The organism is Lysinibacillus fusiformis (genome assembly GCF_016925635.1).
Taxonomy (GTDB): Bacteria; Bacillota; Bacilli; order Bacillales_A; family Planococcaceae; genus Lysinibacillus; species Lysinibacillus fusiformis_F.
In genome coordinates, this window is the sequence record NZ_CP070490.1 from 1095756 (window position 1) to 1326441 (window position 230686).

Here is a 230686-nt window from a genome sequence, read left to right on the forward strand (position 1 = left end):
TGGGCAACCAGCTTTCACAATAGCTTCTTTCTCTGTTATACGGTTTTGTGTAATACGTACCAACTCCGCTCCTTGAGGAACATAAGCCATTTGTGATAAACGCTTTAAGCCTTCATAATCTATATTTTCAAATTCATATGTGATAACATCACTTACTTCTGCAAGTTCTTCTAAAGCAGCTTCATCATCATATGGAGCTACAATACGAATATCAGCTACCTGTCCACACGGCGAGTCCATTGCTGGCTCAAGAACAGCCACTTTAAAACCAGACTCCTTTGCAGCAAGCGCCATCATTCGACCAAGTTGTCCTCCACCTATAATACCTATCGTTTGTCCAGGATAAATAATCTTCGTCACACTAAGTCACCTGTGCTTTCTAATACTTGCTGCTTTGTTGCTTCTCGTCTAGCATCTAATTTATTTGCAAGTTCTGTATCTGTTGTTGACAAAATTTGAGCTGCAAGTAACCCTGCATTTGTCGCTCCTGCTTTGCCAATTGCTACAGTTGCTACAGGTACGCCACCAGGCATTTGAACGATGGATAATAGTGAATCAAGTCCATTAAGTGCGCGTGATTGAACTGGTACACCGATGACAGGTAATGTTGTTTTAGCTGCCACCATTCCTGGTAAATGTGCAGCCCCACCTGCTCCAGCAATAATTACTTGAATGCCTCGTTCGCGAGCTGTCGCTGCATATTCAAACATTAAATCAGGTGTACGATGTGCAGAAACAACTTTCTTTTCGTACGGTACTTGTAATTCATCTAAAATATCACATGCATGTTTCATTGTTTCCCAGTCACTTGAACTACCCATAATGACACCGATTTTCGGATTCATAAATTGTCGCTCCTTTTAAACGATAGAAAAATGATCAATTATTTATTGTGCAAGCAACTATTTTGAATAGCTACTGCAATTCTTATCTATTTACAAAGAAAATCCCCAAATAAACTACTCTCTACCATTACACGTGAAAGCAGTTTACTTGAGGACTATTAGGACAAGAACATCTCCATGTACATAGCTGTACAGCGACCTTCTCATCATATGCCAAAAGTGCTTTCCCGCATAGTCCAGCATTTACGGTGCCGGGTAGAGACACTAGAGCCAATTCTCTAGCATATATGTGGGATCTATTTGTTTTTCCTTCTCACATTTTAACAAGGGATTGTCTTATCGTCAATGCAAAAATGCGAACATTTTTTATTATGTAAAAAAAAACGTTCGGTTTTTAGTCAAATTCATTCGATATCTTGAGCAGGTATAGCTTTAAACTGGATTTTCTGCCGTAAATAAGCTGGTTCGCCATCTACTATATGAAAAAGAGGCTCTTCTTTTCGTCCTATGGCCATAAAGCCGTCTTTCCGCATTCTTGCCAAACAATCCTCGATTGACTCGTTTTCTTGTACCTCATACCAAATTTGCTTTTTTCCCAACTTTTTCTTCCTTTCCACAGTACATTTTAAATCACAACTAATTTTTAATTTATTATACCTTTTGTTGCTTACAGACGTATGTAAGAACTTAAATAAATAGAAAAAACTGCAGATTTCTCTCCGCAGTTTTGATTAAGGCTCATGAACCATAAAAAGCCTTTAAATAGATACAAAAAAATAATAGCTGTAGGAATAAATGAAGGACAACAAGAACCATACGATACCCTTTGATGCCTAATAGGGCACTGACGATGCCTAAACCACCTAAGATAAACGGCATAAACATATTTACATGATAGAGAAATGTAAAAAAGTTTCCATACCATTTCGTTGAATCATAACCAAACATAAAGAATGTGAGTAGTAGACTCAAGATCGAAATTGCAGAAAAAATGTTCTGCCTCATTGTGATTCCTCCATTATTAAACCCAATATGTATCTAGTTTAATGAATTTGCCCATAAATTGTATGGAAGTATTTAGTCTATTATATCATTTTATGAATAGTTCACAAAATAAAAAAAGCCATGGAATAAATCCATGGCTTTTTTAAAGTGCCTAGCGACGTCCTACTCTCACAGGGGGAAGCCCCCAACTACCATCGGCGCTAAAGAGCTTAACTTCCGTGTTCGGTATGGGAACGGGTGTGACCTCTTTGCCATCATCACTAGACTATGTTCGACCTCCAATACACGGCGTATTACTGTGTCTTGAAGCTCTCTTTTTGTTGAAAGAATTGTTCTTTCAAAACTGGATAAACGTGCATTGAATGTTTCAAACGTTTTGGTTAAGTCCTCGATCGATTAGTATTCGTCAGCTCCATGTGTCACCACACTTCCACCTCGAACCTATCTACCTCATCGTCTTTGAGGGATCTTACTTACTTGCGTAATGGGAAATCTCATCTTGAGGGGGGCTTCATGCTTAGATGCTTTCAGCACTTATCCCGTCCACACATAGCTACCCAGCGATGCCTTTGGCAAGACAACTGGTACACCAGCGGTGTGTCCATCCCGGTCCTCTCGTACTAAGGACAGCTCCTCTCAAATTTCCTACGCCCACGACGGATAGGGACCGAACTGTCTCACGACGTTCTGAACCCAGCTCGCGTACCGCTTTAATGGGCGAACAGCCCAACCCTTGGGACCGACTACAGCCCCAGGATGCGATGAGCCGACATCGAGGTGCCAAACCTCCCCGTCGATGTGGACTCTTGGGGGAGATAAGCCTGTTATCCCCGGGGTAGCTTTTATCCGTTGAGCGATGGCCCTTCCATGCGGAACCACCGGATCACTAAGCCCGTCTTTCGACCCTGCTCGACTTGTAGGTCTCGCAGTCAAGCTCCCTTGTGCCTTTACACTCTACGAATGATTTCCAACCATTCTGAGGGAACCTTTGGGCGCCTCCGTTACCTTTTAGGAGGCGACCGCCCCAGTCAAACTGTCCGCCTGACACTGTCTCCTGCCCCGCTAAGGGGCATGGGTTAGAATTTCAATACAACCAGGGTAGTATCCCACCGACGCCTCCTTCGAAGCTGGCGCTCCGAGATCTCTGGCTCCTACCTATCCTGTACAAGTTGTACCAAAATTCAATATCAGGCTACAGTAAAGCTCCACGGGGTCTTTCCGTCCTGTCGCGGGTAACCTGCATCTTCACAGGTACTATAATTTCACCGAGTCTCTCGTTGAGACAGTGCCCAGATCGTTACGCCTTTCGTGCGGGTCGGAACTTACCCGACAAGGAATTTCGCTACCTTAGGACCGTTATAGTTACGGCCGCCGTTTACTGGGGCTTCAATTCGCAGCTTCGCTTGCGCTAACCACTCCTCTTAACCTTCCAGCACCGGGCAGGCGTCAGCCCCTATACGTCACCTTACGGTTTTGCAGAGACCTGTGTTTTTGCTAAACAGTCGCCTGGGCCTATTCACTGCGGCTCTCATGCGCTTGCACGCTCAAGAGCACCCCTTCTCCCGAAGTTACGGGGTCATTTTGCCGAGTTCCTTAACGAGAGTTCTCTCGCACACCTTAGGATTCTCTCCTCGACTACCTGTGTCGGTTTGCGGTACGGGCACCTCTCACCTCGATAGAGGCTTTTCTTGGCAGTGTGAAATCAGGAACTTCGTCCATACGGACTCGCCATCACAGCTCAACGTTACAGTGTGCGGATTTGCCTACACACACGCCTTACTGCTTGGACGCGCATATCCAACAGCGCGCTTACCCTATCCTACTGCGTCCCCCCATTTCTCAAACGGTGAGGAGGTGGTACAGGAATATCAACCTGTTGTCCATCGCCTACGCCTATCGGCCTCGGCTTAGGTCCCGACTAACCCTGAGCGGACGAGCCTTCCTCAGGAAACCTTAGTCATACGGTGGACGGGATTCTCACCCGTCTTTCGCTACTCATACCGGCATTCTCACTTCTAAGCGCTCCACCAGTCCTTCCGGTCTGACTTCAACGCACTTAGAACGCTCTCCTACCACTGACATCGTAGATGTCAATCCACAGCTTCGGTGAATCGTTTAGCCCCGATACATTTTCGGCGCAGCGTCACTCGACCAGTGAGCTATTACGCACTCTTTAAATGATGGCTGCTTCTAAGCCAACATCCTGGTTGTCTGTGCAACGCCACATCCTTTTCCACTTAACGATTACTTTGGGACCTTAGCTGGTGGTCTGGGCTGTTTCCCTTTTGACTACGGATCTTATCACTCGCAGTCTGACTCCCGTGTATAAATATCTGGCATTCGGAGTTTGTCTGAATTCGGTAAACCGGGATGGCCCCCTAGTCCAAACAGTGCTCTACCTCCAGTATTCTCATCACGAGGCTAGCCCTAAAGCTATTTCGGAGAGAACCAGCTATCTCCAAGTTCGATTGGAATTTCTCCGCTACCCACACCTCATCCCCGCACTTTTCAACGTGCGTGGGTTCGGGCCTCCAGTAAGTGTTACCTCACCTTCACCCTGGACATGGGTAGATCACCTGGTTTCGGGTCTACGACCACGTACTACTTCGCCCTATTCAGACTCGCTTTCGCTGCGGCTCCGCCTTCTAAAGCTTAACCTCGCACGTAATCGTAACTCGCCGGTTCATTCTACAAAAGGCACGCTATCACCCATTAACGGGCTCTAACTACTTGTAGGCACACGGTTTCAGGATCTCTTTCACTCCCCTTCCGGGGTGCTTTTCACCTTTCCCTCACGGTACTGGTTCACTATCGGTCACTAGGTAGTATTTAGCCTTGGGAGATGGTCCTCCCGGATTCCGACGGAATTTCACGTGTTCCGCCGTACTCAGGATCCACTCAGGAGGGAACGAACTTTCGACTACAGGGCTTTTACCTGCTCTGGCGGACCTTTCCAAGTCGCTTCATCTAACTCGCTCTTTTGTAACTCCGTATTGAGTGTCCTACAACCCCAAGAGGCAAGCCTCTTGGTTTGGGCTCTTCCCGTTTCGCTCGCCGCTACTCAGGGAATCGATTTTTCTTTCTCTTCCTCCAGGTACTTAGATGTTTCAGTTCCCTGGGTCTGCCTTCAAGACGCTATGTATTCACGTCAAGATACTACGCGATTAAACGTAGTGGGTTCCCCCATTCGGAAATCTCCGGATCAAAGCTCACTTACAGCTCCCCGAAGCATATCGGTGTTAGTGCCGTCCTTCTTCGGCTCCTAGTGCCAAGGCATTCGCCGTGCGCCCTTAATAACTTAACCAAGTTATTAAGCCTATAAAAAAAACTTAAAAAATAAATGTGTTTGTTACAATTTCAATGTCGTTTTATCCAGTTTTCAAAGAACAAGTTTTGAAGTGTTTCATTCAGAAGAATGAACCTTCAAAACTGAACGCAAAACGTAATCTTACAAACCCAAGGTTTGTATTCCGAAATAATCCTTAGAAAGGAGGTGATCCAGCCGCACCTTCCGATACGGCTACCTTGTTACGACTTCACCCCAATCATCTATCCCACCTTCGGCGGCTGGCTCCAAAAGGTTACCTCACCGACTTCGGGTGTTACAAACTCTCGTGGTGTGACGGGCGGTGTGTACAAGGCCCGGGAACGTATTCACCGCGGCATGCTGATCCGCGATTACTAGCGATTCCGGCTTCATGTAGGCGAGTTGCAGCCTACAATCCGAACTGAGAACGACTTTATCGGATTAGCTCCCTCTCGCGAGTTGGCAACCGTTTGTATCGTCCATTGTAGCACGTGTGTAGCCCAGGTCATAAGGGGCATGATGATTTGACGTCATCCCCACCTTCCTCCGGTTTGTCACCGGCAGTCACCTTAGAGTGCCCAACTAAATGATGGCAACTAAGATCAAGGGTTGCGCTCGTTGCGGGACTTAACCCAACATCTCACGACACGAGCTGACGACAACCATGCACCACCTGTCACCGTTGCCCCCGAAGGGGAAACCATATCTCTACAGTGGTCAACGGGATGTCAAGACCTGGTAAGGTTCTTCGCGTTGCTTCGAATTAAACCACATGCTCCACCGCTTGTGCGGGCCCCCGTCAATTCCTTTGAGTTTCAGTCTTGCGACCGTACTCCCCAGGCGGAGTGCTTAATGCGTTAGCTGCAGCACTAAGGGGCGGAAACCCCCTAACACTTAGCACTCATCGTTTACGGCGTGGACTACCAGGGTATCTAATCCTGTTTGCTCCCCACGCTTTCGCGCCTCAGTGTCAGTTACAGACCAGATAGTCGCCTTCGCCACTGGTGTTCCTCCAAATCTCTACGCATTTCACCGCTACACTTGGAATTCCACTATCCTCTTCTGCACTCAAGTCTCCCAGTTTCCAATGACCCTCCACGGTTGAGCCGTGGGCTTTCACATCAGACTTAAGAAACCACCTGCGCGCGCTTTACGCCCAATAATTCCGGACAACGCTTGCCACCTACGTATTACCGCGGCTGCTGGCACGTAGTTAGCCGTGGCTTTCTAATAAGGTACCGTCAAGGTACAGCCAGTTACTACTGTACTTGTTCTTCCCTTACAACAGAGTTTTACGAACCGAAATCCTTCTTCACTCACGCGGCGTTGCTCCATCAGGCTTTCGCCCATTGTGGAAGATTCCCTACTGCTGCCTCCCGTAGGAGTCTGGGCCGTGTCTCAGTCCCAGTGTGGCCGATCACCCTCTCAGGTCGGCTACGCATCGTCGCCTTGGTGAGCCGTTACCTCACCAACTAGCTAATGCGCCGCGGGCCCATCCTATAGCGACAGCCGAAACCGTCTTTCAGTGTTTCACCATGAGGTGAAACACATTATTCGGTATTAGCCCCGGTTTCCCGGAGTTATCCCAAACTATAGAGTAGGTTGCCCACGTGTTACTCACCCGTCCGCCGCTAACGTCGAAGGAGCAAGCTCCTTCTCTGTTCGCTCGACTTGCATGTATTAGGCACGCCGCCAGCGTTCGTCCTGAGCCAGGATCAAACTCTCCATAAAAGAAATTTGATTAGCTCAAATTGTTTTGCTGGCATCAATTTTGATGTCCAAAATTTTCGTTTCGTTCACTCGCCGAAGCTAGCTACTTAAAACTTTATTGATTACGTTTTGCTTGTTCAGTTTTCAAGGTTCATTTAGTAGTTATACTAAGTAACTTTTTATAATTTAACATAATGTTAACTTACTGTCAACCGTTTATGTTAATATTTTTTAAGTTGTTCGTTTGTTTCGTAACAACGTGTTTAAATATATCATCATAAATTTAAGTTTGCAAGTGTTTCATTAAAGTAAAACTATTCACATTATTAAAAATCGAGTTTCTTCTATATAATGTATAAAAATAATAACTTCTTTTGTTTAGGATTTACACTTTTTTCGATTTCCTTAACCAACAAAAAAACACTTCAATTGTTAGTACCTTACCTAACAATTGAAGTGTCTGTTTAACTACCGTACCCAAATGAAGTATGCAAGGAAGACAAAGAATAAACCATACATCATCGGGTGAATTTCTTTTTTTCGACCTGCTAATAACATTGTAATTGGGTAGAATACGAAGCCGATTGCAATACCAGTAGCAATTGAATAACCGAGTGGCATCATTAGTACGGTAAAGAATGCAGGTACTGCTATTTCGAATTTATCCCAATCAATTAAACGTAATGACGATACCATCAGTACCCCTACGATTACTAAAGCCGGAGCAGTAACTGCTGGCGTTACAACCGCTAATAATGGTGAGAAGAATAGAGCAACTAAGAATAGTACTGCTGTTACGACTGCAGAGAATCCTGAGCGAGCCCCTGCTGCAACACCAGAAGTTGACTCTACATAAGCAGTTGTTGTAGATGTACCAAATAAAGAACCGATTGTCGTTGCTAGTGCATCTGCCATTAAAGCACGTCCTGCACGTGGTAATTTATTATCTTTTACTAAGCCTGCCTGCGTTGCTACAGCCATTAAAGTACCAGCTGTATCAAAGAAATCAACAAACAAGAATGTTAACACTACTACTAAAAACTTCACGTTAAATAATGTACCGAAGTCACCAAGTGGTTCTAATGCTACCATGAATGTAGAATCTACACTTGGGATAGCTGAAACAACCGCTGTTGGAGGATCGATGATACCTGTGATCATCCCAATAACTGCAGTAATCACCATCCCTAAGAAAATACCAACACTGCGTAATTTAATGATAAGAATAACTGAAAGTATAATTCCGAATACTGCTAATAATGTAGCGCCTGTGAAACTTCCTAAAGTGACTAATGTCGCTGGGCTATCAACAATAATCCCTGCACCTTGTAAACCAACGAATGTGATAAATAAACCAATACCTGCCGAAACAGCATATTTAAGTTGTACCGGAATAGCGTTAATAACGGTTTCACGGATACCTGTTAAAGATAAAATAATAAAGATAATCCCCGAGAAGAATACACCTGTTAAACCAGTTTGCCATGGAATACCGTATGCTCCGACTACAGTAAATGCAAAGAATGCATTTAACCCCATCCCAGGAGCAAGTGAAATCGGGAACTTAGCGAAAATCCCCATAATCAAAGAACCGACTGCTGCTGCTAATGCTGTTGCTACGAAAACAGCACCTTTATCCATCCCTGCATTTTCTAGAATACCTGGGTTAACAGCTAGAATATATGCCATTGCAAGGAAGGTTGTAATACCACCTATGATTTCGCGGCGATAATTAGTTCCTAATTCATCGAACATGAAATATTTTTTCATTATCAAAAAATCCTCCGTGTGGTCGTCTTCAATATCGAAAACAAAAAAGACACGCTGACTACTCTACTAGTCGCATGTCTACGATATGTTTCATCACAAATAGTGTGTGAAACAAATTAGTGTTTATACATTTTTGTATAAACCTAAATCGTAGTCAAGTTATTTACGGTAACTTGGTAGAAACTCACGGGCCTTATCCCCGACATTATACGACGACGTATTTAATTTACATTCGTAATATATCATTTCATTTTTTAGATTTCAACCCTATTTCCGAACATTTTTCTAAAAAGAAATACGAAAGTTCGTGTAAAATTCTTATTTAATGTTCATGTTCTACTAAAATCGCTACTAAATAAACGATGTACTGAACATTCCACCAACCAGTATAAAGCAAAAAACCCCCTAGATTTCTAGAGGATCCTTCCTTTGAATTTATGCCTTAGCTCATCACTTTACTTTGCAAGAGTTGAATTCTTTTTTCTAATTTCTCTTTCCAATCTTCCGCTAGTGCATCTACTGCTTGTATTTGTTTCATAGCGATCGCATCTTTGTTTTTAAAATACACTTCATTGCAATACAAAACTGATATACGTGCAGGATGCTTTTCTACAAGCTCAATTGATGAATCTGCACAAATTGTTCCTTCTTCTAGTACACGCGCAAGGAAGCCTGTATAGCCCGTTTCGATTAAACGTTTGAGTAATATGTTGGCCTCTGTATATCTATCAATCGTACTACACGGAATACGTCCTTGTGTAATTTGGATGACAACATCACCAATTTTATAAATATCACCAATACAAACATCTGCTTCTAACATATTCGTTACGGTTAAGTTTTCCCCAAATGCAGCAGTGGGTAACGTTTTTCCAAGTTCCTGTTCCCATTGTATGTAATGCTCCGCAGGATATAAACAAACTGCTCGGTCAGGGCCACCATGATGTTTTTTATCTGCCACATCATCCCCTTCAAAGCCTTGAGAGGACAAATAAACTTCTTGCACTCGTTGCTTTTCAATCCCTGTAATCATTGAACGCCCTTTACTATCAACCAATTCTTTTGGCATCCCAACAGCTAATGTATGAATCATTGGTATATTTTTCTCCATTTAAATCCCCCCTAATCTAAATAGTATAATTTCTTTTGCATTCATTTAGTTTACTACACACAACACTTTACCAGCAATTTTTGCATGTTGAGATACTTCATTTGGCCATAAATTCAGCAAGAATTAAATCAAAAAAAGCCCTAAAAACCTCTCAGGGCTTTTAGGGCTATTGCTACTATTCCCACTCAATCGTTGCTGGTGGCTTAGATGTAATATCATACAGCACGCGGTTCACGTGTTTTACTTCGTTTACTAGGCGGACAGAGATTTTCTCTAGTACATCCCAAGGGATACGTGCCCAGTCAGAAGTCATACCGTCGATAGATGTAACGGCACGGATACCAATTGCATAGTCATACGTACGTGCATCGCCCATTACACCAACTGAACGGATATCAGGTAATACCGTGAAGTATTGCCAAATGTCACGATCAAGGCCAGCTTTTGCGATTTCTTCACGTAGAATGAAATCCGATTCGCGAACGATTTCTAATTTTTCTTCTGTTACTTCACCAAGCACACGGATACCTAATCCAGGACCCGGGAATGGTTGACGCCAAACGATTTTTTCGTCAAGTCCAAGCTCTAAGCCTAGTGCACGTACTTCATCTTTAAATAAAGTTTTCAGTGGCTCGATTAGTTGGAATTGCATATCTTCTGGAAGACCACCAACGTTATGGTGTGATTTGATTGTTTGTGCAGTTGAAGTACCAGATTCAATAATATCTGTGTAAAGAGTTCCTTGTGCTAAGAAATCCATACCTTCAAGCTTAGATGCTTCTTCATCAAATACATAAATGAATTCATTACCAATAATTTTACGTTTTTTCTCTGGATCAGAAACGCCAGCAAGTTTGTCCATGAAGCGTTTACGTGCATCGATTTTAATAAGATTCATGTCAAAGTCTTCTGTGAATGTTTTCATTACTTGTTCAACTTCACCTTTACGGTTTAAGTTGTGGTCTACGAACATACAAGTTAATTGATCGCCGATTGCTTTATGGATTAACACTGCTACAACCGATGAGTCTACACCACCAGAAAGAGCACATAATACTTTTTTATCACCAACCATTTCACGAATTTTTGCAATTTCAAGCTCAATGAAGTTTGCCATTGACCAATCGCCTTTCGCTCCACAGATGTCGAATACGAATTGACGTAATAGATCATTACCATATACAGAGTGACGTACTTCTGGATGGAATTGTACGGCATATAGCTTACGTTCAACGTTTGCCATTGCAGCAATCGGACAAGATGCGCTAGTTGCGATGACTTCAAATCCAGCTGGAACTTCTGTTACATGGTCACCATGACTCATCCAAACGATTTGTTCTGTAGGTAACTCACCAAATAATTTATTTGGCGTTGTTACTTGAACTTCAGCTTTACCATATTCGCGTGTTTCAGCACCTTCAACTTTACCGCCGTTTGTATGTGCCATTAATTGCATACCATAGCAAATACCTAAAATCGGTAAACCTAATTCGAAAATAGCTGGATCCACATGGAAAGCATTTTCATCATAAACAGAGTTTGGACCACCTGAAAAAATAATACCTGTTGCGTTCATATCTTTAATTTCTTCTGCAGTCACCGTATGTGGATGTAATTCACTGAAAACACCAAATTCACGAATACGACGTGTGATTAATTGGTTAAATTGGCTACCGAAGTCCAGTACAACGATTTTTTCTTGCTCTTTTATTAAAGGGCTAGCTGTCAAAATTTCCACCTCTTCTATTATTTTTAAAGGATATTTTCATTTGTTCAAAGAAAAACGCGAAGAAAGTAAAAAAACTTTCTACGCGTTCATAAGCTCTAGAATATTGATAAAGGCGAATGCGTAGCAAAGTAAAGTGATTTACTATACTTTTCACCTAGCGAAAACATCCGCCTTCATAGAGAAATCATTTGAGGTGATTTCGTAGAAACATCCGAACCCTATTATCGAACTTATATGAAAGCAATCCTTGCATTTAATTTTTTTCATTTTACTCTTTGTCTACGCTAAAATCAACTGATAGTGCGATTGATTAAATATTCCCAACTTTCTTTCAGCTTGACAAAATCAACATCTTCTTTGTCTTTCCCATAAATATGTTGCTCATAGACTACCGTCAACTTCTGCATTTCATCTGTTTCTAATGCTGCATCTACACGCTCTGCGAATGCACTTAGCGTTTCTCCATCTTTTCTGCGCAAACCAATACGAGATAATTGCTTCAGTAAAACAAGGTAAGAAGAATCGAAATTTGACCAATCCGCTACTTTTTTACGGTATGCTCGTACATGCATCTTTGGAATCCATGTTTTACGCTGTAAGAATAAAGAAATACTCGTGATTATTAATAATACAAGAATTATCACCCAAACATAAGTAAACTTTTTCAGCCATACCCACATTGCATCAAAGCTAAAGGCTGATTTCAGCTGTTCCTTTTCAGTTACCTGTTCTTGCGGTTGTGGTTGCTCAGGCTTTTGTTCTGGCTGCAACACTTCTTCCTCATCAGACGTATCTAATGGGATATCATAATCAATGTTCACATTCCCCGAAAAACCGATTGTCGGTTCAAACTCCATCCATCCCGTTCCAGGTATAAATGCTTCTACCCAAGAGTGTGCATTGTCATTTGTGATGCGATATTCGCGTAATCCATCTGACATTGGCCCTGCAGTTCCAGGTGCAAAACCTTTCACCCACCGCGCTGGAATCCCTACTGAACGTAAGAGTACCACCATTGAAGTGGAGAAATTATCACAATACCCTACTTTTGTATCGAACAAAAATTGATCGACGTAATCTTGATTTTCAGCAGGAATTGCAGCTTCCGTTTTATCGTACTTAAAACCATTTGTTCTAAAATAACTTTCTACAGCCTTAATTTGTTCATAAACCGTATCTTTCTTTTGTGTTATTTCAGAAGCTAAGTCCCTTACACGTTGGGGAAGTTGGTTTGGTAACTGCAAAAATCGATCAAAAGAAGAGTCCATTGTTTCAAGTGTTGCAGGGTATGACAATTGGAGTTGCTCCATACTATAAACTGGTTCGCTATAAGACAACGAATAGTTTGATAATGATTTTGATTCCCCTACCTGTTGCTCTATGTTCATTCTTTCAGTTTGCTCGTCTTGAATAAATAGAGTGGAATCTTGAGCAGAAACGGAAATCATACCATATGTTTGAATTAAAAATGGCATAGGAACAGCAATGTCTAATTGAATCTGATGTTCATTTTCAGGTGGTCCTACTTGTAAAGATGTCAGAATCGGTGTGTTTGACTCATAAACGTTTTTCCCAAAGTTCCCCTCTGAAACAATCCAGCCTTTTGATGTATACGTATCTTTTGTTTCAATGCGCCAATAGTGACGATCACGAGAAGAGGCAGTGAAAATTAATGTATTATCTCCTTGGAATGGGCCACCTAGCTGACTATCATCTTGGCTATAACCAACTGATTTTTGACCATTCCCACTTCCATCTTGTCCAGTAACTCCTTGGATAAACGGCACAGGATCAGCCCATGTTGGTCCAGTCTTCGGTAAAAAGAACGCTACAGAACTTACAAGCAATACGGATACAAGCATCGGAATAACAATTTTCCATTTCTCTATAACCGTACTTGTCGTTTCCACTTGAAGCCATAAACGTTTGACAAATAGTACGCCTGTCATGATTAATCCTAGAACAACGACTTTCACAATTGCCGCTTTACCATCATAATCACTAAATGTGTCCAAAGTGGCAATAAAGAAAACGGTCATAGCAAAAAAATAGAATATATTTTTCCGTACCGAAACCCAATGGTGAATTAAATAAACCAACATCCAAATCAACACAAGAAATAAGACTGTTCTAAAAGAATCCGAAACCTGTCCAAAGTCACCCGTCAAGATAGTCGCCATATTTCCTTTCCATTCAGCCAATAAGAAAGGCAAAGTATCACCAGATAATACAGGACTAGGGCTATAGATAAAAACGATAAACCAGGTAATATAACCAAACTTCACTAATCCCGATAACAAAGGATGTACGCGGAATAAACTTAGCGCAAGAGACATGCCGATAAAGACTAAGAAAAGATGCATCCCACCAGTACTCGTTAATTGCATAATAGGGATAAGCCATTCACGCAAAATGAAAAATACAATAACATAAGCGATGGCTAATTCTAAAAATTCTCCCAATGATTGCTTCACGGTTTCATCACCTCCGTGAATAAATGATAGAAATCTGCTGGATTTACATAGATAACTTGAATATGTTTATACCGCATCGTATGTTCAGATTGCTCAGGTGGCTGCTTTGCCACTACAAAACAAATACAGCTTTTCACTATATTTGCAAGCATATGTAGTAATTCATCCGAAACATTACTTGTCACATAAAGTAGTGTGGCAACTTGCTTAAAGGCTTGTTGGTCATGGAATCGAAATTTCACATTTTCTGTAGGTTTTATAGCAGCTAAATGATACATAACCTGATCCAACTGCTTGTCACCCTGTATAACAGGGAATACTTTCGTCATTTCTCCAGCGGAAATAAATGATAAATCTCCACGTTCCTGAACGATCATCTGTAACATTGATGCTGCTAACTCCACTTTTTCTTCAAACATTAAGGAATTTGTAGCGTCCAGTACTAACATTAATTCAGATGATTGTCGATCCTCAAATTCCTTAGACTGTAAGGTTTGTGTTCGTGCAAACGATTTCCAATGAATCCATGAAAAACGATCTCCTGGAACATACTCTCTTAAACCAACAGCCATAGACGTGTCCTTCACAATAGAATAAGGTGACATCATAGGGCCAACATCATATTTTGTTTGAAGCGCAGCGTATTTCATCTCTTGTATTCTTGGATAGACCAAAATAGTTTGTTCCTTTTCTGCTACAACAATCTTTTTTGCCCAGCCAAAGAAATCATAAAAAACAATTGTAACTCCCAGGTAGCGATGTTCTCCACGTGGCATATTCTCTAATTCATAATGCCAGCTAAAGTTTTTTTTAAATCCAACGAACTTAATAGCATTCGCATTTTGTATTTTAGCTTGCACTAATCCTTCACTATCTACAAGTTCCTCCATTATGATATAGGCAAATGGGAAACGTGTTTTTCGTTCTATCGTAATAAACACCTTCGCCGATTGACCCCGTTCTATATGCATCGGGTCAATCTTACGTTCTATTAGTAAAATATCTTCTCTAATGATAAAGAACAGGAATGCGTACACTAAAAATGGACTAACTGTAAAAAATACAAACCAGCTGACAAAACCACCTTGGAACATTGCATAACAAAATGTTACGATCATCAAGAAAGCGATTAATAGGAAATGCTTACTTTTTTCTACAAAAGCTTTCCATCGCCTCATTGTTCTGCAAACCTCTTTGTTGGAACTGGTGTTTTGGCAATGATACGCTGGATAATTTCGTCCGGTGTCACGTTATCATAGCGTGCATCTGGTTTTAAAACTAAGCGATGGCTAAAGACAAATGGCACTAGATATTGAACATCATCAGGTGTTACATAGCTTCGACCTTTCAAAAATGCGTAAGCTTGAGAAGCTTTCATTAGCGCTATTGTTGCTCGCGGACTCACACCTAAATAGACATAATTATTTTCCCTTGTTTGGGCAGCAAGCTCCACCATATAATTTTTAACAGAATCTTCTACATACACACCTTGAACAAGTTCCTGTAATTCAATTAATTGCGCCACAGATAACACTGCTTCGATTTTTTCAATGGCTTTACCATTCTCAGCTCTTCGCAAAATTTCAACTTCCTGCCCCCTAGATGGATAACCCATTTTTATCTTTAAGAGAAATCGATCTAGCTGTGCTTCAGGTAAAGGATAGGTACCTTCATGTTCAATCGGATTTTGTGTGGCCATAACAAAAAATGGCTGATTAATTATCAGCGTTTTTCCATCAATTGTAACAGAGGCCTCCTCCATTCCCTCTAACAGGGCTGATTGAGTTTTTGGCGACGTTCGGTTTATTTCATCGGCTAATACAACATCCCCCATGATTGGCCCAGGACGAAATTCAAACTCCATAGTCTTTGGATTATAAATTGAAATACCAACTACATCTGAAGGCAATAAATCCGGTGTAAATTGAATACGCTTAAATTGTGCATCAAAAGATTTTGCAAGTGCTCGCACCATCATTGTCTTTCCTACTCCAGGTACATCCTCTAACAATACATGTCCCCTTGCTAATAATGCGACAATACTGAGCTCAGCAACTTCTCTTTTACCAATCATTACTTTTTCTATATTTTCTAAAACGTTCTGTATTTGAGCATTCATTTATCGAAAAGCCTCCCATTCCATCCAGCAATTGCGTGAATTGCAAGCAAACTTATTCTAAGCATAGCGAAATCTGTCTTGTAAAACAATTATCTGAAACTTCTACTTCCTACTAGCACTCATAAAAAGGCTTGTTTGACAACATCCAAACAAGCCCAATCCTTATTATATAACGTCATTATCCATTAGAATGTTACAATTTCAACCTTTTTAACCATATTTCTTCTAAAGATGTAGAATTTTCTTGTGAAAAAATTTCAGTTATCGCCCCAGAAATAATAATTTTTCCTTCATGTAAAACTAACACATCATCCGCTATTTCTTCAGCAAAAGACAGCAAATGAGTAGAGAATATAATCGTATTCCCTTTTTCCTTTTCCTCCAACATCATATTTTTCAACTGTGCTATCCAAAATGGATCTAGGCCATTGGTTGGCTCATCTAATATTAGTAAAGAACCGCTACCAAGTAGGCTTTGAGCTAGGTTTAGTCGCTGTAGCATCCCTTTGGAAAAGTGTTTCGCTCTTTGCTTCCGAACATCCCACAAGGAAACACGCTTCAACACACTCTCTTGTTGATATTTATCTACTTGTTTTAAAGATGCCAACAGCTCTAATATTTCAGCGGCAGTTAGCATAGTTGGAAAATTTATATCATCAGGCATGTAACGGATTATTTGTGGTATATGCCATATCATTTCACCGGACTGCGGCTGCTCTTGACCAGTTAATAAACGAATCAAGGTACTCTTTCCAGCCCCGTTTCCTCCAACCAATGCGAGAATTCGACCAGCATGCAGCGCAAAGGAGGCATCTTTTAATCCTCTATCATTTTCATAAACATTGGCTACATTTTTTCCTTCTAACAGAATCATCGCTGATGACCCTCCTTTAATAACTTCGAAGCAAGTATTAGCGGTAGTGCAATCCAAAGTATCGTGACGATTCCATACACTGCATGACCATATGGTGATAAGTAGAACTTCGTTACACCATAAAAGGCAGGGCCAAGCACACTAGCTTGATTGCTGAATATAAAATAACCAAAGCGCTGCCATTCTACTGGATTTATATGTATCGTTATGATGGTAAGCTTTTGTAAAACATGACCGGAGACCACTGCACCTAGAGCCATTAAGGCATAAGAAATGAGCAATAAAAGAAAGGACCAAACAACAAGGGATAATGCAAGTGCAAATAATCTTGTTTTGGCAAATGCCCCTAGCACGATTCCTAAAGACACAAAGATAAAGATACATAATAGCGTAAGGATAACTAAAACAATCGGTAACCGTACGCCAACTAGTAAACTACCTACTGTTAACACAACACCCAAAGCCACTAGTACCACTAATAAAAACGCAAGTACTGTAGCCACATATTTGCCTATAATAAATTGCATACTTCTCATTGGATATGTTTTTAATAATGAAAACCAACCAGATTCTATATCACCAGCTATACTCATACTGCCAATGGTTAAGATAAATAATGGCAACAGAAACAATAACACATTTAAAAACGATGCCGTTTGACGCGTAAAGCCCTCCATATCTGGTAAAGCCATTTGTTGAATGACGATAATGGCAACGAAAACAAACGTAAAAAGAAAAGCTACTAGCTGCATCCATCTACTTCTTAAAATTTGCTTCAGCTCTATTTTTACAAACATCACTCATGAATCCCCCAATTTAATGTCAGCAAATCATGATAGGCTAATAGTTGACCCGCTCCTTCATCATTCATCCATACCTGTGCTTCATCTTTTGTAGCAAATGCAATAACGCCATAGTTCATCGGCGTCCAATAATTTTTGTTGTACACATAAATCGCTTTATAAACGTCAATCCATTCATTATCTGCTTTATTTTTAATATAGGCTGCCCCAACTTCATTCTCGCCATTTAGCTCAAGGTAGTCTAGCAGACAGCCAACATCATCAAAAATCTCATAGTCTCCATTTTTCAATACAATTTGTCCAGCATATTCATTATGAACAATGCTCATATTACAAACTTTACAAACATCTGTTTCACTAATAATTTCCCGTGGAGGATATGTTTTTTCACCACAACCTACTAAAATAACTCCACATAAAATTAGCATCATTATCCATCTAGTCATACTCGTATCCCCCTTTTCCAAAGCCATAAACTACACATAGATACCACTAAACCGATAAGCAATTGTACGCTATTTAACGAAAGTTCTGTCTCTTTCATATTACTCATTAATTTCGGTTCATTATCTACCAGTAGGTTTCGTTCTGTTTTATTAATCTGTTGATCTAGTGACGTCAGGATAACAACGCTTGGTGATGCCACAAAAAATTGATAAACTGGCTGTCTCACCATCCATTGTCCAAAACTTGATACAGCCACGTAGGGAACATCGCCAAAACCATCACCTGCAACATCTAGCCCTGTATAATCATCATAAAAATTATGCTTTAGACGTAAACCTTGACTGTCTGACCTTGCCGTTAATATATTTCCTGTAAACTGATTATCCATAATGGTTGAACGCTCATCGACTTTTGTACCTTCTAATGCCGTTTGATTCATTTGAAAGCGATTTTCTTGTATTTGAATGATGGAACTTTTCTGCAAAGCTACTCCCACACGATTATGTTGAAAGCTGTTTTTTCTTATCATCGCCTCCTGTGTGTCATACATCAAAACTCCATAACTATTGAAACCATTATGAGTACTCACTTTATTACTACTTATTTCTAAATCAGTAGTCATCATGACCATAAGACCTGTGACATTATGTAAATACGTATTGAACAGCACCTTCACACCACTTGAATACATAAAATGTGTTCCATAACGACTTTTTGTTACTTTGTTTCGTTGCACATCAATTCGCTTCACTTCTTCAACCTATATACCATCCTGCACTTGTTCAATCGTATTTTGTTCGATCGCGACATCCTCACTTTTAAAAACCGCAATTCCATTTCCTTTTTCAGCAAAGTGTGACTCATTACCAATGATCCTATTTTCTAAAATTCGAATATGCCTTGAACGTTGAATATGTATACCAGTTTGGACATCTTTTAGTTCGATCGCTCTCAGCTCTAAATTCTCCGTCTCATTTGCAACAATTCCTTTATTTTTTGCTGTTATCCTTATATTTTCTATCCAAACATTCGTTGCATGGTCAATTTTCAATGCAGGTTCATCATTTTGAGAATAAAGCTCAGTCCCTTTATGTCCGTACAGTTTGATCGGTTTCCTCACGATAAAATTCCCTTGGTAACGACCAGCAGGAATATGAATACTATCTCCAGCTTTTGCTTGATCAATAGCAAATTGAATATCAAATTCCGCATATGCCGTTTGACTTGTAAATAGAAAAAACAAAAAGAGTAAGCCTATTTGTTTCATCACTCTTTACCTCCTCATTCAGCATGAAAGAGGCTGGGACAAAACCCACCTCTAAATTAAAAAGCCTGTGAAATTTTACGATCAGTAAAATTTCACAGGCTTTAAATTTTTTCATAAAAAAATAAGGATCACTTCTGATAAAATTAAGTCACCACAACAAAATTATACAGAAAGAAGGATCCTTATGTTTAAAAATTATAACATGAATCAATTAGTTTTGCCTTTAGATTTAGAAGTAACATTACAAAAAAATGATATTGCCTTCCATGTCCACCATTTAGTTGAAAGTATCTCGCCTGAAGCGTTTGAACCATTCCTTCGAAATGAAGGCTGTCCCGCCTACCATCCACGCATGATGCTTAAAATTATCTTATGTGCTTATACACAATCTGTCTTCTCAGGGCGTAAAATTGAAGCCCTATTAAAAGATAGTCTTCGGATGATGTGGCTAGCTCAAGGGTATGAACCAAGCTACCGCACGATCAACCGTTTTCGTGTTCAACCAGAAATGAAAGAGTTGATCCGCCAATGTTTCGTCCAATTCCGTTGCCAGTTGGTCCAAGAAGAATTAATTGATCAGGAAGCTATTTTTATTGATGGAACAAAGATCGAAGCCAATGCGAACAAATTTACTTTCGTGTGGAAAAAATCCATCGAGAAATATCATAACGGATTAATTGAAAAATCAAACCAGTTATACGATGAGCTACTCGAGAAAGAAATCATACCAGAAATTGAACGAGAAAATGTAGAAGAATTAGCAGTAGAAGAGCTCGCCCAGATGGTAGAAAAAGTAGACGAAGTGATTTCCGCGTATGATCAAAAAATAGAGGATTCATCGGATGTAGCTGCGCGAAAAGCTTTAAGAGCCGAACGGAAATTCCCAAAGCAAGCACGCAAACAATTAATCGACTATATTGTACGTAAACTAAAATATCAAAAAGACTTTGAAATCTTTGGCATGCGAAATAGTTATTCCAAGACGGACTCAGATGCCACATTTATGCGAATGAAGGATGACTATATGAAAAATGGTCAATTGAAAGCAGGTTATAACATCCAAGTCGCAACAGAAGGTCAATATGTGCTTGCCTATAGTATCTATTCGAACCCAACGGATACACGTACCTTAATCCCGTTTTTAGATGAAATCGAACAACATTATTTTGAACTACCAAAACACGTTGTCGCAGATGCTGGATATGGTAGCGAACAAAATTATGATGATATCCTTTCGAATCGTAAACGAGAAGCCTTAATTACGTATAACTTGTATTTAAAAGAACAAAAGAAAAAGTATAAACAAAACGAATTCAATACAGCATACTGGGATTATGATGAAGAAAATGATCAATACACATGCCCGAACCAACAACAGCTTGTATTTAAATATCGTACCACGAAAACGGATCAATATGATTTCACGCGCGAGTTTAAGGTATACGAATGTGAAGACTGTTCCGAATGCCCATTCCGTTCATTATGTACAAAAGCAAAAGAAGGAAATAATCGTAAGTTAATAGTGAATGAGAAGTGGGAACAGCAAAAAGAATATGTAAGAACAAAGCTTTCAGAAGAAAAAACGAGTACCATTTATCGTCAACGCAAAATTGACGTGGAACCAGTTTTTGGATTCTTGAAAGCTAATTTGCGTTTCACTCGATTTTCTGTTCGAGGAAAATCGAAGGTTAAAAATGAAATAGGTCTGGCATTAATGGCTGTGAATTTAAGAAAATTCACAGCCATTAGGTATGGAGACAACATAAAAAATAGAGAAATCCTAATTTGAATGAATTAAAATTAGGATTTCTCACTAATTGAAGCTAGTTATGTCCCAGCCTCATGATTTAATGACTGTGTCCTTCTTGATTCATCTCATTCGAATGCATGGATCCAGATGCATCATTTTCTTCCTCAGCCTTTTTTTGCATCATTTTCTTCCGTCTCTCCAATGCGTCCTCTTTAATTTTTTGTAGTTCCTCCACATAAGCTTTCGGATTTTCTTGCATATATTTATCTGCTTCAGCCTTGTCCACGAAATAAATATAGCCCCAATTCATCGGAGATTTCAGCTCTGTTTTTACAATGGTTGCATCTTCAATCTTTGCCCAATCTTTCGTCACAAAATCACGCACAAATTTTTCGTTTTTTTCTTCATTTGCAACCTCTGCATTTAATAAACAGCCAATATCATCATAAAAAGCGATGGTTCCATCTTCTTTTATTGCTTGTGCTGAAAATACGCCCATCTCATGATCTTTCATATAAACCTTCATGTTACACATTTCACAAATTGTATCTTCCTTCGGCTCTTGTAATCGTGTATCTACTAGCGAAGCAACTTGTACAGAATTTTTCACGGTTTCTGATTCATTTTGCATCGCTTCTTGCCCAACTTCATTTTCTTCTACCTGGGCTTTTTCGCTGCCACATGCTGCAAGTACAAATAATAATATTAGTGCAGGTAACCATAATTTTTTCACAACGTTTTCCTCCAAATTTCGTTTTTCTGTTGCCATATCCTACATTACAGATTAGTTGTGAAATTAGTTAAAAATCGCAGTGAAATATTGGAAAAATTTTCTTGAACATTAAATGAACATCTTCACTTCAAATATTTTGAATTTAGTGCTTTCATTTACTTCCTCCTCAAAAATAAAAACTCCCCACACGGATGTGGAGAGTTTGGCTTATATGGAAGAACGGTAACTATTGAGTCGCTTCTTTTGTTTGTTTAAACGACTTAGCTTTAATGCCGTTTCATTTAATTCACGACGAATTTGCAAATCACTAGCACTATCTACATGGCTAGGTGCGATCTGTTGATGTGGTTGTGAATTTGCTGAAGCAATCGTTGAACTATGCGTCTTCTCTTTATTTTTTTGTAATCTATTTTTAAATTGCTTTTGTGGATTTTGACTAAAATTATGGCTGAGATCACCCGCATGTAAATACTGTTGTTCCTGCCGAAAAACACTACTTGTCGTTGCACTCACTCTAGAAGTCCTCATAAAAAGTTACCCTCCCCTACATTTTATTATCCTTATAGGTAATTATATCGACATTATATGCTGACAATTAACAACATAGAACCAAAATGCATAAAAAAAGAGTGAAAAGAGCTATTTTCAAAAGCGGAATCCACTTTCTTTATAACTCTTTTCGCTCATCTTACTTCCAAAAATCATCAAATATTGTAATCGGCATATGCCGTTTATGTTGGGAACGCAAATAATATCCTTCTAATATTCGGCGAGGTTCTTCAGGAATTTCTTTACCCTCTAAATAATCATCAATTTGATCATACGACACACCTAGCGCCACTTCGTCTGGTAATGAGGGACGGTCTTCTTCTAAATCTGCTGTCGGCACCTTTTTATAAAGATGCTCAGGACACTTAAGTTCTGCCAACAATTGTTTTCCTTGTCGTTTATTTAAACGAAAGATTGGCATTAAGTCTGCTCCACCATCTCCAAACTTCGTATAAAAGCCTGTAATAGCTTCCGCAGCATGATCCGTTCCTAACACAACCGCTCCATTCATTGCAGCAATTGAATATTGGACCTTCATACGCTCACGAGCTTTTTCATTCCCTTTCACGAAGTCATTCAGCTCAACACCAGCATTTGTTAGAGCTTTCACACTAGCATCAACAGCATCTTTTATATTTACCGTAAAAACTTTTGTTGGCTTTATATAATCAATGGCATCCTGACAATCTTGTTCATCAGCTTGTACGCCATATGGTAAACGTACAGCGAAAAATGAATACTTCATTTCTCCCTCTTCTGCATTTAATTCATCAATCGCCAACTGCGCTAGTTTTCCTGTCAATGTTGAATCTTGACCACCAGAAATACCAAGAACAAATCCTTTTACAAAGCTATAGCGTTTTGCATATTCCTTTAAAAAATCAATGGATTTACGTATTTCTTCCTGTACATCAATATTAGGTAATACACGTAATTCCTCAATAATTTGTTGTTGTAAAGTCATTGCCCCTGTCACTCCTTTTTTACATTCGTTTAACCATCGCGTGCACTTCTTCAATATTACGCATCTTATTATCCCAGCATTTTTGACTGAGATCGACCGGATACTCTTCTGGATTCATCGCACGCTTATATTCATCCCATAACAATTCTAAATTTTCCGTAGCATAATCACGCATTTCCTCTAATGTAGGATTTTGATAATTTATAGCTCCGTTTTTAATAACATGCTGATGTAAATTTTTTGCTTCAAAATTCGTGACAAACTTTGAGACAAACGTATGAATTGGATGGAACATTTTAATACGTTCCTCAGCTTGAGGATTTTCATCGTGCATTGTGATGTAATCTCCCTCTGCCTTTCCATTCTTTTTATCGATAATACGATAGACATTCTTTAATCCCGGCGTTGATACCTTTTCCGCATTAGCCGAAATTTTGATTGTATCTTCAAGTTGCCCTTCGCTATTTTCGATAGCCACCATTTTATAAACAGCACCTAATGCAGGCTGGTCGTAAGCTGTAATAAGCTTTGTACCAATTCCCCAAACATCTACTTTTGCTCCTTGAGATTTTAAATTTAAGATTGTGTATTCATCTAAATCATTCGAGACAATGATTTTGGCATCATGGAAGCCTGCAGCATCCAACATACGACGAGCTTCTTTTGATAAAAACGCGATATCACCGCTATCTAAACGTATACCAATAAAGTTAATTTTGTCTCCTAGCTCTTTAGCTACTTTAATAGCAGTTGGCACACCTGATTTCAATGTATTGTAAGTATCTACTAAAAAAACACAATCACGATGACGTTTTGCATAAGCATGGAATGCATCATAATCATTTTTATAAGCTTGTACTAACGCATGGGCATGTGTACCAGAGACAGGAATCTTAAAAAGTTTACCTGCTCGAACATTACTTGTGGAAGCAAAACCTCCAATAAACGCTGCACGCGTTCCCCAAATAGCAGCATCCATCTCTTGTGCACGCCTTGTCCCAAATTCCATCGCCACTTCATTTTTGATAATTTGCTTTATACGGCTAGCCTTTGTGGCAATTAATGTTTGATAGTTAACAATATTAAGTAATGCTGTTTCAATTAGCTGTGCCTCCACTAACGGAGCTTCAATTCGGACAATTGGTTCATTAGCGAAAACTAACTCCCCTTCTACCATGGAATACATATCCCCTGTGAATCGAATGTTTTTTAAATACTCGATAAAATCCTCTTTATAACCTACTTCATCACGTAAATACGCAATATCCGATTCACTAAAATGAAAGTCACGTAGATAATCAAGCATTCGCTCTAACCCAGCAAATATGGCATAGCCATTACCAAAAGGTAATTTTCTAAAATACAATTCAAAAACTGCTTTTTTATTATGTATGCCATCCGCCCAGTAGGATTCTGCCATATTGATTTGATATAAGTCTGTGTGTAGCGCTAAGCTATCATCTGCATAGTTTGATCTCAAAAGAAACCCCTTCTTCCGCTTTGATAATTAGTCCTAGTATACACTATATACCCAAATTCTTGCGTATTACATTCACTCTTATAGATGTTAGGTTTTCTAACATAAATAGTCAGAAAATTTAGAACTGTACACATTTTAGACACAAATTTTAGTACCGCTTTCATTCCCTTTATAAAAACCTTTTTTCTAAAATATTTCGAGTATAGAAATATTACGTGTTAAGTAACCTTACATATATTCTAAAAAAACAATTGCACTGTTTTTAATACCGTTTTAACATGTAAATTAAATTCACGCAAGGAGCTGGTACACATGAAAAAAATTGAAGCAATCATTCGACCTGAAGTTTTTGGAGCAGTTCGGGATGGACTTGCACAGGAAGGTATTGCAGGGTTAAGCGTTTCTGAAATTGCTGGTTGTGGACGTCAGCTAGGTAGAACGGGACTCTTCCGCGGCAATACGTATGAAATCGAATTTTTACCTAAATTAAAATTAGAAATGATTGTGGACGACAGAAAAGTTGATGCCATCGTAGAGATTTTATTGCGTGAAGCAGCAACTGGTAAAGTTGGGGACGGGAAGATTTTCATTTATCCAGTAGAACAAGCAATTCGTATCCGAACAAAAGAAGTCGGATCGATTGCAGTAGAATAAAGGGGGCGATATAGATGGATGAAGTACTATTATCTGTTAATTTAATTTGGGTGATGCTTGGCACTATTTTAGTATTCTTTATGCACGCAGGTTTTGCCATGGTCGAGGCAGGTTTTACCCGCTCGAAAAATGCAGTCAATATCATCATGAAAAATTTCCTTACCATTTCCCTAGGTGGCATCGTCTATTTTTTATGTGGCTACGCCATTATGTTTGGCGACACAGTAGGTGGCATTTTCGGCACTAGCGGCTTTGCTTTAAAAGGGGTGGATGATCTTTCCTTCTTTATCTTCCAAACAATGTTTGCTGCAACAGGAGCAACTATTTTATCTGGTGCTGTAGCAGAACGTACTAATATTTTCGCTTATGTCGGAATCATTATACTTATGTCTTTAGTTGTTTATCCTGTAGTAGGCCACTGGGTTTGGAGTGGGCAAGGTTGGTTAACAGATTTAGGTTTTGTTGACTTTGCTGGCTCGACAGTTGTTCACTTAACAGGTGCTGTGGCAGCATTTGTCGCAGCTGTCATGGTTGGACCGCGACTTGGTAAATATGAAAATGGTCGAGTAAATGTTATTACAGGACACAGTATTCCATTAGGAGCCTTAGGCGTATTTTTACTTTGGTTTGGTTGGTTCGGCTTCAATGGTGCTTCTACGTTAGCTGCCGATCCAGAGCTAGTTCCTAGTGTTATTGCCAATACATTTTTTGCAGCAGCAGCTGGTGTAGTGGCTACTGCCTTCTATACAAAATTCCGTTACGGACATATCGATGGCTCTCTTACATTAAATGGCGCATTAGCAGGGCTTGTAGGGATTACTGCTGGTGCAGCAAATGTCAGCATTTTTGGCTCGCTTATCATTGGCTTAATTGCTGCACCCCTACTTGTCGAAGGAGTACGCTTCCTAGAGTGGAAACTAAAAGTTGATGATCCTGTTGGAGCGATTGCTGTTCATGGTATTTGTGGTATTTGGGGAACACTGGCAGTTGGTCTATTTGATGTTGGAGGTCAAGGCTTATTCTACGGCGGTGGTATTGGTCTATTTGGTATTCAAGCAATCGGTGTTATTGCAACTATTGCTTGGGTTAGTGTATCAGTAGCAGTTGGCTTATTGATCATCAAAGCATTTATTCCACTACGCGTAACGGCTGAAGAAGAAATTGCTGGGTTAGATGTAATGGAACACGGAACGCCTGCCTATGAATACCAAGATATTTTCAAAAGCTCTGCTGTACGAGGAGAAACCTTTGCTCATCGTTTAACACATTTCGGTAAAACACAGAATAATGTTCAAGAAGAACAACATGTATAGCAAATAGAAAAATCTGCTCCTTTATCTTTGGATAGTGGGGCAGATTTCTTTTTGGTGAACTCCTACCTTGTTCATTTACGGAGGAGGCAAGTTTCTTTGTTTGAAGTGATCGAATCTATAGAAAAAGTGCTCTTTATTTTACTAAAAGCGATCAATTTTTTAGCAAAAGTGCTCTTTCCTTTGTTTGAACCGCTCTTTCCCTTACCAAAAGCGCTCTTTCCTTTGTTTGAACCGCTCTTTTCCTTATCAAAAGCGCTCTTTCCTTTGTTTGAACCGCTCTTTTCCTTACCAAAAGCGCTCTTTCCTTTGTTAGAGCCGCTCTTTCCCTTTAATTTAGCAACCGATTACCTTTTATAATTAAATTATTTCGCTTCAATCGATCTATTCCTTCTCTAATTCAAGTAAAAACTGCTTCATAGCTAGTCCACTTCTGAAGCCTGTTAATTGACCATTTTTACCAATGACGCGATGACATGGAATAATCGCTAGTATTGGGTTTGCTCCAATAGCAGTCCCTACAGCTCTAACTGCTTTCGGATTACCAATGCGTTGTGCGATATTTCCATAGGACGTTGTTGTCCCATAGGGTAATTCCTTTAAAGCATCCCAAACTGCTAATTGAAATGTTGTTCCTTTCACATGGATTGGCAGGTCAAACTCAGTAAGTTCCTTCTTAAAATAAGCTGTTAGCTGATCTTTATATGGTTGCAATTTTTCTGAACTCTCTTCAAAGCAATATCCTTTAAAGGGTTTTTTAGCCCAATCTTGCACTTCATCGAATGATGCATTGGGGGTGCCTATATAAACAAGGCCTTTGTCTGAAGCCACTACATACATATCACCTTGTGCATACGTTAATGTATCGAAATACAATATTTCCATTCCCAAATCCCCTTCTTTCTTCTATTTCAACTGCAGCTTCCAGTCATGTCATGCTACAGTTATTTTACTGACTATAACAAAGGAGTTTCAATAGATGAATACGTTATATGAGCCTGCCATTCACTTTCAACAAGTTCATTTTTCAGTAAATGATAAAATGATCTTAAAGTCAATTACTGGGTCATTTCCAAAAGGGCAAATCACCACTCTCGTTGGCCCTTCTGGTGCTGGTAAAACAACGTTACTTAAATTATGTAATGGCCTTCTTTCACCAACAAATGGGCATATACTCGTTAATAATCAGCCTATTTCTACATATGAGCCTACAGCTTTAAGAAGACATGTTGGCATTGCTTTACAAGCAGCTCCTATGCTAGCAGGTACAGTGTTAGAGAATCTCGCCCTTCCCCGTACACTGCAAGGACAAAAACTTTCGCAACAGGAGGCTGTTCAATATTTAGAAGACGTTGGGTTAAACGAAAGCTTCTTACATCAATCTACAAATGAACTATCAGGCGGACAACGTCAAAAGGTATCTATTGCACGGACGCTTATCAATCAATCCTCTATTTTATTATTAGACGAAATAACATCTGCCCTGGATCGTCAATCCGTACAGGACATAGAAAAATTGATTGTCACCATTAACAAAAAATACAATGTCACCATGATTTGGATTACGCATAATTTGCAACAAGCATTAACGATTGGTCACTATACATGGGTTATGATGAATGGGGAGTTAATTGAAACTGGTAAAAGTACTTTGCTCAGTGCACCAACGAATCCACGTGTTGCAGAGTTTGTACAGGGGGTAAACAAATGACCTATACAGCTTTATCACTGACATTAATTTTTGTTTGTATTCCTTTACTCTTATCCAAAATATTAAAGTTAGAGCTTGAAAAAGATACGCTCATTGCAACATTGCGCTCCATCTTTCAATTGCTTGCAGTCGGCTATATATTAAAATTTGTCTTTGACGCAAATAGTTACATCTATATTTTTCTCATGGTAGCGCTAATGATTATCGTTGCTACCTTCAATGCAAGGAAAAAAGGAACAGGTATAAAAGGAATCACTTGGAAAATAGCACTGACGCTTATTGTGATAGAAATGGTTACACAAGGTGTCTTGCTAGGCTTTAAAATTGTTCCAGCAACTGCTCAGTATATCATCCCGATTAGCGGGATGTTAATCGGTAATTCCATGGTGCTATCCATTTTATTCTTAAATCGTTTTATAGCTGAAATTACTAGTCAGAAAGATCAAATGGAACTAATTTTATCGCTAGGTGGCACTCCAAAACAAGCGATTCATCGCCAATTGATTAATGCCATAAAAGCTAGTATGATTCCTACTATTGAGAGTCAAAAAACAATCGGCTTAGTACAGCTACCAGGTATGATGAGTGGTCAGATTATCGGGGGAGCTGACCCTATTCATGCGGTCCAATTTCAACTTTTAATCATCTTTGCTCTCTTAACAACTGCAACATTATCCAGTATTATGATTGGTTTTTTAAGCTATCCTGCGCTATTTAATGAACGTATGCAATTACTTGAAATGAAATAATTGTTAGGCTGAAATGAATATAGTTTAAATAATTTATGTTATACTAAAAAGAAAATGCAGTTAGGAGAATGACCATGTTATTACGCGATTTTTTCATCCATTTATCTGAGAACCAACTATTAAATAGTGCTGCAAAGAAATATGGCCTAAAATTAGGAGCACAAAGTGTAGTAGCTGGTACAAATATCGAAGAAACAATTGCAAGCATCAAAGAACTAAATGCACATAATATTTCTTGTACAGTAGATAACCTAGGTGAATTTGTTTCAAGTAAAGAAGAAGCAACTGCTGCTAAAGAAAAAATCCTTGCTGTGATTGAAGCTATTCATGAAAACGGTGTAGCTGCACATGTTTCTTTAAAGCCATCTCAATTAGGTTTAGATATTGATGTTGATTTTTGTTATGACAATCTGTATGAAATTGTAGAAAAAGCCGCTTTATATGATATCTTTGTTAACTTTGATATGGAAGACTATGGCCGTCTACAAACATCCTTTGATATGGTGGAGGAATTATCTAAAACATTTAATAATGTTGGTACAGTCATCCAGTCATACTTCTACCGTGCAAAAGACGATATTGAAAAATTCAAGGACTACCGTTTACGTATTGTAAAAGGTGCTTATAAAGAGCCAGTAGAAGTGGCCTATCAAGATAAATTAGATATTGATTTAAACTTTATTGAGTTAATTGAATATCACCTACTAAACGGCAAATTTACGTCAATCGCAACACATGATCACAATATTATTGCGCACGTAAAACGCTTTGTAGCTGATCATAATATCCCACTAGACAAATTCGAATTCCAAATGCTATATGGTTTCCGTACTGATATGCAAAAAGAACTTGCAAAAGAAGGCTATAACTTCTGTGTGTACGTGCCATTCGGCGAAGATTGGTACGGCTATTTCATGCGCCGTTTAGCTGAGCGTCCTCAAAATCTTAACCTTGTCACAAAACAAGTATTTACGAAAAAAACGAATACAGTTCTTGCAGTAGCAGCAGGTGCATTCGTTCTGGGACGTTTAACAAAAAGCAAAAAGTAAAATTAAAAAGAACCTTGTCGCTTATGATGCGATAAGGTTCTCATTTTATTTATTCCATCCTTTTTCCTTAAAGCGCGCAATGGCCTCAATTCGATTGCCAACATTTAATTTTTCTAAAATCGTTGAAATATAGTTACGAACCGTTCCAGCAGACAAAAACAGCTCTGCAGCAATTTCCTTTGTCGTCTTGCCCTCTGCCACAAGTGTCAGTACCTGACTCTCTCGCTCCGTCAAAGGGTTCTCACTATCATCTTCATAGACAAAATCAACGAGCTCTGGCGCATAAATACGTTTACCATCCATTATTGTACGGATTGCACTTACTAACTCCTCTATAGGGCTATCCTTTAATAAATAGCCTCTTACACTCGCTTTTCTAGCACGCTCGAAATAACCTGGTCTAGCAAATGTAGTTAAAATAATAACTTTACAATCTGAGCCAGTGCTATGTATTTCTTCTGCAGCGTCTAGTCCAGTTTTAACTGGCATTTCAATATCCATAATACAAATATCAGGTCGATGCTCTTCCACAAGCATCAATGCTTCCTCACCATTTTTTGCTAAGCCAACGACCTCCATATCCTCCTCCATACTAAGTAAAGAGCGAAGCGCGCCTAATAGCATCCCCTGATCTTCAGCAATCACAATTCGTATCATGTCACAATCCTCTTTTCTATATGTTCTTCAGATTGTCTTTGACATTCTGATGCGTAATAGCTACTGGGATAGTTACCGTTAATGTAGTGCCCTCAACACTTTCAATTTTAAAGGACCCATTAATAAACTCTAAACGTTCCCGCATTCCTTTCAATCCGTTACCAGTTCTCCATGCTTGTTTTTTCGTAATGCCTTGTCCGTTATCTCGCACTACTAAGTAAACTTCTTTAAAATTTTGATGGAAAGCAATTTCGCATTTTGATGCCCCACTATGTTTAACAACATTATTAACCGCCTCTTTTAAGCACATAGATAAAACATTTTCTACAAGTGGGGGAACTTGCAATGCGTTTTTATCACCCTCAAAGACAAACTCCATTTCAGCCGCCTTTAGTATTTGTGAAATACGCATTAACTCATCTTCAAATTTTGCCGTGCGCATATCTGACACTAATTCCCGAACCTCTTTTAAAGCAATACTAGCCGTCTGGCGTATATCCTTAATTTCAATCAAAGCCTGCTGAGGATCTCGTTCAATCAACCTAGAAGCTAGATCACTCTTCAAACCAATCATGGACAATTTTTGCCCTAATGTATCATGTAAATCTCGAGCTATCCGTTGTCGTTCCTCAAAAACAATTAACTCAGCAATCCGTTCATTAGCCGTTTCCAACTGCCCCTCTAAATTTTCACGTTTATTTTTGGAATAAATCGTTAACGGTAAAAGGACAACAGCTAAAATGGTTAACACAACGAAAGGTAGCTGCGATAAAAATAGGTGAAGCTCCACAAAGAAGCCAGCTCCGGTAGAAATAACTGTAAACCCAATATGTAGACCATACATAATATAAAAGCCGACGGGTCTTCGGATATTGCCAATAAAAAATGCTGTGAAAATGGATAGATACACATAGCCATATAAGATGGTCATGATAATATTGATGACCATTTCAAAGCTGATCCACATATAAACTAAACCGCTTTTCGAATTCATGGAAAATCGATAGAAAATAAAATAAAGCATTAAAAACGTAATCCCTATCGAGATTTCAATATAAGATGATTTCCTAAAAATGAAGAAAAACGGTAGGAAACAAAAAATAATCCACAAATATACACTGAGCATAGGACTATTCGGAATAATACTATGCCATTTCCTCAACATAATCTCACGCTCTTTCCTACTTTTCCCTTATTATAACAAGAAAATTAAATTTATGCCTGTACACGCTTTGACTAAGACTCTTCTCTTTACATAAAACAGCCATCTCCCTTGCAGAGATGGCTGTTATCAACTAAGCGGCAATACTGCCTCTTGCTTTGCGTTTTATAATTTCATTTACCTCTTTAAACGTAACAAATTTACCTTGTTCTTCATCATATAACTTGTAACGTAGTGATTCTAAACTTGTACGTAAAGTAATCGTAGTTGCCATGTGTAATGGCGGTGTTTCATTGTGTGCCTTTTCAAGATTATAGTTAGGTACACGAGGGGCTAAATGGTGAACATGATGGAAACCAATATTCCCTGTTACCCATTGTAAAATTTTTGGCAATTTATAATATGAGCTACCTTCTACTGCGGCTTTAACATAATCCCACTCAGAATCATGTTCAAAGTAAGAATCTTCATATGTGTGCTGAATGTAAAATAACCAAATTCCTAAAGAACCAGCAATAAATAAAGTAACGCCTTGCACTAATAAAAACGCTTGCCAGCCCATGAAGAAAATTAAAGCTGCACAAATTCCGACCATGACGATATTCGTTAAAATTGTGTTTAAACGTTCCTTCTTCTTAGCATCCTTACGATTAAAACGATTTAAAACAAGTACCATATAAAGTGGCCCTAAACCAAACATAACAAATGGATTACGATAAAAGCGATACCATAGACGTTGACCTTTTGAGGCTTGCATATATTCTTCCACTGTCATCATATCAATATCACCAATACCACGCTTGTCTAAGTTTGAGCTTGTTGCATGGTGAATTGTATGCTCACGTTTCCATTTTTCATAGGGGAATGATGTTAGCACCCCAGTAAAAAATCCAACCCAGTCGTTTGCCTTTTTACTTTTGAAAAATGACCCGTGTGTACAATCGTGAAAAATAATAAAAGTTCGTACGACAAAACCTGCTGAAATGGCACTTAAGCCGACTGTTAGCCAAGGTGATACATCCACTAACAAGTAACCAGCCACCCATAATGCAATTAACGGAACAATTGTATTTATAATCTGAAAAACACTTTTACGCGTATCTGATTTAGCAAATGGCGCTACATCTTGGCGTAACTTTTTTGTTTTTTCTTTAATAGTTGCCATCTTTTACTCCCTCGTTTCTTTTTTTCTTATGACCTCATCATAAAACAAGAGTACAAGTCAGCAACAGACGCAAACATCACAAAAAGGATATGACATTTGTCATATCCTTTTATGATTTCGTTCCAGTCAAATGCAGTTGGTAGAACACAAGGTCTAGCCATTGCTCAAACTTATAGCCTGCATTTTTGATTGTCCCCGCATATTCAAAACCTAATTTTTCATGTGCTTTAATACTACCAATGTTTTCTCCATCAATGCCAGCGACAAGCGTTTTCACACCATTTTCTTCAGCAATCACTATCAGCTTGTGCATAAGCTTTGTAGCAATCCCCTTTTGATAATGCTCTTTATGCACATAGACGGAATGCTCCATTGTATATTGATAACCTGGATAAGGACGGAATTGACTATAGGTAGCAAAGCCAGCGACAAGCCCATTTTCCTCAAATACAAGCAAAGGATTATCTAATACTCGTTGCTCCTTAAACCATTGTACTTTTTCATCTAAAGTTTGTATATCATATCGGTAGACCGCCTTGCTTGTTAAAATAATATCATTATAGATGTCCAAAACCTCAGGTATATCTTTTTCTTCCATGAATCGAATCATCCTGCTCACTTCCCTTAACCAAATTGTCATCATCCGCAATGAAATAGAGATAGACAGTCATTGCATTGACTATCTATCTCCTCCTATTTTATGCCTTAAACATTGAAGTAGCGAGCATCAGGATGAGCAAAAACGATTGCAGATACAGATGCTTCTGGCTCCATCATAAAGCCTTCTGTAAGATGAACGCCAATATCCTCGGGTTTTAATAAGCCGAATAGTTTTTCTTGATCCTCCAAGTTAGGACATGCAGGATAACCGAATGAAAAACGTTGTCCCTGATATTTTGCTGCAAAACGATCTCTCATAGTGAAATCTGTTGCATCAGGGAAGCCCCATTGGTCACGAATTTCCTGATGCATACGTTCAGCAAAGCCCTCTGCTAATTCTAATGCAGTCGATTGTAAGGCATGGCTTTCAAGGAATTTACCATCCTCTTTTAACTGGCGAGCTTTAGCCATAACTCCCTGACCTGCTGTTACTACCATGAGCGCAATATAGTCCATTTCACCGCTCTCTACTGTTTTTAAGAAATCTGCAAGACATAAAAATGGTTCAACCTGCTGACGAGGGAAGGTAAAACGCTCAATTTCTATCTGACTATCAGCCGGATCATACACAACGACATCATCACCATCTGCTTGAGCAGGGAAAAATTGATACAAACCTGATGGCTTTAATAGATCACTTTTTAAATAATCATCTACTAAATCCTTTAGCTCTGTCGCTCTTGAATCGCCCGCTTCAAGCAATTGCTGAACTTGCCCTTTCAAGCCTAAATGGTGTCCCAGTAATGTACGCATATTAACATAAGGATATAAATGCGATACGGAGTAGTCTTTTTTTACATGACGTCGTAAATCGGCTGGTAAAAATACTGGCGCTCCTTTTACTGTTCGTACAGGCTTTATTGTTACCTCTTTTGCGGGACGAGCAGCTCTTTTTTCATCGGCCTCTAAACGTTTTTGACGGGATTCTTCAATTTCTGCTAAGAAATTTGCACGTGTCCCCTCACCCATTAATAAATTAGCTTGCTCTAAGCCTTGCATGGCATCCTTTGAATAAATAACAGGACCGCCATATTCATCTGCAATTTTTGTTTCAGTAAAACGTCGAGAAAGTGCAGCTCCACCAACTAAAATAGGTACATCAATCCCCGCCTCTTTAAAATCCTGAGCAGTAATGACCATCTGTTGCGCTGATTTCACTAGTAAACCTGACAGCCCAATAAAGTCTGGTTTTTCCTTACGAATCGCTTCAATCAATTGGGCAGGCGTTACTTTAATGCCCAAATCGACAACCTTATAGCCATTATTACTTAATATAATATCAACAAGGTTTTTCCCAATATCGTGGACATCACCTTTTACGGTAGCAAGTACCATTTTCCCTTTTCCAGCGCTCTCTTCATCCTTCTCCATGAATTGCTCTAAATGAGCAACAGCGGCCTTCATTACACCTGCTGATTGTAAAACCTCCGCTACAATGAGCTGGTTATCATTAAATAATCGACCTACCTCAGCCATGCCCTCCATTAAAGGGCCATTAATAATATCCAGCGGTGCCTCAAAGATTTCTCGTGCAGCATCTAAATCCTCTATTAGGCCTTCTTTGGTACCTTCTAATATATAGTAAGCTAAACGACCTTCAACCGTTTTCGGAATATCCGCTTCCGTTTTTTCCTTCTTTTTATCACGATAAAAATCTGTAAACACAGCTAATGTTTCATCATTTGTATTAAATAGCAAGTCATTTGCAAGTTTAATTTCCTCTTCAGGAATGGATGCATAACGCTCCAGTTTCTCTGTATTCACAATGGCATAATCTAAGCCTGCCTGTGTGCAATGATAGAGATAGACAGCATTCAATACTTCACGGCCAACTGGTGGTAAACCAAATGAGATATTACTTACGCCAAGTACCGTCAATGTCTGCGGCAATTTTTCTTTGATAAGACGAATACCTTCAATCGTTTCAAGGGCTGAACCAATATACTGTTCATCCCCAGTTCCTACAGGGAACATCAACGGGTCAAAAATGATATCCTCCGGTGCAAGTCCCCATTTCTCAGTTAATAGTTTATAGGAACGTTCAGCAATTTCAAGCTTGCGATGACGATCAACGGCCATTCCTATCTCATCAATGGTTCCAACTACCAATGAGGCTCCGTACTTCTTCACGAGTGGCATTACTGCATCAAATCGTTCTTCACCATCCTCAAGATTAATAGAGTTAATGATGGCTTTCCCTTGAGAAAACTTTAACGCTTCCTCAATAACTTTTTCATCAGTCGAGTCAATCACAAGAGGCACCTTAACCTTTTTTACAACCTCCTGCATAAATCCACGCATATCGGCTAATTCATCACGATCAGGGTTGGCTAAACAAATATCGATTACATGAGCACCATTTTTTACTTGTGCACGTGCAATCTCTGCTGCCTCCTCAAACTTTCCATCAATGATCAAATTCTTAAATTTACGAGAGCCGATAACATTTGTTCTCTCCCCGATAAATAACGGACGCATAGAATCGTCATACAATAAGGGTTCGATTCCCGATACCGCATGACCATGTGTTTTTTCAGGTAATTGACGAGGTTGTTCATCTTTTAAAACCTCGCGAATGGCTGCAATATGAGCTGGAGTCGTTCCACAACATCCACCTACAATATTAAGCCAACCCTTATCTGCAAAACCTTTTAATTTTTGCGATAGCGATTCTGGTGATTCATGATAACATCCTTCTTCATCTGGTAAGCCTGCATTCGGGTAACAGCTAATATAGCCTGTTGAAAGCTCTGCTAATGAACGAATATGATCTGTCATAAACTCTGGTCCTGTCGCACAGTTTAGGCCAACTGATAATGGTTTAATATGCTCGATTGAAATATAAAAGGCATCAATTGTTTGCCCTGCAAGTGTCGTACCCATTGGTTCTATTGTTCCGGAAATCATGACTGGTAGTTCTTTTCCAGTTTCCTCAAAAGCACGCTTTACGCCTAGGGTGCCTGCTTTGACATTGAGCATATCCTGACTTGTTTCTAATAACAGAACGTCGGCTCCTGCCTCAATTAATGCCTTTGCCTGTACAAAGAAATTTTCCTCTAGCTCATCAAATGTAATACCACCTGTAACTGATAACGTTTTTGTTGTTGGTCCCATAGCCCCTGCGATAAAACGTGGCCAATCCGATGTCGAATAACTATCCACTGCTTGGCGAGCAATTTCCACTGCACGCTTATTAATTTCTTCGGCTTTTGCGCCAAGATCATATTCATTTAACACGAGAGGCGTCCCACCAAATGTATTTGTACAAATAATATCTGCGCCTGCCTCTAAGTATTTGTGATGAATTTTCTCAATGACATCAGGTCTAGTAAGGACAAGATTTTCATTACAGCCATCAAGCTCCTCGCCACCAAAATCCTCTGCTGATAAATTTTCGTTTTGTAGCATTGTTCCCATTGCGCCATCAAGAATTAAAATACGTTTCTCTAGTTGCTCTTCAATCGAGTGCTTAGCCATGTATACTTACTCCTTTTTTCTGTTCATCCAATTGCTCTATATATTTCATCAACTCTAGGGTCACATCATAACGTAAAAACGGTGTAATAAGGTAAATACCATTGAAATATTGCGCAGCCACTTCTACTAATTCTTTGGCAATAGCAATTCCCTCCAATGTTGCCCGTTCCTTATCTTCCCCACATGCCTTCATTCTTGCTAAGGCATCCTCAGATAATTTGATACCTGGCACTTCATGATGTAAAAACTCAGCACTTTTATAACTCGTAACAGGCATAATGCCGATGTAAATTGGTGCTTGTAAATGCTTTGTTGCCTCATAAATTTCTACAATTTTTTCTTTCGTATACACTGGTTGAGAAATGAAGTAGTCTGCTCCATGCTCAATTTTCTTCTCTAAGCGTGTCACAGCACGATCTAACACACGGACATTTGGATTAAATGCAGCAGCAACTGAAAAATTTGCTTTTTTACGAAGTGGCTTGCCTGAGAAAGAAACCCCTTCATTTAACTGCTTAATTAATTGGATTAACTCCATTGAAGATACATCATAAACACTTGTCGCACCTGGGAAATCTCCAACTTTTGTTGGATCACCCGTAACGGCCAACACGTCATGAATACCTAAAGCATTTAATCCCATTAAATGCGATTGTAGACCAATTAAATTACGGTCTCGACATGTAATATGTGTTAGTGGGCGTACACCGTGTGTACTCTTTAACAATGCTCCCATTGCAATATTGCTAATACGTGGAGAGGCCAGTGAATTGTCTGCCATCATGACTACATCTGCACCTGCATCATACAGTTGCTTTGCTCCTTCAAGGAACCCATCAATCTCTAAATGTCTAGGTGTATCCAATTCTACTATGACAGAGCGTTCACGTTTTACTTTTTCATGAAGAGGCTCATACTTTGGTGGCTCTGCTTCACGAACAATCTCAATCTTTTCAGGTTTCGCATGCTTCTCCTGAACCGGTGATAACTCTTCTAAATACTTCTTTGCTGCTGCAATATGTTTCGGTGTCGTACCACAGCAGCCCCCTATTAAGCGTACGCCTTGATCACGTAATTCGACAGCCGCTCGACCAAAATAATCCGATTCTGATTCATAAACGACACGTCCATCTTCTAAGTCAAGAAGTGAGGCATTCGGATAGGCAGACATAAATGCCTTGTTAGGAAGTTCTACACCTTCAAATGCTTGAATCGTATGATGTGGACCTAGTCGACAATTGACACCCACGATATCTGCACCGAGTGTTTCTAGCTCATGCAGGGCATTATTTAAAGACATTCCATTTTGTAAAACACCAGGCTCATGCATAGATACTTGTGCAATAATCGGTAAATTTGTTTTTGCACGTAGCATCTTTAAGGTTGCAGTTAATTCTTCAAAATCATAATAGGTTTCGAGTAAAAGGCCGTCAGGATTTCCTGCAAGTAAAACATTTGCTTGCTCTTCAACTGTCGCTAATATTTCATCTAATGTTGCATCACTTTTACGAATTCCTCGAATACCACCAATTGTTCCTAAGACAAATTGACCGCCATCTGCCGCTGCTCGTTTTGCAATGGTAATAGCCGCTTCATTAAATTGTTGGACCCGTGATTCTAATCCATAGCGAGCTAATTTAATGGCATTTGCACCGTACGTATTCGTTTGAATGATGTCAGCACCAGCTGCAATATATTCTCTATGAATCTTTTCAATTAACTCAGGTCTCTGAACATTCATTTCCTCATGGCAATACTCCAATCCATAGCCATATAGCACTGTGCCTATTGCACCGTCTGCTGTCAATACATGCGTTTTTAACCTTTCAAGCAATCCCATAAAACTAGCCTCTCTTCCTATGTCTCTATATAATAAAAAGCCTTCTTTCATAAAAAAAGAAGGCTTTAACGATTCATCATTGTTGTTCCTTCTCATCTTCGACTCAATGGTCTTCTGGATTTAGCACCTGACAATAAAGTTGGTTGCTGAAGCTTCAATGGGCCAGTCCCTCTGCTTCTCTTGATAAGAATTAAGTATGAATTTTTTAAATAATTAAAAGAATCATATCGTTTACTGACGAATGAGTCAAGACTATTTCACATAACAAAGTTTTTTTCCACTTAAAACCTTAGAAATTGGCAAGTTCCTTCGCAAGCTCTTCACCAATTTTTTTCCCGTTTTGAATGCAAGCGCCGATACCTACGCCAAAATATGAGCACCCAGCAATCGATAAATGTGGATACTTTTCATGTAATTCCTGTAGTAATCCTTGTAACGCTTCACGATGAGCTAGATCATATTTAGGCATTTGATCAATCCATTTTGTTACATTCACAACTGTTGGCTGTTCCTCAATTCCTAGGCTTTTCCTCACGTCTTCTAAAGCTACAGCTGCCAATTCTTCATCCGTCATGGCACGTAATTGCTCATAGGCTGGATTGATGCTCTTATAAAAGAGTCGTACAAGTAATTTATGTTCTTTCGATGTATGCTTCCATTTACGACTCGTCCAGGTTGCTGCATTACAAGTAACATCCGAATTATGCGAAACAATATAGCCCGTTCCATCTGCTGGCAATCTAGAGTCTGGCACATCAAAGCCTAAATAGATGGTAATGGCTGACGCTGTCGTAAATTGGTCAAAATAGCGGTTTAAAGATTCATCCTGTAGTAGATTTTGAACAGCATCATTCGGTAATGCTAAAACGACATAATCTGACTCAATATTTTCACCATTAGCTAAGGTAATTGTGTAGTTTTTATCTTGTTTTTGAACATTTAGAGTAGTAACGCCCTTGATGATTTCTACATCTGATAATGTTTGTTCAAGTCGATCAATTAAAGAAGATAAACCATTTTTAAAGGATATAAATTTTTTGTTCGCTGCTTTAACAAATTGCTCACGATTCGCATCAAAACCTTTAATAATACTTCCGTAATTATTCTTATAATCAATTAAATACGGTAAAGTAGAGCCAATGGAAAGCTGATGTAAATCGCCTGAATAAACACCTGCAAGTACTGGTGCAATTTGATTTTCCACAAGTTCCTCCCCTAAATAGTAAGTTAAAAATTCTCCTATTGAACTTTCCTTTGTGAAGCCGTAGTTTGGTAATGTCAAATCCTTTAACGCTTCTTTTTTTCCTTGCTCTGAAATAAGTGTACTTTCTTCTAAGGATGCCAAACTCATCGGTATACCAAATGTTGAATCTGTTGGTATAGCGTGTAACTCATTATTCGTATAAATATAAGAAATACCTGTTTCGTTGTAAACTAGCTCCGCTTCAAAATCAAGCTCCTGTACGAGTTCCATAACGCCTTGATGACGGGCTACAATAGAATCAGCACCTGTTTCCATGATGAAACCTTGTTCATGTGCTGAATATAATTTGCCTCCTAAATATGTATTTTTTTCTACAAGCACTAGACGAACATCTAAATTATTCTCCTTCACTTGACGTTGTAAATAATGCATTGTACATAGTCCTGTAATTCCGCCGCCTAAAACAACAACTGTTTTCATAGTAACCGCCCCTATTTTTAGTTCTTTCTACAGTATAATCTTTTTTTCATTGAAAATTACGTTAAACCCTTTACAAATTTAGCAAAAATAGAGCTATTTCATCAGTGAAATAGCTCTCCTTAGTGTTGAAAAACAAAACAGTCAATTGAAAGGTAGAAATGGATTTCCGTTGCAGGCTACTTGCTTTCCTGTGGGCGAGCGCCGAATCGCTTCCTCCGCTACCGCTCCGTGCAGGGCTTCGCCTGTCTCGCTATCCCACGGGAGTCAAGTAGCCTTCCACTTCAACCCACTAACTTTTTAGCAAAGGTTTTCAAATAAAGTGAAGGTGCTCACTACTCTTTATGAAGAGGTGTTGTCACGCATCACTTCTCCACACTGAAAATAAGAGCTTATCCCCGCTAAGAATACAGATAATGGGCGATTTGATCGCTATGCTACTATGAAAAAAAGTAAAGACACTTTGCAGCATGTTTGATTGGATTGGAGCCAGCGTCACTCCTAGGGGATTTAGCGTCACAGAGGAGACCCTGGAGCGAACGTAAGTGAGTGAAGCGGCTCATCGGACGCCCCCTGGAAAGGACGCTGGCGGAACGGAAATCAACCCCTCACCCTGCAAAGTTGCCTTTTCTGCCGTTGACATCCTCTTTTTTCAACAACATATAGAGGCAGGGACAAAACCCACCTCTAAATTAAAAAGCCTGTGAAATTTTACGATCAGTAAAATTTCACAGGCTTTAAATTTTTTCATAAAAAAATAAGGATCACTTCTGATAAAATTAAGTCACCACAACAAAATTATACAGAAAGAAGGATCCTTATGTTTAAAAATTATAACATGAATCAATTAGTTTTGCCTTTAGATTTAGAAGTAACATTACAAAAAAATGATATTGCCTTCCATGTCCACCATCTAGTTGAAAGTATCTCGCCTGAAGCGTTTGAACCATTCCTTCGAAATGAAGGCTGTCCCGCCTACCATCCACGCATGATGCTTAAAATTATCTTATGTGCTTATACACAATCTGTCTTCTCAGGGCGTAAAATTGAAGCCCTATTAAAAGATAGTCTTCGGATGATGTGGCTAGCTCAAGGGTATGAACCAAGCTACCGCACGATCAACCGTTTTCGTGTTCAACCAGAAATGAAAGAGTTGATCCGCCAATGTTTTGTCCAATTCCGTTGCCAGTTGGTCCAAGAAGAATTAATTGATCAGGAAGCTATTTTTATTGATGGAACAAAGATCGAAGCCAATGCGAACAAATTTACTTTCGTGTGGAAAAAATCCATCGAGAAATATCATAACGGATTAATTGAAAAATCAAACCAGTTATACGATGAGCTACTCGAGAAAGAAATCATACCAGAAATTGAACGAGAAAATGTAGAAGAATTAGCAGTAGAAGAGCTCGCCCAGATGGTAGAAAAAGTAGACGAAGTGATTTCCGCGTATGATCAAAAAATAGAGGATTCATCGGATGTAGCTGCGCGAAAAGCTTTAAGAGCCGAACGGAAATTCCCAAAGCAAGCACGCAAACAATTAATCGACTATATTGTACGTAAACTAAAATATCAAAAAGACTTTGAAATCTTTGGCATGCGAAATAGTTATTCCAAGACGGACTCAGATGCCACATTTATGCGAATGAAGGATGACTATATGAAAAATGGTCAATTGAAAGCAGGTTATAACATCCAAGTCGCAACAGAAGGTCAATATGTGCTTGCCTATAGTATCTATTCGAACCCAACGGATACACGTACCTTAATCCCGTTTTTAGATGAAATCGAACAACATTATTTTGAACTACCAAAACACGTTGTCGCAGATGCTGGATATGGTAGCGAACAAAATTATGATGATATCCTTTCGAATCGTAAACGAGAAGCCTTAATTACGTATAACTTGTATTTAAAAGAACAAAAGAAAAAGTATAAACAAAACGAATTCAATACAGCATACTGGGATTATGATGAAGAAAATGATCAATACACATGCCCGAACCAACAACAGCTTGTATTTAAATATCGTACCACGAAAACGGATCAATATGATTTCACGCGCGAGTTTAAGGTATACGAATGTGAAGACTGTTCCGAATGCCCATTCCGTTCATTATGTACAAAAGCAAAAGAAGGAAATAATCGTAAGTTAATAGTGAATGAGAAGTGGGAACAGCAAAAAGAATATGTAAGAACAAAGCTTTCAGAAGAAAAAACGAGTACCATTTATCGTCAACGCAAAATTGACGTGGAACCAGTTTTTGGATTCTTGAAAGCTAATTTGCGTTTCACTCGATTTTCTGTTCGAGGAAAATCGAAGGTTAAAAATGAAATAGGTCTGGCATTAATGGCTGTGAATTTAAGAAAATTCACAGCCATTAGGTATGGAGACAACATAAAAAATAGAGAAATCCTAATTTGAATGAATTCAAATTAGGATTTCTCACTAATTGAAGCTAGTTATGTCCCAGCCTCTTGCTTTCTGAATCTCTAAAAGACCCATCCTCTATTGCAATATTTACACAACAAACATTTTAATAGGTACTATAGTGTTTAATACTTCTAAAAATACAAATAGATGTAAATGTTAGTAGTCTATCCTTTTAAATTTTGCGCAAAGTTCGCTAATTTTTCTGCTGAATTCGTTACCTCAGTAAATGAAGTGCCTAATTCACTTAATATGCCTACAATTGCTTGTATTTTCGTTGCCATACAATCATTTTGATCTTTTGCTTCTGTCATGGCTCCCAATATACTCGTAAATTGACCTTCAGTTTGTAACATATTTTCCTCACCAGCTGCTACTTCATCTTGAATATTTGTCAAAGAATGCTCTAATTTCTCGGTTCGTTCACCCGTTTTTTTCAATAACAAAGCAACCGCTGTAACTGATTCTTTTGTTTGAATCGATAATTTACGCACTTCGTCAGCCACTACACTAAAGCCCTTCCCTGCTTCCCCAGCGCGTGCTGCTTCAATTGCAGCATTCAAAGCCAACAGATTCGTTTGATTCGCAATATTGGTCACAACACTCATGATTGTTTCCATTTCCCTAGACATACCTGATAATTGTTCAATATTTTCTTCTATATCATGAAGAGAATGAATAATATTGAGCATATTTTGTGATTGATTTTTTAAACGTTCGCGACCCTCAAGTGCTTGATTTTCAGCCAATGTAGACACTTCGAGTGATTTTTTGGCCAATTGTTTAATTTCGTCAGATTGTTTGCTTAAGCAGCAAAATGAATTATTTGTTTCCTGCGAGATTGTTGCAAGAGCTTCCGAAGAATCTACAATCTGTCGTTCAATCGCATCTTTTTCATGCACCATTTTTTCCTTCAGCTGTTCCACCGTGTTTTCAAAAGCTTCTAAAACAAGTTGTTGCTCAAAATTACAAATTTTCGATATAGCTCTGATCGTATTAAATTGATCTTGTGGAAACTCTATATTTTTTTCGACTAAATCAATAAATGATATCGATAAATCTTGGAATGCACAGATATACCACTGTGTTCTAAGCCCAATGTGGACATGCACCTTTGCAATCTTTACACGCCTTTGGTAATACAACTCATCAATGGTTCCGTTAAACATTTCAATAATATGTTGCCGTAATGTTACTTTAAGCTTTTCTACAGAACTATGATGACTAATAATATCTACCAAATGATGCTCTGTTCCTATCATGTTGTAAAAACGGTTTACGATGTGATCTACATTGTCCATAACATATGGCTGGAAAGCTTTTAAATATTGTAAGTCTTTCTTCGTTAAGTTCAGCATATCAATTTGCTTCGCCATTGATTGGCGAGAAGACAAATCCATTTTCACTGTGTATTGCTGTAAATCCAATACCTTCGTCTTTCTCTGTTTTTGAAAAATCACACATCTTCCCTCTTTCATTCCGTTTACTTTCATCAGGCTGAGAAACATCAAATCCCTTTTAACATATTGATGAATACATGAAAAAATACCGATAAAATAACTTTGGCCAGATTTAATGGTTACATCGGTTCGTACAATTTCAAATGACACACTGCCTCCAAAAGTGTGTCGAGTACCCATTTGTTCAATCCTCATAAGGTCATTTGTTCTCAACAAACAGATATAGTCACTACATGACTAGCAGTAAATTTATTTACGTATGCTTCTTTTCAAAATCACTCATATACATTAATCATTTTATAAATGGCTGTCAATCTTATTAATACCATTATTTTACATAAAATGTATAAAAAGTCCTTGTTGTTAAATAAACCGTACTAAACAATAAAAAAGCTACCACAATACTATTCGGTAGCTTTTTTAACCATTTTTTTGTTTATTATGCTTACTTGTTTTATATTTATTCTATTTTTTTATTGGTTATCTTTAATTTTCACTATATTAATATTTTTTACCCTCAACTAACATCTATCTACATACCCATAAACAGTAGTCATTACAAGACTAAAAGACCCATTCGTTACTGCTGTATAAATCATTCTAAAAACCTATACTTTTTAACACTAAATTTACAAACCTTTAAGTTCCTGTAATATTTTAGCCGCTTCTTCGGAGCCAGCATCTGCTGCGAGTCCATACCATTTGATAGCTTCTTTCAGATTTCTATCTATTCCTTTATCTTTATTGAAAATATGTCCTAATTGTAACTTGGCATCCACATCCCCTTGAAGGGCAGCCTGCTTAAACCAATGAATACCTTTTTCAATATTGCGTATTCCTGTTAGACCATTACTCCATATATAGCCTAAATCATAAAAGGCATCTACATGATATTGTTCCGCAGCTCTTTCATACCAAAATAGTCCACGATTGACATCTTTCGCTTGGCCTAAGCGCCCCTCTAAATAAATTCCACCAAGTCGATATTGTGCTTCGACATACCCTGCCTCAGCTGATTTTTTATAGGCATTAAAAGCTGCTTCCACATCTATCTCAACGCCTAACCCCTGCTCATAAATAATGCCTAACGTAAACATTGCCTCTGCCACATTCTTTTTTGCAGCATAGTCAAACCATTTTTTTGCTAATGTATAATTCGTTGGTACGCCCTCGCCATTAAAGTACATATCCGCTAAATTATTGGCAGCATCCGCATGTCCCTGTAAAGCCGCTTTTTCATAGTATGAAAAGGCAAGAGAATAATTCTCCTCCATACCTATGCCCCCAAAGCAAAAATTCCCCATCACATATTGAGCATCTGCATTTCCTTGAGCTGCTGCTAGCTCAAACCATTTCAATGATTTTTCTGGTTGAAAATGTTTACCCTCTCTAGAATTATAATATTCTCCCAGTTGATATTGAGCATCCCCATCCTGCTCTTCAACCGCCTCTTTATACAAATCAATAATGACCTCATGATCTAAATCCTCTTCATCTAAAATAGCGATTTGTTCATCTTGATGGCGAAAGTACCACTCAACAATATCAAGCACATCATCTACTACTTCTATACTGTTTTTTAACTTTTCTAGCGAAGAAATTTGCCAGATAAGTATATAGATAGGCTGGGGTATGGCATCGCGTAAGACATCATCATATTCTGCTAACAGCGTTAATACATTCTCCTGTATGGATTGAGATTGTGCTGTATGGACAATCTGCAAATGGCGCTGTTGCTGTTCTTTTAATAGCCCCCGCACTACTTGATACAGAATTTTCTGCAAGGCTGTTAGGTTAATTTCAGCGAATGTAAGTAATTTTATATTTTGAGCAAACCATGGATCTTTTGTTTGTGTAAGATTTTGTAGGGAATCTATTCGTTCTTTATTTCGCTTGGCTAAAATTTGCTCGTACATTATTTTCCTCCCTTGCACACTATGTAAAAAAACTGCCTTGCCACTATTATATGGAAGACAGTTGAAGTTTGGTTACACATATGCTCTCAATAGTAAGCCTACGAATAGCGTAATAATTAAAAATACTGTGATATGGGTCCATTTATACATTGCTAATAAACCTATAAATTCTCGCGTAAATGCATTGGGAACATAGTAAAAAGCTGTCTTTGAGCCAACGCCCTCGGCATCTAATGCTGCTTTCCTAGCATAAATACTTGCGCGAAACACATGAAAATTATTCGTAACAAAAATGGAACGATACTTCTCTCCAGGAGAATGGTGGTCCATCATTTTCTTTGAAAAGATCATATTTTGTTCTGTATTGGCTGAACGATCTTCCATTAGAATCTTGTCAGTCGGAATATGATGAACTTCTATTAAGTATTGTTTCATTGCAAATGCTTCTGATACGTTTTCATCATTTCCTTGACCGCCAGAGACAATGATAAAAGGCTTCTTCGCATACTTTATATATTGCTTTACTGCTTCATCTAAGCGACTTGCTAAAAGCGGAGGTACTCTATCGCCAATTAACCCTGAGCCTAATGCAATGATGTAATTTGGTTCATAACGTATAGGTGTAAAATGATACAATGTCGCATAGGCAAGGACACTAGTATATAAGAACATTGTATAGCCAAAAATCAAAAACGCATAGAAGAAAAGAATATGCCAAAATACATTTTCAATTTGAATAAAAATGACAAATACATACCATATCATCATAATAACAAAACTTAGCCCCAATATGGCTAACATTAAATTACGAAATTTACGCCCTTCCTTTTCTAATAATACTTTACTATTGAAAAACATGGCTATCGATAAAATAAACATAATGCTTGGAAAGCTTCCTAATATAATAAATATCCCCATTTCAGAAATAATTCCCTGATTATTTGGCAGCAATAAAGGATAATGAATAATAAGCGCTCTGACAATATATATACCTATCAGACCAAGAGCTACCGCGTTGAGGAAGCGCCTTTTTTCTGTTAAGTACAAAATGATAAAAATGGTGATGAAGATTGATAAAGTTAGTAGCATCGTTTCACTCCTTTCTATTGCATAATTTCCACAATCATTACATCTGCCACTATTTGTTCATATTTTTTGATATAGCTCAATTATTGAAAGCGTTTGTTTTATTTTTTAATATAGTTCATGTAATATTACTATATAAGAACTAGTTTATGATTAAATTCAAAATTATATTGGAGGAATGTATGTAATGAAAAAAATTCTTGCCGCTCTTTTTGCAGCGACACTGATATTTTCAACTGTTGGTGCAACATTATTTATTACTGATACGCCAACGGCAGAAGCAAAATCGTATAAATCGGGTAAAAAAGGCTTCTCTAACAACAATAATAGCTCGAATATCCAAAAATCGAAGGATACTTCTAAAGATCAAAACAATGCAACAACAAATAAAAACAACTCAACATCTACTAATAAAGCAGATACTACTAAAAAAGGTGGCTTTTTCTCAGGCGGTCTGATGAAAGGATTAATGCTTGGTGGACTTGCTGGTTTATTATTCGGTAGTCTATTTGGTGGTATGGGGATATTGGGGAATATTTTAGGTTTACTTATTAACGTGGCAGCAATTGCGGTTATTGTAATGCTTGTTGTAAAAATAATGAATATGTTTAAAGATAAAAAGCGCAAAGAGGAAGCACAATGGCACAAATAATCAACGAACAAGATATTATTAATGCTATTTGTTTATCTCAGGCCTATTATCAAAACATTCGCCCAGAGGATGTTCTGGTAGAATTGACTTACGAAGATGACGCAGGCTTTGGTGCAGAGGTTGAAGTTAATGGTCAAATAGAAGTGCTTAATACAGCAGCCATGATTGGTGCCTTACGTGTTTGGATCAAGGATGTTTTGCATGGTGATCCATTCTCGACAGGAATTGAGCTTGTTTTAGATGACGAAGAAGGCATTATTGCCAAACTATCATAAAAAAATAGCAGTACAATGAATCGTCCAAAAGATTCATTGTACTGCTATTTTACTTTTTCAAACGTTTTTTAACCTCTTCTTTTTCTTCCTCATTAAGAGAAAAATCTACGATAGAGCGGCCCAGCATTAATAACATGATAAACATGACTCCTGTACCAACAATTAAATAGATCATTGTAAATACTTTAGAATAAGCTGTTGTTGGGTATAGCCCTGTTTCTACACCTGTTGGAATCAAGCTCACTACAGCAAAATACATGGCATCCAACCAGTGCCACCCTTCTGTCCCCTTGTAGAATAGAGTTCCTGATAGAATGATTAAAAATAGTGTAGTAAATAATGATATGAACTGTGGACGTTTAAAGGACCTCCACAAACCTTTTACTAATCTTTTAGCAGATAATATAAATGACAGCATCCCATTCTCCTTTATCGATGGACGTTCAACAGCATAGTTAGACTATACTTCGTTTTTTACGAAAACGTCAAAAGGTAGAGGTGACACTCCCCCTACCTTTTAATTATTATTGAATGAGGTGCTGACTAAGGTTTGTAAATATTTTAGCTGCTTGACCTCTTGTTGTGACAGCCTCTGGTAAGAACTTCTCTCCATCCCCTGTCACGATTCCTAACTCATACAGCATTGTGATTGCACGTTTTGTTTCTGCATTATATGAAGCTACATCTGCAAATGGCACATCACCTTTTGCAATATACGGCTGATTAAATTGCTGCTCATAGGCGCGATGAATCATTAAAGCTAATTGAGCACGTGTCACAGGCTGTCCAGGTTTAAATTTTCCATCCGTTCCCTTGATAAGACCATGTACATATGCAGCCGCAATTTCTGACTGTGTTGCTGCATCATAATTTGTAATATCAGTAAATGGTGCTTTTTCTTCTGTAGTTAAGCCTAAACTTCTTACAAGAATAGCTGCAGCTTGGGCACGTGTAACACTACTCTCAGGTCTAAATGTCCCATCTGTATAGCCATTCATTATACCCGTATCTGCTGCTTTTTGAATATAGTCTTTTGCCCAATGATTCTGTGTATCTGTAAAACTCACTGTTCCTTTCGTAGTGAAAGTAACTGTAGGATTTTGAACACTTTCATTACCAGCAGCATCGATTGCTTTGATGGATACATTGTAGGCTGTATTTTCTGTTAAATCTTCGAGCGTAATTGTAGTAGTATCAGCACTTAATGTTGAAGTTAATTTTCCACTCACATAGACATTGTAATTTGCCACGCCTACATTATCTGTCGCTTCTTGCCAACTAACCTCTACAGTGGTACGATCTTTTATTTCTACTCCAATAGCCTGCGTTACATCCCATAAAGAGCTTGTTTTAATGATTGGTAAAAATGCTTCATTTGCTACCGCTAAATAACCAGCTTCACTTAAATGAATATTTTCAGGGTTTGGTAGATAGTTAGCAACATCCTTTGCAACAACATCATATGTAGGAACAAAAATAGCGCCCGCTTTTTCAGTCGTTGTTTTGATTGTTGAATTCAATGTAGCTAATAACAGTTTAAATTGATTTTGTAAGCTCTCACTATAGTATGGGAAGGAATTATAATAGCCCATCACATATACTTCAGCTTGTGGATTAATCTTTTTGATTTCAGATAGAATAGTAGCAATGTTTGATACAGCTTCTTTAGAAGCTTTTATGATAGCCACAGTGTCAATGCCCGTTGCTTGAGATTCTTTTAATATTGGCAGTAAATCATTTGCCCCAGCTGTTAATGTGATGATTTCAGCTTCTTTAATAGAAGCTCGTAACTTTGCTTGTTCCTTTGTATAACCAAAACCAGTCACTGTTTTTGCTACATCATTTTGTAGATCTGCTAAAACATTTTTAGTTGTGTAGCCTGACATAGCAAAGCCCTTATTAAAAGAAGTAAGGAAACCATCTTGCTGTAAAGCCTGTGCAATAAAATCGGTATAACCTAATCCAATTACACCTACTTCATTCATCCCATGCGCTAATGAATCACCAAGTGCAACATAATCGGTCTGTACAACCCAACTTGGTGCTATGTGGTCACCTTGTATTTCTTCTGCATTAGCTGCTACAGGTATAGCTAATTGCAAAGCCAATATACTTGAGGCTAAAAAACGAAATTTCTTTGATAATCGCATTTACTCTCTCCTCCACTTATAAAATAGTCATTGTTTTCACTATTTTACTAGAGGAGCGTTAAAAATAGGTTAAATTACAACAATCTTTTTGAAACTTTTCATTTTTTATCTAGTCAACCTGTATCTTTCCATAAATTCCACCACCACCAACCTCGATGGCTAATTGACCCGTTCTCGCTAAATCGATTAATTGGGCTATTTTACGTGGCACAATTTCTTCAAGTTGGTCGACTGTTACACGATGCAAAATATTCATTTCTGTACCAAATGCTTCGATTAAACGTTCCATCATTTTTGGTCCAACACCTGGAATGAAATCAAGTGGTACCTGATGAATGTAAGGTGGTCTATTTCGCTCATTGGGGATATCTTCAGATAACTCCTGTATACGTGTAGCTACTCCCTTGATGATTTGAGTACTTCCACAGACTGTACAAACCGTAGCTTCTTTACTTAGCTGTTCACTACATTTTGCACAAACTGTTTGATGATATTTGCCAAGCAAAGGATTTAGGCCATAATTGGCTATTACCGCTCGCCCTTGTTGCTCATGTAGGGCCATTTTTAATTCCACAAAATTCGCTTCTGCTAATCGTAACTTCTGATACTCTCTTGCCAGTTTTCCAAGCGAATGAGCATCAGAATTGCTAACGAATGTATATGCTTGTAACTCTTTGATATGACTTACCATATTTGTATCAGAGCTTAAACCTAGTTCAATGCCATCGATCAGGTGTGGATCGAAGACTTCAGTTAAACTACGACGGACCCCTTTGCCAAACAAGCTTTTAAATGGTGTAAATACATGTGCAGGGATAAAAATCCCTTCCAATTCATGCACCTTTTGCTGCAAGGTCTGGCCGTCACAATAAATACGCTGTGAACTTAAATGGATGTTTTTCATATGTTGTGACATCCAGTCTGAGAACTGCTTCATAAGCTTTAGTGTAGGAAAGTAAGCAAGCACATGAATAGGACCATGACAATGTTGATCATAAATTTCAATTTCCGATCCTGGAATCAAAGTTGTTTCTTGAAAACGTAGACCACCTTCTTTTAGTTCTTGCAGTTCACCATGTGCAATCATCTCCATCATTTCTTCGATTACGTCTGGGGAGTGACAATCAATGATTCCAATAATATCTAATCCTTTTCTCGCACTAGCCGTCTCTAAAATTCGTGCTAATGTTAACGTTTTACTGCCAGTAATTTTCACTGCTCGTCCACTAGAAGTACGTCCAATATGAATATGTAAATCCGCATAGAATTCTTTCAATTCAATCACTCCTTTTAGTACGTCTATAAAATGAAAATACCTTACATTACTGCAAGGCATTTCTCACTTTATTATGATGGATGATTTTGAGTAGTGCTATTATTTGCCTCAAAAGCGCCAGAACCATGTGATGGTGTGGAGGAAGCATCATAGGCAACTAATGTCACACCAATCTTTTTTTCAAGCTCATTAATTTTTTCGAGTTGCTGCGGGTCTAATTGTGCAAACTTAATTTCTTTCATGATCATCAATCCTTTCAATCATAAAATTCCCCGAAATATAGAAAATATACTCCTGCTCCACATAATTGTGTCTGATGGTCTAATGGCGTTTCAAACGAACATTGAACAAAAAAATGACTGATTATCAGTCATTTTTTGTTGACATTGGTTTTCTTATTCTGTAACATACTAAATAAGTAAGGCAAAAGTGAGGGATTGCATGTCAAAGGAAGAAAAAATTATTCAAGCTGCCATTGAGGTTTTTCGTGAAAAAGGAATAGAAAAAACAAAGGTTTCAGATATCGTTAAAGCTGCTGGGATCGCTCAAGGAACATTTTATCTTTATTTCCCATCACGCCTTTCTGTTATGCCTGCTATTGCAAAAAATATGGTAGAAAGAATTATAGCTACCTTAGACGAAGGTATTTCAAGTCATAAGCCTTTTGAACAGCAACTTGAAGAGGTTGTGGAAATGGTTTTCTTAATAACGAAAGAATATGGCGATATCGTTGCACTTATTTATGCGGGTATTGCACAAACAGAGCATTTAAAAGAATGGGAAAGTATCTATGCTCCCTATTATGACTGGATGAGTCATTTCTTATTATCTGGCCAGCAACAAGGAATGATACGTGATTCTATTGATCCAACTCGTTCAGCTAAACTGATGATTGGTCTAATTGAATCTGCTGCCGAACAAATTTATTTATTTGATGATAGCAAGGATGAAACAATGAAATTGCTCAAGCTTGAGCTTATCGATTTCCTATATCATGCACTTGGCCTACGTCACCCATAAAAGTGACGTTCTCTTTTATTTTAAAAATGACTGAACGTCAGTCATTTAATCTTATCCCATGAAAGGATTTTAATGATGAAAAAAGAATGGATGTACGTTGTATTAACAAGTTTATTTGAATTGCTTTGGGTATTTGGCTTTAATGTTGCAAGCTCATGGTGGCACTGGATAATTATTGTGACAATCATTGCTATAGATTTTCACTTCTTATCGAAGGCTTGTGAGAGCTTACCTACTGGAACAGTCTATGCTATTTTCGCCGGAGCAGGTGCAATCGGTACTACATTAATGGATATTTTCATTTTCGAAGGAGAGTTTAATGCCATTAAAGGACTGTTTATGTTTATTTTAATATTAGGTGTGATCGGTCTAAAATTAGCGGATAATTCTTCTAAAGTGCAGGTGCAAACGAAAGGAGAGAATGTATAATGGGTTGGGTACTTATTATCTTAGCTGCATTGTCTGAAATTATAGGTGTGATTGGCTTACGCTTCTATAGTCAGCAGAAAACATTACAAAACTTAATTTTATATATTGGTGGTTTTGGTGTGTCCTTTGCCCTTTTATATGCATCCTTCAACTATTTGCAGTTAAGTATTGCCTATGTTGTTTGGGTAGGAATTGGTACTGTTGGAGCTGTACTCGTAAATATCATTTTCTTTGGTGAATCTAAAAATCTATCACGTATTATCAGTATCATAGCAATTACCATAGGTGTAGCAGGCTTAAAAGCAGTATCTTAATGGCTCTACAATACAGGACGCCACTCTTAAATCGGAGGCTTCCTGTATTCATTTTATTTAATATGGTATGGCGAAGAAGTATTGACGTAATTAAGATAAAAATTCGTAGATTCCATCCGCAATAAACTCTGCTGGACCACGCATCCAGATATGGTCATTTTCGGCCCATCGTATGACTAAGTCACCGCCACTAAGTTGGACTACTATCTCTTCTTCCTTCTGACAAAAACCATTTAATATAGCAGCCACTACCGCTGCACAAGCACCTGTCCCACATGCCTCTGTTATACCTGAACCTCGCTCCCAAACTCGGCATTTTAATGCTTTCGCATGAACGACCTCTACGAATTCAACATTGCTATGATGAGGAAATCTCACATCATTTGCTATAATCCCCCCTAATGTTTTTAGTGGTGCCTGTTCTATAGCATTCACAAAAATGACGGCATTTGGATTCCCCAAAAACAACGCTGTTACCAAAAGAGAATGTTGGGGTAACAAAAATACCTCATTAATGACATGTTCATTTGGGTTTCCTAGCATCGGAATGTCTTTGCGCAATAAGAGAGGTTTGCCCATATCGACAATCACTTCTATCACACTATTGTTTTGAACCACTACCTGTGCCAGCATAATTCCGGATTTCGTTTCAATCGTAATTAGCTCTTTTCGCATAATATGACGGTCAAAGATATACTTAGCAACACAGCGAAGACCATTACCGCAATTTGTCCCCTCAGAGCCATCTTTATTAAAAATACGCATACAACAGTCAGCAATTTTGGATGGTTGGATAATAATTAATCCATCTGAGCCAATACCTGTATGAACATTGGCCATTTTCTGAGCCAATTCAAAAAAGATATCTTCCTTGTAATCATATTGAAAAAGATCAAGATAGATATAGCTGTTGCCAATACCATGCATTTTCGTAAAGGCTATTTGCATACAGTCACTCCCTATAAAGGATGTTATGTGTATTTAAATAGAAGATCTTGCTTTCCTAAACTTGGCTGACCTTCTTCGCAAATTGGTCAGGGACATATGTGAGATAAGGCTTACCTGTCAGTGAATGTGTTTGAATATCGGCAAAAACACCAAATACATCTTGCAACAACGCTGGCGTCAGCACTTCCTCTGGTGTACCATGACAAACGATCCGCCCTTGCTGTAAAACGTAAATTTGATCGCAGTACATAGCAGCGATATTCAAGTCATGCAAAGCTGCCACTACGGTTAAGTGTAAGGTCTGAATTAAATCCATGAGTTGAAGTTGATGTTGAATATCTAAATGATTCGTCGGCTCATCTAATATTAGTACCTGTGCTTGTTGAGCGAGTGCTCGTGCAACCATTACGCGCTTTTTCTCGCCTCCTGAAAGAGAGCTAAAGCTTCGTTTCTCTAAATGAGATATACCCGTTTGTCTAAGAGCATCTTTAACAATTTGGAAATCTTGCTCTTGATCAAGCTCTAATAGCTTTTTATGTGGCGTTCTCCCCATACTGACTAAATCATGCACAGTGAAATCAAATAAAACGGGTGTTTCTTGGCTAACAACGGCCAAATTTTTCGCAATTGCTTTACTTGTTTGCTTTAAAATATCCTGCTCATTTAATAATACCGTACCGCTTTCAGGTTTTAGGAGACGATACATATTTTTTAACAATGTTGATTTTCCGCTTCCATTAGGGCCAATTAATCCAACAAATTGCTTTTCTTTTATTTGAATACTTACATCATGTAGTATACGCTGATCGTAAATGGAGAATGATACTTGTTTCGCTTCTAATGTCATGGAAATTAATCTCCTTCACCGAAAGAATAGTTGTTACGACGGAGTAGCCAAATGAAAAATGGTCCTCCACAAAAAGCTGTAATAATACCAATTGGCATTTCCTGAGGAGCGATGATGATTCGAGCAAAGGCATCTGCCCATACTAAGAATATTCCACCTATTAAAGCACTAATAGGTATTACATATTTATAGTTTGAGCCCACAATTAATCGCACAATATGGGGAATAATTAATCCCACAAATCCAATAGAACCACTAACTGCGACAAGCACACCTGTTAACAGAGAAACGAGTAATATTAGCTGGATACGAAATTGTTGAAGATTCACGCCTAATGTCACTGCCGCCTCTTCCCCCAGTAATAATAAATTTAAATTGCGATAGTGTAGCCACAGTAGCCCAAATACAACGAAGAATACGAAAGCTGGAATCACAATATTATTCCATTTAGCTCCAGCTAAACTACCTAGCATCCAAAACATAACAGCCTTTAAAGCCCCTTCTTGCTTTGACATCATTAAAATAAAGTTAGAGATAGCCGTTAAGATAAAGGACACAGCCATACCTGCCAATAGCAAGCGGAAAATAGAGACACGTCCACCAACACGTGATAAGAAAAAAACAAGTGCAATGGCAAGTAATGATCCAAGAAATGCGGATACTGACAGAGCGTAAATCCCTAAAAATGAAAAGGCTCCTAAAATAATTACAGAAGTAGCTCCGACAGCTGCCCCTGAAGAAATCCCTAGAATATACGGATCAGCAATAGAATTTCGTACAAGCGCCTGAATCGCTGCCCCCGCAATGGCTAACCCCGCTCCAACAATAGCAGCTAGCAAAACACGAGGTGCTCTTATTTGCCAAATGATGATTTCCTGTGAGCGACTCCAATCTTGTTCGATAGCATTTTGTATAAAAGGAATTTTAGAAAGAATAACTTTCCATACATATAATGGTGTAACTGAAACAGAGCCAACCATTACAGCAAATGTCATTGAAACAATTAATACCATGAAAAGTACGAAGGAAAATAACATAAATTTTTTATTCATCTGTTTTAAACTCCTACTGAATATTGATGAATGAAGCAATAAAAAAAGGTATTCCATGCGAAAATACACATAGAAATACCCTAGATTAAACAAAGTCAGAAAATATCCAGCTATTGTCCGTAATTGCTTGCATCCTCGTGGGCATTACAGGTATTACTAACTGGCAGGTCTCCTGGCTTCGATTCAACATCCTATAATTGCCTTCCCATTCTTACACAGTGGCAAATAATATTATAGGATTCCTCGTTACAGTTGCGGGACAGCATCGGACTTCCACCGACTTCCCTTTTAAGTGACATTCAAAAATATCACACCAATAGTATTTGAAGTTATAAAATTGTGACGATTCTATCATACATTTTTATAGATAGTTAGTCTACATGGAAATGCATCTAACATTTGAGTTAACTAATTTTAATAATTAGGTTGACACAAATGCTTTCGTTTTTTACACTAGCTGTAATAACTTTTAAAACGAGGTGAAATCATGGCAACTGTTACACAACATAGTCATCATAAATTAAGAACTGTCGACATTACCTATATTGGATTATTTTCAACGCTAATGATGGTGGGTGCTAATATCACTTCCTTTGCACCCTTTATGGTAGTTGGTGGTGTACCCATTACGCTTCAAACCTTTTTTGCGATTTTAGCAGGGCTTATTCTTGGTAGTAGAAAAGGTGCGCTCGCCTGTACAATTTATATGTGTGTGGGATTGGCAGGAGCACCTGTCTTTGCTCGCTTTGGTGGTGGAATTGGTCAAATTTTAAGTCCTACCTTTGGGTTTATTATTACATTTATTTTAGCGGCATTTGTTGCAGGATGGATCGTGGAACGAAGCGGGACAAAGAAAAGCTTTATCGTAGCTGCTTTGGTAGCAACGGCTATAAATTATTTGATAGGAACAAATTGGATGTTTTTTGCATACAAGCTTTGGGCAAGTGCGCCAGAGAATTTTTCTTATAAGCTAGCTTGGCTTTGGATGATACCTCCACTACCAAAAGATATTATTTTAGCCATTTTTGCTGGTATCTTCGCGTATAGATTACAAAAAACATTGAGAATCATGCCCATTCAATAACATATCGCTTCACTTCTTTCGTGTCAGACTAGAGGAAAATTTATTCATAGGTCATGTCCATCATTTCTGCACATTTATTTGCTACAGTAAGGGCAAATAGTGAGGAGGATATCACATGACATTCAATAGAAGATGGTCAATCGGACTATTATCAGTAGTCGCTCTAATTAGTTTATCGGCTTGTACAGAGGATCAAACAAAGCCTGCATCCACTTCTGTGGATACTTCTGAAGAAATCGATCATTCTACGATGAACCATTCAAGTTCTGGCGAAATACCGGCAACCTTAAAAAAAGCTGAAAACCCGAAATTTCCTGTGGGGAGTACAGCTATTATTACAGATGGACATATGGACGGTATGAAAGGAGCCGTAGCAACAATAGTAGGTGCCTATAATACGACTGCCTATGTTATTTCCTATGAGCCCACATCTGGTGGAAAGCGTATAGAAAAGCATAAGTGGGTGATTCATGAAGAATTGATTGACCCACAAGAAGCACCACTGGCTCCTGGAACAGAAGTAAAAACGGATGCAGCACATATGGAAGGTATGGAAAATGCGACTGTCCGTATTGATGAGGCTGTGCAAACAACTGTATATATGGTTGATTATACTTCCACTACAAGTGGTGAAGCTGTAAAAAATCATAAATGGGTAACAGAAGAAGAGCTTAGCCCAAAATAATAGAAATAACCTCTACCTTCAACTCTGGTAGAGGTTATTTTTAGCTCGCTCCATTGGCTTTCTATTTGCAGACTTATGCCATTTATAGCCGATGCCCCAAACAGTTTGCAAGTAATCATCTGCAGGGAAACCACTTTTTCTTAATTTTTCTCTTAAATTACGCACATGTGAATCAATGGTACGATCTTCAATCGTCACATTATATCCCCAAACTGTATGGATAAGGTGTTCTCTAGAAAATGCTCTATTTTGATGATCTAAAAATAGGGCAAGCATGGCAAATTCCTTTGGTGTTAATGGAATTGCCTTATGTTGAAAATATACTTCAAAGGACTCTCTATCTAAACAAAGCCCTTCAAAGTTAATTACTTTTTCTTCTGATTTCGATCTTCTTAATACAGCATGTATTCGTGCTAACAACTCTTCCTCATCAAAAGGCTTTAATATGTAGTCATCAGCACCAAGGTTTAAGCCTTTTACAATATCAGCGTGTTCTCCTTTTGCAGTAAGCATAATGATCGGGACATCCCAAAATTTCCTAATTTCCTGACAAACCTGCCATCCATCCATCTCTGGCATCATAATATCCAAAAGAACTAAATCCACATGCTCTTCTTCTAAAAAATCCAATGCCTCTTGAATGGAAGACATGGCTCTACAAAGAAATAGTGGTTCTAAATAAAGGGTTAATAAATCTAACATTCTTGGCTCATCATCAATGCATAAAATTGTTTTCATTCATTTCTACCCCTTTAAATGATAATTCAAAAGTAGTCCCTTTATTTATTTCACTACTAACCTTTATTTCTCCACCATGCGCTTGTACAAGTTCCTTGACAATAGCAAGCCCTAGTCCAGAACCACCTAAAGCACGACTACGGGATTTTTCCACACGATAAAACCGATCAAAAATATATGGTAAATCCTTCTTTGGTATTCCTTTACCTGTATCTTCAACAATGATGCTTAAAACTTCATTGTGTTTTTTTACAGTGACGGTAGTCGTATCTCCGGGCGCACAATAGATTAATGCGTTATTTAATAGATTAATCAGGATTTGCTCCAGTCTTGCTTCATCGGCACATAGTGTTAAGCCATTATCACAACGTACAAAAAAATAGATACCTTTATCTTGAAAAGCAGGGCTTAATTTTTCTTCAATGCTTGTAAAAAACGAATCTAAATGTAAGCAATGTTTTTCAATTACAAATGAGTTTTCATCCATTTTTGCTAAATCAAATAAGTCTTTGATTAACCGAGAAAGTCTATTGGTTTCTTCTATTATAATAGCTAAATACTTTTGACGATCCTGCTCTGTTAAATCCCGTTTCGCAAGAATGTCTGTATAGCCTTTAATAAAGGTTAGCGGTGTGCGAAGCTCGTGTGCAATACTCGATAAGAACTCCTTACGCTCTTGCCTTAAATGATTTAAATCATTCGATAGTAGCTGTATCGCATTCGATAAATCTCCAAGTTCATCTTTTCCATTCGTAGAAAGAGCGACTGTAAAATCACCCTTACTCATTTTCAATGTAGCCTCTTTCATCTGAATAAGTGGTTTAGCGAGCTTCCGAGATAGAACAATAATGACTGCAATGCTGACAAGACCAGATACAATACCCACTATGAGAAAATGCTTATTGAGACGTTTCATTAATGCATGGATGGAATCGGTATTTTGAAACATAAATACATAGCCAATCGTTACTTGCTGATTTTGAATAGGGCTTATCGTAGCAATAGCTTGAACCTTTTGCCAATTGTCATGTAAAACTCTTCCCTCATAAGGTATATTCCCCTCTAACTTACGAAATAGATCACTGATTTCTAGATGTGGGTGTGAGGAGGCAAGGATTGTTCCTTCATGGTCAGTTACCACTACATCTGTACTTGCTTCCGATTCCATAAGAACGACATGTGCTAGTGTTTCATTATTGAAGTTCTGTTCTAATATAGTACGATGTGAGTTTCCTCTCGCTTGCAAACTGGCTAATTCCTCTTCCACTCTAGAATTGGTCAAGGAAACATGCAAAAAAAACATCATAAATGTTTCGATACAAAACAATGTGATGAAAAAGATGATGCCAAGCTTTAGTGATAATTTTCTCATCCGTAACCACCATTTTAGAATTTCTTAAAAGTATAACGTGAAAGTGTGAAGATTTCATGCAGAAGGAGCATCTTTCCAAACAAAAAATGCCCATAAGTATATTGTATACTTATGGGTCAGATTTTAATTAAATGTATTTTTTTGCCCAGTTTAAGAAGTTATCAATGACTACGTCAAGGAATTTCACTGTACCTTCATCAGTTAAATTGCCTTCTGCATCAAATTTAGTGTGAACAGCACCAATATAAACGTCATTGCCGCTTAGTAATGGTGAGTTGATGCCAGGAGAGAACAAAATATCACGTAAATGTAATTGTGCTTTTACAGTACCTAAGTTCCCCATTGATGCACCCATGATGATAGATGGTTTGCCAATCATTACTTTATCTACACGAGATAGCCAATCAATAGCATTGACCATAACCCCTGGAACAGTACCATTATATTCTGGTGTAACCCAAAGTACAGCGTCTGCAGCTTTTACTTTTGCTTTAAAATCAAGAACTGCTTGTGGAGCCTCATTTTCGATATCTTGATTATACATTGGTAGGTCCTTTAAGCTTAAAACTTCAAGGTCTAACTTTTCTGTATAACGTTTTTGAATAAATTGAGCTAATTGCATATTATAAGATTCTTTACGGATACTACCTACGATTGCTACTACTTTCACGATGTTTCCTCCTAAATGTACATTATTCATAGTATTTGTATAGCTATTGTATTTTATACCATTTTAATAATAAATGGCAAATTCTTCAACTGGCTTACGATATCCACGTAATCGACGACTGCTTTCTTTTTCTTTCCCAATAGTAATCATTAGAGCAATTTCATGTGTTTCTGGCACATTGAAAAGCTCACGCATTTTTTGATTATCAAAGCCAATCATTGGACAAGTATCCCAGCCACGATTTTTCGCAGCTAGCATGAATAACATAGCAGACAAAGATGCATTCCGAATGGCTTCATCCTTCATAAATGCTTCACCGCGGTCTTCATAAAATTTTGTATTCTCTACTACAATATCTTCTAGTTCGCCAGCTGTAATTATACCTAAATCCACCATGCCTTGACTTAGTTCAGCAGTATTCTTATAAGCTTCCTTGTCACCTAATACAAGAATTACTCCTGAAGCTGAATGCACTTTATATTGACCAAATGCCGCCTCTCTCACCTTTTCTTTCATATCCTCATCCAGCACAACGATATAATTGGCATGCTGTAAGTTAAATGCTGATGGGGCAAGCTTGACATCCTCCAAAATAGGACGTATGTCATCCTCAGTCATCTTAACGTCCTTGATAAAATTATTAGCAGAGCGACGCTTATCTATCAGCTTGGAAAATTCCATTTTTTTATCCCCCAATACAGTTATGTATTCATCCAGTGAGGCTTTTCTTTCCCAACTGGATGAAATTGTGTTACTCATATTCTTTATCGAACATAATAGAACTTCTTACAGTGTCAATCGGGCGAACAAGACCTTCAATCTGTTCACGTTTTGGTTCTAAAAACGGTGGTAATGACAGTTTTTCTCCTAATGTTTCATATGGCTCATCACCCATAAACCCTGGACCATCTGTAGCCAATTCAAATAAAATCTGCGGAGCTACACGTGCATACAATGATTCAAAGAAATGACGATTTACATAGCCAGAAGTGTGGAAACCAAAGCTTTCGAAACGTGCAGTCCATTCATCTAATACCGCACGATCCTCTACACGAAAGGCTGCATGGTGAACAGTACCAAAACCTTGACGAGCAACGGGTAACACCGTGTTATGTTCGACAATAATCTGGGCACCATTTCCTCCCTCACCTACTTCAAATAAATGAAAGTCTCCTTCTTCTGCAATCTCTGTAAAGAGCATTACCTTTTCTAACACATCTTTAAAGTATTTAAAATTAGCTACACGGACAAATACTGGCCCTAAACCTGTAATAGCATTTTCAAGTGGGATGGGTCCATCCTGCCAAGGCGTACCTGCTGCCACACCTGTATTATGCTCATCAGAAATAAGCTGATAGTGCTGATCATCAAAATCTACGAAAGATAGAGTTTTCTTACCAAACTGTTCTTTCATACCAGTATGTTTCACATTTAAACGATCGAAGCGCTTTACCCAATAATCTAAAGCAGCATCCGTTGGTACACGGAAAGAAGTCTTTGAAATTTCATTTGTACCATGTACACCTTTTGGGATGTTAGGGAAATCAAAGAACGTCATATCTGTACCTGCACTACCTTTATCGTCTGCAAAGAATAAATGATATGTTTGAATATCATCCTGATTAACTGTTTTCTTCACTAAGCGCATTCCTAATACATAGGTGAAGAATTTATAGTTTTCTTCAGCACTACTTGTGATTGCCGTAACATGGTGTACACCTTTTAAATGATTCATAGAATGCTCCTCCTATTTATCTCGATATCGAGATATATGTGTAAAAATTTTTTATTGGTCAGTGGCGTTCTTGCCAACTTTTTTAAGTGATAAAATCATGTTGTCCAGCTCCTGAGATTCCAATACTTCAAATATCTCATTTATTTTTTGTTCATGCTTAGGAAAAATTTCTTCCATCAAAGCCTGTCCCTCAAGCGTTAGTAATACGTACGTAACACGTCGATCTCTTGGACACGCCTTACGATATACATAGCCTTTTTGCTCGAGCTTATCAATCACATAAGTAATACTACTGCTTGCAATTAATATTTTTTTACCAATCATTTGAATAGGTTGCTCTCCACGATGGTACAAAAATTCAAGAACCGAAAATTCGGTTTGATTTAAATCGTATTGAAGTAAATCTCTTTTAGTTGCATCTTGAATCGTTTGATATGCTCGGAACAAGACCGTAAATGCTTTTAAGTTACGATTATTTTCCTTCATACGACTCCCTCTTTTTACTTCGAATTTAATTATCTTTAATTCGAGATAATAATAACATATACAATTTTAAACAGCAATCATTTTGTTTCATCATGTTTGTCATCTTCTTGTTCGGGTAGAAGGTAGTTGTAACTTATAAAGGAGGATTCTAAATGAAAAAAGATGTAAATCAAAAACACCAACAGCTAGAAGCATTCCGAGTAAGTGATAAAGATCAACCTCTCACGACCAATCAAGGATTAAAGATATCGGAAGATGAACATTCACTAAAAGCAGGTGAGCGAGGACCCACTTTACTAGAGGATTTTCATTTTCGTGAAAAAATGACCCACTTTGACCATGAACGAATTCCTGAACGAGTAGTACACGCACGTGGCTCAGCAGCTCATGGAATTTTTGAAACATATGAATGTGCAAGTGATATTACAAAGGCTCAATTTTTAAATGGGAAAGGAACTAAAACCCCTGTATTTGTTCGCTTCTCTACCGTTGCAGGGTCAAAAGGATCTGCAGATACCGTCCGTGACGCACGCGGCTTTGCTACCAAGTTTTATACACAAGAGGGTAATTATGATTTAGTAGGAAATAATATTCCTGTATTTTTTATTCAAGATGCTATTAAATTCCCCGATTTTATACACGCCGTAAAGCCTGAACCAAATAACGAAATTCCCCAAGCACAAAGTGCCCATGATACATTTTGGGATTTCATTGCAAATAATCAGGAGTCTGCTCATATGGTCATGTGGCATATGTCAGATAGATCGATCCCACGAAGCTATCGAATGATGGAGGGTTTTGGTGTGAATACTTATCGCTTTGTCAACGCCGAAGGAAAAGCCCACTTTGTTAAATTTCATTGGAAACCTGTACTTGGGGTAAAATCTTTAGTTTGGGATGAAGCACAAATCATCGCTGGAAAAGACCCTGATTTTCATCGCAGAGATTTATGGGAATCGATTGAACGTGGGTATTTCCCAGAGTGGGAACTTGGTGTTCAACTTATTCCTGTTGAAGATGAATTTAAATTTAGCTTTGATATTCTCGATGCCACTAAAATATGGCCCGAAGAAGAGGTTCCTGTACGCCTTCTTGGGAAAATGACATTGAACAAAAACACGGATAACTTCTTTGCAGAAACGGAACAAGTTGCATTTCATGTTGGTCACGTTGTACCTGGAATTGATTTTTCAAATGATCCATTATTACAAGGTCGCTTATTCTCCTACACAGATACGCAGTTAATAAGACTGGGAGGACCAAATTCCCATGAACTTCCTATTAATAAACCGATCTGTCCATTCCATAATAACCAACGAGATGGCTATGGCCGACAAACCATTAATGTGGGACAAGTTAGCTACCATAAAAATTCCTTAGCCAATAATACACCACACCCTGTTTCTGAAGCAGATGGTGGCTATAAGCATTATGAAGAAAAAATCGAAGGGCATAAAGTACGTGCACGTAGTGAGAGCTTTAACGACCATTTTTCACAAGCACGATTATTCTGGCTTAGTATGACAGATATTGAGAAAATGCATATTATCGATGCCTTTAGCTTTGAACTTGGCAAGGTAAAAAATAAAGCGATTCGTAAACTAGTTGTAGACATGTTCGCTCATGTCAGTTACTCACTTGCTTCAGCTATTGCTGAACGAATTGGTATAGTTCCCCCGATAGAAGTGGAAGTACCGCATATTCACCAAACTTCTCCAGCTGTTAGCCAAGTAATCAATGCAAAGGAAAGTGTCCAATCTAATAAAGTAGCTGTAGTGGTTACAGAAAATAGTAGTGAAAATTTAAACGAACTTATTGCTACATTTTTAAGTGAAAATATAGTAGTTGAGCTAGTAAGTACTAAGCAAGGCATAGTAAGTGGCTATGAAATTCACGAAACATTTGCTACAACCTCCTCAGTTCTTTATGATGGCGTTTATGTTACAGGAGCCTTTCAAGATTCCTATCAACAAGCAAAAGCAGAACGGTTTATTGAACAAGCCTATCAGCACTGCAAAACAATAGGTTATACGAAAAATGTTTCGTTTTTACAGCATATTGCTAATAAAAATGGGGTTGCAAGCGATCCAAAATCTTTCGTACATGCCCTTGCTAAACATCGACATTGGGTACGTGAATGTAAATGAATAAAAAGCCAGCTAACTGATTAAATCAGCTAGCTGGCTCATAGTGTTGAAAAACAAAACAATCCATAGAATTTTTATGAAAGGTGAAAATGAATTTCCGTTGCAGGCTACTTGCTTTCCTGTGAGCGAGCGCCGAATCGCTTCCTCCGCTACCGCTCCGTTTAGAGTCTTGCCTGTCTCGCTATCCCACGGGAGTCAAGTAGCCTTCCACTCCAATCCACAAAAGTGTTACCTTTTTAGCAAAGGTTTTCAAATAAAGTGAAGGTGTTCTCTACTCTTTATGGAGGGGTGTTGTCACGCATCACTTCTCCAATAAGAGCTTATCCCCTCTAAGAATACAGATAATGGGCTATTTGATTGCTATGCTAGTATGAAAAAAGTAAAGACACTTTGCAGAATGGTTGATTGGAGTGGAGCCAGCATCACTCCTAGGGGATTTAGCGTCACAGAGGAGACCCTGGAGCGAACGTAAGTGAGTGAAGCGGCTCATCGGACGCCCCCTGGAAAGGACGCTGGCGGAACGGAAATCAACCCCTCACCTTGCCAAGTTGCTTTTTCTGCCGTCGACATCCTCTTTTTTCAACAACATAAGCCAGCTAGCTAACTGATTCAATCAGCTAGCTGGCTTATTTCTATTATTTAATTCGTTTAAATTCCTTTTCATTGCTGTCTACAAATTCGACATCCACTTCAACGGATTGATAGTTATCTTCAATATTGAATACGTTGATTACTTGATCAATCACTTCATCATTAGGTGTTGTAGAATCAAAATTCAACTGCTTAAATAACGGCTCTAATTTAGTATACGCTTCATCACCCTGTAGTTTTTCATTTTTTCGATCATCCTGTAACTTTGCCTCTATGCCTGTTTTTTTATCCTCATATTCTACCTCATAAGACTCCGTTGCAGAGTAATCAACGTCTAATGAAAACTCTATAAAATTGAAGGTCACTTGGTCAGTTGGTGTATCACCAGTTTGTTGAGTAGCATTTTGATCTGCTGGTGCATTTGCTGGCACATCCTTTACCTCATCCTTATTACAGCCGTAAAGAATAATAGTCATTAAAGGAATCGCTAAGATAAATTTCAATTTCAATTGATTCACTCCTTTCTTACATATTACTTCCCTATTCTTCTACAAACTAACCTAAAAAAAGGGCATCTCCTACAATGAGGAGATACCCTTTTCGTGGAATGCAACTTAATAATAGAAGTTACGATCCACTTTATTTTCTTGAATTGCTTTTGCTAATCGAACTGTTGACACAGCCAAATCGGCATATGACACACTCTTAGTAGCATTAAAGTTATTTTGCTGTGTATCAATTAGACCCATCCCATTTGCTATTGCTATATAGCCTGTATACGCTGGATCAATAGACGCTGCATCCGCAAAGTTTAATTTGTAAATATCCTTATACTTTGCAACATTCTCCAATTGCATTACTTTAACAGCCCAAACTGCTAGCTCTTGGCGAGTTAATGTTTCATCCAAAGCGAATTGGTTTGCTGGCTGTAAAATTCCCATTCTAACAGCTTGTTCAACCACTCCATATAATGGATGGTTTTTATCGATATTGCTGAAGGATTGCTTTTCTCCTTCGCCGCTACCAAAATAGCCATATGTTAAAGATTTTAGTAGAATCTTTAATGCTTCTCCCTTTGTTACAGCAGCATCAGCATTAAAGTTTGCTATATCTTTTACCTCTAATACATTTTGATTTAAAAGATAATTTAATTCATTAGCTGCAGTTGGATGTGAAATGGATGGCTTCTCTTTGGAGCCATCTACCTGATACAACCATTCACCGGTAATTGCATCAATCTGATTATCTAAACTACCATTGTAAGTTGGAGCATAGATTAGATCATAATGTTGTTTACCTTCAGTATCTTGTTTTGCATATTGTAGCTGTAATGTAAGTGCCTTACTATAAGCTTCTTTAGCTTTATCAGCTGAGATTACCTGGCTGATAGATGGCCAATTATTAATCTTTTGTTTATTAACATTCAATGAACGTAATGACCCATCAGAGCCAATACCTACGTATATTTCATCTCCAACAACCGCAATCCCATTTACGATACGTGGGAAGGAGAAGTAATAATCTTTACTATAGTCATCATGTACAGCATCATCGATTGGCATCGAATACTCATGTAAATAGGATGGAGCCCATTGCTTTAAGTATTCAACCGCCTTTGCCAATGCAGCATCCTTAGAAATAGTATTTGTTTTGTCCGTGTTTGTAAAATCTCTCCTTAAATCATGGTACTGCACGATTTCGCCTGTTGCCTTATTAATTTCGAAAGAGGTACCGGAACCACCATTATTGTACATATACATGTAATTTACTGTATAAACCGTCTCGCCACTTTCATTTTCTCGTTCATCAACCATATCAATAGAGAGTGTTGCCTTGTCTTCATCAACCTTTAAGAAATTTTTAGCGAATTCCTCAACTTCTGCTACTGTCATACCACTTTTTCTTGGCGGTAACTGCTGTGAAGATATTTTCTGAGCACTTTTCGTCTTTGGAACTTGTGCAGAGAAACCATTCGTTGTTTGCCATTGACCTGTTAAAGCATGTACACCATTAAACCCTGTCGCTGGCATATAGACAAGCTTCACATTACGTTGATCGTTAGAATAGTCAACAGCATAACGAAGTTCAACTGCTAGGTTATCACGTACTTGTGCAGCAATTTCTTCCTCATTTTTTTTCTGGCTTGAGCTATCAAAGGTTGCTTTACTAATAGAATCTGTATTGCGGTACATTCCTGTTATTTGGCCATTAGCAAGAACATCAATAGTAATACTTTGATCGCCAATAAGGACACCATTATAAGTTGGTGAATAAACAAATGAGTAGGTAATTGGCTGTGATAATGGACGATTGATATCATTGTAATAACCGAAGCCATCTTCACGGAGTTTATAGTTCTCTAAATTCGCAAATTTTTTCAGGAAATCTTCTGCAATTTTTTTGGCTTCAATCTCCGAATATTTTGCTGGATATACTGCTTCAGCGATATTAGCTGGTTGATAATAGAAATGTTCTAAATCTAAATCTTCGCCTTTAAATGTAAAACCACCATAAACATCTTTACCATTCACCGTTTTATGGAAGTTTAAATCATAACGGACAGTTTTATCATCTCTAAAGAAATGACCGCCTCCAGAATTAAACTCATTGTCAGCTACAAATTTGAACTCTTCAGGGAATAGTGCACGTAATTTGTTAATTAGCATACCCTTTGTCACTTTTGTCTCTGTAGCAGCTAACTGTATTTCAATACGCTCTGAAGGTTCTTTCACATTTGCAGAAGCTTGTGAAACGGGTGCTAGAACCCCAACAGAAAATGCCGTAGTCGTTAAAATAATACCTAACTTCTTAAATTTACCCAAAATATCCCTCCTAAAATACTATTTACCATAATTATAATATATTTATCCATATTTAGATATGAATTTTACAGATAATTTCCTCTTTGAAGAAACATATTGGGTAATCCATCCACTTTTCTTCATTTTCTCATTTCTTTACCACATCAAAATTGGCACCAATTAACACCCAATTTTGAGGGAATGGTAGTCCTAATTTCCAATAACCTATACCACGAAGGTTATATTGTTTAATGAGATTAAATTTAGCTTGAATAGATCTAGCATCTTCAAACCACACCATATGCGCCCTACCTTGCTCATCATAGTATTCAAAAAATGGTGCTTGGGCTCTCCAATCATACTGAATCGCTGCATTATAACGCTTAGCAATTTCAATGGCTCGCTGTGGACTAAGTGCTTCTGCATACGGTCCCCCCTGAACAAAAGGTAATGTCCAATCATAGCCATATAAATTTTGCCCCAACATAATTTTGCTTGCAGGTATTTCACTCACCGCATATTTTACAACTGCCTCTACCTCTGGGAGAGGTGAAACGGCCATTGGTGGGCCTGCTGAATATCCCCATTCATAGGTCATGAGTAAAACAAAGTCCACGATTTCCCCATGTGCTCTATAATCATGTGCCGCTGTCCATGGACCTCGTTCACTATCACTTGTTTTAGGAGCTAATGCCGTAGACACTGTATATCCTTGAGCATGGAATTTTTCTACAGCTCTTCTTAAAAAGTTGTTATAGGCTTGTCGTTGATCTGCTGGCAAATTTTCAAAATCAAAGTGGATATCTTTGACGTCACCAAGTTGCTTTGCTTCCGCAAGAATATTATCAAATAATAAATCTTGAACAGCCGTACTTTGAAAAATATCTCTCGCTAATTCACCACTAAAACTAAAATTCTCTAAATTAGAAATAACCATCGCAATTGATGCTCCTGTATCATTTGCAATTTGTGTCACACCTTGACTTGGTGGTCTCTGTAAGGTACCATCACGTCTTGCCTCATAACTAAATAAAGCTAAATATGTTAAATAGGGACCCGCTTCCCTCGCTTGATTCAAGAGTGCCTCACTAACAGATGTTCCTCTCGGCTCTAAATAAGCCAATGTTTCTGCTCTTGTTTTTGGCGGTTGTGGAATATACAATCTCATCCCAACAGCTAATGGTTGATTGGGATTAATGCCATTTACTTGTGCAAGTGTTAGATAATTAATACCGAAGCGTTGACCGATTGACCATAAACTATCACCTGGCTGTACATAATAAAAGCTTCCGACAATTGGGATTACAAGAGCTTGCCCCACAACTAAACGATTTGGCTCTGGAATTTGATTGGCATCTATAATACTTTGAACCGTAGCCCCATACGCCTGCGCAATACCCCATAAAGACTCGCCAGCCCGTACAACATGTATTTGAATGATTTTGCCTCCTTCTAGCTTGATAAAATCATACCTATAAAGCTTATGAAATCAGAGATGAAAAGATGTCTCTCAACACCTCCACAAAAATCCATCGCTGAATGGATTTTAGGACTGATTATTTTGTCACCTTCTTTACAGCAATTATTTCAATAGTGGATGTATGATGATTGTTCGTTCATGAGGTTTAAATATCTGTTAAGCCCCTGAATGCTTTGCTATTATTCATATATTTCAATGTCACTTCAAAGCGAGCCTATTTAATGGTAGGATTGTTTCTTTTAAGTGAAGCCTAATTTTTGTTTTCTATGTATGTCTATAAAGTTATCAGAGTAATATATTCCGCTTCTTCACCGTTATTTGTATAAGTAAGCGCAAAATGGTACTTATCTCGATAGCACAAATCGTACAAATGTTCTACTTTTTACATAATCTTTAGCAAAGCTTTACCCACTTTCTACCCTACAAAACAGTTGCAACAGGCTACTTTTTGTTACACTTTTCCCAAAATATTTTACACAACTAGCGTCATATGCCTTATTCTTTTCCCGGTTCTCACTCTTGTATAATGAAATTATTGTAAGGAGGTGTTAGATTGCGTTTATTTTACCAGCAAAAAGTGATCGGTAAGAAATCTCGTAAGCTTGAAAAAATTCCATTTTCTATTGAAGAGCCTGTCACAACGTTACAAGATTTACTTGTTCAGCTTGTAACACAGCAGGTACAACAATTTAATGAAAAAATGGTAGATACACCACTTCATCTATATTTAACGGATCAGCAATTAGAAGACGCTGCCCAGTATGGCAAAGTACATTTTGGAGAAAAGAAAAAGGATGCTTTACAGTCAGTTGATCAGGCTATCTCCACAATGCTTCAAGCCTTTCAGGACGAGCTGTTCTTAATCCTTCACAATGAAGAATCTTTAGATTCTCTTACTACACCATTAAACATACAGGAAGACGATGTTTTTACATTTATTAAACTAACTATGCTTGCAGGACGAATTTGGTAAGGAGGGATTTTTATGACACTTTCACATGAACAAAAAACACATTTTCAAAGTATAGTGGATTCTGCACCTATAGCTTTACAGCCCTTAGCAACTGCATTATTAAAATACATGGACAATAGAGACTATGACATTGAACAGCTTATAGCTACTCAGCAGTATTCATCACTTGAAGAGCTATTGAGCGGACCATTATTTGAAGTGCTTGCACTATTTTCCTCACAAGAGCGTGCACTCAAGATTAAGAAATTAGCATTACGTTTTGATGCTACAATGTTCCAAACTGGCGTTTTACGTCGATCATTTCGTTCATCTCAACCAGTGCAAGATCACCTTTTTCAATGCTTACAATTAATAGAAGAAATGCTGACATTTGAGGAAATTACTTTGCAGGAGTTATTAGCAAATCATCGTCAATATGAGCATGGTACCTATCCAAACTATAGCTCCTATGTCTTGAAGAATGAAAATGTAAAAGTAATGGGCTTTAATGTCTTTGAACAGTTGCTCGCTGAAGAACTATCTATACAAAACCCTTCAATTGAAGAGGCAGTAGAGAGTATTTTATTTGATGAGCATCATAGTAGCTTTTTCGGTCATCCATTCATTCGTGGTATTTTCAAATCAAATAATCACCGTATGCATGATTCCCTTGGAAAACTATTAATAGCAGCTGCACGGCAAGAAGGTCTACGACAAGCAATAGTAGAAAACATTGACCATGGCAATCTTGATGCACAGCTCAAAATGATGAAACTTATTCAGGAACATCAACTAACACGCTTCTCCTCTGTAGTTCGAGCAGTCGATACTTGGATGGGACTTGGCTATAATAGCTTCGAAAATCAAAAAATAACAGAGGAAGTTCTTACGCTAGCCATTCAGGCCATCGAAGAGGACAACTTTGTTGGGCAACTGTTAAAGAGTGAGCGTACAATTGATAGCTATGTCGCATTATGGGCGACTGCTACAAAGGACTATACGCAATTAAATGACCTTGTAACAACACTCTTAAAGCGTGACAAACATATCCAACTTACAACGCTTGCCTTTTTAAAAAACTTATCGAAAATCTCCTTTACAGCGCCATTTGTGAAGGATTTAATCTTATCAACAAAAGATATCGAGTTGTTTGCCTTTGCATGGGGCAATTTCCTCTATGCCAATCACCATATTAATAGTGAGTATGCAAGAGACAATGAATGGGATCAAACCCTTCAAAACTTCATGCAAGAAAACACACAGCTACAAGGCATTGAATACCTATTATTTGAACAGCTTGAGTGGGCAAAGAATGAAATTACGAAAGACGGGCTTATCATTACAGGCAAACCTCTATCCTTTGTCTATGTCCATTTGTCATTAGAAGATTTAATTTCAACACAAATTATTTTAGCCCATCATGTACAGGACGAGGCATTATTCCAACGAATTATTGAGCATGCAGATTCTTACTCACCATCAAGTAGAATCGGCCTACTGAATATTTATTGTCTTGACCCCGTCACACAAGGTCAACGCGAATTTTTATTTAATTCTTTACGGGATCGCAGTTCCATCAATCGTTCTCTTGCGTTAAAGAAAATACATGCTCTAACACCAACCGAAGAAGAAATAACAAAAATTGAAGATCTTTTAGCTAATAAATCAGGTGCACTTCGCAAAGAGGCTATTTCACTCTTAAAAGTTCAGCCACAGAATCATCTATTACAAAGTGCTGAAAGGCTGATAAAAGATAGTAAGCAGCTAAAGAGACTTGGAGGGCTTGAATTACTATTAGAAGCCTCTAAGGAATACAGCTTAGCGAGCGAGCAAATTACAGCTTTATGTTCCTTATTACCCAAAGTAACTAAAAACGAGCAAGTTTTGTTAGAACAATTAATTACAAGGGATGTCCCAGAGTATAACGAGAGCAATGGCTTTGGTTTATATACCCCACATCCCCCTATTCAATACGGCTGTATTTCTGATGGAGCCATTCAAATGAATGGTGAAGAGCCTTGGCAACAGCTTGCTCCACTTTATGTACAGACACCTACACCTTTTGAAAAATTCTTTCAATATGATATTGAAAAATTATTATCTAAGCTTGAACAACTTATTCAAGTTTTAGATAAACACGCTGAACTAGAGTATGAAACATACCAATGGAATGACACGCACATTACCACTACATTAGGGCAAAGATATAGTGTTATAGCAACTAAATCGGATAATCAACGACTTGCTAGTCTTGATGCTTATCCTATCCCTGAAGAAATTGTTCAATGGATGAAGACATCATTATTTAGTAATGAGGACTTAGCCTATTTTAACTTTTATCACAATCTATCAGAATACCCTGCTGCCCATGATCTTTCCGAAGCAGCCCAAACGCTAATTCAACCTTTTTTCCAATACAAAGAAATGAAAGCACGTGTTGCTCAATTTAATTCCTTGAAATATGACCATACAATTCAACAGATTTTCTCAGTGCTATCTCAAGATACCGACATAATCTCAGGTGAGACAGTGCTGCATCAGGAAGCACTTTCATTACTAGAAAAGCATGCACCTAAATTTAATCGCTTTGAACAGGCAATAGGCATTATGTTACAGCTATTCGATCAAATCCCTGTGGATCAGTGGCAACTTGATGTTCGAGAAAAAGGTTATTATTACTATCGTTCCACATCTACCATTATCGATTTAGATGTTGTGGAGACATTCGTGGATCGATGCGGGTCTGATTACTCAACCTATGGGGAATATGTCAAAATGCTAGCTATCAATGAAGAGCTAACAAAGCGTATGAAAAATGAAAGCTATAGCCCAAACGTCTACAATTTATCTTTATTCCAATATTTAGACGCCATGAAGGTTGGCTTATTTACGCAAGATCACTTATTTGAAGCCATATTTACCAATACGCTCGCTTCAGAAATATTTAACGAGCCAACTAAATTACTAGAACGCTATCAACAGTCATTTGAAGATTTAACAGATTTCTTTGCTATTCGTGAACAAGCAATTGATCGTATTTTAGCTATAGAGCTAAAACGTGGAGATACACCTACTGCTGTAACCAAGCTTGCTAGTAGCATTTCTTATTTTGAGGGTATTGATTATTTCTTACAAATTCTACAGGCACTTGACGGAGAAAAGCTTGCACGAGGGTATATTTGGCAGGCAGAAACGAAAAAGGATGTATTCTCCCGATTGCTAACTAGCTGTTACCCTAAGAAAGAAGAAACAGCGCAGCAATTAAAAGAAGCATGGCAGAAAACAGACATTTCTAAAGAACGTTTAATTGAAGCAATGATGTATAATCAGCATTGGATAGACCTTGTGAGTGAAGTAATTGGCTGGGATGGGCTAAAAGAATCAGCCTGGTATTTTATCGCTCACACAACAGATTCTTTATCCGACTTTGCCAAAGATCAAATTGCCCTTTTCTCTAGCATAACGGCTGAGGATTTCCGTGATGGTGCATTCGACTTAGCTTGGTTCCAAAGCGCCTATCAAACGCTTGGAGCTAAGAAATTCAAGCTTGTCTATGATGCTGCAAAATATGCTTCTGAGGGAGCCAACCATCGTCGGGCACAGCTTTATGCGGATACAGCCATCGGTAAACTCAGTCCAAAACCGTTAATGCAAGAAATTCAAGATAAACGCAATAAAGATAAACTGCGCGCACTTGGTCTTATTCCTTTAATGAAATCGGATGACAAAGACGCCCTAACACGCTATCAATTTATTCAACAGTTTTTAAAAGAAAGTAAGCAATTTGGTGCTCAACGCCGCGCAAGTGAGGCTCGAGCAGCAAGTATTGCATTAGAAAATTTAGCGCGCAATGCAGGTGATGGAGAAGCCACTCGCTTCACATGGCGTATGGAATTATCAGCCTTTAACGATATGAAACATTTATTTAAAGCACAACAGATTGAGCAAATTACGGCCCATCTACAAATAGAAGATGATGCCTCTGTAGCTATTATTGTTGAAAAGGATGGTAAACGTCTAAAGAACGTTCCTGCTGCATTAAAAAAGCATGCTGATATTGTAACTTTGCAGGAAGCCCGAAAAGACTTACAGGAACAATATAAAAGAGCACGCCCAGCGCTTGAGCAAGCAATGGAATTAGAAACAGTATTTTCGGTCGAGGAGCTCATTCATTTATTAGCCCATCCGATTCTAGCTCCACTTTTACAAAGGTTAGTCTTTATCAGTGATGTGCACGTTGGAATGCTTACACCAGAAGGTTTACAGCTTCTATCGGCTGACATTGTGAATCTTGCTCCTACGTCCTCTATAAAGATTGCTCATCCTTATCAGCTTCTAGAAAGTGGTCAATGGAGACAGTGGCAATCCTATATGTTTGAGCACAAAATACAACAGCCATTTAAGCAAGTATTCCGTGAGTTATATCTCATCAACGCTGATGAAAAAGGACAGAAACAATCATTGCGTTATGCAGGACATCAAGTAAATCCTTCACAAACAGTAGCCTTGTTGAAAACACGCGGTTGGCAAATCAGCTATGAAACAGGACCACGTAAAGTATATTATAAGGAAAATATTGTGGCATCTTTGTATGCACAGGCAGATTGGTTTACGCCAGCAGAAATTGAAGCACCTGCAATCGAAGGTGTTTACTTCTATGATCGACTAACAGGCAAAGATATCGTTTTAGATGATATTCCAGCAGCGATATTCTCTGAGGTTATGCGAGATATTGATCTCGTTGTCAGTGTTGCCCATGTTGGTGGTGTAGACCCTGAGGCAAGTCATTCTACTGTTGAAATGCGTAGTATTATCGTAGAAGAATTAGCTAAATTACTGAAGCTACACAATGTGGAAGTGAAAAAGCAACATGCCCTCATTGAAGGTAAGCTAGCCAGTTACTCCTTACATTTAGGAAGTGGTGTGGTGCATCAAATAGGCGGTTCCATGATCCCGATTATTGCTGTCCCATCTCAGCATCGTGGACGGATTTTCTTACCGATGGTGGACGATGATCCACGTACGGCTGAAATCATGTCCAAGCTCTTATTACTATGTGAAGATACAAAAATTAAAGATCCAGCCATATTAACTCATATTCGAAGCTATGAGCAAATGCACTAATGTACACTAGATAAAAATAGGTGACTCAATTCGTCACCTGTTTTTACTGTACATCCGTTTTAATCATTTCAAATAATAGCGGTACATTCGTGCCTCGCTGCAATGAATGACAGTCCTCCATTAAAAAGGACCAACTTTTCTTGATTTTCTCCCTATAAGGTAACGCTGAACTAACCGGTAGATAGGCGCTTAAATATTCCCCAATCGTGCCTGATAGATTGTCCATAAATTCATCTGCTTTTTGTAGTTTTTCTGTAGGGATTTCATTGCGCTCATTCCATAAGACATGCTCTAAATTCGTAGAAAAATAAAATAATTGATAAGGTACTTTCATACGGTTAATGCTAAAGTGGTCGTTAGCGATTAAAATTTGGGCATTCTTTGCCTTCATATCATTGCGTTGTTCAATTTGCTCTTTACGTTTATCCGACTTCACTAAAATAGCATCCTCTGTATAAAATAGGTTTTGTTCGATACTCTCATCTACCTTGACGCATTCTGGTGCAATAAAGCATCCATCTGTATCTGTAATATGAACAACAGCAGTTAAATCATTGGCTAAAAATTTATATTTTTCAAGATAGCTCTGAATCACTCGTACAACACTGTTTTTAATATTTGGGATCCGTTTGTGCGCATCCCACTTTGTTAAAATATCCTCACGTTGTACATCAAAGCGTATTGTCGAGTTCGCAAAATGAGCATCTAAATAATCCTCTAAAATAATTTGCTCCGTCTGCCCTTCCACAATGATTAATAGCACTTTTTTAGTCATGTTGAACACCCGCTTTACGAAAAGCACGCTTGATTTTAAATGTTTTGGTTTCCTTATATATCTCTTCGTCCTGTCCACCAAGTTGGATAGCACGTAAATAAACATCTCTAGCATTATTCACTTCTTTAATACCTTTTAGCTGCATATAGCGGTGATATTCATTTGTTGTCGTAAACCATAAATTTTTAATAGCTAGCACCTCTAACACACGTAGATTATGGGATGTAAAAATAAGTTGTCCTTTTCCATCCTCATCTATCACTGTTAACAACTCACCCAACAAATATTCAAATACACCTGAATCTAATTCATCAATAACCACGCATGCATTTGGATTATTGTATACAGCAATTAATACACTAAGAATAGAAATGATCTTTAAGATTCCCTCTGACTCTGTTCGTAGCGGTAATTCCCGCTCCCCACGCTGCGACAAAAACTCAAAACGAATTCCCTGCTCTCCATTATCCATCGTTTGTTTTGTGATGATATTAATTTTAATTGTCAGACCAGGAATAATTGCCGAGAGCACTTGATTACTTTGCTCAATTACTTCACATAATGCATAGAATGCATCCTCTGGTAATAAAGCTGGTCCATTTAAATCATAAGGAATAAGGCCTCTCGTTTTCTCTAAATGAATACTAAACGGCATGATCCGTTCTTCAAATAATGGTGCAATGTTTTGATTACTAACAACATGTAAATCTCTGCTAAAATCAACGGCAATATTTTGTAGCAGCTGCATTTCTTGCTCAGAAAGTCGTTCCTGTAATAATGGCTTTACATCTTTGTGGAATAGAAATGACATATACTGTTTTCTTGCTAACTGTTGAATAACCAGTAATTGGATACGTACCTGTTCACTCAAATCATTCAGTTTCGATTGACGGATTTGCACATCCTTCTCTGTCACAGCAACTAAAGTCTTTGATCGCTTCCCTTTCGTATTTTCTCGATAGGTAAGGCGCTCCAGCGTAGTATATAGTCGATGCTGATCCTCCTGTAGTTCCACATAGTAATTCACAAAAAATGTACCGAATTGATTCTCAACTAAAAATTCAACATCCATACTAGCTGTTTGCTCTCCTGCCAATAGGAGTCGCTTCTCTTGTGAAGGTAACTTCACTTCAGCAAGCCATCCTGATAGAAGTGTCTTCAATAAACTGAATGCATCTACAATGGTTGTCTTTCCAGAGCCATTTTGCCCATATAGGCCAACAACATTCGCTTGTAGAAATGTCTCAAAATTTACTGCGAGTACAAGTTCACCCTGTCGTACATTTCGTAAATTTTGTATGTTTATTTTTTTTATCTTAATAATTGCCATATGCTAAACATCCTTTTAGCTTTTTCTCTTATTATAATGAAATTTGTTATATTTTATAACAAATTCGAACTTAAGCATCCATAGCCTATAGCCTATGACAAAAATCGCAATAGGCATATGTTAGAAAAAATGAAGAAAGGTGTGTTTCATTGGTTTATCCTAGATTAGCCCCCGATGATTTTAACAGTCAATTTCGGCCAGGTATGAAAATATGGGTGACACTCCCTACTGGTACTTATTCAGGTACATTGATTCGAACATTTGGCACTGGAGGAAGAACAGCTGAAATCCAGCTAGATAACGGTCAAATAGTGACTGTGGATGTTAGTCAAATCACTGCTGCAGGTACAGGAACACCGCCTGGTAGTTCCTATCCGCCACCATACCCACCACCTTATCCACCGCCGTATCCACCGCAACCTTATCCACCACGTCCATACCCACCACAGCCCTACCCACCGCAACCTTATCCGCCACGTCCATATCCACCACAGCCGTATCCGCCGCAACCTTATCCGCCACGTCCAGGTGGTCAATATCCTGGTTTCCCACCACCACTAATACCAGGACTGCCGAATATTTTACCAGGAATTTTTGGTAATCCCCGACCATAGCAACAACTAGAAAAAGGTTATTTCTTTATTCAAGAATAAAGAAATAACCTTTTTTCCATTTTATTCCCATAATAAAAATCATCCAATTCCTTTACATATAAGACATGACAAAATAAGTAAAAAGCCCTAACAAGGAATTGGAAATTAGCATTTCAACCAAATTTTTAATCAATTGAAATTAAGTTAGTTCTGAGCATACTTCTTTTTTATACTAGTAACCGTTAAGCTTTTTGTAAAAATTTAACCTAACCTAAAAAATATATAGACTAAAAAACTAGATTTCTTTGTTTATTCATAGAAATCATGACTTTAAATAGTAAGTTTTCTGGGTTGTGAATCAATTTTTTTGGCAGTATAGTAGTTAAATGATAGGGGATAAATAGATTATTTTGTATTTAAAAATATTTAAAATGCATCTGGACTTCTACGAATAACATCAACATCTTCAATGTGTAGTACATTGACTAAATTATCCATTTATAGTCCTTAGCTTGAAATATTTGTTAGATCATATTAGGAGGAAAAGCATGAAAAAACGCAAGAAGCAGCAAATGTCCATTAGTAAGAAATTAACTGCAATAGTAGTAAGTATTTTATTATTATTTGGATTAGTTACTTTAGGTCTTTCTTATTATATAGTAAGAAACAGTAATTTAACAGACATGGATCAATCTCTCTCTGATAAAGGCATGATCCTAGCCAAAACCATTGATACTACCACACTGAAATCAATTTTAGAGAATCCTACAAATAGTAACCCTGACGCTCTACGATTAACAAGTGAAATGGATGCGATCAATGATAATTCCGATAGCATTACCAATCTATTTTTAATTACAGTTAACGGGGAAAATATTAATGCACCTGTTCTCTCATCTAGTATACTTGATCTAGGGGCTGAGTATAACCAAGATATGATTGCTATGGGTTTATCTCCTGATTTCCTAGCAAGAATTAAAGAAGTTTTTGAGACAAAAAAAGCAACAGCAACAGATATTTATAGCGATGAATACGGTAGCTATAAAACAGGCCTTACACCAATCTTGGATGAAAATGGTGATATGCTGGCCGCTTATGCCATTGACTATGACGTATCAATGGTAACAGGAAAAGCAATGTCTGAAGCCCTATGGACATTATTAGTAACTGTTATTTTCTTAATAGGTTCATCCATTGCAGTTTACACGCTTTTAAGAAAAAAATTAACACCAATTCAACAACTTTCCTTACAATCTAAAAAAGTTGCAGAAGGTAATTTAGAGCTTGAACCATTACCAGTTACTTCAACGGACGAAGTAGGAATGCTCACACAAAACTTTAATTCAATGATTGAAAACTTAAAAAATGTTATTAAAAGTACAACGAATGTTTCTGCACGTGTTTCAAACACGGCCAATGTTTTATCTGTCAATATGCAGGAAGCCTCCGATTCATACAATAATGTAGCTTCTTCCATGCAAGAAATTGCAAGTGGCGCTGATCTACAAGTACAAAAGGCAAAAGAAAGTACGATTACCATTGAAGAAATGAATATTGGTATCCAACGTATTGCCATGACGTCCAATCAAATTTCAGAATCCTCTATTTTAGCATCAGAGGAAGCTGAAAGAGGCAATGAATCGACAAATAAATCTGTCACACAAATGAATGCTATTAGTAAAGCTGTTAATCAATCTGCAGCTTCTGTTAAATTACTTGGCGAACATTCTAATAAAATTGAAGAAATCGTAGGGATTATTACAGGTATTGCTTCCCAAACCAATTTACTTGCATTGAATGCGGCTATCGAAGCTGCACGTGCTGGAGAAGCTGGTAGTGGCTTCGCAGTGGTTGCTGATGAAGTACGTAAACTTGCTGAACAATCTGAGGCATCCGCAAGAGAGATTTCCACACTTATTTCTCATATCCAGCATGATACAAACGAATCTGTAAATATCATGGTTCACGCTGTAGAAGAAGTAGATCATGGCATTGTCATGATTAATGATTCGGAAAAATCATTTAGCCAGATTTTAACTTCCATTCACCATGTGACAGGGCAAATTCAAGAGCTTTCTGCAACGATTGAAGAAATGGCAGCTGGCATGGAAGAAGTAACGTCTGCTGTTAAAGATATGGAAGATTTCTCAGTCAATTCAAAAGACAATACAAGAGCAGTAGCAGCAACTTCTGCCTCTCAATTGAATACGGTTCAACGAGTTTCTGAAGAAGCTCAAGTATTATCCGAGTTATCTGATGAATTAATGAATGTTGTTAATACCTTTGTAGTGAAATAAAAAATGAAAGGGCTGCCCTTATAAGGAGATGTATGTCCGTTAGTCTCTCACAGATTGATTCACTGCTGTGGACCTAATGACGATAATCGCTCCTTCATAAGTGTCGGCCCTTTTCTAAAATAGGAGTTGTCATGATTGAATAATAAACGAGAATTTGATGTACACCCATCACAGAATAAAATGCATTCTTTGGAGCAACAAACGCTACCATCCAATAGAACACAATTGTTGAACGAAGAAGACTTACTCGCATATCAAACGTTAAACCAAACAATGGCTGACTACGATAAAAACACCACAATCCCTGACGTATTTTATCAGGCGGCACAACAGTTTGCTGAACGAATTGCATTATCCTATGAGGGTGGCAAGCTAACCTACAGTCAGCTAAATGAACAATCCAACCAAGTTGCTCATATGTTAGTTGCCAATGGTCTACAAAAAGGAAACTATGTAGCGATTTTAATGGAACGTAGTAAAGAAACAGTCATTAGTCTGTTAGGTATCCTAAAAGCTGGTGGAGTTTATGTTCCCATTGATCCTAGCTATCCAAAAGAACGTTGTCAGTACCTATTAAACGATACAGGTGCTCCATTTATCATAACGAAAAACGAACATACAGCACTACTGAATGATTTCATACATAATGATTCCCAAACACGTACAGTATTAACAATCAACCAAACCGAGCAAGGCTATTCACAAGCGAACATTCACTGTGAATTACTTCCATCTGACTTAGCCTATATCATTTATACATCTGGTTCAACAGGTAAGCCAAAAGGCGTTATGCTTAAGCATGAAGCTGTTATAAATTTGATAACAGATAATCAAAGAATCTACCATTCAACTAAAGAAGATGTTTATTCTCAGTTTATTTCTTATAGTTTTGATCCTTCTGTAACAGAAACTTTTACTGCTTTCTTTTCAGGAGCAAGACTTCATATGCTAACAAGTATAGAACGTCTATCGATTGAAGCATTTGCTGATATGATCGACCGTGAGCAAGTAACGACTGCCACTGTTCCAAATGCCTTCTTTACACAGCTGGCTACACATTTACCAGTAAGCTATCGAGAAATACTCTCGACACTAAATTATTTATCTGTTGGTGGTGAAGCCCTATTGCCTGCCGTTGTTCAAAAATGGCAAGAGAAATTTGGACTTTCTTCAGAAATTATTAACGTATATGGACCAACTGAATGCACAGTATTGTCCTCTTATTTTAAGGTGAAAAGTCAGATAACAGACATGCAATCCAGCATCCCTATCGGCAGACCTATCGCCAATTATGAAATGTATGTTGTCAGTGCGGATGAACAGCTTTGTCCCGTTAATGTAATCGGGGAATTATGTATTGCAGGAGCTGGTTTAGCAGCAGGCTATTTACATCAGCCTGAAAAAACAGCAGATGTCTTTGTACCCCATCTCTTAAAGCCTGATCAAAAAATGTATCGAACAGGTGATTTAGTTCGACTATTGCCAACTGGTGTCATTGAATTTGTTGGACGCAAAGATTCTCAAATTAAAGTAAGAGGCTTCCGTATTGAACTTGGAGAAATTGAAACAGTGTTAAGCAATCATACGAGCATTCAGGAAGCCGTAGTCATTGCGAAGAAAATGGCTGATGGAAATAACCATTTATTTGCCTACTATACGGTAACAAGTGGTATGCAGCTTGAAGAAAATCTATTAAGAGACTATTTGGCAAATCTTTTACCAGATTATATGGTGCCTGAGCAATTTATTGAATTGCAAGAAATGCCATTATCCCCTACAGGGAAAATTGATCGAAAACACTTGGCTTCATTGGAATTAACATTATCACGCAGCAATACATATATTGCTCCAGAAAATGATACACAACGTATGCTTGCTAACGCATGGGAATATGTACTCGGTATTGAGCCAATAGGCATTCACGATAACTTCTTCCATATTGGAGGGCATTCACTAAAAGTGCTCGAGATTCTTGTACAAGTGAAAAAACATATCCCATTCTTAAAGATTCAGGATTTCTTCCAATATCAAACGATTGCAGAACTTGATCATTATATTCGTCATTATCAACCGGAAGCTATTGAAGTTCAAGAACGGCCAACTAACATTGTCTTCAAGGACTTAATGGAGCCTAGTCCGCTACAAGTCTCCCAAAACGTGAAGCCTTTGCCAATGACATCTGTATTATTAACAGGGGCTACAGGTTATTTAGGTAGCCATGTATTACATGAGCTATTAGCAACAACAAATGCGCATATTTATTGCCTTATTCGACCAAGTGCCCAAACTATGATTGAAGCCAAGCTAATAGAAAGTATGCAATTTTATTTTGGCAATACGATTGCTCAGCAGTTGAAAGACCGTGTCACAGTTATCCAAGGTGATTTAGGCAAGCAACGACTACATTTATCGGATGAAGATGAACAAATCATTCTGAAAGAAATCAATGCCATCATACATTGTGGTGCAGATGTGCGTCATTTCGGTGCCGCTGATCATTTTAATAATGTCAATGTAAATGGAACTCGCTATTTGCTTGAAATAGCCAAACAGAAACCAGGTGTACATTTCCATTATGTATCGACAATTGGTATTCCAGAGGAGTTAGCCGCCCTTCAATGGGGGCCAGATGAAGCAAAGGGTAACTTCAATTACGATGTAAAACTTGATAATGTTTATACTCAAAGTAAGCTAGAAGCAGAGAATCTTGTTCGAAATGCTATGCATGATAAAATCCCTGTTTCCATTTATCGTGTAGGGAATTTAAGCTGTCATTCTGAAACAGGTAAATTCCAACGTAATATCGATGACAATGCCTTTTACCGTATGATTAAATCGATGCTTTATTTAGGTAAAACACCTACTGCACAATGGCATGTTGATTTTACACCAATCAATTATGCTAGTCAGGCACTCGTTTCTCTGGCAAATCAGCCAGCATCCAACGGCCATGTCTTCCATTTATGTAACCCTGTATCGCTTACTTATTTAGAATTAATCGATATGCTTAAGGAAATTGGTTATGACTTAACAATTGTATCAACACAAGAGTATACAGATTGGCTATTAAATGGCGATCATTCAAAAGATGTACAGGAATATTTATCATTAGCCATTGCTCAACTTGAAGGTGATGGAGCAAGTGACTCCCCATTTATCTTCAATTGCAAAAAGACGATAGAATTTTTAGCCCATACAAAGATTGAATGTGCAGTACCAACTACAGCCTTTATTGACAGAATGATTCAATACGGCATCGATACAGGCTACTTCCCAGAACCAAAACAAGTCAATATAAGATGATAGAACAAAATATACAACTATTTGCACTGCCTCTTGGAGCACAGTTAACGCCATTAGAATGGGATACTTTTCTCAAAGCACTCCCTTCTGATGTTCAAGGAAAAGTTAAGCAATACAAGCATTGGCAGGATCGTCAAAGAGCCTTGCTAAGTAGCACCCTCATTAGGTGGGCACTCCTTCCCTATATCGATGAAGTCATGCTACACCTAGCTTATGATGAAAATGGCCGCCCATATATTGCAGGACATCCTCATTGGCAGGGCGATTTTAATCTTTCTCATTCTGGTAATTGGATTGTGTTGGCAGTCGCTACTAACGGACGAGTGGGCATTGATGTGGAAGAAATAAAACCTGTGAGTGAAGATATGATGACGTATGCGCTTTCCGAGACGGAGCTTCAATTGGTCTCTCATCAGCCTCTACATGTTTTTTATGAGTTTTGGACATTAAAAGAAGCCCTTTTTAAAACAGGCTTAATGTCGATTACATCACCTCATTTGCTTGATACAATCGACATTAAAAGAACAAGGAAAGATCTTTTTACTGAGTTACTATATCTCGATCAGCAACACCCTGTGTCCATCTGCTGGAACCATGCATGTTCTAATGTAATAATCACCATGTTAAATAAAGAGCAGCTTTTGCAGCTATAACAAAGGAGGATAAGTGATTCGTTACTACCCCCTCAAAAAATGAGTAGTGAACGCCTTTGCTAAAAAGTTAATGGGTTGGAGTGGAAGGCTACGTGACTCCCGTGGGATAGCGAGACAGGCAAAACTCTAAACGGAGCGGTAGCGGAGGAAGCGATTCGGCGCTCGCCCACAGGAAAGCAAGTAGCCTGCAACGGAAATTCATTTTCACTTTTTACAAAAATTCTATTGATTGTTTTTCAACACTATGAAAGGAGGAGAAATCGAATAATTTCGCCTCCTTTCATTATTAATAGAAAACGCTGCGCTAGCGTGTCGTTTATTCGACCCACTAGAACAGCGTTATCTGTATTATTTAAATAAGTCTGGATACATTTCTTTCGCTAGGGCTTCCATTCCATCAATTGTGTTATAGCCATAGCCGAACATGTAATTGTAGTCTACAATATACATTTGTTTATTTTTAATAGCCTTCATGCTTGAAAGTTTAGGGTTCGCATAAATTTCTTCACGTACTTTTGTCAAATCAGAACCGTCCCAGTTAGGAAGAATTAATACATCTGGATCTGCAGCAATCAATGTTTCAACACTTACATCGCCTGTTTCATCTTTGAAAATATTATCTAATTTAACCATTTTGAATGCATCATTAAAGAATGATTCATCGTGTGCTGGATAAACAAAAAGCTCTTTTGGATCATTCGTGTGCAGATATGCAAATGTTTTTTCTTCTTTAATACTTTCTAATTTTGAAGAAATATCTTGTTGTCGGCCTTTTAATTCTTTAATAAAGCTGTCTGCTTTGTCTTGAACATTAAAAATTTCTCCGATATTTTCGATATCTTTGTAAATAGAATCATATGTGCCACCTGTTACAGATGATTCTAAAACATATGTTTTTACACCCATTTCATTAAGAGAGTCTACTGTTCCTACTCCCCATTCAGCATTATCAAATAAGCCACCACGACCAAATACTAAATCAGGATCAGTCCCTAATGTAACCTCTTTCCCAACATATTCATCACTTAAAATATTTAGCTTAGCATATTCTTCTTCTACAGATTTATCAACTGCACCAAAGTTTGCCCCAACACCAACGATTTTATCGCCTAATCCTAGATGTAATAATAATTCAGCTGCTGGACGTGTATTTGCCATAATTCTTTCAGGTGCTTTATCAAATACTTGATCTTTCTTTTCCCATGTTGACCCACCCTCAGCTTTTGAAAAGTTCTCAACTGTCAGTGGATAATGCTCTTTCGTTTGTGTTGTTGCCTCAGATGTATCTTTTGATGTGTTACCGCAAGCTGTTAATGTTAATAAAGCAGCTAAACCAATTCCTAATAATAATTTTTTCTTCATGGTTTTCCTCCTACAGTCCATATGCAAATCCTAATCCATTCGTCACTGGATTAGTAAATGTTTGACATTTAATATGATATAAAGCTTCTATTGTTTCTGGTGTTAAAACTTCTTGCGGTGTGCCATGTGCATAGATTTCACCATCTTTTACCGCATAAAGATAATCACAGTAATGTGCAGCCATTTCTAGATCATGAAGTGCCGCTAAAACACCGATGTTTAAACTTCTTACACAGGATAGTATTTCAATTTGATAGCGAATATCTAAATGATTTGTTGGTTCATCCAAAATCATAAATTTAGGCTGTTGAGCAATCGTTCTAGCTAAAATAACCCTTTGCTTTTCGCCACCAGATAATGAAAGAAAACTACGTCCTCTATAAGATTGTAAGTTCGTTCTTGTCAATGCCTCTTCTACGATGTCAAAATCCTTTTGGTTATCTGACTCTAGCATTTTTTTATGAGGTGTTCTGCCTAACATCACCATTTGTTGTACCGTTAAATCAAAGTGCATTTCATTGAATTGTCCAACTACACCTAAGTGCTGAGAAATCTTTTTTTCAGGACTTTTTAAAACATCTAAATCATCTAAGAAGACCATCCCTTTTTGTGGCACGAGGCTTTTATAAATACTTTTCAACAAAGTTGACTTTCCGCATCCGTTTGGTCCGATTAAGCCCACAAATTGTTGCTTATTCACATGAATGGATATGTTTTTTACGATTTCCTTTTTGCCGATTTTTACTTCTATTTCCTTTGCTACTAATTCCATTGTTCTACCCTCCGAAGTTGTAACCTTTTTTTACAATCATATAGATAAATAATGGTGACCCAATGACAGAAGTAATAATTCCAATCGGTAATTCTACATTTTGGATTAATGTTCGAGACAGAATATCTGCCCAAATCATGAAAAGTCCTCCTAAGAGCAATGTTCCTAACATTAATCGTTTATGGTCTGCACCGAAAATTCCTCTCGTGATATGTGGAATTATTAAACCAACAAAACCGATCATACCTGCATAAGCGACCATCGTTCCTGTAATTAGCGAGGTAAGAATCATATACAATTTACGATAAGCACTTAAATTGATCCCTAATGTGATAGCTGATTCATCCCCAAGTAGCATTGTATTTAGCACACGATGTTGGAAAAGGAATAATGCAGCTCCCAGCACAATTACGACTGTTAAAATCGGTGTTTTGTCCCAGCTAGCTGAGGCTAAACTTCCCATAGACCAAAATGTAACAGTTTTAATGCCCTCAGCATTATTGGCAAAGAAGATGATAAGGCTTGAAAACGAACTACATAATGCACCGATAACAACCCCTGATAAAACAAGTTTTACTGAAGTTGCTTTGCCGCCAATGCTGGATAGGATAAGCACTGCCATCGAGGTAAGCATTGCCCCAGCAAATGCACCAAAGGCTACCCCAAATTGTGCTAATAATGCACTGCTCCCAAAACCAACTAGGATAGCAAACGTTGCACCCAATGACGCACCTGAAGAAATACCAAGTATGTATGGATCAGCAAGCGGGTTTTGTACAACTGCCTGCATGACAGCTCCACACAATGCAAGTCCGACACCAATCAATAAGGCAAAAACCACACGCGGCATTCTGACCTGTAAAATAATATTCAAGTAAGATTCACTTTCCACACTATCAAGCGTGCCAAGCTTCCCATTGGATATAGTATGTAGCAAAATATCCATCGATTGCTTGAAAGGAATGCTGACTTGTCCTATTGATACAGAAAAAACGGCAGATATTAAAATGGAGGCTATTAAAAGCAAGATAATAACATAATAAATATTGCCCATTCCTATTCTGTTAGCTTCCTGTTTATCCAAGATTTCACCTCTATCTATTAAACTATTAGTTAATGATAACGATTATCATTTTCATTTTGTATTGTAAGTGATAATCCATTGAAAAACAACAGGAAAATTTTTAATTATAGATTATTCATACATTTAATAGATGAATAATCCAGTAATGGCGCTTTAGTTGACTAAAATTATTTTTCCCTTGGAAATAAAAACAGCTAGTTATAAATTCCAATTATTATATAGAAGAGAAAATTTAGGAATTTCTAAAAATAGGAGATGTAAAATGAAAAAACGCATTTTTATTAGACAAAGGTGGAGCAACCATAAGGACAACAATCTGTGATGAGATTGCTTACGGAAATGAAATGAAACAATTTGAGGAGCCAGCGTCACAGATGAGACCTTTCGTGAGTAAAGCGGCTCACCGGACACCTCCTAGAAAGGACGCTGGTGGAACGGAAATCAACCCCCCTGCCTTGCCAAAAGGTCTTTTTCTGCTCGTGACATGATTTTTTTCAACAACAAAACCACTTCCCATAAAATGATGGAAAGTGGTCATGTTTACTTAAAAGATTGTGCTTTTAGTTTAAGCTAAATCTTACATCATTCCTGGCATACCGCCCATGCCACCCATATCTGGCATAGCTGGTGCTGCTTCAGGGATATCTGCTACAACCGCTTCTGTTGTTAAGAATAGCGCTGCAACTGATGCTGCGTTTTGTAGAGCTGAGCGAGTTACTTTTGCTGGGTCTACTACGCCTGCTTCCATCATGTTTACCCATTCGCCAGTTGCCGCATTGAAACCAATGCCAATTTCTTCACGTTTTAGGCGATCTACGATAATTGAGCCTTCAAGACCAGCGTTATTAGCAATTTGACGAACTGGTTCTTCTAAAGCACGTAGAACAATTTTCACACCTGTAGCTACGTCGCCTTCTACTGAATCAGCTGCTTTCTCCACTGCTGCATAGACGTTTAGAAGAGCCGTACCACCACCTGATACAATACCTTCTTCAACAGCCGCACGAGTTGAGTTTAAAGCATCCTCAATACGAAGTTTACGCTCTTTAAGCTCTGTTTCTGTTGCAGCACCAACTTTGATAACTGCTACACCACCTGCTAATTTTGCAAGGCGTTCTTGTAATTTTTCTTTATCGAATTCTGAAGTAGTTTCAGCAAGTTGTGCACGGATTTGACCAATGCGTGATTCGATTGCGTCTGCTCCGCCTACACCTTCAACGATTGTTGTGTTGTCTTTTGTTACAACAACTTTTGCGGCACGACCAAGTGCAGAAATATCAGCTGATTTTAGGTCTAAGCCTAATTCTTCTGTAATCACTTGTCCACCTGTCAGGATAGCAATATCTTCAAGCATTGCTTTACGACGATCACCGAAGCCTGGTGCTTTTACTGCTACCGCATTGAAAGTACCACGAAGCTTGTTCACAACAAGTGTTGCAAGTGCTTCACCTTCTACATCTTCAGCAATCATTAGAAGTGGACGACCTTGTTGTACCACTTGTTCTAATAATGGTAATACTTCTTGAATGTTTGTAATTTTTTTATCAGTAATTAAAATGTATGGATTATCAAGAACCGCTTCCATTTTATCTGTGTCAGTTACCATGTAATGAGAAGCATAGCCGCGATCAAACTGCATACCTTCTACCACATCTAGCTCTGTTGTGAAGCCTTTTGATTCTTCGATTGTAATAACACCATCGTTACCAACACGTTCCATTGCTTCAGCGATCAGTTGTCCAACTTCATCATCAGCAGCAGAAATAGCAGCAACTTGTGCAATTTCTTCTTTATTGCTTACTGGGCGAGAAATAGCGTGTAATTCCGTAAGTGCTGCAGCAACTGCTTTATCAATACCTTTGCGGATACCTACAGGATTTGCGCCAGCTGTAACGTTTTTCAAGCCTTCACGAATAATTGCTTGTGCTAAAACTGTTGCTGTAGTTGTACCGTCACCAGCGATTTCGTTAGTCTTAGAAGCCACTTCCGCTACTAATTTTGCTCCCATGTTTTCGTATGGGTTTTCTAGTTCGATTTCTTTTGCAATTGTCACACCATCATTTGTAATAAGTGGTGAACCGAATTTTTTTTCTAAAACAACATTACGTCCTTTTGGTCCTAATGTTACTTTTACTGTATTTGCTAATTTATCTACACCTTGTAACATTAATGAACGAGCGTCTTCTGAGAATTTAATATCTTTTGCCATGAGAATTTACCCTCCTGAAATGGAATATTCGTTAAGCTTCTTCAATATATTTATATCAATTTCATCTTATTGTCACATTTGTTAAGCAAACAATAAGCATCCACCTTACATAAGGTGCGTTTAATGTTCTTATTCAATAATTGCAAGAATATCGCTTTCGCGTAAAATTAGGTATTCATTACCTTCAAATTTAACTTCTGTGCCAGCGTATTTAGAGAAAATAATGCGGTCGTCAACTTTAACGTCAAGCTCTACACGTTGCCCGTTCTCTAATACACGACCTGTCCCAACTGCTACTACTTTACCTTCTTGTGGTTTTTCTTTTGCAGAGTCAGGTAGTACAATACCGAATGCAGATTTTTCTTCTACCTCGATTAGTTCAATTACAATACGATCTCCTAGTGGTCTTAACAAGTGAAACAACCTCCTAATAATTAAATAATTGTTGATATTTATTAGCACTCTATATCAATGAGTGCTAACACAATTATTATGATAATCAATCACTCTTTTTTTTGCAAGTCAGAACTTCGAAAAATTTTGTTTTCTTTCCATATTCCTCTACAATAGAAAGGAAGCATATGAATGGAAAGGATTTTGACTGTGACTAATTCTCAAAAAGTAACGAAACATAAAAAAACAGCCCTGTATGTTTTGCTGATTTATATCTTGATGCAAATCTCGAGCAGATGGTTGCTCTTACCGTTCCATAAGCTCATGATGAAGATAACTGGTTTAGCTTCTGAACAAGCTGCTCCCATTACTCAAGGTTGGTATATTGCCTTAAGCTTTGCTATAGCGCTCATTTTAAGCCTAATCCTCACATCTCGAGATAAAGCCTTTTGGAACATTTATCAAGGAAAAAAAGAAACAATACCACTTACAATTGTGTGGGGAATCATCGGCTTCTTCCTAGTGTTCTTTGGACAAATGATTGGTGCGGCTATTGAGATGGCTGTTTTCGGTATTGAAGGAGGCTCACAAAATACTGCTGATATAGTCGCGATAGCTAAAGGCGCTCCCATTGCCATATTAGCAATTGTTGTATTCGGGCCAATTTTAGAAGAATTCGTCTTCCGCAGAGTGATATTTGGCTCGCTTGTCCAAACAACAAATTTCTGGGTGGCAGCTATTGTTAGCGCCATATTCTTTGCGATTATCCACTTCGACTTCTCACATATCTTGCTTTATACCATTTGTGGTTTAATTTTCGCCTTTTTATATCACAAAACAAAGCGTATTTGGACGTCTATTATTGCACACGTCATGCTTAATGGTTTTGTGACACTTGTACAATTCTATGCGGAACCATTGCAAAAGTTTCTTCAAGAACTAGAAAAAATGCAATAAATTTTTGTAAAGCTATTGTAAGTTGCAAAAATAACACAAAAGCTCGGTGTCCCATTTAGGGGCACCGAGCTTTATCTATTACTGTTGATTCAATTCTTCTATTTGTCGTCGTTGCTGCTCAAGCGCCTCTTCAATTTGACGCTTTTGCTCCGCTTCTTGTTCTTCTTTTAATCGAATTTCTTCTGATTTAAGATATTTCTTATAGCCAATTCGTGAAATCATGATACTAATTTCATACAAAATAAACAGTGGCACTGAAACCATTAAATGCGAAGCCAACTCAGGCGGTGCAATAATCGCTGCACATACAAATAAACCAAAGTACGAATATTTACGAATTCGAATGAGTAAATCCGGACTTAATATGCCAATTCGTGAAAAGAATAAAACAACAATTGGCAATTGGAAAAGGAAACCAAAAGGTATTGTAAGCTTAAACAAGAATGTAAAATACTGATGTATACCAATGGTTTGCTGTATCTCCAAATCATTCGATAAATTCATCATGAATTTAATGACATACGGGAATAGTAAAAAGTACGAAAAAGATAACCCTGCAAGAAACAATAAAAATGAATACGGAATATAGCTTAGAGTAGCTTTACGCTCTACTTCCCTTAATCCAGGGCTAATAAACGACCATAATTGATACATCAACACTGGTGATGAAAGAATAAATGCAATTATAAAAACAACTTGTATATAAATTGCAAGTGGTGTGACTACGTCAAATGCATGGAGCTCTATATTATATTCGGCTCCAGTCATTTGAAGGTATTTAACAAGCGGCTTTGCGACAAAAAATGCGCCGGCCATAGCTAGAACAAAGAAAACGGCAACAATGAACAGCCGTTTTCTTAATTCTTCTATATGCTCAATAACAGTTAGATCTTTTGGGTTCATTCCTCAAACATCCTAACTTACTTATCTAGTTCTTTCTTTTTCTTATCATCATCATCTTCGTCGGCTAAACCTTTAGTAGCATTTTTGAATTCACGTAGTGTTGAACCAAATGCCTTACCTAGCTCTGGTAACTTTTTAGGACCAAAAATTAGTAACGCGACAACTCCGATAATAATGAGGCTCATAGGACCAATACCACCCATTACAGCCACCTCCTCTTTATATCCATCATTTTAACGCATATTTCGCCATTTTGCTAACTAATTATATGTGAAAGTTTTTCGTCACTCTCACTGATTTGACCGCATTTTATTTAAATTATCTATTTGACAGAAACGGTGAATTACACTGGAAAATATGTATTGTTTTCACTCTTCCTGATTACGTATTAAATAAATAAGCGCTTGCAACTCTACCGATAAATCAATGGTTAGGAGCTGCATTCTATCAGGTACCGTTAAACGCTCTGGCGTAAAGTTTAAAATTCCCTTTGCATTCATGGCAGCTAAGCGGTCCGCCATTTTTTGAGCGGAGCGTGGTGAAACGGTTAAAATAGCAAGCTCTGCACCGTATTCTGCATATTTTTCTTCCAATAAATCTGGATGAAAAACTGGGATGTTGCTAATCATTTTGCCATCCTTCGGTGCTTTGGAATCGAATGCTACCACAATATGTGTATTATGGTTTTTTTGAAAATTATATTTTAATAATGCACTGCCTAAATTCCCCACACCAATTAACGCTACTTTTGTCGTTTCATGTTGATCGAGCGTCTGGCTAAAAAATTGTAATAGATGCTGCACATCGTAGCCATATCCTTTTTTTCCAAGTGCACCAAAATAAGAAAAATCACGGCGAATAGTTGCAGAATCTATTTTCATCGCTTCACTCAGTTCCTTCGACGAAATACGTTCCATACCTTCTTGTGCAAAGTTTTGAATAAATCGATAGTAAAGAGGAAGTCTTTTTGTAGTGGCTTGTGGAATTTTTAATTCTTGTTTCAAACTTTTTCCTCCTTATGATGTACCTCCATCAATTTTACTGTCTATAACTACTAATTTTAATACATTCATCCTTAACAATATACAACATTTTTGCAATCCCCTGCTGTATTTCTCTTTAGTTAATGGCGCCTTTTACGCAGCTAACTAAAAAGAAATCGTTTCAATCTTACATGACTGCTAGGAATAAGTAAAGCACGGACATTGCATGCAAATCGTTCATCCATTACACTAAGGTAGAATTGAGGTGTCAAGAATGATTGTTTTACAGGTCAATCAACTAACTAAATCCTTTCTTGCAGATGAAATTTTAAGTGGTGTTAAATTAGAAGTTCAACACCGTGACCGCGTTGCCTTAGTAGGACGAAACGGTGCAGGTAAATCTACTTTATTAAAAATAATTGCTGGTCAAATGTCCTATGATTCAGGTGATATCATTATCCCAAAGGATATTCAAATAGGCTATTTAGAGCAACATGCAGGATTAAACTCTACGCTAACAATTTGGAATGAAATGATGACTATTTTCGAATCTCTTCTAGCCCAAGAACAGCTGCTACGCTCACTTGAACAACAAATGGCTGATCCTACTGTTTATGAAAATCCTACTATGTATGCGAAAGTTATGTCGGAATACGATCAATTACAGCATACGTTTAAAGATGCAGGTGGCTATCAATATGAATCAGACATACGGTCAGTCCTTCATGGTATGCAATTTTATTCCGAAGACTATGACAAACCCATCAGTTCCTTATCTGGTGGCCAGCGCACACGTTTAGCACTTGCTAAGCTCTTACTTAGTAAACCAGACCTTTTAATTCTCGATGAGCCTACTAACCATTTAGATATCGAAACACTTTCTTGGTTGGAATCCTATTTAAAGAGCTATGAAGGCGCTATTTTAATTGTTTCCCATGACCGCTACTTCTTAGATCAAGTTGTTTCTATTGTCTACGAAGTATCCCGTCATCGTGTCACAAAATATCCAGGTAATTATAGTGCTTATTTAGATGAAAAAGCTAAAAATTATGAGCGTGATGTCAAGCTCTATGAGCGTCAGCAAGATGAAAAGGCCAAGCTAGAGGATTTTATCCAAAAAAATATTGCACGTGCCTCTACAACAAAAATGGCACAAAGTCGACGCAAAATGCTTGAACGAACAGAGTGGATGGAATCGCCAGATGGTGATGAGAAATCCGCTAGTTTTGGTTTCACGATTGAACGCCAAAGTGGAAATGATGTTTTATCCGTCGATGATTTAACAATTGGTTATAATGATCGTACCATTTCTAGTGGGATTAACCTTCGCTCTTTTCGCGAGGATCGTATAGCCCTTGTTGGACCAAACGGAGTTGGTAAATCGACATTATTAAAAACGATTGTGAAAGATTTAGCGCCTCTTGTAGGTGGTATTCGTTATGGGACGAATGTACAAATCGGCTATTATGATCAAGAGCAAGCAAAGCTATCAAGCAATAAGAGTGTCTTGAAAGAGTTATGGGATGAATGGCCACTTATGAACGAAAAAGATATTCGCACCGTATTGGGACGTTTTCTTTTTAGTGGTGAAGATGTGGATAAAGCAGTATCCTCTTTATCGGGCGGTGAGAAAGCACGCCTTGCACTTGCAAAATTAATGATGCAAAAGGCTAATTTTTTAATTCTCGATGAGCCTACTAACCATTTAGATTTAGATAGCAAAGAGGTTTTAGAAAATGCTTTGATTGATTATCCTGGTACGCTTCTATTTGTTTCACATGACCGCTACTTCATTAATCGTATCGCCACGAAAGTGGTGGAGTTATCTGGAACCGGGTCATTTGAATATTTAGGTGACTATGATTATTATGTAGAGAAAAAGCAGGAACTATTGGAGCTAGCACAAATGAATGCTACCTCCCAAACACAAGTACAGCAAGAGCAACCTGATAAAGCGTCTACATCTAAAATTGATAAAGAAGCGAAAAAACGTGAACGTCAAATTAGACGTATGATCGAAGATTTAGAAAGCAAGATGCAAGAAACGACAGCTATTGTTGCAAGCTTAGAGGAAGCTCTGTGCGACTCTGCCATTTTCACAGACCATGAAAAAATTTCAAATCTTCAAGACGAATTAGCAACTGCTAAAGAACAGCATGAGCTATTAGAATTAGAATGGCTTGAGTTAAATGAAGAACTTGAAAGTATTAATATGTAATTGATGTAAGCCATGTGACCCGTCACATGGCTTTTTCTTTACTTGTCTTCATTTTTCATATATATTGGTCAAGTGCTATTTTTCGACAAAAAATGCCCACAGTTTTATTCACACTATAAATCTAGTAATACCAACATATCAACAGAGTTTTCCACACTGTCCACAATTAAAAATTATTTTATCCACATTGTATCGTATAAAACACGCTACTACATATTGAATAATCACAAGTTATGCACAAGTTATCAACATTTTGTGCATAAGTACGCGTGTTCGCTATTTAGTTCGCTCCTTTACCTGTGGATAATTTTCTGAAAAATTTGTCAATTGTGTTGTTTGATACTTACATTCTCTTACCACAGTTCTTATTTATCAACAATTATTCGACAATTAAAAAGAGATATCTAAAAATATAGATACCTCTTTCCTAAACTATATCCAGGATTTTAACTCCATTCCTGGGCGTCCATTCATCATTAAGTTTCCTCGAATGCCAGCCTCAAACATCGGCATTGCTGCTGCGCCAATCATTGCCGCATTATCAGTACACAATTTAAGGGGTGGGACAAAAAACGGGATACCTTCCTCTGCAAATACGGTCTCCAAAGAAGTTCGCAAACCTTTATTCGCTGCTACACCACCAGCTGCAATAACCTGTTTCACCTGATACTCGCGAGCTGCACGCAATGTTTTAGCTGTCAGCACTTCGACAACACTTTCCTGAAAGCCCTTGGCAACAGCCGCTGGTGAAATAGCTTCACCTCGTTGATCCATATTATGTTTATAATTGATGACGGCTGATTTTAAACCACTAAAGCTAAAATCATATGAATCCTCTTCCAACCATACTCTCGGAAAAGGTACAGCCTCACCTTCCTCATGAGCAAGCCGATCAATGTGTGGTCCACCAGGATAAGGTAAGTTTAAAACACGCGCCACTTTGTCATAAGCTTCACCAGCTGCATCATCTCGTGTTTCACCAATGACCTCAAAAGAGCCATGTTCCTTCATATACACAAGCTCTGTATGACCACCTGATACTACAAGTGCTAATAGGGGGAACTCCATTGGCTGAACAAGCGCATTGGCATAAATATGTCCTGCAATATGATGTACGCCAACAATTGGTAAGTTGTTCGCAAATGCAAAAGCCTTCGCCGCATTAATGCCAATCAACAATGCTCCCACAAGACCTGGACCCTCTGTAACAGCTACAGCATCTAAATCTGCTGGCTTTAAGTTTGCTTGATCTAATGCTTCTTCAATCACCATCGTAATTTGTTCTACATGATGACGTGATGCAATTTCAGGGACAACGCCACCAAAACGCTTATGACTCTCTATTTGAGAAGCAACAACATTCGACACAATTTCATGACCATTTCGAATAATCGCTGCAGCTGTTTCATCACAGCTCGATTCTATTGCTAATATCATTCCATTATTCATTATAAATTCACCCACATGACAAGGGCATCCTCCCCGTTATCAGTATAATAGCCTTTCCGTATGCCACCATCTTGGAATTGAAGCTTGCGATAAAGATTTTGTGCAACGGTGTTCGTTACACGTACCTCCAATGTCATAACCTCCATTCCATGTAAACGAGCTATTTGCATCGCCTCACGCATTAATCCCTCGCCGATACCTCGACCACGTGCTGCCTCCATAACAGCTACATTCGTAATTTGGGCTGCATCTATTACCATCCACATCCCACAAAAACCAATAATACTGCCATTTACATCCACAGCCAACACATAATGAGCATACTGATTTTCATGCACTTCATAGTAAAAGGAATCCAGCGTCCAGGGTATAGGAAATGAAGCTACTTCAATTTCATAAACTGCTGGTACATCATCAGAAACCATTTTACGATAAGTTACATTCCTACTCATGTTCCTTCTCCTTCTGTTCTTTCAGCCAATTAGCCTCAGCCTCTGCAATTCGTTTATATTGTGGGACAAAGTGATGAGTAGCTTCAACAATCGGTAACTCCACTTTAGTCGCTACACGAATAACTTCCGTTGCACGTGGCAAGTCAAAACTAAACGGTGCACGTACTGCGTTATCACCAAGCACCTCCACAATGTTATCCCAAAATATATCAACATCTGTTCCTATAAATAAAATAGGTGCATCTAGTGCCTTTAAACGCTCTAATAAATCAGCGATATGTGCATGATGATCCTCCACAAGAGTCTCTAATGTCACTCCTTGATAAACAGCCGTATAGACATTGCCTCTTCTTGCATCAAAAATTGGACAGATTAATCCATTATAAAGGGCGGCATTTGCAGCTAATGCCTTTAAACTAGCGACACCAACTAAAGGTATCTGTAATGTCCATGCTAGGGTTTTCGCTAATGTTACACCTATACGGACACCTGTATACGAACCCGGCCCTTCAGACACTGCAATCGCATCCAAGTCACTTGCCTGTAAGCCTACTCTTGCTAGTATCTCTTCAATAGCTGGCATCGCTCCTGCAGAATGCGTTAATTTTATATTTTGTACCATCTCGGCTACCACTTTTCCATCCCTCACAATGGCAATGGAAAGTGGCGTATTCGCTGTTTCTATTCCTAACCAAATCATTTCATTAGCTCCTCACATAGTGCCTCATAGCGTTCCCCACTAGGTATTAACACAAAGCGTCGTTCATTGTCTCCGATTCGGTAAATCTCTATTGCTAATCGATGCTGTGGCAAATCCTGTTCAATTAAATGTGCCCACTCTACTACTGATACCGCATCTCCATAAAATAATTCATCCCAACCTAGGTCCTCGTCACTTTCAGCCAGACGATAAACATCTAAATGATTGAAGGGTAATCGTCCTTCATACTGTTTAACAATCGTAAATGTTGGACTGTTGACTGTTCTTTTCACACCAAGGCCCTTTGCTAAGGCCTTCGTAAATGTTGTTTTGCCTGCACCCAAATCCCCTTCTAATGTAATCGTATCTTGAGCTTCTAGTAAATTGGCAAGTGCCATGGCAAAACGTTCTGTATCATCAACTGAATTCATGATTATTTCATACATTCTCATTTTTCCTCTCATCACTACATTATCTCTAGTTTACCTAAACTAGCGATAATGTTCAAAGCATCCAATATCATTTATGTCTTACTTAGTTTGTAGTCGTTCAGAAGCCCAATTCTATGACATAGCTAGCTAATTAGAATGAAAACAAAAACACGCCTTCTTTTACGAAGACGTGTCAACTATTTATCTGTTGGAATGACCTTTTACTGCTATGATTTCTTTGCCAATCAGTTTATCATCCTTAAACTTCACTATATAGGCCTGTGTCATTAAGATCTCATCATTCCAACGATATTCATTATTTTTAATCTTTTTTCCTGCGCCTCCTGCTGCTTCGACTACCTCAATATATGACATATCATTTTTTAATTTCTCGAATTCTACTTCGTTCATATTTTTTTGCCAGTGATACGCATTTGATTCTTCAATCTCTATAATAGGATCTCCACAGCCTACCATCATTATCATGGAACCAATAAGCAAAGGTAAATAAAGACTTTTAAAAGAATAATCTTTGCTCATATTAACACCTCCGTAGCCAATCCGATTACTTCTACATTTTTACCCATAATCTTTCTATTAGAAACACATCTAATTTTACCTTATAGAAACGCTATCATTTATCGGTAATTTTTACTATTTTTAGATAATGTTAAATAGATGAAATTTGGTAGGTTCATGGCAATATTATCGATTATTTCACAAGGATTTAGCTGTTTTCTAGATACGGTTGATATGTTTTTAGGGAAATAGATGTTATTTGTGAAAAAATAAAGGGAGGTTGGTCTTAGAGACGATACAGAATGTTATACTTTTAGCCCCTTTGTTTCTACTAGGAGATGTTGATCCTTTAGGAGTTAGTCACTTGTCATGTAATTTCTACTCAATTTTGCTAATAAGCTTCTACATGATGAATTGGATAAATATCCGATCAAACAAAAAAGCCCCTATGATGTAAAATCATAAGGACTGTAATATCAATTTAAATGGCGGTCCCGACCGGGATCGAACCGGCGATCTCCTGCGTGACAGGCAGGCATGTTAACCGCTACACCACGGGACCTCTTTAAGACATTTATAAATATAACATAGAAAAATCTACAATGCAATACTTTTTTTATAGAATTCGACCTATTCTACAATAATATTTTATTTTTTCGTTTATATGCTATTATTACTTACAAAAATAGATGAGGAGGAAATATATGTCTACTATTTATAAAACTCGTAGAGCGATATTTAAATCAAAGCTTGAGGTGGATATTGCTTTTATAACATCGCCTGCCAATATTTTTTATTACACTGGCTTTTTATCGAATCCACATGAACGCTTTATGGCTCTTGTTTTCAATACGAAAACAAATGAAGAAATATTATATGTTCCCGCTTTAGATTTAGCAGCAGCTGAACAAGTTGCTCATCTTCAACGCATCGTACCAATAACTGATGAGCAAATACCATTTGAAGTTGTCAAAAATACAATCGGAAATCTTGGACAGACTGCTGGTGTGGAAGCTAAGACACTCACACTGGCACGCTATTTAGAGCTAATAGGTGCATTAAATGTCCAAGTGACAGATATTCAACAGCTAGTTAATACACAACGCTTACATAAAACGCGCGATGAAATCAATCAGCTGAAAGTAGCCATTCATATTATTGAGCAGGTTATGTCGGAGGGCATTAAAAAAATTCATATTGGTATGACAGAATTAGAGCTTGTTGCTGAGCTAGAATATTTAATGCGCAAATTTGGAGCAGATGGTCAGTCCTTCGCCTCGATTATTTTGTCTGGTGAAAATGCTGCCCTACCACATGGCCATCCTAGTATGCGAAAAATCGAGAACGGGGACTTTGTGCTAATTGACATGGGCGTCGTTAAAGATGGCTATTGCTCTGACATCACAAGAACATTTATCGTTGGTGAAGCGACAGATAAACAACGAGAAATTTATGACACTGTACTCGCTTCCACACTTGCCGGTATCAAGGCAGCAAAAGCAAATATTCCATTAAAACAAGTTGACTTAACCGCAAGAGCAGTTATTGAAAACAAAGGCTATGGTGACTATTTTAACAACCGTGTCGGTCACGGACTTGGCATTGAAGTCCATGAAGAACCTTCTGTCCATGCAGCAAACAATGATTTAATCACAATAGGGATGGTCTTTACAATTGAACCTGGTATTTATATACCGAATTATGGTGGCGTTCGTATTGAGGACAATGTTTATATAAATGAACTTGGTGAAGCTGAAGTGCTTACTACCTTTCCACGAGAATTACAAATTTTATAATAGGCTTAACACAAATGGAGTAAATTCGATTTTTCGAGTTTGCTCCTTTTTTTTTGGCACTAATCTTGCAAATAAAATAATAGATTCAACACACTAAATTTAGTAGGAGGTCCTTTCCATGATTCGCTACATTTTCACCCGAATCGGCTATATGATGATCACGTTATTTATAATCATCTTGCTTTCATTTTTTCTTATGAAAGCTCTACCTGGTTCTCCATTCAACGATGAACGGTTACCCGAAACACAAAAAGAATTACTGTACAAAAAATACGGCCTAGATAAGCCAGTACCTGTACAGTTTGGGATTTACCTGTCGAATCTTATTCAAGGGGATTTAGGTGTTTCTTTTGTTTTTGATAATCGTCCGGTTACTAAAATTATTCAAGAACGCATTGGCGCCTCGGCTATCCTCGGATTCCAAGCCGTATTTGTCGGAACTATTATCGGCTTACTGTTAGGTATCGTTGCAGCATTAAAACATAACACCATAATCGATTACGGTGCAACCGTCTTAGCCGTACTCGGTATATCTATTCCATCATTTGTATTTGCGGGTTTTTTACAATATTGGGTTGGTGTTAAACTCGGCTGGCTCCCGATTGCTTTTTGGAACGGTTTTGAATACTCGATTTTACCAACCATCGCTTTAGCAGTTGGCGTTGTAGCAACCATTGCCCGCTTTACACGCATTGAAATGTTAGAGGTACTTAACCAAGAATATATTTTAACCGCTCAATCAAAAGGATTATCGAATGCTTATATTATTACAAAGCATGGCATTCGCAATGCGCTTATTCCAATCATTACAATTATCGGACCTTTAACTGTGAATACGATTACTGGTTCACTTGTTATTGAGAAAATTTTTAGTATCCCTGGTTTAGGGGAACAATTTGTTAATTCAATTATTACAAATGATTATCAACTGATTATGGGCACAACGATTTTTTACGCCGTTTTATTTGTCAGTGTCATTTTAATTATTGATATTCTATACGGGTTCATTGATCCTCGTATTCGTGTAGCGGGAGGCGAATAATTTATGACAGCAAAAATCACTGAAGAAACAAAGCATTATCCTGCCGATTTGTTTGAACTTGCCTCTCAAGCAGATATCGTCTCTGATATTGTACTTCGACCTGAGCAATCATTTTGGCAAGATGCTTGGCGTGGTTTACGTAAAAATAAAGCAGCCATTGTTGGCTTATGTATTATTATTTTCGTTATTTTATTAGCTATTTTCGGACCATTTATGAATAGTCACGGCTATGACGAACAAAACATTGCGCGCACCAATTTACCGCCAAAAGTTCCCGTTCTCGAACATCTGCCATTCTTAGGTTTGAACGGCGTCGACGGGCGTGGTGTGGATCAATACGAAAAAAAAGGTATTACCGAATATTTTTGGTTCGGTACAGATGAATTAGGACGAGATTTATGGACACGTATTTGGCAAGGCACTCGTATTTCACTTTATATTGCCTTTCTCGCAGCTACGATTGATTTAATTATCGGCGTTGCTTACGGTGCTATTTCAGCCTTTTATGGCGGCCGCACTGACAATGTAATGCAACGTATTATTGAAGTGTTAGTTGGTATTCCAGGATTAATTGTCAATATTCTTCTTATTCTTATTTTGAAGCCCGGCATCCTTTCCATTACACTCGCAATGGTTATCGTTGGCTGGATTAGTATGGCCCGTATCGTTCGTGCACAAATATTAAAGCTAAAATCATATGAATATGTACTTGCCTCCAGAACACTTGGAGCTAGTAACCAACGATTAATTTGGAAGCATTTGATTCCTAACACTCTTGGATCGATTATTGTCGCTACTACTTTTACTATACCTGGCGCCATTTTCACAGAAGCCCTACTAAGTTTTATCGGATTAGGTCTACAACCACCTACTGCTTCCTTAGGAACAATTGTCAATGACTCATATAAACTATTGCGCATTTACCCACATGGCATGATTGTTTCTTCTATAATTATTAGCTTAATTATGATTAGCTTCAATTTACTTGGAGATGGACTGCGCGATGCATTCGATCCAAAAGTACGTAAATAAGGAGGTGTTCACGATGAAAACAATTTTAGAAGTCAAAAATCTTAGTGTTTCCTTCAACACTTATAGTGGCGAAGTACAAGCTGTACGCAATGTTTCGTTTGACTTATATGAAGGTGAAACATTAGCAATCGTTGGCGAATCAGGCTCTGGAAAATCGGTTACTTCAAAAAGCCTATTACGCTTAAATCCTAGTGAAACAACAATGATTAAAAATGGCCAAATCTTTTATCAACATAAAAATATTTTAGATTACAGTGAACAGCAAATGCGTAGGCTTCGCGGGGCTGAAATCTCAATGGTTTTCCAAGATCCTATGACAGCGTTAAACCCTACGATGACGATTGGCAGTCAAATTGCAGAAAGCATTAAAAAACATACGTCTTTACGTGGCAAGCACATAACAGAGCGTGTCATTGAATTATTACAGCTTGTTGGTATTAAAGAAGCAGATAAACGCTATAAGCAATACCCACATCAATTTTCAGGTGGCATGCGTCAAAGAATTGTCATTGCAATGGCACTCGCGTGCGAACCGCGCATTATTATTGCAGATGAACCGACTACGGCATTGGATGTTTCAATCCAAGCCCAAATATTAGAATTGCTTAAAAACATCCAAAAAAAGATGAATCTATCGATTATTTTCATTACCCATGATTTAGGGGTTGTCGCAAAAATGGCTGATCGTGTTGCCGTAATGTATGCAGGTAAAATTGTTGAAATTGGCTTAGTAGATGAGATTTTTTACCACTGTCAACATCCTTATACACAGGGACTACTCGCTGCGATGCCAAATCCAGATATCGATTCAGAATCGTTATATGCCATTCCGGGGATACCGCCTAACCTCTTACAACCACCTGTAGGAGATGCCTTTGCGGCTCGCAATAAACAAGCACTCAAAATCGATTTTCTAGAGGAACCACCTATGTTTAAGGTTAGCGATACTCATTATGCAGCAACTTGGCTACTGCATAAGCAAGCACCTACTATGATACCGATTCATCAACAGCTAGCGCAGGAACAGCACAAGGAACGTGCAGAAACACCAGTATTCGATACTAACAATCCGTATTTATCCTTAAAGAAAGTAAAGCAATATTTTAAATTAGGAAAAAATACGATTAACAAAGCGATTGATGGTATTACTTTTGATATTTATAAAGGGGAAATTTTTGGTTTAGTTGGTGAATCAGGCTGTGGCAAATCCACTACAGGCCGCTCTATAATCGGACTCAATACAATAACAGATGGCACCATCCAAATTGATGGGCAATCTATTCATGATGTGAAGACAAAACAAGAGAAGCTTGCCTTCAATCGCAAAGTCCAAATGATTTTCCAAGACCCCTATTCTTCACTTAATCCACGTATGAAAATAGCAGACATCATCGCTGAAGGTCTTGCTATTCATGGCGTACCGAAAAGTGAATGGAAATCAAATATTTATGAGCTTTTAAATATTGTAGGCTTAACAAAGGAATATGCGAATCGTTATCCACATGAACTAAGTGGTGGACAACGTCAGCGCATTGGTATTGCTCGTGCACTGGCTGTAGAGCCGGAATTAATTATTGCCGATGAACCAATTTCTGCATTGGACGTGTCCATTCAAGCGCAAATCGTTAATTTACTGAAAAAGCTACAGAAGGAACGAGGATTAACGTATTTATTTATTGCACACGATTTATCGATGGTGAAATATATAAGTAATCGTATCGGGGTCATGCATCGGGGTAAAATTGTTGAGTTAGCGGAAAGTCAGGAACTTTATGACCACCCTATCCATCCTTATACAAAATCTTTGTTATCAGCTATTCCTCTGCCTGACCCTAAATTAGAGCGTGAACGACAAAGGATTATTTTTAATGAAATGAAATACAACGCCAATGATCGAGCAAATGAAAAGTTTATAGAAGTCCGTCCAGGTCATTTTGTCATGCTTACGGAGGATGAACTAATGCAATATCACCAAACAAACGCTAAAGGTATTTTGCTATGAGGTTAATTAAAGTAATGATAATAACAGTTTGTATTTTTTTATGTTCCTTGTTTTATACATTATTATCAAAACAAGCTGTCTCACTACTAACAATGATTAACTACACGTTTCTTCTTTCTCTTGCTTGTACAATCATTGGTGGCTCGTTATTTGTTGTGCAAGGTGGGTTTTTCAACGGCATTGGTTATAGCTTTAAACGTTTTTTTGCTCGTGTTTCAAAAAATGGAGCGTACGCCTTTGAATTAGATGATAATCTGGAATTTATCCAAGCGCCTACATATTCCTTTACGTATCCTCTTCTAGTAGCAGGAACGCTCGGTTGTCTTATCACTACTCTTTTATCTGTTATGTTGTATTGACTCATCACTAACATCAGTATGCCTTACCACTACCTATTCATAGAGGGGCATGCCATGGCCTATTGATTTCCGTTACGGGTTGCTCGTTTGCGGTCATGGCTTAAGCCTCCTCTGCTATGCTACCTTCGGTGTCCTAAGTCTCACGCTTTCCCTTAGTAGTCGAGCAACCCTTCACTACAAGCATCCGCCGTAGCGAATATCATCGTGAGAAATGAAGCTTTAGCTATTCTTTTCTTTTCCATTAACTAAAAATTCAGAAGATACCACTAGTTGATGGTAGCGGAGGCGGGAACAGCACACAATGTAAGACGCAACAAGCCCACGCGCTAGCGAGGGGTTGCGGCTTACGGTGTGCCCGCGGAAAGCACCGCCGCAGCGGACATCAACGTGATAGAAAAAAAGAGGCTGGGACAAAAAGAAAAAATGTTAGACCAAGATATAATTGGTCTAACATTTTTTTGATTTAGGAAGGCATATTTAACTTCTTAAAGTGAAAAAGCTATTATCAATTTTTATTGTTTTTCAATATAATCGAATTCTGTCCCAGCCTCTTTCCCTTATCCCTAATGCCATGTTTTATTACTTTTCGATTTCAACCCATTTATAGCTAATATCCGCTGAGAATGGATGTTCATATAAATTTTTCACATATGGCTTCTTCAAACGACTTACACCTTTTTGGAATGTTGGAGCAAATGCAACATCTTCCATCATCCGTTTTTCAGCTTGTTGCATTAATTGCCAGCGCTCCGCAATATCAGCAGTCGTTTTTGCTTGCTTAATTAACGCATCCACTTCTGTATTTTTATAGTGGGATTGATTATAGTAGGCTGTTGATTCAAATAAATCAATATATGTCATCGGATCTTGATAGTCTGGACCCCAGCCACCATAGTCTAAATCGTAATCAACAGCGCCTTCTAATGCTAGTTTTTGTTTATTCGGCTGCATATTAATCGTTAGCTCTAAGCCAGCAAGATTCGTTTCTAATTGATTTTTAATAAATTCAGCAGCCTTTTTTGATTCTGCTCGGTCATATGTTAAAAAATCGAGATTTACTTTATCAACTCCAAGTTCTTGTAAACCAGTAGCCCATGCCTTTTTCGCCGCTTCAATATCCGTCTTATTCATATCGCCATTCGCTTCGCGGAAATCAGCGCCATTCTCATCCGTTGATAAACCTTGAGGAACTAAATAGTAAGCCGGAATAGAACCATCCTGTAAAATGACATCCGCAAAACCTTGTTTATCCCAAGCCATATCAATCGCTTTACGAATGTTCTTATTCGCTAAAAACTTATTTTCATGATTCATACGAATAAAATACGTATTTGGTTTTAAAAATGTTGAATATTCGGGGCTATCTTTGTATTGCGCTACATACTCACTTGATAACTCAGTCGTATCAATTTCCCCTGCCTCATATAAATTGACTGCTGTAGCTGTATCTTTTACAATTTTTTGCGTTATTTTCGTTAACTTAACAGCCTCTTTGTCCCAATAGTTTTCATTCTTCACAAAAGTCCATCCTTGTCCATGTTGCCAAGACTCCATAATAAATGGACCATTATAAATCATATTTGCTGCTTCTAACGCGTATTGATCACCTTGTGCCTCTGTAAATTCTTCATTTAACGGGAAGAATGGCGCGTAAGTTGTTAAGCTTAAAAAATATGGAATTGGTGCGTTCAATTGCACCTCAAGCGTAAAATCATTTAGCGCTTTTATACCAATTTCATCTACTTTACCAAACAGCGGATCTCCTTCGGTTTGCACATTTGTAGCATTTTTAATATCGAGCATTAAATAAGAATAAATTGCTTGTGTTTCAGGATTAATGGCTCTTTTCCAAGCGTAGACAAAGTCATGCGCCGTAACCGGAGTGCCATTGCTCCAAACTGCATCTTCACGTAATTTGAACGTATACACCGTCCCATCTTCTGAGACTTCATATGACGCTGCCATACCTGGCACTGGCGTGTTTTCTGGTCCAATGCGATATAATCCCTCAAATACTGAATTCATCGCCGTAACAGCTAGTGCATCTACACTTCCTAAAGAACTCATCGTCGTTAAATCACCGCCCGCAACTAAATTAAGTTCCTGTGCAATAGCAGACTGTCCCCCATCAGTAGCTTCATTGTCCGTACTTTTTCCCCCAGTTGAGCTACCGGCTGAATTGTCTTCTTTACCATAGCAGCCAACTAATACAACGAGCATAAGACCTAACAATACAACGAGCCATATCGTCTTTTTAGCCATACTCAAAACCCCTTTGATTTTATTGCACGATAGATACCGTACTGACTAATTTATATGCAATTATCATGCCGATACTTTTTTAGGCTTATAAAACTGGCATAGAAATTGCAATATATTCTTAAAAGGGGGAATTAGAACATGTCACAATTACAAAAAGTACGAGTTGCATTACAGAAACAAGAAACAGAGGCGCTTATTATAACAAACGACCAAAACCGTCGTTATTTAACTGGGTTTACGGGGAGTGCTGGTACAGTAGTAATTACACCAACACAAGCAATTTTACTTGTTGATTTTCGTTATACCGAACAGGCAACGAAACAAAGCGGTGCTTTTGATGTACGCCAAATAGATCGCGCACATTTATATGACACGATTCAAGCGATTTTAGACGCAGAATCTATCCAAACGGTTGGATTTGAACAACAGCATGTGAGTTACTATACGTATCAATTGATGGCTAGTAAACTAACGGCAACATTAAAACCGCTATCTAATATTGTGGAAGATTTGCGGATGATTAAAACGCCAGAGGAAATTGAACTGATAAAAAAAGCCGCGTGGATTTCAGACGAGGCATTCCAACATATTTTAAAATTTATTAAACCTGGCGTTTCAGAGGTTGACATTGCCAATGAATTAGAAGCACATATGCGTAAAAATGGGGCTGCTGGGGCTGCATTCGATATGATTATTGCTTCTGGTAAGCGCTCCGCCCTACCACATGGTGTTGCAACTTACAAAATCGTAGAACAAGGCGATATGCTGACACTAGACTTCGGTGCTTATTATCAAGGTTATCGTTCAGATATGACGCGAACAATCGCTGTTGGTGAGCCACCAGAAAAATTAAAAGAAATCTATCAAATCGTTTACGACTCGTTGCAACATGCACTCACGCATATGAAGGCTGGTATTACAGGGAAAGAAGCAGATAGCTATAGCCGCGATTACATTAAAGACAAAGGTTATGGCGAACTTTATGGTCACGGTTCTGGGCACGGTATCGGCTTAGATATCCATGAAAATATTTTTATGTCTACTGTTTGTGAAGATATGCTAGAAGAGAATATGGTACTTACAGTGGAACCTGGTATTTATATAGCCGATTTAGGTGGTGTTCGAATAGAAGATGATGTCGTTATCACAAAAGATGGCATTGAAATCATTACGCACTCTCCAAAGGAGCTTATTATTTTATAATCAATTCATACTGTGCGGAGAAAATTTCTAAATTTTATACACTTGGTGTCACAATGTTTATTTTTTTGACACATTGGCTACTTCTTTTACTAACAGCAATTATAGATAATTCCTTGCAGATGACATCCTATATGTCAAAAATTTTAGTCACCGCTGATGAGGAAAATACAACTGACACGATTATATTTTCATTACGAACATCATTTTCTATAGTTTTATGGCAATTAAATAGAGAATCGAGGTTTTATTATGCATCTATCAATGAAACAAACACAAGATTTGAATTTAGTGATGACCGTACAACTTCGCCAAGCCATTGAATTGCTACAGTATTCTACACAGGAACTAGAGCAGTTTATCCGTGAACAAGAGCTGATGAATCCATTAATAGCATTGATTGAGCCAACATTCCCAGAACGTGTGCCCACGTCAAAAGCTGTAACTCGTCAAACAAACATGGTAGATACTTTATCTAAATATGAACAAAATATTCGCGATGATTTATTTGAACAAGTGAAGTTAACTTTCTCTAAAGACACAGATATTAAATTACTTAAACATATTATTTATCATTTGGATGACAACGGTTACTATGAGCTACCAATTGCACCTATTTATCAGGACCAAGAAATTCATAGAGGTATTCACTTATTACAAACCATTGGCCCTCTTGGTGTTGGTGCACGCAGTTTACAAGAATGTTTGCTGTTACAAACAATTTATCGTCATGATAGTCCAAAACATACTGATGAAGTGATTGCCAATCATTTAGAAGCGTTTGCAAATAAAAAATGGAAACAAATCGCTCATGATTTGAATATCTCGCTTTGTGATATGCAAGCCATTTATCAATTTATTCTAACTTTACAGCCAAAGCTAAGCTCACTGTTCCATCAAGAAGCCATCCAACACAATACGCCAGACATTATTGTACAAGTGCAGGATGATGCTATTACGTTTTCTTTAAATGACTATTACTTGCCTAAACTCAAACTTCACCCTGACTATGTTCCGTATATTACGAGCAATTCTTCTGAAAAGGGTTATTTTAAAAAGCACTTATCCGATTATCAATGGCTCGTTAGTAGTATCGAACAACGGCGCCATACGATTATCAAAATTATGACGGCGCTAATTGACAAGCAAGAAGCTTTTTTTACACATGGTTTTGCTGCGATACAGCCTCTTACATTACGAGAAGTTGCAGAGCAAATAGGTGTACATGAATCAACAGTTAGTCGTGTCACAACAAATAAATACGTACAAACACCTTATGGCACATATGAGCTTCGTGATTTATTTACTTCAAAATTACAAACAACGAATGGCGATAGCGTGTCACAAATTACGGTAAAATCGCTGTTAGCAGATTATATTAAAAACGAAAATAAAAATAAACCTTGCTCTGATCAAAAAATCTCTAATTATTTCAAAGCCAGTCATGGTATCGAAATTTCACGTCGTACGATTACTAAATATCGTGAGGAAATGAATATCCCATCTTCTTCACGACGCAAGGAGATTCAGTTTAGTTAAGCATTTGAAAAGGAGCTATCTCATTGTAGGTAGCTCCTTTTCTATATATGAATTTAAGGGGGTTACTCAATCAATTTTGCTTCATATTAACAAAAACACTTTTTATTTCTGTATAGTTGGACAGGCCGTATTCGCCACCCATTTCTCGTCCAATACCTGATTGTTTATAGCCACCAAACGGCATTGTTTCCCATTCTAAACCAAAGTCATTGATCCATACTGTTCCTGCTTGTAGTTTACTAGAGATATAATGCGCTTTTTTCACATTTTCCGTCCAAATACTTGCAGCCAGTCCATACTTACTATCATTTGCACGTGCAATAACTTCTTCTATTGTTTCAAACGAAAAGATGGACATAACTGGCCCAAAAATTTCTTCTTGAGCAATTGTCATATCATCTTGTACATCTGCAAATACAGTAGGTTGTACGAAGTAACCTTTGTTAAATGCACGCCCACCACCTGCTACAAGTCGTGCGCCTTCTGCCTTTCCTTTTTCGATAAAACCAAGAACTGTATTGAATTGTTTTTGCGACACGAGTGGTCCCATTTCTGTCTGTGGATCTAATCCAGGTCCTAGTTTTACTTCTTGTGCCTTTTCAGCAAGCTTCTCCACGAATTGATTGTACAGACTACTATGCACAAATACGCGGGTACAAGCACTACAGTTTTGTCCATGATTATACATTGTCCCTGCAAATGTACCTTCTATTGCAGTTTCTATATCAGCATCTGCTAACACGATAGCTGGCGATTTACCACCGAGTTCTAACGTAACACTCTTCACATCATCTGCGGCTTTTTTCATAACATGAATGCCCGTTTTAGTTGAGCCAGTAAATGCAACCTTTGCGACACCTTTATGTGTGACAATTGCCTCTCCTGCCTCTCCTGTACCAGGAACAATGTTCACAACACCATCCGGCAAACCGGCTTGTTTCATTAATTTCCCTACATATAATAATGACAACGATGTTTCCGCTGCTGGTTTAATAACGACGGTACAACCAACTGCTAATGCAGCGCCTAATTTCCATGCAGCCATGGCAAGCGGGAAATTCCACGGAATAATTTGTCCAACAACCCCTACTGGCTCATGAACCGTATAGTTTAAATAATTTTTAGATACTTGGACTGTTTGCCCTGTTATTTTTGTTGCCCAACCTGCATAATAACGGAAATGTTGCACAGTACCATCTACATCATCAGCTAATGCTATTTCGTAAGGCTTCCCATTATCTAATGATTCTAACTGCGCTAATTCCTCACGGTGTTCTTCTAATAAATCCGCAAATTTATATATAATCCGTGAACGTTCAGCTGCCTCCATTAAAGACCACTCACCGTCAAATGCTTTTTGTGCTGCTAATACTGCGATGTTGATGTCTTCAGCTTGCGCCTCACTTACTGTTGCAATGACCTCTTCATTTGCTGGATTTAATACGTCAAAGCTCTTACCTGATTGAGATGCCACGTATTCACCGTTAATGTATAATCCAACCGGTGAATGTAAAAATTCTAGTACTTTTGGTTTCAGCGTTAATAAAGCCTCCATATTCGACACCCCTTTTGTTAATGAAGTTCAGTAACCAACACATCTAAGTCTGCCAAAATAGCTTTTAATTGTGCATCTTCTTCTGCCGTTAGTGGCAGGCGCGGTAAACGACATGGTCCACCTGCCCAACCTTTTAGCTCCATTGCACGTTTAGTAATTTGTACATATTTGCCTGAGCCTTCTAAAAACGCACACAATGGTAAAAGACGATCGTAAATGGACCATGCCTTCTCTAGATTACCCTCTTGTACATTGTTGTATAGTTCAGTTACGAGTTCAGGCACGATGTTCCCTGATACAGAAATCCAACCGACAGCACCAACAAGGAATGATTCGATTGCTAAATCTTCTGATCCACAAAATACTTTAATATCGTCTTGTCCTTGACGTACAATATCACGTGCTTTGCCGATGCTACCACTCGATTCTTTAACATGTGTGATGTTTGGTACTTCTCTGCCTACTTTTAATATCGTCTCTAAACCAATATCCACACCCGAAGTGAATGGATTATTATAAATCATAATTGGGAAGCTTACCGACTCCGCTACTGTTTTAAAGTGTAAATATATTTCTTCATCTTTCGGATGAGCATAATAGGAGTTAATGAGTAAAGCAGCATCTGCTCCAGCCTGTTCAGCTTGTTGCGTATAGGCAACAGCATCCGCTGTCGTTTCTGCAGCTGTCCCTACGATTAACGTAATACGACCTTTAATTTGATCTACTGCTACTTCTACCGCTTTAAAGCGTTCTTCTTTTGATAAACTTACAAATTCCCCTGTACTACCGTTAATTGCAATCCCTGTTACTCCTGCTTCAATAAAATGTTCAATATTTTGACGGAAACCATCCCAATCAATGTCTGTTTGATTTAACATCGGCGTTACTAATACTGGAAATACACCTTCTAATTTTTTCATCATTCTTTCCTCCTCTGTTTTAGTTATTACACAATGATGAATCCTTGTTGTAATGGATCTTCGCTGTCTACTACAAATTGATGGATTCCTGTGATATATCCTTTTAATGCAATTTCGTAGCCAACTTCATCTGTTCGTATCAACTCGATACTGCTGCCGAAAATACTACTATTTATTTGAACAGCTTGATCACCTAATATTGCCGTTAATGCTAATGTGCTATCAACACTTGGTGAACGTAAAATATAGCCATCTCGCTCAAATGTTACTGAACGTACCATACTGTCTAATTTTTCATACACGATAACACCATCTGCATCATGATATTTGGCACTTTCAGTTATTCCCCAAGTGCTAATATGAGCTAATTCATCTAGTACAAGTGCCTTTATATGGTGCGGTTTTTCCATCACCATATAGCGTCGTTCATCATCCACTACAACTCGCTCACCGGCTATACGCGCTGGCTTCACTGTCAAATTAACTGACAGTACTTCATCTTTTGTATCCGAAAGTTTTACATATACTTGGTGAATGCCTTTTACCGTTTCAATCGAATAAACGTTGTTGTTTGATAATTCAATCGTGCCACATTCTAGTAATACAGTTGTCGTTGCTACAAGTGCCTCATACTTAAAATCTGTAGATGCTGCATGTTGGAAAAATAATAACCGGAATGAAGCGACCGCTGATGGCAATATTACGCAGCCATGCATACCACGATGTCCTCGTGGCTCATTTAGTAAAAGGTTTTTCGTATTTTCAAAATGTGTATTTAATGCAGTGGCCGCTTCTGCTATTTGTTGTTGATAAATGGCAATAGGTGATTGCACCACTATACGAAAGGCCTCTCCTACTACTTGTGTATCAATTGTTTGAAAAGATTTGTTATAGTTCATCTATATCCTCCTTTAGTGATCCATCGGTGGAATCATTAAATAGCCTTCTTTTAATGGGTCTTGCTCATTATAAAAGAATTTATGCATGCCCATTACCCATGCAGACCCTGTTACTTCTGGGATAACAGCTATTCCATCACCTACAGTTACTTCCTCTAGTACACGTGCTGTAAATAGTGTTCCTACGATACTTTCATAAACAAATGGTTCATTGATTGCCAGCTCATTTTTCGTATACAGCGTAGCAATTTTAGCTGACGTACCTGTACCACATGGTGAACGGTCTATTCCTCCTGGCGGTACAACTACTGTATTTTTTAAATGTGCTAATTCATTGGTAGCATCCGTATAAAACTCCATATGTGTTAGCCCCTCAATAAACGAAAACTCAGGATGTACAATCTTTTCTTTGGCATTGACAGCATTTCGGAGACGAATACCTGTATTAATGATTGCTGTCGCATTTTCTACTGTTAAATCGAGACCTATTTTACGAGCATCGACAATACCGTAAAAATTGCCTCCGTAGGCAATTTCGCATTCAACAATCCCTAGCTCCGGATCTTCAATACCAACTTTCTTTAATAGGAATGAAGGTACATTTTTAAATGTCACTTCTTTGGCAATTCCTTCTTCTACTTTAATTTGTACATTGATTAAACCTGCTGGCGTGTCTAATGTAATATTTGTATATGGTGTTTGGATGTCTATTAATTGTGCTTCGACGAGTGCTGTACAAACACCAATCGTGTCATGTCCACACATCGGCAAGTAGCCACCTGTTTCGATATAAATAACGCCAAGATCAGCATCTGGATGGCAAGGGTCTGTAATAATAGCGCCTGACATAACACTATGGCCACGAGGTTCATTCATCAAAAACTTGCGTATCCAGTCATAATGTTTTTGCATATATAGCATTTTGTCTGACATCGTTTCCCCTTGTAATTTCGGCATACCACTAATAAGGGACCGAGTTGGATTGCCCCCTGTATGAGTATCAATTGTGGTAAATAGCTTTTGGAATTTCATGTGTGAAGTACTCCCTTCTGAAATCGATTCATATTAACTGGCTCCTTTGGAATACACGTATCTTTATATTGCAACAATTCTTGTACGAGTTTTCCTGTAACGGCAGCTAAGCTTATACCGTCCCCTTCATGGCCTGCCGCTATATAGAAGCCTGGTACTTGCTCTACTTCACAAATAATTGGTAAATGATCTTCCGTCCATGGTCTTAAGCCACAATATGTACGAATAATTGACATATCGGCGATTTTCGGATAAAAGCGCATAGCACGCCTAGCAATCATTTTGACAACATCATGATTTACTTTTGTATCAAACCCAACAAATTGACGACTACTCCCGATTAAAAAATTTTGTGCTTCGGTCGGTTCAAAAACTAATGCAACGCCGTATTTTTCAATATCTGCATCCACCATACGCTGTCCACCGAATTTGGAGATTAAATAGCCAAATTCCATCACTTTGCGAAGACCTACTGGCTCTTGACGTGACGCAACAATAAGGTGTCCTTTACGCGGCTGTATTGGGATATCGATGCCTAACATCTGTCCAATGCTTGGAGCCCAAATACCACAAGCATTAATTACTTTATTAGCCGTCATCATCTCCACATTTGTATCGATTAAAAAGGTGCCATCTGACTGCTTCTTAATCTCTCTGACCTCGGTATGTTTTCTTATTTTTGCTCCAAATTTTTCTGCTGAATGAAACATGGAAAACGTAAGCATATACGGATTCACTGTTGAGTCGGTTTTACACTCAAGTCCACCATATAAATCATCAGCAAAAAACTTTGATTCATTTTTTAAATCTGCGCGGTCTAACATCTTAAAATCTAACCCCGCCTGTTTTTGCCGTGTCACCCATTGCTGTGCAGCTTCCATTTCTACATCACTTTCACAAACAAGAATACTTCCTGGGTTACGGTATTCAAATTTAATTTCTAAGTCTTTATCTAATTCATGTACTAATTGTTGGCTTACTAATGACATTTGGCTATCAAAGCCTGGGTCCTTATCGATGGCTAAAATATTGCCATCACAACGAGAAGATGTACCACTCGCTAATTCATTTTTTTCGAGTACAGTTATTTCAAGTCCTGCCTTGGCACAATAGTAAGCAATTGCCGCTCCAATAATACCTCCGCCAATAATAACGATATCATGATGAGATGTCCCCAAGGTTCTCCCTCCTTTTTTACTAACACTTAACATTGTGCAAAAACTATGCCAATCTAAACATCTGGAATTTGTTTGATTAAGAAGCCACTATATGTCAAAATAAATTTTAATATTCTAAAAAATTTGACATACGGTTACGAAGGGGGACTTACATTGCATCCATACCATTTAATTATGAATAAAATGCTAAAACGGAATTTTGCTTTTATCCCTATAGAAGAAGTCGTTACTAAAATGAATAATGATAAGATACAGTATTTTGTTATTGAAAATGACAAGCCTTATGCCGTGAAAAGAGGCAAAAGAAAAAGTGATATTAACTATATAGCCTGTCAAATTGTTCGCATGGATTGTCCGCTCAAAACAGCACTTGATTATTTAGAGGAATATGAGTATTTACTTGTGCGCGACGAAGCAAAAGAATATATAGGTTATTTATGGAAAGAATCTTTAATGCATGATCTTGCCTATGAATTAGAGTGTATCAACGCATACTTAAACACTATTTTAGAAACGATTAATGAGTCATGTACTGTCATTGATGGTAATCAAAACGTCATTTATTGGACCAAGGGTGCAGAAAGTATTTTTTCTGTATCTGGCAATCATATTATTGGACAGCCCATCACTAAATTCTTTAAGGAAGATCAACTTGAAATATTACATACATTGCAGCATGGGAAATCAGTTTATCAGCAACAACATTTCCCTCGTGAAGATCTTGTCGTGATGATTAATTCAAATCCTGTTATGTTAAATGATAAAACGATTGGCGCAGTGGTGGCAGAGACAGATATTACGCATGTAAAAAAATTAAACGAGGAACTCCATCTTACATCGGAAAAATTGCTAAATTTAGAAAAACAGATGAATACAAATGGCTTAGCATATGATCCTTTTACATTGATTCGTGGTAATAGTCCGCAGCTTAAAAGCGTGCTTGAAAAGGTCAAAAAAGTCGCGGAAACAGAGGCAAATATTTTAATTTACGGTGAAAGTGGGGTCGGCAAAGAGCTTTTCGCTCGTGCAGTCCATGCCATTCGTGAAAAACCTGAAGCACCCTTTGTCGCAATCAACTGTGGGGCCATTCCTAGTGGCTTATTTGAAAGTGAGATTTTTGGCTATGAAAAAGGTGCCTTTTCTGGTGCCCATCAAAAAGGGAAAAAAGGAAAAGTTGAGCTAGCCCGTGGCGGCACCCTGTTTCTAGATGAAATTGGTGAAATGCCTTTAGACATGCAAGTAAAAATTTTGCGACTGCTACAAGAGAAAACATTTTATGCTGTCGGTGGTACTAAGGAAATGGATGTTGATTTTAATTTAGTTGCTGCTACGAATAGGGACTTAAAACAATTAGTTGCAGAAGGGAAATTTAGAGAAGATTTATATTACCGCTTAAATGTTGTGAATTTCACTGTTCCTCCATTACGAGAGCGAGCATCAGATATTTTAGAAATTAGTAACTATTTCTTATATGAAAAATCGATTAAATATAACCGCCCTATTCAAGGGATTCCCCCTGAGATTGCCAATATTTTATTGCACTATCAATGGCCAGGAAATGTACGTGAACTTAGTAATGTTATAGAACGGCTAGTTGTATTTTCAAACGAGGGAGCCATTCACCTAGAAGATTTACCAACTGATATTTTAGCGGCCGTTCCTAAAGCAGAACTACTGGAAATACCAAAGGATTTGCCACAAAGCAATGGCACTCAATTAAATGAACAGCTTGAACATTATGAGCGTGAAATTATTTTGCAACAGCTTGCTTCCGTGAATGGCAATAAAAAGATTTGCGCCAAAAATTTAGGCATTACGCGAGCCACTTTATACAACCGATTAAAAAGGCTAAACATAGATGTCTAATTTTTATAAACTGTCCACTTTTTTATACACTCAGTGTTCGATACTTTAAACAAATGCTTGTTGCTTATGAAACTCCTATAAGAAATTTTCTGGCATAGTTTTTGCAGTAACTATATACGTAAATAAAAATTTCGTATTAGGGGTGTAGGCTATGCAAAATAAAACGATGATCGTATGTCGTTGTGAAGAAGTGAGCTTCGATGAACTGGTCAAAACAGCATCTGAATATAATTGTTCTGCACGAGAACTAAAATTACGTACGCGTGCAGGTATGGGCTATTGTGGTGGTCGCACTTGTCGCACAATGGTAGACCAAATCGCACATATCCACCAGCCAAGAAGCAATAATGACATATCATTAAAATACCAAGCTCCCATTCGCCCGGTGCGTTTTGCGGATTTAGGGGAGGTTAAATAATGACAGAACGTATTATGAGCCATCCTATTTTGGGAGATTTGCCACACAAGGAAAAAGTATCTTTTACTTTTGATGATCAATTATATGAAGCATATAAAGGCGAATCTTTAGCAGCTGCCTTACTTGCCCAAGGTATCCGCACATTGCGCGTACACGAAGAAACTAGTCACCCTCGTGGTATCTACTGTAATATTGGTCATTGCTTTGAATGTCGTGTCAATATCAACGGCTTAGATGGGGAGCGTGCATGTATTACGCCCGTCGCTGAAGGTATGGTTGTAAAGAGTGGCAAAGTACTTCCAACAACGGTACGTGATTGGAGGAAACATCATGGAAAATAAAGTGATAATCATCGGTGCCGGCCCTGCTGGTCTTTCTGCCGCTATCACCTTAGCTGAAAAAAATATCGGCGTTGTCGTTATTGATGAGTACTTATATGCAGGCGGACGTTTACTTGGGCAACTTTACGAGGAAACACCAAATAAATGGTGGAATGGCATAGCAGAATCTGAACGTTTGTTAGCTCGTGCTAAAGAATTGAATGTCGAGTTTTCACTACAAACATCAGTGTCTGATTTAGAAAAAATGGATCAAGATTGGGTAGTCCATACGAATAAAGGTGTTTTCCATACAAAACAGTTGCTGTTAGCTACAGGAGCCGCCGAATCACCGTTCCCTATTCCAGGATGGACGTTGCCTGGTGTAATGTCTGTAGGGGCTGCGCAAGTCATGACAAATGTGCATCGAGTAAAGCCTGGCGAGCGCGGCATAATTATTGGTGTGAATGTGCTTTCTTCTGCAATTGCTATGGAGTTACAAATCGCCGACGTGCAAGTTGCAGCTATCACATTACCTGCAGCTAATTTATTAACAATTGATAGTAGTGACCCATTAGATGTAATGAATTCTTTATTACATGTTTCTCATATGGCCCCTTCCCTACTTATAAAGATTGGTAGTAAGTTTATGAAAAATGAATTCCTAAAGAAATTAGGGATTACGTTCTATCCGAAAGATGGGGTGAAAATGTGGGGAATTCCGATTATGTTGCGAAAAGCTGTTATTGAAATCGTTGGTAAAGAGCAAGTAGAAGGTGTCGTCCTAGCAACAGTAAATGTTGATGGTTCTATCGTTCCAGGCAGTGAGAAACGCATTGATGTGGATTTTGTTTGTATCGCCGGAGGATTATATCCATTAGCAGAATTGGCCTCTTTAGCAGGTTGTCCATTCCATTATATTGAACAATTAGGTGGATTCGTCCCACTACATAATGAACAAATGGAGACAAACTTAGCGGGCTTACATGTTGCGGGCAATATTACAGGAATTGAAGGAGCAAAAGTAGCATTAGCACAAGGAAAAGTTGCTGCCCTATCGATTGCATCTAAGTTAGGTGCTAGCGTTACGCAACTAGACATTCAACAAGCTATTAAAAATGTAGAAACAACAAGGGCCCATGCCCATATTCAATTCCATCCGGAAGTTTTAGTAGGTCGTCAAAAAATGAAGAAAATTTGGGCACAGTCTTTGTCACATACGATGAGTTAACATTGTCAGAATTTTAGACAAAAATGATAAAAGTGTATAAAGTTTTTAAATAAAACATTTCTATAAAAAATCTTTCTCCCACTATTGAGAGAAAGATTTTTTATTTTATTTAAGCCTTATTCCATTAGCTTCATTATCGAAAAAAGCATGCTGCTCAATTATTGGCACAAATAATGCATTATCCATTAGTAAGGAGTAAAAGTTGAAAGGAGGTTTTCTATAGAACGATAGAGCGATAAACAGTTCTTTAAGGAATGGTGTGGGCTGTGAAATGATTATTTAAGGGGGAGAATAAATGGAAGCCATCGTGAATACTTTAGTTGATTATATTTGGGGAAATGCACTCGTTTATTTAGCATTAGGTGTAGGCTTATACTTCACTGTTATTACAAAAGCTGTTCAATTTCGTTATATTCCTGAGATGATTCGATTATTGCGTCAACGAGGCGAAACGAACGAGGGCATCTCATCTTTTCAAGCTTTTTGTATGGCGTTGTCTGGGCGTGTTGGGGTCGGTAATATCGCTGGGGTAGCAACTGCTATTGCTGCTGGAGGACCCGGTGCAGTATTTTGGATGGGTGTTATGGCATTCCTAGGTGGAGCAAGTGCATTCATCGAATCAACATTAGCACAAGTATATAAGGAAAGAGCAGATAATCAATATCGTGGTGGATCGCCTTATTATATTGAAAAGGGATTAAAATTAAAAGGATTTGCTGTCTTTGTAGCAATCGTAATTTGTATTTCGTATGGAATTTTAGTACCAGGAATACAAGCAAATACAATAGCAGCTTCATTTAATACAGCATTTCATTTACCACCATTTATAACAGGTATCATTATTGTTGTACTTTTAGCATTAATTATTTTTGGTGGCATTAAGCGGATTGCACGAGTAGCAGATAAAGTTGTCCCTATCATGGCGGTTGCTTACGTTCTATTAACCATCATTATTTTAGGAGCTAATCTAAGTGAAATTCCTGGAATGCTTAAATTAATCGTTACAAGCGCTTTTGGTACAAATGAAATATTCGGAGGTATTGTTGGTGCGGCCATTGCCTGGGGTGTAAGACGTTCAGTGTTTTCAAATGTAGCTGGTGCAGGCGAAGCAACATTCAGTTCAGCTGCCGCTGAAGTATCCCATCCAGCAAAACAAGGTTTAGTCCAAGCCTTCTCAATTTATATTGATACGATTATCGTCTGCACAGCTACGGCTCTAATGATTTTAATTACAGGTATGTATAATGTAACACCTCCAGGAGCAACAGCACCGCTAGTAGAAAACGTTCCAGGCATTGTTGCAGGTACTGCTTATACGCAAGCCGCTGTATCTACTGTATTTCATAATCTTGGAAGTAGTTTTGTTGCCATTGCTATTTTCCTTTTCGCCTTTACAACTTTAATGGCATATTATTATATAGCAGAAACGACAATTGTATATCTAGATAAGAAATTGCAATATCCTATATTAAAATTCGTTTTAAAAGTAATTTTTTTAATAGTCGTTTATATCGGAAGCGTTCAATCTGTGAGCCTTATGTGGGGGTTAGGAGATATTGGATTTGGCAGTATGAGCTATTTAAACTTTATTGTGATCGTTTTATTATCTAGACCTGCTATCAAAGTATTGCGTGATTATGATCGTCAAAAGAAGGCAGGACTTGATCCAATTTTTGATCCACGTAAAGTAGGCATTGAAAACGCCGATTTTTGGATAACATACAGTGATAAATACAAAAAGAAGAATTAAGTGTTAAATAAAAAAACAGTCAGCACTCAGCTGACTGTTTTTGTTGCCTAGCGACGTCCTACTCTCACAGGGGGAAGCCCCCAACTACCATCGGCGCTAAAGAGCTTAACTTCCGTGTTCGGTATGGGAACGGGTGTGACCTCTTTGCCATCATCACTAGACTATGTTCGACCTCCAATACACGGCGTATTACTGTGTCTTGAAGCTCTCTTTTTGTTGAAAGAATTGTTCTTTCAAAACTGGATAAACGTGCATTGAATGTTTCAAACGTTTTGGTTAAGTCCTCGATCGATTAGTATTCGTCAGCTCCATGTGTCACCACACTTCCACCTCGAACCTATCTACCTCATCGTCTTTGAGGGATCTTACTTACTTGCGTAATGGGAAATCTCATCTTGAGGGGGGCTTCATGCTTAGATGCTTTCAGCACTTATCCCGTCCACACATAGCTACCCAGCGATGCCTTTGGCAAGACAACTGGTACACCAGCGGTGTGTCCATCCCGGTCCTCTCGTACTAAGGACAGCTCCTCTCAAATTTCCTACGCCCACGACGGATAGGGACCGAACTGTCTCACGACGTTCTGAACCCAGCTCGCGTACCGCTTTAATGGGCGAACAGCCCAACCCTTGGGACCGACTACAGCCCCAGGATGCGATGAGCCGACATCGAGGTGCCAAACCTCCCCGTCGATGTGGACTCTTGGGGGAGATAAGCCTGTTATCCCCGGGGTAGCTTTTATCCGTTGAGCGATGGCCCTTCCATGCGGAACCACCGGATCACTAAGCCCGTCTTTCGACCCTGCTCGACTTGTAGGTCTCGCAGTCAAGCTCCCTTGTGCCTTTACACTCTACGAATGATTTCCAACCATTCTGAGGGAACCTTTGGGCGCCTCCGTTACCTTTTAGGAGGCGACCGCCCCAGTCAAACTGTCCGCCTGACACTGTCTCCTGCCCCGCTAAGGGGCATGGGTTAGAATTTCAATACAACCAGGGTAGTATCCCACCGACGCCTCCTTCGAAGCTGGCGCTCCGAGATCTCTGGCTCCTACCTATCCTGTACAAGTTGTACCAAAATTCAATATCAGGCTACAGTAAAGCTCCACGGGGTCTTTCCGTCCTGTCGCGGGTAACCTGCATCTTCACAGGTACTATAATTTCACCGAGTCTCTCGTTGAGACAGTGCCCAGATCGTTACGCCTTTCGTGCGGGTCGGAACTTACCCGACAAGGAATTTCGCTACCTTAGGACCGTTATAGTTACGGCCGCCGTTTACTGGGGCTTCAATTCGCAGCTTCGCTTGCGCTAACCACTCCTCTTAACCTTCCAGCACCGGGCAGGCGTCAGCCCCTATACGTCACCTTACGGTTTTGCAGAGACCTGTGTTTTTGCTAAACAGTCGCCTGGGCCTATTCACTGCGGCTCTCATGCGCTTGCACGCTCAAGAGCACCCCTTCTCCCGAAGTTACGGGGTCATTTTGCCGAGTTCCTTAACGAGAGTTCTCTCGCACACCTTAGGATTCTCTCCTCGACTACCTGTGTCGGTTTGCGGTACGGGCACCTCTCACCTCGATAGAGGCTTTTCTTGGCAGTGTGAAATCAGGAACTTCGTCCATACGGACTCGCCATCACAGCTCAACGTTACAGTGTGCGGATTTGCCTACACACACGCCTTACTGCTTGGACGCGCATATCCAACAGCGCGCTTACCCTATCCTACTGCGTCCCCCCATTTCTCAAACGGTGAGGAGGTGGTACAGGAATATCAACCTGTTGTCCATCGCCTACGCCTATCGGCCTCGGCTTAGGTCCCGACTAACCCTGAGCGGACGAGCCTTCCTCAGGAAACCTTAGTCATACGGTGGACGGGATTCTCACCCGTCTTTCGCTACTCATACCGGCATTCTCACTTCTAAGCGCTCCACCAGTCCTTCCGATCTGACTTCAACGCACTTAGAACGCTCTCCTACCACTGACATCGTAGATGTCAATCCACAGCTTCGGTGAATCGTTTAGCCCCGATACATTTTCGGCGCAGCGTCACTCGACCAGTGAGCTATTACGCACTCTTTAAATGATGGCTGCTTCTAAGCCAACATCCTGGTTGTCTGTGCAACGCCACATCCTTTTCCACTTAACGATTACTTTGGGACCTTAGCTGGTGGTCTGGGCTGTTTCCCTTTTGACTACGGATCTTATCACTCGCAGTCTGACTCCCGTGTATAAATATCTGGCATTCGGAGTTTGTCTGAATTCGGTAAACCGGGATGGCCCCCTAGTCCAAACAGTGCTCTACCTCCAGTATTCTCATCACGAGGCTAGCCCTAAAGCTATTTCGGAGAGAACCAGCTATCTCCAAGTTCGATTGGAATTTCTCCGCTACCCACACCTCATCCCCGCACTTTTCAACGTGCGTGGGTTCGGGCCTCCAGTAAGTGTTACCTCACCTTCACCCTGGACATGGGTAGATCACCTGGTTTCGGGTCTACGACCACGTACTAATTCGCCCTATTCAGACTCGCTTTCGCTGCGGCTCCGCCTTCTAAAGCTTAACCTCGCACGTAATCGTAACTCGCCGGTTCATTCTACAAAAGGCACGCTATCACCCATTAACGGGCTCTAACTACTTGTAGGCACACGGTTTCAGGATCTCTTTCACTCCCCTTCCGGGGTGCTTTTCACCTTTCCCTCACGGTACTGGTTCACTATCGGTCACTAGGTAGTATTTAGCCTTGGGAGATGGTCCTCCCGGATTCCGACGGAATTTCACGTGTTCCGCCGTACTCAGGATCCACTCAGGAGAGAACGAACTTTCGACTACAGGGCTTTTACCTGCTCTGGCGGACCTTTCCAAGTCGCTTCATCTAACTCGCTCTTTTGTAACTCCGTATTGAGTGTCCTACAACCCCAAGAGGCAAGCCTCTTGGTTTGGGCTCTTCCCGTTTCGCTCGCCGCTACTCAGGGAATCGATTTTTCTTTCTCTTCCTCCAGGTACTTAGATGTTTCAGTTCCCTGGGTCTGCCTTCAAGACGCTATGTATTCACGTCAAGATACTACGCGATTAAACGTAGTGGGTTCCCCCATTCGGAAATCTCCGGATCAAAGCTCACTTACAGCTCCCCGAAGCATATCGGTGTTAGTGCCGTCCTTCTTCGGCTCCTAGTGCCAAGGCATTCGCCGTGCGCCCTTAATAACTTAACCAAGTTATTAAGCCTATAAAAAAACTTAAAAAAAATGTGTTTGTTACAATTTCAATGTCGTTTTATCCAGTTTTCAAAGAACAAGTTTTGAAGTGTTTCATTCAGAAGAATGAACCTTCAAAACTGAACGCAAAACGTAATCTTACAAACCCAAGGTTTGTATTCCGAAATAATCCTTAGAAAGGAGGTGATCCAGCCGCACCTTCCGATACGGCTACCTTGTTACGACTTCACCCCAATCATCTATCCCACCTTCGGCGGCTGGCTCCAAAAGGTTACCTCACCGACTTCGGGTGTTACAAACTCTCGTGGTGTGACGGGCGGTGTGTACAAGGCCCGGGAACGTATTCACCGCGGCATGCTGATCCGCGATTACTAGCGATTCCGGCTTCATGTAGGCGAGTTGCAGCCTACAATCCGAACTGAGAACGACTTTATCGGATTAGCTCCCTCTCGCGAGTTGGCAACCGTTTGTATCGTCCATTGTAGCACGTGTGTAGCCCAGGTCATAAGGGGCATGATGATTTGACGTCATCCCCACCTTCCTCCGGTTTGTCACCGGCAGTCACCTTAGAGTGCCCAACTAAATGATGGCAACTAAGATCAAGGGTTGCGCTCGTTGCGGGACTTAACCCAACATCTCACGACACGAGCTGACGACAACCATGCACCACCTGTCACCGTTGCCCCCGAAGGGGAAACTATATCTCTACAGTGGTCAACGGGATGTCAAGACCTGGTAAGGTTCTTCGCGTTGCTTCGAATTAAACCACATGCTCCACCGCTTGTGCGGGCCCCCGTCAATTCCTTTGAGTTTCAGTCTTGCGACCGTACTCCCCAGGCGGAGTGCTTAATGCGTTAGCTGCAGCACTAAGGGGCGGAAACCCCCTAACACTTAGCACTCATCGTTTACGGCGTGGACTACCAGGGTATCTAATCCTGTTTGCTCCCCACGCTTTCGCGCCTCAGTGTCAGTTACAGACCAGATAGTCGCCTTCGCCACTGGTGTTCCTCCAAATCTCTACGCATTTCACCGCTACACTTGGAATTCCACTATCCTCTTCTGCACTCAAGTCTCCCAGTTTCCAATGACCCTCCACGGTTGAGCCGTGGGCTTTCACATCAGACTTAAGAAACCACCTGCGCGCGCTTTACGCCCAATAATTCCGGACAACGCTTGCCACCTACGTATTACCGCGGCTGCTGGCACGTAGTTAGCCGTGGCTTTCTAATAAGGTACCGTCAAGGTACAGCCAGTTACTACTGTACTTGTTCTTCCCTTACAACAGAGTTTTACGAACCGAAATCCTTCTTCACTCACGCGGCGTTGCTCCATCAGGCTTTCGCCCATTGTGGAAGATTCCCTACTGCTGCCTCCCGTAGGAGTCTGGGCCGTGTCTCAGTCCCAGTGTGGCCGATCACCCTCTCAGGTCGGCTACGCATCGTCGCCTTGGTGAGCCGTTACCTCACCAACTAGCTAATGCGCCGCGGGCCCATCCTATAGCGACAGCCGAAACCGTCTTTCAGTGTTTCACCATGAGGTGAAACAAGTTATTCGGTATTAGCCCCGGTTTCCCGGAGTTATCCCAAACTATAGGGTAGGTTGCCCACGTGTTACTCACCCGTCCGCCGCTAACGTCGAAGGAGCAAGCTCCTTCTCTGTTCGCTCGACTTGCATGTATTAGGCACGCCGCCAGCGTTCGTCCTGAGCCAGGATCAAACTCTCCATAAAAGAAATTTGATTAGCTCAAATTGTTTTGCTGGCATCAATTTTGATGTCCAAAATTTTTGTTTCTTTCACTCGCCGAAGCTAGTTACTTAAAACTTTATTGATTACGTTTTGCTTGTTCAGTTTTCAAGGTTCATGCCGTTGTCCGTTCAGACAACTACTTTAGTCTATCATACCAACCAATCGGTTGTCAACACTTTTTTTGGAGCGGGTGATGAGAATCGAACTCACGACATCAGCTTGGAAGGCTGAGGTTTTACCATTAAACTACACCCGCATATATTTTTTTAAAAATGGCGCGCCCGGCAGGAGTCGAACCCACAACCTTCTGATCCGTAGTCAGACGCTCTATCCAATTGAGCTACGGGCGCTTATGAAATTAATTGACTTGGTGCGGCCGAGAGGACTTGAACCTCCACGGGGTTGCCCCCACTAGGCCCTCAACCTAGCGCGTCTGCCGTTCCGCCACGACCGCATTCGATTAGTAACTTTCTCATTATACTATGATAATTCGAAAAGTCAACTCTTTTTCTTAAAGAGATGAGCCATGAAGGACTCGAACCTTCGACCCTCTGATTAAAAGTCAGATGCTCTACCAACTGAGCTAATGGCTCGGATTAAGAAATGAATGGCTGGGGTACTAGGATTCGAACCTAGGCATGACGGAATCAAAATCCGTTGCCTTACCGCTTGGCTATACCCCAATAAGTGGCGGTCCCGACCGGGATCGAACCGGCGATCTCCTGCGTGACAGGCAGGCATGTTAACCGCTACACCACGGGACCAAAATGTTATTTACATTAAATTATGAAAAAATGACCCCTACGGGATTCGAACCCGTGTTACCGCCGTGAAAGGGCGGTGTCTTAACCACTTGACCAAGGGGCCATGGCTCCGAAGGCAGGACTCGAACCTGCGACAACCTGATTAACAGTCAGGTGCTACTACCAACTGAGCTACTTCGGAATAATTTATGGTATGTTGTCGCCGTTATCTTGTCGACTTTTACTATTATAGGGACAACTCAATAAAACGTCAACTATTTTTTAAAGTTTTTTTATTCCACTAATTTTAATTTCCCCAAACACTTACTACAGCAATACTTTTCAACATTCATTTTAATTTTCCGTACATATAATTGGTGGCAATTGACACAAGTATATGTATAGCGTCGTCGGTGTTTTTCAACTGTAGTTTTAGGGGATTGTAAAACTGAGCAAAATCGGGGGGCATCTACTTTCCTTAACAATTCTCGAAAATCTTTATCTCGATGCTGATACCCTTTACCTTCAATATGTAGATGATAATGGCATAATTCGTGGAGAACAATACCATGAATCTCTTCCAAACCGTATAATTCATAGGCTTTAGGATTAACCTCAATATTATGAGATTGTAAAAGATATCGTCCTCCTGTTGAGCGTAATCTTGCATTAAAGTAGGCTTGATGCAGAAAAGGTTTCTGAAAGCTTTCCAAAGATAAGCGACGAACAAGCTCTTGTAATTCTAGATTGTCCAAAGTAATCACCTCTAACAACAAGAATACCACACTGCGTAGTATAGACAGTGTGGTAAAAATTTATTACTCAATCTAATGTTTGATTTTTAGGTGGAAGCATCGTTAAAGAGATACGTCCTTTCGTTACATCTATTTGCTCTACCCAGACGGTTACAATATCCCCAAGCGCCACAACTTCTAATGGATGTTTAATACGTTTATTTTGTAGTTTAGAAATATGCACAAGTCCATCTTGCTTCACGCCAATATCAACAAATGCACCGAAATCGACTACATTTCTTACTGTGCCCTGCAATTCCATACCTACTTTTAAATCTTCCATTTTTAATACATCCGTTTTAAGCAATGGTTGTGGGAAAGCATCACGTGGGTCACGATTTGGTTTCATTAAAGTATCCACGATATCTTGAATTGTCACAACTCCTACCCCAAGCACATCACTTAACTTTTGGATATTTAGGGCTGCAATAGCTTCCTCTGCACTCTGAGTCCCTAACTCTTTCTTATCTATCTGTGCCTCTGCTAATATTTGCTCAGCAAGGCTATAGCTCTCAGGATGAATACCTGTAGCATCAAACGGATTTTTTGCTTCAGGGACACGCAAGAAACCAATAGCTTGTTCATACGTTTTAGCACCTAACCTTGGAATCTTCTTTAATTGCGCACGCGTAGTAAATTGACCATTTTCCTCTCGCATCTTCACGATATTCTCTGCGACAGTTTTTGATAAACCAGAAACGTATTGTAAGAGTGATGAAGAAGCAGTGTTTACGTCAACACCAACTTGGTTAACAGCCGTTTCTACTATAAAAGTTAGCGATTCATTTAACTTTTTTTGAGAAACATCATGCTGATATTGACCTACTCCCACCGCTTTTGGTTCAATTTTCACTAACTCTGATAAAGGATCCTGTAAGCGACGTGCAATGGAGACAGCACTACGTTGCTCAACCTGTAAATCAGGAAATTCTGCACGTGCAATATCAGACGCTGAATAAACAGACGCCCCCGCTTCGTTGACAATCACGTAAGCTGTGTCAGTAGTAAGCTCGTTTAATACATCCGCGATAAATTGTTCTGTCTCACGGGATGCTGTACCATTCCCAATAGCAATTATACTTATTGGATACTTTGCCAAAATTCCTTTCACAGTAGCTTTCGATTTGGCCACATCTGGTTTAGGTGGATGTGGGTAAATAGCTGTAACCTCAAGCATTTTTCCCGTTTCATCTACAACCGCTAGCTTACAACCTGTACGGTAAGCTGGGTCAACCCCCAATACATATTTACCTTTCATAGGTGGCTGTAGTAATAGGTTACGTAAATTTTCAGAGAAAATATGAATAGCCTGTGTCTCCGCTTTTTCTGTAAGCTCGTTTCGTAATTCCCTTTCAATTGAAGGCTGAATCAAACGCTTGTATGAATCCTCGATTGCTAGTTTAACTTCTGCAATAGCAGGGGATGAACCAGTTGCAGGTATCCATTCTTTCCACATAATCATTAATACTCGGTCCACTGGAACATGAATCGACACCTTTAAAATTTCTTCTTTTTCCCCTCGATTTATCGCTAAAATACGATGCGGCACAATGCGACTAACAGGCTCTTCATATTCGTAATACATTTCAAAAACATTTTTTTCATCGATTTCTGTATTTTTCACAGACGTTACAAGGATGCCATCCTTCCATGAATAAGCACGAATTTTTTCACGGATAGAGGCATCGTCAGCAAAACGTTCTGCTAAAATATCTCGAGCTCCCATTAGCGCTTCTTCCGTATTAGCAACCTGTTCATTGTCCACAAAACCAATTGCTAATTGCTCTAATGAATCTTTACTAAATGCTAATAGAAGATCTGCAAGAGGTTCTAATCCTTTCTCTTTTGCAATCGTCGCCTTTGTACGTCTTTTTTGCTTATAAGGTCTATATAAATCCTCAACACGTTGCAAGATTGTTGCAGAAAGAATAGCCTGCTCTAATTCTGGTGTAAGCTTTTCTTGCTCTTGGATTAACCGTATAACTTCTTCTTTTCGTTGTTCAAGTTGCTGTATGTAGTGATAACGATCTTCTACAGCTTTAATTTGTACCTCATCGAGTGATCCTGTAACCTCTTTTCGATAGCGCGCAATAAATGGTACCGTATTTCCCTCTTCTAATAATTTGATAACAGCATCTACTTGCCCTGGTTTGACTGCTACGTCTTTTGCAATGAGCTGTAACATTTGCTTTTGCTCCACATCATCACTACCTTTTTCTTTTCATTTTACCATTACACTTTACTAAAAATGCAAAAAAATAGTCTACTCAGACGAATATGAGTAGACTATGTTCATTCATTTTAAAGGTAAACACCCACGAAAGTTTAGAGCGAAACACTGCCACTTGCTAGAATAGCCTCTTGTAATTTCTTTATTGCTTTCCTTTGTATCCTAGATACATGCATTTGAGAAATCCCTAATCGTTCTCCAGCTTCTTTTTGACTAAGTTGCTCTAGATATGTAAGCTGAATAATTTGTTTTTCCCTCTCATTCAACACGACCAATGCATCTGAAACAATCATTCGTTTATTGGTTATTTCATAGCCATCGTCTTCTCTGCCCAAAATATCGAATAACGTGACTGTACTACCATCTGAGTCTGACTCTATCGAATGGTCCATAGAAAGCGCTTGATAACTACGGCTCATTTCCATAGCTTCTAGTACCTCTTCCTCTGCTACTTCTAATCGTTCAGCAATATCTTTAATGGATGGAGAACGCTGCAATTCAATTGTCAGCGCCTCCACCGTTGATTTAATTCTCGGCCCAAGTTCCTTTATTCGTCTAGGCACATGAACATCCCATGTTTTATCACGTAAAAAACGTTTGATTTCCCCAACAATTGTTGGCACGGCAAATGCTTCAAAACTACGACCAACATTCGGATCAAAACGTCTTATTGCACCTAACAATCCCAGCATCCCTACTTGAACAATATCATCATAATAAGATTTACCATTCGAATATTTACGAGCTATAGATTCAACTAGATATCGATAATGAATCACTAAATTGGTTTGTGCTTCATCATCCTCCGTTGACTGGTACAATTCAATCCACTTTAGTACATCTTCTTTGGATGAAGATTTATGTAGTGATTCTTTCGACATTTTTCTCCACCTGCTCCCTAGTGACATACTTTGTCATGAAGACAGTTACGCCACCATCGTTATTAATCATCACCTCATCCATCAAAGTTTCCATTAAATAAAGTCCCAAACCACCTTCTCTTAGCCCTGCAATACTTTCTTCAGGATGATACGGCCCAATCTTAGACTTAATCTCTTCAAAATTAAAACTATTGCCGTAATCTGCAATCATCATTTCCATTTTATTGTCATACAGCGCACACCCGATGACAATTTCACCTTCTTCTTCGTCTTTATAAGCATGGTGAACAACATTTGTTACAGCCTCACTTGCTGCAATTTTTAAATCTTCAATATCATCATAATTAAAGCCAATCCTACTCGCTAAGCCCGAGACAGTTAATCGAATGACACTGACAAATTGCGGTTTAGCAGGAACTCTAATTTCAATATAGTCAAATTCCTTCATTATCTTAATTCCACCTTTTTATCAGTTTCGATATCCATCAAATCACTAAGACCAGTAATTTCAAATAATCTTTGTAACCTATTCGATAAACCAACAAGCTTTACTTTACCATTTTCACGTAATGCTCTTTTATAGAAGGCGACAAAAATCCCAAGACCTGTACTATCCATGTAATTTACCTTTGATAAATCCAGTTCAATTTCTAATCCTTCTGTAATCTTTACCGCTTCTAATTCCTCTCGTAATCCTGAAGCAGTGAAAGTATCGATTTCACCCTCAACAAAGCCAAATAATTTATGATCAATTTCTTTAAAATGTATCGTTACGTCCATATAGCACACCTCCACCATATTTGTTAGACTATTTTCTCTACCCTGTTCAATTAAAAGTTAAACCTATTTTTTTAAAATAACTACAGTAAAATCATCAGATAGTTTAAAATTTTGCACTCTCTCTATTTCCTTATAAAGAAGCTGGCACAATTGTTGGGCGGTTAAATGTCTATTTTCTTTTATTAAAGTTGTGATTACCTCTCGCGAATTTAAGTCATCCTGCACTCTAAATTCTGTCACACCATCGGTCATCATAATAATTAAATCATTTTCTTCTAAAACAATTTCATGAAAGGTATATTTTGTTTCAGGCAATACACCCAGTAGTAAACCTTTAGCCTCTAAGGTAAAGAACTGATCAGCCTTTGCACTATAATGTAAAGCTGGTTCATGGCCAGCCGAGGCATATGAAAAGATGTTTTGCTCTACATCTAAGCATCCATAAAACATCGAAACAAACATACTGTCATCTACACCTTTTTCTATTACCCTATTGATGACTTCTAAAACATATGAAGGATCTTTATATGCATATACCAATGTTTCAAGTCCATATTTCACCATCGACATACATAGAGCAGCAGGAACTCCTTTTCCGACAACATCAGTCACAGCCACACTTAAATATTCTTCTCCATCATGAAAAAAATGTACATAATCGCCGTTCATTTTTCGAATAGGAACTGAAATCATACCTATATCAATATGTTGCATATCCGGCACATAAGTTTTCAACAAAGTTTTTTGAATGTTTGTCGCTATTTTCATTTCCATCTCATATTCAGCTTGCTTTTGAAGTAAACTTTGATGCTCTCTATGTGCCATCCCATAATGCACCATTACTTCAATCAGAAAATCATAGGCAGGCTGTGATTCATTCATCTGATGAGGGAATATTTGTTCAACAGCATTTTTATGAATGCTAACAACATCCTCAGGAGAGATATTTTTTTGAATTAACTGACGTGTGAAATTTTGAGCGATATATAAATTTCTTTCAGTTTGGTTGACCATGTAATCTGCTAATATTTTTTTATACTGAGCTTCTAATTGTTTCAGTTTCTTCACGTCCTAACGCAACCATTTTTCCGCTCTTATTGTTGTTCCCACTCCACTTACAGATTGAATATCTAAGCTGTCCATCAATCGTTTAACACCTGGCAAACCAGCCCCTAACCCCCCAGAGGTGGAATAACCATCCTCCATTACTTTACGAACATCTTTAATACCAGGCCCTTGATCTGTTGCAACAACAACTATTTTCTTTTCGGAATCTGTCTCAATCCTTTCAATTTCAATGACTCCTATACTTGCATATAAATATATATTTCGTGCTAATTCACTAATTGCCGTGGTGATGCGGGCTTGATCAACAGTGCCAAATCCAAGTGCTTTTGCTTCATTGCGCCCCAGTTGTCTAGCTGCAACAATATCCCATTCTGTAATAATTTCAACCGAAGACTTATGTGTCACTGCTGTCCCTCCATTTCCTTTGGAGTTATACTCTTACACTTTTGTTCGACCTGCTTGTCATAATTTAAAATAAATTATTCGCCTCTATTAATGGAATATTCTATGTAAATATTCATATACCTTTTAAGAATTTTTTCAAAAATCTATTTTTATTAAAAATCTTGAGTATATCTTAAAGCTTTTTGTAACTTTTATCAATTACACCTTGGCATAATTACCTCTGACAGTTCAGCCTTCATTGCGAAAATAATTTATTGCACAAGATATATAGTAAATTCAAATTATGGTAAAGACGTTTCAAGGATATAAGACAAAAAAAGCATCGAGATTATAATATCTCGATGCTTCTATACATATATGTATATCAAAATTTTACCAGACCTAAACTAATCATCAGCGCTCCATCAACTTTTTCCATCACAGCATGATCAAGTTGCGTAATACGATCTGTCAATCTTGACTTATCTATTGTCCGCACTTGTTCTAGCAAAATAACCGAATCACGTTCAAAACCATACTTTTCAGCATTGATTTCAACGTGTGTCGGTAGCTTTGCCTTTTGAATCTGTGCAGTGATAGCTGCGATGATGACAGTCGGACTAAATCGATTGCCAATATCATTTTGAATAATCAGCACCGGCCTAGTGCCTCCTTGTTCAGAACCTATTACCGGTGATAAGTCTGCAAAAAAAACGTCACCACGTTTTACATTCAAAGTGTCATCCCCCGCTAACGAGACGCTCCACCATATGTTGTGCTTCATACTCTGCATGCAAGCATTCGCTCGCAATCATTAAATTAATATGAGACATTTCAACATATCCTTTAATCATAGCTTCCCGTATTTGATTTGGTTGCTCCTGCATTAAATTTTTGCGCGCCAAAATACGCACAAAAGATTCACCTTCAATTACTTCCTTTGTTTGTAGAAATAGTCTGTCTTGAACAGCAATTGTAGCTTCTCTTAACTTTTTCTCGTACACAGCAAGCACCTCCAACGGAACCATACACTTTTCATTACTTCTCATTCTATCATTGAAAGATATTGTTGAAAAGACATGAAATGACAAAATATCTGACAATTTGAAGTACAAATTGTAAAAATATGTTGGTTGTCGAAGGTATATGCTGAATATTTATTATTGCAATGCGTTTCTAAATATGAGCCTTTACAACGTTTTGGAAAAGAAATAAGTTCTCCAGTGCTAATTTATTTACCAAATTCAACTTGGAACATTGCTCATGACATTACATTGAAATATGTTGGTTGTCGAAGGTATATGCTGAATATTTATTATTGCAATGCGTTTCTAAATATGAGCCTTTACAACGTTTTGGAAAAGAAATAAGTTCTCCAGTGCTAATTTATTTACCAAATTCAACTTGGAACATTGCTCATGACATTACATTGAAATTTGACTAATTCTAATGAAAGACAACTAAAGATATATTCTAGGAACTCTTGTTGTGATAATGCATGGTATTTCATAATTAATTGTTTCGAGCTTTGTTGCCCACTCATTGATGGAAATCCTATTCTTTTCTTGTTGACCAATGAGTGTTACCTTCACACCTATATCATATGCTTTTGGTAGGGCAACCATACATTGGTCCATACAAATTCGTCCAACAATCGGCATTCTTTGTCCATCAATTAAAACCTCTTGTCCACCTAATTTGCGAATTACACCATCCGCATAGCCAATCGGAATCGTTCCTATCCACATATCTGTGGGGGCAACATACGTAGCTCCATAGCCAACTGAATCACCTGATTTTATTTGCTTCACATGAACAAGTTCACTTTCTAGCGAGAATACTGGTAATAATGGAAAAGGTAAAATGCTTTCCACATATGGAGAAGGTGCTAATCCATACATAGAAATCCCAAATCTAACAGCATCATATTGTAAATGTGGATCCTTTACTAATGAGGCTGCTGTATTGGATGCATGAACAAGTCTTGGCTTATGAGGTATTACGGATAAACATTTCTCAAAAAATTGAACTTGCTGATCAAAATGCATCGTATCCTCTTCATCAGCTGTAGCAAAGTGTGTAAATATTCCATCCAACTCAACATTTTTTGCAGACTGTAATGTTTGGTACAGTTCTAATAATTCTTGCTCTGAGCGAATACCTATTCTACCCATTCCGCTATCTATTTTTATATGAAGTCGTAATGGAAGTGCTTCATCCACTAAAAGAGAAGCAGCTTGCTGAATCCAATCACTGGCAAACGCCGTAAGTATAATACGTTGCTGCGCTGCATAAGGAGCAAACGAAACTGGAGATGCACCTAATATTAATATGTCTGGTTCTTCAAAATGTGCTCGAATATGTAATGCTTCATCGGGCGTTGCCACTGCAAGTACTGTGGCACCAGCTTCAAGAGCTGCCCGTGCAACGGCTACATCTCCATGACCATATGCATTTGCTTTTACTACAGCGATAATTTGAACATGTGGTCGTAAAAATTCTTTTAAATTTTTAACATTTTGTTGGATTGCTTGTAAGTCTATTATTGCTTTGGTTGGTCGAAAATACTGCTGTGTCTCCATAAGAATACCCTCTTTATTTTTAATTAAAACATTATGTAGGACATACATGTATGTTTTAGTATGTCGATTTAGCTTGTACACACAAAGTTTTAGCCTTTGCCTGAGCCTATACTTTATAGGTTCATTTATATTATCAATAAGCTACAGCCTCCGTATTCCAGAAAGCTGTAGCCAGAAAAGTTACTTCATACTACTTATCGTCATAGATGTAGCAACTTCAATCATTTCTTCACGCGTTAATTTACTTGAAGCTACAAAGAATTCAACACCATCTTTTTCCCAACTAATTGATGTATCTGTAATAGCACCAATCGTAAAGCCTAAATCAACTGGATCTCCAGGTGACGATACAGGTAACATTGAGTTTTCCTTCATTACTGGTTGCTGCATAACGGTAAATGCCTTTTCACCATCGAATGTTAAGATAACACGTTCCATTCCACTTTCCTGCACAACTTTTTCATTAGCTAATTGTGCCCAATTTACGACAGGATAATGTGTTTGGAATTCTTGATATTCAACTTCTGCACCAACTGCTTCCTTGTCCTCATTTTCTTCTTGCCCCTCTTTGTCAGAAGGTGTAGCTTGTTCACCTTTCGTGTTATCTTTATCAGTGAATTGCTCAACTGCATACTCTTTTGCAGCATGTTGCACACCTAGTTTAATTTTCTTAAATGTGATTTTAATTTGCTCTTCTTTCACATCATTCATAATAACTACTGAGGTTGGCAATAAAGTTTTCTTATCTACTGTTATAACTTGATGTGGCATACTGTTCTTATAGCTATTTCTAGTAGCCGCTTCAAATATATATGCTTTTTCTTCTTCTTTCATGACAAGATTTTTATCTTCTGCTAAATCTTCTGCTAGTGCTCCAATTAAGTAGGCTTGGCTATTTTTCTTTGGCCAATCACTTTGGAATTTATACATTTTGTTTAATGTCGGTGTTACGACAAAAACGCCATCAGCATTACGTACAATCATTTGAGAAACATCTTTCCCACTTTCGACTACTTCTACTCGATAGAAATCAGGTTTTGTGTGCCATACTGTTACATCATAATTTCTTGGTTCCCCACCAGATTTAATTTCCATCGTTGCATTTAATTCATAGCCATTCGTCTCTGCCCATTTACCATTCACTTTCTTCAACACTTTTTCCTGTGAGGCTGCACCACATGCCGACAGAAGTAATATCGTACAAAGTAAGACGAGCCATTTAACTATACGGTTGCCCACGCTTTCACCCTTTCTTCTTTCAAATCCACTACGACAATATATGAACCGTATTTGTCAGTTATGTCATTTGAAGAAAGAGCAATATATTTAAATTTACATGCAACCCTTTTAGACAAGTTAAGTACTATTCTAATAAGATCACTTGTGCGGCTGCATAGTGCTTAGAGTGCGTAATACTAACAAATCCATTGACAAGTTCATCCTTAAAATATAAAACAGGATTACCAGCCTCTCCTCTTAATACTTCCATATCATGCAGCTTACATTGTTCCCCAAGCCCAGTTCCCAGAGCTTTTGAAAATGCTTCTTTAGCAGCAAATCGCCCAGCTAAAAATTCTATTTTACGAGTTTCTGAATAACCGTCAAATATTTTTCTTTCTCTTGCCGTTAAAATGCGGTCTTTAAATTTATCTGTTCGTTTCATAGCCTTTTCAATACGATCCATTTCTACAATATCGAGACCAATTCCCTTAATCATGTGACCTTCTCCTTTACCTATTTCCAACAAGGCATGTATAATAATTGTAAATTGAGGTGGAGCCATGTTTAGTAGAACGGAAAATTTTAACCAATATACAAAGTATTACCCTATTGTTTCAACGTTAATAGCCATAAATCTAATTCTTTATGTATTGTCTCTCATACCCGGCATAGGAACACTTTTGTGGAATTACGGAATTCAAGCAAATTTCCTTATTCAAAGTGGTGAATGGTGGCGTGTATTTTCTGCCATGTTTTTACATGCAGGTTTTTTGCATATGTTTTTTAATATGTTTTCCTTATATCTCTTTGGACCAGAGTTAGAAAAAATCGCAGGTAAAGCACGCTTTATTACAATTTATTTAGTATCAGGTATTGTAGGCAACATGGCAACCTATATATTCTATGATAGTAGTTATGCGAGTCTTGGTGCAAGTGGGGCTATTTTTGGCATTTTTGGTGCATTTGGGGCATTAGTTTACTATACTCGTCGTACAATGCCAATGCTTCGTAAGCTCATTTTACCAATCATCGTCATCAGTGTCATCATGACTTTTCTTCAGCCAAATGTGAATGTCTTTGCCCATTTAGGCGGTTTAGTAACCGGGTTCATCCTTGGACTTGTCTATTTACATCCAAAAAGAATTGTAAGTTGGCGTAAACAAAAGATGGCGGGTAAACTATAAAATTTTAAAAATTAAAAGAGGAGCTGCTCACCTATAGAGCAGCTCCTCCTTCCTTAGAACGACATCCATTATAAAACTACTGTAGCTTCATTTGACATCTTAATTTTTTTCCATTCAGCTGCTGTTAAACCATAAACAACCTGATCTACATGATGATCATAAAGCCACTCAGCATCCCTTAAACGCCCTTCTTCATGGAAACCCAATACTTTTGGAATTGTACGACTGCGAATATTTCCTACTGCGACACGCACTTCGATGCGATTTAACTTTAAATAATTAAAAGCATAATCAATTAACGCTTTCATTGAATTGGTTACGAGCCCCTTACCCACAAATTCATTTCCTAGCCAGTAGCCAATACTTGTCCACTTATGTTGCCAGTTGATTTGATGGTAACCAATTACACCAGCAAGCTTTCCATCATAGTAAATCCCTGCTTGTATGCCATTGTGATCAGCATATTGTTGCATAGCCTTTTTTACGAACTGCTCCGTATCTTCTACTGTTTTGACATCATCTACAAATGGCAACCATTCACGTAATGTATCCCTCGAACGGTCGGTTAAAGCAAATAACTCATCTACATCACTTAAATCCAGAAGCTTTAAATAAGCGCTTTCATTAATGTCATATTTAAACAATGTCTCCACCCCTTCTGTTCTATTTACTATATTATAAACAGCATTCCTATTTTTTTATAGTTAAAAAAGCTAATACTTCCATAAAATTGAAAGGATTAGCTTTTTAGTTCATGAATGTTCATACCACGTTAAGATTGTTTCTGCATCTCGCTGCTCTAAACTGGATACACTTCCCGTAGTGCCAGTTGCTCCTGACATGACGGTTGCTTTTATAGACATAACATTCTTTCTTTTTTGAAAGTACGATTGTGTACTTTCAATAGATTGAATGCGTTTTTTCTCCATGATTAATGTAATTCGACTAAAAACTCGATACTGCATGGCCAGTTGCTTCCCATCAATTTGATAGCCTGCAGTTTTATGCTGCCAAATACCAAGCAAAATCTTTAATGGAATTAACAGCAATGACAATAGCCCGTATGGGTAAAAGAAATAACTACATGCACCAATAATCGGAACTAGCCAGATAAAATCAATTCGATAGAAAAATGGTCTTGCCCTTTTTGGTGAGCGAATAAATGTAGGATGCCAATTCATATCTGGGAAAAGCTGTTCTAATGTTTGCATACAATCTGGCTTCTTAATGAGTGGAAATAGCGTAATTTTTTTATCATTTCCATCTTCGCCGTTGCCTCCAGCACTTTCCACGACCACTGTAGCAAAGCCTGTTAACTGACGCAATGGATTTTCCACAATACGAATTGCCTGAATTCGATTCAACGGCAAAGTAATACGCTTTTTCTCTAATAGACCCTTTGTGATAATCAGTTTGTCTTCTTCAATGCGGACTGTATAGTCATAATAATTAATGAGTGTGATGATCACCGATACAATCCAAGCCACAATTAAAACCACCATCACCGTTAACGCCACTAAAAATGCTCCGATTTTCACAAAATCAGCTAACTCATGAAATACCGTTTCATAAGGAATAATATCGGAAAATTGTGAAGCAACAGCTACAAGACCTGATAGCACGACACCAATTCCCCCGGATGTTGTTGCCAATACCAGCAAATCACGCATAGACATATGGTAAATCATTGGGGTTGATACGGCTTCCTCTATTACTTGTGCTTGATCTTGTTGTTGAACCGCTTCACTTTTAGCATGACGCATTTCTAATTCAATAACATCTGCCGCTGCTTTGCGAATGGCTGTCAGCTCAACCTCAGGTTTTCCGCCCTTACTACCAGCCGTCTCCACCTGAACTTTCACTAAACCAAAAATACGATGAAAAACACCTTCATTGTAATTTAAACTTTGAATACGCTCAAAAGGGATATAACGTTTCTTTTTAACAAATAATCCATATGTTACACGCAACTCCCCATCTTCAAACCAGTATACAAATGTCCGCCATTTTATGATTCCCCCAATGAGTGCAAGAAGTGCTGCAACTCCCCATACACCGAAAAGTAAAATAGTCTCAAAAAAATGCTCACTACGAAAATTTAAAGAAAAATTAAAGCCGTTACTTATGATAATAATGGCAATTGGTAATATCATACTTTTCAATGCTTTTACACTCGTTATAATTGCAGACACTGGGTGTAAACGATTAATTTCCTTAGACATCATCTTCCGCCACCCTTGCTAAATCAGAGATACGAGCACGCAGTACGTCTGCTTCGTCCATAACAAGTGCAGGAATGGTATGTACAGTTGCTGCTGTTGAAATAGAAATATTACCTAAATCGTATTTTTTTAATATCGGCCCTTGTGTCGTATCAACATGCTGAACACGCACCATTGGTATTAATGTGCGTTTCACTACAAATAGACCATGTTGTACTTCGATTTCATGCTCACGTACCTCATAACGCCATCTTTCCCATCTTATTTTCGGGAATATAAAAATAGACAGTATCGCACTTAGTACTACAACTGCACCAGCTATGAAGAAAATAAATGACGGCCATTCAAAATAATAAGTACCATAGCTTACCAGCCCCGCTACAATTAATAGCACCAAAGTTTGTATAACCCCATAAAAACGCCACACAGTTAGCCCTTTACGAGAAATTTGATGAATCGGTTGTGCTCTCATTGTCGTTCCCCCTCTTTCTTCATTAGGTGTATACGGATTCATTCACCTTTTTGTTTCAACTATAGCCGAAAAAAAACCTTACAGCCACCATGACTGTAAGGTTTACTATAAAGATTAAGTGTATTTCGGTTGAAAAATTATCCCTCGTTACGTCTTGGAGAGCGAGTACGACCTTGTCCGCCTTCACGACGTCCGCCTTCACGGCGTCCACCTTCGCGACGGCTACTGCTACTGCGACGTTCTCCACTGCGAGCATTGTCACGACGTCCGCCGCCAAAGCTACGGTTACCACGGCCACGATCACCGCCACCACGGTTATTGCTAGAACGTTCACGACGCATTGGTAATGGACGTTCTTCTGTGATTGTTACTGGTGTATCGTCTGGCTCTCTCGTTAATGAACGTAGAGCAGCTGCAACAACATCCACTGCATCATGATTCTCTAGTAATTCTGCTGCAAATGTGCGGTAATCACCTAAATTGTTATTAGCAATAAGACCTTCCAGTGTTTCCACAGCTAAACGTTGTTGACCTTCTAATGCTTCATCAGTTGTTGGTGGGCGAAGAGGTGTCATACGTTTTTTCGTAGTTTCTTCTACAATACGTAAGTAACCCATTTCACGTGGTGTTACAAATGTTACGGCAAGACCTGATTTACCTGCACGACCTGTACGTCCAATACGGTGAACGTAAGATTCAGGATCTTGAGGAATATCAAAGTTATAAACGTGTGTCACACCAGAAATATCAAGTCCACGAGCGGCTACATCTGTCGCAACAAGGATATCGATTTTATTTTCTTTAAACTGGCGTAATACTGAGATACGCTTCGCTTGGCTTAAATCACCATGAATACCTTCAGCTAAATAGCCACGAATAGATAGGGCCTGTGCAAGCTCATCTACACGACGTTTTGTACGACCAAAAATAATAGCTAGCTCTGGTTGGTGAACATTTAATAAACGAGATAAAACATCGAATTTTTCACGTTCAGCAGACTTAACAAAATATTGATCAATATTATCAACTGTTAATTCTTTTGCTTTAATTTTCACGATTTCTGGATCACGCATAAATGTTTCTGCAATTTTACGGATTGCTGGTGGCATCGTTGCTGAGAACAGTAATGTTTGACGCTCAGAAGGCACGTTTTCTAAGATTGAATTAATATCATCGATAAAGCCCATGTTTAACATTTCATCTGCTTCATCCAATACTAATGTTTGAACATCTTCTAATTTTAACGTACGACGATTAATATGATCAATAATACGACCTGGCGTACCAACAATGATTTGAGGTCTATTTTTCAGTGCACGAATTTGACGGCCAATTTCTTGACCACCGTATACTGATAATAATTTTACGCGTTTGTCATAGCCAATTTTATATAGCTCTTCTGAAACTTGAATCGCTAACTCACGAGTTGGAGCAATGACTAACGCTTGAATATTAGGGTTTTTTGGATCGATTTTTTCGATTAGTGGAATCCCGAAAGCGGCAGTTTTACCAGTACCTGTTTGTGCTTGACCTAATACATCACGGCCTTCAATCGCAAAACGAATAGTACCTTCTTGGATTGGTGTTGCTTCTTCAAATCCCATACGCTTTACTGAGCGTAATGTAGATTCGCTAATATTTAATTCTGAAAAATTTGTCAAACTTCTCAATCTCCTTTTTTCCTTTTAAGTTGACAAATGGTTACATTTTCAGATGAAGTTGTCGGCAAATTCGAGCCTGTGTAGTGGAACGTTTCCGTTACTTAAAAATTTTCTCTACATGATAGTTCATATAGAGCTCTCTTATATGAAAAGGAAAGCCCGGTCTTTACCGAGCGGTTCGATTCTGTCGTAATTATTAACTTTAGAATAAAACCGTTGTGTTCAAAAAAAAGTACTCTTCAACCAAATATGAAGAGTCTTCGCACAAAATGTATCCATTGCTTACACTAGTCTAACATGGCTTTAAATCCTATGCAACGATAACGCATGAGTCGTAATAATCTGACTACTTTATTCGTTCTTCAAAAACATTAAAACCTGTGGAAACCATTCAGAGCAATCTTCCTCAAAACATATATGATGCTTGCCATTATCAGAAAAATACAAAACTTTGTCTTTTGAGGCTAATTCATCAAAAAGAAATTGTGCCGTGTGATAGGGCACTATCCCATCCAACTTACCTTGCACGATGTATACAGGAATTCGAATATGTTGATAATACGGCGCCACCATCCTTACCAGCTTCATAAATTCTACCGTTGATGCAAGAGGCACATTGTTAAACTTATGATGGTATCGTAAATAGAGTTCGTTATTAGTCAAATTATGGTGATATGCTTCAGTAGCTAACATTTTGAAATCATTGACTAGCTGCTTAGGGCTCACATACTTTGCAGCAGCACTCAGTAATACAAGTTTTTTTACTTTATAGCGTTTAGCTAAGTATAGTGCTATGATTCCTCCCATTGAAAAACCGACAACGATTACCTCATCAACTTTTTTTACTAATGATCGGAAGGCTAACTCTGCATCCATTAACCAATGCTTTGCCTTAAAACCACTCATATGCAATTCTTCTCCATGCCCAGACAATGTCGGCTCTGCAATGACCCAATCTGTATGTGCACGCAAGTATGTTGTGAATGGCTCTACCTCATAAGGTCCACCTGAAAAACCGTGAATACATAGTACACCTACTGACAACGTCCTCACCTCATTTAACAAAGATAACTCTACATGAATAAATCGGTGAGCGTATATCCCACCGATTTCATTGATACTATGACGTAAATGCCTTTAAGATCGTCTCTAATTTCATACCACGGGAGCCTTTAAGTAAAACAATAGATGCGTCATTCGCTTGTTTTAGCTTGTCAATAATCGCCGTATAATCATCTTCCGCATACAATAAACGTTCTTCCTCAAAGCGCTCTTTTAATACTTGATAAAGATATGCCATCCGAGGGCCAAATAAGCAGATATAATCGATTTCATGCTCATTTATATATTCTGCTAGCCCTTCGTGGAAACTTTGCTCATTTGGTCCAAGCTCCAGCATGTCTCCTAACACAAGCCATTTTTCAGGACGAATTGTAGAGGAAGCCATAAATTGAATGGCAGCTTTTACCGAGGTTGGTGCTGCATTATAGGCATCGTTGATAAACAATGCACCATTCGTTCCTTGCACTTGTTGCATCCTCATATCTGTTAATACCACATGCTCTAAGGATGTACGAATTTGTTCATTGTTTAAACCTAGCTTATGAGAAATTAACATGGCCACAAGTGTATTTTTCACTTGATGCTTGCCAAGCACTGAAATAAAGAAGTCACCCTCTATCATACCGTGTGTAGTGAAGTGACTACCATCCGCATTAGCGTGAATATTTTCTACGTATAAAAGATTATCTGACTCTAATCCAAACGGCACTGCCTGTAAGTGCTGTTCCTTTGCCACTAATTCCTGAAGCAGAGGTTCATCGCCATCATAGAATAATAGACCATCTGGTTGCATTCCTTGAATAATTTCAAACTTCGCTTTTGCTATACCTGCACGTGACCCTAGATCCTGCATATGGGCCTCACCAATATTTGTGATAACTGTCATATGAGGACGAGCAAGCTTAGTTAAAAATTCAATTTCGCCGAATCCACTCATGCCCATCTCAAGGACGGCCACATCCGTATCTTCATCAAGCTGTAAGATTGTAATCGGCAGGCCTAATTGATTATTAAAGTTCCCAATCGTTTTTTGTACCTTAAAGAATGGAGCAAGTGTCCCCGCTAAAATATCCTTTGTTGATGTCTTACCATTTGAACCTGTAATGCCAATAAATTTTGCTTTATGTTCATTACGATAGGCTCTAGCCATTTCTTGCAAAGCTAATTCTGGATCATCCACAAATAATAAAGGGTAACCTTCTGGTGGATTGGGCTCATCTTTTTGCCAAAGAGAAGCTCCCGCACCTTTCTCAAATGCTTGAATCACAAACTTGTGTCCATTTGTATGCTCACCACGAAATGGTACAAATAGGTCCCCTTGTTGAATTGTTCTTGTATCAATAGAAATTCCTGACACAACCGTGTCACCAAAAGCCGCCATATCCTCATTTAACCATGCAGCTAATTGTTTTAATGTTTTTTTCACAATAATCCCACTCAGTCTTTTTTATAGTGAAGCTGTTGTTTTTCTTCATAGCGTTCTATTGCTAAGGTAATTAAACGGTCGATCAGCTCTGGATAACTCACATTTGTATGCTGCCATAATAATGGATACATACTTACAGGCGTGAAACCTGGCATTGTGTTCACTTCATTAATGTAAACGTTATTTTCAGCTGTTACAAAAAAGTCCGCACGAACTAAGCCGCTGCCATCTATAGCCTTAAATGCGCGCTTTGCCAGTTCCTTTAAGCTCTCAACAGTTTCTACTGGAAGCTCAGCTGGAATAATAAGTGCTGTAGAGCCGTCCTTATATTTAGAATCATAATCATAAAATTCAGTAACTGGTTTAATTTCACCTGGCACTGAAACTTCAGGGTAGTCATTGCCTAACACTGCTAATTCAACTTCACGAGCGACAATTCCTTGCTCAACAACAATTTTACGGTCATATTGCAAAGCAACTTCAATTGCTTTGAATAATTCTTCACGATCTGTTGCTTTGCTAATCCCAACACTCGATCCTAAGTTTGCAGGCTTCACAAACATTGGCCAACTCAAATTGCTTTCACAACGTTCAATGATTACCTGTTGCTCATTCTTCCACTCACTACGAATAAAATACGTATAGGGCACTTGTGGTAACCCTGCAATTTCAAATAATTGCTTCATTACCACTTTATCCATACCAGCAGAGGATGCTAATACACCATTTCCTACATACGGTAAATTCAGAACCTCAAGTAAACCTTGCACCGTTCCATCCTCGCCATTAGTACCATGTAACAATGGGAAAATGACATCGAACTGTACCTCATTGCCATTGTCATCGATCAAAAAATCAGTAATATTATTTTCTAAAATTGTTGTATTATCACCAAATTGTAATTCTTCTATTGCACTTACAGGTTTTTCTAAACGCTCTCCACGTCGCCATTCCCCGTCAGATGTAATGAAAATCGGATATACTTCATACTCCTCGAAATTCAAAGCTCCAGTGACTGCACGTGCTGTTGATAATGACACTTCGTGCTCCGCTGACTTTCCGCCGTATAATAAACCGATTCTTTTTTTCATTTTTGTGCCCTCCACATACTTCTTGAGTACTATTAGTTTATCATGAAACGTCTTGACAAATGACATAAAAATCTCACCGTATTTTTGACGGTGAGATTTTGCGTGTACATTTCATCAATTATGCCTTGACATCATTACTTCCTGTCATTGAATTGTACAGAAACAATTCAATATGCGTAATATCTACCAACGGCCTATCTTCATTTTAGAGAGGTGAATGCTCTTAGACTGTGCTGCAATGAAGATTAAATAATATATATCAATTCATCGTGCTCCGTTTTTAAAATCGTACTTAAGTCATCCCAAACTTCATCGGGAAAAGAATATTCAGACAAATTACGAACTTCTATTCCATACGCTGCCTTTGGTTTTTCAATCCGATACAAAGATAGTAATGCTCCATCTTTCGCAAAGGATCGGTAAGAACGTAAAAAATCTGGAGATACAGCAGGAATACTCGATTTTACTTTTCGACGCCAAAAACCAGTGCTCCGTTCCTTTTCACGAATTAAACTATTAAATACATTGGCAACCAATAAATCCGAATCACTTAAATGACGAAAATAAACTTTCGTCATTTTCTCTAAATCTGAAGAATAATAGACGAATCTATTTTGTAATTTGTTAAAAAATGCTGACGTAATCGGTTCTTTTTTATGACTTATGTAAAGCAATTCTCCTTGTTCCATCGGTGTTAGATGATCTAGCCTCTTCTCGTCCATAAAATCAATCCAGCATAATTCTTTTGATTCAGCTGATTTTTTCACAAAACGAGGAACATCTTCTTCCAATACATATTCAAATTGTGTATGCATATTAAAAGAACCGTCTTCATAGGAATGTTTTAATAACAGTAAGTGATGCAGTGGTTCAAGTGCAGCCACAAATTGCGAGAATTTTAACCCGCTAAAAATGACAAATTTATCGACATCATTCATATGAACATAAATATGATACATAAAATCATCAGCTGACTTTAATTTTTTAGCCACAACCATCACCCCACTCTTCACTACATTATAAGTCTAAACATGAATTTTTTGAAACATTTTATGTTAATTGTCGTCACTACTATATACGCAGGCATAAAAGTGTTTTTTGCGTTATAATTAGGAATGTTAAACATGCATTTGCATATAAATTTTAGATTACTCAATGAGTTCAAGTATTTGCTTAAAATTCCATTGACAATATTCAAAGCAAATTGCAAGCTTATCAATAGATATGAGCTATTCTTACACCACTGTTGGATGATAATTTGCTTTCTTCTTTGACCAATTATAAACGAAATAGGAAGAATCGCATCACATTTACTCATATTGAGATACTATTTTAATTTAGGTGGCTTTTATGGAAAATAAACGAAATTTCGCAAATCGTTTTGACTGGACCCTTGCTTTTATTCTCTTCACTTTTCTAGTCATTAGTTTGTTAGCTATTGCATCTGCCCAAACATCAGGTCAGTATGGCATTAACTACGTACCAAAGCAAATGCAATGGTATGTGATTGGTGCAGTAATTATTGGTATCGTCATGTTTTTTGAGCCAGATCAATATAAAAAAATGTCATGGTATATGTATGGAGCAGGGATTGCCTTACTGGTACTGCTTATTTTTATGCCTGAAGGAGAAGGTCAAATCGGTGCACCTGTAAATGGTGCTAAAAGCTGGTATCATACGCCGATTGGGAATATTCAGCCTTCTGAGTTTATGAAAACTTTTTACATTTTAGCACTAGCACGATTAATTAGTAAGCACCATGAAGTTTATTCATTAAGGTCTATTAAAACAGACTTTTTGCTACTAGGTAAAATCGCAATCACTTTAATTGTACCTTTGGCTATCATTTTGAAGCAGCCTGACCTAGGTTCAGCTCTTGTATTCTTTGCCATTACTGCTGCTCTTATTATCGTAGCAGGAATTTCTTGGAAAATAATTCTACCGACATTTTTAGGTGGCATGGTAGCAGGTGGCGCACTACTGTGGATGGCACTCTATATGCAAGATTTCCTAGAGAAAACATTTGGTTTTAAGGCGTATCAATTTGCGCGTATTTATTCATGGCTAGATCCCTATTCCTATTCATCTAGTGATGGCTATCACTTAATTACTTCTTTAAATGCGATTGGATCAGGTGAAATTTTTGGTAAGGGTTTCCGAAATCGAGAGGTATATGTAGCTGAGAACCACACCGATTTCATTTTTACCGTAATAGGTGAAGAATGGGGCTTTATTGGCGCTAGTATTGTTATTTGTATTTTCTTCTTATTAATTTATCATCTAACAAAGACAACACTCTTATTGAAAGATCCCTTCTCGACCTATGTTTGTGCTGGGATTATCGCCATGATTACTTTCCACGTTTTCGAAAATATAGGAATGACTATTCAATTATTACCTATCACAGGTATTCCACTTCCGTTCATTAGCTACGGAGGAAGTTCTCTGATGGGAAATGCCTTAGCCATTGGACTGGTCTTTAGTATGCGATTCCATTATCGAACGTATATGTTTACAACACATGATGAAGATGAATAAATATAGAAAAAAGGAAGTCTCTATGTGCGAGACTTCCCTTTTTCTATTGGAAACGAGTTAAGCTTGAACTTGCGGAGTTTGCGTTGGTGGTGTGAGCACTTTTAAAAGTTCTAGTCGAGACTTTGTTACAGTGGCTGTTACACCCAACTTAGATAAATTCGAAACAATCTTTTTCAAATCTACTTCTTTTGTCATACATTCCACCTCAATCTTTCCTCGATTTTATATAACGTTTTATTTACGAAAAAGTTTCATTTTTCTACGCGTATGATGTCTGACAAATTTATCATACCATTTAACTTACCTTTAAAATTTTTCAATTTTGTTACATTGTAAATTTTTCACACCCATCTAACTTTACCACCAAACATATTTAAATTACCCAAAATGGCTACATATTATTCACTGATCAGAACATAGGTTTAAAAAATCTTAAAACGCTTTATTTCTTTACTGAATAATTCCTCTTAATCCAAGCTTCTCCTTCCCTATCCTTGTAATCGCAAGAACAAGAAGGTTAGAATATACATATTGAAATATGTATGAAAGCAGGGAACTGTATGAAAAAGGCTATTTTATTATTGATGTCTGTTCAATTTCTCGTTTATCTAGGGTTCGGCATTATTATTCCCGTCTTACCAGAGGTAATTGTGCAGCAAAACTGGAATGATCTCCACGTAGGTGGTTTACTGACCGTATATTCACTTGCAAGTTTTTTCACAGCACCATTTTGGGGTATGCTATCAGATAAGGTAGGGCGTAAACAACTGATCCTAACAGGTCTAGTTGGCTTTAGCCTTAGTTTTGTTATTTTTTCATTATTTATAGATAATCTAGCTATATTGTATGTTTCACGTATAATTGGTGGTTTATTTTCTGGAGCATTATATACTGCAGTAACAGGATTTATTGCTGATATGTCCAGTGAAGAGGATCGCAATAAATATATGGGCTTTATGGGCATGTCCATTGGTCTTGGTTTTATTTTTGGTCCAGCAATCGGTGGGATGTTAGGTCATTATAGCTTGCAATTACCATTTATTGCATCCGCCTCATTAATTGCACTATTATTTATTTATGCAAGTTTCGTCCTAAAAGAACCTGAAAAACGAAAAGATTCAAATAAACGTGCTATCGTGCCAAAAGGTGCTGGAACCATGCTACAATACCGTGTGCGCTATCTATTTATGTTTTCATTTTTAGTAACATTTATGCTAGCGGGCGTTGAGGCTACATTCCAACTATTTCAAATCGAAAAAATTCACATTACACCATTACAAATTGGTTACTTATTCATGTTTAGTGGCTTTGTTGATGCAGCCATTCAAGGCGGGGTCGTTCGACGCATAAAAAATGGTAGTGAGACGACATGGTTAATCAGTGCACAAATTGTAACTGCTATCGGCATGCTTTTATTCACACTGACAGCTAATCTTTTTATCGCTGGGCTTGCCCTTTGTGTCTTTACAGCAGGTAATGCAATCGCAAGAACATGCGTAGTATCACTTTCCTCTAAAGAATCTGGAGGACAATACGGAACTGCTGCAGGGCTGTCCTATTCAATGGATAACTTGGGACGTATTCTTGGCCCATTATTTTTCACATGGTTATTTACCGTACAAGCAAGTCTCGGTTATTATATTTCGGCAGCGATAGCCCTCCTTTCTATAAGTCTGATTTATATATATAAGGCATCCAGTAAATCATTGCGTCATGAAAATATATAACATGTTGCACTTTATTGCTTTCAGGAGGCATAAGCGAAAATCGGAGAGATGTTACTTTCAACTGCGTTCACAGAAAATAAATTTCCTGTGAACCCTAACTTCCCAATTATCAAACATTTAATATAGGGCCTTATGTGTTGGGGCAATTTTCGTTAGCCGAGAAAAGCTTCTTCTCTGATATTTTATTTCAATGAGAAATTACTAATTAAACCATCGGATTATCTCTGATATGTCTAAGGGATAATCCTTTTCCATGCTATCTAGCCATTTCATATCTTCTTTCCTCATTTGAAGTAGGCTATACTAAGTATGTTGTTAACAATAGTAAAGGCAGGTGTAGGAATGAGCATTTTTACAGATATAGAATATTTAGTTCCTTTAACTTTGTTTTTTAATATTTTATTAGCCTTGACCATCATTTTCTTAGAACGTAAAGATGCTACCTCTACATGGGCATGGATTCTCGTATTATTTTTCCTGCCATTAGCTGGATTTATTTTGTACTTATTACTTGGAAGACAATTACGAAGAAAGCATTTATTCCGTTGGGAAGGACGCAAGGATATTGGGATTGATAATCTCATCAACTATCAGATGGATGCTATTCGTGATGAGACATTTGAGTTTCGCATTGCCAATGCAGAAAATTATCAAGAGATGATTTATATGCACCTCAGAACAAACAATGCGGTTTTAACGCAGGACAACCATCTGGATATTTTTGATGATGGCGCCGATAAGTTTGAACAACTCCTTAAAGACATTGAAGCAGCTAAAGATCATATTCACATTCAGTATTATATTTTCCGACTTGATGACTTAGGTACACGTATCGTCAATGCATTGATAAAAAAAGCAAAGCAAGGCGTTAAGGTACGTCTTCTCTATGATGAAATGGGCTCACGTAATGTAAAAAGGCGCCATTTTAAAGAATTGCTGCATGCTGGTGGTGAAGTAGAAGTTTTCTTCCCATCCATTCTGCCACTTCTTAATCCTCGTTTAAATTTTAGAAATCACCGAAAAATCGTTGTCATTGACGGCCGAATTGGCTATATAGGTGGATTTAACGTCGGTGACGAATATTTAGGATTACAAAAAAAGTTTGGTTATTGGAGGGATACACACTTACGTATTGAAGGTAGTGCTGTACATCCATTACAAACACGCTTTTTACTCGATTGGAACCAAGCTAGTGCTCAACAAAAAATGGGGTACTCCGATCGCTATTTCCCTGCCATTCCGCAGAAGGGTGATGTTGGTTTGCAGATTGTTTCAAGTGGACCAGATTCAGACTGGGAGCAAATAAAGATCGGTTACTTAAAGCTGATTAATATGGCTAAAAAATATATTTATATTCAAACACCTTATTTCATCCCAGATATTAGTTTCTTAGACGCCATTAAAATTGCAACCTTGTCTGGCATTGATGTACGTATTATGATTCCTAACAAGCCTGATCACATGTTTGTTTATTGGGCAACTTATTCTTATGTGGGTCAATTATTACGTGCAGGGGCCAAAGTCTACATTTATGAAAAGGGCTTTATTCACGCGAAAGCTATTATTATTGATGACGAGGCATCCACTGTTGGAACAGCGAATATCGATGTACGAAGTTTCAGTCTAAATTTTGAAGTCAATGCCTTCATATATGATGCCAATATATCGCACCAACTGGCAGAGCTGTTTGAAAAGGATATTTTTGATTGTACGGAATTAACCTGGGAAATGTATAAAAACCGTTCAACACTAATTAAATTTAAAGAATCTATTTCCCGTTTATTAACACCCATTTTATAAAAATAAAAAGGAAGAGAGCCTGTTCATAGAAGAACCGCTTCTCTTCCTTTTATTATTTCACGCCTAGATATTCTTCTAACGTAATATTTTTCTTTGTAATGTCTTTTGCAACCTCTTTGCCCACATAACGATAATGCCAAGACTCATACATATAACCTGTTATCTCTTCTTTGTTTTGAGGGAAACGCAAAATAAAACCATACTCTTGTGCGTGCGCAAATAGCCATTGCCCTGCTGGGGTTTCGCCAAACTCTTCTGTCAGCCACACGTCTTCTTTTCCACGCTCTCCTATATCAAACGCTAAGCCTGTCTGGTGTTCCGAATAGCCAGGACGAGCACTGTATCGATCTGCTGCCGCCTGCCCATCACGTTTAACATAGTTATCATAAAGTGTTGTTTGATATTCAAAAGAACGGTAACCACTAAATGCAACTAAATCAAATCCTTGCTGCTTGGCAGCCGCTAACATTTGATTTAACGCTTCTCTTGCTTCTGGATTTTCTTCAGGTGCAAAGGTAGAAGGAAGCGGATAAATTTTATTGGCTAGCAGAATACCATTGATATAAGTTGGTTCGATAGGTAATGTTTGATTTGGAAGATAGCCATTTTCGTCTGGTTGTGGCTCTGGCTTTGCGGGTGTTTCTGTATTGTCTGGTTTCTCTGTTGCTGTAGTATCTTGTTCAGTTGTTTTGTTTGTTTCTGTTGTTTTTGGTTGCTCATCAGCTGCACTATTTGCTTGATTATTCTTATAGTTGTAGACGACAAAAATTGCGACGATTAACGCGATAGATATGAAAGCACCAACGATAAGCGGAAGACGATTGTTTTTCACTATTTATACCCCTTTTAAAATATCAGGTATCTAAAAGGATGATGTTCTTATAGCTTTTCACCTTGAAAATACCTATTTTATTGTATTACTAGTTATACTCTTATTTTAGCACTGTTCACATTTTCAGGTGTAAATTTCCTACCTAAATATTCAATTAATCTGTTAGAACGATGGCAAATACGACTATAGACGCAATTGCGAAAAAAATCGCCATATACTGCATCCACTTCGCTTCTTTTACATAGCCTTGCTCTTTAAAGCTTTTCGCTCTAAACCCATTTGATAAGGCAAACATGACCGTCATTGCAAGTACGGCAAAATTAAATTTCCCTAAAATAATAAACACGAGTGCCGCAATACTAAAAATTGCGACAAGAATAGATGATAGCCATTTTCTGTTCATCTTGCTGTCCTCCTAAAAAAATCGAGGCAACAAAGGCGCCTCGACATCGATGAATTTATTTTTTTGCTTTCTCGGGATGTTCCGAATAATATTTACGCCCAATATATGTTTGAATAATCAACAATGCACCACTGACAGACCAATACAAAGGTAGTGCTGCCATAGAAGACATGGAGATAAAGACAATCATAATTGGTGAAATATAAATAAACATTTTCATCTGAGCTTTTTGTTGCTCAGGTACAGTCCATAAAGATACACGAGCCTGGACTAGGTAAACAATCCCTGCCACAATAGTCATTACAATATCAGGTGACCCTAAGCTAAACCATAAAAACTCATGGGATTTCACATCTGCAGAATACAAGATTGAGAAATACAGACCCATAATAATCGGCATTTGAATTAACATCGGTAAACAACCCATATTAAGAGGATTAATACCATGCTTTTGATATAGAGCCATCATTTCTTGTTGATATTGCGTTTGCTCTTCTTTTGTCTTAGCTTCCTTCATTTTTTTCTGAACGGCTTCCATTTCAGGTTTAAAAGCATCCATCTTCGTTTTCATTAATTGCTGCTGACGATAGTTTTTTAACATAATCGGCATTAAGACTAAACGAATTAGAACCGTAATCGCAATGATTGCTAAACCATAGCTTCCTGAAAAGATATCATTCCCGAAAAACTCCAATAAAAATTCCATAGGTTTTACAAAGATACTATAGAAAAAACCTTCTTTGTTTTGCACAGCTTGACAGCCACTAAGAACAAAAACGGCAAGACCAAGCATTGAAAATAGCTTCAAATTTTTCATTTTTCCACCTACTATTATTTATCAACTACTGTGAAGTATACCTTATAGGGTCTCTCTTTATCAAATAGCAAGTGCTACTCATTCCTTAAGCTGTTTCCTCAGACGATTCATCAAAAAAAGATGCGAGCTTTAGCAACGCTAATATGTTCGCACCTTCTCATTCTCTATGCTCAAAATCTAGACATTTTGTAATTCAGTCTCTGCCATTTCAAAACGATAAAATTCATGATGAAGTTCGTCTCTGAAATGTTTTGGCGTTACTCCCGTATATTTTTTGAAAATACGAGTAAAATAACTTTGATTACAAAAATGGAATTGATCTGAGATAGAAGTAATACTTTTGTTTGTATGTCGTAAGTAGTATTGTGATTCTTCTACACGTCTAACATTTAAATACTCAACCAATGTAATACCTACATGTTCTCTAAAAATACGTGATAAGTGACTAGTACTTATATGAAAGTTATTCGCGATACTTTCCACAGTTAAATCATTTTCAAGCTCGTCATTTATATACATTATCACTTTGTTAACAGTTTGATGTCGGAAAGTCGGTTGTTTGCGATCTGCAATAAAGTAAACAAAGAAATCAATTAAATCATCGGCAAATTGTAAAAACTCTGCGTCTTTCATCTGATTTTCTATCATATCGTTACACGCAATATTGAAAGCAAATGCTTTTTTCGAAGGTACTTGATTGTCCAGCAATTTACGAGCAACAATTGATGACAAAACAGAAAAATAACTTCGAACGATTTTAATGACCTGTTTGCCAAAACGAATTGAGAGAATATCAATTAACTCATGCAAAGATTTTTTCGCTTTTGCAGATTCTAAATGGTAAATTTCAAAAATTAATTTCGACTCAATATTAAAAAATTCTTCGACACCGATATATTGATTAATATTATCGATTTCTTGGAAGTATCTTTTGGATATCGTTTCTGACATAGAATGTTGATGTAGTTGCATAATCTTCCCCATCTTTCCTCAGAGTGCACGAATTGCATGACAATATTTGACACCAATCCCGACGAATTAAAAATAAGAAAATAGTATTTACTTATTCAATATAAGAACTGAGTCCTATTTCACAAATTTTATTAACAAATAAATCAAAAATAACCCTACTAAAACACCAGATCTAAAAAAAATAGACTATACAGTGAATTTTACCATATTCTGCGATTTCCTTTCAACCACATTTTACTTGCTACTCTAGTTCTAATTTATCACATATTCATAGTAGAAACCTCGTAAACTTATTCCTAACAATTAAATTTTACCATATACATATCAAAATAAATTAGTCATTTTATAAATTTATTTACAAATTATACAAAACATCTTACATCATTCTAATGGATCATTCGACATTTTTCTATTTTATTCCTAAATCTTCTCTATATAATTTATATGAATATGTAGTAAAATAGATGATAATACTATTTTTAAAAGTTTAGACGAGGTGTTTAAAGTGGATCCAAAACAAATAGAAGAGATTATGGAGATCATTAAGGAGTTCTTCCCTGAGAATACGTCCATTGCTATCTCTGATACAAATGAATATTTGTATTACCAGCCAAGCAAGAAAGTTGATTTAAAAATTAAACCTGGTGACCCTATTAAAGAAGGCTCAGCCGCACACAAAGCATTAAGCTATGGTCAAAAAATCAGCTCTTATATTGAACCCGATGTCTTCGGTGTCGCTTATTATGGCATGAGTATTCCTTTAATGGAGGAAGGCGAAACAAAAGGAGCTATTACTGCTATCTTCCCGCAAAAACCATCAGCATTCTTAACAAACTACATTACAATCAAAATTGATGATTGCTGGTACCCAATCAAACATGATCAAGTTATTTATTTAGAAACTCAACTCCGTAAAACATTTGTTAAAACAATGACTCGTGAAGGTTATCACCGTTTAAACCTAAGTGATTTAGAGCTATTTTTAGCACCTGACTCATTTATTCGTTGTCACCGCTCTTATATCGTTAACATTGACTACATCGATGAAATTCAACCAGATTCACACTCCACGTTTTTATTAATTATGAAAGATGGTACACGCATCCCTGTTAGCCAACGCTATGCAAGCTATTTCCGTCGTTCTTTAGGTTTCTAATTTGTAAAGAACAGCGAACAATTTAATCAATTGTTCGCTGTTCTTTTTTGTACACAAATTAGCCACATTTGGCCCCTCGTTTAACTATTTTTACACTATTTTTAATGTAGAAAACATCTAAATTTATACAGTTCTACAATAAAACGTTTTCTCTGTCGAAAAAACATGCTAATGCTCGATTTTCCTTTTTTTACTCAATTTAATGCTAATTCTAAAGTTTTTGTGACAATTTGGTGATAGTATTATTCAAATGGTTGGAGTCATACTACAACTGAATAAACAGAAAATTCTTAAATGTTTTTTCTAGTTTTGTAATCGGTTTCCATCAAAATTATTTAGGGGAGGATTTTTTTATGGATGCAAATGTTCAAAAACGCCTAGGTTTAAAAGAACTTGAGAGTAAAATTGTAACTGCTGAAGCTGCAGCAGCACTTATTTCTAATGGTGATGTAGTTGGGATGAGTGGTTTTACTCGTGCTGGGGATGCAAAAGTTGTTCCAATGGCATTAGTTGAGCGCGCTAAAAATGAAGAATTCAAAATTGATGTATATACAGGTGCATCATTAGGACCAGAAGTAGATAAGTACTTAGCAGAAGCTGGTGCAATTCGTAAACGTGGACCATTCCAAGGAGACGCGGGTATCCGTAATTTAATTAATTCTGGGGATATCTTATATGTAGATGCTCATCTTTCTCATAATGCTGAGCTAGTACGCCAAGGAATCATCGGACCAATTAACTATTTAATTCTTGAAGCTGTTGCAATTACTGAAGATGGATTAATCATTCCAACAAACTCTGTAGGTAACTCACCAATTTTTGCAGAATATGCAGAGAACATTATTATCGAGTTAAATATTTCACATCCTGAAGCTTTAATCGGTATCCACGATATCTATGTACCAGGTGAGCAAGGTAACCGTGAAGCAATCCCAATGACAAATGCTATGCAACGCATTGGTGATATTGGTATCAAAGTTGATCCAGCTAAAATTAAAGCAATTGTTATTTCTGAAGAGCCAGATGCTCCTTCATTAATCGTACCACCTGATGAAGAAACACAAACAATGGCTAACATTTTATTAGACTTCTTCAGTGATGAAATTAAAGCAGGTCGTTTAACAAAACAATTAATGCCATTACAATCTGGTGTAGGTTCTGTAGCAAACGCTGTACTTGATGGCTTTGCAGATTCAGAATTTGAAGATTTAATTGTTGCATCTGAAGTACTTCAAGATGCTGTATTTAACTTAATCGATGCAGGTAAAGTTAAATTCGCCGCTGCAACTTCAATCACACTTACTGAAGAATTACAGAAAAAAGTATACGGCAATTTAGAGAAATACGCTGATAAAATTTGCTTACGTTCACAAGAAATTTCTAACCATCCTGAGCTTATCCGTCGTTTGGGACTAATCTCAATCAACACTGCTCTTGAGTTAGATATCTATGGTAACGTAAACTCTACACATGTATCTGGAACACGCATGATGAACGGTATCGGTGGTTCAGGTGACTTTGCACGTAATGCACGTCTTGGTATTTTTGTTACAAAATCATATGCAAAAGGTGGAGCAATTTCATCGATCGTGCCAATGGTTTCTCATGTTGACCATACTGAGCATGATGTTGATGTAATCGTAACAGAGCAAGGTATTGCTGACTTACGTGGTCTTGCACCAAAAGAACGTGTACCTTTAATTATTGAAAACTGTGCACACCCAGATTACAAAGAGCAGTTATGGGATTACTACAACCGTGCAGTGGAAGCAACTGGCAACCACCAAACCCCTCATCTTTTAGAGGAAGCACTTTCTTGGCATGTAAATCTTGCTAAAAACAAAACAATGAAAAAAGAAGTTGCAAAAGCTTAATTACAAAATTCTCGTGCGTCTAATAAGTTAATACTTATTAGACGTTTTTTTTGCGTAAAAGCAAAACATCAGTGATAAGTATAATCAATTAGAAAATGCTATAATAGGACTATATCAATCTTATTGACTATAATGTTCTATTTCATCGGAGGAGCTATGAAGAAATTTATCTATGCTATCATTTTCTTTTCGTTTTTTGACCTTTTTACCCAGCTTCCTGTTATGAGTACTTATGCTGAGTCTTTAGGTGCATCGGCATTTCTAACTGGTCTTGCAGTGGGCATGTATTCGCTTTCCAATACGTTCGGTAATATCATTTCTGGCTTTTTAACGGATCGTAAAGGACCTTTTATCATATTAATAGTAGGTCTTCTAACAACAGGTTTAGCGTTAACATTTTATAATTTAGTAGAAGAGCCAATTGCTCTATTAATTGTACGTTTTATCCATGGTCTTGTTGCAGGCTTCATTGTTCCTGCTGCCTTTACATTTCTAGCAAACGCCACCGATCAGGAAAAAAGAGGAAAGGGCAGTGCTATTTCAGGTGCTTTTGTTGGTATAGCAGCGATTATAGGCCCTGCATTTAGTGGTATTTTAGCTAGCCGAACAAGTGTCCCATTTGTTTTCAATATCACAGCAAGCTTTATGCTTCTGTTAGGAATACTTGCGTTCTTTCTATTGAAAGCAAATCAAGTAAAAAAAGAGAAGGCTGAACCGAGTAACTACATTCCGATTAGTGTCTTTTTTAATAACAAAGGAACATTAAAGGCATTTTCAGGAGCCTTTTTCTTAATGTTTTCTCAAGGTGTCATTGCCTATCTACTTCCGCTTAAAGTACATTCCTTAGGCTTTGACTCTCGTTTAAGCGGCACTTTAATGAGTACATTTGGTATTATTGCTGTCCTTGTTTTCCTATTACCTACTAATCGTATTTTTGATAAGGTCAATCCACTCAAAACATTATCTTTTGGGATAGGTTTAATGGGAATAAGTCAATTATTAATTAGCCAAGCAGATTCTAGCTCTTTACTTTATATAGCGATGGCTTGCTATGGAATAGGATTTGGTTTCCTTTTCCCTTCAGTAAATTCGTTGCTAATTGACTCTACAACTGCTGAAGTACGAGGAAAAGCATACGGTTATTTCTATGCATTTTTCTCTCTTGGTGTAGTTTTAGGCTCTTCTTTACTGGGTTGGCTATCACTTGGTACTGTCAGTGGCTTTGTATTTACTGGCATCGTATTATTGCTCTTTGCAGGCTTTATTCTTATCCCACACAAAAGACCTTCTCATGCTTAGATGAGAAGGTTTTGTGATTATTTTTCCTTATCTTGAATTTCTTCATTATAGAAATGGACACCAGTATGTCCTCCACCTTCAGCTACCATTTCATTCGAGGCAATTTTAGTTGGTGAAGTACCAGCCTCTGTTGCTACCTCTGTTGCTACACGTTCAGCAATATTGTCGTGCATATCAGGACCTGTTGTAAGATACGACTCAAATTTTGTTTTCATACTATTAAACATCGTTAGTGCTTTATCACGATTCTCTTTTTTACTGAAATAAGATGCTGCTAATCCTGCTAATCCTGCAACGACAACACCTGTTCCTTTTCGTTTTGCCATAGTTTATTACCTCCTAAAAATATAGAAACTAGCTCTGTAGTATAGTTTTTCCCTATTCTTAAAAGAATAAACATTATTTTTTTATACCTTCTAGCATATATATCAATGTAAGGCTAATACTTGCTCTTTTATCTAGTAATCATTCTACCAATTCAATGCAGTTCGTCTCGTTTTAATGCAGACAATCTCACTCAACCTCCTATTAAAATCCAGCTTTCACACCTTCAATTTTTGCATTCATCAAAATTTTGTAACTATTTATGATTATAAAAGGCAAGTAAAGGGAATTAATGAATTAATACTAAAAATAGGAGAGTGGTTAGGATGAAAGATTTCGATTTAGCATATGATTGGGTAGATATGGCTTCATTAATTGGCGGGGCTGGCTTCTTAACAGTACTAATTTATAGCGTCATTCTACTATAAGGAGCTGCTTAAATGATTTGCTCTAGTAATTAAAAGGCAATCCGCTTAATTAAAAGCAGATTGCCTTATTTTTTATTGTTTTACATCATTATATGCATCTGATTTTTCAAATGCTGCTACGACATAGGAACAAACGGCCTCCATCTTATAGCCATTTTCACGTGCATACGATGCTGCTTGATCGAGTAATTGTTTGGCCACACCTTGACCACGGAGCTTATCTGATACATATGTGTGATCCATTACCATTACTGAGCCATTTTGCTGCCAAGTAATTTCTGCTAGTTTTTCCCCTTCTTGCTCATTCAAAAATGCAAACTTATTTTCCGCTAGTTGTTGTAATTGGAATTCCATTTCTCACCACTCCTTTTATTCATAGTACCATAGCTTTTTATATTTTCACAAAATTTGTGTACCCTTCTTTTATCCAATCAATGAAGCTATATCCAGACTAGAAAATCGATTAACTTCCTGTGTCGAGAACATCTCACTTCAAAATCTATCACTAGCTGAATCAAAAAAAGAATCTGTACACCTACTCTAGCAAAGTGAGAAGGCATGACAGATTCTTTTCTATCAACTATAAATTTTAGTTAAACCATGAAGAAATAGTATCTTTTAAATTAGCAAAGAAACCTTTCACACTCTCCCAGAAACCTTTATCTTCCATAAGTGAGCCAAATTTTTCTTGGATCGTGTTACTGATATCATTTAATTGATCAGACCATTTACTAAAATCAATGTCCAACTTACTTATTTTATCCATTAAATCTACTAGCAATTGACGGTCCTTTTCACTTAAATTAATTTCAAGCTTACTTAATTGCTCTTGTACAATTTTTTCAACATCTTCACGTGTTGCTGGCTTTAATTCTGCAATTTGTTTTTTAATTTCTGTCAGTAATTCCGCTACTTTTGCATCGTCTACTCCTGCAGATTCTGCAATGGATGTTGCTACTGATAATTCTTCGTTTGCTACATCTGTACGATCAATATCCAGTGTTTCACCTGTAGTGACCTCATATGCCTTGTAAATACCTACTAACGCTGAATGCCCTGTAACGGCTTTCGGGGCAGCTACCTGTACGGATGCATCCTGAATTCCTGCTGTTAACATCGCATTGGCGTACATCTCTGAAGTTACCTGCGTAATATTAGATGGTGTGACAATTTGTATTACTAGGCCTTCTCCTGCATCTCTGCGTGTAATTTTTGCAGAAGAGTACATACGGGAGCTTGAATTACTATCTTTAATGTATTTTACTAGATCCTCACCAGACACAGTAATTTCTTCGATTTCAGGTTTTTCACTTACTTTTAATGATTTTTTGACAGATTCTTTTTCAGCCTCAGATAAATTTGCGCCATACACGACGATCGGTACGCCTAATTTTTCATCAATTGCTTTCGGAGGCGTATTATCAGATGCAAATCCTGTTGCTGGTGCCATCACTCCAAATACCAACATTGTAGCAGTTAGTATTTTAATCCATGTTTTTTTCAAATCGTGAGACCCCTTTCGCTAAAACTTCATAATTAGCAAGTATAATTTATGCCACTATACAATTATTAGTACGAAAAAAAGACGAGAAGGTTTCAAGGATGTCTCTCGTCATTTTCCTGTTGAAATGTTAATCTAGCAAGTCAAACTAATCATCCACTAAACTTCTTCAGTCCAACCATCCTGTTGTTTCACTTTACCAGCTTTCATTAATGTTCCTAAGGCACGTTTAAATGCCCCTTTACTCATATTAAACATTTCTTGAACCTCTTCAGGAGATGATTTATCACCAAATGGCATTTTACCACCCACATCCTGTATATAATTCAATATTTGTTGCGCATCATTTGAAAGACGCTCATGTTTTCTTGGTAAAAGAGAGCCATTCATCGAACCATCGTCTTTTACATCGATAATACGAACAACTACATCTTGTCCTAATCGAGGCTCTACACTTCGCTCAGATTCATGCACGAAAATACGGTAAGGAACTTCTACACCTAGTAAAAATGTGCCAATCGGTAACAAACGATATGGACGTGCTTGGATGTTTTTATTGTGCATATCTTCAAATGCACCTTCATATAGCTCCGAAATTTTTTCCTCTGTTGCTAAGCGACCAAATAAATCACCGTTACGATCTGTGCGTAATGTCATAAATAAATGATCGCCTGGTTCTGGCCACACCTCTTTTAATGCAGGTAAATCCTCTGCCTTTACTAATACTTCACGAGATGTACCAATATCCACAAAGGCACCTTCACGTTCCACTACTTTCAAGACGCGTGCCCAGCCGTATTCACCTTGTGTAAAAGCTGGAATAGCTGTTGTTGCAGCTAAATCACCACGACGGTCTGCAAATAAAAATACTTCAAGGCGGTCACCTACTGTTAGTGGCTCTGTTACCTCTGAAGCATTTAAAGGTAGTTCTTCAACTCCATTTGTTAAAATCCATTTCGATGCTTGTTGCTCTAATACCGTTAATGTAACGACTTCACCTGATTTTAATGCGTTCATATTGTCTCCCTTTCCTTCACACCATCATTTTAAAGATTGTGCTGTGTCTTAGATGCCTCTAATTTTTTCACGATGTCTGGATTTTCTTCCATTACTTGCACAAGATCTGCAATACGATCGATTGAATTCCAACTTAAATGATGTTCAATTCCCTCCACATCATCATAAATACGTTCTTCATCCACACCAATCATTCGTAAAAACTGCTCGAGCAATTCATGACGCTGCACAAGACGCTTTCCGAGCTTCTCGCCCTTAGGCGTCAATGTCAGTCCACGGTATTTTTCATAAACTAAATAACCATCTTTATCTAATTTTTGAACCATTTTTGTAACAGAAGAAGGAAGAACAGATAATGCTTCAGCAATGTCAGACACTCGCGCATATCCTTTGTTGGCAATTAATAAATATATCTGTTCGATATGGTCCTCCATACTAGGTGTTGGCATATCCTTTTCCCTCTCTTTCCTTTTCTTACTCTCTAGTTTACTACAAGCTTGGCTTAAAAGTTAACTGAAAATACATAGCCTAGAAAAACACTTCCTTTACAACTTAAATAGAGCCTCTTCTATTAAGAAGTAGGCTCTACTTTGTGTCGAGGATACTTATTTACCACATGTAACGCATGAATAATCTCTTTGTTAATGCGCTCAATGTTTCCAGGAGTATTCATTTCTTTAAATGCCTCATCTCTAGCTTCCATAGATGTAACATACTTACTTGGCAATGCATTTAGTGTAAGTGCCACCGTGTCGAATTCACAGATTTCGCATTTACAAAATGTTTGATATTCTGGTCCTCGTAGTAAAAAGCTTACTAAACCACGCACAATTTCTTCTGTAACATTTACTAAAATAGGATCTGACATATTCAAACTTTCGCCTCATTTATATTTAATTGTTACATTACTCCTGAAACTATAATAGCCTTAAAAAAAGTCTTTTTCAAGAATCACAAGTAGCATCTATTCGCATAAAATCCATCATGGCAAAGCAAGATTAATTTCCTACCTTTTCAGATCGTTCTACACCTTACTTACTACTTTTTTGCTCTAATTAGTCTTAATGAATTAAACACAACTAATAGTGTTGCACCCATATCCGCAAAAATTGCTATCCATAATGTTAACCATCCTGGTATGACAAGCAGCAATGCAATTAACTTTAAGACTAGGGCAAATATAATATTCTCTTTAATGATACGTAATGTTTTTCTGCTCAAGCCAATAGTGTAAGGAAGCTTTGTTAAATCATCACCCATTAAGGCAATATCTGCCGTCTCAAGAGCTGCATCTGTTCCTGCTCCACCCATGGCAATTCCTACGTTAGCAGTGGCTAATGCTGGTGCATCGTTTACACCATCTCCAACCATCGCTACAGCACCAAATTGTGCACGTAAATCCTTAATCGCCATTAATTTTTCTTCTGGTAATAAACCAGCGCGCACATCTGTCATCTTTAATGAAGTAGCAATAGCTTGCGCAGTAGGCTCTGCATCCCCTGTTAACATCACCATATGTTTTACTTTTAAGGCATGTAATTTTTTCAATACGTCCTTGCTTTCATGACGTAATTGATCAGCAATTGCAATCAGTCCAATAAGTTGATTATTCGAAACAGCTGCTACTACTGTTTTACCCTGTTCTTGTAGATTCTTAACCTGACTTTCTATATTTTTATCTACAGAAGTTAATGTAGTAGCCCATTTCATGCTACCTACATTAATAATCTGATTATCAACGGTAGCATAGGCACCTTTGCCTGTTACTGACTGGAAATCTGTTGGCAATAACTCAGGTAAGTTTTTATCGTGCAGTCTATTTAAAATAGCTTTGGCTAAAGGGTGCTGTGACTGTTTTTCTACCGCTGACACTAGTTGCAACACATAGTCTTCTGACCAATTCTCAGCTGTTACGATATCTGTTACTGCAGGCTGCCCTTTCGTTAATGTACCTGTTTTATCAAAGGCAACAGCTTCAATGTGTCCTAACTGCTCTAAATGTACACCACCTTTAATCAGTACACCCTGCCTTGCCGCATTACCAATGGCTGTAACAATGGCAACTGGTGTAGAGACAACAAGCGCACAAGGACATCCTACCACTAAAACAGCTAGACCTTGGTAAATCCAATGCTGCCAATCGCCTACTAGTAAAGGTGGAATAACAGCTACTAAAAAAGCAATAATCATAATGGCTGGTGTGTAATATTTTGCAAAGCGATCTACAAATTGCTGAGAAGGTGCTTTTTCTGCTTGTGCCTCTTCCACTAGATGAATTATTTTAGCAATGGTAGTATCTTCTACTCGCTTTGTCACACGTACCTCAAGAGCACCCTCTTCGTTTAACGTCCCAGCAAATACTTCATCATTTACAGTTTTATTAACGGGAATCGACTCACCTGTAATAGCTGCCTGATTAACCGCAGACAATCCACTAATGACTATGCCATCCATCGCAATCTTTTGCCCAGGCTTTACAATCAAAATATCTCCTATTTCAATGTCTTCAGTAGGTAGCTCAAGCTCATGGAAGTGTTCACCGTGGGCTCTTTTGATAAGCGCTGTTGGCGGTGCTATATCCATTAATTGACGAATAGATTGACGTGCTTTATCCATTGAATACGCTTCAAGTGCCTCACTTACAGCAAATAAAAATACGACCACTGCCGCTTCTTCCCATTCACCGATAATAGCAGCTCCTATAATGGCGATTGTCATAAGCGTCTTCATATCAAATTCAAAACGAGCCAGGTTTCGGAAGCCGATTTTAAAAATACCTACTCCACCCACAAGGATAGCTATAATGAACATGGCAATCGGTAGCGGGTTCGATTCCCCACGCATACCAGCAAATAGATAGCCTAGAATGACAAAAAGCAATGATATTCCTGCTAGAACATTTTCCTTTTTACGGTAAAAGGGTGTAGTATTTTCAAGTGCTTTTGCTGCTGATTTCGTAACCTTAATGCCATCAAAGGCACCTGCTTCTTCAATTTGGTCTACACTAATAGCACCGATTACTGTAATTTTAGAAGCACCAAAATTGACTTGTGCATCCTGTACTTCTGGGATAGACTTCACATTTTTCTCAAACTTTGCAGCACAACTAGCACAGGATAAATTTTGTAGTCTGTATTCTTGTTTAATTGGCGTCGCTGCCATTCGCAATCCCCTCTTTCGCATGTTCGTAGGCAATTGTTACAATTTGATATACATGCTCATCCGCTAAAGAGTAATACATTTGCTTACCTTTACGGTGTGATATCGCTAAATTATTATCTTTTAAATATCGTAAATGATGTGATGCTGTAGCAACTGAAGAACCAATAATAGTCGCAACATCACAAACACATAGTTCATCTTCCACCGTTAAAGCATAGGCAATTTTAAGTCTAGTTTCATCGGATAACGCCTTTAAAAATTTGGCTACACCTGATAAATCGGGCATTTGTTGTTGCACCTTTGTGACCGCTTCTTCATGTACATGCGTCACCTCACATATTTCTTTTGGCATTTTCTCACCTCATTCAAATATTCGTTTGATTGTATTCAATGTAACATATTATTCCATCATATTCAAACGAATATTTGAATGTTAGGATGTATATCCTTAAATAAAAAAAGTTAGCGTACTGAATTATGTACGCCAACCTTTTATTACTTCGCTTTTAATTGTAATGTTTTTCCTTTTATCTCTTCCTGTTTGATAAATGTTTGATGGTAATCACCATTTGCCCAATCCAGTACCTGATCTTGATACCAATCAGACTTTACGTGCCCACTTTGACCAGGACCAACAATATGATAGGCTGAGCTTAAATCACCTACATCCACCACAAAACGCCAAGATGCACCGTGATCTACATTACCAGCTAAATCATTATCTGCTGCTTGTACGGTAACTTTCGATCCACCAATTGGAACCTTTTTAGCGTTAAAATAGGCTGCAAGAATAGGTGATGCACTTCCTAATGTATGATCAAAAGTAAGCTGATGGTAATCACCCCATTGCCATTTTGAGGCATTTTTACCGAATTGATCTTCTAATTGTGCAATTGTTAGTTCAAATGCCTTGTATACTGTTTCATCAATGCCCCCCTGCTCCTCAATCCAAATACTTTTCTCTCCAGCATATGCCGTACGTAAGAGCTGGTCTGTAATATTAAACTTCCCATACATAATGCCATACATATCTTCAGGCATTTGATCTTTAAACAAAACCTCCTGTAACTTAATCATTAATGTATGGAACACAAGTGGTGCACCTGATTCCTTTGCGTCCACCATATCCCAATTCTCTAGCATGGCAATAATCTCGGCGTACTTCCCATCCTGATCTTTCTCTTTTATCGACGTTAATAAATCAGACAGAAATTCTCTTGCATAAAGATTGTGCTGATCCATTTGCAAAGCCATCATATCTTCTACTGTAATCGCATCATTTGCCTCTAGCACTTCTTTAATTCTCTCGAAACGATAAGGTTGTGCCCAGAAATCGGTTATGTGATAAGGATAGTCCTCTCCTATTACTTGGTTATTCGCCGTGGCAATAAAACCTTCTTTTGGATTTACTAGAGTCGGTAATTCATCCCATGGGATAAAGCCCTCCCAGCCATAGTCACTCGAATCGCCTGGAACTGGTAATTGACCTTCACCTTGCTTACGAATTGGTATTTGACCATTGGCTTTATAGGCAATCGTACCGTCCTTTGATGCAAAAACAAAATTTTGTGCTGGTGCCTTAAAGTCTTCTAATGCTTTTTCAAAGTCATCCCAAGTTTTTGCCTTATTAAAACCAAGCACTGCTCTCAGTTCAGCTGTAGGTTGTAGTGCTGTCCATTGCATCGAAAATTGTGCTGTTGGCTCCGTATCTTTGAAAGCCAAATCTGTCATTATAGGGCCATGACGTGTAACAACGACTTCAAAATCTACTGTTTCCCCATCTTTCACTTTAATCGACTCATCCCGCACCTCTGCTTGCTCCCACTGACCATCGTATCGGAATTGTGTTGGATTATCCGGATTGGGTATTTCAATATATAAATCCTGTACATCCGGACCCACATTTGTTACACCCCAAGCAATTTCATCATTATGGCCTAAAATAATACCTGGAATCCCTGCAAAGATAACACCACTAACGTTTTGTTGTGGTGATTGCAGATGCATTTGATACCAAATAGAAGGGGTACTTAACCCTAAATGTGGATCATCTGCCAAAATAGGCATTCCTGATTTCGTTTTATCACCAGAAACAACCCAGTTATTACTTCCGTTAAATTCGTTTGGTAGCATTTCCGCACTGAATTGCCCAGCCACAGCAACAGGATTTTGGATATTGGCCTCGATTATCGACGAAGCGTTTTCTGGATATTTAATAAATAATTCTTTTGCCTTTTCTTCATTAAAGTTTTGTAATGCCCAATGACGAAAAGCTAATGTATTCCAATTTCCACCCAAATCATAGGCCATATATTTACCAATTGTTAAGGAATCAACAACTGTCCACTCCTCTGGCTCATAGCCTAACAAAGCGAATTCGTAACTTAGTGTATTGTTTTCCTTTGCCTGTGCAATAAAAGCATTTACCCCTTCAGCATACCATTCAAGTACTTGCTTACTTTCTTCATCATAGGCAGCTAATGATTTCTCCGCCGCATCTCGTAAGCTAAATGTACGGAAGTGTTTGTCTGTATTAATGGTTGCTTCTCCAATAATTTCAGATAATCGACCACTTGCCTGTCTTCGCGCCAAGTCCATTTGAAAAAGTCTATCCTGCGCTTGGACATAACCTTGCGCACGATACAAATCGGCATCTGTCTTGGCCAAAATATGCGGAACCCCTTTTTCATCTCTCGTCACTGTCACATCCTGATCCAGAATCGTAACAGCCAACTCACCATCAATCACTGGCTTGGATTTATTCATAAACCATGTAAACCCAATAAAAGCCACGATAGCCAAAGCAGCTATTACACCAGCAATGACAATGAGCCACTTTTTCCATTTAAACTTTCTCATTCCCATTTACCCCCTCTTTGCACTATATTCCCGTACTACCTTCCCAAACCCGTTTCGTCACGCAAATTTTTAGCGAAATTTCTTATTTTATGTATATAAAATTGTCTTTAAATACAAAATTTTATATTTATTCGCTATTAGAATAGTATAAACAATAGGAATTATGAAGGCTACTGAGTAATGTTAAAAATTCGTATGTTCATAGAGATATTACGATTCTATAAGGGCGGATTTTCTTGCAATCTAATTAATTTTGTCCCTTTTTGGAGCAGGAACTTGCTTGGTTGGAGCACTTCTTCCTCATTTTGGAGCGGGGGCTCGCTTGATTGGAGCGCTTCTCCCTCTCTTTGGAGCAGGGGCTCGCTTGATTGGAGCGCTTCTTCCTCTCTTTGGAGCGGATTCTCTCTTGATTGGAGCGCTCCTTCCTTTCTTTGGAGCGAATTCTCTCGTGGTTGGAGCGCTTCTTCCTTTCTTTGGAGCGAATTCTCACTTAGTTGGAGCGCTTCTTCCTCTCTTTGGAGCGGATTCTCTCTTGATTGGAGCACTTCTTCCTCTCTTTGGAGCGGATTCTCTCTTGATTGGAGCGCTTCTTCCTCTCTTTGGAGCGGATTCTCTCGTGGTTGGAGCGCTTCTTCCTCTCTTTAGAGCGGCCTCTTCGTTTTTCAAAAAACCCCAATTTCAAAAATCACCCTTATTAATTTTCAAAAACAAAAAATCGTATTTTCATTTAGAAAATACGATTTCAGTACTAGCCTTGTAATTGCAATTCAATCGGACAATGATCACTGCCCATGATGTGTGGGTGAATTGTTGCGCTTTCAATTTGATCCTTCAATTGATTTGATACAACAAAGTAATCAATACGCCACCCGATATTGCGTTCACGCACTTTATTCATATAGGACCACCATGTGTAGTGGTCCGTTTCCTCGGGATGCTTGTATCTAAAAGAATCTACAAATCCGCTTTCCAATAACGCCGAGAATTTCGCTCGCTCTTCGTATGTAAAGCCTGAATTTCCAATATTCGATTTTGCATTTTTTAAATCAATTTCCATGTGGGCAACATTTAGATCACCACAATAAACCACAGGCTTCTGGCTATTTAGCTCTTGTAGATAGCTAGCTAAACGATCCTCCCACTGTAAACGTAGTGGTAATCTCGCTAAATCACGCTGTGCATTTGGTGTATAAACATTCACTAAATAGAAATTCTTATATTCCAGTGTTATGATTCTGCCTTCATCCTGAGAATCTTCATCGCCCACTCCATACTTAACAGACAACGGTGTGTGCTTAGTGAAGATGGCCGTTCCTGAATATCCCTTTTTCTGGGCATAATTCCAATACTGCTCATAACCTTCGAGGGACAGCTCTACTTGTCCAGCTTGACATTTTGTTTCTTGGATACAAAAGAAATCAGCATCTATTTGATGAAAGAACGCTAAAAAACCTTTACCCAGGCATGCTCGTATTCCATTGACATTCCATGATATAAATTTCATTTTATCCACACTCCTAAAAAAACGCCCCTCGGCTTATGCGAAGGGCATCCTATTATAGATCGTCACCAACAATTTTGACTTCCGTCTCTAATTCAATGCCAAATTTTTCTTTCACTACACGTTGAACCATTTGGATTGTCTCAATATAGTCTGAAGCTGTAGCATTTCCTTTGTTGACAATAAATCCTGCATGCTTGGTAGAGACTTCTGCATCACCAACACCTTTGCCTTGTAAACCACTATCTTGAATAAGTTTTCCAGCAAAATGACCTGGTGGGCGTTTAAAAACACTTCCAGCAGACGGATATTCTAAAGGCTGTTTCGATTCGCGTTGGAAGGTTAAATCAGCAATCTTCGCATCAATTTCCTCCTGCACGCCTACTGCTAATTGAAAATCAGAGGACAACACATAATAACCTTTTTTGGCAATAATGCTTTGACGGTATCCAAGCTCAAGCTCTTCTTTACCTAATGTTAAAATGTCTCCTTCTCTTGTTAACACCTTTGATGAAACAATAATATCTTTAATCTCGCCGCCATAAGCACCTGCGTTCATAGCCATTGCGCCACCAATTGACCCTGGAATACCACATGCAAATTCAAAACCAGTTAAAGAAGCTTGCGCTGATAGTTTTGATGCATCTTTGATCAGTGCACCACTTTGTGCATAAACATGCTCACCATTAATCCGAATCTCATTTAAGCGTGAAAATGTTACAACGATTCCTCTATGACCGCCATCTCGGACAACCATATTAGAGCCGTTACCTAACATTAATAAAGGAATATTATTTATATATGCATAGCGAATAACGGATGCTGCCTCTTCTTCTGTTTCAGGAAGAACAAAAACATCTGCTTTGCCACCTAATTTTGTCATTGTGTATTGTTGTAATGATTCATCTAACTTAATATTGGCAGGATTAATACTTTTTGCTAAATCCACCGCCCATTGTTCTTTTGTCATGAGAGCTAATTCCTTTCTAACGTCCTTCTTACTCTACACCAGTATGGATTTAGAACCCCAATTTGACAAGTAAAATGAAGGGTATTTTTATCTCATATTATAAGACAGGTAAGACCTGTGCAGAGATGATGAATATTATAAAGAAAATTGACAGTCATTCCAAGTGTCGTTTTTAGCACACTATTTAGTTGAATTACCTAGTAAAATAATCCATTCACCTTAGAGCCAGCTACTTGCCCATGTTTCAATATTGCGGATAGCACCTTCAAGTGCTCGACCTTTATCTGTTAATGAATACTCAACACGCACTGGCACTTCAGAATATACTTTACGTTCAACAAGCCCCTCTTTTTCAAGCTCCTTTAAACGTTCTGATAATAAACGTCCACTGACAGGTAATGCAGATTCGATTTCATTAAAGCGCTGTGGTCCATCTAGTAATTGATATAATATTAACCCCGTCCATCGTTTTCCGATTAAATCCATTGCTTTAGCTAAACGAGGACACAAAGTTGTCTCATTCATAATTTTTCACCTCTATGTAACTATTGTAACGATTATTGCAGTAAATGTAAATTTGAAGTAACTTATTTACGTAAAATAATCTATTAACTTTTATATATTTAATTACAAAAAGTAACTTTAAATTTCAATTATGGACCTAACTATCAAAGAAACAAAAAAATGTCTTAGCCTAAACGGTATCACAATAAAATGCACATATTTCCAATAATATGCCTATTTCATTTTAAATATATTTTGTTTCATGTTCACAGATTACACTTTTATAGAGGGAAATACTTCCACAATTATGAAAAACTCATTGAATATGCAATTTGTTTACTTTATCATTCGTTGTAGAATGCTGTTTAGGGGGTTTTCAAATGAAAAAATATACTATTGATTTCAGTCATTCAACGATCGGCTTTTCTGTACGACATATGATGATTTCTCGTATTCACGGTACATTTGAATCGTACAGCGGTGAAATAGTTGCAGCCAATATCGAACAAATGCAGGATGCAAACATTTCGATTACCATTATAGTGGCTAGTGTCTCCACCAAGAATCATGATCGTGATGTCCACCTTGTGTCTCCTGACTTTTTTGATGCAGACGTCTATCCAAAAATAGTATTTACCTCTACATATATTGATAAACTAGATGATAAAAATTTTGCGATTCATGGTGATTTAACCATCAAAAACATAACAAGGCCTATCGTATTTACAACAGTATATACAGGAAAAGGTGTGAATCCATGGGCACAAGAAGTTTTTGGCTTCCAAGCCAAAGCACAAATTAATCGCCGTGATTTTAATTTAGTCTATAATACGATTTTAGAATCAGGTGGTGTATTAATTAGCGACGAAATAGACGTACTAGTAGATCTTGAATTAAATCCTCTTTAAGTGTAGTTTCTATCTCAAAGGAAAGGGGGTATTTATTTGTTTTGGTTTGATAATCATTTTTTATTTGGTTCCGCTTTTATTACCATCATCTTCTTTATTGTTTTTGGCAGCATAGCCTTTATAATTGTGAACGGCATTATCACATGGTCTAAAAATAACCGTTCCCCAATTTTAACTGTACCCACTAAGGTTGTGACTAAGCGTACGAATATACGTGGGGGATCTAATAATTCTGGGGCATCTACGTCCTATTATGTTACGTTTGAAGAACTAAACGGAGAGCGGCATGAACTAAAGATGAATGGCTACGATTATGGTCAGCTTGTAGAAGGTGATTTTGGCATTTTAACCTATCAAGGTACACGGTATCATTCATTCAACAGACATAAAAAGGAGAGTATCGATTGAATCGTACTCTCCTTTCATATACCTTTATTTAATTAAATATTTAGCAAATCCAGCTTCTGTATCTTCTAAATATTCAATGCCACTACCTGCTGGAATGAACTTTTGCGCATCTTTCGCAGATAAGTAAATAACCTTTGTATTGGCTGGGAACGGTACAAATGACCAGTTATTATCCGCAGCAGGGTTAATTGTTTTATTCGTCATAATATAATCAACAACAGCTTGACGATTTTCATAAGCATAGTTAGTTATATTTGAGCCATCTGCATTTTTAAATGTCGCACCATATGATCCACCAACTCGGTAATTGTTTGTGATGATGATGAATTCTTGTTTTAAATCGATCGGTTTACCATTATACTGTACATTCTTAATACGATTTGCCTTTTCATCAGTAAGATTACCACGTCGGTCATATTTTGCTGGCGATGTGACATCAATTTGATATGTTAAGCCATCTAACACATCAAAATTATAAGAACGCGCTTCTGCATCAATAATATTTTGTTCTTCTGTTTTAGTCGGATCAATCGTTGCAAAAATACCTGCAGCCATCTCTAGCCATTCAATCGCTTGAGCACCTGTTACTTTAATTGTTGCAACAGTATTGTCGTAATGATAAATGTCCGCCATATTTTTGATGGCAAGTGGTCCCACAGGAATATTTGTATAATCTAATGGATTATTACGAGAGCCTGCTTTGAAAGGTGCGCCAGCTGAAAGAATTGGTGTCTTTTCATCAGCAGTGCCCTTTAACTCTTGTTCGATAAACCATTTTTGAGCTTGTGTTACGATTTGAATAGATGGATCATCTTGCACCATTGAAAAATAACTGTGGATTGGAGCAGTTGTTTCTCCAACAGGCTGACGGATATACGTTAATGTGCCATCATGTGCCTCTTTAATAGCCTCTAAAACTGTTGTGGATGGTTGTAAACCTTCTTGCTTGATGGATTGCAATGAACCTTTACCATCTACCACTACCCACTCTAATCCTTGCTGTTCCAGTTTTAAATCAATTACACCAAGATGACTACCATAGCTACCTGCCATAACAGTAGGCACACCATGAATTGTACCCTTTTCTTGATCGACATCTTTCAAATCCTTATAATCACCAGGGAATGTTAAATGAGAGTGCCCTGTAATTAAAGCATCAATGCCTTCGATTTCTGCTAGTTGGTAACCAACATTTTCAGCACCCTTCACATAAGTATCTTCACCGATACCTGAATGTGACAGAACGACAATCACGTCTGCTCCAGCCTTCTGCATTTCTGGTACTACCTCTTTCACTGCTTCGACTGGCTCTTGCATTTCAACTTTACCTGCTAAATGAATGGCATCCCATTCAACAATTTTCGTTGGTACAATCCCTGTTACCCCAACTTTAAGTGTATGCTTTTTACCAGTGCTATCGACCACTTCTTTATCAAGAATGACATAAGGTGTAAACATACGTTCTTTTGTCTTTGCATCATAAGTATTAGCATTTACGACAGGATATTTTGCATCATTTAATACTTCATCTAAAAAGTCTAGACCATAGTTAAATTCATGGTTTCCTAAAGTTCCACCATCATATTTCAATGCGTTAAGTGCTGCAATAGCTGGATGAACTTCACCAGGCTTCAATACACTTTCTAATGCTTTATAAGAGCCAAGTGGTGTACCTTGAATTAAATCTCCATTATCGAATAGTAATGTGTTTGGATTTTTAGCGCGTGCTTGCTCAATTAATGTCGCTGTATTAGCCAAACCAACCTCAGATGATGGAGCATCTAAATAGTAATTGTAATTAGCTAAATTGGTATGAATATCTGTTGTTCCTAAAATTTGAAGATCTACTGATACACCAGTTGAAGGTGCTTTGTATTCTGCTACAAAGCGTTCCACAATACTCTCCATTTGTTCCTGTGTCACATAGTCACGAGGGCGAATAGTATTATCCTCAAATGCTTGCAAAATATTTGCTGCAACAGCATTCGCTAAATCTTGTTTATATGCCTCTGCAATTTGATCTGCATCCTTAAATTGCTCTAAAACAGTTAGGGAAGCGTTTTCACTAACTAGTCCACGAGCAGAGATTACAAATGCTTGTTGACGTGTTAATTTATCATCTGGACCAAATGTAGTTGCTGTTTTACCTTTAATAAGTTTTAATTGAACAGCTTTTTCTACATAAGGTGCTAAATCCTTAGAAACATCTGTAAAGGCAAGAGAAGAGCCGTCACCTATCTCTACATCTAAGCTTTCTACTAATTCTTTTACATAGTCTGCGCGTGTTACATCATTAGAAGCAGCCTCAGCAGAAACTCCAAATGGTATAAACGCGAAAAGGACTAGTAACACCGCCAAGAAATTAGTTATTAATTTCTTATTCATACAACAACCTCCTTAATAATCTAGTATTTTCCTACAAATCCTATTATATTAAAACCATTCTAATTTTTACTGAATAAATAGTCCTAATTATATGTATTTTTAAAAGAATGGATAATCACTTTCCATCTAAATCATAAATTATTATCATTTTTTAATTCTCTATCAAATAGGATGTTAGTAAATGTAAATTCTAAATAATTAGTTAATGTCAATATGTCCGACCTCCATACCACACCATACATCTGTTGACAAAATAAAAAAAGTCCTCCCAAAATTGAGAGGACTTTTATTAAAAAATATTTTTTATGCATTCACAGTTTGAAGTGATTGAGCTACCTTTTTCACTTCTTCTAGGCCATTTGCAATAATTTCTTGTGCTTTATCTGGTGAAGCATTGTGACCTTCAATAATCACTTCTTCGATAATTTCCATACCGAATACGCCACCTACTACGTTTTTAATATAGTTTACTGACATTTCCATTGGTTGAGCTTCTGGTGATGAATAGTAGCCACCACGAGCATTTAAAATAATCGCTTTTTTGTCAGTCATTAAGCTAATTAATTGACCATTTTCACCATATTTGAATGTGAATCCTGCTTGGTATACGTAGTCAATAAATGTTTGTAGAGGGGCTGGAATTGTTAAGTTCCATAGTGGGAATGCAAATACAACTAAATCAGCTGCAGTTAATGCATCCATTGTTTTTTGTTTTGCAGCTAATAGACGTGATTCGATGTCTGTTAACTCTCCACCATTTTGTACTTTACCAAATGCATTGAAAAGGTCTTGTCCAAAATAAGGCATATCTTCTGCGAATACGTCATAAGTTGTCACGTTGACACCTTGTACATTTTCCATGAAAGTATCATACATTTTTGTTGAAATACCGTCTGGACGGTTGTTCGCTTTTACTACTAAAACGTTCATTATATAAAATCTCCCTTAAAGTTCAGAATCTAATATCTCGAATTCAAGATATGTGTTTATCTTAAAAAATTTCATCTAAAATGTCAATGTTACTTACCTCAGACTTTTGACTGAAATATTATGTTAAAATCCTTTCGTCTACCAAAAAAGAGGAGTTTAAAGCTTTACTCCTCTCTAGTAAACTAAAATTTACAGTTATCGTCTGTGCAAATACCCGCATCACCTGAACCAGCCATCTTTAGCGTTGGTTGTAGGCCCTCTTCCTCAGCAACTTTACGCAGTGTATCTTCAAATACCTCCTGTGGTTGCGCACCTGAAATACCATACTTACGGTTTAAGACAAAGAACGGTACTCCTCGAACACCAAGCTGTAGACCTTCTTGAATATCCGATTCTACTTCGTTTTTATAAACATCCTCTGCAAGAACCTTTGCAACCTCATCACGCTGTAGCCCTACTTGTTCAGCTATCTCTAATAAAACATCTTCTTGGCCGATACGCTTTCCTTCAATAAAATGACTGTGTAAAAGTGACTCTACAAGTGCTGTAACATCGCCCTGTTGTTCAGCCCATTTCACAAGACGGTGTGCTTTTAACGTATTCTCTTCCATCAAATTGCTAAAGTCGTAGTTTAAGCCTACTTCTTTTGCACGTTCTGTTACACCCATTGTCATTTCCTTTGCCTTCTCTAATGACATTCCGTATTTCTTTGCCAATGATTCATAGACAGTACTATGCGAATCTACTGGAGTCGTTGGATCTAGTTGGTAGCTTTTATAAACAAGCTCTACCTGCCCCACATAGCCAGTATCCTCAATCGCTTTCTCTAATTGTTTTTTTCCAATATAACAAAATGGGCATACATAGTCAGACCAAATTTCAATTTTCATTTCTTGCTCACTCCTTTTGCTACATTGTAGCGATAGATGAAATCACAAGGCAATTTTAATGCCTCACTGCATAATTTTTCAAGTTCTTCTACATACTGAACATAAAAACTATGTGAGGTTTCTTTATGACACAATCTCTTTGGCTTGCTACAACTGAGTCAGTTTCGTTATCTTCTCTTACTTCCTCAACAACATGTGATGTATGTATAATCGGTGGTGGCTTAACGGGTTTATATACTGCCTATACTTTAGCAAAAGCAGGTGTGGATGTAGTTCTTCTTGAAGCAAATACCCATTTTGGTCATGGTACGACAGGGCATTCAACAGGAAAATTAACAGCCCAGCATAGCATTGTCTATGCAAATCTTTTAGAAAAACTATCTGTAGAAGAGGCACAGCTTTATTATCAACTTAATCAACAAGCCATTGATAAAGCTAGACAATTACTCCCACCAGCCAGCGTTCGATCGGTGGATTCACTATTATACTGTCAAACAAAAGAAGGCTATGCACAATTATTAAAAGAATGGAATGCCTATAAGGTTTTAAATATTAAGTCTAACCTTACCTCTGACACGGAGCTACCATTCCCTATCACAAAAGCATTATGTATGTCACAACAAGCTCAAATAAATCCTGTTGAGGTAAGTAACTTCCTCGCTAAAGAGGCACAGAAGATGGGAGCAAAACTTTATACAAATACCCGTGTTCAGCAATTAAACATACCACAAAATAACTTACATACCGAAAAAAATATGTCGGTTCAATATAATAAGCTTATTTTGTGTTCACATTATCCCATTGAAGCATTTAAAGGACTCAAACTTTTTAAATTATCCAATAGTCGTTCCTATATGGTTGCCAGTAAAACCTCTGAAACCATGCAAGGTCAATATCTATCAGTTGATTTTCCTTCTCGTTCGATACGGACTGCCACGATTAATCAGGAAAATTATTTAGTATTGGGAGGGGCAAATCACATCGCTGGGGAAACCGTTCATACCGAGCCTTATTATGAGGCCATTTCCAATGAAATGAAGGAGCATTTTGAACAACAGCCACTTTATCGCTGGTCAGCCCAGGATATAGAAACACCGGATATTGTCCCTTATGTTGGAAGGATTACAAACTCCTTACCTAACGTACTCATTGCCACTGGCTACCGTAAATGGGGAATCTCCAATTCCTTTGTCGCTGGTGATATCTTATCCTCTCTTTTAACTGGGGCAAAGATTGAGGATGGTGCCCTAGCTCTCTATTCACCATCCCGTACAAAATTCGGTGCCCAATTCATGCAAATGCTAAAAGTAGGAGGCTTTGTGGCAAAGGAATATATAGCGGGTTATATGAAGAATGCCTCAGCTCCGACCTGTACTCATTTAGGCTGTAAAACGAAATGGAATGAAGCTGATGAAACATGGGATTGTCCTTGCCATGGTTCCCGCTTTAATGCTAAGGGTGAAGTGCTTGAAGGCCCTGCCGTACAACCATTAAAACTCGACTAAAAAAGAGGCTGTCTTAATAGACAACCTCTTTCCTATTCTTATTTTAGAGCTTCCGTTAATACTGGTACAATTTGTTTCTTACGAGAAACAACTCCTGGTAATACAACACGGTTGTTGATAAGCTCAGCACCGAATCCTTTTGCTGCCGCTTCTGCTACTTGCCCAATTGCAACTGCAGTTGAATCATTATTTAAAATATCAGTCACAACGAAGAAGAATAGATCTAAGCCGTTTTCTGCAACATTTTTATTTAGTAAGATTTCTAACTCTTCTTGGCGATTAAGCACATCATTCATATCAACTGCATTCACTTGAGCTACAACAGATTTGTACTCACCAAATTGGAACTCTTTTGCATCTAACGATAATAAATCTTCTAATGATTTATCAGATAGATCAGCACCTGCTTTTAGCATTGCTAAGCCATACTCTGCAGTATCCACACCAGCAATTTTTGCTAGCTCCTCGCCAGCTTTTACATCTTGCTCTGTGCAAGTTGGCGATTTGAAAAGTAGTGTATCAGAAACAATTGCTGATAACATTAAGCCAGCAATATTGGCTGGTATCGCTACTCCGTTTTCCTTGAAGATTTTGTTTAGAATTGTAGCTGTACAACCTACTGGCTCAGCACGATAGTATAATGGATCTGCTGTTTGGAAGTTTGCAATACGGTGATGGTCAATTACCTCTGTAATTTGTACTTCTTCAATACCGTCAGCTGATTGTTGGAATTCATTGTGGTCAACAAGGATTACCTTGTCCGCTTCTCCTACAACAGAAGAAATTAAACGAGGCGCTTCAAAGCCAAATTTATCTAATGCAAACTGAGTTTCATTATTAACATCTCCAAGACGTACTGCCTCAGCTTGTTCACCAATTTGCTGTTTTAAATAGGCATATACAATAGCAGACGTGATTGTGTCTGTATCTGGGTTTTTATGTCCAAAAACTAATACTTTACTCATTGAATCAATTCCTCCTAAAATGGCACTTACATTTATATTTTATTTTATCATACCTTATAGCCTGACAAGTGATAAAGTGAAACTTTGGAACAATTTCGCCTTAGTGTAAATGCCACTGATGCCCGCTTTCAGTATAAAATACATTGCTTAATCAACACAGAACATTTCTGTCTAAATTTTAATATATAAAAATAATGAAAGCCCTCCAAATACATACTTTTCAAATAAGATATATACATTATAACTACCTTGTGTTGCTATGTATACTTTTAATGGGTCTAATTACTTCTATAAAATTCTCTATTTTTACCAACCTATTTTTAACATTCAATAGTAAAAATGCATCTTTTTTTAAAAACATTTAGATTATATAGATATTTAGTTGGGTTTTCATATTTAAGTCATCATAATTTTATGCTATCATCAGATAGTCTATATTTTTGGATATTCAGGAAATGGGGATTACGATGACAAAGAAGATAGAAAAAAAGTACATTCCTTTAGCGAACTATTTTGATGTAGCTTTACAACAAGAAATTACTTTATCCTTTAGCGAATTAGAAAACATTATGGGACAAGCATTACCGAACGCCGCCTACTTAAATAAAAGCTGGTGGAAAAAAACTAAGCCCCCACTCTCACATTATTTATCATGGACAAATGCAGGTTATTATGTCATTGATGTTAAACTAGGTACTAGTGTATCTTTCTCACGTACTCAAATGAAGTCTACTGAAAACGACACTTCAAACAATGAGGAGCATTCATCTGCATACATAATTCGAGGGATTGAAGCGTCCGATGCTAGATCATTCATTCATTTGCAAGAGGAGATATTTCAAGAAACCGACTTCATGTATAATATCCAAAATGAGCTGGATCTCACTGTCCAACAACTTCGTAAAAATTTAACCTATTGGAAGCATCTAAAAAACCGTACAATACTACTATGTGTATTAAATGGGATTTTTGCAGGTTATGCAGTTATTCATGGATATAAACAGTCGAAAGCTAGACACGTTGCCTCTGTTCGCTTAGCTGTGAAAGAAGAGCATCAACAAAAAGGCATTGGCACTGCACTGATGAAGGCTGTTGAAAGTTGGTCTAAACAACGTGATATTTCTCGTTTAGAGTTATCTGTTATGGAGCATAACCATGTAGCTTTACATCTCTTTACAAAGCTAGGATTTCATCAAGAAGGCATTCGACAAAATGCGATTAAATTAAATGATACTTATGTGAACGAATATAGCTTGAGTAAAATTCTATAATTCACTTTTCCTAGATGTCTAAATACTATTTGGACATCTTTTTATATAGACAAAAATACGCATAGACATGTGTGTTATTACACACTACCTATGCGTTGTTACATTAAAAAACCTGCTTTTCTCTAATAGCATCTAAGAATAGTACATTACTCTCTACTTGCTCGTACGATTGCTGATATTTTTCATAGCGCCCTTTGTCCTGACTCATCATTTCCTCTATCAAGGCATGCAAAAAAGAAATCAAGACTGGCGCAATTTCTAGTGAAGAATGATTTTTGGTGCCAAGGGTAAATAATGCATTGGCATATTCTCGAATAGGCGAAAATGCAGAACCTGTAATCCCAATAATTTTCACTTTCTTTACCTTTGCAATTTCAACAATCGTTTTAATATCCATTATCTGTTTATCAAAAGATAGCACAATTAAAGTTGTATGTTCGCTCATGCTATTTATTTGGTTCACTAGATCCTCGGAGTCTAAACGAAGCTGTTTAATATTAGAACGAAGTGTTTTCAATGTATTAGATAGCCAATTAGTAACAGATGCATTGTGACGAGTACCTAGAATATAGATATTGTCTGCTTCATGCATCCATTTTGAGCTTTTTTGAATTTGCTGATCGTTAATCAATTGAATGGTTTCTTGAATATTTTGGCTATCCCGTTGCATTACCTTACCAAAGCTAGAATTAGTTAGCTTCTTAGCAGTATAGGCAGGCTGTAGATTTGCCCCCACATCTTGAGACATAATATAGCCTCTAATTTCCTCTTGCAGCTCTACATACCCTGATAAATCCATAGCATAACAAAAACGAATCACTGTTGATTCACTTACATTAGCCAATCTGCCAACCTCTGCTGCTCCATTAGCAATAACTGTAGTGGGATTATCCATTACAAATTGTGCTACTTTACGCTGGCCCTTTGACAACCTTACAAATCTTTTCTTTATATCCTCATGAATACTCATTCCTAACAACCTTTCTTTCAATGACCTTATCACGAATGGGAGATTGTTTCCTACTGACTCAAAATTCGATTAAAAATACAGTATCACGATTACAATTTGAATACAATGACTTTTCTGAAAAATCTTCATCGCATTAATCTGCTAATAAAACAATTTAATTTAAGCTTTAACCATTTTATGTTGATTTGTCATTTTAACAAAAAAATCTGTATAATCGAATAAAAATTAATAATTACTCATTTTTATGTATTTTTTAAGCGAATTCAGACAAAAATGTCCTGGATCACTTCTTCTGATCCAGGACATTCTATTTTATTTTATTCTAATTCAAGCTGCTTCGTTTCCTTCCCAAGGAAGATGACACCCACAACACCGATAATAATTGCTCCGCAGAAAATGGCAAAGATATAGCCTATATCATAGCCTGCCGTCAACAGAAACCCAACGAGCAACGGACCAAAAATACCGCCAATTCGTCCAACGGCTGCTGCCATACCAGCACCTGTTCCTCGAATAATGGAAGGATATTGTTCAGGTGTGTAAGCATATAATGCGCCCCAAGCCCCTAAGTTAAAGAATGATAAAAACATCCCTGAAGTGAGCAATACGGCTAAAGTATCTGCATTCCCAAAAATGTAAGCACTTGCTGCAGTACCAATTAGATAGGAAACAAGGACAAATTTGCGTCCAAACTTTTCTATAAACCAAGCTGCTGTAAAGTATCCTGGCAATTGAGCTAAAGTCATGATCAAAACATATTTAAAGCTTGTGATCATATCAAAGCCCTTCCCTACCATTACACTTGGCAACCATAAAAACATGCCATAATACGAAAATACAACTGTAAACCATAATAGCCACAGCATAAATGTAGAACGAGCATACTTTTTCGACCAAACTTCTTTCATATTTTGGCCAATGCTACGTTTTTTTGATTCTTCCTTCACAGTAAATTGAGGTGAATCTGGTAAATGCCAACGAAGATAAATAGCATAAAATGCTGGAAGTGCCGTTAGTATAAGGGCTACTCGCCATCCCCATGTAGGAATAACAAAATACGAAATGAGTGCTGCAATTAACCAGCCTGCTGCCCAAAAGCTTTCTAGTAATACAACCACGCGACCTCTTTCTTTGGCAGCCACACTTTCAGATACTAGCGTTGAAGCTACAGGTAATTCTCCCCCTAGCCCCATCCCTACTAAAAAGCGTAAAATTAAAAATGCAGTTAATGTTGTTGTAAAAGCGGATAAACCGCTTGCAATAGAAAAGAGGACAAGTGTCCACATAAAAATTTGCTTGCGCCCTACTTTATCAGCAAAAACACCAAAAAAGAGAGCCCCTACAGCCATTCCGATAGAATTTACACTACCAATCCAACCAGACTGACTTGGTGATAGTCCCCACTCAGCGGCCAATGCTGCAATGACAAAGGATAATATACCAACGTCCATTGCATCGAAGAGCCATCCTACCCCTGCTACACCCAAAAGCTTATTTCTAGAAATGGATTGCTGAGGTTTATTTGTCGCTGCTGTATTTATTGTCATCTCAACCACCTGTCTTTACACATGACTTTACATTACAAGATTACTATACAGTTGTTTCAAGAAAGTGACAAGTACTATTCAAATTACCGAATTGTTTCGACAATTAATGAAATGCTATTGAAATAATAGTGCCATTTGCGTTAAAATGTCTTTTATACAAAAACAACTGTTCTTTCTATAAGAACAAAAGGAGATCGTTACGTTATGTGGAAAGGCCTTATTGAAGAATATAAACAATTTTTACCCGTAACTGAAAATACACCTGCTTTAACTTTAAACGAAGGCAATACGCCTCTTATACATTTAGTAAATTTATCTAAGAAACTAGGCATTGAGCTTTACGGAAAAATTGAAGGTGCAAACCCAACTGGCTCATTTAAAGACCGAGGAATGGTGTTTGCTGTTGCAAAAGCTATTGAGGATGGAAGTCAATGCGTTATTTGCGCTTCTACAGGAAACACTTCTGCGGCTGCGGCAGCTTATGCAACTCGTGCAGGGATTCAATCAATCGTTGTTATTCCTAAAGGAAAAGTTGCTCTTGGTAAGCTTGCACAAGCTACAATGTATGGTGCAAAAATCATTGAAATTGATGGTAATTTCGATGATGCTCTCAATATCGTTCGCCAAGTAAGTGAAACAACACCAGTTGCACTTGTTAACTCTGTAAATCCATACCGTATCGAAGGTCAAAAAACGGCATCGTTTGAAATTGTAGATGCCTTAGGTTCAGCACCTGATTATCTGTGTATTCCTGTTGGTAATGCAGGTAATATCACTGCCTATTGGAAAGGATTTAAAGAATATCACGCTGCAAAAAATAGTGGTTTACCAAAAATGTATGGCTTTGAAGCAGAAGGTGCAGCAGCAATCGTTAAAGGAGAGCCTATTGCTAACCCTGAGACAGTGGCAACTGCCATTCGAATTGGCAATCCTGCTAGTTGGAAATTGGCAGAAGCGGCTCGCGATGAATCTGGTGGTATCATTGATTCTGTTACAGATGAAGAAATTGTAGCAGCTTACAAATTAATCGCAAGTACAGAAGGTATTTTCGTTGAGCCAGGCTCTGCTGCTTCTTTAGCAGGTGTTATGAAGTCTGTTGAAAATGGAAAAATCCCTCAAGGCGCTAAGGTTGTAACTATCTTTACAGGGAATGGACTGAAAGATCCTGATACAGCTATGAATGTATCCACTGTAGAGGTTGTATCTCTTAAAAACGATGAAGAAGAAATTCGTGCATATATTGAGGGTGTACTATGAGTAAAATGTGGCAAATCTCAGTTCCTGGAAGCACAGCCAACTTAGGTCCTGGCTTTGATTCAATAGGACTTGGCTTGTCTCTTTACTTAAAGCTTTCTGTTACTTTACAAGAACAATGGGAAATTATCCATCTTGATGATAATGGTCCTAAAGAGTTTGAGCTTGAAGAACACTTACTATACGTCATTGCTAAAAAAACTGCAGATCAATATGGTCAACAGCTACCTGCTTGTCGTGTAGAGATGGCCAGTGAACTTCCGTTGGCACGTGGTCTTGGTAGCAGTGCAGCAGTTATTGTTGCAGGTATTGAACTTGCTAACCAAGTATGTAAGCTTGGATTAACGATTCAAGATAAACTTAATCTCTCTTCACAAATTGAAGGACATCCAGATAACGCAACCGCTTCAGTCTTGGGAGGTTTAACGATTTCTTCAATGGATGACAAAGGAATGGTTGATACATTTCATATCAATGATATCGATGCCTCCTTTGTGGTATATGTACCAGATGTTGAATTAAAAACAAGCGAATCTCGTTCGGTTTTACCAGAGCAATTTAACCGATCCTATGCAGTTCATGCTTCAGCAAATGCGAATATGCTAGCGGCTTCTTTAATGGCAAGAGATTTTGAACGTGCTGGACGTTATATGGAGGCTGATTTATTCCATGAACCGTTTCGTGCAAAGCTAATTCCTGCATATGAAGAAATTCGTATTGCTGCAAAAGCTAACGGCGCATACGGTACAGCTTTAAGCGGAGCTGGTCCAACATTAATATCCATTATTCCCTCTGCTATTGCTTCTGACTTCGTTCAGCTAATGACAAAGCAATTCCCAGAGCACCAAATTATTTTAACAAAAGCTGATGAACATGGTGTACAAGTCAATGAATGTATGAAACGTCTACTATAACAGTAGGCGTTTTTTCTTGAAAGCAAGTACGTATAAAACTAATATTATAGAAGTATAGAATTAGACTTTCTATACTTGCTTTTCTAAGGAGGGACTATTTTGAAACCCATTATTTTCTGTGATTTCGATGGCACGATAACAGAAACAGATAATATCTTTTCACTTATGACTGAATTTGTACCAAAGGAATCTGAAAAAATTGCACAAGCGATGATGGAACAAACCATTTCATTTAAAGATGGCCTATCAGCTATGTTTCATCTACTTTCTAGTCAACAAAAAGATGAAGTCATTCAATACCTAATGGATTCGGCAGTAATACGTGAGGGATTTGGAGATTTTGTTCGCTATGCTCAAAACAACAATATTCCATTTTATATTGTAAGTGGCGGAGTCGATTTCTTCATCGAGCCTTTAGTTGAAAAATTTGGTCCATTTTCAGGCATCTACTGTAATAAAGCAGATTTTTCTGGTGAGCAAATACAACTGATTTACCCAAATAGCTGTGATGAGGAATGCGCTAAATATAGCACACAAGGTTGCGGCTGCTGTAAGCCTAGTGTTATGCGAAAAGTTGCCAATGAAGATCATTATAAAATCGTAATTGGTGATTCTCTATCTGATTTCGAGGCTGCTAAACTAGCCGATATCGTTCTTGCTAGAGATCATCTTATCCAACGCTGTGAAGAACTTCAGGTTCCATATAGACCCTTTACCACATTTCAGGATTGTCTAAATATTGTTCAAGAACTAGTGGAATCAAAAAAGGCTATTCTTTCAATTTAATGTAGAAAAAAGACAAGGGAGCCACTTTTACAAAGATGACTCCCTTTCCCTACTTATTTATGCTAATAGCACTAAGCTAATGGCCATGACCGCCATTCCTGCTACTAGACCATACATCGATAAATGTGTTTCATCGTATCTTTGTGCTGCTGGTAACAACTCATCTAATGAAATAAAGACCATTATTCCTGCAACCCCAGCAAAAACAATTCCAAACATGACATCGGTTAAAAATGGCATAAGGAGCAAAAATGCTACTAATGCACCGACAGGCTCTGCTAATCCTGATAAAAAGGATAATTTAAAGGCTTTCTTTCGATTACCCGTCGCAAAGAAAATAGGAACAGATACAGCAATGCCTTCTGGAATATTGTGAATAGCTACTGCAATGGCAATAGCAATCCCCACATTCGGGTCATTAATAGCTGACATAAATGTAGCGATACCCTCTGGAAAATTATGAATGCCAATCGCGAGAGCTGTAAAAACACCCATCTTCATTAAATGTTCTTCATTGACCTGTGGTTTGATGGCATTTACATCCTCAACTAGCTTTACTTCATGAGGATTAGTAGCCTTTGGAATAAATTTATCGATCAAGGCAATAAATAACATCCCACCGAAAAATCCTAGGATTGTCATCCAATAGCCATTTGTTGTACCTAATGCATTGGTTAAAGCATCTTTCGCTTTAACAAAAATTTCTACCAGGGATACATAGATCATTACCCCTGCTGAAAAACCTAATGCTAATGATAAAAATTTTGTATTTGTTCTTGATGTAAAAAATGCTATTAAACTACCTACGCCTGTTGCAAGTCCGGCAAAAAGAGTTAGTCCTAGTGCCAGTAAAACATTTCCGTCCATTCCCTTCTTCCTTTGCTCTTTTTCTTATTGTACTCATCTTAACGTAGAAGTTTCCTATACGCAATTCTTTTTTATGAGGCAAATATCATTCTTTACAATGTCTCAATAAAACGTAAAAAAGCAGTATCTATTCATATGAAATAGATACTGCCTGCCTTTTTATTTATGATTGGATGAAAATAAGCGTTTTCGACGTTCGTACCAGATGACACAAATGATAAACCAAGTATAGCCGATGCTCCAACCAGCAAGTACATCTGTAGCAAAATGTCGAGCTCCTGCAATACGTGATAAACCAATAAGCACCATCAAGATCGTTGCGCCAAGCCACAGAAGGATTTTACGGCTTTTATTACGATTCTCCGCTAAAATATAAGCAAGTGAAAATAAATACAAAATACCTGTCATCGAATGTCCAGATGGAAAGCTAAAGGATGTCAGTTGATCCTCAATTTCAGGTCTTGGACGTTGCACCCATTTCTTTAATAATTGATTCAGAACATTGCCTGCTGCAAAAGTTAGTACAACAAATAGCATCCCTCGATAATTTTTTACCTTCCAAGCTAAATACACCATTAAAACTACTGCAACAGCGACAACAAATATTGGCTCCCCTATATAATGAAAGATCTCAATAAATCGATTGCCAAAAAGAATCTCTGCCATCTTTGCATCAAATGTATTCATCAATTGACTTTGATAAGTGACTCTTAATACGATAAAGACAATTAACGTTACAATTGCTAAAGGATATGCCCATTTTTTCATTTTTTCACCTCAAAAAACATTCATGCTATGGTCTTCACATCATAACATAAATAGGTCTATTCTGAATGAAATATAGGCCTTCATTTTAAGAAAGGTTTACACCCTTAACCTCTTGATAAATAGTGATCGTTTCTGCTTCTGGTTTGTTAAAGTAATTGGAAACGGCCAATGCAACAATAAATAAAATGGCTACTATAGGTAGTATTCTTCTAAACATCCTAAACACTCCCTTATTCTTTTACTGTTCCAAATTTAACTACTTGATTAACACGGGATCAAATAGCCAATCTTTTGGACCAAAGTTTGCATCCTTTTCTCCTCTAACCTCACGCGAAATACCATATTTTATAATAGTTTCTCTAAATCTTTTGCTAAACAATGTCTTCCTATATAAATACCTTCCATCATGACTACAATCAGCAGAGTAAAAAACATCACCTTTTAAGTTCTCTAAATCTTCATGATGATAAATATCAGGACCATTAATGACTCCATTTAAGCCACAACTGCACGGTGGTTGTTCAGTTGCAAAGTATAATTTAACTCTATCCTTACTACACTCAGGCAGCATTTGTATAGGAATAATTTGATAAGCTGGTTGTTTATCTTCTATAGGCCCTTGATGGATAACCTCTAAAAGCTCATAGCCTTCTAGTTTTTCTCTTTTCATTAGTAATACTAGTTCCTCAGAAGCTACCCAGTAACCATTTACATGGACTAAATAACGATCTTTCATCTGCGTAGTATCAATAACTATCGGTGATAGCTGCTCTTTATCCATGAGCCCACAATACTTACAATGTGTACTCAAAGAAAATAATGTCCCCTTATCCTCTAAGAACATTTCTGGTGAATTACCTGTTGAATTTAAAGTAAATAATGGTGCTCGTTCATACTCTATATCTGAAAATTCAAAATAAAAACGTTCTCCAATCGAAACGATTCCAAATTCACGTTCTAACGACGCATATAAAGCTGTTACCTGCTCGTATGTTACATCCTCATTTAATGTAAAAATAGGATTAAATTTTGTTTTCAAATTTCTTTTTCTCATTTCAGGCGCACCAATAGCAATACCATGACGATTATAAACGTTAATAACTTGATCTTGACTAGTTTCATCTATGGAAAACAAATTTTCAAGTTCTACTTTCACAATACACGCCTACCTTTATAAAGTTTTATGGTGAAGTATATTGACTAGCTAGTAACATTCTACAATCTACTAACGCTACTTTATTCATAGATAGTCAGGCTGCTTATTTTAATAAAATGATTTGTATATTACTGACTATAGCAAATCTACTTAACCACTGTTAATTTAAGCGTACCAGTACTTATACCGTTATTTCAACTTCGGGTTTACGCCAATTTTATGGCGTGATTCAGACAAATTTTTGGCGTGATTTGGCGGGTATAAAAAAACACCGCCACTTTTTTGGCGGTGTCTCTAATATTTTATAGGCTATTTAGTATAGGAATATGGATTTATTTTACTAAGGCAATATATAGGATATTCAATTCCCAAAATGCTCCCTATTAATTGAAAAATATACCAACAGTATAACATAGAAGTTGTCTAGAGTAAATTCATTCTCTCAGCAAGATTTACAGCTTCTGTTCGTGAATCTACATTTAACAAAGAAAAGAGTTGCGTTAAATATCTCTCTGTTGTTCGCTGAGGAATATTCAATTCAATAGCGATGGCTTTATTTGTATGGCCCTCTGCAATGAGTCTTAAAATTTTCTTTTCCTTTTCATTTAAATGTATATCTTTAGCACCTTGCAGTTTAAATTTATCATCCAGAAAATCTAAGAAATTTTTTGGTAAAACAATTTCACCGTTTGCAATGGCCCTGACTGTTCTTAAAATTTGCTCTTTAGAAGCTGTTTTAGCTAAAATGCCTTCTATTTTTCTTTCTAAAATGAGTGGATAATAATCTGTGATATCATCACCTGTATAAAGAATGACAGAAGCATTTGACTGAATAGCCTTAATATTACGGGCTAGGTTAATTCCATTCTCTAATGGCATATTGATATCTATCAGATAGATATCGTATGGTTTATTCTTTATCCTTTGAATGACACAAGTTGCATCACTTTCCGTATCGATGATAATATCTTCATTCTCTTGAAATAAATTTTTAGTTCCCTCTAACACTATAGGGTGATCATCCACTATGAGCATCGTAATCAAGTGTTTCACTCCCTTCTTTCACCATTATTCTAATAAACATCCCTTCATTGATATTTGAGTCAATCGCAAATTGTCCGTTAAACGCTTTTACACGCTCCTGCATGCCTTGAATGCCCATCGATTCTGTTACTATAATGTCCTCTACATTACATCCTACACCATCATCTTTATAAATGATTTCGAAACCATCGTTCATTTCTTTTAAATGAATTTCAACAGATGCTGCATAGGAATGCTTTAACGCATTATTAAGTAGTTCTTGGAACAAACGATAAATCATTAAATTCATGCGTTCATCCTCTAAATAAAGACGATCAATTGTGTAAATTAGCACGAAGTTAGCTCTCTCCTGAACTTTCCGGATTAACTTTTCTAATGCAGCATTTAAACCTAGTGTATCTAGTAACGGAGGTTTTAGGTTTTCACAATAAGTACGTAATTCATGTAAGGATGCAACCATTTGCTTATGAATTTTTGCAAGCTTGTCCTGTATATCTGTTGTATTTTTTGCATTTACAAGGACATCCACCTCACGGGCTATATGTAGTTGCTCCTGTAAATTCGTGTCATGTAACTCTTGAGCTAACTGGTATTTTTCTTCTTCAAACCTTAGCCATAAAAGCTTGTTCAGCCATGGTAACTGACCATCATCAGCTTGCTTCATATGCTTCAGTTCCTCTAACAGTTCTTCCACCATTTTTGTATTCTCAATAAAATTATTCACATACAATAAGAGCAATTCAAGCCATAAAAGCTCCTCATCTTTTAAATGAATCGTATTATTATGCCCTAGCACTAATGCTCTTTTAAAATGTGCATCCTGATGGAGAAATGCTATATAAACTTTGTCAATTTTTCTTATTTCACCTAATCGGATTTCTTCCATTATTTCAGGATCAATCGCAATACTTTCTCCAGCAATTGTTATGAATTCATTTTTATCATAGTTATATGTTAAGACAAAAACGTCCTCTAACTCAAGATGTATGGAAACCTCGTAAGCAAACTTCTCTAGAAGTTCGTCGATTTTAATTGTTTTCCCAATTTTATCTACGGCTGTATATAGCTGATGAATATAATCGCCCTTTGTTGAAAATAATATTTTCCGTTTTCGATAATCGACCTTCTCTTTAACGTAAAAAAGTATAACTAATGAAGAAAATGTAAAGAAAGCTACCCCCGACATGACAGTCATTGTTAAATAACGACCTGCAATAAAATATAGTCCCACTGTGAACCATACAGTAAAGATTAAAGAGAATATAACATAATAACGTAATCTTGTAATATGGTACTCAATATCAAATAATCTTTCTGCTAATTGTGTAAAAATAAAGCTAAAAGGTATAAGCAATAAAAATAATGAGCTTATCTCAGATGAAAGTATATACGTGTGAAAAAGGATTTTAGGGAGTGCATATAAAAAAAGAAATGGTAGAAACGGTATTAATATACTATTTAATAAAATTTTCAACTGAGGTGAGCTGTATTTAAAATAGCTTATTAATAAAATACTAAGGATGATCACAAGGAGAATAAAGAAAATAGCCAATATAACATTGGAAAGAATATCATTTGAAGCAGGATAAATAGTGCCCACACACCCTAATATAAAAGCTATGAAGGGTAGTATATAAAAGAGCTTGATATTATTTGTAAATACCCAATTTGTTTTCACAAATGAATAATAATTTCTCAAAAAATGTAATAGTATGACTAAACATAACAGCATACTACTTCGATTTACGATAATGCCAATCGTATCCATCCTACCAGAGACACCACTGCTTACATAAGCCAAAGAAACCGTTAACATAAAAAGAATTAGTAAATCAGCTAACTTAGTATTCCTTTGTTTGAAATGTAAATAAAATGCAACAAATAATGTTAGTAAATAATAACAAGCCGGAATGATTAAAACATAGATAAATTGTTGAGGGATATCCAAATGCTTAATATGTATATTGATTAGATCTCCATCGGGCTTCAGTATTGTTATTTCATTAGCAGATAAAATTTTTGATTTATACTTCAGTTGATTTAATTCATTGATGGGTTCATTATCTACAGTTAAAATCGCATCACCAACAGAAATATTTTGTCCCTCTGCCCAGTCTTTATAATAAAGTTGAGAAATGACCCATTTGTCATTCTCTTCTTCTACACCAATCTGTATATAAGGCTCGCTATAATTCACATAATTTAAATAAAAACCAATAATTAAATAGAGAATTATAGCGGGCCAAAACAACTTACTACGCAATTTTTTTAGTTCCAAATATCACTTTCTGCATTCATTTCACCGCTAAAAGCTTCTAAAATTGCTTTTTGTTCTACAGATGAAACTCCTACTAATGAGGCTTTTTGTTCCTTTAATAGTGCAACTAGGCTTGGATTTTGTTCTAAATATTGGATTACATTAATCATTCTTATCTCTCCTCATCTCAATAATTTTTGTAGGTATTCTTTACCTAACTCATTTATAGCTACATTTTCAAGATAATTCAATGCTTTAAACTTGTAGACGTTTTTTATCGTAATGGCATAACGTATTGCACCACCATTTGTCAACTCGTCTTCTGTTGCATTATTATCCAAATCTGTAACTATATCATTATTATAATAGCTAGAAACAGATTTTGAAACATCATTTTTCTGTGATAGAAGATAAATAATAGGCAAAGAATACCTTTTATTTAGCAAATCATTTTTAGGGCCCCACGCCTTTAAGCTTTGTATATCATTTTTAATTTGTTGGATGATGCCTATGTATTTTCCATACTCCTCTATTTCTTGAGATATTTCTCCTCTTGCAAGTACTTCACCAATCAAACAACCCATTGCTGTTAATGAACCAGATTTCAACGTAATCATTTGTATATAGGAATCCTCATCACGGCAATTATTTAGTAAGTCTAATTGTTGCCCGTTTATACTTTTTAAAGCGTATTCTTCAAGAAGCTTGATAGCCGCTCTTTTATGTTCAAAAGAAGTTTCATCTATTGTTTTAGATGCCATGACCAGCATAGCTAAAGCAACGTTTAGTGATAATTCAGGAGTTTTGTTCCAACTATAGTCCGAATCCTTATCCTGCAGATCATCAATAATATCAAAAGATAGTATTAGAAGTTCAATTGCAGCAGCTACCTTGTAGATATCTTGATTTATGCTTTTTGAAAATGCTTCATAATGCCAAAAACACAATTTACCAAAGGAAAAACCTACAGCTGTTTTTTCTTCTATAAAGCCTTTTAACATTGTTTTTAGCTCAGAGCCAAGTAATAACTCATTTTCTATAAGGATGTCTAATGATTCATTGATGTGTGCATCTAAACCCTTCAATAGTCCTCTCCCCTATCTAGTATATTACTAGATATTATATAGATTAGTGGGAATTAATACTAGTCATACAATTATATGATACATTAAATACCATTAATTCCTTTATAAAGCGAAAGACCGCCAAAAAATGGCGTTATTCATGCAAATCACGCCAGATTTTTGTTAATAATTACTAAAAAAATGGCGGTAGAGAACCAAGCACCGCCATTAAAGTGGCGTAAACTTACCATTGAAATGGCGTTCTAACAGATGTTACGCTTAGATTAATAATAAAATCATATTTTTAAAGTCAGGATAGATTGATGAACATGAAATCTTTTTGTACTGGGAGTGACTTAAATTGAATGATACTGTTTTCATACTTACGGCTACTTTTTCATGTAATATCTCTGTCTCAGCTGAAGAAATTACAATTAAACAGCCTAACAATGACCAACGACGAATTGAACAAATCATTATTCAATCAGAATTAAAAGCCTATCAAGAAACCTTAGCTGCGTATAAAAACATTTCAACTTTTTCAAATTTTATTAGTGATATTCCTGGATTTGAGGATACATTCCAACAAAAACGAGATTATTATATTGAGCAGTATGGCATTATAAGAATATCAAACGAAAGCATATCTAGTATGTCATTAGTCAATCCTTTCACGTTTGGATTAAATATAGATTCCCCTATAGTGTATGTAACACCACAGTACACAATCATTAATGCTAGAGGGCTAGTAATGGCAACAAATGCATCTAATTATAACAATAATCCAGATAGTGTGGATGGGCTGTGTAATACAAGTATCTCTGGGTTGTCCATTAACGAGAACACCATATCCTTTAATATGGATTCGACATTTAGTAAATGGAGAAAACCATCTATTACACATTAGCCTATACACCTAGCTAAGCAGGTCACAATGATTGTGACCTGCTTTTTGTGTAATAAAAAAGGTGTCTCAATCTCTCTTGAGACACCTTTCATAGTGTTGAAAAACAAAACCATCAATAGAATTTTTGTGAAAGGTGAAAATGGTTTCCGTTGCAGGCTACTTGCTTTCCTATGGGCGAGCGCCGAATCGCTTCCTCCGCTACCACTCCGTTTAGAGTTTTGCCTGTCTCGCTATCCCACGGGAGTCAAGTAGACTTCCACTCCAATCCACAAACGTGTTACCTTTTTAGCAAAGGTTTTCAAATAAAGTGAAGGTGTTCTCTACTCTTTATGAAGAGGTGTTGTCACGCATCACTTCTCCACATTGAAAATAAAAGCTTATCTCCTCTAAGAATACAGATAATGGGCGATTTGATCGCTATGCTACTATGAAAAAAAGTAAAGACACTTTGCAGAATGGTTGATTGGAGTGGAGCCAGCGTCATTCCTAGGGGATTTAGCGTCACAGAGGAGACCCTGGAGCGAACGGAAGTGAGTGAAGCGGCTCATCGGACGCCCCCTGGAAAGGACGCTGGCGGAACGGAAATCAACCCCTCACCTTGCTAAAAGGTCTTTTTCTGCTAGTGACATGATCTTTTTTCAACAATATGAAAAGGTGCCTCAATCTCTTGAGACACCTTTAGATGATTAACCTTTTACATAATAAACTTCTTGTCCGCTTTCAATGATATGATCAGGCTTTGGTTTCCCTGCGCTTGCCTTATGGCCGGCAATATGCTCAGGACTCTTCTCCCAATTTTTCCATGCTTCTTCTGATTCCCAACGAACCATCACTAGCACTTCTTCATCTCCACGGCGAACTTTCTTTACAAGTACCTGCTTATCAATGTAACCAGGCTGTTGTTCAAGTAATGAAGGACCGTTTGATTTAGCACCAAAACGTTCCACAACCTTATCCGAATTCCCTTCCGTCACAACAATACGTTTAATTTGTACAAACATATTAGTTAAACGCCTTTAACACATCTTCAGCTTTTTGTGTTTCTGATTGTAAACCGCCACCTGAAAGGTACCAAACTTCTGGATCTAGGTAGAATACTTTACCGTTTTTCACAGCGTTTGTTGCACTTACGATTTCGTTTTCAATTGCAGCTTTTGTACCTGATTCACCGTTTTCATTTACAACAGCGTCACGGTCAACAACGAATAAGATATCTGGGTTTTTCTCACGTACGAATTCAAAGCTTGCATTATCACCATGTGACTCGATTTTGAAGCCACTAGCTTCAGCTACAGCTTTTACACCATACACATCATGAATCACACCGAAACGTGAACCAGGACCAAATACTGATAATGAACCTTCACTACCTAAAACGATTAATGCTTTTTCTTCTGTTGCAGTAGCTTTTGCTTTTACTTCTTCTACTTTTGCTTCATAGGCAGCCATTGCATCTGCAGCTTCTTTTTCTTTACCAAAGATTTTACCTGCTAATTCTGTATTAGCTTTGAATGACTCTAAGAAGTTATTATTATCTACACCAATGTATACTGTAGGAGCAATTTTAGATAATTCAGCATAAGCTGCTGACGCACGACCAGAGATGAAAATAATATCTGGGTTAATTTCAGATAATTTTTCATAATCAGGCTCGAATAATGTACCTGCATTTACATAAGTGCTATCTTTAAACTTGCTTAAGTATGCTGGTAATGAATCTTGTACTACTGCAGTAGGATTAACGCCTAAAGCATCTAAAGTATCTAGGAAACCATTATCAAAAACGACAACTTTTTCTGGCATTTTATCAAGTGTTATTTCTTCAAATGTAGTACTATTACCATCGCGACCTTCAACTGTGCTACCTGGAATTGTTAGTGGGTAAAGTGATGATTCTTCATTTTGTTCCTCAGCTGGTTTGTCAGTTGAAGTACCTTTATCTTCTTCTTTTGCTTCGTCTTTTGAACCGCAAGCAGCCAATACTAATAACATCATTGCCATTAATACCGTAAGTAACTTCCATTTCTTCATTGTGAAATTTCTCCTTTAATTAATTTATTTGATAGTTAGATGGTTTATCCATCTGAAACTATTTTTACGAATTAAAATAAACACAAATTCGACAGCCATCCTGTTCTTGAACAGGGATATCCATATCATAGATTTCCTTCAAGGCATGTGAGTTAATAATGTCATTTGTAGGACCGTTTTTAACAACACGACCATCTTTTAATGCAACAATATAGTCAGAGTAAACGGAAGCAAAATTAATATCGTGTAAAACGATAACCACCGTTTTGCCTAGCTCATCAACCAGCTTACGTAAAATCTTCATAATCTGTACAGAATGCTTCATATCTAAATTATTCAATGGTTCGTCCAGTAAGATATATTCAGTGTCCTGTGCAATAACCATTGCGATAAAAGCACGCTGACGTTGACCACCTGACAGTTCATCTAAATAATTTTGTTGCATATCTTCTAAATTCATATAACGAATAGCTTCGTCAACTTTTTCTTCATCTTCAGGCTTTAAATGCCCTTTTGAGTAAGGGAAACGGCCAAAGGATACAAGCTCACGGATTGTTAGACGAACATTCATAAAGTTAGATTGCTTTAAAATCGATACGCGTTTAGCGAAATCATCTGATTTCCAGCTTCGTACATCTGCCTTATCGAGTAGTACTTCGCCAGTATCTGCATTCAGTAAACGACTCACCATTGAAAGTAGCGTGGACTTCCCTGCACCATTCGGTCCAATAAACGATGTGATTTTTCCGGAAACAATATCAACACTTACATCTTGAACGACAGGTTTTTTTCCAAAAAACTTGGTAATTTCTTTGACTTGTATCATCCTGCTGACCTACTTTCTCTTAATAATAAGTAGATGAAGTAGACCCCACCCACAAAATTAATAATGACACTAAGTGTAGTAGTGAAACTAAATAAACGTTCAACCATCCATTGTCCACCGACTAAAGCAACAATACTCATTACACAAGAGCCAGTAATTAAGATCGAATGCTTGTATGTTCTGAAATACTGATACGATAAATTTGCAACGATTAAACCAAAGAATGTGATCGGACCAACGAGCGCCGTCGAAACGGCTATCAAGATCGAAGCTAAAATTAACATACGTTGTACCAACTTATCGTAAGGTACACCTAAATTTATAGCTGTATCTCGTCCCAAGGACATAACGTCTAATTGATTCATATGACGAGCACCATAGAAAAACGTTATTAAAATGATAACGCCTGCTAGCCAAACTAAATCTGAATTAACATTATTGAAACTTGCAAACATTTTACTTTGTAAGCCTAAAAACTCATTCGGATCTATTAATACTTGGAAGAACGTAGTAATACTTCCTAAAAACGTACCGACAATCATGCCAACAAGCAGTAAAAAATAAATCGGGCGCTTTCCTTCTTTAAACAATACTCGGTAAAAAATTAAAGCGAATAGAATCATCGCCCCAATCGCAAGCGTAAAATTATAGTAGATATTAATAACTAATATGGATGTAGAGCCAAAGAAAAAGTAGATGCATGTTTGAATTAACATATACAAAGCATCTAAACCCATGACACTTGGCGTTAAAATACGATTATGTGTAATTGTTTGGAAAACTACTGTGGAATAGGCAATAGCTATACCTGTTAATGCCATTGCTACTACTTTTATGACACGACGTGGAAAAGCATAATGATAATTACCATTTAATTCCCAAAACAAATATAGAACAATTGCTATAACAGCGAGACCTAGTAAAATGAACATTTTTGTACGATTACGCATATGCTCTCCCCCTAAACAACATGAATAGGAAGATGGCACTTCCAATTACACCAACAGTCATACTAATTGGTATTTCATAAGGGAAAATCAGTACTCGTCCTAAAATATCGCAGAATAATAAGAATGACATACCAAGTAAGGCTGTATGCGGCAAGGTTTTCGCCAAATTATCACCTTTGAACAGTGAAATAATGTTCGGAATAATCAAACCAAGGAAGGGAATGATACCGACTGTTAGCACCACTGTCGTGGAGATAAGAGCTACCAACACTAAGCCTAAATTGACCACAAATTTATAGGATAGACCAAGGTTTTTTGCAAAATCCTCTCCCATCCCAGCTACTGTAAAACGATTTGCGTAAATGTAAGCTAAAATGAGTATCGGTACACTTACGTATAACAGTTCATAACGGCCTTTCATGATTAATGAGAAATCTCCTTGTAACCATGCTGAAATGTTCTGGATAATATTTGCCTTGTATGCAAAGAACGTTGTCACAGAGGACAATATATTCCCAAACATTAAGCCAATAAGCGGTATAAAAATCGCATCTTTAAACTTAATTCGGTTTAATATTTGCATGAATAGTAATGTGCCGGCTAAAGCAAATATGAAAGCGAAGGAAATTTTTTGGAAATATGTGACGTTCGTAAAGAACATCATTGAAATCAATACGCCCAACCGTGTGGCATCTAATGTACCAGCTGTTGTTGGTGATACGAATTTATTCCTACTTAAGCTTTGCATAATTAAACCAGCAATACTCATACCTGCACCTGCTAGCAAGATTGCAACAAGTCTAGGTACACGACTAATTAAAAATAGTCTAGCTTCTTCTGATTGGAAGTCTAATAGGTCGCTAGGCTTAATATCTACTACTCCGATAAATAGCGACACAATAGACAGCACAACAGTTGCTGTTAAAAGATATCTTATTTTCATAGTAATCCCCGGTAGATTTCATTTTTGTGTGTAACTCACTTTTTAGTGAAAATGATTATCATTACTCACGATTCCCATTATAATCATGATTTTATTCTCAGTCAACCTACAAATGAGAATTATTCTCGCTTTATTGAAGATTAACTAAAAAATATGCCTAATTAACGAAATATCAGCATAATCGCTCATCTTTTCAACAGAAATAATTCACTATTTCTACAATTTTTTTATCCAAATAAAAAGGTAATTGAGAATAAAATCTATCTCTCAATTACCATTTTTTATTAAATAATTTTCTTAATGCCTCTTAACCATGCTGAAATAATGAATATGATTAATACTAAACCTACATAGCCCATAACCGCATACAGTTTAGCTACTAGTGTTGTGAATCCCACAAGACTTGCTAGAAATCCGAGACCACCTATAAATATGACTGCAACCCTAAAGCTTGCTCTATTGGGTTCGAAAAACCTAACCATGAAGGAATATAGCATCCCTACCGCCGTATTATAAATCATTCCCAAAAGAGAAATAGTCATTAATAGCCCAACAATTGGATGAATTTCATTAGCTAATGCTAACATCGGAATGTCTAGTCCAACAATGATATTCATTTTTGCTAGAAGAGAGAAATTCACAAGTAAAATTAAACCACCTAACAAAATTCCACCAATTATACCACCCATTCCAGCTACCCTATGATTACGTATAGATCCACACATCACCGTTAATAAAGAAAAACTAACCCCTACATTGAATGACATATATAGTAAAGCCGTCACCCACCAGCTTTTCTCACTTATTTGAGCCTGTTGAGCAATAACAGCCTGCTCTACAAAGGTAAGGTCCATCGTAGCTATAGCATAGATAGCGATGATGGACACAATGGTTAGTAGATAGGGAGTGGCAAGCGCGATGATATTAATGATACTTTTCACATCCATCATAACTGTAGCTATTGTAAGCAAGATCATGCAAATACTCCCTAGCCAGATAGGAAATCCAAACATTTGTTGAAATGTTGCACCAGCACCAGCAAACATAATTACGGCTACACCAAATAAAAAGAGGGATAGGACTAAATCCAATACAAAGCCAATAGTATTCCCTGAAATTTGATAAATCAAATCCTTATGGGAGGCTGTGCGAAGTCTTGAGCTCACTTGAGCAATGCACATTCCAACAATCGAGAAACCAACCATAGCTAACAGTGCACCATATATTCCTTTAAAGCCATAGCTTGTAAAATAGAGGACAATTTCCTGCCCCGATGCAAATCCTGCTCCAACGATAATCCCTACATAGGCACCACCGATTTGCAAGCTTTTTTTCAATCAGTTCTCTCCTCGTTTTTCCTTTATACCAGATGATTGACTAAGTAATGCTTTATTGATAGATTTCTTTACTAATCGTTAATTTATCAATAACAGCCATATTAGGCGTATAACCAATACCGACTGACTGGGGTACCTCAATATAGCCATCTTTGACTTTTACTTCAGGATCAATTACGTCCTCATACCAATAATGACTAGATCCTGCTGTATCGCCGGGTAAAATAAAGTGACTAAGAGATGTTAAGGCAATATTATGTGCTCGTCCAATTCCTGCCTCTAACATACCACCACACCAAACTGGAATATCGTTTGCTTTACATAGGTCATGGATTCGTTTCGCTTCCGTTAAACCACCTACTCGTCCAATCTTAATGTTTATGACACCACAGCTTCCAAGTTCAATTGCTCGTCTGGCATCCTCATAGGATGTGATGCTTTCATCTAAACAAATAGGCGTTTTTAACTTTTTCTGCAATGTTGCATGATCGACAATATCATCAGTAGCTAGTGGTTGTTCAATCATTAATAAATCAAAGTCATCAAGCTGCTGTAGTATTTCTATATCGTCTAATGTATAAGCAGAGTTCGCATCTACCATCAAAGGTAAATTTGGCAGTTCCGCGCGAATTGCTCGTACTACCTCGACATCCTCTCCAGGCTTTATTTTTATTTTCACTCTTTTATAGCCTTTTTCAATATGACCTTTTATTAAAGCTATTAACTGAGTGATAGAGGGTTGAATTCCCACGCTGACTCCCACTTCAATACGTTGTTTTTGACCGCCTAATGCCTGTGCAAGTGATTGCTTCGTTTGTTGGGCGTAGATATCCCATACAGCACCTTCAATTGAAGCTTTCGCCATGCAGTTTCGACGAATAGGCGCAAATAAGGAAGTCACCTCATCTGGATGCCCGATCTCTTTATGTAACAAGATGGGTATCAAAAAATCTTGCAGCATATGCCATGTTGTCTTTAATGTTTCTTCTGTATACCAAGGTGCTACAAAAGCAACCGTTTCTCCCCATCCCGTAATCCCTGATTCATCTTTTGCTTCTATTAATAATAATTCCTTTTCATCAACTGTGCCAAAGCTCGTTGTAAATGGTGCTTTCATAGGCATTTTCAAGTGCCTTAATGTAATCTTTTCTAATCTCACAATATTCACTCCCTAGCATTATTATAAGGCTAATAAGGAGCGTCTGACTAACAGATAGCTATGAACATATTCTGGATGTTTCTTCATGCGTACAACAGCATAATCTTGATTAAATAATGTCGTTAAGATTGTACGAATTTTATAACGCCAGTCCTCTGCAAGTTTTGGACTTTCCACTTTCATCTTCTGTAGAGATTGAGGGATCGGTAAGAGATAGGCGTCCTTGTAAAAGGATTGTTCCAACTGAAATGTATTTTCTACATCTAGAACTGGCAATCCGTCGACGGTTAATGTCCAAGGTACAATTTCCTGCGCTAGCTCTTCTAATTCATCAAGGCTATCTGCCATTTGATCACGCTCAATCCACCATTCAACAACTAGCCTATCTGATGGGAGCCCTTCATTAAAATCGTCTCGGAGCGGACCATAGTAATCATTTTCATATTGATAGCTAGTGGCGTTCAATTTTAGAAATGCTAAATTAGCTAAACGTGCTTCTAACGGTTCAATTAACCAGCGGACAAGTTGAAAACCATGCTCTTTTGCATATTCTTGTTGGGCATGCTTCAATAATTCAGCCACACCTTGTTCACGATATGCTTTTTCTACACCAATCATGTGCGAATGCAAGTACATTTCTCTATCTTGATAACCAACAAAGCAATAATTAAAGCCAATTAGCTTTTCGTCTAAATACGCTCCTAATACGATTCCCCCATTTTGTACAGCAGCTAATAATTGATGGGAAGGTATTGCTTGGCTGCCCCATATTTCAGCATTCAATTTTTGGATCTCTGCAATTTCTTTCGGTGTCATTACTTTATGAATTCGCACTTGCTCTAACATTACGCTGACGCCTCCTTTTTATGCCCTGATTCCAAAGCTAATAAAACTGCTCTTGTAAGAATCTCAACTCCTGTGACAAGTCTTGCTTGTTTAAATTTCATTTTCGGATGATGCAACCCGGGAGTTAATCCACAACCCAAGCCTAGCATGGTCGTTTTTAAATGTGGCCGTTTCACAGCATAATGGTGAAAATCCTCTCCACCAGGTGTATGAACTGGCTTTCTTAAATTTGATAACCCAGTAGCCTGTATAATTGCCTGCTCCATCAAATATTGTGCACTTGTATCAACTTCAGCAGCTACGATATTAGCAACCGTACGTAATTCAATCTGTACCTTATGCAACAATTTAGAGGAATCTATTACACGCTTTACTCCTTGTGCTAAATCATCCATTACCTTGTTTTGCTGTGCACGTATATCAATCGTGAACGATGCATTACCTGGAATAATATTGCCTGAATCTCCCCCGGCATGGAATTTCGTCATCTTTACAGATACAGGAACCATAGGATCTGTATGAATGGTTCGCAAATCTTCGATAATTGTTGCACCTACTTCAATCGCATTAGTGCCAAGGTGTGGCCTTGCAGCATGAGCATCCTCCCCAATAATTTCACCTTCAAGTAAGCGAGAGGCACCATGGTATAGGGCTGCACAATAAGTGCCGTCCTCTAGCTCATGAACAGGTCTTACATGGACACCAAATAAATAATCTAAGTCATCAATAACGCCTTCTTCTAAAACGGATAACGCTCCCGTTCCTTTTTCTTCAGCAGGTTGGAAAATAACACGGATTGTGCCATTAAATGATTGCTGTAGTTCTTTTAAAAGTAATAGCGTACCAATGGCCATCGTCATATGTCCGTCATGTCCACATGAATGATTCGCACGGAAATGGCCATCAACTTCTTGCCATAAAGCATCTATATCTGTTCTTAATCCTACTTTCGGATCTCCGTTGCCTACATCCACATATAACCCTGTGGAGTTTTTAAATCGTATAGGAGAAAAGCCTTCCTGCGTTAATAGCTCCACTATATAATTGGTTGTTTCTACTTCATGCCAGCTGATTTCTGGATTCGCATGTAAATACGTAAAAATCTCCATTAATCTTGGCCTCAAATGATCTAACTCTTCTTTCATGGCTTCCAACCCCTTAAATTTTCATATTATTAAAATTATTATAACGAAAATGATAATTATCTACATAGAAACTTATACCCACATTCAGCAAAATAACTACTTACGATAATATATTTCGCTCTCAACTTCTTAGATAGACTTTTATTTAGATAGCAAAAAAAGATGCAAGTACAGCTATTAATAAAACTGTACTTGCATCTTTCATTTAATTAATACCTTTCATCGCTTTCGAAATAATCGGTGAAAGTACTAATATAATAATTCCGACTACAATAGATAAGGTACCTAAGAAGCCAAAGTATGTGAATTCGCTTACAACTTCATAGACCTTAACTAATTGAGCATTAATTGCTTGTGCTGCCGCACTTGTTAAAAACCATAAAGACATCGTTTGTGCTGCGAAGGCCTGTGGTGCCAATTTCGTTGTAGCAGATAGACCAACTGGTGATAATAATAACTCCCCAACAACCACTAAGAAGAATGACAATACTAACCATAAAGGACTCACTAATGTTTCTCCACCAGATAGGTGTGCGGGAATCATCATCACTAAGAATGATAAACCTGCAAAGAACAATGCGTATGAGAACTTACGTGGTGTAGTTGGTTGCTTGTCTCCCCATTTAAGCCATAGCATCGCAAATAATGGTGCCATCGTGATAACAAATAATGGGTTCAATGACTGGAACCATGAAGATTGAAGCTGAATACCACCAATACTTAGCTGTGTACGCTCATCTGCATATGTCGCTAAAATTGTTGCCCCTTGTTCTTGGATAGCCCAGAACATGACCGCTGATAAAAATAAAGGAATATAAGCAAGTAGACGAGACTTTTCATCCTTCGTTGTTTTTTTACTGCGATACATATAAATAAAGAATGCAGTTGGAATTAATACACCTAGGGCCGTAATGATAAAACTGAATACATTCATTGTTAATGTACCTGTTTTAATACCAATAGCACCTAAAATGATAATAAGTAAAGCTGCAATTCCAAATTGTAAAAAGACTTTTTTACGTTCTTCAGGCTTTAATGGGTTATTTACTTGTAAGCCCGCTAAGCCTAAATATTTTTTCTCTGTTAATTTATAGACAATTAAACCAATTAGCATACCCAGACCAGCTAAACCAAAGCCAAGGTGGAAGCTATACTTTTGTCCAATTGTTCCGACAATAAATGGTGCAATGAATGCTCCCATATTAATACCCATATAGAAAATAGAAAAACCTGCATCACGGCGGCTATCTGTTTCAGCATAAATGTCTCCAACAATACTTGAAACGTTTGGTTTTAATAAACCAGTACCCATGACGATAAATGCCATTGAAGCAAATAACATGCTTACACCACCAGGCAATGCTAGCAGTAAGTGACCAATCATAATTAACACGCCACCATAAAAAATGGTTCTTCGTGTTCCTAAAACTCGGTCGGCAATCCATCCACCTATAATACCAGACATATAAACAAGTGAGCCATAGATGGCCATAATAGAGTTTGCTGTTCCGCGGTCTAGACCTAAGCCTCCCTCATGTAATTCGTAATACATAAAGAAGATGAGAATTGCTCGCATACCATAGTACGAGAAACGTTCCCAAAATTCTGTGAAAAACAAAGTAAAGAGCCCTTTAGGGTGTCCAACAAAGCCATTTTGAGGGACAGATTTTACAACTTCATCTTTACTAGACATACAATACCCTCTCCCAATTAAAAATTATTCTCTAAAAATATCATTACCCTAAAATAAGGATAAAAAAACTTTATTTCATCATACTAAAGCGTTTTATAAACTTTAGCAAGAGTTTTAAAAAATGTTGAAAATTTGTCATTTTTCTATAAATTCTGATTGATTATTAGCAAAAATATTAAATCCTTTGATATATCTAAGTTTTCTCACACTTTCTTTTCAAAAAATTAAAACATACTCATTGAATTATTCTAAAATATTTAAAATTCAGATTTATTACTTTGTTTACAAATTTATACTATTTCATTTACAACCTACGGTACACCTTTCACTTTGTTCTAGATTCTACTATTCCCTCTAATCACAAAAAGCATGCCAAAATTTTTTTGGCATGCTTTGGGAAATCCATTTTTTAATTAACAACATAGTGTTGATACTTTGCATAGTCTGCTACTTTTACTTCAAGAGACAATAATGTCCCGTCTTCTTCATAGGCAGTATTAAAAACAGAGGCTTGTTCATTTAAATAAGAAACAACGTTCCCTTGGTCATAAGGTATTAACATGTCACACTTTACATAATGCGAGAAGATGTGTTGACGAATTAACTGTACTAATTCCTCTAAACCAATCCCCTGCTTTGCTGATATCCAAATATTATCTCCACTTACTACAGGATAAGGAACATCCGCTATATCTGCCTTATTGTATACATAGATTGTTGGAATGTCCTCAACACCAACTGCTTTAAGCGTTTCATTCGTCACATTCATCATAAATCCATGCTCAGCATTTGAAACATCCACCACATGAAGTAAAAGGTCAGCATCTCGTGCCTCTTCCAAAGTAGAGCGAAATGCCTTCACTAAATGGTGAGGTAATTTACTAACGAAACCTACTGTGTCTGTCAGTAAAAATGTCTTCTTATCAGGTAGTTCAATCTGACGAACAGAAGTTTCAAGGGTAGCAAAAAGCATATCCTTCTCAAAGACTTGCTTGTGCTCTTCTTGTCCTATTTGTGTGAGCAGTTGATTCATAATTGTTGATTTACCTGCATTTGTATAGCCGACAATCGATACAACTGGAAGTGCATTTTTACGACGCTGTTTACGCTGCGTTTCTCGTTGCTCCTTAACGTGCTCAAGATCCTTTTTAATTTTAGCAATTTGATCTTCAATCTTTCGTCGATCCAGTTCCAACTTTGTTTCACCAGCACCTCGGTTTTTAAAGCCACCTCCAGTACCTCCACCCTGACGACTTAAAGAGGCATGCAAACCTACTAAGCGAGGTAGCATGTATTGAAGCTGTGCTAACTCCACCTGCATTTGTGCTTCACGTGTTTTTGCGCGTCTTCCAAAAATATCTAAAATAAGCATTGTTCGATCAATGACCTTCGTTGCTAAATCACGCTCTAAATTACGGATTTGCGAAGGAGACAATTCATCATTAAAAATAACAAGATTTGCTTGTGCTTCTTCATAAAAATTTTTGATTTCTTCTATTTTACCTGTACCTACATAATGGGAAGGTGTGACACGTTCCAAATTTTGCGTGACAATCCCCACCACTTCTACATGCAAAGCCTCAGCTAAATTTTGTAACTCTTCCATAGAATAGTCAAAATGCTCGTCATTTCGTAAATTTACGCCAACGAGTATGGCCTTTTCAATTAATACATCAACTTCCTTAATTCTATCCATTAGAAACCTCCCACCAAAGCCTGGTGTCCCTACGACAAATTTTCTTCATCTTACCATAAAATACCCTTTTTCGTATCTGAAGAACATCATTCACTTTTCTAAAAAAATGCGCCTCAAGGAAAGGCGCATTTAAACCACATTACTATTTTCTTTCTTCTTTTAGCAATGCTTCTGAGCGTGTGAACTCTTCTTCAATTTCTTTATTTGGTTTAAATGTCAGCATACTGACCACAACCGCAACAATTAAACAAACAAGGAAGCCCGGAACAATTTCGTACAACGCACTTGATAAAGCATCTACTTTACCCCAAATAAACGCGGTTACAGCCCCTGTCACCATTCCGCTAAGTGCTCCATAGTTCGTTAACTTTCTCCAATATAAAGAAAGCAAAATAATTGGCCCGAAAGCGGCACCGAATCCTGCCCATGCAAAGCCAACCAAGCTTAAGATGGAGCTATCTGGATTCCATGCTAGGATTGCTGCAATAATTGCAACAACTAATACAGCCATACGTCCAACAAAAACATAATGTTTATCGTCTGCTGTTTTATTAAATAATGCTTTATAAATATCCTCTACAAGCGCTGAGGATGTTACGATTAATTGGGATGAAATTGTACTCATAACAGCTGCTAAAATAGCCGCCAGCATAATACCTGCTATAAACGGATGGAATAAAATCTGTCCAAGTACAATAAATACTGTTTCAGCATCTTTTAGCTCACCAGCATTTTGCTGATAATAAGCTACACCCACCAAGGCAGTTCCAATAGCTCCAAATAAGCTTAACATCATCCAGCCAATACCAATGCGTCGTGCTTGCTTCGTTTCTTTCACAGAACTAATCGCCATAAAGCGGACAATGATATGAGGCTGTCCAAAATAACCTAGCCCCCAAGCAACTGAAGAAATGATCCCTGCTGCTGTAGCAGTGGCTGGTAATAAATTTAGAAGGTCTGGATTTACGGATTTAATAGATGAAATCGTTTCCCCTATGCCACCTGTTACAAATAAACCAAATATCGGTACCATAATAAGTGCTAAAAACATAATAAGACCTTGTAAGAAGTCTGTATAACTTACCGCTAAAAATCCGCCAAAAAGAGTGTATGCCACAACTACAGCTGACACAATTAATAAGCCTGTATGGTATTCATAACCAAATGAACTCTCGAAAAACTTGCCTCCTGCTACCATCCCTGACGATACATAAAACGTGAAAAATAATAGTATGATGATACCAGAAGCAATCCTAATTAGCTTCGTATTATCCCGTAATCGGTTATCCAAATAACTTGGAATGGTAATGGAATCATTCGTAACCTGTGTGTATACCCGTAAACGTGGTGCAACAAGTAGCCAGTTTAGGTAAGCCCCTATTGTGAGTCCAATCGCAATCCAAGCTTCCACAAGACCTGATAAAAATATTGCACCTGGTAAGCCCATTAGGAGCCAGCCAGACATATCCGCAGCACCAGCACTTAGCGCCGTAACTGCTGGACCCAAAGAACGACCGCCAAGCATATAATCTGTTAAATTGGATGTTTTAACAAATGCATACCAGCCAATTGCTAGCATGGCGACCATATAAATAATAATTGCTAATAATTGATACATGTTATCCGACATATTTTCTCCTCCTTTTAATACTTAGTATCACCAATTCAAAAAGAATTACTATATTTAAGATACCATGAATATACAATTCTACCTATAAATACTCGGAATTTTTATTAAATTATTTCCGAATGCCAAAGTAGACATTGTCTATTATAAAATGTGTTAAACTAGTGCCATCTATTACACAATAAAGTAGGCGAAAATGTATGACATTTGAAGAAATGAAAACTCTGCTCACTGAGCAAATTTTGCAACAACAGCTTGTGACTGCTACAATCAGTCAACCACGTATGAAATCAAACGAAGTAAAACGTGTAAAATTAAAACCATTAATGTTAAAGAATCAGTACCATATACAAATTGAATACCAATATGAACGCATTTTAAAACATGAAAATATTCTATTGGCTCATTTTCCTTCCAAGCTTGACGCCTTATTTGAGGAGTATCGTCAAGCCCATATCGATTTCGTAGATGAAACGGTACATGTGCAATTATCCAAAAAGAATAAAGTCCTTTGGAAATCAGATAAAACGACTTCACCTAAACAAGTCAATTTAGCCCATAATCGTAAAAAAAATCATTTACTTTCAGATGACCAACCCTATCCATTTTTAATTCGACTAGGGGTTCAAACAGAAGAAGGAAAGGTTAAAAAACAAAAGTATGATAAGTTTAAACAAATTAACCGCTTCATTGAATTTATTGATGACGCCTTAACATACTTACCACAGGATCGTCAGGTGCGGATTTTAGATTTTGGTTCAGGTAAATCCTACTTAACCTTTGCTTTGTATCATTATTTAAAAATCGAAAAAGGCTTAGACATTCGTGTTACTGGTTTAGATTTAAAAAAAGAGGTTATTGAAGAATGCTCGAGAATAGCACAGGATTTAGGCTATGACCAGCTAGAATTTCTTGTAGGAGATATCAATGATTATAATGATGAAAGCACTGTAGACATGGTGGTGACACTCCATGCATGCGATGTAGCCACAGATATGGCCTTGGCTCGTGCTGTGAAATGGGGCGCAAGTGTCATTCTAAGTGTTCCTTGCTGTCAGCATGAGTTAAATCGTCAACTAAATACGCCTGCTCTAGATATTATGTTGCAACACGGTCTTGTTCGAGAGCGTTTTGCAGCACTTGCCACAGATGCTATTCGAGCTGAAATTTTATCCCTTGTTGGCTACGAGGCACAGCTTTTAGAGTTTATTGATATGGAGAATACACCTAAAAATATTTTAATTCGAGCATATCAAACAGGTAAAAAACCAAATGAAGAGCAACGTGCCAGCTATGAGGCCTTCTTAAAATTACTCAATGCAACACCATTTTTAGCTAATGAGTTAAAAGAGTACTTATAATGCACTTCTATCAAAATAAAAGGCGATCCAATGTTAATTGGACCGCTTTTTATTATAGCTCTTGTCGCAAAGCTTGAATAACATCGATTTTAGTTGCTTTACGTGCTGGACGGTAGCCTGAAATCATCGCTACGCCAACACTAATGGCCGCTGCAATAATAACTAGTTGCCATGGAATCAGAGAAAATGTAATATCATTTGTTGCGAATGCTTCTTCCCCAGTTGCCGCCTTAAGAATCAATGGTAATGCTGCATTAGCCGCAAAACTGATGGCATATGAGATAATAACTGCAATTAGCGTACCAAAAATACTGATAAATGTACTTTCCATTAAAAACAGCCGTTGAATAAGCTTTGGACTTGCCCCAATTGCCTTTAACACACCAATTTCACGAGTACGCTCTGTGACAGCCATTGTCATTGTATTGAAAATACCAATGGAAGCAATCAACACAGCAATCGTACCTACAAAGATTAAGCCAATTTTTAATACAAGGAAAAATACATTCATTTGATCTAATTGCTCAGTTACTGAATATACGCTATAACCTCTATCTTTTAATTTCTCTAAAATCGGCTTTACATTTTCTAAAGTATCCGCATAAATGTTAAATTCGGAGTAAAATAGCTCATCCTCTGCCATGTTATTACTTGTAGATAAATTTTCAGCTAATACTGCCTTTTGTACCTTATCCATATGAATAGCATTATCAACCATCCAATCATAAGAAGGTTTCTCCATTATGCCAACAATTGTATAGCTCATTTTTTGCGTTTCATCATTTGTGCCAGTGTGAGGAACTAAGGACAGGTCAATATTTTTTCCAATCAATGATTCCTTATAGCCTTCTTCACTGCCATCATAGTAAGTGCCCTCTGCTTCAGCCTTTTTACTCTTTTCCGCAATGAGATTGCGTTCTGTTTCATTTAATAATGTTTGAGCAAAATGATAGCCTACAACAATTTCATTGGATTTTGTTGGATAGTGCCCTTTTGCAAGCTTTCCATTTACCTGCTCAAAGTCCTGCATATTTGACAATATTAAATTAGAAGTTGTATCACGATCCTCAACAAATGATTGCGCGGAAGCATTGACACTAATTGTTTCAAGCACTGTTTCTACATGCTCCATTTTTTTAATTTCTTGTACTTGTTCTTCAGTTAATTGCTTATCGCCATATACTTGAATTTTCGTAACGGTTTCGTTTGACAGAATTTCATTGCGTAAAGACTCCTGTAAGCCAAAACCAACGGATGCTAGCACGATTAGAAAGGCACAGCCCATCGTTGCAGCTAGTATCGTCATAAACACACGCAGCTTGTTTTTCTTGATATGCTGTGTTACAAAACCTAATTGATCCTTAAATAACATGTTAAGCTTCCTCCTTTACAAGTTCTCCATCGTACATGCGGAAGCGTTTATGTGCGATAGTAGCTACTTCTTCATCGTGCGTTATAATGACAAACGTTAGCCCTAATTCACGATTTAAACTTTGAATGAGCAGTAAGATATCCTGCTCGGTTTCTGAATCGAGACTCCCTGTTGGCTCATCTGCAAGTAATATGGGAGGATTTGTAATAAGGGCTCGTGCAATGCTGACACGCTGTTGCTGTCCACCTGACAATTCATTTGGATAATGGTCTGCTACTTCTGTCAAACCAACCTTGTCCATTAATTTTTTTACTTTTTCTTTGCGCATAGCCTTACGCAAACCCTGTAGCTTTAAAGGTAATTCAATATTTTCGAATGCCGTTAAACCAGGCATCAATTGAAAGTTTTGAAAAATAAAACCGAATTGACGTAAACGGAAGGCAGCACTTTCTGTTTCAGTTAGACGGGCTGTTTCCTTTCCATTTACTTTAATAGAGCCCTGTTCAGCTTTCATAAAACCAGCTAAAACTTGTAATAAAGTCGATTTTCCTGAGCCACTTTTACCTACAATGGCAACAATTTCTCCTTTATTGACCTCAAAGTTCACACCTTTCAATACTGGCACTTGCTTTTCCTTCCCTCGTTTTCCAATTAAAAATGTATGCTGTAAGTTTTCAACTTGAATCATTTGCTAATAAACGCTCCTTTCTCATTCATTTTCATTGTAGAAAACAATTCTTAATAAAGAGAGAGGATAAAAATGAAGATATTCTTAAGAATAAGAAGGTACTCTTTTGGTCTCCAAACGAATTTACATTACCTTTACAATTCAAACTCGCTATTTTTATTTTTATTTATCATTTTTTGTGGCTTTATCTGTACTAATAAGCCACCTTTATAGAAAAATTGCCCATTATAACAAGGTTTTATCTGTACCTATAAAAATAAATACAGCTTGACCATCTCATTTTTTGTGAACGAATTGTATATTACAGGAATGTAAATTTTCGTGTCGAATATAAAATTTTTATGTAGATAAATTAAAGATTTTGTTATGATAGTAAAGTTTAGAGGTCGATTAATTTATTTATATCCAGGAGGATTCGATTCACATGCTTAACTCAAAAAAACAAGACCCTTTCTTTATTACATTGCATAAAATTGCTGAAAATATGAGAGAGGCTGTACATTACGCAAATGATTTTCGTATTAACAGTGTGGCTGACCTAAAAGAGATTAGCATTACAATGAAAAATTACGAAACTGCTGGTGATAAGCTTATTCATGAACTGATTGTAATGTTAAACAAATCATTCATGACACCTATTGAACGTGAGGATATTTTAGAGCTTGCCATTCGTATGGATGATGTTTTAGATGGTACAGAACACTGTATTGCGCACTTTGAAATGTTTTCGCTCACTGAGATTGATGAATCTATGCGCATTTTCTTAGGATTTATTTCAAAAAGTGCTGATGAAATAGTCAAAGCGACAGAAGAGTTAAAGAAAAAGAATCTAATTGGCATGCGTCCGCACGCAATTCTTATTAAAGACTATGAACGTGAATGTGATGAGGTACAACGTACTTCTATTAAGAAGTTATTTTTAAATGAAAAGGATCCAATCCGCCTCATTAAATTTAAGGATATTTATGAACAACTTGAAGATATCGCTGATCATTGTCAAAACGTAGCAAATACTATGGAAACAATTATCATGCGTAACGCATAATTAGGAGATGGGCACTTTACAATGAACACAATCATTATATTAACCGTACTGGTCGTCATCTTTGCCCTAACATTTGACTTTATCAATGGCTTCCATGATACAGCAAATGCTATCGCAACTTCGGTTTCTACTAGAGCATTGCCGCCTCGCACGGCAATCATCATGGCCGCAACTATGAACTTTATCGGTGCTATCACCTTTGTAGGGGTTGCGAAAGCTCTAACAAAAGATATTGTAGACCCTTTTGCTTTAAATGCTTTTGAAGGTGACACGACAGGCTCAGTCGTTATTTTAGCTGCATTAATTTCCGCTATTATTTGGAATTTACTGACATGGTATTTCGGTATTCCCTCCAGCTCTTCACACACATTGATTGGGTCTATTGCTGGTGCTGCTATCGCGTCAGCTGGTTTCAATGTGTTAAACTATGGCGGCTTTACTAAAATCATTATGGCGTTAGTGTTTTCACCTTTACTTGCTATTTGTGCAGGTTTTATTATGATGACACTTTTTAAAATATGGTTTAAAAATTTAAATTTATATCGAACAAATAAAGGTTTCCGCACAATGCAAATTTTCACTGCTGCCATCCAATCGTTCACTCATGGTACAAATGATGCGCAAAAAGCAATGGGAATTATGACGATGGCTTTAATCGCTGGTGGCTTGCATACTGGGGATGAAATACCTTTCTGGGTACGTGCTGCGGCAGCAACAGCAATGGGTCTAGGTACCTCAATTGGTGGTTATAAAATCATTAAAACGGTTGGCGGTAAGATTATGAAAATCCGTCCTGTTAATGGTGTTGCGGCAGATTTAGCATCAGCTACTGTTATTTTTGGCGCTACATTAATTCACTTACCAGTATCAACAACACATGTTATTTCTTCATCCATTATGGGTGTTGGTTCAGCACAGCGTGTACGTGGTGTAAACTGGGGTATGGCTCGTAAGATTGTTACTACTTGGGTTATTACAATGCCCATTTCAGCCGTTATGGCATCTGTTATTTATTTTGTATTATCATTATTCTTTTAACAACAAGACTCCCGTCCACAAAATGGATGGGAGTCTTTACTTTGTCACACGACAAAATGTGACACATCCTTTACACTAATTGAAAAGGGGGATGTATAAACAACTATGAAAACTTTTTCAGCTTTTATTACAGCACATGCGAAAGCAATCGTAGCCATATGGCTTATTATTTTTCTAGCGATGGCGTACTTTGCTTTACAGCTTCCAGGCAAACTTCAAGGTGATGGTTTTTTTGTTGAAGCCGATCATACCTATGTTACCAATGAGCTAGCAGAAAAATTTGATCTACCATCTGATACGATTTTGGTTGTCTTTGATCCAGCTAATGATCAGAAAATTGAAGACACGTTAAAAAAATTAGATAGCATAAAAGAGATCCATTCAATCCAATCACCCTTAGAAGACTCCTCTTTACAGAAAGATGGCATTGCCTATGCTATGGTTCATTTAAAAAATGACGTGGAGAACCTCCCTGATATTGTGGAGGAATTCCGTTCATTAATTGAAAAAGACGGTGTTAGTATTACCGGAGGGCCTGTTATTTCTTCTGACATAAATACAGCCAGTCAAAAGGATTTAGCATCAGCTGAAGCCATTGGATTGCCCATTGCCATCGTGATTCTCTTATTAGCTTTTGGTACAGTTGTAGCTTCTATTTTACCAATTATCATTGGTGTTGTAACAGTGGTTACAGCCTTTGGTATCATGACGCTACTTAGTGCGAATGTAAATTTATCTATTTTCGTCTTAAATATTGTCCCAATGCTTGGGCTGGCTTTAAGCATTGATTTTGCGTTGCTGTTTATCAATCGTTACCGAGAAGAACGCGCTCATACTTCTATTGCACAAGCCATTCAAACTGCTATACAAACAGCAGGACGTTCTATCATTTTCTCCGCAGTCTGTGTCATGATTGGCTTAGGTGCGATGATTGTCATTGATGTAGAAATTTTTCATAATATCGCCCTAGGAGGCACTATAGTCGTCCTATTAGCCGTTCTTTCTGGCTTAACATTACTTCCTGCCACAATGATGCTGTTAGGAGATAGACTTAATAAATGGCGCTTAATCCGTGTTAAACCAGGTGGCGCAAATCGTTGGCGCGGCTTTGCAGGTTTTGTCATGAAACATCCGGTAGCTATAGTGATTTCAGCATTATTGTTACTTGGCATTGGCATGATTCCTTTAAAGGATATCCAATTAACGATTCCACAGGTGGACTCCTTACCAACGAAATATGATGCACGTGCAGCATACGATAAATTAGATGAAACATTTGGACTAGGTGAATCCTCTACATTATATTTATTGGCTGAACGAAAAGATGGCTGGGAGGATACTGAAGGTAGAGAGCTAATTTATTCTATTCAAGAAAAGCTATTAAAGGACCCGTTAGTGACTAATGTTTCAACTATATATACAGCTGCTAACATTCAAACACCTGAGGAGCTTGCTGCTTCTTTAGCTATTCCACAGGTTGCTGAACAATTAGAACCTGTTATTAATTCCTTCTCGAAGGATACCCAGCTATTTGTCCCAATCACAATTGATGCAGCAGGTTCTTCCTCTACAGCTCAAAAATTTGCTCGAACATGGATGGACAAAGACCTAGGCGTGGATTTTGCACTTGGAGGGCCAGCTAAATTCAACCAAGAAATCTTTGATGAAATTGCTAATAAAATTGTTTTGGCTATAGCGATTATTATCGTATCCACATTCTTTATTTTAATGTTGGCATTCCGTTCTATCTTAATTCCGTTAAAGGCGATCATTATGAACATTATTGGGCTTTCATCTGCATTCGGTATACTCGTTTATATTTTCCAATATGGACATTTTGGTATAGAAGCAGGCTCCATTGTACTGATCATTCCAGTTATTGTTTTTTGTCTTGTATTTGGCTTAAGTATGGACTACGAAGTCTTTTTAATTTCTCGTATCCAAGAGGAATATTTAAAGGGCTCCGACAATACGCGCGCAACAATTGATGGACTGACCTCCACAAGCCGTATTATTACATCGGCAGCGCTTATCATGATTGTTATTACAGGTGCATTTGCCTTTACTGATGTGATGCCTGTGAAGCAAATTGGTGTGGGTATCGCCATTGCTGTTGCTATTGATGCAACAATTATTCGTCTTATGCTTGTACCTAGTCTTATGAAGCTATTTGGCGATTGGAACTGGTGGCTACCATTCTCGAAGAAAAGTAAATAACATAATGAAAATCCGCCTCCTTGATAAAAGGAAGCGGATTTTTCAATTAAGCGTAGATGCTGTTATACCATTCTTTTGCTGCTTGTACTTCAGGCATTGTTAGTTGATGACCAAAATTAAACCATTTCGTCGTTACCGTTGCGCCTGCCGAACTTAAAAGTGTTTCTAAATCCTCAGATTCCTGTGCTTTACACATCGGATCATTCGAGCCCGCACCGATAAACACAGGTGTTGAAGAAAGTTGCGGTAATTCGATACCACGTCTTGGTACCATTGGATGGTGTAAAATAGCTCCTGCTAAAGCATCGTCATAATGGAATAATAAGCTTGCTGCAATATTAGCACCATTCGAATAACCTATTGCTACAATTCGTTGGCGATCAAAGCCATATTGCTGTGCTGACGTCTGTAAAAATTCATGAAGCTCCTTTGTACGAAAGATTAAATCTTCAATATCAAAGACACCTTCCGCTAATCGGCGGAAAAATCGTGGCATTCCATGCTCAAGTACATTCCCACGAACACTTAAAATATTAGCTGTTTCATCTATTTCTTTTGCCAGTCCAATAAGACTTTCTTCATTACCACCTGTACCATGTAGCAATAATAATGTCGGTTTCGTTTCGTCTGTTCCTTTATAATAAATATGTTGCACTGACAGTCACCTCTCAATTATCTTGAATTCGAGATAATTGTAGCCTGTGGCAAAATTAAATTCAAGCTCTTTGACTTATTAATTTCACGATTTTCACTATTTGGCTGCTCTTCGTGGTTTTTATAAAAATTAGTAATGGTATAAACTGAAAATAAACATGCCGCAATCACAACAACAATAACAATTCCCACTAATTTTTTTCCGTTCATCTATCATGATCCCCCGTATTTCTTATTTCTTTGTACGAAAGCCTTCTTCGAGTAAATATTCCTTCGCAGCCTCATACGTACCAAATGCCTCTTCAAGATTGTCTCCATGATACACATTCCAAGAACGTTGCTCAAAAGCTAGCTGTAATTGACTACCATCTCGGCTATGCCAAATCTCTACAATCGGCTCCTGCTCTTCTACTTCTTCAGATAAATATTGCATAGCGTCTTCAATAATTTCACGAAGTTGTTGTTCATCATAATCACGGATATTTACTAATCCTTTATCATTAGCCTCGTTCTCGTAGCGCAATAAATCTCCAACAAAGACAAAGCCATTGCCATTTGGGTGTAATTTTTCAACTACAATCGTCTTTTCGTAAAGACTATCCATATAGTGATAATTTAGGCGCTTTAAAGAAATTTCCTTTTTTGTTAGCTCAGAAAACGATTCAATAATCGCTTGTTTTTGTTCAAATGTTAGCATATAAAAAATGCTCCTTTTCTTTACAATCTATCTAACAGTATAACTCATTTTTTCCTATTATATCATGTCGTTTCTAAATCATTTTTGCGCAAGAAAATAGGACAAGCTAATAGTATAGCTTATCCTATTTAAGCTTATGAGGTTTGATTAAATATTTTTTCACGTGTGAATTTTATCACCTGTGCTACATACAATTCCCGATAAGGAACAAATTGTGCGGTACCGACTGGTCTGACAATTCTCACACGTTGACCATCAGGGAAATATTCATACCCTTCAATATTCAGTGTCGTCGTTTCTCCTAAAAAGAAAGCCTCCGCCTCATTTAGCCTCGCTCTTACTACGCCTGATACTTCCTCATACTGTAAAGCAAAGGAATCCCAATCATGCTTGAAAGGGTATATGTAGACATGGCAAAATTCATTGTCGATCATATTTTCAGAAACGATACTACAAGAGGTCATGCCCATTTTAACAACTTCATGGACATCAATATTGAGTCCCAATTCTTCTTTCACTTCTCGAATACCTGACTCTACTGTCTCAATCGCTAAAAGATGTCCTGCTGCCGTAATATCGAGTAACCCCGGATAATCCTTTTTCTGTGAACTCCGTACTTGAAAATAAATATAGTCCTCATTGACAAGCCAGCAATGGAAAGTCTCATGCCAAAGCCCTTTTTCATGCACTTCTGCTCTCGTAGCTGTCCCAATTTGCTCATGCTGTTCATTAAATACCTTTACAATTTCTTGTTCCATTGTTTCGACTCCTATACTGACTTCGTCGCTTTTTTCTTAATCGCATTACGTTGATCATAAATATTGGATACGATAACCTTTAAGACTGCATAAAATGGCACAGCGATAATAATACCAATAAAACCTGCTATATTACCTGCCGCTAAAATAATTGTAATAACGGTAAGCGGATGAATATCAAGTGATTTCCCCATGACATTAGGTGTAATAAAGTTGCTGTCTATTTGCTGCGCAACTAGCGTCACAACGGATACCCAAACCACTAAAATCGGATCTTGAATAACGGCCACAATCAGAGCTGGTGCAAAGGCAATCCAAGGCCCAATAAACGGAATCATATTCATAAAGAATGCAAAAATCACTAGCAATAACGAATAGTCCAATCCGATAATTAAATAGCCTACATACATTATAAGTGCTAATAAAAAACTAATTTGCAGTTGGCCCTGAATATAAGTACGTAATACATCATCAATTTCACTTAACGTTTTCTTTACCCATTGCTGACGTTCACCACTGAAGTATTTATAGATGGATGGAGCAAACTTCTCATGATCCTTCAGCATAAAAATAAAGAAGAATGGGATTAAAATGGCTAATAACGACACAGATACAATGGATTGTAAAAAGGCCACAAATCCTTTACTCGTCACTACTGCAATATCTTGTACCGAATTCGCCATTTTTTTGATAACATCATTTAATTGCTGGGGGAAGTTATCCTTATTTTGCGTTACATAGTCTGTTAGTTGCTGAATGCTCGTACTAATACTTGTACTAATCATAGGGGCATTCTTCACTAATTTATTGACCTGCTCGGCAATCGGGTTACCAATAATCCAGCCAAAAACGCCTACCATTGCTATTAGTCCGAACAAAATCGTCAATATACTTCCCCATCTAGGAAACCTACGTTTTTCTAAAAACCTCTGAATCGGCTCAGTCACATAATAGAGAACACCACCAAGTAGTAAAGGCACAAAAATGGCTTTCAATATGATGACAAGTGGTGAAAAAATCCAATGAATTTCTATAAAATATTTAATGATTAGTAGTGTAAGTAGTATCCCTACCCCTACTTGAAACCAAACTTTCCTCGTCACTTTCATTCACTTCCTTTAATTGCAGTTACTGAAAATACTACTGATATATTAACCATTTCGCAAGTATCCTAGTATTTTTTTACAGAACTCCTCTGACAAACTAAAAAATTCGCTCACTTCCACAATAGTTATCGTGGAAGTGAAACGAATTTAAGTAATCCATTATAGAGAAGAATCATCTATTGAATTTAAGAATGCCTCAATTTCTCCAATAACCGATTCAACACAGCCATCCTCAAATGGTGAGATTAAGCCTGCCTCTTTTACAAGCTTTGTAAAGGACATGGAGCCACCTAAACCACAAAGGTGGATATAGTCTTTCCAAGCCGCTTCAAATTCTTCACGTGAACGTTTCCAGAACTGGAAGGCACAGATTTGTGCTAACGTGTAATCGATATAGTAGAACGGGCTTGCATAAATGTGAGCTTGACGTTGCCAAATGCCCCCAGCCTCTAAGTAGCTGTTATGATCATAGTCACGGTGTGGTAAATATGTTTCCTCAATTTTTTTCCATGCAGCTTTACGTTCAGCAGGTGTCATTGTTGGATTTTCATAAATAACATGCTGGAACTCATCTACTGCCACACCATATGGTAAGAATAGAAGACCGCTACTTAAATGTGTAAATTTATATTTCTCTGTATCACCTTCAAAGAACAGCTCCATCCAAGGCCATGTGAAGAATTCCATACTCATCGAGTGAATTTCACAAGATTCGTAGGTTGGCCATAAATACTCAGGAATGCCAATGTCACGGCTTGAATAAACTTGGAAAGCATGTCCAGCTTCATGTGTTAATACATCGATGTCACCTGAAGTACCATTAAAGTTTGAGAAAATGAATGGGGAATGATAGTTTTCAATAAACGTACAATAACCGCCACTTTCTTTCCCTTTCTTCGCTACTAGATCCATTAAGTCATGATCAATCATGAAATTGAAGAATTCTCCTGTTTCAGGTGAGAGCTCCTCATACATTTTTTTACCGTTTGCTACAATCCACTCTGGATTCCCTTTTGGTGTAGCATTACCTGATAAGAAGTTAAGTGCTTCATCATAAAATTTAAAATCTTCAATGCCAATTCGCTTTGCCTGACGCTCGTATAGCTTTGTTGCAACAGGCACAATTAAATCACGAACCTGATCACGGAATTTTTTAACCATATCAGCATTGTAATCAATACGATTCATGCGAATATAGCCCAGTTCAACATAGTTGTTATAGCCAAGTTTAATCGCAATTTCATGGCGTACCTTGACAAGTTCGTCATATAAACGATCGAATTCATCTTCATGCTTTGCAAAGAAGCCAAAACGAGCATCCGTTGCTGCCTTACGTGTTTCTCGATCAGTTGACTCTGCAAACGGACCAAGTTGAGCAAGCGTTAATGTCTCCCCATTAAAGTCAATTTGTGCAGAAGCAACAAGCTTATTGTACTCAGAAACAAGTCTGTTTTCTTTTTGCATCAGATCAATAACTGCCGGTGAGAAGCCTTTAATTTGATAAGTTGCTAGATCAAATAATTGTTGGCCCCATTTTTCTTCTAATTGTTCACGGAACGGTGAATCAATTAATGCTTTATAGTATTCTGTCGTGACTTCTTCTAGCTCAGGACCTACTTCATCGAAATAATCACGTTCTGCTTGATAAAATTCATCGTTCGTATCGATTGAAGCACGAATGTATACTAAATTAGCCATTGTCGCAAAGTCATTACTAATTGCATTGTGCTTTTCAATGATATTACTTTGCTCGTCCATCGACTGTGCTTGTTTAAATTGCTCAATGAGTGCTAATTGTTGCTCTTTCATCGATGCCACATTTGGACGGCTGTATTGATATTCTTTAAACGTTGTCATTAAAGTCCCCTCTTTCTGTCCTATACCCCGTAATATTTCTATTATATGCCAAATGGAATCTATTAAGAAACAATTATCTCTATTCTGTTGTGATGATTTTTTTTTGAGAAAGAAGCTGTTCCTTAATCAAAGGTGTTATTGTTTTAATAGCCCACAATATATGTTTTTAATAACGCAGCTCTTTCTCTTATTCTTAATTTCGCTTCTACTGATTTTGGTGTTTTTGCTGATAGGACATCTACTTCAAACTTTAAAGTTTCAGCAAGATATTTTGCACGTTTCAAATGAAAGTCATTAGAAACGATGGTAATTTTCTTTGTCTCTTTTGGTAATAATTCTTTAGAGAATACTAAATTTTCATAAGTAGATGTAGATTGATCCTCTATGATAATTCTTGTAGCATCGATGCCATGCTGTTCCAAATAGTCTTGCATTACAGATGCCTCTGTTCGATCTTCATCAGGGCCTTGTCCACCTGACACAATGACCTTAACATGTGGGTATTTTGTTAAGTATGGAACAGCCACCTCTAATCTACTTTTTAATGAAAGCGATGGCACCCCACCTGGCTTTACTTTTGCCCCCAATATAATCAAATAATCAGCTGAACCGTTGGCATTAGGTTCTACACCCTGATCTATTTCTTTTCCCAGCCAAATATAAAGAACGATTCCTATACCGACTAGAATAACACCAACTGTCATCAACCATCTTCTCACAAATCATTCCTCCTTTACCTTTTATTAACGATGATAAAAAGAAAAGGATGCTTGTTGACCAAGCACCCTGAACGATTATCTCAATATAAACCGTTTAATAGACTCCTGTAAGGCTGATATTTCATCGGTTAAATCATTGGAAGATTCGCTAACGAGTTGAATCGCTCGCTGTTGCTCATCTACAGATGCTGTTACCTCTTCAGACGCAGCAGCATTCTTTTCACTAATCATCGCAATGCTTTCAATCGATTGCATAATATCATTTTTGGAGCTATTTAAATATTCAACACTCTCTGTCGTATCTCCTATGATGGCTATTATTTTTTCAACAGCCAATTTAATTTCTTTAAAGGATGATTCTGTTACCACGACAGAATCGTTTTGTTGACGTACAATGATATGGGTTTTCTGCATCTCATCATTGACTAAGTTTGTTTCACTTTCAATGCCCTTTAGCGTCGTGCGTACTAGCTCAGTCGCTACAGATGTTTGATCAGCAAGTTTACGTACTTCTTCCGCAACAACTGCGAATCCCTTACCATGCTCACCCGCTCTTGCTGCTTCAATAGAGGCGTTAAGTGCAAGTAAATTCGTTTGATCTGAAATCTCCGTAATTGTCCCCACGATGCCTTCAATTTCACGCACCTTGACAATTAAGCTACCAAACACAGACTGAATATTCTGAATAAGATTTGAAGACTCCCGTGATTTATCCTTTAAGCTGTCTAGATTAACTAGGCCTTCTTCATTTGATTTTTTCATATGCTGTGATGCATCCGACATTAATTCATTTTTATCATGCAAACCTTCAATTTGCTGCGCAAACTCGATAGCTGTTCGGTTTGTATCCTCTGCATCAGATGCTTGCTTGACTGCACCTTTGGATACTTCATTAATTGCTTTGACGATTTCATCACCATAGGCATTTGTCTCTTCAGCTACTGCAGTTAAATTCGCTGATGTCGATTGTATTTCTACAATTGCTTCCTCCACATCTGAAATGAGCGTTTTAAGTTGATTTACCATTTCATTAAAGCCCTCATTTAACTGTCCAATTTCATCTGAACGCTGTAAGTGCTCAATATCTACTGTTAAATTTCCCTTCGCTACTTCACGCACGCGTTTTGATAATTTCTGAACTGGTAATGCCAGATGTCTTGATACTAGAATGACAACAATCGTTCCAATAATGATGGCACCAACTAATGTCAGACCAATTACTAACAATAAAGAATTTGCCTCTGCATTAAAATCCTGCATGTATGTACCTGATGCAATAATCCATCCCCAGTGTGGATCTTTCTCAGAATAAATAATTTTATCTGCTAAGACATCCTGACCTGGTAGTTCAAATTCATATTGTGTAAAACCACCACCATCAAGTGCCTTTTCAGTTACTTCTCGAATAAAGTAATTCCCACTACTATCTTGATCGTTCCAAAGATTATCCCCTTCTCGGGTTGGATGTGTTGTTAATGTTCCCTTATCATCCAAAACGTAGATATAGCCATATTCCCCTAAATCACCAGGATAATTAATAGGCCGTTTTCCATCACTACCTTTCGGACCAAGAAACGCTTCACGTACTCGTTCCTGTGCAACTGCTAAAGGAACGTCACCTTTTTCAACACTCTCATTTGCAAGCTCGATTAATTGCAAAGCGGATTCAACACTATTGTAAAGAACCTGCTCCCCTATATCCTCCATACCTTTCTTCGCCTTACCATAACTAACTATACCAATAATCAAACTTGGAATAATTAGTAGTGCTAATGATATAATAATCAATTTCCCTTGTATTGAACGTAAAAACCTCATACTTTAACCCCCTTATTTTCTTCGTTCAACAATATATTACTTTATATTATGTTATGGTTTGAAAGTTTTCACAATGGGTAAAGCACAAATTATTTTCTAATTTCCCTTAATCTGGTTCATTTCAATACTTTTATGCTAACCACTAGTAATATTTTAATGGTCAAAAATTTTAAAAACTATTTTTCCACAAGGCGTACGCTTATAGAAAAATAGTTTTAAGATTATCATAATTTAAATGTATTAATCGTTTCTATAACCTCTTTCGTTGTTTGATCTAATATTGTTACAACTTCATTTAATTCAGAAACCATAGATACTTGTAAATCGGAGGCAGTTGCTACTTCCTTTGTTCCTAGTACACTATGCTTCGCAATAGCATTCATCTGCTCGGTAGTAGCTAATACTTCCTCAGAGCCTGCTGACATTTCTTCAATCACAGCAGAATCATCTTGAATTTTATTATTCACCTCAAGAACAGACTGCAATATTTTCTCAAGACTTACACCTATATGTTGTACTGCTTTATTGCCTGCTTGTACATCTATCGTACTGCTAGACATCTCTTGTAACGCTCGATCAGTTATCTTCTTAAAGCTTTCTAAATGCATGTGTATTTCGTCAGCTGATGCTTTAGACATCTCTGCAAGCTTACGCACTTCATCCGCTACGACTGCAAATCCTTTTCCAGCTTCTCCTGCTCTTGCTGCTTCAATCGCAGCATTTAAAGCAAGTAAGTTTGTTTGATCCGCAATGCTCGTAATGATCGACACCATCTCTTCAATCGATCGGAACTTTTCACCCATTTCCTCGACATGATTAGCCGTACGTAAAACAGAAGATTCCACATTCTGAATTTGAGAGACAACTTCTTGAGAATGGCTAACACTTGTTTCAACCAACCCTGTCATAGCTGATGATGACTCTGCAATTTCTGAAGTTGTATCAGCTAGTCGTTGAATACCAATCGACATCTCATCCATAGTCAATACAACCTCTTGATTGTTTTGCTGCTGTTGCTCACTACCAGCTGCGATTTCGATAATCCGATCAGCAATTTGAGCGTTTGATGCTTCCACATGTTGAGAGGTCTCATCAATTTTTTGAACAACATTTTGTAAGGCAAATGTGCGTTGTTGAATCGTATGGAATGTTTCTTTTAATTTTTGCAGTGATTCTCTAAAGGAATGTGCAAATATAGTAATTTCATTTGTTCCTTTTAACTGTATTTTCTCTACTTCTATCGTTGCCTTAGCAATATCCCCTTGAGCAAAACTTTGCGCTGCAATTCCTAAGTGGGCTAAAGGTTTTAATGCTCCATTTATATAACGATACAGGATAAACATAACAATACCTGTTAAAGCTAATATGACAACAATTAAAGCAGGTAAAATGGCCGTTAATACTGCATTCGCAACACTGCTTACCTCTGTTGCTTCTATATCAACCCCAACAAAGGCAACGATATTCCCTGCCCCATCCTTTAATGGAACAGTACCAGATAAATAATCTCCAAAATCACTATGTAAAATATCGGAGTAATAACTTCCTGTATTTTTTACTTTTTCAATATCTTTGTAGTATGTGGAAGAAGACTCGTCTCCTATAGCTCCAGCATTTTCTTGGTCATCTACTGGCATACCGTCCACTAAAAACCGTACCTTTTTATCTTCCTGTGGTACTGCGAAAGTATAGGCATAGAGAACACCATTTATTTCACGTAATTCGTTGAGCTCTTCCCGAAGTCGCCAATATAACTCAGATTCTTTTGGTTCCTTTGAGAGTTGCTCATATTCAGCTGCATTTAAATGTTTTGCAATATTCTCAGCAACTGCAACTGCCTGCGTTCCCATTGTTTTATTAACAGATGATTTTGCTGTATAAATTGTTGTTATAATGAAAAAAGTTAACAAAGCCACTAACATTACCAATGACATTAACACTATTCTATTGCTTAATTTGCCTGTCGCTCGCATACTTTCCTCCTTTAATATACTGATATATTAATATCTTAATAGTACATATTGTACTATTCATAGTGTTGAAAAACAAAACAGTCAATTGAAAGGTAGAAATGGATTTCCGTTGCAGGCTACTTGCTTTCCTGTGGGCGAGCGCCGAATCGCTTCCTCCGCTACCGCTCCGTGCAGGGCTTCGCCTGTCTCGCTATCCCACGGGAGTCAAGTAGCCTTCCACTTCAACCCACTGACTTTTTAGCAAAGGTTTTCAAATAAAGTGAAAGTGTTTACTACTCTTTATAGAGGGGTGTTGTCACGCTTCACTTCTTCACATTGAAAATAAGAGCTCATCCCCTCTAAGAATACAGTTAATGAGCGATTTAATCGCTATGCTGCTATGAAAAAAGTAAAGACACTTTGCAGCATGGTTGATTGGAGTGGAGCCAGCGTCACTCCTAGGGGATTTAGCGTCACAGAGGAGACCCTGGAGCGAACGGAAGTGAGTGAAGCGGCTCATCGGACGCCCCCTGGAAAGGACGTTGGCGGAACGGAAATCAACCCCTCACCTTGCAAAGTTGCTTTTTCTGCCGTTGACATCATCTTTTTTCAACAACATGAATAGTACATATTGTACTATTTTTTTAACTATTTCGACAATCAATCTATGATATGAAGCAAATCCACATAATTAACGCAAGTAAAGTGGCGAACAGTGTCGGAATGGTAAGAATAACACCGATTTTAAAATACTGTCCCCAGCTAATTTTAATGCCTTTCTGGGCTAATATATGCAGCCATAGCAATGTTGCCAGTGAGCCAATCGGTGTCATTTTTGGACCTAAATTCGTACCGATTACATTGGCATAAATCAGTCCCTCTTTCATCATGCCTGTTGCACTTGTTTCGGAAATTGCTAATGCATCAATCATAACAGTAGGTAAATTGTTCATGACAGCAGACAAAATGGCAGCAACAAAACCCATCGTCATCGTTGCTACTACGAACCCCTGCTGTATAGCTTGCTCTAATAAATTTGCTAGCAATCCTGTCATCCCTACATTTTTCAAGCCATAGACAACCACATACATGCCAATTGAGAAGAACACAATACTCCATGGTGCTCCTTTTACAACCCTCTTTGTATCTACAACAGAACTACGCTGTGCAAGCCCTAAGAAAATAGCAGCGACCCCACATAAAATAAAGGATACAGGGATATGTAAAATCTCACCAGCTACGAATCCCACTAACAGAATCGCAATGACAAACCAAGCGATCGAAAATAATTTGGGATCTCGGATTGCCAGCTTTGGTTGCTCAACTGCCTCAAGAGAATAGTGTCGTGGAATGGAACAACGAAAAACAATGTAAAGGACTACTATACTTGCCACTAACGAAAAGAAATTCGGTACGACCATATGAACTGCATAATCTATAAAGCCGATGTCAAAAAAATCAGCTGATACGATATTCGTTAAATTGCTAATAACAAAAGGTAAGGAGGTTGTGTCTGCTATAAAACCACTTGCAATAATAAATGGAAAGATCATTTTTTCAGTCAAGTTCAGTTTCCTCACCATCGCTAAAACGATCGGCGTTAGTATTAAAGCACCCCCATCATTAGCAAACAAAGCCGATACAACAGCTCCAAGGCAACTAATATAAACAAATAAGCGAATTCCACTTCCCTTTGCAAGTCGTGCCATATGTAGAGCCGCCCATTCAAAAAAGCCAATTTCATCTAAGATAAGTGAAATTAAAATAATGCCAATAAATGATAGCGTTGCATTCCAAACGATTCCAGTTACCTCTAACACATCATGCCAGGTTACTACTCCTATTAATAGTGCTATAGCTGCTCCTATACAGGCCGACCAGCCAATTGATAGTTTTCGTGGTTGCACTATGACAAAAAATAACGTAACTAAAAATAAAATAATAGCTAAAGCAGTCTGCATCGTTTTCCTTTCCTCCCCTAATTAAAAACCAGTAGCTTAAATGCTACTGGTTTACTCAAGTTATTGATCTGTTTATTCGCCTAAATCTGCATTGTGGAAGACGTTTTGTACATCTTCTAAATCTTCTAATGCATCGATTAGTTTTTCAAACTTCGCTACATCGTCGCCAGTTAAAGTCACTTCTGTTTGAGGAAGCATAGAAAGCTCTGCTACTGTAAATTCTTCTACGCCCGCAGCCTTCAATGCTTCTTGTGTCGCAAAGAATTGATCTGGTTCTGCATAAATAATAACCGCTTCTTCTTCTTCTAGAATATCGCGAGCATCAATATCCGCTTCCATTAAAATCTCTAGTACTTCATCAGCCGTTTTACCTTCTAAGCCGATAACTGCTGTTGAATCGAACATATAAGCTACAGATCCACTAACACCCATATTCCCGTTATTTTTACCAAATGCTGCACGTACATCAGATGCTGTACGATTTACATTGTTTGTTAAAGCATCCACGATAATCATTGTGCCAGCTGGTCCAAAGCCTTCATAACGTAATTCATCAAAGTTTTCATCACCGCCACCTTTTGCTTTATCGATGGCTTTTTCTATAATATGTTTTGGAACACTGTATGTTTTTGCACGTTCAAGCACTACTTTAAGTGCACGGTTTGACTCTGGATCTGGTTCGCCTGATTTAGCTGCCACATAAATTTCTCGCCCAAATTTTGCATTAATACGGCTTGTGCTTTGATCTTTAGACGCTTTCTTTTCTTTAATATTGTTCCACTTACGACCCATTGTTTCCACTCTCTTTCAAAAGATAATTTATAAAAATAATAGATACACAGTTGCATATCTGTAAATGGTAATTAAATACTTATCGTATCTTTACTCTGCAAATAATAACACAATGATGCTTACAAAGCTAGATATACCAATGTTTAAGGTAGCATTTTTCTGAAGAAATCGCTGTTAAAATTTACGTTTTTAGCGCCACCTTACAACAGCTCTTGTTTAATTTTTGCTAGTAATGCCTGACAGCCTTCTTGTACTAAATCATAGGTTTCCTGAAAATCACCTGTATAGTAAGGGTCAGGGACATCTTTGCCATGCGCTGTTAAATCTAAAAAACGAAAAACCTTTGGTGAGTGAGGATTACCTAGCATCGTTCGGATATTGCGAATATTGCTTTCATCCATACCAATAATATAAGCGAACTTTTCAAAATCAGCCTTTAGTAATTGTCGACCTTTCATGCCTATTGTGGAAATACCGTATTCCTTAAGCTTATCCTGTGTACCCCGATGAGGAGGTTCACCGATATGCCATGAGCTAGTGGCAGCAGAATCCACTTCAATTTTTTTTTCTAAATGCTCTTTCTTCACCAAGTCACGCATGACCGCCTCTGCCAT

General features: G+C 37.8%; 200 protein-coding genes, 9 tRNA genes, 6 rRNA genes and 5 riboswitches (2 of these 220 only partly in view). Of the genes, 56 read left to right on the forward strand and 159 right to left on the reverse strand.

The window, feature by feature from the left end; all coding sequences use genetic code 11:
* From purK to JTI58_RS24810, 18 genes are all read right to left on the reverse strand, one after another.
* Positions 1–360: the beginning of a 5-(carboxyamino)imidazole ribonucleotide synthase gene (purK, locus tag JTI58_RS05510; RefSeq protein ID WP_205445745.1), read on the reverse strand. Its footprint begins 765 nt before the window's first position; the window shows 360 of its 1125 coding nt (coding positions 1–360); the start codon lies at positions 358–360; its stop codon lies off the left edge, out of view.
* Positions 357–845 (reverse strand): 5-(carboxyamino)imidazole ribonucleotide mutase, encoded by a 489-nt coding sequence (purE, locus tag JTI58_RS05515; RefSeq protein ID WP_205445747.1) that lies wholly within the window; start codon positions 843–845, stop codon positions 357–359. The genes purK and purE overlap by 4 nt, the downstream gene beginning before the upstream one ends.
* 212 nt (positions 846–1057) lie before the next feature.
* Positions 1058–1156, reverse strand: a riboswitch (purine riboswitch).
* A 93-nt stretch (positions 1157–1249) separates the two neighbouring features.
* Complete coding sequence (locus JTI58_RS05520) at positions 1250–1444, reverse strand: NETI motif-containing protein (protein ID WP_205445749.1); 195 nt, start codon at positions 1442–1444, stop codon at positions 1250–1252.
* Positions 1445–1583: 139 nt separating this feature from the next.
* Complete coding sequence (locus JTI58_RS05525; protein ID WP_205445750.1) at positions 1584–1850, reverse strand: hypothetical protein; 267 nt, start codon at positions 1848–1850, stop codon at positions 1584–1586.
* Between the two features lie 149 nt (positions 1851–1999).
* A 5S ribosomal RNA gene (gene rrf / locus JTI58_RS05530) occupies positions 2000–2115 on the reverse strand.
* A gap of 111 nt (positions 2116–2226) precedes the next feature.
* A 23S ribosomal RNA gene (locus JTI58_RS05535) occupies positions 2227–5154 on the reverse strand.
* Positions 5155–5336: 182 nt separating this feature from the next.
* Positions 5337–6888 (reverse strand): 16S ribosomal RNA (locus JTI58_RS05540).
* The 16S, 23S and 5S rRNA genes sit together here, the layout of an rRNA operon.
* A gap of 447 nt (positions 6889–7335) precedes the next feature.
* Complete coding sequence (locus JTI58_RS05545) at positions 7336–8637, reverse strand: NCS2 family permease (protein WP_205445752.1); 1302 nt, start codon at positions 8635–8637, stop codon at positions 7336–7338.
* 131 nt (positions 8638–8768) lie between these two features.
* A riboswitch (purine riboswitch) is annotated at positions 8769–8870 on the reverse strand.
* 209 nt (positions 8871–9079) lie between these two features.
* The gene (locus tag JTI58_RS05550) at positions 9080–9748 is read right to left on the reverse strand and encodes an MOSC domain-containing protein (protein WP_205445753.1); all 669 of its coding nucleotides are present in this window, start codon (positions 9746–9748) and stop codon (positions 9080–9082) included.
* A 175-nt stretch (positions 9749–9923) separates the two neighbouring features.
* Complete coding sequence (gene guaA / locus JTI58_RS05555; RefSeq protein ID WP_205445755.1) at positions 9924–11477, reverse strand: glutamine-hydrolyzing GMP synthase; 1554 nt, start codon at positions 11475–11477, stop codon at positions 9924–9926.
* A 156-nt stretch (positions 11478–11633) separates the two neighbouring features.
* Positions 11634–11735: riboswitch (purine riboswitch) on the reverse strand.
* A 32-nt stretch (positions 11736–11767) separates the two neighbouring features.
* On the reverse strand, positions 11768–13951 hold the full coding sequence (locus JTI58_RS05560; protein ID WP_205445756.1) for a DUF4129 domain-containing transglutaminase family protein: 2184 nt from the start codon (positions 13949–13951) through the stop codon (positions 11768–11770).
* Complete coding sequence (locus JTI58_RS05565) at positions 13948–15129, reverse strand: DUF58 domain-containing protein (protein ID WP_205445758.1); 1182 nt, start codon at positions 15127–15129, stop codon at positions 13948–13950. Before JTI58_RS05565 ends, JTI58_RS05560 begins: the two co-directional genes overlap by 4 nt.
* The gene (locus JTI58_RS05570) at positions 15126–16070 is read right to left on the reverse strand and encodes an AAA family ATPase (RefSeq protein WP_205445760.1); all 945 of its coding nucleotides are present in this window, start codon (positions 16068–16070) and stop codon (positions 15126–15128) included. Before JTI58_RS05570 ends, JTI58_RS05565 begins: the two co-directional genes overlap by 4 nt.
* 193 nt (positions 16071–16263) lie before the next feature.
* The gene (locus tag JTI58_RS05575; protein WP_205445762.1) at positions 16264–16944 is read right to left on the reverse strand and encodes an ABC transporter ATP-binding protein; all 681 of its coding nucleotides are present in this window, start codon (positions 16942–16944) and stop codon (positions 16264–16266) included.
* Entirely contained in the window at positions 16941–17741 is an 801-nt protein-coding gene (locus tag JTI58_RS05580) for an ABC transporter permease (RefSeq protein WP_205447128.1), read from the reverse strand. The genes JTI58_RS05575 and JTI58_RS05580 overlap by 4 nt, the downstream gene beginning before the upstream one ends.
* The gene (locus JTI58_RS05585) at positions 17741–18193 is read right to left on the reverse strand and encodes a nitrous oxide reductase accessory protein NosL (RefSeq protein WP_243456324.1); all 453 of its coding nucleotides are present in this window, start codon (positions 18191–18193) and stop codon (positions 17741–17743) included. The genes JTI58_RS05580 and JTI58_RS05585 overlap by 1 nt, the downstream gene beginning before the upstream one ends.
* A complete protein-coding gene (locus JTI58_RS24805; protein ID WP_243456326.1) occupies positions 18190–18945 on the reverse strand; it encodes a NosD domain-containing protein in 756 nt (251 codons plus the stop codon). The genes JTI58_RS05585 and JTI58_RS24805 overlap by 4 nt, the downstream gene beginning before the upstream one ends.
* Positions 18946–18954: 9 nt before the next feature.
* The gene (locus JTI58_RS24810; protein WP_243456404.1) at positions 18955–19461 is read right to left on the reverse strand and encodes a right-handed parallel beta-helix repeat-containing protein; all 507 of its coding nucleotides are present in this window, start codon (positions 19459–19461) and stop codon (positions 18955–18957) included.
* Positions 19462–19645: 184 nt separating this feature from the next.
* Between JTI58_RS24810 and JTI58_RS05595 the strand changes: the two genes are divergently transcribed.
* On the forward strand, positions 19646–21250 hold the full coding sequence (locus JTI58_RS05595; protein WP_205442132.1) for an IS1182 family transposase: 1605 nt from the start codon (positions 19646–19648) through the stop codon (positions 21248–21250).
* A 58-nt stretch (positions 21251–21308) separates the two neighbouring features.
* Here the strand turns inward: JTI58_RS05595 and JTI58_RS05600 are convergent, their stop codons facing one another.
* From JTI58_RS05600 to JTI58_RS05615, 4 genes are all read right to left on the reverse strand, one after another.
* Entirely contained in the window at positions 21309–21944 is a 636-nt protein-coding gene (locus JTI58_RS05600; protein ID WP_205445763.1) for a nitrous oxide reductase accessory protein NosL, read from the reverse strand.
* A gap of 207 nt (positions 21945–22151) precedes the next feature.
* Positions 22152–22472 (reverse strand): NAD synthetase, encoded by a 321-nt coding sequence (locus JTI58_RS05605; RefSeq protein WP_205445765.1) that lies wholly within the window; start codon positions 22470–22472, stop codon positions 22152–22154.
* Between the two features lie 160 nt (positions 22473–22632).
* Positions 22633–23457 (reverse strand): NAD(+) synthase, encoded by an 825-nt coding sequence (gene nadE, locus JTI58_RS05610; protein WP_205445767.1) that lies wholly within the window; start codon positions 23455–23457, stop codon positions 22633–22635.
* Positions 23458–23476: 19 nt separating this feature from the next.
* On the reverse strand, positions 23477–24937 hold the full coding sequence (locus tag JTI58_RS05615) for a nicotinate phosphoribosyltransferase (protein ID WP_205445769.1): 1461 nt from the start codon (positions 24935–24937) through the stop codon (positions 23477–23479).
* 312 nt (positions 24938–25249) lie between these two features.
* On the opposite strand from JTI58_RS05615, the gene JTI58_RS05620 reads away from it, so the two are divergent.
* From JTI58_RS05620 to JTI58_RS05630, 3 genes are all read left to right on the forward strand, one after another.
* Positions 25250–25591, forward strand: a complete 342-nt coding sequence (locus tag JTI58_RS05620) for a P-II family nitrogen regulator (RefSeq protein ID WP_205445770.1) — start codon at positions 25250–25252, stop codon at positions 25589–25591.
* Positions 25592–25605: 14 nt separating this feature from the next.
* A complete protein-coding gene (locus tag JTI58_RS05625) occupies positions 25606–26904 on the forward strand; it encodes an ammonium transporter (protein WP_205445772.1) in 1299 nt (432 codons plus the stop codon).
* A gap of 96 nt (positions 26905–27000) precedes the next feature.
* The gene (locus tag JTI58_RS05630; protein ID WP_205445774.1) at positions 27001–27261 is read left to right on the forward strand and encodes a hypothetical protein; all 261 of its coding nucleotides are present in this window, start codon (positions 27001–27003) and stop codon (positions 27259–27261) included.
* A 24-nt stretch (positions 27262–27285) separates the two neighbouring features.
* Here the strand turns inward: JTI58_RS05630 and JTI58_RS05635 are convergent, their stop codons facing one another.
* Positions 27286–27786, reverse strand: coding sequence for a methylated-DNA--[protein]-cysteine S-methyltransferase (locus JTI58_RS05635; RefSeq protein ID WP_205445776.1), 501 nt, complete (start codon positions 27784–27786; stop codon positions 27286–27288).
* A 94-nt stretch (positions 27787–27880) separates the two neighbouring features.
* On the opposite strand from JTI58_RS05635, the gene JTI58_RS05640 reads away from it, so the two are divergent.
* The 3 genes from JTI58_RS05640 (at position 27881) to JTI58_RS05650 (ending at position 30410) form a co-directional block, all read left to right on the forward strand.
* Positions 27881–28612 (forward strand): ABC transporter ATP-binding protein, encoded by a 732-nt coding sequence (locus JTI58_RS05640; protein WP_205445778.1) that lies wholly within the window; start codon positions 27881–27883, stop codon positions 28610–28612.
* The gene (locus tag JTI58_RS05645; protein ID WP_205445779.1) at positions 28609–29361 is read left to right on the forward strand and encodes an ABC transporter permease; all 753 of its coding nucleotides are present in this window, start codon (positions 28609–28611) and stop codon (positions 29359–29361) included. Before JTI58_RS05640 ends, JTI58_RS05645 begins: the two co-directional genes overlap by 4 nt.
* A 74-nt stretch (positions 29362–29435) precedes the next feature.
* Positions 29436–30410, forward strand: a complete 975-nt coding sequence (locus JTI58_RS05650) for a proline dehydrogenase family protein (protein WP_205445781.1) — start codon at positions 29436–29438, stop codon at positions 30408–30410.
* 45 nt (positions 30411–30455) lie between these two features.
* Here the strand turns inward: JTI58_RS05650 and JTI58_RS05655 are convergent, their stop codons facing one another.
* The 7 genes from JTI58_RS05655 to JTI58_RS05685 form a co-directional block, all read right to left on the reverse strand.
* Positions 30456–31067, reverse strand: a complete 612-nt coding sequence (locus tag JTI58_RS05655) for a response regulator transcription factor (RefSeq protein ID WP_205445782.1) — start codon at positions 31065–31067, stop codon at positions 30456–30458.
* 16 nt (positions 31068–31083) lie between these two features.
* On the reverse strand, positions 31084–32232 hold the full coding sequence (locus JTI58_RS05660; RefSeq protein WP_431844394.1) for a sensor histidine kinase: 1149 nt from the start codon (positions 32230–32232) through the stop codon (positions 31084–31086).
* A 130-nt stretch (positions 32233–32362) separates the two neighbouring features.
* Positions 32363–33394, reverse strand: coding sequence for a Delta(5) desaturase DesA (locus JTI58_RS05665; RefSeq protein ID WP_205445786.1), 1032 nt, complete (start codon positions 33392–33394; stop codon positions 32363–32365).
* A 109-nt stretch (positions 33395–33503) separates the two neighbouring features.
* The gene (locus JTI58_RS05670) at positions 33504–34004 is read right to left on the reverse strand and encodes a GNAT family N-acetyltransferase (RefSeq protein ID WP_205445787.1); all 501 of its coding nucleotides are present in this window, start codon (positions 34002–34004) and stop codon (positions 33504–33506) included.
* Positions 34005–34099: 95 nt separating this feature from the next.
* Complete coding sequence (metH, locus tag JTI58_RS05675) at positions 34100–37531, reverse strand: methionine synthase (RefSeq protein ID WP_205445789.1); 3432 nt, start codon at positions 37529–37531, stop codon at positions 34100–34102.
* Positions 37524–39371 carry a bifunctional homocysteine S-methyltransferase/methylenetetrahydrofolate reductase gene (locus tag JTI58_RS05680; protein WP_205445791.1) on the reverse strand — a complete coding sequence of 616 codons (1848 nt, stop codon included), beginning with the start codon at positions 39369–39371 and terminating at the stop codon, positions 37524–37526. The genes metH and JTI58_RS05680 overlap by 8 nt, the downstream gene beginning before the upstream one ends.
* Positions 39372–39460: 89 nt before the next feature.
* A riboswitch (SAM riboswitch) is annotated at positions 39461–39561 on the reverse strand.
* Between the two features lie 99 nt (positions 39562–39660).
* Positions 39661–41055, reverse strand: coding sequence for a protoporphyrinogen oxidase (locus JTI58_RS05685; RefSeq protein WP_205445792.1), 1395 nt, complete (start codon positions 41053–41055; stop codon positions 39661–39663).
* 817 nt (positions 41056–41872) lie between these two features.
* Between JTI58_RS05685 and JTI58_RS05690 the strand changes: the two genes are divergently transcribed.
* Complete coding sequence (locus tag JTI58_RS05690) at positions 41873–43477, forward strand: IS1182 family transposase (RefSeq protein ID WP_205442132.1); 1605 nt, start codon at positions 41873–41875, stop codon at positions 43475–43477.
* A 173-nt stretch (positions 43478–43650) separates the two neighbouring features.
* Here JTI58_RS05690 and JTI58_RS05695 read toward each other — a convergent pair whose 3' ends face one another.
* The 3 genes from JTI58_RS05695 to JTI58_RS05705 form a co-directional block, all read right to left on the reverse strand.
* Positions 43651–44943 carry a globin-coupled sensor protein gene (locus JTI58_RS05695; protein ID WP_205445794.1) on the reverse strand — a complete coding sequence of 431 codons (1293 nt, stop codon included), beginning with the start codon at positions 44941–44943 and terminating at the stop codon, positions 43651–43653.
* Positions 44944–45572: 629 nt separating this feature from the next.
* Positions 45573–46859, reverse strand: a complete 1287-nt coding sequence (locus tag JTI58_RS05700; protein WP_205445796.1) for a tetratricopeptide repeat protein — start codon at positions 46857–46859, stop codon at positions 45573–45575.
* A 72-nt stretch (positions 46860–46931) separates the two neighbouring features.
* Positions 46932–47948, reverse strand: coding sequence for a YdcF family protein (locus tag JTI58_RS05705; RefSeq protein WP_205445798.1), 1017 nt, complete (start codon positions 47946–47948; stop codon positions 46932–46934).
* A gap of 184 nt (positions 47949–48132) precedes the next feature.
* Between JTI58_RS05705 and JTI58_RS05710 the strand changes: the two genes are divergently transcribed.
* The gene (locus JTI58_RS05710; protein WP_205445799.1) at positions 48133–48597 is read left to right on the forward strand and encodes a hypothetical protein; all 465 of its coding nucleotides are present in this window, start codon (positions 48133–48135) and stop codon (positions 48595–48597) included.
* Positions 48585–48872 (forward strand): DUF2653 family protein, encoded by a 288-nt coding sequence (locus JTI58_RS05715; RefSeq protein WP_004224435.1) that lies wholly within the window; start codon positions 48585–48587, stop codon positions 48870–48872. Before JTI58_RS05710 ends, JTI58_RS05715 begins: the two co-directional genes overlap by 13 nt.
* 49 nt (positions 48873–48921) lie before the next feature.
* Here the strand turns inward: JTI58_RS05715 and JTI58_RS05720 are convergent, their stop codons facing one another.
* From JTI58_RS05720 to JTI58_RS05735, 4 genes are all read right to left on the reverse strand, one after another.
* Positions 48922–49290 carry an ion channel gene (locus JTI58_RS05720; protein ID WP_205445801.1) on the reverse strand — a complete coding sequence of 123 codons (369 nt, stop codon included), beginning with the start codon at positions 49288–49290 and terminating at the stop codon, positions 48922–48924.
* Positions 49291–49396: 106 nt separating this feature from the next.
* Positions 49397–51022: an S-layer homology domain-containing protein gene (locus JTI58_RS05725; RefSeq protein ID WP_205445803.1), complete on the reverse strand. Its 1626-nt coding sequence runs from the start codon at positions 51020–51022 to the stop codon at positions 49397–49399.
* Positions 51023–51131: 109 nt separating this feature from the next.
* The gene (locus JTI58_RS05730; RefSeq protein WP_205445804.1) at positions 51132–52298 is read right to left on the reverse strand and encodes an endonuclease Q family protein; all 1167 of its coding nucleotides are present in this window, start codon (positions 52296–52298) and stop codon (positions 51132–51134) included.
* Between the two features lie 71 nt (positions 52299–52369).
* Positions 52370–52540: a hypothetical protein gene (locus tag JTI58_RS05735; protein ID WP_205445806.1), complete on the reverse strand. Its 171-nt coding sequence runs from the start codon at positions 52538–52540 to the stop codon at positions 52370–52372.
* A 199-nt stretch (positions 52541–52739) separates the two neighbouring features.
* Between JTI58_RS05735 and JTI58_RS05740 the strand changes: the two genes are divergently transcribed.
* The 3 genes from JTI58_RS05740 (at position 52740) to JTI58_RS05750 (ending at position 54061) form a co-directional block, all read left to right on the forward strand.
* Complete coding sequence (locus tag JTI58_RS05740; RefSeq protein ID WP_205445807.1) at positions 52740–53318, forward strand: TetR/AcrR family transcriptional regulator; 579 nt, start codon at positions 52740–52742, stop codon at positions 53316–53318.
* A gap of 75 nt (positions 53319–53393) precedes the next feature.
* Entirely contained in the window at positions 53394–53747 is a 354-nt protein-coding gene (locus JTI58_RS05745) for a DMT family transporter (RefSeq protein WP_205445809.1), read from the forward strand.
* On the forward strand, positions 53747–54061 hold the full coding sequence (locus JTI58_RS05750) for a DMT family transporter (protein ID WP_205445811.1): 315 nt from the start codon (positions 53747–53749) through the stop codon (positions 54059–54061). Before JTI58_RS05745 ends, JTI58_RS05750 begins: the two co-directional genes overlap by 1 nt.
* A 90-nt stretch (positions 54062–54151) precedes the next feature.
* Here JTI58_RS05750 and dapF read toward each other — a convergent pair whose 3' ends face one another.
* The 3 genes from dapF to JTI58_RS05765 are packed head-to-tail and all read right to left on the reverse strand — an operon-like array spanning position 54152 to position 56908.
* A complete protein-coding gene (gene dapF / locus JTI58_RS05755; RefSeq protein ID WP_205445812.1) occupies positions 54152–55009 on the reverse strand; it encodes a diaminopimelate epimerase in 858 nt (285 codons plus the stop codon).
* A 55-nt stretch (positions 55010–55064) separates the two neighbouring features.
* A complete protein-coding gene (locus JTI58_RS05760) occupies positions 55065–55856 on the reverse strand; it encodes a heme ABC transporter ATP-binding protein (protein WP_205445813.1) in 792 nt (263 codons plus the stop codon).
* A 5-nt stretch (positions 55857–55861) separates the two neighbouring features.
* Positions 55862–56908, reverse strand: a complete 1047-nt coding sequence (locus tag JTI58_RS05765; protein WP_016993711.1) for a FecCD family ABC transporter permease — start codon at positions 56906–56908, stop codon at positions 55862–55864.
* 145 nt (positions 56909–57053) lie between these two features.
* Positions 57054–57241, reverse strand: a riboswitch (cobalamin riboswitch).
* 154 nt (positions 57242–57395) lie between these two features.
* Between JTI58_RS05765 and JTI58_RS05770 the strand changes: the two genes are divergently transcribed.
* Positions 57396–57992 carry a biotin transporter BioY gene (locus JTI58_RS05770; RefSeq protein WP_205445815.1) on the forward strand — a complete coding sequence of 199 codons (597 nt, stop codon included), beginning with the start codon at positions 57396–57398 and terminating at the stop codon, positions 57990–57992.
* Between the two features lie 115 nt (positions 57993–58107).
* Entirely contained in the window at positions 58108–58677 is a 570-nt protein-coding gene (locus JTI58_RS05775; protein WP_205445816.1) for a YdhK family protein, read from the forward strand.
* Between the two features lie 18 nt (positions 58678–58695).
* On the opposite strand, the gene JTI58_RS05780 is transcribed toward JTI58_RS05775, so the two are convergent.
* The 6 genes from JTI58_RS05780 to JTI58_RS05805 all read right to left on the reverse strand — a co-directional run bounded on the left by JTI58_RS05780 (position 58696) and on the right by JTI58_RS05805 (position 63678).
* Positions 58696–59415, reverse strand: a complete 720-nt coding sequence (locus tag JTI58_RS05780) for a response regulator transcription factor (RefSeq protein ID WP_205445818.1) — start codon at positions 59413–59415, stop codon at positions 58696–58698.
* Positions 59393–60787 (reverse strand): HAMP domain-containing sensor histidine kinase, encoded by a 1395-nt coding sequence (locus JTI58_RS05785; RefSeq protein WP_205445820.1) that lies wholly within the window; start codon positions 60785–60787, stop codon positions 59393–59395. Before JTI58_RS05785 ends, JTI58_RS05780 begins: the two co-directional genes overlap by 23 nt.
* Positions 60788–60914: 127 nt before the next feature.
* On the reverse strand, positions 60915–61457 hold the full coding sequence (locus JTI58_RS05790) for an NADPH-dependent FMN reductase (RefSeq protein WP_205445821.1): 543 nt from the start codon (positions 61455–61457) through the stop codon (positions 60915–60917).
* Between the two features lie 63 nt (positions 61458–61520).
* Positions 61521–62138: a nitroreductase family protein gene (locus JTI58_RS05795; protein ID WP_205445823.1), complete on the reverse strand. Its 618-nt coding sequence runs from the start codon at positions 62136–62138 to the stop codon at positions 61521–61523.
* Between the two features lie 70 nt (positions 62139–62208).
* On the reverse strand, positions 62209–63192 hold the full coding sequence (locus tag JTI58_RS05800; RefSeq protein ID WP_205445825.1) for a ring-cleaving dioxygenase: 984 nt from the start codon (positions 63190–63192) through the stop codon (positions 62209–62211).
* 51 nt (positions 63193–63243) lie between these two features.
* Positions 63244–63678 carry a MarR family winged helix-turn-helix transcriptional regulator gene (locus JTI58_RS05805; RefSeq protein ID WP_205445827.1) on the reverse strand — a complete coding sequence of 145 codons (435 nt, stop codon included), beginning with the start codon at positions 63676–63678 and terminating at the stop codon, positions 63244–63246.
* 152 nt (positions 63679–63830) lie between these two features.
* Here JTI58_RS05805 and JTI58_RS05810 point away from each other — a divergent pair, with 152 nt between their 5' ends.
* Complete coding sequence (locus JTI58_RS05810) at positions 63831–65825, forward strand: catalase (protein ID WP_205445829.1); 1995 nt, start codon at positions 63831–63833, stop codon at positions 65823–65825.
* A 635-nt stretch (positions 65826–66460) separates the two neighbouring features.
* Here the strand turns inward: JTI58_RS05810 and JTI58_RS05815 are convergent.
* The 3 genes from JTI58_RS05815 to JTI58_RS05825 all read right to left on the reverse strand — a co-directional run bounded on the left by JTI58_RS05815 (position 66461) and on the right by JTI58_RS05825 (position 70538).
* Positions 66461–66925 carry a YusW family protein gene (locus JTI58_RS05815; protein ID WP_205445831.1) on the reverse strand — a complete coding sequence of 155 codons (465 nt, stop codon included), beginning with the start codon at positions 66923–66925 and terminating at the stop codon, positions 66461–66463.
* A 105-nt stretch (positions 66926–67030) separates the two neighbouring features.
* The gene (locus tag JTI58_RS05820; RefSeq protein ID WP_205445832.1) at positions 67031–69238 is read right to left on the reverse strand and encodes a YcdB/YcdC domain-containing protein; all 2208 of its coding nucleotides are present in this window, start codon (positions 69236–69238) and stop codon (positions 67031–67033) included.
* A 127-nt stretch (positions 69239–69365) separates the two neighbouring features.
* The gene (locus tag JTI58_RS05825) at positions 69366–70538 is read right to left on the reverse strand and encodes a glycosyl hydrolase family 18 protein (protein ID WP_431844395.1); all 1173 of its coding nucleotides are present in this window, start codon (positions 70536–70538) and stop codon (positions 69366–69368) included.
* Positions 70539–71250: 712 nt separating this feature from the next.
* On the opposite strand from JTI58_RS05825, the gene JTI58_RS05830 reads away from it, so the two are divergent.
* Together JTI58_RS05830 and JTI58_RS05835 are read left to right on the forward strand one after the other, a co-directional pair.
* Positions 71251–71670, forward strand: coding sequence for a hypothetical protein (locus JTI58_RS05830; protein ID WP_205445834.1), 420 nt, complete (start codon positions 71251–71253; stop codon positions 71668–71670).
* Between the two features lie 12 nt (positions 71671–71682).
* Positions 71683–76773: a DUF4132 domain-containing protein gene (locus JTI58_RS05835; protein WP_205445835.1), complete on the forward strand. Its 5091-nt coding sequence runs from the start codon at positions 71683–71685 to the stop codon at positions 76771–76773.
* Positions 76774–76816: 43 nt separating this feature from the next.
* Here JTI58_RS05835 and JTI58_RS05840 read toward each other — a convergent pair whose 3' ends face one another.
* The gene (locus JTI58_RS05840; RefSeq protein WP_205445837.1) at positions 76817–77548 is read right to left on the reverse strand and encodes a hypothetical protein; all 732 of its coding nucleotides are present in this window, start codon (positions 77546–77548) and stop codon (positions 76817–76819) included.
* Complete coding sequence (locus tag JTI58_RS05845; protein WP_205445839.1) at positions 77541–78878, reverse strand: AAA family ATPase; 1338 nt, start codon at positions 78876–78878, stop codon at positions 77541–77543. The genes JTI58_RS05840 and JTI58_RS05845 overlap by 8 nt, the downstream gene beginning before the upstream one ends.
* Before the next feature lie 149 nt (positions 78879–79027).
* Here JTI58_RS05845 and JTI58_RS05850 point away from each other — a divergent pair, with 149 nt between their 5' ends.
* The 4 genes from JTI58_RS05850 to JTI58_RS05865 all read left to right on the forward strand — a co-directional run bounded on the left by JTI58_RS05850 (position 79028) and on the right by JTI58_RS05865 (position 85724).
* On the forward strand, positions 79028–79492 hold the full coding sequence (locus tag JTI58_RS05850) for a hypothetical protein (RefSeq protein ID WP_205445841.1): 465 nt from the start codon (positions 79028–79030) through the stop codon (positions 79490–79492).
* 527 nt (positions 79493–80019) lie between these two features.
* On the forward strand, positions 80020–81768 hold the full coding sequence (locus JTI58_RS05855) for a methyl-accepting chemotaxis protein (RefSeq protein WP_205445842.1): 1749 nt from the start codon (positions 80020–80022) through the stop codon (positions 81766–81768).
* Between the two features lie 135 nt (positions 81769–81903).
* Entirely contained in the window at positions 81904–85071 is a 3168-nt protein-coding gene (locus JTI58_RS05860) for a non-ribosomal peptide synthetase (RefSeq protein ID WP_205445844.1), read from the forward strand.
* Positions 85068–85724, forward strand: a complete 657-nt coding sequence (locus tag JTI58_RS05865) for a 4'-phosphopantetheinyl transferase family protein (protein WP_205445846.1) — start codon at positions 85068–85070, stop codon at positions 85722–85724. Before JTI58_RS05860 ends, JTI58_RS05865 begins: the two co-directional genes overlap by 4 nt.
* Before the next feature lie 348 nt (positions 85725–86072).
* On the opposite strand, the gene JTI58_RS05870 is transcribed toward JTI58_RS05865, so the two are convergent.
* The 5 genes from JTI58_RS05870 to groES form a co-directional block, all read right to left on the reverse strand.
* Complete coding sequence (locus JTI58_RS05870) at positions 86073–87086, reverse strand: ABC transporter substrate-binding protein (protein WP_205445848.1); 1014 nt, start codon at positions 87084–87086, stop codon at positions 86073–86075.
* Between the two features lie 10 nt (positions 87087–87096).
* The gene (locus tag JTI58_RS05875; RefSeq protein WP_036075994.1) at positions 87097–87858 is read right to left on the reverse strand and encodes an ABC transporter ATP-binding protein; all 762 of its coding nucleotides are present in this window, start codon (positions 87856–87858) and stop codon (positions 87097–87099) included.
* Between the two features lie 4 nt (positions 87859–87862).
* The gene (locus tag JTI58_RS05880; RefSeq protein ID WP_205445850.1) at positions 87863–88942 is read right to left on the reverse strand and encodes a FecCD family ABC transporter permease; all 1080 of its coding nucleotides are present in this window, start codon (positions 88940–88942) and stop codon (positions 87863–87865) included.
* Between the two features lie 577 nt (positions 88943–89519).
* A complete protein-coding gene (groL, locus tag JTI58_RS05885) occupies positions 89520–91151 on the reverse strand; it encodes a chaperonin GroEL (RefSeq protein ID WP_205445851.1) in 1632 nt (543 codons plus the stop codon).
* Between the two features lie 129 nt (positions 91152–91280).
* Positions 91281–91565, reverse strand: coding sequence for a co-chaperone GroES (groES, locus tag JTI58_RS05890; protein WP_004224358.1), 285 nt, complete (start codon positions 91563–91565; stop codon positions 91281–91283).
* Between the two features lie 171 nt (positions 91566–91736).
* On the opposite strand from groES, the gene JTI58_RS05895 reads away from it, so the two are divergent.
* Positions 91737–92501 (forward strand): CPBP family intramembrane glutamic endopeptidase, encoded by a 765-nt coding sequence (locus tag JTI58_RS05895; protein WP_205445853.1) that lies wholly within the window; start codon positions 91737–91739, stop codon positions 92499–92501.
* A 78-nt stretch (positions 92502–92579) separates the two neighbouring features.
* On the opposite strand, the gene tatC is transcribed toward JTI58_RS05895, so the two are convergent.
* From tatC to JTI58_RS05910, 3 genes are all read right to left on the reverse strand, one after another.
* A complete protein-coding gene (gene tatC / locus JTI58_RS05900) occupies positions 92580–93404 on the reverse strand; it encodes a twin-arginine translocase subunit TatC (protein ID WP_205445855.1) in 825 nt (274 codons plus the stop codon).
* 17 nt (positions 93405–93421) lie between these two features.
* Positions 93422–93607, reverse strand: coding sequence for a twin-arginine translocase TatA/TatE family subunit (locus JTI58_RS05905; RefSeq protein WP_008176991.1), 186 nt, complete (start codon positions 93605–93607; stop codon positions 93422–93424).
* A gap of 165 nt (positions 93608–93772) precedes the next feature.
* Entirely contained in the window at positions 93773–94408 is a 636-nt protein-coding gene (locus JTI58_RS05910; protein ID WP_004224350.1) for a redox-sensing transcriptional repressor Rex, read from the reverse strand.
* A gap of 253 nt (positions 94409–94661) precedes the next feature.
* On the opposite strand from JTI58_RS05910, the gene JTI58_RS05915 reads away from it, so the two are divergent.
* Positions 94662–96605 (forward strand): ABC transporter ATP-binding protein, encoded by a 1944-nt coding sequence (locus JTI58_RS05915; RefSeq protein ID WP_205445856.1) that lies wholly within the window; start codon positions 94662–94664, stop codon positions 96603–96605.
* Positions 96606–97037: 432 nt separating this feature from the next.
* On the opposite strand, the gene tsaD is transcribed toward JTI58_RS05915, so the two are convergent.
* The 6 genes from tsaD to JTI58_RS05945 form a co-directional block, all read right to left on the reverse strand.
* Complete coding sequence (gene tsaD / locus JTI58_RS05920; protein WP_205445858.1) at positions 97038–98054, reverse strand: tRNA (adenosine(37)-N6)-threonylcarbamoyltransferase complex transferase subunit TsaD; 1017 nt, start codon at positions 98052–98054, stop codon at positions 97038–97040.
* The gene (rimI, locus tag JTI58_RS05925; protein ID WP_205445860.1) at positions 98054–98506 is read right to left on the reverse strand and encodes a ribosomal protein S18-alanine N-acetyltransferase; all 453 of its coding nucleotides are present in this window, start codon (positions 98504–98506) and stop codon (positions 98054–98056) included. The genes tsaD and rimI overlap by 1 nt, the downstream gene beginning before the upstream one ends.
* On the reverse strand, positions 98499–99206 hold the full coding sequence (tsaB, locus tag JTI58_RS05930) for a tRNA (adenosine(37)-N6)-threonylcarbamoyltransferase complex dimerization subunit type 1 TsaB (protein WP_205445862.1): 708 nt from the start codon (positions 99204–99206) through the stop codon (positions 98499–98501). Before tsaB ends, rimI begins: the two co-directional genes overlap by 8 nt.
* Positions 99203–99652, reverse strand: coding sequence for a tRNA (adenosine(37)-N6)-threonylcarbamoyltransferase complex ATPase subunit type 1 TsaE (tsaE, locus tag JTI58_RS05935; protein ID WP_205445864.1), 450 nt, complete (start codon positions 99650–99652; stop codon positions 99203–99205). The genes tsaB and tsaE overlap by 4 nt, the downstream gene beginning before the upstream one ends.
* A gap of 186 nt (positions 99653–99838) precedes the next feature.
* Complete coding sequence (locus tag JTI58_RS05940) at positions 99839–100177, reverse strand: hypothetical protein (RefSeq protein WP_205445865.1); 339 nt, start codon at positions 100175–100177, stop codon at positions 99839–99841.
* Positions 100178–100642: 465 nt separating this feature from the next.
* Positions 100643–100718 (reverse strand) — tRNA-Asp (locus JTI58_RS05945).
* A 142-nt stretch (positions 100719–100860) separates the two neighbouring features.
* Here JTI58_RS05945 and JTI58_RS05950 point away from each other — a divergent pair.
* The 5 genes from JTI58_RS05950 (at position 100861) to JTI58_RS05970 (ending at position 106387) form a co-directional block, all read left to right on the forward strand.
* Positions 100861–101952, forward strand: coding sequence for a M24 family metallopeptidase (locus JTI58_RS05950; protein ID WP_205445867.1), 1092 nt, complete (start codon positions 100861–100863; stop codon positions 101950–101952).
* Between the two features lie 118 nt (positions 101953–102070).
* Positions 102071–102994 carry an oligopeptide ABC transporter permease gene (gene opp3b, locus JTI58_RS05955; protein WP_205445869.1) on the forward strand — a complete coding sequence of 308 codons (924 nt, stop codon included), beginning with the start codon at positions 102071–102073 and terminating at the stop codon, positions 102992–102994.
* Positions 102995–102997: 3 nt separating this feature from the next.
* On the forward strand, positions 102998–104026 hold the full coding sequence (opp3C, locus tag JTI58_RS05960) for an oligopeptide ABC transporter permease (protein WP_205445871.1): 1029 nt from the start codon (positions 102998–103000) through the stop codon (positions 104024–104026).
* A 13-nt stretch (positions 104027–104039) separates the two neighbouring features.
* On the forward strand, positions 104040–106028 hold the full coding sequence (locus JTI58_RS05965) for an ABC transporter ATP-binding protein (protein WP_205445872.1): 1989 nt from the start codon (positions 104040–104042) through the stop codon (positions 106026–106028).
* Between the two features lie 14 nt (positions 106029–106042).
* Entirely contained in the window at positions 106043–106387 is a 345-nt protein-coding gene (locus tag JTI58_RS05970) for a DUF3899 domain-containing protein (protein ID WP_243456328.1), read from the forward strand.
* A gap of 579 nt (positions 106388–106966) precedes the next feature.
* Here JTI58_RS05970 and JTI58_RS05975 read toward each other — a convergent pair.
* Entirely contained in the window at positions 106967–108649 is a 1683-nt protein-coding gene (locus tag JTI58_RS05975; RefSeq protein ID WP_205445874.1) for a peptide ABC transporter substrate-binding protein, read from the reverse strand.
* Between the two features lie 138 nt (positions 108650–108787).
* Here JTI58_RS05975 and JTI58_RS05980 point away from each other — a divergent pair, with 138 nt between their 5' ends.
* Together JTI58_RS05980 and rpoN are read left to right on the forward strand one after the other, a co-directional pair.
* Entirely contained in the window at positions 108788–109852 is a 1065-nt protein-coding gene (locus tag JTI58_RS05980; RefSeq protein WP_205445876.1) for a M24 family metallopeptidase, read from the forward strand.
* A gap of 249 nt (positions 109853–110101) precedes the next feature.
* On the forward strand, positions 110102–111388 hold the full coding sequence (rpoN, locus tag JTI58_RS05985) for an RNA polymerase factor sigma-54 (RefSeq protein ID WP_205445877.1): 1287 nt from the start codon (positions 110102–110104) through the stop codon (positions 111386–111388).
* A 70-nt stretch (positions 111389–111458) separates the two neighbouring features.
* On the opposite strand, the gene JTI58_RS05990 is transcribed toward rpoN, so the two are convergent.
* From JTI58_RS05990 to JTI58_RS06010, 5 genes are read right to left on the reverse strand one after another with little or no spacing between them, the layout of a single operon-like run.
* On the reverse strand, positions 111459–112943 hold the full coding sequence (locus JTI58_RS05990; protein WP_205445878.1) for an aldehyde dehydrogenase family protein: 1485 nt from the start codon (positions 112941–112943) through the stop codon (positions 111459–111461).
* 17 nt (positions 112944–112960) lie between these two features.
* Positions 112961–113863 carry a 4-hydroxy-tetrahydrodipicolinate synthase gene (dapA, locus tag JTI58_RS05995; RefSeq protein WP_205445879.1) on the reverse strand — a complete coding sequence of 301 codons (903 nt, stop codon included), beginning with the start codon at positions 113861–113863 and terminating at the stop codon, positions 112961–112963.
* 26 nt (positions 113864–113889) lie between these two features.
* The gene (locus JTI58_RS06000) at positions 113890–114762 is read right to left on the reverse strand and encodes a proline racemase family protein (RefSeq protein ID WP_205445880.1); all 873 of its coding nucleotides are present in this window, start codon (positions 114760–114762) and stop codon (positions 113890–113892) included.
* Positions 114763–114774: 12 nt separating this feature from the next.
* Positions 114775–115794 carry a proline racemase family protein gene (locus JTI58_RS06005; RefSeq protein ID WP_205445881.1) on the reverse strand — a complete coding sequence of 340 codons (1020 nt, stop codon included), beginning with the start codon at positions 115792–115794 and terminating at the stop codon, positions 114775–114777.
* Positions 115791–116972, reverse strand: a complete 1182-nt coding sequence (locus JTI58_RS06010; RefSeq protein WP_243456330.1) for an NAD(P)/FAD-dependent oxidoreductase — start codon at positions 116970–116972, stop codon at positions 115791–115793. The genes JTI58_RS06005 and JTI58_RS06010 overlap by 4 nt, the downstream gene beginning before the upstream one ends.
* Before the next feature lie 174 nt (positions 116973–117146).
* Between JTI58_RS06010 and JTI58_RS06015 the strand changes: the two genes are divergently transcribed.
* The 5 genes from JTI58_RS06015 (at position 117147) to JTI58_RS06035 (ending at position 122554) form a co-directional block, all read left to right on the forward strand.
* Positions 117147–118838: a sigma-54 interaction domain-containing protein gene (locus JTI58_RS06015; RefSeq protein WP_205447142.1), complete on the forward strand. Its 1692-nt coding sequence runs from the start codon at positions 117147–117149 to the stop codon at positions 118836–118838.
* Positions 118839–118989: 151 nt separating this feature from the next.
* Positions 118990–119256, forward strand: coding sequence for a (2Fe-2S)-binding protein (locus JTI58_RS06020; RefSeq protein WP_205445883.1), 267 nt, complete (start codon positions 118990–118992; stop codon positions 119254–119256).
* Positions 119256–119597, forward strand: a complete 342-nt coding sequence (locus tag JTI58_RS06025; RefSeq protein ID WP_205445884.1) for a (2Fe-2S)-binding protein — start codon at positions 119256–119258, stop codon at positions 119595–119597. Before JTI58_RS06020 ends, JTI58_RS06025 begins: the two co-directional genes overlap by 1 nt.
* Positions 119587–120804 (forward strand): NAD(P)/FAD-dependent oxidoreductase, encoded by a 1218-nt coding sequence (locus tag JTI58_RS06030; RefSeq protein ID WP_205445885.1) that lies wholly within the window; start codon positions 119587–119589, stop codon positions 120802–120804. The genes JTI58_RS06025 and JTI58_RS06030 overlap by 11 nt, the downstream gene beginning before the upstream one ends.
* A gap of 295 nt (positions 120805–121099) precedes the next feature.
* Positions 121100–122554, forward strand: coding sequence for an alanine/glycine:cation symporter family protein (locus tag JTI58_RS06035; protein ID WP_205445886.1), 1455 nt, complete (start codon positions 121100–121102; stop codon positions 122552–122554).
* Positions 122555–122599: 45 nt separating this feature from the next.
* Here the strand turns inward: JTI58_RS06035 and rrf (JTI58_RS06040) are convergent.
* The 23 genes from rrf (JTI58_RS06040) to acpS form a co-directional block, all read right to left on the reverse strand.
* Positions 122600–122715 (reverse strand): 5S ribosomal RNA (gene rrf, locus JTI58_RS06040).
* A gap of 111 nt (positions 122716–122826) precedes the next feature.
* Positions 122827–125754 (reverse strand): 23S ribosomal RNA (locus JTI58_RS06045).
* A gap of 179 nt (positions 125755–125933) precedes the next feature.
* A 16S ribosomal RNA gene (locus JTI58_RS06050) occupies positions 125934–127485 on the reverse strand.
* Between the two features lie 200 nt (positions 127486–127685).
* A tRNA-Gly gene (locus tag JTI58_RS06055) sits at positions 127686–127759 on the reverse strand.
* Between the two features lie 17 nt (positions 127760–127776).
* Positions 127777–127853, reverse strand: a tRNA-Arg gene (locus JTI58_RS06060).
* Positions 127854–127871: 18 nt separating this feature from the next.
* Positions 127872–127957 (reverse strand) — tRNA-Leu (locus JTI58_RS06065).
* 66 nt (positions 127958–128023) lie between these two features.
* Positions 128024–128096: transfer RNA gene (locus tag JTI58_RS06070), tRNA-Lys, on the reverse strand.
* A gap of 15 nt (positions 128097–128111) precedes the next feature.
* A tRNA-Gln gene (locus tag JTI58_RS06075) sits at positions 128112–128186 on the reverse strand.
* Between the two features lie 5 nt (positions 128187–128191).
* A tRNA-Asp gene (locus JTI58_RS06080) sits at positions 128192–128267 on the reverse strand.
* A gap of 31 nt (positions 128268–128298) precedes the next feature.
* Positions 128299–128370, reverse strand: a tRNA-Glu gene (locus tag JTI58_RS06085).
* Position 128371: 1 nt separating this feature from the next.
* Positions 128372–128448, reverse strand: a tRNA-Asn gene (locus JTI58_RS06090).
* A gap of 91 nt (positions 128449–128539) precedes the next feature.
* Positions 128540–129001 carry a SprT family protein gene (locus JTI58_RS06095; RefSeq protein ID WP_205445887.1) on the reverse strand — a complete coding sequence of 154 codons (462 nt, stop codon included), beginning with the start codon at positions 128999–129001 and terminating at the stop codon, positions 128540–128542.
* A 67-nt stretch (positions 129002–129068) separates the two neighbouring features.
* Positions 129069–131240 carry a Tex family protein gene (locus tag JTI58_RS06100; RefSeq protein WP_279381311.1) on the reverse strand — a complete coding sequence of 724 codons (2172 nt, stop codon included), beginning with the start codon at positions 131238–131240 and terminating at the stop codon, positions 129069–129071.
* 125 nt (positions 131241–131365) lie between these two features.
* Complete coding sequence (gene sigB, locus JTI58_RS06105; RefSeq protein ID WP_205445888.1) at positions 131366–132151, reverse strand: RNA polymerase sigma factor SigB; 786 nt, start codon at positions 132149–132151, stop codon at positions 131366–131368.
* The gene (rsbW, locus tag JTI58_RS06110; RefSeq protein ID WP_016993413.1) at positions 132129–132599 is read right to left on the reverse strand and encodes an anti-sigma B factor RsbW; all 471 of its coding nucleotides are present in this window, start codon (positions 132597–132599) and stop codon (positions 132129–132131) included. The genes sigB and rsbW overlap by 23 nt, the downstream gene beginning before the upstream one ends.
* Positions 132599–132931 carry an STAS domain-containing protein gene (locus JTI58_RS06115; RefSeq protein WP_004232057.1) on the reverse strand — a complete coding sequence of 111 codons (333 nt, stop codon included), beginning with the start codon at positions 132929–132931 and terminating at the stop codon, positions 132599–132601. The genes rsbW and JTI58_RS06115 overlap by 1 nt, the downstream gene beginning before the upstream one ends.
* 63 nt (positions 132932–132994) lie before the next feature.
* Positions 132995–133945 (reverse strand): PP2C family protein-serine/threonine phosphatase, encoded by a 951-nt coding sequence (locus tag JTI58_RS06120; RefSeq protein ID WP_243456405.1) that lies wholly within the window; start codon positions 133943–133945, stop codon positions 132995–132997.
* Positions 133946–134002: 57 nt separating this feature from the next.
* Positions 134003–134404: an anti-sigma regulatory factor gene (locus JTI58_RS06125; RefSeq protein WP_205445890.1), complete on the reverse strand. Its 402-nt coding sequence runs from the start codon at positions 134402–134404 to the stop codon at positions 134003–134005.
* Between the two features lie 364 nt (positions 134405–134768).
* Positions 134769–135119, reverse strand: coding sequence for a type II toxin-antitoxin system PemK/MazF family toxin (locus tag JTI58_RS06130; protein ID WP_004232054.1), 351 nt, complete (start codon positions 135117–135119; stop codon positions 134769–134771).
* Between the two features lie 4 nt (positions 135120–135123).
* Entirely contained in the window at positions 135124–135387 is a 264-nt protein-coding gene (locus JTI58_RS06135) for a hypothetical protein (protein WP_004232053.1), read from the reverse strand.
* A gap of 456 nt (positions 135388–135843) precedes the next feature.
* Positions 135844–136965 (reverse strand): alanine racemase, encoded by a 1122-nt coding sequence (alr, locus tag JTI58_RS06140; RefSeq protein WP_205445891.1) that lies wholly within the window; start codon positions 136963–136965, stop codon positions 135844–135846.
* 180 nt (positions 136966–137145) lie between these two features.
* Entirely contained in the window at positions 137146–138204 is a 1059-nt protein-coding gene (locus JTI58_RS06145) for a LolA family protein (protein WP_205445892.1), read from the reverse strand.
* Between the two features lie 124 nt (positions 138205–138328).
* Positions 138329–138682: a holo-ACP synthase gene (gene acpS, locus JTI58_RS06150; protein ID WP_205445893.1), complete on the reverse strand. Its 354-nt coding sequence runs from the start codon at positions 138680–138682 to the stop codon at positions 138329–138331.
* A gap of 64 nt (positions 138683–138746) precedes the next feature.
* On the opposite strand from acpS, the gene JTI58_RS06155 reads away from it, so the two are divergent.
* Positions 138747–139370, forward strand: a complete 624-nt coding sequence (locus tag JTI58_RS06155; protein WP_205445894.1) for a rhomboid family intramembrane serine protease — start codon at positions 138747–138749, stop codon at positions 139368–139370.
* A gap of 68 nt (positions 139371–139438) precedes the next feature.
* Here JTI58_RS06155 and JTI58_RS06160 read toward each other — a convergent pair whose 3' ends face one another.
* The 8 genes from JTI58_RS06160 to JTI58_RS06195 form a co-directional block, all read right to left on the reverse strand.
* A complete protein-coding gene (locus JTI58_RS06160) occupies positions 139439–140014 on the reverse strand; it encodes a GNAT family N-acetyltransferase (RefSeq protein ID WP_205445895.1) in 576 nt (191 codons plus the stop codon).
* A gap of 108 nt (positions 140015–140122) precedes the next feature.
* Positions 140123–141592 carry a PH domain-containing protein gene (locus tag JTI58_RS06165; protein WP_205447159.1) on the reverse strand — a complete coding sequence of 490 codons (1470 nt, stop codon included), beginning with the start codon at positions 141590–141592 and terminating at the stop codon, positions 140123–140125.
* The gene (locus JTI58_RS06170; RefSeq protein ID WP_205445896.1) at positions 141585–142064 is read right to left on the reverse strand and encodes a PH domain-containing protein; all 480 of its coding nucleotides are present in this window, start codon (positions 142062–142064) and stop codon (positions 141585–141587) included. The genes JTI58_RS06165 and JTI58_RS06170 overlap by 8 nt, the downstream gene beginning before the upstream one ends.
* A 137-nt stretch (positions 142065–142201) precedes the next feature.
* A complete protein-coding gene (locus JTI58_RS06175) occupies positions 142202–143725 on the reverse strand; it encodes a degradosome RNA helicase CshA (RefSeq protein ID WP_205445897.1) in 1524 nt (507 codons plus the stop codon).
* 351 nt (positions 143726–144076) lie between these two features.
* Entirely contained in the window at positions 144077–144769 is a 693-nt protein-coding gene (locus JTI58_RS06180) for an alpha/beta hydrolase (RefSeq protein ID WP_205445898.1), read from the reverse strand.
* 76 nt (positions 144770–144845) lie between these two features.
* On the reverse strand, positions 144846–146213 hold the full coding sequence (locus JTI58_RS06185; RefSeq protein WP_205445899.1) for a UDP-N-acetylmuramoyl-tripeptide--D-alanyl-D-alanine ligase: 1368 nt from the start codon (positions 146211–146213) through the stop codon (positions 144846–144848).
* 11 nt (positions 146214–146224) lie between these two features.
* On the reverse strand, positions 146225–147304 hold the full coding sequence (locus JTI58_RS06190) for a D-alanine--D-alanine ligase (RefSeq protein WP_205445900.1): 1080 nt from the start codon (positions 147302–147304) through the stop codon (positions 146225–146227).
* Between the two features lie 245 nt (positions 147305–147549).
* On the reverse strand, positions 147550–148302 hold the full coding sequence (locus JTI58_RS06195; protein ID WP_205445901.1) for a hypothetical protein: 753 nt from the start codon (positions 148300–148302) through the stop codon (positions 147550–147552).
* Positions 148303–148654: 352 nt separating this feature from the next.
* Between JTI58_RS06195 and JTI58_RS06200 the strand changes: the two genes are divergently transcribed.
* On the forward strand, positions 148655–149842 hold the full coding sequence (locus tag JTI58_RS06200; RefSeq protein WP_205445902.1) for an FtsW/RodA/SpoVE family cell cycle protein: 1188 nt from the start codon (positions 148655–148657) through the stop codon (positions 149840–149842).
* A 57-nt stretch (positions 149843–149899) separates the two neighbouring features.
* Here the strand turns inward: JTI58_RS06200 and JTI58_RS06205 are convergent, their stop codons facing one another.
* Positions 149900–150037 (reverse strand): Lmo0850 family protein, encoded by a 138-nt coding sequence (locus JTI58_RS06205; RefSeq protein WP_004232019.1) that lies wholly within the window; start codon positions 150035–150037, stop codon positions 149900–149902.
* 365 nt (positions 150038–150402) lie between these two features.
* Between JTI58_RS06205 and JTI58_RS06210 the strand changes: the two genes are divergently transcribed.
* Entirely contained in the window at positions 150403–151569 is a 1167-nt protein-coding gene (locus JTI58_RS06210; RefSeq protein ID WP_205445903.1) for an MFS transporter, read from the forward strand.
* Between the two features lie 342 nt (positions 151570–151911).
* Positions 151912–153369: a cardiolipin synthase gene (gene cls / locus JTI58_RS06215; protein WP_205447161.1), complete on the forward strand. Its 1458-nt coding sequence runs from the start codon at positions 151912–151914 to the stop codon at positions 153367–153369.
* Between the two features lie 52 nt (positions 153370–153421).
* On the opposite strand, the gene JTI58_RS06220 is transcribed toward cls, so the two are convergent.
* The 4 genes from JTI58_RS06220 to JTI58_RS06235 form a co-directional block, all read right to left on the reverse strand.
* Positions 153422–154201: a M15 family metallopeptidase gene (locus tag JTI58_RS06220; protein ID WP_205445904.1), complete on the reverse strand. Its 780-nt coding sequence runs from the start codon at positions 154199–154201 to the stop codon at positions 153422–153424.
* A gap of 154 nt (positions 154202–154355) precedes the next feature.
* Positions 154356–154604 carry a hypothetical protein gene (locus JTI58_RS06225; protein WP_205445905.1) on the reverse strand — a complete coding sequence of 83 codons (249 nt, stop codon included), beginning with the start codon at positions 154602–154604 and terminating at the stop codon, positions 154356–154358.
* A gap of 55 nt (positions 154605–154659) precedes the next feature.
* Positions 154660–155421, reverse strand: a complete 762-nt coding sequence (gene yidC / locus JTI58_RS06230) for a membrane protein insertase YidC (protein ID WP_205445906.1) — start codon at positions 155419–155421, stop codon at positions 154660–154662.
* A 177-nt stretch (positions 155422–155598) separates the two neighbouring features.
* Positions 155599–156393, reverse strand: a complete 795-nt coding sequence (locus tag JTI58_RS06235; RefSeq protein ID WP_004232009.1) for a helix-turn-helix transcriptional regulator — start codon at positions 156391–156393, stop codon at positions 155599–155601.
* Between the two features lie 505 nt (positions 156394–156898).
* Between JTI58_RS06235 and JTI58_RS06240 the strand changes: the two genes are divergently transcribed.
* From JTI58_RS06240 to JTI58_RS06250, 3 genes are all read left to right on the forward strand, one after another.
* Positions 156899–157549 carry a LytTR family DNA-binding domain-containing protein gene (locus JTI58_RS06240; RefSeq protein ID WP_004232004.1) on the forward strand — a complete coding sequence of 217 codons (651 nt, stop codon included), beginning with the start codon at positions 156899–156901 and terminating at the stop codon, positions 157547–157549.
* 353 nt (positions 157550–157902) lie between these two features.
* Positions 157903–159423: a succinyl-CoA:acetate CoA-transferase ScpC gene (locus tag JTI58_RS06245; protein ID WP_205445907.1), complete on the forward strand. Its 1521-nt coding sequence runs from the start codon at positions 157903–157905 to the stop codon at positions 159421–159423.
* A gap of 132 nt (positions 159424–159555) precedes the next feature.
* On the forward strand, positions 159556–160722 hold the full coding sequence (locus JTI58_RS06250; RefSeq protein WP_205447162.1) for an MFS transporter: 1167 nt from the start codon (positions 159556–159558) through the stop codon (positions 160720–160722).
* Between the two features lie 17 nt (positions 160723–160739).
* Here the strand turns inward: JTI58_RS06250 and JTI58_RS06255 are convergent, their stop codons facing one another.
* The 9 genes from JTI58_RS06255 to JTI58_RS06295 all read right to left on the reverse strand — a co-directional run bounded on the left by JTI58_RS06255 (position 160740) and on the right by JTI58_RS06295 (position 170019).
* Positions 160740–161048 (reverse strand): hypothetical protein, encoded by a 309-nt coding sequence (locus tag JTI58_RS06255; protein ID WP_205445908.1) that lies wholly within the window; start codon positions 161046–161048, stop codon positions 160740–160742.
* A 498-nt stretch (positions 161049–161546) separates the two neighbouring features.
* Positions 161547–161828 carry a GNAT family N-acetyltransferase gene (locus JTI58_RS06260; protein WP_205445909.1) on the reverse strand — a complete coding sequence of 94 codons (282 nt, stop codon included), beginning with the start codon at positions 161826–161828 and terminating at the stop codon, positions 161547–161549.
* A gap of 235 nt (positions 161829–162063) precedes the next feature.
* The gene (locus JTI58_RS06265; RefSeq protein WP_205445910.1) at positions 162064–162978 is read right to left on the reverse strand and encodes a DUF1002 domain-containing protein; all 915 of its coding nucleotides are present in this window, start codon (positions 162976–162978) and stop codon (positions 162064–162066) included.
* Between the two features lie 156 nt (positions 162979–163134).
* Positions 163135–163992 carry a CvfB family protein gene (locus JTI58_RS06270; protein ID WP_205445911.1) on the reverse strand — a complete coding sequence of 286 codons (858 nt, stop codon included), beginning with the start codon at positions 163990–163992 and terminating at the stop codon, positions 163135–163137.
* Between the two features lie 29 nt (positions 163993–164021).
* Positions 164022–164441, reverse strand: a complete 420-nt coding sequence (gene mntR / locus JTI58_RS06275) for a transcriptional regulator MntR (protein WP_036119205.1) — start codon at positions 164439–164441, stop codon at positions 164022–164024.
* 122 nt (positions 164442–164563) lie between these two features.
* A complete protein-coding gene (locus tag JTI58_RS06280) occupies positions 164564–164860 on the reverse strand; it encodes a late competence development ComFB family protein (RefSeq protein WP_374116337.1) in 297 nt (98 codons plus the stop codon).
* Between the two features lie 170 nt (positions 164861–165030).
* Positions 165031–167154, reverse strand: coding sequence for a heavy metal translocating P-type ATPase (locus JTI58_RS06285; RefSeq protein WP_205445912.1), 2124 nt, complete (start codon positions 167152–167154; stop codon positions 165031–165033).
* A complete protein-coding gene (locus JTI58_RS06290) occupies positions 167135–167506 on the reverse strand; it encodes an ArsR/SmtB family transcription factor (protein WP_205445913.1) in 372 nt (123 codons plus the stop codon). The genes JTI58_RS06285 and JTI58_RS06290 overlap by 20 nt, the downstream gene beginning before the upstream one ends.
* A 143-nt stretch (positions 167507–167649) precedes the next feature.
* Entirely contained in the window at positions 167650–170019 is a 2370-nt protein-coding gene (locus tag JTI58_RS06295; protein WP_205445914.1) for a penicillin acylase family protein, read from the reverse strand.
* Positions 170020–170293: 274 nt separating this feature from the next.
* Between JTI58_RS06295 and JTI58_RS06300 the strand changes: the two genes are divergently transcribed.
* Positions 170294–170773 (forward strand): hypothetical protein, encoded by a 480-nt coding sequence (locus JTI58_RS06300; protein WP_205445915.1) that lies wholly within the window; start codon positions 170294–170296, stop codon positions 170771–170773.
* On the opposite strand, the gene JTI58_RS06305 is transcribed toward JTI58_RS06300, so the two are convergent.
* The 3 genes from JTI58_RS06305 to JTI58_RS06315 form a co-directional block, all read right to left on the reverse strand.
* Entirely contained in the window at positions 170762–171517 is a 756-nt protein-coding gene (locus JTI58_RS06305; RefSeq protein WP_205445916.1) for an exodeoxyribonuclease III, read from the reverse strand. The genes JTI58_RS06300 and JTI58_RS06305 overlap by 12 nt on opposite strands.
* Positions 171518–171569: 52 nt before the next feature.
* Positions 171570–172484, reverse strand: a complete 915-nt coding sequence (murB, locus tag JTI58_RS06310; RefSeq protein WP_205445917.1) for a UDP-N-acetylmuramate dehydrogenase — start codon at positions 172482–172484, stop codon at positions 171570–171572.
* A 219-nt stretch (positions 172485–172703) separates the two neighbouring features.
* Entirely contained in the window at positions 172704–173009 is a 306-nt protein-coding gene (locus JTI58_RS06315) for a winged helix-turn-helix transcriptional regulator (protein ID WP_036119224.1), read from the reverse strand.
* 359 nt (positions 173010–173368) lie between these two features.
* Here JTI58_RS06315 and JTI58_RS06320 point away from each other — a divergent pair, with 359 nt between their 5' ends.
* Both JTI58_RS06320 and JTI58_RS06325 read left to right on the forward strand, forming a co-directional pair.
* A complete protein-coding gene (locus JTI58_RS06320) occupies positions 173369–173896 on the forward strand; it encodes a YceI family protein (RefSeq protein WP_205445918.1) in 528 nt (175 codons plus the stop codon).
* 36 nt (positions 173897–173932) lie between these two features.
* Complete coding sequence (locus tag JTI58_RS06325) at positions 173933–174304, forward strand: DUF2500 domain-containing protein (RefSeq protein ID WP_205445919.1); 372 nt, start codon at positions 173933–173935, stop codon at positions 174302–174304.
* 24 nt (positions 174305–174328) lie between these two features.
* Here JTI58_RS06325 and JTI58_RS06330 read toward each other — a convergent pair whose 3' ends face one another.
* The 3 genes from JTI58_RS06330 to JTI58_RS06340 all read right to left on the reverse strand — a co-directional run bounded on the left by JTI58_RS06330 (position 174329) and on the right by JTI58_RS06340 (position 178509).
* The gene (locus JTI58_RS06330) at positions 174329–176689 is read right to left on the reverse strand and encodes a bifunctional 2',3'-cyclic-nucleotide 2'-phosphodiesterase/3'-nucleotidase (protein ID WP_205445920.1); all 2361 of its coding nucleotides are present in this window, start codon (positions 176687–176689) and stop codon (positions 174329–174331) included.
* Positions 176690–176992: 303 nt separating this feature from the next.
* Positions 176993–177619, reverse strand: coding sequence for an FMN-dependent NADH-azoreductase (locus tag JTI58_RS06335; RefSeq protein ID WP_205445921.1), 627 nt, complete (start codon positions 177617–177619; stop codon positions 176993–176995).
* A 182-nt stretch (positions 177620–177801) separates the two neighbouring features.
* Positions 177802–178509, reverse strand: coding sequence for a DsbA family oxidoreductase (locus JTI58_RS06340; RefSeq protein ID WP_205445922.1), 708 nt, complete (start codon positions 178507–178509; stop codon positions 177802–177804).
* A gap of 125 nt (positions 178510–178634) precedes the next feature.
* On the opposite strand from JTI58_RS06340, the gene JTI58_RS06345 reads away from it, so the two are divergent.
* The gene (locus JTI58_RS06345; RefSeq protein WP_205445923.1) at positions 178635–180014 is read left to right on the forward strand and encodes an FAD-dependent oxidoreductase; all 1380 of its coding nucleotides are present in this window, start codon (positions 178635–178637) and stop codon (positions 180012–180014) included.
* 38 nt (positions 180015–180052) lie between these two features.
* On the opposite strand, the gene JTI58_RS06350 is transcribed toward JTI58_RS06345, so the two are convergent.
* Positions 180053–180979 carry a manganese-dependent inorganic pyrophosphatase gene (locus JTI58_RS06350; RefSeq protein WP_205445924.1) on the reverse strand — a complete coding sequence of 309 codons (927 nt, stop codon included), beginning with the start codon at positions 180977–180979 and terminating at the stop codon, positions 180053–180055.
* A 467-nt stretch (positions 180980–181446) separates the two neighbouring features.
* On the opposite strand from JTI58_RS06350, the gene JTI58_RS06355 reads away from it, so the two are divergent.
* On the forward strand, positions 181447–182250 hold the full coding sequence (locus tag JTI58_RS06355; RefSeq protein WP_243456336.1) for a GNAT family N-acetyltransferase: 804 nt from the start codon (positions 181447–181449) through the stop codon (positions 182248–182250).
* A 103-nt stretch (positions 182251–182353) separates the two neighbouring features.
* Here the strand turns inward: JTI58_RS06355 and JTI58_RS06360 are convergent, their stop codons facing one another.
* Positions 182354–183220 carry a MurR/RpiR family transcriptional regulator gene (locus JTI58_RS06360; RefSeq protein ID WP_205445926.1) on the reverse strand — a complete coding sequence of 289 codons (867 nt, stop codon included), beginning with the start codon at positions 183218–183220 and terminating at the stop codon, positions 182354–182356.
* Between the two features lie 317 nt (positions 183221–183537).
* Positions 183538–184767, reverse strand: coding sequence for an MFS transporter (locus tag JTI58_RS06365; RefSeq protein ID WP_205445927.1), 1230 nt, complete (start codon positions 184765–184767; stop codon positions 183538–183540).
* A gap of 204 nt (positions 184768–184971) precedes the next feature.
* Here JTI58_RS06365 and thrC point away from each other — a divergent pair, with 204 nt between their 5' ends.
* From thrC to JTI58_RS06380, 3 genes are all read left to right on the forward strand, one after another.
* The gene (gene thrC, locus JTI58_RS06370) at positions 184972–186024 is read left to right on the forward strand and encodes a threonine synthase (RefSeq protein ID WP_205445928.1); all 1053 of its coding nucleotides are present in this window, start codon (positions 184972–184974) and stop codon (positions 186022–186024) included.
* Positions 186021–186935, forward strand: a complete 915-nt coding sequence (thrB, locus tag JTI58_RS06375) for a homoserine kinase (protein WP_205445929.1) — start codon at positions 186021–186023, stop codon at positions 186933–186935. Before thrC ends, thrB begins: the two co-directional genes overlap by 4 nt.
* Before the next feature lie 99 nt (positions 186936–187034).
* Positions 187035–187721, forward strand: a complete 687-nt coding sequence (locus tag JTI58_RS06380) for a 2-hydroxy-3-keto-5-methylthiopentenyl-1-phosphate phosphatase (protein WP_205445930.1) — start codon at positions 187035–187037, stop codon at positions 187719–187721.
* Between the two features lie 57 nt (positions 187722–187778).
* On the opposite strand, the gene zupT is transcribed toward JTI58_RS06380, so the two are convergent.
* From zupT to JTI58_RS06415, 8 genes are all read right to left on the reverse strand, one after another.
* A complete protein-coding gene (gene zupT / locus JTI58_RS06385) occupies positions 187779–188588 on the reverse strand; it encodes a zinc transporter ZupT (protein WP_205445931.1) in 810 nt (269 codons plus the stop codon).
* 159 nt (positions 188589–188747) lie between these two features.
* A complete protein-coding gene (locus JTI58_RS06390; RefSeq protein WP_205445932.1) occupies positions 188748–189356 on the reverse strand; it encodes a phosphatase PAP2 family protein in 609 nt (202 codons plus the stop codon).
* A gap of 85 nt (positions 189357–189441) precedes the next feature.
* Positions 189442–189573 (reverse strand): hypothetical protein, encoded by a 132-nt coding sequence (locus JTI58_RS25050; RefSeq protein ID WP_279381312.1) that lies wholly within the window; start codon positions 189571–189573, stop codon positions 189442–189444.
* Positions 189574–189612: 39 nt separating this feature from the next.
* On the reverse strand, positions 189613–190512 hold the full coding sequence (locus tag JTI58_RS06395) for a hypothetical protein (RefSeq protein ID WP_205445933.1): 900 nt from the start codon (positions 190510–190512) through the stop codon (positions 189613–189615).
* A gap of 423 nt (positions 190513–190935) precedes the next feature.
* Positions 190936–191547 (reverse strand): response regulator transcription factor, encoded by a 612-nt coding sequence (locus JTI58_RS06400; RefSeq protein WP_225341057.1) that lies wholly within the window; start codon positions 191545–191547, stop codon positions 190936–190938.
* Positions 191531–193834, reverse strand: a complete 2304-nt coding sequence (locus tag JTI58_RS06405) for a sensor histidine kinase (protein ID WP_243456338.1) — start codon at positions 193832–193834, stop codon at positions 191531–191533. The genes JTI58_RS06400 and JTI58_RS06405 overlap by 17 nt, the downstream gene beginning before the upstream one ends.
* Positions 193825–193983: a competence pheromone ComX gene (gene comX, locus JTI58_RS06410; RefSeq protein WP_205445934.1), complete on the reverse strand. Its 159-nt coding sequence runs from the start codon at positions 193981–193983 to the stop codon at positions 193825–193827. The genes JTI58_RS06405 and comX overlap by 10 nt, the downstream gene beginning before the upstream one ends.
* A gap of 12 nt (positions 193984–193995) precedes the next feature.
* Positions 193996–194898 (reverse strand): polyprenyl synthetase family protein, encoded by a 903-nt coding sequence (locus JTI58_RS06415; RefSeq protein ID WP_205445935.1) that lies wholly within the window; start codon positions 194896–194898, stop codon positions 193996–193998.
* Positions 194899–195238: 340 nt separating this feature from the next.
* Here JTI58_RS06415 and JTI58_RS06420 point away from each other — a divergent pair, with 340 nt between their 5' ends.
* Positions 195239–195784 carry a hypothetical protein gene (locus tag JTI58_RS06420; protein ID WP_205445936.1) on the forward strand — a complete coding sequence of 182 codons (546 nt, stop codon included), beginning with the start codon at positions 195239–195241 and terminating at the stop codon, positions 195782–195784.
* A gap of 686 nt (positions 195785–196470) precedes the next feature.
* On the opposite strand, the gene JTI58_RS06425 is transcribed toward JTI58_RS06420, so the two are convergent.
* The 12 genes from JTI58_RS06425 to putP all read right to left on the reverse strand — a co-directional run bounded on the left by JTI58_RS06425 (position 196471) and on the right by putP (position 210040).
* Positions 196471–196785: an antibiotic biosynthesis monooxygenase family protein gene (locus JTI58_RS06425; protein ID WP_205445937.1), complete on the reverse strand. Its 315-nt coding sequence runs from the start codon at positions 196783–196785 to the stop codon at positions 196471–196473.
* A 1-nt stretch (position 196786) separates the two neighbouring features.
* A complete protein-coding gene (locus JTI58_RS06430) occupies positions 196787–197815 on the reverse strand; it encodes a siderophore ABC transporter substrate-binding protein (protein ID WP_205445938.1) in 1029 nt (342 codons plus the stop codon).
* Positions 197816–197879: 64 nt separating this feature from the next.
* Complete coding sequence (locus JTI58_RS06435) at positions 197880–198641, reverse strand: iron ABC transporter ATP-binding protein (protein WP_205445939.1); 762 nt, start codon at positions 198639–198641, stop codon at positions 197880–197882.
* Complete coding sequence (locus JTI58_RS06440) at positions 198638–199591, reverse strand: iron chelate uptake ABC transporter family permease subunit (RefSeq protein WP_205445940.1); 954 nt, start codon at positions 199589–199591, stop codon at positions 198638–198640. The genes JTI58_RS06435 and JTI58_RS06440 overlap by 4 nt, the downstream gene beginning before the upstream one ends.
* Positions 199584–200534, reverse strand: coding sequence for an ABC transporter permease (locus JTI58_RS06445; protein ID WP_004231947.1), 951 nt, complete (start codon positions 200532–200534; stop codon positions 199584–199586). The genes JTI58_RS06440 and JTI58_RS06445 overlap by 8 nt, the downstream gene beginning before the upstream one ends.
* A 284-nt stretch (positions 200535–200818) precedes the next feature.
* The gene (locus tag JTI58_RS06450; protein ID WP_205445941.1) at positions 200819–201871 is read right to left on the reverse strand and encodes a YkvI family membrane protein; all 1053 of its coding nucleotides are present in this window, start codon (positions 201869–201871) and stop codon (positions 200819–200821) included.
* A 52-nt stretch (positions 201872–201923) separates the two neighbouring features.
* Positions 201924–203030: an o-succinylbenzoate synthase gene (gene menC, locus JTI58_RS06455; RefSeq protein ID WP_205445942.1), complete on the reverse strand. Its 1107-nt coding sequence runs from the start codon at positions 203028–203030 to the stop codon at positions 201924–201926.
* Between the two features lie 21 nt (positions 203031–203051).
* The gene (locus JTI58_RS06460) at positions 203052–203876 is read right to left on the reverse strand and encodes a GNAT family N-acetyltransferase (protein ID WP_205445943.1); all 825 of its coding nucleotides are present in this window, start codon (positions 203874–203876) and stop codon (positions 203052–203054) included.
* Positions 203876–205021: a M20 peptidase aminoacylase family protein gene (locus JTI58_RS06465; RefSeq protein ID WP_205445944.1), complete on the reverse strand. Its 1146-nt coding sequence runs from the start codon at positions 205019–205021 to the stop codon at positions 203876–203878. Before JTI58_RS06465 ends, JTI58_RS06460 begins: the two co-directional genes overlap by 1 nt.
* A 205-nt stretch (positions 205022–205226) precedes the next feature.
* Positions 205227–206714, reverse strand: a complete 1488-nt coding sequence (locus JTI58_RS06470; protein WP_205445945.1) for a peptide MFS transporter — start codon at positions 206712–206714, stop codon at positions 205227–205229.
* Positions 206715–207123: 409 nt separating this feature from the next.
* Complete coding sequence (hflX, locus tag JTI58_RS06475) at positions 207124–208410, reverse strand: GTPase HflX (RefSeq protein ID WP_205445946.1); 1287 nt, start codon at positions 208408–208410, stop codon at positions 207124–207126.
* Positions 208411–208552: 142 nt separating this feature from the next.
* Positions 208553–210040, reverse strand: a complete 1488-nt coding sequence (putP, locus tag JTI58_RS06480; RefSeq protein ID WP_205445947.1) for a sodium/proline symporter PutP — start codon at positions 210038–210040, stop codon at positions 208553–208555.
* Between the two features lie 197 nt (positions 210041–210237).
* Here putP and JTI58_RS06485 point away from each other — a divergent pair, with 197 nt between their 5' ends.
* Complete coding sequence (locus tag JTI58_RS06485; protein WP_205445948.1) at positions 210238–211398, forward strand: class I SAM-dependent methyltransferase; 1161 nt, start codon at positions 210238–210240, stop codon at positions 211396–211398.
* Between the two features lie 52 nt (positions 211399–211450).
* Here JTI58_RS06485 and JTI58_RS06490 read toward each other — a convergent pair whose 3' ends face one another.
* Together JTI58_RS06490 and JTI58_RS06495 are read right to left on the reverse strand one after the other, a co-directional pair.
* Positions 211451–212770, reverse strand: coding sequence for an ABC transporter permease (locus JTI58_RS06490; protein ID WP_205445949.1), 1320 nt, complete (start codon positions 212768–212770; stop codon positions 211451–211453).
* Between the two features lies 1 nt (position 212771).
* Complete coding sequence (locus tag JTI58_RS06495) at positions 212772–213458, reverse strand: ABC transporter ATP-binding protein (RefSeq protein ID WP_205445950.1); 687 nt, start codon at positions 213456–213458, stop codon at positions 212772–212774.
* A 424-nt stretch (positions 213459–213882) separates the two neighbouring features.
* Between JTI58_RS06495 and JTI58_RS06500 the strand changes: the two genes are divergently transcribed.
* The 3 genes from JTI58_RS06500 to JTI58_RS06510 all read left to right on the forward strand — a co-directional run bounded on the left by JTI58_RS06500 (position 213883) and on the right by JTI58_RS06510 (position 217758).
* The gene (locus JTI58_RS06500; RefSeq protein ID WP_205445951.1) at positions 213883–214503 is read left to right on the forward strand and encodes a DUF47 domain-containing protein; all 621 of its coding nucleotides are present in this window, start codon (positions 213883–213885) and stop codon (positions 214501–214503) included.
* 21 nt (positions 214504–214524) lie between these two features.
* Positions 214525–215541, forward strand: coding sequence for an inorganic phosphate transporter (locus JTI58_RS06505; protein ID WP_205445952.1), 1017 nt, complete (start codon positions 214525–214527; stop codon positions 215539–215541).
* Positions 215542–215646: 105 nt separating this feature from the next.
* Positions 215647–217758 carry an MMPL family transporter gene (locus tag JTI58_RS06510; protein WP_205445953.1) on the forward strand — a complete coding sequence of 704 codons (2112 nt, stop codon included), beginning with the start codon at positions 215647–215649 and terminating at the stop codon, positions 217756–217758.
* Positions 217759–217804: 46 nt separating this feature from the next.
* Here the strand turns inward: JTI58_RS06510 and JTI58_RS06515 are convergent, their stop codons facing one another.
* The 12 genes from JTI58_RS06515 to JTI58_RS06570 all read right to left on the reverse strand — a co-directional run.
* Positions 217805–218413, reverse strand: coding sequence for an alpha/beta hydrolase (locus tag JTI58_RS06515; protein WP_205445954.1), 609 nt, complete (start codon positions 218411–218413; stop codon positions 217805–217807).
* 17 nt (positions 218414–218430) lie between these two features.
* Entirely contained in the window at positions 218431–218622 is a 192-nt protein-coding gene (locus JTI58_RS06520) for a hypothetical protein (protein ID WP_205445955.1), read from the reverse strand.
* A gap of 22 nt (positions 218623–218644) precedes the next feature.
* Positions 218645–219109, reverse strand: coding sequence for a hypothetical protein (locus tag JTI58_RS06525; protein WP_205445956.1), 465 nt, complete (start codon positions 219107–219109; stop codon positions 218645–218647).
* A gap of 134 nt (positions 219110–219243) precedes the next feature.
* The gene (locus JTI58_RS06530) at positions 219244–219867 is read right to left on the reverse strand and encodes an NUDIX hydrolase (protein WP_036079462.1); all 624 of its coding nucleotides are present in this window, start codon (positions 219865–219867) and stop codon (positions 219244–219246) included.
* Between the two features lie 11 nt (positions 219868–219878).
* On the reverse strand, positions 219879–220976 hold the full coding sequence (locus tag JTI58_RS06535) for an AI-2E family transporter (protein ID WP_205445957.1): 1098 nt from the start codon (positions 220974–220976) through the stop codon (positions 219879–219881).
* Between the two features lie 156 nt (positions 220977–221132).
* Positions 221133–222830, reverse strand: coding sequence for a M3 family oligoendopeptidase (locus JTI58_RS06540; protein WP_205445958.1), 1698 nt, complete (start codon positions 222828–222830; stop codon positions 221133–221135).
* Positions 222831–222973: 143 nt separating this feature from the next.
* Positions 222974–223534: a YdcF family protein gene (locus tag JTI58_RS06545; RefSeq protein ID WP_205447166.1), complete on the reverse strand. Its 561-nt coding sequence runs from the start codon at positions 223532–223534 to the stop codon at positions 222974–222976.
* 90 nt (positions 223535–223624) lie between these two features.
* The gene (locus tag JTI58_RS06550) at positions 223625–225367 is read right to left on the reverse strand and encodes a methyl-accepting chemotaxis protein (RefSeq protein ID WP_205445959.1); all 1743 of its coding nucleotides are present in this window, start codon (positions 225365–225367) and stop codon (positions 223625–223627) included.
* Between the two features lie 224 nt (positions 225368–225591).
* Positions 225592–227340, reverse strand: a complete 1749-nt coding sequence (locus JTI58_RS06555) for a methyl-accepting chemotaxis protein (protein ID WP_205445960.1) — start codon at positions 227338–227340, stop codon at positions 225592–225594.
* Between the two features lie 644 nt (positions 227341–227984).
* A complete protein-coding gene (locus tag JTI58_RS06560; protein ID WP_205445961.1) occupies positions 227985–229280 on the reverse strand; it encodes an arsenic transporter in 1296 nt (431 codons plus the stop codon).
* Between the two features lie 72 nt (positions 229281–229352).
* Positions 229353–230072 (reverse strand): YebC/PmpR family DNA-binding transcriptional regulator, encoded by a 720-nt coding sequence (locus JTI58_RS06565; RefSeq protein ID WP_016992915.1) that lies wholly within the window; start codon positions 230070–230072, stop codon positions 229353–229355.
* Between the two features lie 200 nt (positions 230073–230272).
* Positions 230273–230686: the 3' portion of a low molecular weight protein-tyrosine-phosphatase gene (locus tag JTI58_RS06570; protein ID WP_205445962.1), read on the reverse strand. It continues 48 nt past the right edge of the window; only the last 414 of its 462 coding nucleotides appear in the window; its start codon lies beyond the right edge, outside the window; the stop codon is at positions 230273–230275.

Excerpts from the sequence above, each read along its gene's own strand:
- JTI58_RS06035 (WP_205445886.1), top strand. The coding sequence starts at position 121,100 with ATGGAAGCCATCGTGAATACTTTAGTTGATTATATTTGGGGAAATGCA.
- JTI58_RS05715 (WP_004224435.1), top strand. The coding sequence starts at position 48,585 with ATGGCACAAATAATCAACGAACAAGATATTATTAATGCTATTTGTTTA.
- JTI58_RS06355 (WP_243456336.1), top strand. The coding sequence starts at position 181,447 with ATGACAAAGAAGATAGAAAAAAAGTACATTCCTTTAGCGAACTATTTT.
- JTI58_RS05870 (WP_205445848.1), bottom strand. The coding sequence starts at position 87,086 with ATGAAGAAAAAATTATTATTAGGAATTGGTTTAGCTGCTTTATTAACA.
- mntR (WP_036119205.1), bottom strand. The coding sequence starts at position 164,441 with ATGCCAACACCTAGTATGGAGGACCATATCGAACAGATATATTTATTA.
- JTI58_RS06260 (WP_205445909.1), bottom strand. The coding sequence starts at position 161,828 with ATGGAATTCCAATTACAACAACTAGCGGAAAATAAGTTTGCATTTTTG.
- JTI58_RS05775 (WP_205445816.1), top strand. The coding sequence starts at position 58,108 with ATGACATTCAATAGAAGATGGTCAATCGGACTATTATCAGTAGTCGCT.
- JTI58_RS06225 (WP_205445905.1), bottom strand. The coding sequence starts at position 154,604 with ATGAACAGAAAATGGCTATCATCTATTCTTGTCGCAATTTTTAGTATT.
- alr (WP_205445891.1), bottom strand. The coding sequence starts at position 136,965 with ATGGAGACACAGCAGTATTTTCGACCAACCAAAGCAATAATAGACTTA.
- yidC (WP_205445906.1), bottom strand. The coding sequence starts at position 155,421 with ATGAAAAATTTGAAGCTATTTTCAATGCTTGGTCTTGCCGTTTTTGTT.
- JTI58_RS05735 (WP_205445806.1), bottom strand. The coding sequence starts at position 52,540 with ATGAAAGAAATTAAGTTTGCACAATTAGACCCGCAGCAACTCGAAAAA.
- JTI58_RS06115 (WP_004232057.1), bottom strand. The coding sequence starts at position 132,931 with ATGGACGTAACGATACATTTTAAAGAAATTGATCATAAATTATTTGGC.
- JTI58_RS05980 (WP_205445876.1), top strand. The coding sequence starts at position 108,788 with ATGTCACAATTACAAAAAGTACGAGTTGCATTACAGAAACAAGAAACA.
- rsbW (WP_016993413.1), bottom strand. The coding sequence starts at position 132,599 with ATGAAGGAATTTGACTATATTGAAATTAGAGTTCCTGCTAAACCGCAA.
- JTI58_RS06350 (WP_205445924.1), bottom strand. The coding sequence starts at position 180,979 with ATGAGTAAAGTATTAGTTTTTGGACATAAAAACCCAGATACAGACACA.
- JTI58_RS06425 (WP_205445937.1), bottom strand. The coding sequence starts at position 196,785 with ATGTTTGTACAAATTAAACGTATTGTTGTGACGGAAGGGAATTCGGAT.
- JTI58_RS06485 (WP_205445948.1), top strand. The coding sequence starts at position 210,238 with ATGACATTTGAAGAAATGAAAACTCTGCTCACTGAGCAAATTTTGCAA.
- purE (WP_205445747.1), bottom strand. The coding sequence starts at position 845 with ATGAATCCGAAAATCGGTGTCATTATGGGTAGTTCAAGTGACTGGGAA.
- JTI58_RS05700 (WP_205445796.1), bottom strand. The coding sequence starts at position 46,859 with ATGTACGAGCAAATTTTAGCCAAGCGAAATAAAGAACGAATAGATTCC.
- JTI58_RS05895 (WP_205445853.1), top strand. The coding sequence starts at position 91,737 with ATGGAAAGGATTTTGACTGTGACTAATTCTCAAAAAGTAACGAAACAT.
- JTI58_RS05660 (WP_431844394.1), bottom strand. The coding sequence starts at position 32,232 with ATGTTGAGGAAATGGCATAGTATTATTCCGAATAGTCCTATGCTCAGT.
- JTI58_RS05690 (WP_205442132.1), top strand. The coding sequence starts at position 41,873 with ATGTTTAAAAATTATAACATGAATCAATTAGTTTTGCCTTTAGATTTA.
- JTI58_RS05725 (WP_205445803.1), bottom strand. The coding sequence starts at position 51,022 with ATGCGATTATCAAAGAAATTTCGTTTTTTAGCCTCAAGTATATTGGCT.
- opp3C (WP_205445871.1), top strand. The coding sequence starts at position 102,998 with ATGACAGCAAAAATCACTGAAGAAACAAAGCATTATCCTGCCGATTTG.
- JTI58_RS06535 (WP_205445957.1), bottom strand. The coding sequence starts at position 220,976 with ATGAAAGTGACGAGGAAAGTTTGGTTTCAAGTAGGGGTAGGGATACTA.
- JTI58_RS05770 (WP_205445815.1), top strand. The coding sequence starts at position 57,396 with ATGGCAACTGTTACACAACATAGTCATCATAAATTAAGAACTGTCGAC.
- JTI58_RS05865 (WP_205445846.1), top strand. The coding sequence starts at position 85,068 with ATGATAGAACAAAATATACAACTATTTGCACTGCCTCTTGGAGCACAG.
- JTI58_RS05620 (WP_205445770.1), top strand. The coding sequence starts at position 25,250 with ATGAAAAAAATTGAAGCAATCATTCGACCTGAAGTTTTTGGAGCAGTT.
- JTI58_RS05710 (WP_205445799.1), top strand. The coding sequence starts at position 48,133 with ATGAAAAAAATTCTTGCCGCTCTTTTTGCAGCGACACTGATATTTTCA.
- JTI58_RS06500 (WP_205445951.1), top strand. The coding sequence starts at position 213,883 with ATGCTTAACTCAAAAAAACAAGACCCTTTCTTTATTACATTGCATAAA.
- JTI58_RS06235 (WP_004232009.1), bottom strand. The coding sequence starts at position 156,393 with ATGCAACTACATCAACATTCTATGTCAGAAACGATATCCAAAAGATAC.
- rpoN (WP_205445877.1), top strand. The coding sequence starts at position 110,102 with ATGCATCTATCAATGAAACAAACACAAGATTTGAATTTAGTGATGACC.
- JTI58_RS05810 (WP_205445829.1), top strand. The coding sequence starts at position 63,831 with ATGAAAAAAGATGTAAATCAAAAACACCAACAGCTAGAAGCATTCCGA.
- JTI58_RS06460 (WP_205445943.1), bottom strand. The coding sequence starts at position 203,876 with ATGTTAGAGCAAGTGCGAATTCATAAAGTAATGACACCGAAAGAAATT.
- JTI58_RS06345 (WP_205445923.1), top strand. The coding sequence starts at position 178,635 with ATGACACAATCTCTTTGGCTTGCTACAACTGAGTCAGTTTCGTTATCT.
- JTI58_RS05965 (WP_205445872.1), top strand. The coding sequence starts at position 104,040 with ATGAAAACAATTTTAGAAGTCAAAAATCTTAGTGTTTCCTTCAACACT.
- JTI58_RS06495 (WP_205445950.1), bottom strand. The coding sequence starts at position 213,458 with ATGATTCAAGTTGAAAACTTACAGCATACATTTTTAATTGGAAAACGA.
- JTI58_RS06280 (WP_374116337.1), bottom strand. The coding sequence starts at position 164,860 with ATGTCAGATCCTATTTTAGTAAATGTTACAGAAGAAATTGTGCGTGGT.
- JTI58_RS05835 (WP_205445835.1), top strand. The coding sequence starts at position 71,683 with ATGACACTTTCACATGAACAAAAAACACATTTTCAAAGTATAGTGGAT.
- JTI58_RS06290 (WP_205445913.1), bottom strand. The coding sequence starts at position 167,506 with ATGCCAAAAGAAATATGTGAGGTGACGCATGTACATGAAGAAGCGGTC.
- JTI58_RS05795 (WP_205445823.1), bottom strand. The coding sequence starts at position 62,138 with ATGGAATTTTCCAAGCTGATAGATAAGCGTCGCTCTGCTAATAATTTT.
- JTI58_RS06440 (WP_205445940.1), bottom strand. The coding sequence starts at position 199,591 with ATGCGTAATCGTACAAAAATGTTCATTTTACTAGGTCTCGCTGTTATA.
- groL (WP_205445851.1), bottom strand. The coding sequence starts at position 91,151 with ATGGCAAAAGATATTAAATTCTCAGAAGACGCTCGTTCATTAATGTTA.
- JTI58_RS06365 (WP_205445927.1), bottom strand. The coding sequence starts at position 184,767 with ATGACAATAAATACAGCAGCGACAAATAAACCTCAGCAATCCATTTCT.
- JTI58_RS05950 (WP_205445867.1), top strand. The coding sequence starts at position 100,861 with ATGTCTACTATTTATAAAACTCGTAGAGCGATATTTAAATCAAAGCTT.
- JTI58_RS06270 (WP_205445911.1), bottom strand. The coding sequence starts at position 163,992 with ATGAACGCATTAAAATCAGGTGAAGTCGTTACATTAACGGTATTAGAG.
- JTI58_RS05765 (WP_016993711.1), bottom strand. The coding sequence starts at position 56,908 with ATGAATAAAAAATTTATGTTATTTTCCTTCGTACTTTTCATGGTATTA.
- JTI58_RS05685 (WP_205445792.1), bottom strand. The coding sequence starts at position 41,055 with ATGAAAACAGTTGTTGTTTTAGGCGGCGGAATTACAGGACTATGTACA.
- JTI58_RS05875 (WP_036075994.1), bottom strand. The coding sequence starts at position 87,858 with ATGGAATTAGTAGCAAAGGAAATAGAAGTAAAAATCGGCAAAAAGGAA.
- JTI58_RS06250 (WP_205447162.1), top strand. The coding sequence starts at position 159,556 with ATGTTCTATTTCATCGGAGGAGCTATGAAGAAATTTATCTATGCTATC.
- JTI58_RS05565 (WP_205445758.1), bottom strand. The coding sequence starts at position 15,129 with ATGAGGCGATGGAAAGCTTTTGTAGAAAAAAGTAAGCATTTCCTATTA.
- acpS (WP_205445893.1), bottom strand. The coding sequence starts at position 138,682 with ATGATTAAGGGAATTGGTCTCGATATTGTAGAAATGGATCGTATTGAA.
- JTI58_RS05635 (WP_205445776.1), bottom strand. The coding sequence starts at position 27,786 with ATGGAAATATTGTATTTCGATACATTAACGTATGCACAAGGTGATATG.
- JTI58_RS06155 (WP_205445894.1), top strand. The coding sequence starts at position 138,747 with ATGTTTAGTAGAACGGAAAATTTTAACCAATATACAAAGTATTACCCT.
- JTI58_RS06540 (WP_205445958.1), bottom strand. The coding sequence starts at position 222,830 with ATGACAACGTTTAAAGAATATCAATACAGCCGTCCAAATGTGGCATCG.
- JTI58_RS05940 (WP_205445865.1), bottom strand. The coding sequence starts at position 100,177 with ATGAGCAAAGATTATTCTTTTAAAAGTCTTTATTTACCTTTGCTTATT.
- JTI58_RS05990 (WP_205445878.1), bottom strand. The coding sequence starts at position 112,943 with ATGGAGGCTTTATTAACGCTGAAACCAAAAGTACTAGAATTTTTACAT.
- JTI58_RS05545 (WP_205445752.1), bottom strand. The coding sequence starts at position 8,637 with ATGAAAAAATATTTCATGTTCGATGAATTAGGAACTAATTATCGCCGC.
- JTI58_RS05580 (WP_205447128.1), bottom strand. The coding sequence starts at position 17,741 with ATGTTTGTAAAAATAGAGCTGAAGCAAATTTTAAGAAGTAGATGGATG.
- JTI58_RS05550 (WP_205445753.1), bottom strand. The coding sequence starts at position 9,748 with ATGGAGAAAAATATACCAATGATTCATACATTAGCTGTTGGGATGCCA.
- nadE (WP_205445767.1), bottom strand. The coding sequence starts at position 23,457 with ATGACTTTACAACAACAAATTATTGAGGAATTACGTGTATTACCTAAT.
- JTI58_RS05780 (WP_205445818.1), bottom strand. The coding sequence starts at position 59,415 with ATGAAAACAATTTTATGCATTGATGATGAGCCAAGAATGTTAGATTTA.
- JTI58_RS06210 (WP_205445903.1), top strand. The coding sequence starts at position 150,403 with ATGAAAAAGGCTATTTTATTATTGATGTCTGTTCAATTTCTCGTTTAT.
- hflX (WP_205445946.1), bottom strand. The coding sequence starts at position 208,410 with ATGGATAGAATTAAGGAAGTTGATGTATTAATTGAAAAGGCCATACTC.
- JTI58_RS05840 (WP_205445837.1), bottom strand. The coding sequence starts at position 77,548 with ATGACTAAAAAAGTGCTATTAATCATTGTGGAAGGGCAGACGGAGCAA.
- JTI58_RS05605 (WP_205445765.1), bottom strand. The coding sequence starts at position 22,472 with ATGAGGACTTCTAGAGTGAGTGCAACGACAAGTAGTGTTTTTCGGCAG.
- JTI58_RS05645 (WP_205445779.1), top strand. The coding sequence starts at position 28,609 with ATGACCTATACAGCTTTATCACTGACATTAATTTTTGTTTGTATTCCT.
- JTI58_RS05575 (WP_205445762.1), bottom strand. The coding sequence starts at position 16,944 with ATGATTCTGTTAGAAGGAAAAAATGTAGCCAATGTTTATGAAAATGAT.
- murB (WP_205445917.1), bottom strand. The coding sequence starts at position 172,484 with ATGACAAAAGAACAATGGGCGGTGGATTTAGCAAAAAGTATTAATCCT.
- JTI58_RS06295 (WP_205445914.1), bottom strand. The coding sequence starts at position 170,019 with ATGGGAATGAGAAAGTTTAAATGGAAAAAGTGGCTCATTGTCATTGCT.
- JTI58_RS05805 (WP_205445827.1), bottom strand. The coding sequence starts at position 63,678 with ATGAAGGAAAATAATCGTAACTTAAAAGCATTTACGGTCTTGTTCCGA.
- JTI58_RS06565 (WP_016992915.1), bottom strand. The coding sequence starts at position 230,072 with ATGGGTCGTAAGTGGAACAATATTAAAGAAAAGAAAGCGTCTAAAGAT.
- zupT (WP_205445931.1), bottom strand. The coding sequence starts at position 188,588 with ATGGACGGAAATGTTTTACTGGCACTAGGACTAACTCTTTTTGCCGGA.
- JTI58_RS24810 (WP_243456404.1), bottom strand. The coding sequence starts at position 19,461 with ATGAAACAAATAGGCTTACTCTTTTTGTTTTTTCTATTTACAAGTCAA.
- JTI58_RS05750 (WP_205445811.1), top strand. The coding sequence starts at position 53,747 with ATGGGTTGGGTACTTATTATCTTAGCTGCATTGTCTGAAATTATAGGT.
- JTI58_RS06360 (WP_205445926.1), bottom strand. The coding sequence starts at position 183,220 with ATGAGTATTCATGAGGATATAAAGAAAAGATTTGTAAGGTTGTCAAAG.
- JTI58_RS05665 (WP_205445786.1), bottom strand. The coding sequence starts at position 33,394 with ATGGCAACTATTAAAGAAAAAACAAAAAAGTTACGCCAAGATGTAGCG.
- JTI58_RS06005 (WP_205445881.1), bottom strand. The coding sequence starts at position 115,794 with ATGAAATTCCAAAAGCTATTTACCACAATTGATACTCATACAGGGGGC.
- JTI58_RS06025 (WP_205445884.1), top strand. The coding sequence starts at position 119,256 with ATGACAGAACGTATTATGAGCCATCCTATTTTGGGAGATTTGCCACAC.
- dapF (WP_205445812.1), bottom strand. The coding sequence starts at position 55,009 with ATGCAAATAGCCTTTACGAAAATGCATGGTATTGGCAACAGCTATATC.
- tatC (WP_205445855.1), bottom strand. The coding sequence starts at position 93,404 with ATGAACCCAAAAGATCTAACTGTTATTGAGCATATAGAAGAATTAAGA.
- JTI58_RS05740 (WP_205445807.1), top strand. The coding sequence starts at position 52,740 with ATGTCAAAGGAAGAAAAAATTATTCAAGCTGCCATTGAGGTTTTTCGT.
- JTI58_RS06205 (WP_004232019.1), bottom strand. The coding sequence starts at position 150,037 with ATGACAAAAGAAGTAGATTTGAAAAAGATTGTTTCGAATTTATCTAAG.
- JTI58_RS05720 (WP_205445801.1), bottom strand. The coding sequence starts at position 49,290 with ATGCTGTCATTTATATTATCTGCTAAAAGATTAGTAAAAGGTTTGTGG.
- JTI58_RS06285 (WP_205445912.1), bottom strand. The coding sequence starts at position 167,154 with ATGGCAGCGACGCCAATTAAACAAGAATACAGACTACAAAATTTATCC.
- opp3b (WP_205445869.1), top strand. The coding sequence starts at position 102,071 with ATGATTCGCTACATTTTCACCCGAATCGGCTATATGATGATCACGTTA.
- JTI58_RS06000 (WP_205445880.1), bottom strand. The coding sequence starts at position 114,762 with ATGAACTATAACAAATCTTTTCAAACAATTGATACACAAGTAGTAGGA.
- tsaD (WP_205445858.1), bottom strand. The coding sequence starts at position 98,054 with ATGAATAATGGAATGATATTAGCAATAGAATCGAGCTGTGATGAAACA.
- JTI58_RS06525 (WP_205445956.1), bottom strand. The coding sequence starts at position 219,109 with ATGCTAACATTTGAACAAAAACAAGCGATTATTGAATCGTTTTCTGAG.
- JTI58_RS06020 (WP_205445883.1), top strand. The coding sequence starts at position 118,990 with ATGCAAAATAAAACGATGATCGTATGTCGTTGTGAAGAAGTGAGCTTC.
- thrC (WP_205445928.1), top strand. The coding sequence starts at position 184,972 with ATGTGGAAAGGCCTTATTGAAGAATATAAACAATTTTTACCCGTAACT.
- JTI58_RS06165 (WP_205447159.1), bottom strand. The coding sequence starts at position 141,592 with ATGTCTAAGGAAATTAATCGTTTACACCCAGTGTCTGCAATTATAACG.
- JTI58_RS05800 (WP_205445825.1), bottom strand. The coding sequence starts at position 63,192 with ATGAATCATTTAAAAGGTGTACACCATGTTACGGCAATCACAAGTAGT.
- JTI58_RS05640 (WP_205445778.1), top strand. The coding sequence starts at position 27,881 with ATGAATACGTTATATGAGCCTGCCATTCACTTTCAACAAGTTCATTTT.
- JTI58_RS05650 (WP_205445781.1), top strand. The coding sequence starts at position 29,436 with ATGTTATTACGCGATTTTTTCATCCATTTATCTGAGAACCAACTATTA.
- tsaB (WP_205445862.1), bottom strand. The coding sequence starts at position 99,206 with ATGATTTGGTTAGGAATAGAAACAGCGAATACGCCACTTTCCATTGCC.
- dapA (WP_205445879.1), bottom strand. The coding sequence starts at position 113,863 with ATGAAAAAATTAGAAGGTGTATTTCCAGTATTAGTAACGCCGATGTTA.
- JTI58_RS06030 (WP_205445885.1), top strand. The coding sequence starts at position 119,587 with ATGGAAAATAAAGTGATAATCATCGGTGCCGGCCCTGCTGGTCTTTCT.
- JTI58_RS05760 (WP_205445813.1), bottom strand. The coding sequence starts at position 55,856 with ATGACATTAGAAGCGAAACAAGTATCATTCTCCATTTACGATCAGCGT.
- JTI58_RS05625 (WP_205445772.1), top strand. The coding sequence starts at position 25,606 with ATGGATGAAGTACTATTATCTGTTAATTTAATTTGGGTGATGCTTGGC.
- JTI58_RS06545 (WP_205447166.1), bottom strand. The coding sequence starts at position 223,534 with ATGACAGTTGGTGTTATTCTAGTCGGTATAGGAATCGTTCTTTATATT.
- JTI58_RS06530 (WP_036079462.1), bottom strand. The coding sequence starts at position 219,867 with ATGGAACAAGAAATTGTAAAGGTATTTAATGAACAGCATGAGCAAATT.
- tsaE (WP_205445864.1), bottom strand. The coding sequence starts at position 99,652 with ATGTATGAAATAATCATGAATTCAGTTGATGATACAGAACGTTTTGCC.
- JTI58_RS06120 (WP_243456405.1), bottom strand. The coding sequence starts at position 133,945 with ATGGTCAACCAAACTGAAAGAAATTTATATATCGCTCAAAATTTCACA.
- JTI58_RS05745 (WP_205445809.1), top strand. The coding sequence starts at position 53,394 with ATGAAAAAAGAATGGATGTACGTTGTATTAACAAGTTTATTTGAATTG.
- JTI58_RS06490 (WP_205445949.1), bottom strand. The coding sequence starts at position 212,770 with ATGTTATTTAAGGATCAATTAGGTTTTGTAACACAGCATATCAAGAAA.
- JTI58_RS05970 (WP_243456328.1), top strand. The coding sequence starts at position 106,043 with ATGATAATAACAGTTTGTATTTTTTTATGTTCCTTGTTTTATACATTA.
- JTI58_RS06315 (WP_036119224.1), bottom strand. The coding sequence starts at position 173,009 with ATGAATGAGACAACTTTGTGTCCTCGTTTAGCTAAAGCAATGGATTTA.
- JTI58_RS06190 (WP_205445900.1), bottom strand. The coding sequence starts at position 147,304 with ATGAAAAAAAGAATCGGTTTATTATACGGCGGAAAGTCAGCGGAGCAC.
- comX (WP_205445934.1), bottom strand. The coding sequence starts at position 193,983 with ATGATTAATGTAATCCAATATTTAGAACAAAATCCAAGCCTAGTTGCA.
- JTI58_RS06555 (WP_205445960.1), bottom strand. The coding sequence starts at position 227,340 with ATGCGAGCGACAGGCAAATTAAGCAATAGAATAGTGTTAATGTCATTG.
- JTI58_RS05905 (WP_008176991.1), bottom strand. The coding sequence starts at position 93,607 with ATGGGTGGTATTGGTCCTATGAGCCTCATTATTATCGGAGTTGTCGCG.
- JTI58_RS05595 (WP_205442132.1), top strand. The coding sequence starts at position 19,646 with ATGTTTAAAAATTATAACATGAATCAATTAGTTTTGCCTTTAGATTTA.
- JTI58_RS06390 (WP_205445932.1), bottom strand. The coding sequence starts at position 189,356 with ATGAAAAAATGGGCATATCCTTTAGCAATTGTAACGTTAATTGTCTTT.
- JTI58_RS06470 (WP_205445945.1), bottom strand. The coding sequence starts at position 206,714 with ATGTCTAGTAAAGATGAAGTTGTAAAATCTGTCCCTCAAAATGGCTTT.
- JTI58_RS05670 (WP_205445787.1), bottom strand. The coding sequence starts at position 34,004 with ATGATTCGATTCATGGAAGAAAAAGATATACCTGAGGTTTTGGACATC.
- JTI58_RS05585 (WP_243456324.1), bottom strand. The coding sequence starts at position 18,193 with ATGACTAGATGGATAATGATGCTAATTTTATGTGGAGTTATTTTAGTA.
- JTI58_RS05570 (WP_205445760.1), bottom strand. The coding sequence starts at position 16,070 with ATGAATGCTCAAATACAGAACGTTTTAGAAAATATAGAAAAAGTAATG.
- thrB (WP_205445929.1), top strand. The coding sequence starts at position 186,021 with ATGAGTAAAATGTGGCAAATCTCAGTTCCTGGAAGCACAGCCAACTTA.
- JTI58_RS06320 (WP_205445918.1), top strand. The coding sequence starts at position 173,369 with ATGAAAAAATATACTATTGATTTCAGTCATTCAACGATCGGCTTTTCT.
- JTI58_RS06510 (WP_205445953.1), top strand. The coding sequence starts at position 215,647 with ATGAAAACTTTTTCAGCTTTTATTACAGCACATGCGAAAGCAATCGTA.
- rimI (WP_205445860.1), bottom strand. The coding sequence starts at position 98,506 with ATGAGTAGGAATGTAACTTATCGTAAAATGGTTTCTGATGATGTACCA.
- JTI58_RS06305 (WP_205445916.1), bottom strand. The coding sequence starts at position 171,517 with ATGAAATTTATATCATGGAATGTCAATGGAATACGAGCATGCCTGGGT.
- JTI58_RS06445 (WP_004231947.1), bottom strand. The coding sequence starts at position 200,534 with ATGAAAATAAGATATCTTTTAACAGCAACTGTTGTGCTGTCTATTGTG.
- JTI58_RS06200 (WP_205445902.1), top strand. The coding sequence starts at position 148,655 with ATGGAAAATAAACGAAATTTCGCAAATCGTTTTGACTGGACCCTTGCT.
- JTI58_RS05855 (WP_205445842.1), top strand. The coding sequence starts at position 80,020 with ATGAAAAAACGCAAGAAGCAGCAAATGTCCATTAGTAAGAAATTAACT.
- JTI58_RS06170 (WP_205445896.1), bottom strand. The coding sequence starts at position 142,064 with ATGAGAGCACAACCGATTCATCAAATTTCTCGTAAAGGGCTAACTGTG.
- JTI58_RS06255 (WP_205445908.1), bottom strand. The coding sequence starts at position 161,048 with ATGGCAAAACGAAAAGGAACAGGTGTTGTCGTTGCAGGATTAGCAGGA.
- JTI58_RS06435 (WP_205445939.1), bottom strand. The coding sequence starts at position 198,641 with ATGATACAAGTCAAAGAAATTACCAAGTTTTTTGGAAAAAAACCTGTC.
- JTI58_RS06340 (WP_205445922.1), bottom strand. The coding sequence starts at position 178,509 with ATGAAAATTGAAATTTGGTCTGACTATGTATGCCCATTTTGTTATATT.
- JTI58_RS25050 (WP_279381312.1), bottom strand. The coding sequence starts at position 189,573 with ATGTTTAGAAGAATACTACCTATAGTAGCCATTTTATTTATTGTTGCA.
- cls (WP_205447161.1), top strand. The coding sequence starts at position 151,912 with ATGAGCATTTTTACAGATATAGAATATTTAGTTCCTTTAACTTTGTTT.
- JTI58_RS06430 (WP_205445938.1), bottom strand. The coding sequence starts at position 197,815 with ATGAAGAAATGGAAGTTACTTACGGTATTAATGGCAATGATGTTATTA.
- JTI58_RS05655 (WP_205445782.1), bottom strand. The coding sequence starts at position 31,067 with ATGATACGAATTGTGATTGCTGAAGATCAGGGGATGCTATTAGGCGCG.
- JTI58_RS06520 (WP_205445955.1), bottom strand. The coding sequence starts at position 218,622 with ATGAACGGAAAAAAATTAGTGGGAATTGTTATTGTTGTTGTGATTGCG.
- JTI58_RS06015 (WP_205447142.1), top strand. The coding sequence starts at position 117,147 with ATGAATAAAATGCTAAAACGGAATTTTGCTTTTATCCCTATAGAAGAA.
- JTI58_RS06335 (WP_205445921.1), bottom strand. The coding sequence starts at position 177,619 with ATGAACGTTTTAGTAGTAAAAGCGAACAACCGTCCAGACGGTATTTCA.
- JTI58_RS05680 (WP_205445791.1), bottom strand. The coding sequence starts at position 39,371 with ATGGGATTGCTTGAAAGGTTAAAAACGCATGTATTGACAGCAGACGGT.
- JTI58_RS06195 (WP_205445901.1), bottom strand. The coding sequence starts at position 148,302 with ATGGTTGTGGCTAAAAAATTAAAGTCAGCTGATGATTTTATGTATCAT.
- JTI58_RS05525 (WP_205445750.1), bottom strand. The coding sequence starts at position 1,850 with ATGAGGCAGAACATTTTTTCTGCAATTTCGATCTTGAGTCTACTACTC.
- metH (WP_205445789.1), bottom strand. The coding sequence starts at position 37,531 with ATGGCTAAGCACTCGATTGAAGAGCAACTAGAGAAACGTATTTTAATT.
- JTI58_RS06505 (WP_205445952.1), top strand. The coding sequence starts at position 214,525 with ATGAACACAATCATTATATTAACCGTACTGGTCGTCATCTTTGCCCTA.
- sigB (WP_205445888.1), bottom strand. The coding sequence starts at position 132,151 with ATGTCGAAAGAATCACTACATAAATCTTCATCCAAAGAAGATGTACTA.
- JTI58_RS05845 (WP_205445839.1), bottom strand. The coding sequence starts at position 78,878 with ATGGCAATTATTAAGATAAAAAAAATAAACATACAAAATTTACGAAAT.
- JTI58_RS06465 (WP_205445944.1), bottom strand. The coding sequence starts at position 205,021 with ATGAAAGAAGAGTTAGATCATTTGAGGCCAAGATTAATGGAGATTTTT.
- JTI58_RS06560 (WP_205445961.1), bottom strand. The coding sequence starts at position 229,280 with ATGCAGACTGCTTTAGCTATTATTTTATTTTTAGTTACGTTATTTTTT.
- JTI58_RS06330 (WP_205445920.1), bottom strand. The coding sequence starts at position 176,689 with ATGAATAAGAAATTAATAACTAATTTCTTGGCGGTGTTACTAGTCCTT.
- JTI58_RS06245 (WP_205445907.1), top strand. The coding sequence starts at position 157,903 with ATGGATGCAAATGTTCAAAAACGCCTAGGTTTAAAAGAACTTGAGAGT.
- JTI58_RS05705 (WP_205445798.1), bottom strand. The coding sequence starts at position 47,948 with ATGCTACTAACTTTATCAATCTTCATCACCATTTTTATCATTTTGTAC.
- JTI58_RS06400 (WP_225341057.1), bottom strand. The coding sequence starts at position 191,547 with ATGCTCATAGTGGATGATCACCCTATAGTGTTAGAGGGAACTAAAAAT.
- JTI58_RS05915 (WP_205445856.1), top strand. The coding sequence starts at position 94,662 with ATGATTGTTTTACAGGTCAATCAACTAACTAAATCCTTTCTTGCAGAT.
- JTI58_RS05785 (WP_205445820.1), bottom strand. The coding sequence starts at position 60,787 with ATGAGAAAATTATCACTAAAGCTTGGCATCATCTTTTTCATCACATTG.
- JTI58_RS06550 (WP_205445959.1), bottom strand. The coding sequence starts at position 225,367 with ATGAGGTTTTTACGTTCAATACAAGGGAAATTGATTATTATATCATTA.
- putP (WP_205445947.1), bottom strand. The coding sequence starts at position 210,040 with ATGTCGGATAACATGTATCAATTATTAGCAATTATTATTTATATGGTC.
- JTI58_RS05975 (WP_205445874.1), bottom strand. The coding sequence starts at position 108,649 with ATGGCTAAAAAGACGATATGGCTCGTTGTATTGTTAGGTCTTATGCTC.